Below are 230,686 nucleotides of genomic sequence, written 5' to 3'. Positions count from 1 at the left end.
GCAAAGCCCATCCGCTGTGGATCAAGCGACAGGCCAAGCAGCAGCAATTGGCGAAACTGGAAGCACCCCAGTCGTTTCCGGCCGATGCTCTGGAAGAGCTATCGCAAACACGACGACAAGCAGCCAAGCTTACCAGTGAAGTCGAAAACCTGACGCTCGACCTGAAACAGCTCGAGCAGGAGATTGCGGCGATTGAGTTCAATGCGCGAGTTATCGAATCAGGCGAAGCAATCCGGTCTCTGTTGTTCGGAATCAAAGAGGTCCAAGGGTATCGCCGCGACATTCCCCTGCGTACGCAGGATCGGCAGCGCGACCTCGACGAGGCCGAGTCCATTTTGCTTCGGATTGATCCGAAGCTCCAGCTCGATCAGATCGCCAAGTTTGAATTGACGCTCACGCAGCGGAACAAGATCCAGCAATTAACCAAGACGTTTCAGAAGTTAACGACCGAAATTGAATCGCATACGCCTGAGGTCGAACGCCTGGATCGCGACATCCAAGAGATCGAAGCGACCCTGGCCGAGATTCCGCAGCATCCGGCGGAGTTGATCGAGCGCCTGCATGCCAACATCGATCCACTACGTCAGTCGATTGCTCGTCGCGCGGACATGGCAGTTCACGTTCGCAAGTTAACCGCCGATCTCGAGCAGCGTCGTCTCCCGATTGACGCCATCGCTGGCCGCAAGCTCGACTTCACCGCGCCCCTGGCATTGCCGATGGAGCCAACGATTCATCGGTTCGATTCCGAGCTTCAATCGCTAGCCGAACAGATACGTGCCGCTGAATCTTCCGTTCGCGAGACGTCTGACGAACTGGGAACCAAGAACGATGAGTTGCGCCGTCTCGAACAGAGTGCCCAACTGGTCTCGGAAGAGGAACTGCATTCGGCCCGTAAGGAGCGTAACCAGACGTGGCAGTCGCTGCGTTCTCAATTGCTGGGCCAAGAGGACGCGTTGCCTGCGGAGCAGAACAAGTCGCACGCAGAAACACTCGACCAACAGTTAGAGCAAACCGACAACCTGGCGGACGAAAGGTACCGTCATGCCCAAATGCTGGCCGATCAACAGGCCATGCAGGGGACAATCCGCACGCTCGAACAGCGTCTGTCAGATCGCGAAAAGCATTTGGCGCAACTCATGACCAGCCGTCAGGAAACATGGCAAGCCTGGACCGACGAGTGGCAGCCAGTCGAGCTCACTCCGAAGTCTCCGCAAGAGATGCTGCCCTGGCGAGCTACCTACCTGGCCCTCGTCGAAACCCAGTCGGAGATCTCGCAAACCGAACAAGAGATCACCGAACTCGATCGCCGCATCGAGGCGACGACTGGACTCTTGCGTGAGCACGATTTGGTAGCGAGCGATATTGCCGCCGAAGAAGCAACCGCTTGGCTTGAGTCGTTTCTCAAGCGTGTTCAATCAGATCAACAGCGTCGCGATCAGTTGGAAAATCGGCGGCAACTCAACCGCGACAACCGCAAGAGTGCGTTCAGTCAGAACGAAAAGCGGCAGCAGCAGCTTTCGGCAATCCAAGCGGAAGCTGCGGAGATCCTGTCGGTCTTTGACACGATTGGCGGTGTCGACCTGGAGACGGCTGCCGATCTGATTCAAGCCGTCGAAAAAGTGCAGGCCAAGCTGGTCAGTGCGGATGGGCTGCAGCAGCGGATCGGGGACATGGAAAACGGCCTGCAACAATTCGCCGGCCAGGTCGAAGCCGTCGTGGTAGCAACCGGCGAACCGCTAGCCGATATGACGCCGGAAAATGCCGCCCAGCGATTGGGAACGATTCTTACGGAAGCGGAAAACCAGCGAGAACGTCGCAAAGAGCTGGAAATCAAACGCCAAGTCCGATCCGAGTCTCTCGAGAGCAGCCAGAAGGAACTGGCCGAAGTTCAAGGGCGTTTGTCTCAATGGCGATCTCAAATCGATGCCGAAACGGATGAGCAGTTGGAAGTCGTTTCGCAAATCGTCCGCGAGAAACAAGCCCTTGAAAGAGAGCTGGCCGAGATCGAAACCCAGTTGGCGCTCGTTCGCGAGTCGGAACCGCCTGAGCCATTCCAACAGGCTCTAGAGGCATTGGATGTCGATAGCCTCAATCAGGACTTGGCCTCGGCGACCAGCGAGCATGCCGAAGCGAAACAACTTCAAGAACAGGTACTCCGGCAACTGGGCGAGTTGGGCCATCAACTTCGTGATGTCGATCAAACCAGCCATGCCGTCATGGCTCAAGGAAAGATCGAAGCCCTGCAAGCAGAGCTTTCTGACTGCCTGGACCGACTGGGGCCGCTATTGATAGCGAAGGAAATGCTCGGCCGGGCCATGCAGGCATTTCGCGAAGAGAACTCGGGGCAACTCCTTTCGATCATCAGTGAGTTGATCGAGCAAATGACGGAGGGAAGATATACCAAGGTCGAGCACGACCCCGATCACGAAGGGGGCCTCATCCTGAGCGGGCCGAACGAACTTCGCCGCAAGCCTTCGGAGCTAAGCACCGGCACACGCGAGCAGCTTTACCTGGCGATTCGCCTGGCGTACATTCGGCACTATTGCGAACGTGCCGAGCCAATGCCCGTGCTAATGGATGACATCCTGGTCAACTTCGACGATGCGCGCCAAATTGCGACGCTCAAGGTCCTCATGGATTTCGATCCGCAGATTCAGATTATCATGCTGACGTGCCATCAGCCGCTGGTCGACAAAGTACAATCACTCAGTGAGTCGATTCAGGTGACGCGAATTGACGGCCAGCCGGTCGAAGCGACACCAACCAAGGCGAAGCCCAAGCGTAAGAAGACGCCTGAGAAGTCCTCCACACCAAGCTTGTTTTAAAATGTCTGACGAACTGGTTGCCTTTTTTGCCTACGGAACGCTGAAACGGGGCGAGGTCCGCGAACGCTGCTGGCCCTGCCGACCGGTGGCCGTGCTGCGTGGATCAACACCCGGCTCGCTTTGGCAAATTGCGGACTACCCCGGGCTGAAGCTGGAAGGAGAGACTCGCGTCGTGGGTGAGATTTGGCTCTTCAAAGCCAAGCAGGAAGAGCGTCTACTCAGCGTGCTCGACGACGTCGAAGGCTATCCAACCCTGTACACGCGGGAAGTGGTCGAGTGCGAAACGTTGGATGGCCAGCCGATCACGGCGACGACCTACGTCTTCAATAAACCGATCTTGCCGACCTATGCCGCAGTCCCTGCCGATGCGCAAGGCATGGTTCACTGGACCGGCAACACTCAGCGTTTTGCGTAGACCTCGGCCATCTTTTCGACGCGTGCCTTGATCGCTTCACGGGTCGACTTAGGTGACAACACCTCGGCTTCTGGCCCCAGAGCCAACACGCGAGGAATGATCTCCAGCTCGTGCGCCGCTTTGACGGTCAGCGTAATACTGCCATCTTTGTGCTGCTCGACTTTTTGCTCGGCATGCCACGGATCTTCGACCACCCAGTTGGCCGCCGCCGCGGTGATCTTGATCTTGAAATCCATCGGCTTGTGAGCCGCGAAGATCCCGATCGATCCGCCCAGATGCTCTTCCAGGTCAAAGTCTTTGGGCACCTTGAAGTAGTCGTCGGTGACTTCCGCTTTCTTGAAGCGATCGAGCTTCCAGTGTCGGATGCGATTCGGATCGTCTTCCGGCAGTTCGCTGGCCGCCGCTACGATGTAAATACTGCCCTGGTGGAACACAATGCCGTACGGTTCGAGCCGCCGCTGGCTAGGCGAAGGCTGGCCCGGCTTTTGATAGGCAACCTCAACAATTCGATGCTGATGAATGGCCCGATTCAGATTCTTGAGCGTTCCTTCCTGGGCCGAATAGTTCTTCGATGCCAGCCCTGTTACGTACAGCACCTGACGATACTTACGGTAATGCTCCCACGTTCCTTCAGGCAGCTGCTCTTGAATCTTCGTCCAGAACGACTCGACCCCCACCCAGAACGGCGTGCCCGATAGCGGCAAGAGCAGGTCGCGTCCGAGGGAAAGCGCAATCAGTTCGGTCGCCGTCGCGGTAATCTTATGCATCCCCCGGCCACTGGCGCCCAGCTTCCAGACGCGCCCACGTCCTGAGTCGTGCACGTCGATATCGAGACCAGCCGCTTGCAGCGATTCGATATCGCGGCGAACGGTACGTGTGTGCAGCGAAGACAAGCCGAGTTCATCGACCAACGCGTCGCGGATCTCTTCCAGCAGGCAACCGTAGCGATAACGCTCGAGAATCTGCAAGATCTTGTGCTGCCGAATCAGTTGTTCGTTGCGTGCCATCGTAGTTGCCTCCATGCCGGGTGGGTGACGCGGAAGTCCAAGTGTAACCAACCGCTCCGCACGATGCTATTGTTGCATTCCTGTCCCCTCTCCCTTGCAAGGGTGAGGGTTGGAAAGCAGGTACCAAGTTCGTCCCTCACCCTAACCCTCTCCCCAAAGGGGCGAGGGGACAGATATTTTACCGGTCGAACGTTCTTTTTTCTCGTAGCAAGTGGTGATAGTGCTGCGCGAAACGGTGGGACTCGTCGCGAACGTATTGCAGCAGTCGCAAAGCAAATGAGTGACGACTGAGCCGGATCGGTTCGCTTTGGCCGGGCCGGTAAACTTCTTCTTCCCGTTTGGCCAGTGAGATCACCGTCGGCGGTTCGATCTTCAGATCGCGGAAAGCGGCCATCGCCGCGTTGAGTTGCCCCTTACCGCCGTCGATCAGCAGAATATCAGGGAAGACTTCGGACGTGTCGCTCAACCGTTTGAAGCGGCGGGCTACGACCTCGTGGATACTACGGAAGTCGTCCACGCCATCGACGCCGCGAATCTTAAACCGACGGTAGCCAGGCTTGAACGGTAACCCGTCGAGGAACTGAACGAGACTAGCCACCGTGTCACTTCCGCCGAGGTGGGCGATATCGACCCCTTCGATCGTCCGCGGAGTTTCCGACAGTCCCAACACTTTGCGGAGGCCTGCCAGTCCCTTCTTCGGATCGACGTAAAAGACTTCCGGCTGGGCGTGCGTTTCCAACTCGCCACGCTCATCGAGACGCTCGAGCATGGTGATCTCGTCGCGCAGCTTGGCGGCCTTCTCGAACTCCAGGTTCTTGGAAGCTTCCTGCATTTCGTCTTGCAGTTGCTTCACCAGACGCGTGCGGTTCCCCTCCAAAAACATTTGCAAGCGGCGGATATCTTTGCGGTACTCTTCCTTGCTGATCCGAAGATTGCAGGGAGCCGTGCACTGATCGATGCTGGCCAAGAGACACGGGCGAAACCATTTCCAGCGTTCGTCGGTCTCGTCGATGTCGAGATCGCAAGTGCGGAACTTGAAAATCCGCTGCAGGACCTGAATCGCTCCCCGCAGGGCCCCGGCACTGGCAAAGGGTCCGTACAGCTTGGCGTTTTTATCTTTGGGTTCGCGGGTAAACTCGACGCGGGGGAAGTCTTCCCGCTGGGTGATCATCAGGTAGGGAAACGTTTTGTCGTCTTTTTGCTCTTTGTTGTACTTCGGCTGGACATCTTTGATCAGCCGCGATTCGGCGAGCAGTGCGTCGACTTCGCTTTCGGTCTCCAGATAGTCAGCATCGGCGATTTCGTTGACCCAGTAGCCGGTCCGCTGATCAACGGCCGCTTCGGCCAGGAAGTAACTGCTTGCCCTTGAACGCAGGTTCTTGGCCTTGCCCACGTAGATCACCCGCCCTTTGTCGTCTTTGAAGATATAGACGCCGGAAGTCGTCGGGAATTTACGTACCTTGTCTGCAGTTACCGTAAAGGGAACATGTTCCGCTGGCTTTCCTTCGGAGGGAGCCGCTTCCGGCGATGGGGCAGGCTGCTGGCCGTCGAGATTCTCTGCCATGATCCAAGGGGGCTAAGGTGTACAAGATTCCATCATGAAATTCTAACCCTTACCCGATTTTTTGGCAGTACGAACAACGGCAAAAGAGGCCTGATCGCCGAAGGAGGCCGATTTCTCCTGGCAAGAACGCAAAGAAGGCTACCTGGGACACGATCAGGTAGCCTTCGTGCGAGCCTCATATTGAGGAGAGAAGGTTCTTAGTGGACGGCGACCGCTTGGGTTTCCGTTTCCAGGCGTACCATGGCTTCGCCGAAGTCGATCTTATCGTCTTCCAGGCCAGGTACTTGGCGGAACAACACTTCGGCGAAGCGTCCGAACTGTTCCGGAATGACGCGATAGAAATTGTTCTTACCGTCGCGTCGCGATTCGATCAGTCCACAGGTTTTCAGCAGGGCCAGGTGATGACTGACTGCTGGCTGGCTTTGATCGAGCAAATCACACAGCGATCGAACATTGAGTTCGCCTGCCTGTAGCAGGTAGCTGAGGATTTTAAGCCGAGTTTCGTCGGCCAACAGCTTAAAGAGTTGAACGAGCTGACGAGCAACGTCTTCGTTCAAGGGTTCGTAAGGTGAAACTTCCTTACCGGATCCTTCCGGCTGGGAAACGTGCGAGGGACTATCATTGTCTGAGTAGTACCCTTTGGACATCGTGTGTCCATTGGCTGGAGTGGCCAAGAACATCATGGCAGATCTTCTCCGTGTTAGTAAGGCTTGGGCCCCTACTGATTAGTTAAGTTAACTGGCCCTGAAAAAGGATGAGTCACGCCCTGAGAGATAGCTTGACGCGGCCAATGCTTAACCCTCGCTCGCCTTGATAGCGAAACGGAGAAATGCAGTTTCCAACGAAGACGCGTAAAGTTAAATCGAATGGCGATGAACAAACCCAATTGCTAGTAGGTGAACCAAGCGCTAACGGCTCTCATACTGCAATCGAGCCTCGCCCCAACGTACGAATGCTCGGGCAAGGCGGTTCGCTCATTCCCGGAGTATCGGACAATTCGAATGAAACTGCAACATTTCTATCGAAAACAAGGCCTGTAGCTTGCGCCTTTCAAGCGGACTGGTCCGTTTGAGATCAGCATATCGTCAGCTCTTGCGGAATTTGATACGATCAGGAACTTAGGTGATGATCACCTTGAAACCCACTGCCAATGGCCCGAATGAGTGAGAAATCACCGAATGAAATGGTCAATACGAGGATTATTTCCTTACTTCTTCCCACTAATCTTCGTAGTCGCTCTCTTTTTCGCGCTTCGGATGGGGTCGCTCCCCCCCGCGGACTTCACCTTTTCTAACGGTACCGAGCCACAAACGGTGGACCCGGCTAAAAGCACCGGTGCCCCTGAAGGGCGGATCATTGACGCCATCTTCGAGGGGCTCTATCGGAAGATGCCCGATCCCAACGATCCCAACGACATGGTCCCGTTGCCCGCGATGGCCAAGTCGCACGACGTATCGGATGACCTGAAGACTTATACCTTTCACATGCGTGAAGGTGCCAAGTGGACCAACGGCGAACCGGTCACCGCTTACGACTGGGACTTCTCCTGGATGCGTTTTTTGCATCCAGAATCGGGAACGCAGTACGGGTACCAACTGTGGTACATCAAGAACGCCAAACGCTACACGACCGGCGATTTTGATGTCGGCGACCATGTTGAAGTCGAACTGGCCGATCGTAAGGATCGCGCTCAGATGTTCCCTCGCGGAACGATGGTCTCCGGCATCTTGAAGAAGGTAGATACCTATCCGGAAGGTTCCAGCGAATCGAGCAACTCCGGACACGGCGAAGAAGAGAGTGCTTCCTACAAAGTATTCACCGTCGACTGCGTGCCTGAGAAAGACGGCCAACCGCAATGGGACGGAGAAACCACCGAACGCGTCTTCTATCAAACAGGCACGCCAAAGGCTTTCCTGGAGAAGCATCCCGGCGCCGAAGAAGCGATGCACGTTTTGCTTCACTTCAGCGAAGTCGGCATCAAAGCTCCTGACGAGATGACGCTGGTCATCGAGCTCGAATCGCCGACGCCGTACTTCCTGGAACTGGCTTCGTTCTACCCGATGCACGCGGTCAATCGCACGTGTATCGAAACGCACGGTTACCCTGACTGGACCAAGCCGGAGAACATTGTCACCAACGGCCCCTATCAAATTCAGGAACGCCGCATCCGCGATCGTATTCGCCTGGCGAAGAACCCGACCTATTGGAATGCGGATAAAGTCAAACTGGAGACGATCGACGCCCTGGCCGTGCAGTCGAACACCACGCAGCTCAACATGTTCATGAGCGGCCAGATGGAGTGGGCCACCGATATTCCCAACCCGGTGTTGGACGATCTGAAAGAACTCGACCAGGAGAAGAAGAAGGAGCCAGGGCGAGAGAATGAAAGCGACGATCTGCAGATCGCCCCAATGCTTTCTACCTACTTCTATCGCGTAAACACCAATCGGCCGCCGCTCGATAATCCGAAAGTACGGCAGGCCCTGAACCTGGCAATCAACAAGCAAGAGATCGTCGACTTCGTCACCCGCGGTGGGCAGGTTCCGGCTGGTTCGCTCGTGCCGCCGGGTATCACCGGATACGAAGGACCACCGACCGAGTCGTACGATCCAGAGCGTGCCCGAAAGCTGCTTGAGGAAGCCCTGGGCGGCGAAAAGATGCGTCCCATCCAGATTCTGTACAACACGTCGGAAGGGCATAAGCAGATCGCCGAAGTGATCCAACAGCAGTGGAAACGCAATCTGCACATCGATGTTCAACTACGGAACGTCGAGTGGGGCGTCTACCTGACAACGGTCCGCGAAATGGATTACGACGTCGCTCGGGCTGGTTGGATTGGCGACTATCCCGATCCGAATACTTTTCTCGACATGTTCGTCACCGACGGCGAGAACAACGAGACCGGCTGGAGCAACGAAAAGTACGACGGCCTGATCGACGCGGCACGCAGTGAAGCCGATCCCCAAAAACGCTTTAACATGCTTCGCGACGCGGAAGAGGTACTGGTCGACGAGATGCCGATCTTGCCGATCTACTTCTACGTTTCGATCAACATGGTACGGCCGTACGTGAAGAACTTTTATCCGAACCTGCAGGATCTCCATCCCCTGCACATCCTCGAAATTGACGAAGAACAACGCGAAAAGATTCGCGAGTGGGAGGGCTTGGAGTGATTTACTTTTTGGCCAAGCGGCTAATGTGGCTGGTGATCACCTTGTGGGTCGTCTTCACGATTAGCTTCTTTCTGATGTGGACGGTCTCGCCGGAAGGTGCGCTCTTGAACGAGCGGCAACTTCCCGAGGCGATCAAACGCAACCTGGAAGAATACTACGACCTGGATAAGCCTCTTGCGACGCGGTACGTCAAGACAATGGGCAACTACATGGTGCTCAACCCGGGCCCCAGCATGAAGCTGATCGACAAGTCGGTCTTCGAGATCATCTCGGAAGGTTTACCGATTTCGATTTCGCTCGGGCTATTGGGGCTTAGCTTCGCGATGCTGATTGGCTTCTCGACCGGGATCATCTCGGCACTAAGAAGACAGTCGCTGATCGATGTGACCTTCCGCATGATTGCAACGCTGGGGATCGCGATTCCTAACTTTGTGTTGGCAGGCTTCGCGATCATTATTTTTGTGTTCGGCTTGAATCTGTTTCCCGCGGCTGGTTGGGGACGCCCGATCAATTTGGTGCTGCCGTCGCTTTGCCTGGCGGCTCCTTTCGCGGCGTACATCTCGCGTCTGACACGAACCGGCATGCTGGAAGTGCTGGGGCAAGACTACATTCGTACGGCGTATGCCAAGGGGCTGATGCCTGCGACGGTCGTGCTGAAGCATGCATTTCGTGGTGCTATCCTGCCGGTCGTCTCATTCCTGGGACCAGCCACGGCAGGCATTCTGACCGGGTCGCTGGTGCTGGAACGCATCTTCTTTATTCCCGGTTTGGGAAGCCACTTCATCGAGGCCGTTCAGCAGAAGGATCACCCCGTCAGCCTGGCGGTGGTGATGATCTACACCTTCCTGTTGTTCTCGATGAATACGTTGGTCGACCTGTCGTACGGTTTGATCGATCCTCGCGTCAAGTTGGACAAGTAACTCCTCGCTGCGAAGGCCAGAGCCTTGGATTCACTTAATAAGCACGACCCCTACGCCGACGCGTTGCCGCCGATCGAGAAGTATCAGGCAATGTACAACGAGGCGAGAAACATCCGCGGGATTTCGCTATGGCAAGATGCCTGGCGTCGGCTGCGCCGCGACTGGGTCTCGATGACGGCACTCAGTTTCCTGGTCCTGCTAGCCTTGGCAGCCATCTTCACTCCGCTGTTCCCTTTGCAATCGCCGCGTGAGCAAGACCTGGCCAACCGTTTGGCTTTGCCCCCAGAGTTTCACTCGACGACCAAGCGGGCCAACGAAGAAGGGGAAAAGGAAGTCGTCCCGGTCAGCTTGCAACTCAAGGGACTCGAAGGAGAAGAGTTCGATCGCCGCGTTGGCGAGCTTTGGACCGACCCGACCGGCTTTGACATGTTGCTATTGAACACGCGCCTGGCGATCTTCGGCGACTATTGCCTGCCCAGTTTGTGCGGCACCGACCTCTTGGGACGCGACTTGCTTTCGCGTCTATTCTATGGGGCTCGGGTGTCGTTGATCGTGGGACTGGTCGCCACACTCGTTTCGCTGATCATCGGGGTTAGCTACGGGGCAATCGCCGGATACTCAGGCGGGATGGTCGACGACTTCATGATGCGGGTAGTCGACATCATGTATTCGGTGCCGTTCATTTTCCTGGTGCTCTTCCTCATCACGATCCTCAGCGAAGACGACGTCAAGCAGTGGCTGGAAAGCTACGGCATCAGCCGCATCGTCATTTTGTATATCGTGATCGGGGCCGTGTACTGGCTGACGATGGCCCGCGTGGTGCGTGGTCAGATCATCAGCTTGAAAAACGAACAATTTGTCGACGCGGCACGAACCGTGGGCGCCAGTGGATTCCGCATTGTGTTTCTACACCTGGTGCCCAACGTGATGAGTATTGTGATCGTCTACCTGACGCTGACCATTCCGGCGGTGATGCTGTTCGAGGCGTTTCTGTCGTTCCTTGGTCTGGGCGTGGAAGCTCCGGCTGTGAGCTGGGGTGTGCTGGCTGAGGAAGGCCTGAAGGTGATCACGCCGGTGAAAATCTACTGGTGGTTGGTGGTGTTCCCGGCCTTGGCATTGGCATCGACGCTGTACTCCTTGAACTTCCTGGGTGACGGACTGCGTGACGCTCTCGACCCGCGAATGAAGAACCGATAAGGGTAACCTTGTGACTGTAGAAACGACGAGCGCATCGACGAAGGACAAGCCTTCCGGCACCGGCAAAGTGCTGCTGGAAGTGCGTGACCTGGCAGTCGAGTTCCGCACCGAAGATGGAACCTTCAAAGCGGTTCGCGGGGTTGACTTCGATCTGCGAGCTGGCGAAACGCTAGGTATTGTCGGCGAGTCAGGCTCTGGTAAGTCGGTCACCAACCTGGCCATGCTGGGGCTGATCCCTCAGCCTCCTGGCAAGATCACCAGCGGCTCGGCCATGTATAACGGCAAAGACCTGCTGAAGATGAGCGACAAGGAACTCGCGAGCATTCGTGGGAACCGCATCGCGATGATCTTCCAGGATCCGATGACCACGCTCAATCCATTTTTGACCATCGACGAACAGTTGACCGAGGTCACGCGAAAGCATCTGGGGCTGTCCTATAAAGACGCCTTGGACCGCGCGATCGAGATGCTTGAAAAGGTCGGCATCCCAGGTGCCAAACGCCGCGTGTTCAACTATCCGCACGAATTCTCCGGCGGGATGCGGCAACGCGTGGTGATCGCGATGGCCCTGTCGTGTGATCCCGAAATCCTGATCGCGGACGAACCGACGACTGCTCTGGACGTGACCATTCAAGCCCAGATCCTGGAACTCATGCAGCAGCTGCAAGAAGAACACAACACGGCGATCGTGATGATCACGCACGACCTGGGTGTGATCGCGAACATGGCCACAGACGTGCTGGTCATGTACGCCGGACGCAAGGTCGAACAGGCCAAGGCTCACGACTTGTTCGCCGACCCTCGACACCCTTACACGTTGGGGTTGCTCAATTCGATTCCGCGGATCGACGAGGAAGTGGGAGCCCAACTCTCACCAGTTGCAGGACAACCACCCGACATGAGCGAGCCGATCCCAGGCTGTTCGTTCTATCCGCGTTGTCCGTACCGCGTGGATGACTGCCAGAAGATCGATCCACCGCTAGTTCAAGTCGACACGGGAACCGCGCATGCGTGCATTCGCGACGTTACCCAGATTGATCTGCCGGTTCCACCCACTGCCACTAACTAACGTCTTAGCTAAGCTATCGCATCCATGTCACAAGTAATAGACGTCTCTCCCGTTCTCGAAGTCCGCGACCTGAAAGTTCACTTTCCGGTTCGACGCGGCAAGTGGTTCGCGTCCCAAACTGAAATCGTACGGGCCGTTGATGGCGTTTCGTTTGATGTGAAGCCTGGTGAAACGTTTGGGCTGGTGGGGGAAAGTGGCTGCGGCAAGTCGACCACGGCGCGGGCCATCATGAACCTGGTCAAACCGACCGCCGGTACGATTCACCTCAACGGCAAACGAATCGACGATCTCTCGCCAGCATCGATGCGGCAACATCGTAGCGACCTGCAGATGATCTTTCAGGATCCGTACGCTTCGCTCAATCCGCGTATGACCGTGGGCACGATCATTGGTGAACCTCTTTCGATCTTCGGACTGAAGTCTGGTCTCGATCGAAAGCTGGAAGTGATGCGACTGATGGATGTCGTCGGGCTCAATCCACGGTTTGTGAATCGGTATCCGCACGAGTTCTCGGGCGGTCAGCGACAACGTATCGGGATTGCCCGAGCACTCGCGGCCAGGCCCAAGGTGATTGTCTGCGACGAACCAATCTCGGCCCTCGACGTTTCGATTCAGGCCCAGGTGATCAACCTGTTGATGGACTTGCAGCAGAAGCTGGGCGTCGCCTATGTCTTCATTGCCCACGACTTGAGTGTCGTCCGGCATATCTCGCACCGAATCGGTGTGATGTACCTGGGACGAATCGTCGAGCTATCGGAATCTCAAGAGTTGTTCCGGCAGCCGATGCATCCTTACACACAGGCCCTCTTGTCGGCTATTCCGGTGCCCGACCCGGATATCGAACGCAAACGGCAACGGATCGTGCTGCAAGGGGAAGTCCCCTCGCCTGATACGTTTTACCCCGGCTGTCCGTTTGCCGATCGCTGCCCAATTGTGCAGCCTGAGAAATGCACGGCCAGTCCACCACCGCTGGAAGGGACACCGCACCCGGCAGCTTGCTTCTTTGCCGGTGACAAGTCGATCGAAGACGCGGCGCCGAGCTAACTCGCGGCCGAACCCGATTTGGAATTCGAGAGGTCGTCGGCCATCTTCACGATCGACGAGCCCGTCCGCATTCGCCGCGATTCCATGTAGTAGCGAACGATCGCTTCGACTTCCGGTTTCATGCTGCGGCAGGCCAAATCAATCGAAGCAAAGCCAGCCAGCGGGGAGTCGTCTTGCGTAAGATAAAGGATGACGCCTTGCTCGTGGGGCTCGAACCGGGCAATTTCTCGCCAGGGTGTCTTCCGGCTGCCGAGAAATGAATTCTGAATGATTCCCCGCGGGCCGAGGTCAATCCGAACGGGAACAAACATCTTCCAGGTTGCGGCCAGGCAGGCCAGCACGACCCCCAGCGATACCCACACCGAAACGGTCCCCGAATAAGTAAGGAACGCAAGCACGATCAGCAGCAGTGCGGTCGTCCCTTGGGCGATGTGATCATCGCGAATAGGCAATCGCACCAAGGATAGCTCCGGTGAATGCGTCTCAAATTCGCGACTGGATGGTGGCATGTATCGCCGATCAATGGCCCTTGATGGGAAAGGGCAGCCTGGGTGTCAAACTCACGGGGGTGCGTCATGATCAAGTGACGCAGGTTGATGACTAGGTGTTCGCATCGCACCGGTAATCATTATTCCCACGCTCCAGTATAGAATACTCAGAATCACGAGGCTCCAGATAACGATCGCAGGAAAGTTCTCCGAAAACAAGATCTTAATTGGCGGCTCTGCGCTCCGTTGCGGTGGCCTTTTTGCTGTTGAATGGTCGCGATCCTGCCGTTGATCCAGTTCTTGGGTCAACTTCTGCCAGTTTTCGGTCGCCTCAGGCGTATCGTAAGTCTTTGCGACCCATACGCGTGCTTGCAGTAAACCGTAGATAATAATGCCCACCAGAACGACGTAACCGGCCGCCATTCCCATTAATGTGTGCCGATGCATTACTGATCGCCCGGCTTGTGCTCGAAGAGTTCCAAGAGCGCGATCACGGTCGCGCTAATGCCGGTTTCCAAACAATCCTCGGCGTCGGGATAGAAAAGCGGCGAGTGCAACGAGGGAGGCTCTTGCCCAAGTTGCTCGTAGCGAGCCAGCCGTTTCGCATCGACCGCCCCCAGCCGGTACATGAAGATCGGTACGCCGGCGATTCCATAGCGGCTGAAGTCTTCGCCTCCCATCGAAGGATCGACCGGCACCACTTTTTCGTCGCCAAACGCATGATTGAAGTTCTTCACGATCCGCCAGGTGAGATGCTTATCGTTGAATAGGCTGGGCGTTCCTTCGCTGATTTCAATTTTCGGTTCCGGAGCACGGTAGCTGATCGCGACCGCTTTCGCCTTCCGCTGAATCGCTTCGAGCAGTTGCTTGCGTACTTCTTCGCCGTAGCTTCGCACGGTCAGCTGCAGATGACATTCGTTGCCGATGATGTTGTGCTTCGTCCCACCGTGGATAGCCCCCACCGTGACGACAGCAGGATCGGTTGGATTGACTTCACGACTGACAATCGTCTGCAGGTCCAAAATCAACTGGGCCGCCTGAACGATCGGGTCGACCGTTGCGTCGGGATGAGCTCCGTGGCCCCCTTTGCCTTGCACGTAGATATCGACACTATCCACATTGGCCATCGCGTAACCGCCGCGATAGCCGACCGTTCCCGTCGGCAAGTTGGGATCGACATGCAAAGCGATTGCGTAGTCTGGCTTCGGGAAACGTTCGAATAATCCGTCCCCCAACATCGCCTTGGCCCCCTGCCCTTTTTCTTCGGCTGGCTGACCGATGATCATCAGCGTGCCGTGCCACTCATCTTTGTGGGTCGCCATATACCGGGCAGTGCCGACCACGTTGGTCATATGAATGTCGTGACCGCAGGCATGCATCACTCCAGATTCGGTCCCATCTTCCAGCTTGACCGTTTGCTTCGATGCGTAGACCAACTCGGTGTTCTCGGTGACCGGCAAGGCGTCGAGATCGGTCCGCAGCATCACGGTCGGCCCTTCGCCGTTCTTCAGAATTGCCACCAGGCCATGCCCACCGACCCCGGTCGTCACTTCGTATCCGGCCGATTTCAGTAGGTCAGCCAGCCGCCGGGCAGTCTCTGCTTCTTCAAAAGAGACTTCCGGATGCGCGTGAAAGTCCTGGTAAATCTCGACGAGCGAACCGACCTGCTGGTCCACCCATTGCTTGACTGGGGCAGAATCCCTGCTGGGGGGATCGGCATTAGCATCAGCCAGGGGCAGCATGCCGTAACTCGTGATAAACAAGCAGGTAACGGCAAACGAAACAACGCGAGCCCGAACCATGGATTAAGATCTCGAAAAAAAGATGCGAATTACGCCTTGTCAAAAAGTGGGGACGAGGATTATCATCCCTAGGTAGATTATATCACGGTCTAATTTTATTCGAGCAGACGTCCGCGACTCATCCAACGGCGTCTGCTTATTTTGTTTCTTGGCCTATTTCGTGGCCAAAAGTGCCGGATTCTTGCCCAGCATCTCTTCCAGCTGGTGAACGAATGCCCGGGATGCCTTGGCTCGGTGGCTGATCAGCCCCTTGATCGCTGGCCCCATCTCGCCAAACGTACGATGGTATTCACGCAGCTCGAAGAGCGGGTCGTACCCGAACCCATTGGTACCGCGACGCTCGGTGACAATTCGCCCGTGGCACTTGTCTTCGGCTTCTAAGATCACTTCGCCTTGGGGATTGGAAAGCACGATGTGGCACACATAGTGGGCACCCCGTTTTTCTGGCGGCAAGCCTTCCAGCTTTTCCAATAGCAGGTCATTATTCTTTTCGTCGGTCGCGTCGTCGCCAGAGAACCGCGCAGAATAGATCCCTGGGGCACCCTTGAGGGCATCGACGCATAGTCCGCTGTCCTCGGCCAAGACCCACTCGCGGATCGCAACGGCTTGCTGCGTCGCCTTCTTGGCGGCGTTCTCGGCGAACGATTCTCCATCCTCGACGACTTCGATGGCTGCGGGAAACTCTTCCAGGGTTTTCAGTTCGATCCCTAGAGGAAAGAGCAGACGCTGAAGTTCGCCTCGCTTCTTCTGATTGTAGGTGCCAAGCACCATTTGCCGGTTGTCGGACATCACTCGTTTTCCAGTACGCTGTTTCTCGGATGGGCAGAGGACATCGTAACGAGAAACGAGCGCATAAAAAAGGTTCCACGATGAACGTGGAACCTCGAGTAAGTTGCTTGCTTGTAGTCCGCGGACAACCTATCGAATTGGACGACGTGCGTAGTCGGCGGCGATGCTCACCTTGGGAACTTCAACCGGCAGTGGCTGAACGTCAAAGACAATTCCGTTGAGCGATTTTGGCTTGTACGAAGGAGCCGTACCCCCTTCGATGGTCGCGGTACCTGTTCCGCCTTTGTAGCCATCCATGATGCGTTTGACTTGCGGATTGATTTCGATCTTGCCATCGCGACGCGGCGTACCAACGGTTTCAAACGCCCCGACCGTGACGATGCTTTCCGATCGATCGTGGAAGGTGTAGGCTTCGACGCCTTGCTTACGAAGAGCTCCGGCCAGTTTCTCCGCCTTTTCCGCGGCAACGGCCAGGCGTGTTCCGCTGACAATATTCTTCTTTTCGATCTCTTCGATCTTCTTTTGATCCAACTCGACAGCACCCCGGAACGTGGCGACACGTACGGTGTACTTGCCAGGGCAATTCAGCAGGCTGTACTGGCTGTCCTTGTTCATGTTCAGGACCAATTCATCCATGCCTTTGGGGCGGAAGTACTCTTCCGGCAGCAGTGGATTCCGGGTGACAAAAGCATTGCCCATGGGGCCTTTTTCTTTGTCGTCTTCCGAATTGATCGCTTCGCGTAGCTTCTGGCGAATCGTTTTGATGGTGTCGTTCTTGACGGTGTAGCTGTCCTGGAAGACCTTGGGCTTGGCCGTCTTGATCTTGTTCAGCGTCTTTTCCACGCCACTTTCTTCGACCGTTTCAAAGTTGCCGACCATGACCACGAAGCTAGTGAAGCTCACGTCGTTCATGTATCGCATCTTCTTGGGGCCGCCGTAACGATCGTACCCTTTGCCGACCACCGAATCGGTGTAGTCGTAGTTCTGATGCCAGGTATAAGCTTCGAGCCCGTAGTCCTTGCGAAGCTCCAAGACCAAGTCATTGGCATCCTGCTGGGCACCGGGACCGGTGAAACTGGTAGCCATGATCAGCCAGGGACCGTGATCTTCGGTCAGCTCATAGCTCTTCTCGGCGTCAGCTTCCACACGCTGAAAAGGAATCAGATTGGCCCATGGTGGAGCGGCCCAGGTTGTTGTGGTGGCAGCGGCAACAAAGACCATTGCCAAAGCCAGACGCAAATTCGTGTGGACAAACATCCTTGCTTGTTCCCCTCATGTGACAACAAATGCATCGATCGATCCCAGGCCCATCTTGGGCCGGGAATGGTCGGGGAACAGTAACAGCTTGCGGTCGGTCACGACAAGAGGAATCTTGAGACAATTCCTCTCAGAATGTCAGAATGCTTCCGCCGGTGCTAGCAAAGCCCACTTGCTCTAGGCTTCGATAAGCTCGGAAATACCAACCAACTGGCGGGTCTTTTCCAGCAGTTCGCCGTAGCGAGGTTTAGGAACCTGGGTATCGACGCCGACTTGCTGTCCCTTCTTCTCGTTGTCACGCGAAACGAGCGACGAGAAGATTACAATCGGCAACGAACCCAGGACTGGGTGCATGCGGACGTGTTTTGCCAGGCTGAAGCCATCCATCCGCGGCATTTCGATATCGGTGATCAGGATGCCGACCTTTTCACGAATCGTCTCGATCGATTCATCTTCGGCCAAGGCTTCCAGATATTCCCACGCTGCCTGGCCGTCGACGAAACCATGGAAGTTGGTAAACCCGGCGTCCTGTAGGTGATCGCCAATCATCTCGGAGATCATGCGAGAATCTTCAGCGAAAACGACCGGGATGTTCGGGGCTTCGATCCGCGATACGCCAGAACTGTTGGCTGGCTCGTCGCAAATGCCGGCGACAGCCGCACCAATCGACTCGAAGTCGAGAATCTGGACCAGCTTTCCGTCAATCAGCACGACGCTGGTAATCGGAGCGTTCATGCCGGGCGTCATCGGCAAGGGGCGCGTCGCTTTCCAGCTGACACGATAAATACGGTGAACGCGATTCACGCGAAACGCCAGCGGACGCTGGTTGAATTCCAGCAGCAACAGACAATCGCTATCCCGCGAAGCAACTTCTGGTGCGTCTCCATAAAGGAATCGCCCCAGGTGAATCAGCGAGACGACCTCTTGGCGAATTCGGACGACACCTTCGATCGCTGCGTGTCCTTCCGGCAGCCCCGTCACCTTCGTGATTCCCAGGACTTCTTTGACCTTGGCGACATTCACGCCGAAGGTCTGTCCCCCCACTTCAAACACGAGGATCTCCGCCTCGTTGGTGCCTGCTTCCAGAAGAATTCCGGTGTTAATACCCAGCTTTGAATTTTGCGCATTCATAGTGCCGCTGCCCGCGTCGGTCCGTAGTTGCCAATTTCAAGAAACAACTCAACGAACCATTAATCGGCAGTGCTAGCACTTTCGCACCAGAAGAAGGGGCACTTGGCGAGATGTACCGATTGGATCGATTACACCAGCGTTCCCAACACCCGCTGCGATTCGGCCCGGTCGATCTTAACCTGGTACCGCTGGCCGATTTCGACCTGCGATCGGTCTACGTAGACCGGAGCATAGCGGCATGAGGTTCCGCTGGCTAAATTCGCGTCGTCGCGATCTTCGGCTTCGATCAGCACGTCGAGCGTATCCCCTACCAGGCTCTGATAGTAGGCTTCGCGCGTCTTGTCTTCGACCGCGGCCAGGCGAGCCCTGCGATCGGACTTCACGTCGCCAGGAATCTGGTCCGGCATCTCGGCAGCCGGCGTTCCCTTGCGAGGGCTGAACGGGAAGATGTGGATCTTCGAGAAGCCAACCGTCTCGGAAACGCGGCAGGTCTCTTGGAACTCTTCTTCCGTCTCACCGGGGAAACCGACGATGATGTCGGTTGAAATCGACGGCTTATCGATCGAGTCCTTCAGCAGTTTGCAGCGGTCGATGAATCGCTGGCTGCCCCAACGACGTCGCATCCGACGCAGTACCGAGTCGCTGCCACTTTGCATCGAGATGTGCAGGTGAGGGCAAATCTTGTCAGGGTATTTGGCCATGACCTCGATTAGCTCTTTGGTGACCTCGGTCGCTTCGATGCTGGAAAGACGCACGCGGAAGTCAGCGTCGATCTGCGAAAGCATTTCCATCAGCTTCGCCAAGCGTACCCAGTCGGTCTTCGGCTTCCCCTTGTTCAGATCGACGCCATAGTGCCCCAGGTGAATACCCGTGAGGACGATCTCGCGGAACCCATTGTCGGCCAGTCGAGCCACTTCATCAACGATCTCGCCGGAGGGCCGGCTGTACATCTCCGGACGTACGTACGGGATGATGCAGAAGCTGCACCGCAGCAGGCAACCGTCCTGAACTTTCACATACGCACGATGCCGATCGCCGAACTTCGAGATTCCATCCGGAATGTCGATCACGCCCATCCGACCCAACAGATCGGGAATTTCGCGCTTGTCGGTGACGACTTCCGAAACGTTGGGCAGCACCTTAAGTTCGTTTGGGGCCCGCGTGGCATAGCAGCCCATCACGACGATCCGCGAATTCGGATTGTCACGGGCCAGTCGGCGAATGGCCTGGCGACTCTTTGAGTCCCCTTCGTTGGTCACCGTGCAGGTATTCACCACGCACACATCGGCCGATTCAGAGTCTTCGGCGTCTCGATACCCACCGCGCGCAAGGCCTTCGCGAACCAGTTCTGTTTCGTATTGGTTGACCTTGCACCCCAGGGTAAGGGTCTTCAGCTTGAGATCGCTCATCAGCAGATGGTACTCAGGATGCGATGGCACCCTGTCGATAGCGGTAACAATCGGGGAATCCCCGATTTTAGCACTCTGGCTCGATCGTGGAAGACATCGAACCGCGGCAACGGGCGATCAGATCGTCCTTGCCATAGGCATGAATCTGGTCGCGTTTCAGTTCCGCGTGCTCCTTGGTGGTGGTCAGGCAAATGGCTTTGCCGTCCGCATCAACCGTCTTGGCAATCTGGAACCCCTTTTCGACCGGGTGTCCGAAAAGCTCGTGCATCATCAAGATGACGTACTCGTAGGTGTGGTCGTCATCGTTCCAAAGCATCACATGATACCGAGGCTGGCGCTTCGGTTTTTGCTTCTTCTTGGGTTTCGTCTTGGTCGTAACCGTCGTCGCTTCCCAAGGTTCTGCTACAGACGTGTTTGAATCGCCCACTGGTAATATCTCGAAATTCGACAGGAATTTATCCGCTCGCGTAGCCCCCGAATTGGTTGCGAGCGGCTTGGGTGCAATGTCCATTTACTGCGAGTCGTATTATATTGTACGGCTTTACGGGTCGGAAGATAATTTTGGCGTTTCAAAAGCCAAACCATGCAGCGCCCAAGTCCAATTGGATAAGCCATGCCGGATCTGAAAACTTTTATAGATGAGAATCGTGGAAACTTCGTCGAGTCGCTCAAAGAGTTGCTCCGAATTCCCAGTGTGAGCACCGATAGTCGGCATAAAGAAGACGTGAAGACCGCCGCCGACTGGGTCGCAAGCCGCTTCCAAGATCTGAACTTCGAGACGAAGGTCATCCCGACCAAAGGACACCCAATCGTCTATGCCGAAAGCCCAGCGGTGCCTGGCAAGCCCGTAGCCCTCGTTTATGGACACTATGACGTCCAACCCCCCGAACCGCTCGATCTCTGGGTCACACCCCCCTTCGAACCGACCGAGCGGGATGGCAATATCGTGGCTCGCGGGGCGACCGACGACAAAGGCCAGATGCTGACTCATGTTTTCGGAGCCACGTCCTGGATCAAATCGGTGGGCGAATTGCCGATCCAGGTCAAGTTCCTGATCGAAGGAGAAGAGGAAATCGGCAGCGCCAACCTCGCTCCGTTCATCGAAGAAAATAAAGATCTTCTGGCCAACGATGTCGTTGTGATCAGCGACAGCAGCCAGTTTGCCCCCGGCCAGCCGGCCATCACCTACGGTCTGAAGGGCATCGCTTACTTCGAGCTGAAGCTGATCGGCCCCAATCGTGACCTGCATAGCGGCTCGTTTGGTGGTGCTGTCCGCAACCCGGCCAACGCCCTGTGCCACATGCTGAGCACGCTAATCGACGAGCACGGTTGGATTCACATCCCCGGTTTCTACGACGACGTCAAGCCGATGTCGGGTGACGAGCGCGAGAACTTCGCCGAACTTCCCTTCAACGAAGAGAAATTCAAAGAACAATTGGGCATCGACGATGTCCATGGAGAAGAAGGTTACACGACGCTCGAACGTCGCTGGGCTCGACCAACCCTTGATATCAATGGCCTGACCAGCGGCTACCAAGGCGAAGGGGCCAAGACCGTTTTGCCAAGCGAAGCTTCCGCCAAGTTCAGCTGCCGCCTGGTGCCGGATCAGTGTCCGCACAAGATCGGCAAAGCCCTTCGCGAGCACCTGACCAAGATTTGCCCCACCGGCATCAAGATGGAGTTCAAGGAACATCACGGTTCGCCAGGCTTCGTCGTGGCAACCGACAGTCCTTACATCAAGGCCGCCAGCGACGCCATCGAGCAAGGCTTCGGCGCCGCCCCAGTATTGATTCGCGAAGGAGGCTCGATTCCGATCGTCGCCAACTTCGCCGAACAGCTCGACTCCGATGTTCTGCTGTTGGGCTGGGGCCTCGATGACGATAACACCCACAGCCCCAACGAAAAGTTCAACCTCGCCGATTTCCAGCGAGGCATCGCCGCCAGCGCCCAACTATGGGCCGAACTGGCCAAGATCGATAAGTAAAACCTCATGTCCCCTCTCCCTTCCAAAGGGCGAGGGGATCAGAAATGATACCGCACACAAAACGCTAACCCCAAAGACCTCAACCCATGCTCGACCGGAAGTTTGTTGTCGAAAACGTCGAACTCGTGAAGAAGAACTGCGAGAACCGTGGTGTTCAAGCGGATGTCGATCAGATCGTCGCGCTCGAAACGGCTCGCAAGGCGAAGCTGCAGGAAGCTGAAGAGTTCAATCGTCAGGCCAACGAGATCAACAAGACCGTCGGCAAGGCTACGCCCGAAGAGCGACCCAACATCATCGCCGAAGGCAAGCGTCTTCGTCAGTTGAAGGACGACGCCTCGACCGAAGTCGACAAGCTGGAAGAGCAGATCGTTGAGATCCTCCGTGTTATCCCCAACCTCTCGCACCCCGACGCACCGATCGGTGAAGACGACAAGAGCAACCTCGAAATCCAACGCGGAGCGACCGAGCCTCGCACGTTCGATTTCAAGGTCCTTGACCACGTCGAACTCGGCGAAAAGCTCGACCTGATCGACTTCGAGTCAGGTGCCCAGGTCGCCGGCGCTGGCTTCTATTACCTGAAGAACGAAGCCGTGCTGCTGGAACTGGCCCTGCAGCAGTACGTGCTGAGCGTCTTGGTCAAGGAAGGCTTCGTCCCGACGATCACGCCCGACATGGCCCGCACCGAGATCCTGCACGGAGTCGGCTTCATCCCGCGTGGTCCGGAAACGCAGATCTACAGCATCGAAAATACCGACCTGAACCTGGTCGCCACCGCCGAGATTACCCTGGGCGGTATGTACGCCGGTAAGACGCTGGAAGCCGAAACGCTGCCGCAGCTGTTCTGTGGTATCAGCCATTGTTACCGTACCGAAGCCGGCGCCGCTGGTCGTGCTTCGCGAGGTCTCTACCGCGTGCATCAGTTCACCAAGGTCGAGATGTTCGCGTTCACCTTGCCAGAAGACAGCGAAGCGACGCTCAACAAGTTCTGCGACCTGGAATGCCAGATCTTCGACGGCTTGAAGATCCCTTATCGCGTGGTCGACACGGCCACCGGCGACCTGGGCGGACCAGCCTACCGCAAGTTCGACCTGGAAGCCTGGATGCCTGGCCGCGGCGACGCTGGCGAATACGGCGAAGTGACCAGCACGTCGAACTGCACCGACTACCAGGCTCGCCGCTTGAACATCCGCTACAAGGTCAAAGGGGAAAAGGGTACCCACTTCGCCCACACCCTGAACGGTACCGCCATCGCCCTGAGCCGTGGCCTGATCGCCGTGATGGAAAACTACCAGCAAGCCGACGGCAGCATCGAAGTTCCGGAGGTCCTGCGGCCGTACATGGGCATGGATAAGATCGGGCCTCGCTAAAGCCCATCGGCACTCACTTGCCGCTGCATCACTAGCACGTCGTAGCCGCGGTAGTGGATTTGCTCGATCGCTTGCCAGCCAAGCTTCGCGTAGAGCCCGCCGTTCAGGCGTTCGGTTTGCAGATAGAGGGTGCCAACTTCACGATCTCGGGCAATGTCGATAATCTGTCGGCACAGCCCAGAAGCGATCCCTTGCACGCGGGCCGCCCCCGAAACGTAGACCCCGCCCAGCCAGAACGCATAGTCGGGGTAGATGTCCATCTCTCGTAATTTCAGCTGCGCCACGCCCAACACCTGATCGTCGTGCACGGCCAGCAAATAGATCGGAAGCCCCGCTTCTTCGAGGTTCGCCTTGATTCTCGCGCACGTCGCTTCATACGAATTCCCGGTGACGGCATGCCCCCACTGGTCGAAGTACCACTTGGCGATGGTCGGTACAAACGACGGTCGATCTGCCAGAAACGTAAACTGCACGGCGTTTGTCCAACGAGATGGGAGATTAGTGGAAGCCACGGAATCGAAGTTATCTTTCCTATTTCTTCTAGAGACCAACCCGCGTTCTTCGGTTCAGAGAATAAACGGCTTACACTCTATTATTGCAGCAAAATGATACCGCAACTTGTTTCAGCCGCCTGGCACGTAAACCGGCGGTTTCCTAGACATGCCTGACGAAACCAACCCGTCACTTCAGCTCGCGAAGATCATCGCCCCGATTGTCGCCGTCATTTACGCTGGCGGATCGATCGGGGTGGCTACCGTTTGGAAGCCCCTGTCGGTAACGGCATTAGCCGTGATGCTCCTCTTGCCGGCGGTCGCGGCGGCACTAGTAGGTCTGAACGCCCTACGCGGCACCCGGCCTCGCGGGCCACTGCTGGTCCTCTACTTCGTCGTGCTTCCCCTGGCCGCCATGCTGTTTATCGGTGGGCCGGTAACCGTGTTGGCTTGGCTCTTATCCTCTTTGAACTGAGCTTCGCCTCGTCCCGTGCAATCTATTTGCTCTGGGTGCAGCATGCGGCCACAATAACGTCCACCCCTACCACCCGCATCCCAACCCACCTGTCAGGATCCCCCCGTGCTTGTCCGAACTTTCCAATTGCTCGTCGCTTTGGCCTGCTCTTTAGCCCTCGTCATGTCGTGCCTGGCTGCCCCCGTTACGACGACCGAAGCCCTGGTGGCCGCGGTCAATAACGGTGCGGAAGGGGACACCATCGAGGTCGGTCCTGGCACGTTTGAGCTTTCCGCGCCGTTGGAGCCCAAGTCCGGCATGACGATCCAGGGTGCTGGCCAAGACGAGACAATCATCACCGGCGTGGCAAGCTGGAAACCCTCGACCAAGACGCTGCCAGACCCTGAGATGAAAACTCAGGGACTCGACACAAACGCCTATCTCGTGCGGCTGCCCGACAAAGCGGCTGGCGTCACCATGACCGGTATGACACTGCGAGGGCCGCACGTGCATGGGGCCATTTATGGTTTCGGCTGCACCGATCTGCACCTGCATGATTTACGGATCCAAGATACGCTCTGGTGCGGCATCCGTACGTTCGCAATGCAGCGGGCACGGATTCACGACTGCGAGTTCATCGACGCCGGCGGCCGTTGGAAACGAGGTGGCGAGCCAGGCGTCGATGGCGGGATCACCGGCGGCGCAATCTTCGCCATTTGGATGAAAGAGAGCGAGATCGCTCACAACCGCTTCACACGCACGCAAGAGAGCAAGGCCGACGAGTTCTACGGCATCAAGTGCCGCCAGGGAAAACAGAGCCGCATTCATCACAACACAATCGAAGTCAACTTTTCGATCGAATTGCCGTTTGAAAACGACGAAGACGTCGAGATCGATCATAACATCTGCTTCGGTACCATCTCGATTCCCAAGTACGCTGGCGGCCCCATCCCAGAGAGCGGCCGCACGTTTCACATTCATCACAATTACTTTCGCGACAGTTACTCGATCGAGTTTGTCCGCAACGGAGTCGAGATCGATCACAACCTGTTCGACTTCGACCTGCAGAAAGACCACGGCAACCTGATCTCAGGCTTCGGCAAAGCACCCGCCGGTGGACCGGCTACTTTCCACAACAACTTGATCAGCAATCCCGGCCGCGGCGTGATTTGGATTAACGAGCCATACAGCAACCTGGCAATTCACAACAATCACATCATCACCCGCACAACGGAGACTCCGCGCCGCGATGGACTGTTCGGTTTCAACCGTGAATGCGACTTCGAGACCATTTCGATCCGCGACAACATCATCGAGTGCCAAGGCGAGCCGAGGCCTCTATTGCGGTCAAAAGAAAGCTACGAAAGCACGATTCAAAACAACCAGCTGACCAACGTGGCCGATGCCGACCGGTTCGAAAATCCGACGACTGACAACCACCCTGGTTTGAAGGAGCCCCTCAAGTTCGAGTGTGGCGTCCACGGCGAGTTGATCGTCGACGGCTGGCAAACTCGCCCAGCGGGCTAGTTTGCTATTCACGAAATCTCTTACCAAAGCGAATCGCAGATTTCGCGGACGATCGTGGGAAACCAAGCCCCGCGTGGTGCGAGTCTGAAAACACTCTTCGAGGCGCACTATCTCACTGAAGCGCTAACCCTGTAAACTGCACGTACACCCATCGAAGCAGTCTCGCTTTGCTGGGTGCCACGCCCAAGTATTCTTGGGCGTGCGAACTGTGTACCCACTTCACACTGCCGAAGGCGGCAGTGGCACACGATCATCAACCGTACAGATTACGTCATGTCCCATCACCACGCGATACAACCTGAAAAGCACGGAGCTGGCTCGCCTGAGCACGCTCCGCAGGTCGCCGTGCGCGATGGCAATCGACTATTGTGTCCCTGCTGTGGGGAAGTGTTGCTGTATCTTTCCGCTGACCAGCCCCGCGAGGAACCCTTACCACCGCCGGAACCTTCTAACCGGAAGCCGCCCGGCATGAGGCCTTCCCCCTGGGAAGCCATCGCGTGGCGTCAGGATGCCATCCAAGAGGCCGCGTGGGAGGCCTTTAACGAGTCACGCACAGCCGAGCAGGAAGCACTTCACACTCAATTTGTCGAATCAGACGATCCCGAGTTCTGCGCGAACTATCTGACGGAGCCAATCGACGCCGAAGTCGCCGCGTATGAGTTCCCCGTGGAGGATCCTCCGCCGCTGCCAAGTCGCAAGAGGACTAGGCCCCCGCGTAAGCGAAACTCGGAAGCACGCCACAACAAGCGTGCTCCGCATCACGGTCTTCCGCTCGAAGAGCCATACACGTACCAAGAAAAACGGTACCTGGCCTGGAGCTTCTATCACCTGAAGGTTCAAGACCTGGAACTCCAGGCAAAGATTCGCCTGAAGCAGGCCAAGATTGATTGCCTGCGACGCGATGCGGGTGGCGATGCGGCAGTTCTTTCCTACGAAAAGTACTTGCCGAACAAGGACGTGCCGAAGGTCCGCCCGCGCGTCGAGGTCATCGAGTTCGATCTCATGCACTGGGTGGAACACGTAACCCGTGATCAGAGATCCCCGAGTTACGAAAGCATACGCCTGAAAACGCTACTCGAACAAGTGAAGGAACGAGGGCCACCGTAATTCATATCCCCTTCTCCCCATAGGGGCGAGGGGACCGGAGCGAGGGCAGGCTTTACGCCGCGCCTAAACCCCACGCAGCGTGCGTGTCGCGGCGATACACATGTCTTCGCTTTGGTCGAACGATTTCGATTCGGCGATGACGCGGACGATTGGTTCCGTGTTACTTGCTCGCGCGATCAACCACCGGTCTTTCCAGGTGAAACGCAGCCCGTCCCCTTCGTCGACTTCGGCGTCGGCGTACTGCTGTTTCAGGCGATCGAAACCGGCTGGCAGTTCGTGCGCATCAAGATCGACCTTGTGCTTGACGATCTCGTAACGCGGCAAGGCGTCGGCCAGTTTGCTGACCGTTTTCTTCTTCTTGGCCATCAGTTCCAAAATGTTGGCCATGCCGACGAAGCTGTCGCGGATGTAGCCCACCTGAGGATCGATGGGCCCGCCGTTGCCTTCGCCGCCGAAAACGGCGTCTCGCAGCATCATTTCCTGCGTGACGTTTGCCTCGCCGACCGCCGAGCGGAAGATTTTGCATTTCAGCGAAGCGGCCACGTCTTCGTTCATGCGGCTGGTGGCCCCGTTGATGACGACGGCCCCCTTACGCTGCGACAACACATTCTGCAGACACAAAGCGACGGTGTACTCCTCGCCGATGTAGCGACCCTTTTCGTCGATCACGGCCAGGCGATCGGCGTCGGGATCTTGGCAGAATGCGACGTCGTACTTTCCTTTGGTGACCAGTTCGGAAATTGATTTCAGATTCGCTTCGGTCGGTTCGGCCGGATGGAGGAAGGTGCCGTTGGGTTCGCCCCCGATCACTTCGACTTCGCAGCCGAGTTGTTCCAGCAGCTTCACGCCGACGATACTGCCGGAGCCGCCGTTGCTGTCGAGCAGTACTTTGAACTTTTTACTTTGAATCGGCCCTGGCGTAATCGTGCCGAGGACCTTTTCGATGTGGGCCGTGGTCGTGTCGGTGCAGCATGTCGTATTGCCGATTTCGTCCCATGGTGCCCAGGTAATGGGTTGGTCTTTGTAGGCTTCTTTAACCTGGGCTCCCTTTTCGGCCGAGATAACTCGCCCGTCGGCACCCATCAGCTTGATGCCGTTATATTCCGGCGGATTATGACTGGCCGAGATTTGAATACCGCCGGTGCAGCGATTTTCGCGGACCAGAATGCCCACCGTGGGGGTCGCGGCGACGCCGACGTCGATCACATCGCGGCCGAGCAGATTAATGGTCCCCTTAACGATGTCCCCCAACGCCCAGCCACTGGGGCGACCATCGCGAGAAAGGAGAATACTTCCCTCCGGCAGTTGCTCGACAAACGCCGACACGTAGCGGCTGATTGTCTCCGGCGAAAGGCTCAATCCTAAAATTCCGCGTAATCCGGACACGCTGATGATCGGTTCTTGCATCGTGCTAGGTCGGCTCGGCAAATAGTGGTAGTTCCAGGGCAATCGGGTGAGCTTCCCTACTATAAAACATAATGAGCAGTCTTGGCGTGATCGTTTTCTTCGTTGCCCCACGAAAGTGAAGAATTCACATACCACCGCCGGGCCCAATTGATGATCCAGGAGGCGTTCCCTTAAAATCGGGTAATTCCTGTAGACCTAACAAGGGGACGACCATGAGCGGCAGCGATATCGACACCACAGCACTTCTCGAACAAGTCAAACAGGCCACGGCCGACGGAAAAATCACGGCCAGCGCTGCCGAGAACATCGAAATCTGGCTCACCGAAGACCGATATGCCCGGTACGCCAGTCAGGTAGCCGAGCACATCACGTCCGGCATGTGGAAAGAGCTGGACGACGCGTTCTGGACGATCATCCCCTTCGGTACCGGCGGCCGACGCGGAAAAATGTACCCTATCGGCTCGAATGCGGTAAACGAACGCACCATTGGCGAAAGTGCCGAGGGTCTGGCCCAATACGTGAAGAGCAGCGTCGAAGGTGACCTCTCCTGTGCGATCGCCTACGACACGCGACACCGCTCGCGTGAGTTTGCCGAGTTGTGTGCCCGAATCATGGTTTCCAACGGCTTCACAGTTTACTTCCTGGACGACTACCGCAGCACACCGGAGCTTTCGTTCCTGGTCCGCTATAAGAAGTGCTCGTGCGGCATCATGGTCACCGCCAGCCACAACCCGCCCAGCGACAACGCCGTGAAGGTGTACTGGTCGACCGGCGGTCAGGTGATGCCTCCGCACGATAAGAAAATCATCGACAACGTCATGAACGTGCAGGAAATTCCGCTGGGCGTGGAATTCGACGCGGCAGTCAGCGACGGCAAGATCGTCATCTGCACGAAAGAAACCGACGAGGCGTTCATCAGCAACGTCGCCCAGCAGAAATTCGACGGCCCGCGTGACCTGAGAATTCTGTACTCGCCACTGCACGGCGTGGGGGCTTCGGCCGTGGTCCCGGCACTCAAGGCCGACAATTTCACCGACGTGACGATCTTCGGCCCGCACGAAGAACCCAACGGTGACTTCCCAAATGTGCCAGAGCACGTTTCCAACCCCGAAAACCCAGCCGTCTTCGACGCCGCCATCGAGCAGGCCAAGACCGACGGGACCGAACTGATCCTGGCGACCGACCCCGACTGCGATCGTGTCGGCTGTGCGGCCCCCAAGACGATGGACACCACTGGCGAATGGGGCACGTTCACCGGAAACCAGATCGCGGCACTGCTTTGCGATCACGTCCTTTCCGAACGCAAGAAGGGTGGCGGTCTGACTTCCGATCATTACATCGTGAAGACGCTGGTCACCACCGAGATGGCTCGCCGCATTGCCGATAGCTACGGCGTGCGAACCTGTGGCAACCTCCAAGTCGGGTTCAAGTGGATCGGCGGCACCATGGATGCGGAAGGGCCGGACAAGTTCCTCTTCGGCTGCGAAGAATCGCACGGGTACCTGGTCGGTCAGTACGCACGCGACAAGGACGCCGCCGTGGCCTCGATGCTGCTGGCCGAACTAGCCGCCAACTGCAAGGCCGAAGGCAAGTCGCTGCACGAGAAGCTGGAATCGCTGTGGTGGCAACACGGTTACCACGCCGAACGCCTGTTGAATCAGAAGATGCCTGGCTCGGAGGGCATGGCCAACATGCAGAAGCTGATGGCCAAGTTCCGCGAAGAACCACCGCAATCGGTCGGCGGTTTAAAACTGCTGGAGGTGCGTGACTACTTGAGTGACACGGTCTCTACGCCCGGCGGCGAGTCGAAACCACTGGGCGGCCCCGGCGGAAACATGGTGATCTTGGCCCTGGAAGAAGACAACTACGTCGCCGTCCGTCCTTCCGGCACCGAACCGAAGGTGAAGTTCTACATGTTTACCTACGTCGCTGCCGAACAGCTTTCGCTGTTGGACGCCGCCCAGGAAGAGATGGAAGAACGGCTCGATGCGTTCGAGAAAGACCTGAAGGCCTTCGCGGATAGCGTTTAAGGTTGGGTTGGTTCGGTGTTCAGCACACTGGGTGGCCCAGAGAGATTTCTCTCTGGGTCGGCATAGCCGACGAGCGGCTCATGTATCAACGTCAATGAGGATAGCCTGATTCCATTTGATTCAGGCCTGATGTACTAGCCGCTTGTGACCTACGGCCACCCAGAGAAGAATCTCTCTGGGCCAACCATGAATCACAGCCCCCCTCATTCCCAAGGGTGAGGGGACAAGAGGTATGCGGACTACTTCGCTTCGACCAGCTGCTTCACCAACGGCTTGATGTCTTTGGCGTAGGTGAACCCTTCCTCTTCGCTGGCAGCCTCTTCGTTATCGAAGCGTTTGGCCAGCTTGCCGTCGCGGCCGTAGACCATCACGGCCGGTGGGGCGGCCAGCTCCAGCTTCTTCAGCATCGTCTCGGAATCGTCCGCGGCGATGATGTTGTCGAAGGTCGCTCCGACATGCAGCAGGAACGGCATGACTTTGTCCTTGTAGGTTTCGGGACCTTCGTCGGCCAGGCCGATATAGTCCAGGCTCACCGTAATGCACTTCACATCGTTGCCTGAGAATTCGTTGTGCACTTCGACAAGCCCTGGCAGTTCCTTGATGCACGGTGGGCAATCGGTCGACCAGTAGTCGACGACGACCACTTTGCCGCGGTACGAATCGACCAGCATTTGAATGCCCTGGTAGTCCATCACCTTCGTGGTGATTTCTATGGTCCTCTCAGGCGTGGCTTCCACCGTCTCGACAGGCGGCGTCATGGCCGGTTGAGGCCCCGATCCTTTGCCACATCCGCAAAACGCGACCAACACCCCGAGCATTATCCAACGCGTATTCATCATTTGACCCGCTTCCACCTTGTGAAGTTTTCGCATTACGATATTCCTTATCCCCGTTTGTATCTCAGCCGCTGGGGCCCTAGCAACAGGGGCCGCCGTTTTGATTGCAACTAGCATGGACCCTGATTTCGAACACCTTCGTCACAAGCCCCCCACGGCGTTGGATCAGCCGCGCGAACTGATCGTGGCCTGCTGTCCGATGCGGAGCAACGTGAACATCTCGCGAATCGTCCGGGCCGCATCGTGCTGTGCGATCAGCAAAGTGGTGGTGTGTGGCAATGTGAAGATCGATCCGAAAATTGCCCGCGATGGTGCTGAGAAGCTGCCGATCTCGCGTCATCGCAGCCTGGCCCCGGTGCTGCGTGACCTGAAAAAAGAAGGCTATACGCTGGTGGGACTCGAGCAAACAACCAATTCGCAGGACATCCACCACTTCGCGTTCGTGCGAAAGACCGTCCTGGTGATTGGCAACGAACGCCTGGGCATCACCGACGACATCCTTGGCCTGCTGGACGCAACGGTCGAGATTCCCGTGTATGGAATGCCGTACAGCTACAACGCCGCGACGGCGACGTGCATGGCCCTGTATGAATTTTGTCGACAGTTTCCCGAAGGTTAAGAGCCGGCGCGTTTATACGCACGCCGACGGCAATCGGTTCGCGACTTCTTAGAACTTCGCTTGTTCGACTTGCCAGGGCGGCCTCAGCGATTGTCGCTCGCTGGTAATCCGACTACCATGCGGGGAGCGCAAACATGCCGAGACACTTTGATGGTCGCAAGTTGAACTCATGACATTTCGTATTTCTCTTCTGCTCGTTCTTGTTCCGTGCCTGCTGATTGGATGCAACGACACGAAAAAGAAAGACCGTCCCAAGATCGAAACGCCTCCCCTTTCGCTCACGATCGTAGGGGACGAAAGCATGGCCCAGGCCGTTCGCCGTGAACTGGCGGCTCGGACCGAAGAAGAGATCACCGTCGATGTCGTCAGCGAAGAGGCATTGCTGGGGCAGAAACGGTTCACGAAGGATCTCCTCATCTACCCACCGGCGATGATGGGCGAGTTGATCAAGCGTGACTGGATTGCTCCCCTCCCGTCGGCCACGCTGGACAACGAAGAACTCAAACTGGACGACGTCGCCCTGGGGATCTTTCAGACCGAGACGCGCTGGGGATCAAAGCCGTACGCCCTGCCGCTGGGCAGCCCAGTGCTGATGCTGATGGTTCGCATCGACCTGCTTGATCAGTTGGGTCTGAAAACACCCAACACGTGGGACGAGTACGCTGCCGCCGTCGAGACGATCCAAAACAGCGATCTTCTGAAAAGTAGCGACACGCTGAAAGCGGCCACGCTAGAACCTCTTGATCCGGCCTACCTGCCGAACTTGTGGCTGGCTCGCAGTGCCGCTTACGTGAAGCATGGCGAGAACCTTTCGACCTACTTCGACTTCGCCACCGGCAAGGCTCGCATCGACACGCCTGGTTTCACGAAGGCCGCTCAGCAGTTGGCCGATGTTGCCCAGACGATCCCCGAAGAGTTGAATTCACTGAGCCCCAGCGCAGCCGCCGAGGCGTTCCTCGACGGCAAATCGGTCATGGCGATCGGCTGGATCAACGAGTCCACGAGTATGCCGGAAACGGTCTCGGAAGCCATCCATTTCGCTCCCCTTCCCGGCTCGAAACAAACGTACCAGACGCCCGAGAATCAATGGCTCCCTCGCCCAGGCAATCAGCCAGAAAGCATCCCCCTGCTGTCGAGTTCCGGCATGGTGGGTTCGATCTCGTCCGCATCGGGACAAACGATGAATGCGGCGAACTTGCTGGTTCTATTAACTGGTCCGGAATTGATTTCGCTGATTTCTCCCGCTTCCGAGCGAACCACCCTCTGCCGAGTTTCCTCTTTACCGATGTCCGAAGCTTGGATGCCGAGCAACCTGCCAGGCACCGCCCTGCGGCAATACGCTCAGGTAAGCCTCGAGCAGTTGCAATCGCCGCGACACCTATCGGCCCTGCGGATACCAGACCGCGCAGCGTACGAGAACGTCGTTCGCGAGGCGCTGAAAAAGACGATGGCCAGCGACGACGCCGACCTCGAAGCCATCTGGCTGGAAGCCGCCCAAAGCTGGGATAAGCTCTCCGAAGCCTCAGGCCAAGACGAACACATCAAGGCCTTCCGCAATAGCCAAGGCATTGGCGAACGGGCCTTTTAGGCAGTCGCCGATCGTCCTGTTTCAAACTGGACGACGCGCCGTCGGCAACTTAAAATTAACGAAACAACTTGGGGCTGTAGCTCAGCTGGGAGAGCGCTGCGTTCGCAATGCAGAGGTCGTCGGTTCAATCCCGATCAGCTCCACTTTTTCTCTCTCCAAACGTTTACGACGGCTTCTGAACCGCGTACTTTTGTTCTCTAGATCTAACCGCGGATTGCGCGGATATTAAGAGATCGAGGGAGATTTGGCATGCGTCAGGCGTTAGTTCATGCGGAACTGAGTGAATCGGTTATTGGTGCGGCAATGACGGTTTTAAATCGCCTGAAGCCCGGTCTTGATGAAAAGCTGTACGAGAACGCACTTCGGATCGAGCTACAGAAACGCGGCCATCACATCGAACAGCAGCGGCAATTCCCTGTCCAGTATGATGGTCACCTCATCGGCACCCTAATTCCTGATTTGATCGTCGATCAAAAGATTATCGTCGATCCCAAAATCGCAACCAGTTTCACCGATTCGCATCACGCCCAGATGATCGGCTACCTGAATATTACCGGGCTTCAACTGGCGCTTTTACTGAACTTCAAATTTGCGCAGCTCAAATGGAAACGGGTCGTCCTGGAATCTTATCCGCGCCCATCCGCGTAATCCGCGGTTAGACTTTCTTCCGCTCGATTGTTGCCGGCAGGGCTACGCATTCAAAGGTAACATGTCGAAGTAAACCAAAGATTCCACGTGACATCATTTCTTCGGTTTTCTATACTTCGAACCAAGCTGATCAATTCCGTTGTCGATCTCTTTCCCGAAATCGTTTCCCACATTTCCTCGTGGAACGCGAGGGAGAAACGACCCGATTCAGGAACCTATTCCATGTATCGATTCTTGCGATGCGTGCTGCTGTGCGTTTGGCTGTTGGCTCTCGTTTCCAGTAGCGGCGCCGAGACTCCCTCGGTCGAGCGCGGCCCTGCTTTGCCAGGCACGCGTCTGTTGGAGATGGAAGGAGACGGTGCGCAGATCGCCTCGGATATGGTTGCCGGGATCGATCGTTTTCTGCTTCAGGAGATCGCGGACGCATCCGGTAAGCGAAAGCAATATTGGGATCGAGATACCAGTTCACCGGAAGCCTACGTGCGATCGGTCGAGAAGAATCGTCAGCGGCTTGCGGAAATTTTAGGGGTGCGGGACGAGCGTCTGCCTGAGATCACATTCCAGCGAACGACCAGCGTGAATGAGCCGCTGGCGCTCGCATCCTCGGCAAACGTGGACGTCATGGCGGTGGATTGGCCGGTCTTCGGAGCTATCCAAGGGGAAGGCTTGCTCTTGAGGCCCAAAGGGAAGGTTCGCGGAAGCATCATCGCGATCCCCGACGCCGCGCAAACGCCTGAGCAATTGGCTGGCGTCGAACCAGGCATCGCGCCCTCGTCGCAGTTTGCTCGACAGCTTGCCGAAAGTGGCTTTCAGGTCGTAATTCCGACGCTCATCACGCGCGAGCGAGGACTACTCAAATTTGATGGACCAAGACAAAGCCAATTGCCTGGGCGAGAACTCCTTTACCGGTCCGCCTTCGAACTGGGAAGGCATTTGATTGGCTACGAAGTTCAAAAGGTTTTGGCGGCGGTCGACGCGTTTGCCCAGGAAGGTCAGCAACCGATCGGGGTCATCGGTTATGGCGAAGGAGGCATGCTGGCACTTTACGCAGGTGCCCTGGAAGAGCGAATCGACTCGGTCGGGGTCAGTGGCTATTTCACTTCGCGGCAGAACATCTGGGAGGAACCGATCGACCGCAATGTATTTGGTCGGTTACGGGAATTCGGCGACGCGGAACTTGCCAGCCTGATCGCACCGCGTCATCTGGCGATCGAAGCGGCCGCCGGACCAGAGGCCGATTTGCTCGGCGAACATGGCTCGGCTCCTGGCACGCTCGAGTCACTCTCCCTGGAAGAAGTCACGCAGGAGTGGAAACAGGCCCAGGCATTGGTGGGTGATCGGATCTCCGATTCGTGGCTTACTTTGACGAGCGATGAAGATGGACAAGGCGAGTTTGGATCGCAGCGTTGGCTCAAGCAGTTTCTCCAAGGCCTCAAATCTGGGACATCGCTTGCGACCACAACGCAGTTGCCTGAATACGCTGGCCAGCCGGTCGACCAGCATGCTCGGATGGTTCGCCAGATGGACCAGATCAATCGCCAAAACCAAACCATCTTGGCCGACAGTCCCGCGGTTCGCAGCAGCTACTTTCGGCCAGACACCTCTTCGCTAGCCGCGTATGAAAAGAGTGTTGCGCCGTATCGTGAGGCATTTGAAACGGAGGTGATCGGCAAGTTCGATCGTCACCTCCTGCCGGCGAACCCACGTACCCGGCGGATTTATTCCGATTCGAAATGGACTGGGTACGAGGTTGCCCTCGATGTTTTTCCGGAAGTGTTTGCTTATGGTTTGCTTCTAATGCCCAACGATATCGCCCCTGGCGAGAAACGCCCGGTCGTCGTTTGCCAGCATGGTTTGGAAGGTCGCCCGGATCACTTGATTGGCGATGAAAAGTTCGCGGCGTACCAGGCGTTCGCCGAATCACTGGTCGAGCGAGGCTTTGTCGTGTTTTGCCCCCAGAATCCGTACATCTACCAAGATCGCTTTCGCACCTTGCAGCGCAAGGCCAACGCGCTGGGTAAGACGTTGTTTTCGATCATCGTTCCCCAACACCGGCAGATTACCGCGTGGCTCAAGACGCAGCCGTACGTCGATCCGGATCGAATCGCCTTTTATGGCCTGAGCTATGGTGGCAAGTCGGCCATGCGCATTCCTCCGCTGGTACCGGACTATTCGGCGGTGATCTGTTCCGGCGACTTCAATGAATGGATTGACAAGGTCGCCTCAACCCGTAATCGGCGGAGCTACATTTGGACCGGAGAGTACGAGATCTTCGAGTTCAACCTGGGCAATACGTTTAATTACGCTGAAATGGCCGGGCTGATCGCACCGCGCGCGTTCATGGTCGAGCGCGGACATTTCGACGGTGTGGCCGACGACGAGAAAGTCGGGCACGAGTTTGCCAAGGTCCGGCACCTCTATGCTGCCCGGTTGAAGATCCCCGAGCAGTGCGAAATCGAATGGTTCGACGGGGGACACATGATCCATGGCCAGGGAACGTTCGACTTCTTACATCATCATTTGAAGTGGCCCAAGCGTTGACCCGCCCTGTTTTCCCGACTGGGCGGCATTGGCGGGCGAGTTTGAATCTGTGTGATGATTCGCCGATACGATCCAACCGCATTGAAAGAAAGACCGAGTAGGTCGCTTTGCCCCTTGATCTATGTTTCAGCGGCAGTCGGAGTTTGATTCTCAGCGGAATGTGGGAACCATTGTTGAGTCCGTTTGCAGAAACCGACCAGCATCAACATGACAGGGACTTCGATCAGTACGCCTACCACGGTGGCTAGAGCCGCTCCGGATGCCAGGCCGTAAAGCATGACAGCCGTTGCGATCGCCACCTCGAAGTGGTTCGAAGCTCCAATCATGGCCGTGGGCGCGGCATTCTCATAGGTCAATCCGAGCACCTTCGAAGCGGTGTAGCCCAACGCAAAGATGACCACGGTTTGAATAAAGAGAGGGACAGCGATCCATAAAATCGTCAGTGGGTTGGACAGGATGACCTCCCCTTTGAACGAGAACAACAGAACGAGTGTCATCAGCAAAGCCACGATCGTGATGGGCGTGAGAACATGGAGGAACTTTTCCCGGAACCATACTTCTCCCTTGGCGGCAATGATCCATTTCCGCGAAAGGTATCCCGCTACCAATGGTAACGCTACGTAGATGGCAATCGAAAGCAGTAGCGCTTGCCATGGTACTGGAAGTTGTCCGACCCCCAGCAAGAAGCCCCCCAGAACGCCATAGAGCACAAGCATCGTTAAGGAATTGACGGCGACCATCACCAACGTGTGGCCGTCATTCCCGCGGGCCAGATATCCCCAGACCAACACCATCGCCGTACAAGGGGCAATGCCCAAGAGGATGCACCCAGCCAGGTAGCTTCGCCAAAGTGGCACTTGCAGCATCTTGACGCCGTCGACCATCACGACTTGACCGGCACCATAGGTGGCCCCAACTTCAAGCTCCACTCCAAGCGGAGGCTTCACGAAATCGACGGCATCCGGCCCAATAAAACCGAGAAACACGGTCCCCAAAAAGAAGACGGCGATCGCATACATCGAGAAGGGCTTGATTGCCCAATTGATGAAAAGCGTCAGCAGCACAGGCTTAACGGCCTTCCCTGCCTGGACCACTTCGCCGAAATCAATCTTCACCATGATGGGATACATCATGAAGAACAGACACAAAGCGATAGGGATTGAGACGACCGGGGCGTTGTTGACATAAATTGCCATCTCATCAAGCGACTTCGCCAATCCTGGGGCAATCTTCCCCAAGCCGATACCGACAACGATGCACAAGCCAACCCAGACAGTTAGGTATCGCTCAAAGAAGCCCATACCTCCGCCCTTCTGTTGATTCGCTGGGCAGCTTTCATCCATCGTGTTCACTCCCATAACTCATTACGTCGCCCGGGTAGCACCAGCGAAGGCTCAAGAATCCGTGGGCTACGGACTCGATCATACAGAACTTTAGACTCCCTTAGAACAAATGAAAACCGATCGTCCTGGAATCCCATCCACGAAATCCGCGGTTCGTCTTTCTTCTCCGCGTGCATTTAAGCCTGGAGCAGCTTCCAGGCCTAGCTTGCCCAGGGCTTCGATCGCGCCCTTTTGCTACCTACTTCCGCTGACTTGCTTCTTCATCGGTACTGTAGAATCGTTCGCCGCATCTTGGATTGAGAGGCTCGAACGGAAATCGCACCTGAGTTTCTTTCAGCGTGCTGTGAATCTGAAACCCAATCGAATCCGAAGACTCGCAAATCTCTTCCACGCGCCGGTAGAAAAGATTCATCATCGTAGGTTCCGTCTCTTCAAAGTCATGCGGAATCTGAATCACGATTCCCGCATCGCAGCGGCGAACGTACAGAATCAGGTCCCGGTCCGATCTCTTTTGGACCAAGCGAATTTCGATGGCGATTCGCGAAAGAACTTTCGCGAGACGAAGATGATTGCATAAGAACGGAGCAATGTTCTCCATCTTGATTTGCAGCTTCGGTTCGCCAGGCAGAAACCTGTTGCGTTCTACTTTGAGCAGTTCCAGAAGACGCTTCGGCGAGAATCCTTCGGCAGGAATTGTCATTGGCTTCTGCTCCTTACGCTGATTGGATCTCCCCAAACGACTCGACTGCAGAAACGATTTTGCGTAGATCGACAAGGCACTGAGATGGGTCGCGTGCGACTTTTCGATTCCATCAAAGTAGTTGGGACGACAGGAATTCATGAAGAGAAATCCCCAAGTATGTTCGTCGGCCCCGACAGCCATGCAGAAACCACTTCGCAGTCCCATGCGCGAGGTTTTGGCGATCGACCTTTGAATGGGTCGCGATTCGCGGCGATACGATGCGATGACATTGGCCGTGTCTGCGAAGATTCGCAGCATGCCCGGCCGCATTTGTAGCAAGGAACCCTCTGGGTCGACAAAGCACGAATAGCCGGAGAGCATCAAGTTGTCTTTGATTCGACAGCTGCAAGCCGAGTCGATCGCAACGAGTTGATTCGAGTGGGGAACGATTCCCGCCAGGCAAACGCGATCGACATCTCGGAGAGCATCGAAACGGCTCACCGTATTGAGCAGTTCTTTGGCAAAACCACCTTGGCCCGATTCATCCGATGCATTGGCCAGGCGACTTAGTTGACCACAGAACGACGCAGGCGTTTGATCCAGCGGATTACGCACCGATTGGAGAACGCTCAACCAATAAACATCTTCATCGCGATGCTGTGCCCACCATTCGTTGCCAGGCCTACGCAGTAGCTCAGTACTCACTTCCCCTACCTCTTTGCTGGTCCCTTTCCCTCTGATTGACTGCAAGCAAGTTAACTTGCTTAACGTTCCGCCTAAGTCATGTAGATCACCTTACAAATCACGCAACGGTGACCGCCGGAAAATTCTTAAGAAAGCAAGAACGAGCCTGCTTTTTTGCCTTGGAGGACGCATCAGGGAGAGAAAGCTAGTCACTAGGAACCAGCGCTCGACACCACAAGAGGGAAACGCTATTCCTCAATTTCACGAAGCTTCTTTTCCAAGTCGTCGAGCTTCTTCTGCAGCGAGTCGTTCGACTTCTCGAGATCTTTCATCTGTTTGCGGAGCTCGATCAGTTCGGTCGGCTGTGGAGTGCTGTCCTTGGTCAACGCAGCCAGGGCATCTTCGGCAGCTTTCGAGAGTTCCTTGTTATGCGAGGCGTCGGCATACGCTTGCAGGATCGGCCGGGCATCTTCCAGGCCCAGCTTGCCCAGAGCTTCGATCGCTCCCTTTTGCACGTCGACGCGATCATTACCCAGGTGGGGAGCGATCTGCTTGAGGGACTGCAGCTTCTCGGCTTTCTCATCGCTCAAGCTGGCCAGGGTCTTGAGCAAGTTGGCCAGGCCGCGGGTGGTGTAGCTATCGGCATGCTGAGCTACCTGTTCGGCCAGGTCGGGGACGTACTGCGACGATCCGCTCTTTTGCATCGCCCCAACGGCAGCTTCGGCGATCTCGTTGCGGAACGACTCCTTATCAAGCGAAGCTCGCAGGTATTGCGTGACCGACTCGTCGGAATACTTGGCCAGACCGGCGATCCAGGCCGCCACGATGGCCGGGTTCTTCTCAGCTTGGGCTCCTTCGAGAAGCGTGCCGACTTCTTCCGGTTGATAATCACTGACGGTCGCTTTCACGAGTGCCAGGCGAACGCGGGCATCGTTCGGGGTGGACGTCTTGCGAAGTGCTGCTCGCGACTCGTCCGAGTTGATTTTCCCCAGCGCTTCAGCAGCTTCCACGCGAACGCCGTAGAACGGATCGGTCTCCAATGCCTTTTGAATGGCGGCGATCGCCTTGTTTGACTTCTTCTTCGCCAGTGCTTCGACGGCCAGGATACGTCCCGTGGCCCGCTCGGCGTTTTCGAGCTCGTTGATCCACATGTCTTCCGGTTTGTCGAAGTCGACCGTGGCCAACAAGGTGTATTCAGGATCGAACTGCACCATCTCAGGCTTACCAGGCAAAGAGACGTAGAAGTCGTGCTTGGCCTCGGTGATGTCTTCGGTATGCAGAACCAGCTCGCCGTCGCACAGAAAAGCGAACGTCGCCGGGAAGTTGAACAACATCACGTCGTCGTCGACTTTGTGGGTTTGCTCAAGCGTGATCTGGGCCAGCTTAAGTTTCGGATCGAAGCGATAGCGAATCTTCAGATCAGGATGGCGGGCATGGTACACCCACTGATCGAAGAATCGATCGAACGTTCGCCCGCTGGTCTCTTCGAGCGCCGCTTGCAGTTCCGGCGTAGTGACGGTCGTCAGGCCGTGCTCTTTCAAATAGGTTTGAATCGCCTCGCGAAACATGTCTTCACCCAACTGGCTGCGAAGCATGTGCAGCACCCAGCTTCCCTTGGGATAGGCTCGGTAGTCGAACTGGTCGCCTGCATTGCGGTACTTCTTCCATACGATCGGCCGCTTGTCATTGGCACCACTTCGCAGAACGCGATTGGACGCGTCGCGGTAAAGACCGTACAGCGTGGCATCGCGACCAAACTTATGTCCCTCGTACAGATGCGTGTAGTAGGTCGCGAAGCCTTCGTTGAGCCACAGGTGACTCCAATCTTCGCACGTGACGTAATCACCAAACCATTGATGCGCCAGTTCGTGAGCATCGAGCCCTCGCGACGAACGAACGTTCTCGGTTGCAGGCGCGAAGATCGTGTTGTGCGTGAGCGTGGTGATCGTCGTGTTTTCCATCCCACCAGCGATAAAGTCGCGAATGGTGACCTGATCGTATTTGTGCCAAGGGTAAGCAACGCCGATTTCCTTCTGATAGAAGTCCATGATCGAGGCCGTATCCTGGAACGAAGCGGCCGCGTGCTCGGATAGGGTCGGCTGGCTGTAGAAGCCGAGCGGAATCTTACCGGCGGTATCTTCCAGCTTGTCGAAGTAGCCAGCGACGACGCAGATCAGGTAGTTCACGTGCGGCTTGTCTTGCAGCCAGTGGACCGACTTCAGGTTCGTGTCGGGATCGATGCTTTCGCCCAGATTACGGCCATTGGAAATCACGGTCATGTCGCTGGGGACATGGCAGATCACTTCGGTGGTCGACTTCTCGTTGGGGTAGTCGAAACAGGGGAACCATTGCCGGGCATAGTGCGACTCGCCTTGCGTCCAGCAGTGGGTGTCTTCCTCTGGGTAACCCATCTCAGGCGTGCGGAAGTAGAAACCACCTTGCGGCTGGCAGTGATGCTCGATCGTCACCCAGCTTTCCTGACCGACCGGAATCGGCTCGGCGAAGGCGATCGTCAGGTCTTTGCTCGTACTGTCGAACTCCGATACCGGCGTCGAGGCATCGACACTGGTAATCGAGAGATCAACCGCATCAAGCTTCAGGACATCAATCGCGTTTCGTAGCGGTACGAAGCGGATGGTGGTCGAGCCGCCGATGGTTCGCTCTTTGAAGTTGGGCGTGATGTCGAGCTTGATATGCTGCACGTCGACCTTACGCACTGGGGCGTAGTGAGGACCGTCATTCTCCAGATCTACGCCGAACGCCATCCGGGCCGCAGCGGACTCGCAGTAGCGGCACGTACACAGGGCTTCCTCAGCCAGGACAATCGATTGATGTGCGGCAGTCGCCAAGCAAGCAACGGCGACCAAGAGCAAAATGCGGAAAGATTTCATGGCGAACTTATCAGGAGGGTAATGCGAACGCCGCCGCGACTTCACGCCAGGATTACGCGTGGAGGCCGAAACGTGCGCGTTTTCGTAAAGTGGATGTCTCCAGCCTAATCATCTTTTTGGTCAGGCGAAAGGAGTCCGTACTGTTCGCACTTCTTTTTTACCGTGGTGCGGTGAATACCTAAAATCCGAGCAATTGCCAGATATTGGCCGTCACACTGCTTGAGAAGTTCCTCGAGCATCTCTTTTTCCGCCAAGGATTGAAATCGAGCCCATAAATTTTCCGATTCCCCCTCATTAAGCTGGGCTTTGGTCCAGCCGCGAATGTTGGCTTCGAGTTGATCGGCCACCGATGTTTCTTCGGGCGATCCAGCAAACCATTGCCGATCGACCGGTGCCGGAAGGTGCTCGACTTCGATCACACCGCTGCGAGCGAGGATCTGGGCATGCTCGACCGCATTGCGTAGCTCTCGCACGTTGCCGTACCAAGGTCGCTTCTTCAGCTCTTCCATCGCAGCCGCCGAAATGCGCAGCGGACGCTGGTATTCTTTCTCCAGCAGATGAATGAAGTGATGCACCAGCGGTGTAATGTCTTCCGCGCGTTCTCGCAGCGGGGGAAGGTTGATTTGAAACGTGTTCAAGCGGAACAACAGATCGTGTCTAAACGTGCCTGCTTTGACGCACGCGGACAGATCTTGATGCGAAGCACAGACGATCCGGAAATCGGTTTTCTCGCCCTTCGATCCGCCAACGGGAACGACTTCGCGCTGCTCGAGTGCCCGCAGTAGCTTGGCCTGGGTCGGCAAAGGAATTTCAGCGACCTCATCCAGAAACAGCGTGCCGCCGTTGGCCTGTTGCAGGAAGCCGCGTTTGTCTTGAACGGCGTTGGTGAACGCGCCGCGGACGTGCCCGAACAGTTCGCTTTCGATCAGCGAAGGAGCGAGCGACGCAATGTTGACCGCCACAAAGGGTTGATCGTGCCGCGGCCCGTAACGATGAATGGCCTGGGCGACGAGCTCTTTACCGGTGCCGCTTTCGCCTTGAATGACGATGGGGGCCACGCTGCTGGCCGCGAGAGCAATGCGTTTGAAGACTTCCTGCATCGCCAGCGAAGTTCCGACCAGGTCGGCTGAGACACGCTCGGGACGGACCTCTTGATCTTCTTCGGTGTGCTGAGCCAGTGCCCGATCGATCACCGTTTGAATGTCTTCCACCGAAAACGGTTTGACCAGGTAATCGAACGTTCCTTGACGAACCGCTTCGACCGCGACCTCTAAATCACCAAACGCGGTGATCAACACCACCGGCGTGCCTGGTGAGATTTCTTTTACCTTCGGCAAAGCTTCCAGCCCGGACATGCCCGGCAGACGGACATCGAGAAACATCAGATCGGGCTGATTCTCTTCTAACAGGTCGAGACCTTGCTCGGCGGTCGAGGCGACTCGGACTTCATGCCCCAGCTTGGTGCCTAACTTTTCGATGGCCCAGCAGACGCTGGATTCGTCGTCGATGACGTGGATGCTTGCCATGGGGATTACTTAGCTCGGCGAGGTAGCGTGATTTGAAAACAGGTTTTCCCATCGACTCGGTACCACTCGATCGTTCCCCCGTGCAGCTCGACAATCTCGCGGACTACTGGTAGCCCGAGCCCGGTACCTTCCGGTTTGGTGGTTACCAAGGGCTCGAACAATTGATCCGCGATTTCGGCTGGCGGGCCCATTCCCTCGTCGCATACTCGAATTGTAATCCATTCTTCCCCATCGTGCGGAGAGGCCTCAATCTCGAGCCCCCCCGATCCGGCGACTTCCTTTCCTTCCGCTCCCTGGGCCGCATGCGCCGCCAAGATCGCTTCGATCCCATTGAGCAGCAAATTCATCAGACACGTTTGCAGCAAGACCATATCGGCATCCATTGTTGCCTCAGGCGGAAAGTCGACCTGGCGATGAATCGTTAATCCATGATGCTGAGCCTGCGGCTCGACCATCATCACCGTGGCGTCAATCAGCTGCGAAATGCGGATTGTCTTACGATCGATGCCTTGCTTGCGGCCTAGTCTGAGCATCGCTTGAACCATGTGTTCGACCATCGCCATCTGCCGCTGGGCAACTTGCAGACTCTCGCAATCGGGAATGTTGCAGTCCAAACGATGCAGCCCCAGAGCCATCTGGCCGCCTGTCATCGCGTTGCGGATTTGATGCGAGAAGCCCGCCCCGATTTGCCCTAAGACCTGGGCACGCTCCATCGTGCGAACTTTGGTTTCGTATTGCTGCAATTGCTGCGACATTTGATTGATCGCCAGCGAAAGATCTCGCAGTTCGTCGTTCGTCTTGCCAGGCGGCACCTCGATGAAGTCTCCTTCGGCAATCGAGGCGACCTGCTTCTGCAGCTTGGCGATCGGGCGTGTGATTCGCACGGCCAACACACTTGCCACCAACAGCATCGGCCCGACGGCTACCAGCCCCAATAGCATGAGCGGCCAGAACGATTGAGCGACACGCCGATCGTAGTTGACCTTGGGAAATAGCAGATGAACGGTCACATCGCCCCCGCCAGAGAATCGCGACGTGGTCGTGCTATGGAAGTAGCTGATGCCTGCCAGATCGACCACTTCCGCCAAACTGACGACGCCTGGGTTCGTGCCTTTCAAGAGTGCTGGAAGCTCCTGGGCGGTGATCTCGGTGGTGGCTCGCAGTAGCTTGCCGGTATTGTCGGTCACGGCCAGTTCTGTGCCAGTCAGCCCTTGAATTTGCTGGAGCACCGGCTGTGAGAGGGGAAAACGGGCCTCCGTAAGCTGCTGGTTGATTGCCGCAAGGCGTGCCTCGACCTCTTCGCCTGTTTCGACTTGGGCATACCAGAGGTTCAACAGCGAAAGCGCGAAGACGGTGACAAGTGTCCACAGCGTCAGCGGCAAAGTGACTTGGTAAATAAGGGGCCAACGCATCGGCGTCTTTCGGGCATTTGCGGGAAACAATCGTCCAAGGGGTCAATCTATTGTAAACTGAAGGTATGAGAACGTGCCCCGCCAGGTTAGTCGGAGTTTTTCATGGCCATCATGTTCATTCCTGCGCAGTGGCGAGACCTGACTCATCAGCAAACCGAGGTGGAAATTGACGCTTCCACGCTCCGGGATGCACTAACTGAGCTTGATCGGCAGTTCCCAGGAATTCATACTCGATTATTCGAGCATGAAACGGTTCGCCCCTCGATCCAGATTTCGGTCGATGGGTCGCTCAATTCACGCAACCTCCGCACACCGCTTCGGCCTGATAGCGAAGTTCACTTCCTACCGGCGATTGGCGGCGGCTAATCCTCCCAACATCCCTCCTCAGGAAATCCAACCATGCGTAGCCTGTTCAGTCTTTCTCTACTTCTCGCCCTGCCCTATGTGGCGGTGGCTGCGGCTCCGGAAAACTTCACGGTGAAGGTGCTCGGCGTCGATGCCAACGAAGGGTGTGATATTGCCGACTTCGATGGCGATGGCAAGCTCGACGTGATCGCTGGCCGTAACTGGTACCGCAACGGCGACTGGCTGCCACGACCGGTTCGCTTCTTTGAAGATCAAAACGGCTATGTTCACTCCAACGGCGATTTCGCTCGCGACGTGAACGGCGACGGCAAGATGGACGTCGTCGCTGGCGACTTCTTCCAGGGCAAAGTCAATTGGTATGAAAACCCAGGCGCGCCTGCCAACCTGCAAGGCCACCTCTGGAAAGAACACAACCTGATCGACACGCAGCTGACGACCAACGAAGCCACCGTGATGGTCGACCTGGACGGGGACGGCATTGATGAGTGGGTCACCAATCAGTGGAACCCGAAGAACCCACTGCTGGCTTGCCGCTTCACCAAGAACGATAAAGGCGAACCACAGCTAACCTCGTTCAAGATCGGCGATCGCAATGGTCATGGTATTGGCATCGGCGATATCAACAACGATGGGCGCATGGACATCCTCGTCGGGCACGGCTGGTACGAAGGTCCCGAAGGGGGCCCGTGGTCGAGCGAGTGGACCTTCCATGAAGACTGGCAAGATCACCTCCCCTGCCCCATGTTGGTGACTGACATCAACGGCGACGGCAAGAACGACATCATCGCCAGTAAAGCGCACGGCTTCGGCCTGTGGGCGTGGATTGCCAACGGCACTGACAAGGAAGGCAAGCTGACCTTCGAGCAGAAGATGATCGACGACACCTTCAGCCAGGCTCACTGCCTACACCTGGCCGATCTGGACGGTGACGGCAAGGACGACCTGGTGACCGGCAAACGCGTCCGAGCCCACAACGGCAACGACCCAGGCGGCAAAGAACCACCGGTGATGAACTACTACACGTGGGACGATAGCGGCAAATTCACCCGCCACACCATCAACCGAGGCGAAGTTGGCATCGGACTACAAATCCGCACCGCCGACATCGATGGCGACGGCGATATTGATATTGTCGTCCCCGGTAAAGATGGGACGCAGATTTTGTTCAATCCGCTGAAGAACTAAACTCTACACACCACCAAAAGCGCCAACTTCACTTCTTAGGCGAAGCTACTTTGACTTCGCCTAAGTCTTGTTTGACGTTGTTTTCCTGGGTGGTGAAGTGCAATGCAAATTCCAGCCGTTGGCCAATTTCGCCCGGCTGGGCGTCTCGCAGCACACGAACCGTGTACTTCTGCCCGGCGACCAACCCCGTGAGTTCGAAGCGTCCCTGGGCATCGGTTGTCGTGCCCCATTTGCTTGATGCGGTATGTGTCTCACCGTCGAGTTCAAACTCGATAATTGCCGTGATTGGCCTATTGGCAATGGGCGTACCCTCTTGATCGACGAGCTTGCCGGTCGCTTTCATCGGCGGAGCCAACACGATATCGAACTCGTCGGTATCGGGCGGTACGAACGCCAGACCGTGGCATTTGCCGTCTCGACTTTTCGCCGTAACGACATAGGGATATCCGATCGGTTTCGTCTCGAAATTTCCTTTCTCATCGCATGATGTCTGAAAAGTTGCATAGTAGAAATTCTTGCTCAAGCGAGGACTTTGCGCGAGCCCCTGAACGCGAGCCCTGGCCGCGTTACATTCACTTCCTTTCACCGTGACCACGTGCCCCTTAAGGACTCGCTCCGGCAACGCTTCGTTGCGCAGGTCTAACTCCTTTGGATCTTCAGAATCGACCATGAATTCCTGGTGTTGGGTGTTATTTCTCAGTCGGATCTCATACTGCCCCTGCCCCAGTAAGACGTCGTAATTACCCTTTTCGTCGGTCTTGGTGTAGTAACCCTCAGAGGTGAATGAATGTCGCGGGCCATTCTTTAAACGCTGGTCGATGGGAAGCATTTCAAAGTATTTTCCACCCTTGCCATCAATTCGATTGAAACTGAGCTTTTCCATTTTCAAAGGCTGTCCGTTGCGGTCGGCTAATTTGCCAAAAACTCGCGCCATGGGCTTCAGCTTCAAGATGAACGGTTCCAAAGATTGATCGTGATGAATGACCAATGGCTTGGCTGGTGCGGCCATATCATCGGTTTTGGCGAAAACAATGCCGTAGCTATTGCCGGGGACTTCCAAATAGAAACTGCCTTCGTCATCTGTTCTGTCGTAGATATCAAAGCTGGACGAAGGTTCATTGGAACCTGAGCACTTGACCCACACCCCTTCGGCCGGACTACCATCGGGTTTGAGGAGGTTTCCTTTCACAGGCATGAGAGGAGCCATCTTGATGGGTGTCTTTGACTGCACCGCGTGCGATATCAGCTTGTATGTGTAGTAGCCTGGCTTCTGAACATTAATCGAGGGGATCAGCGAATCTTCAGGAATAAGGACCGTCGCCCAGCCATTGTCGTTCGTGTACGCCGTCATCAAAGTACCCGAAGGGATCGGAGTAAGTCGCCGAGGCAAGTGAACCCACTCAGGCGTTAGCGCCGCCTGAGCGATCGGTTTGTTGTCGAGATCAACGACTCGGATGGAATAGGTCTTCCAAGGAGTAAGCTTCATCTCGACCTTCTCACTATGCGTGGGCGAAATGCGCCCAGGCTCGACTTTTCCTATGCGATCGAACGCAGCGTAGTCCATGCCGCGTTTTTTATCCCAAGCCAGAATTGCGTCGGCTTTGTGCTCGATCGGTGCCAGAACAGTGGCCTTCCCTTGGGCGTCGGTCTGCTGAACGAATTCTCCGAGAAACTCCGGCATAGCACTGACATGGATACCTTCGCTAGGGTTGCCGTCGGCATCTTTCACTTCGACTTCGTACTTACTACATGACTTCAGTACCACCTTCACAGGCTCCCAAACGGGTTCACCGATGCGGGTCGTGCCACGTTTGATATAGCCAATCAAGCCCTTTCCATCGCTCGCTAGAAACTCAACACCTGATACATTGCCGGCCGGTAGCGGCACGACGAATTTTCCTACCTGATCCGTTCGTGTTATCCCCAGCGAAGGGCCGAATGGGGAACGGTATTCTGGTTTCCATAGCCCGCGGACTTCAATATCGGGTACGGGGCGATCCCTTTCATCGACAACGAAGCCATATTGCATCGCCTCAAAGCGATCTTGGGCCATCGCCGTCGCAGCAGAAAGCAGAATACTCAAGAGAAGTAGGCAACCAATCCGTGGCATGGGGTGATTCCGTTCCAAGAGGAGAGGGGCGTGAGGCAATCAATAAGAGATGCCTATCGTATCACGCCAGCCTCGGGGAATCAGCAAAATTTACTTATATCGCGCCATCACAGATACTTCGCCAGCGGTCCCCCCTTGGCGGCCATCGCATCGACCTTGGCCGTCACAGCCGGATCTTCAATCAGCGGCGGGGCGTTCCAGGGCTTCAGCCGGGCATCGATCACCAGGGCTCCTTCGCAGCCCCAATGTTTTTGCACCGTGCTGCTGGCGATGCCGTGGACGTCGGCGGCGGGGTTACTGCGAGTGAATGTAACCCACAGAAGATTATTAAGCGTCTGGGCGGTGAACTCACTTTCGTCGGCGACAATCACCAGTGGAAACTGGTTGATGCTGTCGCTCGCTGAATAGCACGAGGTAAATCGCTCGATCGCTGGTTCCGCTTCTTGACGAGCTGCTTCATACTTGGGGCCGCTTACGACGAGCACGCCTGGCATGGCGACTTTCGGGTTGTGAAAGCCATCCGGCAGCTTCAGATCGCCTGGGACCTCGGTTGGCAGTTCGCGAATGGGTGGGCCGACTGCAGCGATGATCGCCTTCGAACCGTGGTTGAATTCGCCGCTCGAGTAGTCGAGCGTATCGATGGTGGTCTCGGTGAGGAAATGGATGTCGCGTCGCCAGTCGACACGCCGCAGCATGTGCAAGAGGAACGGGCAGATCTCGTGCAGGTTCAAGCTGGGGTCGTCTTGTTCGGCCGCGATGAACAGGTACTTTGCCAGTGACATCTGACCCTGGCCGAGAATGGCCGAGGCCTGGGTCATCAACTCTTTGGGGCGACGACGTTCTTCGTACGGGACGTAGCGTTCGCTGCCGATCGCCAGCAGAAGCGGGTGGACACCGGAAGCATCGACCGCGTGCACTTCCTTCACGCCAGGCAGCACGGTGGGAATGACCGGGCCGGTGATTTCATGAATCAGTTCGCCGAAGGTGGTGTCTTCCTGAGGTGGCCGACCGACGACCGTAAACGGCCAGATGGCTCCGTCGCGGTGGTAGACCTTTTCTACCCGCATGGTCGGAAAGAGGTGCTTCAAGCTGTAGTAGCCAAGGTGATCGCCGAACGGTCCTTCCGGCTTCTCTTCACCGGCATGAATGGTCCCGCTAATGCAAAAGTCGGCTTCGGCGTAGATGGGCAGTTTCGTGCGCGAGGTTGCCATAGGGATACGGTGACCGGCTAGTGCCCCGGCAAAGCCGAGTTCCGAAAGTCCCTCAGGCAGCGGCATCACGGCGGCCAGCGTCATGGCGGGGTTGCCCCCGACGAAGATGTTTACCCGCAGCGGCTCTCCTTTGGCGATCGCCGCGGCATGGTGCACGCCAATGCCTCGATGAATCTGATAATGCAGGCCGACTTCCTCGACCGGATCGTACTCGTTGCCAGCGATCTGCACGCGGTACATGCCCAGGTTCGAGTGATTCAGCCCGCCGGTGCGTTGGTCTTCGGTGAAAACTTGGGGCAGCGTGACGTACGGGCCCCCATCGTCAGGCCACGAGACCAGCTTCGGCAAGTCGGTCAGCTTGATTTCGTTTTGAAAGATGGGGCCACTACGCACCTTCTTGGGCAGCATCGAAATGGCACCCAGCGGAGCGTAGGCATAGCGGAAGGGAGACTTCAGCAACTGGTTCGGATCGATCTTGAGTTCGATCAGGCGTTTCACCGTTTCCAGCGTATCGCGGAAGATGAAGCGAGCCCGCTCGAGCGATCCGAACAGATTACCCACCATCGGGAAGCGGCAGTCTTTGACGTTGGCAAACAGAACGGCCGGACCGTTGTTGGCATAGACGCGGCGCTGAATCTCGGCGACTTCCAGGTTCGCGTCGACAACGTCTTCGACAACCAGCAAATGGCCTGAGCGACGTAGATCGTCGACGCAGGCTCGTAGAGTTCGATAGCCCATGATTCGTGATGGTGTGCTTTAACTTGGTTCCGGCCTATGTAAGATTGCCGGCATGAATGGCAATCTCAGGAGGTTACCGCTAAGCGGTCGGCCTGGCAACAAGGCACCATTAACCATGGTCATGATCGTGTGCACTGCCGGGGCCGTGCGCGTGACCGTGCTCTAGCTCTTCCGGCGTGGCATCGCGAACTTCGACGATGGTGATATCGAAGTGGAGCGTTTCGTCGGCCAACTCGTGGTTGCCGTCGACGATGACCACATCCTCTTTAATATCAACAACGGTCACGAGAACCTGATCGTCTTCGGTTTCAAGAACGAACTGCGTTCCCTCTTCCACATCGCCCAGTTCAGCGAACTGAGCCTTTTCCAGTTCCCAGATCAGATCTTCGTCGAACTTGCCGTAACCTTCTTCCGGTGGAATCACGACCTGAAACGTCTCGCCGGAGTCGCGGTCGTCGAGAGCCTTTTCCATTCCAGGAATGAGGTTCCCTACGCCATGCAGATAGGCGAGCGGATCCGACGCGTCGGTCGAATCGAGCAGATTCCCTTCGGAATCCTTCAAGGTGTAGGTAATGGAAACGACCGTATTCTTGGCAACTTTCATCGATTCATCCCAGGCAATGCCCATTGGGCTTAACGTATCTTATGGGGCGATAGTTTCAGCATACTGTCCCAGCGGATCGGGCTCAATCTCGGCTTGGGGGAAACTAACTAGTTATGTAGAAAAGAATTAGGCCACTTCCTTGCGAGATTAACCATAATGCCGACCCAGATTGTACAAGGCGATCTTTTGCAGCAGGAGGTGGATGTCATCGTAAATGCCTGGAATCGCAATATCATTCCGTGGTGGCTACTACTGCCACAAGGAGTTTCGGGAGCGATCAAAAGCAAAGCGGGTTACGCGCCTTTTCGTGAATTGGCAACGTTTGGTCCCATTCCCTTAGGACATGCTGTTTTTACGACCGCAGGCAAGCTGCCCTTTCGCGGTATTATCCATGTCGCCGGCATCAACATGCTGTGGCGGGCTTCGGAGTTTTCGATTCGCCAGAGCGTACAAAACGCGATTCGAATTGCCAAAGAAAAACAGTTTCAATCGATCGCTTTTCCAATCCTCGGAAGCGGTTCCGGCGGTTTTCGCCAAGACAAAGCGTTATCAATCATGGAAGATGAACTGCAGAGTCTTGCCACCTCGTTAGACGTCACTTTGGTTGAGTACCAGAAGAACTGATTCTTCGTCGACATGGCTTGGTTTGTATCATTCCGGCAAGTGTACGGATGAAACCGTTAAGAAAGGTATCAGGCTGATATGCGTGAAATCATTCCCGGCACGCTGTGGATCGCCAACGCCCTTCAAGCACGTGATATCCGATCCACCTTAGCCCCCGGCGTGACGGCGATAATCGACCTGGCTATCGAAGAGCCTCCCATTTCGTTTCCACGGGATATCCTCTACTGCCGCTTTCCGCTACTCGATGGAACCGGCAATTCGCATCAGATGCTCCGAGCATGTATCGATACGGTCGCCAGGCTGATCGAGGCGAACCGGCCGACGGTCATTGCGTGCAGCGCCGGGATGAGCCGTTCCCCGATCATCGCCGCGGCCGCGATCGCACAGATCAAAGGGCTCTCGCTAGAAACCTCGATACTCAAGCTCACCAAGACCGGCCCGCATGATGTTTCGCCGGCACTCTTGAGTGAAGTGCTAGAGGCAATGCCGAGTCTTTCCACCAATCAGGTCCGACTGAACTTGATCGTCGTGCGTTCGAGTGCCCCGGAAACGACGGTGCGGTTCTATCAATCGTTGGGATTGCACTTTACGCAAGAGCAACACGGTAAAGGGCCTCTTCATTGGGCGAGCGAAATCAATGGTTTTGTGATGGAGATTTATCCGGCCAAGTCGCCTGAGCAGGTCGACGCCTCGACAAGCGTTGGCCTGGATGTCTCCGACATCAAGAAAACCATCGCGCAGCTTACCGCTTTAGAAGCGACCATCGTGCAGCAGCCCAAGGAGTTTGACTGGGGAATTCAAGCGATTGTGAAAGATCCAGACGGGCGAAGCGTGATTCTGGTTGAGTCGTAAACTCTTTCCGCCGCAAGACGTTAGCAGAACTTGCATATCTATTACTCAAGACTTATTCATCGATTAGCGACAACCCTGCGACTCGAGATGCTACGCCGCGTGTGATCAAAAAGTGATCAGTTAAAGCTTGGCGCATGTTCATTCAAAGCGGATTGCGACGCTTCCACCCGCTAGAAACAGTCAGGTTTACGTTCTAGGTAAAGAGTGTGAATCACTCTTAACACAACGTTCGGGCTGTGTGGGTTATTTGGGTGATGGCTACCGCGTGCTAGTAAACCTTTGGGAATCGCTTATGGATGACTTTTCCGAAGACGGTGTGTGTTTCGATAACATAAGTGCTCACGAGGAGCACGGACGTTGCCAATCAAACACGGAGGAGATTCATATGCCGATTAATGATCATTATGCGGATGAAACGGATTATGGCTGGGCCGCGCGGAACCCAGGCATCATCGGCGGTTTCTGTCTCGTTTTAGGAATCGCAGTGGGTGTTGCCGTCACCCAGTTCTGGCTGCAGCAAGACTTGGTCAAGCAGCTTGCCAAAGTTGAAAAAGAAGTCAAAGCGACTCATCACCCGCTCAACCAACTGACCGGGTTCAACGATGCCACCCAGCGAACCAACTCGCTTCTGGCACGTCTCGAAGATCAGAGCAGCCGACTCTACAAGGCAGGTCAGACCATCCAACGGTCGGATCGCCTGCACGACGAAATCGCTCGCCTGTCGGCTAAGCTCAACACGGTCGACGCAACCGCCGCCAAGCTCAGCACGCTTCAGTCGGACCTGGACAAAGCCAACTTGAAGCTGACCGCCGCTCAAAAGCGTGTCGACGAGCTGGAATCGCTGGCTGCTCGTCTCGGCCGAAACGGTGCCGACATCTACGTGGCCAAGGACTCGCTGGCCGCGATGGAACTGGTTCAGCAGCAGCTGATCAACCAGCAATGCCTAATGCCAGAACTGACCGCAACGGTCGATTCGCACTGGAAGTTGCAGAACGCCATCTGCGATCTGGCCGCCCAGACCGACGCGACCGATCGTGCGATCGATTCGCTGGCTCACAACCAGAATCGCATGCAGCAGTTGGCAATCGGCACCGAAGAGTCGAGCCTGGTTCTGTCGCATGTCCAGTCGATCTTGGACGAGCAAAAGTCGATGGATCTGCAGGTGCAGAAGCTGGCCGACACGCTGGACGCCGCCACCGAGCTATCGTACGAAGCAATTCGCCTGAACACGCGAATCAAGGACGTGCGAAAGCAGACCACTTCGGCCAACAAGAACATGGACGAACTGGCTTGGTTGGTTAACTTCCTGAACTCGCAGGAAGAGAAGATCGCTCAGGCTCAAGAGAACCTGCACAAGATTGATCACATCGAAGATCAGGTTGTTCGCCTCGACGATTGTGTGCCAGCCTTGGTGGAAAATGTCGACCTGGTGACGGGCCTGAACAAGACGATGGTGGCAGTCCTGGGTAGCTCGAGCGACCTGCGATCGCAGTTGGCCGAGATCGTCCTGATGCAGCCAGCGGTCGAACAACTGGCTACGCAGTTCCGCCAGATCACGGCTCCCCAAGAGGGAAGCAAGCTGGTCAATGCACGAGATCGTGCCAAAGAGATGATTGAATCTTCGCAGCCTGAGCTGAAGATTCCGATGTACATCAGCCGGGCCAAATAGCTCGGCGGGTGGTATCGCCCCCTTGCCTGCCCCAGCCGCCGGCGAACCGTGGCAAACAATTGGACATTCGCTTGCCCCCGTGGCAAACCGTGGCTCTCCTCTTCTCGGCGAGCGAATGGCCCAAAAGGAAAATCGTCGGCGGCTTAGATCGAAAGCAACTTTCGATCCAGGCTACAGTAGCAACTCTTTGACCGGGTGTCGCTCTTCGACCCCGGTGAGACGGACGTCGAGACCTTGGAATGGAATTGACAGCTTGCGATGATCAATCCCCAAGCAGTGCAGGATCGTCGCGTTCAAGTCCGCAATATGAACCGGATCTTTCACGATGTTGTAGCTGAAGTCATCCGTTTCGCCATGCACGACGCCCGGCTTCACACCGCCGCCAGCCATCCAGACGGTAAAGCAACGCGGATGGTGATCGCGGCCGTAGTTCTCCTTCGACAGGCCGCCTTGGCTGTAGATCGTACGACCGAATTCGCCACCCCAGACGACCAGCGTGTCGTCCAGCAGGCCGCGCATCTTCAAGTCTTGAATCAACGCCCATGCGGCTTGATCAACGTCTTTGGCCTGAGCCGGGAGATCTTTAGCGACGTTGCCATGCTGATCCCAACCACGATGGAAGATCTGCACGAAGCGAACGTCACGCTCGACCATGCGGCGAGCCAGCAAACAACTGGCAGCGAATGTCCCTGGCTTGGTGACATCGGGGCCGTACATATCGAGCGTGGCTTGCGTTTCCTGCTTCAAATCGACCAAGTCCGGCACCGAAGACTGCATGCGGAACGCCATCTCGTACTGCGAGATCCGCGATTGCGTTTCCGGATCGCCCGAAAGGCGGTAGGTCTCTTGATTGATCTTGGAAACACTATCGAGCATCCTGCGGCGAAGCGAGCTATCGATGCCGTCGGGATTCGACAGGAACAGGATCGGGTCGCCCGACTTTCGCAGGGTGACGGCCGAATGCTTGGAAGGCAGGAAGCCAGCTCCCCACAGGCGGTTGTAAAGTGCCTGGGCTTGCTGACGACCGCTCCAGTTTGGCGTCATTACGACGAAGGTCGGCAGGTTTTCGTTCATCGAACCGAGGCCGTAGCTCAACCACGAGCCCAAGCTCGGCCGACCGGGAAGCTGATTCCCGGTGCAGATGTAGGTGATCGCCGGATCGTGATTGATCGCCTCAGTATGGAGCGATTTGACGATCGAGATGTCATCGACCATCTTCCCGTGGTACGGCAGCAGTTCGCTGATCATCGTTCCGTTTTCACCGTAAGGCGAAAACTTGAACTTCGAGGGAGCGATCGGGAAACGCTTCTGACCGGAGGTCATCGTCGTCAAACGTTGACCTTGTCGCACCGATTCTGGCAGGTCCTTGTCGTACCACTCGTTCATCTGCGGCTTGTAGTCGAACAAGTCCATCTGGCACGGAGCACCGGCCATGAACAAATAGATGGCCCGCTTCGCCTTGGGGGCGAAGTGCGGCAAGTTTGGTAGACCACCAATTCCGGAACTGGGTAGCTTAGCCGCCTGGGCAGGCAGATCGGTCATCGAGGCCAGTGCCGCGGCACCCAGCCCGAGGGCTCCCTTCTGAAAGAAGTGCCGGCGGGTGATCGCTTGAATATAGTCGTTGCGAGGATCCATCGTATTGGTCCTTGATGCGTTCTATGCGGTGGTAGGAATTAGCGTTGGATGACGACTTCGTCGAGATTGAGCAGCGTGTTGCAGACAATCGCCCAGGCCGCTAATTCGGCAGGCGTCTCATCTTTGCCGACCAACTTGCCGGCGGCTTCCGGATTCTTCTGGAAGTAGGTGAGACTATCGAAATACAACGATTCGAGTTCTTTCTTCTGAACTTCGTTGTCCGGGTTCAGCACACAAAGCGAGATCAGGAAGTTGACTTTGGCAACCGGGTCCGATCCCCCTTCATCCATCACACGCTGGGCCATCGCGACCGCCGCTTCGACATACTGCGGATCGTTCATCAACAGCAGGGCCTGCAGCGGTGTGTTGGTTCGTTCACGACGCACGGTACACGACTCGCGATTAGGCGCGTCGAAGGTGCTCATCTGCGGAGCGAGTGCCGTGCGTTTGATGAACGTGTACAGCGTACGACGGTGAACCTTTTCGGGTCCTTGGTCCGCTTTGAACTGCACGGTATTACTGCCGGAATAACCGACCGCCTTCCAAAGCCCATCAGGCTGTGGTGGCTTAACCGAAGGACCGCCGACCTTTTCGACCAGAAGACCACTGAACGCCAACGCTTGATCGCGAAGTGCTTCCGCATCCAAGCGATAACGTGGCCCGCGAGCCAGCAAACGGTTTTCGGGATCCTTCTTCAGCAGATCTGGCGTCAGGGTCGACGACTGACGATACGCAGACGTCATCACCAACCGTTTCATCAACTGCTTGATATCCCATCCCCCCTCACGGAACTCGATGGCCAGGTTGTCCAACAGCTGTGGATGGCTGGGAACACTTCCTTGGGAACCAAAGTCCTCGGAGGTCTTTACCAGGCCCACGCCGAAGACATGCTGCCAGTATCGATTCACGGCCACGCGTGCTGTCAGCGGGTGACTTGGATCCAACAACCACATGGCCAACCCGAGTCGATCTTTGGGCATTTCTTCAGTCATCGGTGGCAGGAAGGCAGGCACCTCGCGGGGCACTTCTTCACCAACTTGGTCGTATTCGCCTCGAATCAAGATATGAGCGGGAACCGGCTTGGCGGCTTCCTTGTAGACCAGCGTCGTCGGGGCAGACTTCTTGAGGTTGGCCTGCCGGTCGGTCATCGTTTTCAGGTCGGCACGCAGCTTGTTGAAGGTCTCTTGCGTGTCCTGGCAAACGTATTCAAGGAAGTAGCTGCGAAGCTCTTTCAGTTCGCCTTCGTTCCGTTTGTCGGCTTCCTTCTTCAGGATCTCGGTGACCTTCTTGTTCTCCGGACTGAGCGAAGCAGGCGTCTTGGCGGCAAACTCGGTCCAGGCCTGCAGCGACTTGAACTGCGGCTGCTTGCCATGCTTGGTGACATAGCCGGCTTTGTCCCAGTAGACGGTGCCGTCCCACTGGGTGAAGGCCCAACCGTTGACTTTGTCCCCTTCCTTCAGGCCGACCTTTTCGACCGGCACTTCCAGGCGAACCCACTTGCCCGTTTCGGGAAGGTCGCCGATACGATGCTTCGTTTTGCCCGTGACGCCGTAGGGGATCAGGTCTTCGCCCCAGAACGCTCGTTGATCCCAGCCACCGTTGTTCCACTGGAACATCACTTCCTTGGGCGGATTCTTGGGGTCGAGATAGACGTAGCCAAACAGCACGTCTCCTTTGTAAACCGTGAACGGCTGATCCGATCCGTTGAAGTAGGCCTGATCATTTCCGGTGACCGTTCGCTTGGCGGCTTTCTCGCCGCTAAAGACCGGCTCTGGCTTAGCCACCCAGTTGTAGTCACCACTAACGGTAGCTTTACCGGGGATGCCATCTTCGATCCAAACGACTTCTTCCGGTTGGATCTCCGGATTATCGACACCGGGACCTGGGTCCTGGTATTCGACCTTGGCCAGCGTTGTTTTGATTTCTTCGCGCTTCTGGGCGATCTGCTGGTCGAGTTGAGCGAGTTCTTCGGTCGCTTCCTTCGAGTACACCGTGGGCGCGTGGTCCTTGCGGTTCCCGTCCATTGGGCTTCCGTCAATGCTGTTGAAGAAGCCATACATCGAGTAGAAGTCTTTTTGCTTCAGCGGATCGTACTTGTGATCGTGACACCGCGTACACTCCATGGTGAGTCCCATGAAGACGGTCCCGGTGGTGACCACGCGATCGTTCACGTTTCGCATTTTCACTTCAGCCGTGATCGAACCACCTTCGTTGGTTGTCACGTTACAGCGATTGAAGCCGGAGGCGACCTGTTGTTCCCACGAGGGATTGGGCAATAAGTCACCGGCCAATTGTTCGGTAAGAAAAACGTCGTACGGCTTGTTGTCGTTAAGTGCCTGGATGACCCAGTCGCGATACATCCACATCTCGCGGTAGTTGTCCAAGTGCAAACCGTGCGTGTCGGCATAGCGGGCCGCGTCTAGCCAATAACGAGCCATGTGCTCGCCGTACTGCGGCGACGCCAGCAAGCGATCGACAACCTTCTCATAGGCGTCCGACGATTCGTCCTTCAGAAACGCGTCGACTTCTTCCGGCTTTGGTGGAAGACCCGTCAGCGTGAAGGTGACGCGGCGAATCAACGTCAGCTTGTCTGCCGGCTCACTCGGTGTGAGGCCTTCCTTCTTCAGCCGGGCACCCAGGAATTGATCGATCTCGCGCTGGTTCCAATTGGGAATATCGACCTGGGGTGGATCGGTTTTCTGAGGAACCTCGAAGGACCAATGCCCTTGGAACTTGGCCCCTTCGGCGACCCACTGCTTGAGCTTGGCGATCTCGTCGGCGTTCAGGCTCTTATTGGAATCTGGCGGAGGCATCTTCAGCGACTCGTCATCGCTGAGGATCCGCGCGATCATTTCACTTTCATCCGGCTTGCCAGGCACAATGGCCGTTTCGCCGGAGTCAGCTTCGCCGAGAACACTTTCCGCGACGTCGAACCGGATACCGCCTTCGCGATGGTTTTCGTCCGGTCCGTGGCACGCATAGCAGCGATCGGAGAGCAAAGGTCGGATGTCTCGATTGAAGTCGATTTCCGAAGACTCTTCTGCCCAGGTTACCTGGGGAGCCAGCACCAAGAGAGCCAACGCGGCACCGAAAAGCATCTTCCGCGAGATGCTCGTGAGTCGCAGCGAGATCATAAGAACGTCCGGTTCTAGGGAAGGAGTGAAAGTTCAGGCGGGAAGACAAGCTCATTTCGCGTGATAGCAACTTGCCTAAGTACAAATCGGGCGATCGATGCCCGATTTGCAATTCACTGTACCTTCATTCTACACCACCCATCAAGAGTTTCCGCGAACGAAATACGCGAAAGCCTCTCACAAGGCAAAATTTCCGGTCATTAAACGGCAAAAAAGAGTAACTATTCCCCGATCTGCGTTTCGGAGTTGCCTTCGGCGACCTGAATCGGCTGAATCGCTATATCTTGAGATCCCAGGCCCACTTGCGACGATCCTTCGACCCACACACGGACGTGACACGGCCCGTGGCAACTTTCCGGAATCTCGAGCTGCGTCTGAAATTGGCCGTCGGTCTGTTGCGCTTCGACAACCTGCCATAGGCGGTCGTTGGCCGACAGATAGGTCTTGGTGTATTGGGCGAGTTCTTCGTGCAGCGGTTGGTAAGTTGCCCGCTTGGAAAGCTCAGCGACACACCCATCGCGGCGACAAACCAGCTCCACGCGAACTTTGCCCGGCAGGGATGTCTTCCCGACGATCTCGATCGACGAGCCAGGATGGGCGACCTCAGGTGCGGTAACCTCGACCGGAGACGCATGTGGCAACTTCAACAGTGGGTCACCCAGCAGGTTGAACAGGGCCATGTGCTCCAATCGTTCTTCCCGCAGCAGCCCCGGCTTGGGGCTTACCAATGCGGCCATCGTGTCGAGCATCTTGCGATTGCCAGACTTTCCGCCTTGCTTCATTGCTTCGCGTTTGGCGTTGAGAAGTAGTTGCCCCAGCGTCGGCTGTTGCTCGTCGAAATACTGCTGCAGCATCTCGGTGCCCATGACGCTCATCGCGTACGGCATCGTTACGCGCGATCCGGCGAACACGGCGACCGGGCCACCTTTTTCACGCAGGAGTTTCTCGGCCAGGCAGTCACGTGGTGCGTCGAATGCCCCGGTATAGCACGACAGAAAGATCGCAATCGGGCTCGACGTTTCATTGCGTAGCGCAGCGACATCCTTGTTCGTCAAAATCGGATAGGCGTCGTTGGGAACGCGGATATAGTCGAGCGTTTCGACGTGCCCGTGCCCCATATAAACCCAAAAAAGACCGCCATCGTTGAGCTGTCGGACGACTTCGTCGCGAAACTCCCGCGGGTCAGGACAGTAAATACTGCGCCAGCTTCCCTGGGCCACGACGGCCTCGAAGTGAGGTGGGATTTCGTCGGTCAGAAACTTCTTGGTGATCGTTTCCATCATCGTATCGACGGCCGAGCCAAAGCCGCCAACGCCGGCTACAAAATGCAGACGCCGCTGCCAGTCACCAGGCTGAAGCTTCGATTCGTAGTCGATCGTCTTGGCCACGATCGTTTTCAGCTCTTCTTCGCTACCGACCGAAAACCGTCCGACGGCCAAATCGGGAATCTGATCGTCGTCGAGATCTGCATAGTAGTTATCGGTCGGGATCTCAGGCTCTGACCCGAAGTGCACGTTCACCACCGCTTTCTGGTAGTGCACCGGGATACCCACCTCGCCTGACTTGTCGGCGACGACGTCTCCGACCAGCAGAACCTGCTTCAGCGGGCCACTTTTGGCGGCGTCTCGGATGGTGGTGCGGATCTGCTCCTTGGAGTTCACCTCGGTCACCACGCCGATGCGGTGCCCCTGCCCAATGCGGTACTCAAACCAGGGTCGCATGGCCGCGACGTAGGCCTGAGGACACACGACCAGGGTGTCGAAGCCCTCGGTCGAGGAGGGTTCGGGCGTGGCCATCAGGAGTGCCAGAACTAGGATTGAAGTCATCGCGGTCGGTCAGAACGGGAGAATCCGGGTGGAAATGGGCAGTTTTTGCCATCTGGTCACAAAATGCCCGACATTGGGGAGTGTATCGGTTTGCCCCGCGAGAATGAAGCCGAATTCCCCCAGAATGGCGCCACACCGCACTTCCGCCTCGTTGACCAATTCCCCTGGTTCGCGCTACACTAAGTGGGTTCGTCAGGAATTGATTGCTATCACTGGAGAAGGTTTGTGGCTGGTTCGTGTGTTATTGGTTTGCAGTGGGGTGACGAGGCCAAAGGGAAACTCGTCGATCTTTTGACCCAGCAACACGATATCGTGGCCCGTTTTTTGGGCGGCGCTAACGCCGGCCATACCGTGGTCGACGGCGAAAACGTCTATAAGCTGCACCATATTCCCAGTGGTATCCTCCGCAGTGAAGTGCTGAACGTGATCACCGCCGGTGTGGTCATCAACCCACCCATCCTGCTAGGCGAGATGGACGGCCTGACCGACCGCGGCGTGCCGATCGACAATTTGCGCCTCAGCGATCGCTCGCACATCATCTTCCCTTGGCACATTGCCGAAGATCGCGCGATGAACCAGGGGACCGCCGACGGTGAGAACATCGGTACCACGCTTCGCGGCATTGGCCCCTGCTACCGCGACAAGGTCGGCCGCAGCTACGCAATCCGCCTTGGCGACATGATGCGACCTAATTTCAAAGACAAGGTCTTCATGATCTGCGAAAAGAAGAATCGCACGATCGCCAGCATGTACGAAGATGGCCAGTTCGAGCCGCTCGATGCTGCCAAGATCTACGAAGAATTCGCCGGCTACGCCGAACGTATGCGTCCTTTCGTGTGCGATTCGACCGACATTCTGCTCAACGCCGTCGACGATCAGAAGACGATCCTGTTCGAGGGTGCTCAGGGCGCACTGTTGGACGTCGACCATGGCACCTATCCGTTTGTGACCAGCAGCAACAGCTCTGGCGTGGGTGCTTCGGCCGGTGCCGGCGTGCCAGCCAAGCATATCGACCAGGTCATCGGCGTTGCCAAAGCCTACAGCACGCGCGTGGGTGGTGGTCCATTCCCGACCGAACTGCACGACGAAATCGGCGAGAAGATTCGTAAGCGTGGCAATGAGTTCGGCACGACCACCGGTCGTCCACGTCGAACCGGCTGGTTCGATGCGGTTGCCGTTCGCTATACGGCTCGCATCAGTGGCATCGACGTCTTGTCGCTCATGATGCTGGATGTTCTGGCGACCTTCGACGAGCTGAAGATCTGCGTGGCGTACGAACTCGATGGCGAGCAAATTACGCGATTCCCGTCGCATGTCGACGACATTCGCAACGTCAAGCCAGTCTACGAAACGCTTCCTGGCTGGAAGGAAGAAATCACCGGGGCTCGTTCGCTGGACGATCTTCCCGAAAACGCGTTGGCCTATATCCGCCGCGTCGAAGAATTGGTCGGGTTCCCGGTCGGTGTCGTCTCGGTCGGCCCGGATCGAAAGCAAACGATCTTCACGTCCGACTTGTTAAAACTGGCGACGACGTAAGTTTTATCCGCAAATCCCGCGTTGAAATGCATCCGAGGGACGCGTCATAATAGGGAATCGTTCAGCGTCCCCTTGTTTCGACCCCCTTGGCCCAATTTAGCGACGTGTCAAAAACGGCTACGACAGCGCGACATCCGATCGAAGACATTCCCCGCGAGCGCTATCCCAAGCACATCGCCGTGATCATGGATGGCAATGGTCGGTGGGCTCAGCGACAAGGGCTGCCCCGTATCGAGGGACACCGGCGTGGCGTTCATTCCGTTCGTGCGACCGTCGAAGAGTGTGCCCGGCTGAAGATCGATCAGCTTACGCTCTACTGCCTTTCCAGCGAGAACTGGAAGCGTCCTCAGCACGAGCTCGACTTTCTGATGCACTTGCTCGAGCAGTACATGATCGAAGAACGCGCGACGATCATGAAGCAGAACGTCCGCGTGAAGATCATCGGTCGCCGGGACGGCATCCCCGACCAGGTCCAACGCGAGATGGACAAAACCATTGAGCTGAGCGCCGCCAACACCGGCACCACGCTGTGCCTGGCAATCAACTATGGTGGTCGTGCTGAAATGGTCGATGCGGTGCAGTGCATCGCCGAAGGAGTCAAACAGGGACGGCTGAAAGCGGAAGACATCACGGAAGAAACGATTGCTGAGCACCTCTACACGAGCGGCATGCCGGATCCCGACCTGATGATTCGCACGGCCGGTGAAATGCGGATTAGCAACTTCTTGCTCTGGCAGATCAGCTATTCCGAGTTGTGGGTCACGGATCTTTGCTGGCCGGAGTTTCGCGAAGAGACACTGCGAGACGCCATCGAAAGCTTTGCCTCGCGTGATCGCCGCTTTGGCGGCCTTACCAACCAAGGGCCTTCAGGAGTTGACGCGTGCTCAAGTGGCGATTGATTGGAGCGATTGCCATAATTGTGCCCCTCTGCGGACTTTGTTGGCTCGACTACAACTTTAACTTTGGCCGCCCCGGTATCTGGCTTCTGCCGTTGGTTCTCTTGCTGGGCGTAATGGCAGCGGAAGAAGTTCTCGACCTGTTGCGGGCCAAACAGCTGCGTCCCATTGGCTGGTCGTGTCACATGGGAACGTTCATCGTCATTGCCGCGGCGAGCTTGCCCATCTGGTGGCCGTCGAGTCAGGTCCCTTCGCAAACCGATCAAGCCGAAGCGACGCTGTACGCGCTGGCTTTTGGCGTGGTGCTTTCGATCCTGGGAGAAATGCGCCGCTACGAAAAGCCTGGGCAGTCGATGATCCATTTGGGGCTGACCATCTTTTCGATCTTCTACGTGGGTGGCCTGTTGAGCTTTGTCGTGCGACTGCGTTTGGTTCAGCAAGGGACCGAAGACGGCAACGCGTACGGCATGTTGGCACTTCTGTCGATGATCGTGGTCGTGAAGATATCCGATATCGGTGCCTACTTTATTGGTTCGAACTTCGGACGCACGAAACTTGTCCCCAGGCTATCTCCCGGCAAGACGCTGGAAGGAACCCTCGGCGGACTGGCGACCTCGTGCCTCGGAAGCTACCTGGTGTTCGAGTGGATCGGTCCGTGGATGCTCGGTGGCGAGGTGGCCTCGATCCCCTTCGGTTGGCTGATCTTCGCCCTGCTTGTTTCGCCAGCGGGAATGCTGGGAGACCTGGCGGAATCGATGTTTAAGCGCGACATGGAAACCAAAGACTCAAGCAAGTGGCTCATTGGCCTGGGCGGCGTATTGGACGTGCTCGACTCAATGCTTCTGGGGGCCCCCATGGCTCTGTTGTGCTGGGAAGTCGGTATTGTCGGCCCTGGCCGTTAACTTAAGCAAAATACGCAAGTTCTACACGACGCATTTCGATTCCCTACAAATATCTAACCTCAAACTGAATAACGAGTTACAATCTGCCAGGGCATAATAACGATTCCCATGCCCGAAACATTGTCTATATTTTGACATAGGAATTCTTCCTTCCCAGGATAAGGCAATAGGTATTGCCCAATCGATGTACGAAGCGACGATCAAATTTTTGGACCATGCATCGGTCCTCCAACTTTTCGGCAGCCGCGATCAACACCTCAGGCGAATCCGCGATTCGTTGAACGTAACGATCACCCATCGTGACGAGCGAGTTAGCATTTCGGGAGAAGAGCGCAATGTCGTCAAAGCGATGAAGGTTGTCGAAGACCTGCGGCATCGCCTGGAGCGCAATGGCGCCCTTTTCTCCGAAGACCTCGACGAGGCGCTGGCCGACGCTAGTGGCGAGTCGATCCCTCGCAAGACGATCCCCATTTCGACCTTCCAGAAAGGTGGCGCGGTCAAACCTCGCACGCCTGGGCAGGTCGCCTATGTTGAAGCGATTCGTACGCATAACATGGTCTTCGCGCTGGGGCCTGCCGGTACAGGTAAAACCTATCTGGCCGTCGCCATGGCCGTGGAAGCCTTGTTAGAGAACCGAATCGGGAAGATCGTGCTGGTACGACCTGCGGTCGAAGCAGGCGAACAGCTTGGGTTTCTTCCTGGTACGTTGTATGAGAAGATCAACCCTTACTTGCGTCCGATGTTGGATTCGCTCACCGAAATGATGGAGCCGAATCTCATCAACCAGTACATGGCAACCGATGTGATTGAAGTTGTCCCACTCGCGTTCATGCGGGGGCGGACGTTGAAGAATGCCTTCATCATTTTGGACGAAGCACAAAATACGACCACCGCGCAAATGAAGATGTTTCTGACCCGTATGGGCAAGGATTCACGGATGGTCATCAGTGGCGATACGACACAAAATGACTTGCCGCCTCGCGTGCGAAGTGGTTTAACGGATGCACTATATCGCCTCCGCAATATCGATGGTATTGCTCGCGTCGAGTTAAGCAACGCAGATATCCAGCGTCACCCGCTGGTTCAAAAGATTGTGGATGCCTACGAAACGGACTCGCAAAGCGAGCCCGCCGGCGAAGGCAACTAAAACATGGCGCAGCCAGGTAAGACCAAAAAACGTGCGAAACATGTCGCGTCTCTAGAGCTTCCTCCCGGAACCTTCAGACGTTTCATCTCCGAGCTGTCGCATCCCGACAAGCTGCTTTACTTGGCCTGCGCTTTGTTCGCGGCCATTGCTTTGTGGCTGGTAACCGGCGCGTGGAATCCACCGATGCAATATCGGCCAGGCTACGTTCCCCCTTCCGAGATTCATCCGCGTGTTCAATTCTCGGTCCTCGATCCGTTGGCAACCGCTAAAGCGGAACGCGACGCTGAGAACGAGGCGAAGTCGGTCTATCAGAACGATCCAGCTCGACTTGATCAGCTGCGTGCTCGCCTGCAATCGATCATCGTTCAGCTCACCACGGCCAAGCAGTTCGATGTGGAAGTCGAACGACTCTGGAACGAATTCTTTCCGATTGCGGATGACGACGTTACTCCGCTGAGCCCGATGGAGCGAGAAGAGCAGTTTCAAAAGCTCAAAGCGTTGTTCGCTCGTGAGAACATGCTCAACGCGTTCGAGCAGAACATTGCCACGGCCCTCAAACCGTTTGCTTCCCGCGGTATCATGTCGCCCGAGCAGCTTGACGAGAAACAAGGTCAAGCTGCCAGCATTATCGTCGTGACGCCTGGGCCTAACGGGAATAAGCAAATCATTTCGCAGAACGATGTCTTGAAGGCGCAAGTCTTCGAGAACATCCGCACGAGCCTGAGAATTGAACTAGAAAAGCTGGCCAAAGGGGAAGATATCAACTTCCTGGTTGAAGCGGTCGACTACTGGGTCGATAAGAACCTGCCTGGCACACTCTTTATCGATAAAGCGGCCACCGCTCGCGAGCGCGAAGATGCCGTGGCGGCCGTTGAGCCGGTGATGCATATCTATTCCACAAAGGACGCCGTTGTCCTGCCTGGAAAGCCGCTGGATGCGACCGGAATCGAACTGCTGCATGCCGAGCATCGCGCTTACATCGATCAACGCAGCTTCTTTTCCAAAACGATTTATTCGCTGGCCATCCTGGGCATGTACTACGCCTTGGGAACGCTTTGTGCGATCTACCTTGTCTTCAAATGCCCCAGCATTCTAAAAGACCTGAACGAGTATCTGCTGTTCCTGATCCCCACCTGTGCCACGATTGCGCTGGGGTATTGGTTTGACGATCGCTGGCAGGCCGAGATCATACCAGCGATGATTCTGGCGATGACCGTTTCGATCGTCTATCGCCAGGAATTTGCTCTGTTGGTAACCGCGTGCGTCAGCCTCGCGATTGTGTTGACCAGCGGCACCAGTCTGGTTGCTTTCGTGACGATTGCCGCCACGTGTAGCGCCGCGACACTGTCAATGAACCGGATTCGAAGCCGTAACAAGTTGATCTTCGTCGGCCTCTGGGCAGGCGTTGTTGCTTTCTCTACGAAGTATGGCGTAAGCATTGTTTCGGGGCAGCCCGCGACGATGGCCCTGCTTCAAGCCGCTGCCTGGCAAGGTGTTTACGCCGTGGGGGCTGGCTTCCTAATGACAGGCCTCCTGCCGTTCGTCGAAAAGGCCTACGGGATCCTGACCGATATCAGCCTGCTGGAACTGGGCGATGCCGCTCATCCCCTGTTGCAGAAACTCGCCCAGCGAGCCCCTGGCACCTACAACCACTCCATCACCGTGGCTTCCATTGCCGAGTCCGCTGCTGATTCAATCGGAGCCAACGGCTTGCTGGTACGTGTCGGTGCCTATTTCCATGACATCGGCAAGATGATGAAGCCTGAGTACTTCATCGAAAACCAGAATGCCTCCGACAATCGCCATGAAGGCCTGAACCCGGCCATTAGTACCTTGGTGATCATCGCTCACGTTAAAGACGGCGCCGACCTTGCGCGTCAGAACCGGCTTCCGCGGGCCATTATCGACTTCATCGAACAACACCACGGAACGACCCTGGTCGAATACTTTTATCGCGTGGCCAGTGCCAAGGTCGAATCGAACCCGGACGAGCGCGAAGTGGATGAAACGATCTACCGCTATCCAGGACCGAAGCCGCAAACCAAAGAAGCGGCCGTCCTGATGATTTGCGACGCGGTCGAAAGTGCCTGCCGCACGCTCGTCGAACCGACAGCTTCCCGCATTGAAGCCCTGGTGGAAGAGCTTTCGATGAAACGACTCCTGGACGGGCAGTTCGACGAATGTGGCCTGACGCTCCGCGAACTGCGTCAAATTCAGTCCAGCGTTACCAAGAGCCTCACGGCCGTTTATCATGGACGAGTGAAGTACCCAAGTTCGCAGCCTGCATAAAGCGAGACCGATGTCCTCGGACTACGAAATAAACCTTTCCAATCGCCAAACAGAACATCCTGTTCCGCAGGATCTCTTTGAACAAGCCGTCCGGGAAGTCTTCTCCGGCGAAGGCTACCCCCGAGGTGAAGTCGGGATCGCTGTTGTCGACAACGCAGAGATTCACGACTGCAATGTCCGCTTTCTTCAGCATGATTACCCAACCGACGTCATCACTTTTCCGATGGATCAGACTGATGACTTTCTGTCAGGCGAAATCATGCTCAGTGCCGAGTACGCTGCGGACGAAGCTCGCGAACATGACTGGAAAGTGGCCGAAGAGATGACACTTTATGTCGTGCATGGCTGTTTGCACCTGGCCGGCTACGACGATCACGAGGATGCTGACCGAGAGGAAATGCGACGCTTAGAAAAGCATTACCTCAGCAAACTGGGTATTGCGTATGCGGGCCAGTCGTCTGCTGCCAGTTCCCCTAGTCAAGGAGCAACCTAGGTGATGGGACCAACGCTTTTTGTCTGGCTGGCTACTTCGAGTTGGCTGGTGTTGATTCTGTCATCCATCGCCGCCACCATTCTGCCGGACATGCTCTGGCATGATCTGGAAGAGTACTGCGAGAAACGGGACCGTCCGCATCTGTTCAGTACGATTCACGAACACCACGAAATCGCCGCGTTGGCTGCTCAGGCATTGCAGGTATTTAGCCTGGCGATCTTCCTGATCTCTAGCCAGGCCTGGCTTTTGGGCTTTCGCGAAGGCTCACTGTTGGACACGTTCACCTTCATCAGTGACGTCGCCGGCGTGACCCTGGTTTTGATGGTGACCATGGTTTGGATTCCCTGGGCCGTCGCCGAACACTTCGGACCTCCTTACATCTATTACACGTGGCCCCTCTGGTCGACCGTGAGCATTATCCTCTACCCGGTAACATACGGCGTCGATTTCCTCGGCGGTGTAATGAAGCGGGCAGCCGGAATTGTCGACGAGCCACCCGACGAAGAAGAAGAGTTTGAAGAAGAGATTCGAACGATCGTGACCGAGGCCATCCGCGAAGGTCACATCGAAGAAGACGCCCGAGAAATGATCGAAGGGGTCATGGATCTTGACGACACGGAAACGGTCAGCATCATGACGCCGCGGAGCGAAATCGATTCGCTGGCAGCAACAACGCCGTGGTGGGAGATCGTCGAGTTCATCTCGAAGACGGGTCGAACCCGCATTCCAATATGGGATGGCAGCCGCGACAACTTCGCCGGCCTGTTATACGTGAAGGACTTGTTGCCAGAACTGGCCCGCCCCGAATCGACCCGCAAATCGCTACTCGACCTGGCCCGACCGGTCATTCATGTTCCCCAAAGCATGACCGTCAGCGAACTGCTGAAGTACTTCCTGAGAAAGCGGACCCACTTGGCACTGGTCGTTGACGAGTATCACGCCGTGACCGGCCTGGTCACGATCGAGGACGTGCTAGAAGAAATCGTCGGTGAGATCGTCGACGAGCATGATATCGACGAAGCCGACAACGGAATCATCCAGATCTCGGACGAAGAAGCGGACGTGACAGGGAAGGCGCACGTCGAAGACATCAACGAGATCCTGGGCATGGAACTTCCCGAAGAAGACGACTACGATACGATCGGCGGCCTGGTCATCCACGAGATGAAGCGCATTCCCAAGCCAGGCGAACAGCTTCAAATTGGGGACGTTTCGATCCAGGTTGTCGCTTCCGATCGCCGCCGGATTCACCAGTTGCGGCTGATCCGCTCGAAACAGAACAAGGTTCAGCCAGCGTAGCTAGCTCGTTTTTTCGCTCAGCGTTCGAAGTTCCCATCGGAAATCTCTCATCTTATGTCGGCGGAAAAATCGCTAGCAATCGTCATTCGCACCGTCGACTTCAGCGAGACCTCTTGCATTGCAACGCTTTTTACCGAGGATTTCGGCAAAATCACCGCACTAGCCAAGGGGTGCAAGCGTCCCAAGAGCCCGTTTGAGTCTGCTCTTGACGTTTTGACCGTAAGTCGAATAGTCTTCCTCCACAAAAAAAGCGACAGCCTGGACTTGCTGACCGAGGCGAAGGTCGAAAGACGTTTTCGCGCGGGGCAGAAGAGTACCGAACATCTGTACGCCGGCTATTACCTGGCCGAGCTACTTGCGCAGTTGACGGACCACTCGGATCCCCACCCGGAATTGTTTCATTTGGCCGACGATATCCTTTCGCAGCTGAACCAGTTCGAGGCCGTTGCTCCTTTGGTGTTGCGGTTTGAAATGATGCTGCTCCGCCACCTCGGTCAGTTGCCTGAATTGACGCACTGTGTCGAAACAGGAGAACCGATTGCCGAGCGCGGACGTACTCCTTTTGGACTGCTCGCAGGTGGTGTACTGTCGAGAAGAGCCCGCAGCGGACATCGTCATGTCATTGATGTGGCCGTGGAAACGCTGCAGCTTCTATCGATATACGCCGCAGAAGACGAGCGATGGAAACGTACGGAAATTCCTTCGCGTCTGGCCATGGAGGTCCGGGCACTCGTCAACAGATACCTCAGCCACACCCTGGGCAAGACACCCAGATTGCGAGAATACCTGCAGATTCTCTCGATCTGAGTACGGGTTGGACAACGCATAGGGCAAGGAAGTCCTCGATGATGAAAACGACCACGATCGTCACCCTCGGCATTTTGTCGACTGCGTCTGCTATCGGCTGTACCAACTTCGGCCAGCGTGATCCGGTCCCACCGCCGACCGCCTTCAACCCGGCTGGCAGCGAGATCTCGCAAGTCAGCTATGAAGAAGAAGGCGTCCAACGCGGTCAGTCTCCTGACGCTGAGGACGCTTCCGGCAACTCGTGGTGGGATCCGACTGGCGTCGGTGCCAAAACCCTAGAGGTCACCGGCAACACAATCGAAAACAAGACGCGTGCCAAGCAGCTGTTTTCCCAGGCCGAACGTCTCTACGAACAAGGCATGGCTGCCGAAGGCAATGAGCGTAGCTCGAAGCTGAACGAGGCCGCGGGCCTCTTCAAGCGTGCCGGAGTTTATGCTCCCGATTCGACCATCGAAGAAGACGCGTTGATGTACTCGGGCGAGTGCTACTTCTTTCTCGACAACTACCCCGACGCAACCAAGCAGTACGACCAATTAGTGAAGAAGTATCCTAACTCGAAGCACCTGGATGCCGTTGGGGCACGACGCTTCAAGCTGGCTCGGTACTGGCTCGATCGCCACTCCAAAGAACGCTCGTGGGCCATTCAGCCAAACTTGACGGACGAACAATTGCCGCTCTTCGACCGGTTTGGCAACGCGATCAAGCTGTTCGATATGATTCGCTTGGATGATCCAACTGGCGATTTGGCTGACGATGCGACGCTGGCCGCCGCCAATGCTCATTTCCGGGAAGCCAACTTTGAATCGGCCGATCGCTTCTACACCGATCTGCGTGAAAACTTCCCGACCAGCGAACACCAATTCACCGCACACTACCTGGGCGTAGTGACCAAGTTGAAGGTCTACCAAGGCCCCGAGTACGATGGCAAGCCATTGGAAGAAGCAGAGAAACTGCTGATCCGCATCAAGCGTCAGTTCCCGGACAAGACGCAAGAGAACATGCAGGTCATCGAGAAGCTCGACTTCGACATTCGTGCTGCTCAAGCCGAGAGATTATGGCAAAAGGCCGCGTTCTACGATCGTCGCCGCGAGTACCAAGGTGCCTACCACTACTACGCACAAGTCGTCGACAAGTTCCCAAGTTCCAATATGGCCGACGCCGCCAAAGAACGGATTGCCGAGATCAAGGGACGCCCTGGTTCCCCGACACCTCCCGGCGAGTTCCTCTACAGCTGGCTGGAACGCAAGAAGGATTTGCCGGTGCCTTCGCAGACGCCGATCGAAAACATCGCCACACGCCCCGATGACGAAACGGATACGCGATAGGTTCCGGTAGACGATACGAATTCATGCGACATTGGCTCATACCAACTCGGTCCCTTTCGCTTGCCGCCATCCTGCTGGTGACGGCGGCTCTGGTCGGTTGCGTCCACTACCAGATCGGTAACCGAAGCCTGTATCGTCCGGACATTCGCACGGTACATGTCCCCATATTCACCTCGCTGACTTATCGTCGTGATCTGGGCGAACGCATCACCGAAGCGGTGATCAAAGAAATCGAAGCCACCACTCCGTACAAAGTGACCGATGCTCAATCGGCCGATAGCGTGCTGCGAGGCAGCCTGGTGAACGAGAACAAACTTGTTCAGGGGCAGAATACCCTCGATGATCCCCGCATCCTGCAAGAGAACTTTCAGATCCACTACGAATGGATCGACCAACGAGGCCAACTCATTCGGCAACCGGGCACGCTTACCCTTGCCCCCGTCTTGATGAGCGAGACAATCACCGCGACCGGAGTTCTCTACCCGGAACCTGGCCAATCGATGGTCACCGCACAACAAGATGCGATTGACCAGTTTGCCCGCGAAGTCGTTCGCCACATGCAGATTCCCTGGTAAAGCTGGGATACGTCATCTTCGGAACGTATGCTAAAATTTGGGGATGAGATCCACCCCCCATAGTACGACTTTAGCGCAGCGCTATCCTTACCGTGCCATGACATGGCAGTTGCGCACGCGCACGTTACGTTTCAACCGAACTCCCAAGCTGATGGGAATTCTGAATGTCACGCCTGACAGCTTTTCGGACGGGGGACAGTGGGTCGATAAACAGGCAGCCGTCGACCGAGCCCTGCAAATGGAAGCCGAAGGCGCGGATATCCTCGATATTGGCGGAGAAAGCACCCGTCCCTATTCCGATCCGGTTTCGGCCGAGGAAGAGATTCGACGCGTTATTCCTGTCATCGAGGCGTTAACCGGATCGCTGCACATTCCGATCTCCATCGATACCACCAAGGCAGCCGTTGCCAAAGCAGCGATTGCCGCCGGTGCGGAAATCATCAATGACGTCAGTGGCCTGGAAGCCGATCCCGAGATGGTTCCGCTGGCCGTCGAAACAGGCGTCGGTGTCTGTGCGATGCACATGCAAGGTAATCCACAGTCAATGCAGGACAATCCCCAGTACGACGATGTGGTCTTAGACATCTTCGATTACCTGCAGGATCGGTATCGCCAGCTGCGATACGCCGGGATCGAGCGAGGCAAGATCTGCCTCGACCCAGGCATCGGTTTCGGCAAGACGCATCAGCACAACTTAGATCTGATGGCCCAGTGCGACGAATTCCACGCGTTGAACTGCCCCATTCTGGTTGGCCATTCCCGAAAAGGTTTCCTGGCCAAAATCCTCGGCGATAAGGATATGGACCGCACCCTGGCAACTGTTGGCTCGACGCTCACGCTCGCACGTCTCGGGGTTCAAGTCATCCGCGTGCATGATGTGAAAGCCAACAAGGAAGCTTTGGATGCCTTCGTCGCCACCGGAGGCGTCGATGGTATCCCGCGAGAATTGCCAGAAGCCTAGTCGACTCCCCGAGCAAGGTTCTGCGCAAACCGTTTCACAGCCATTGGTTACCTCTTCACAGCGTCTCCCTCCGCACGAACCTTTCGCATTGACCCGATGTCCCATTCTGGGGATAATCCGAAATTGGACGAATTGTTTCTCAAGGTTTGAATAATGGCGATTGCTGACGATCTCGACTTAGCCACCTATTGCAAAGAAACGGCTGAAAAAGCCCAGGCCGCGTCGCGTATCCTGGGAACCGTATCGGGTCAGACGAAGAATGACTGGCTGCGTGCTTCCGCGGCTGCTCTGCGTAGCAGTTTCGAGAGCATTGCCGAGGCCAACGAAAAAGACATTGCGAACGCACCGCAGTACGGCCTGACCGACGCCCAGATCGATCGTCTCCGCCTGACCAAAGATCGGGTTGAAGGGATTGCCGCGGCCCTGGAAGAGATCGCCATGTTCCCCGATCCAATCGGGGCGACCATCGAGTCTTCCGTTCGCCCCAACGGTTTGGCGATTCAAAAGATTCGCGTACCTCTGGGAGTCGTCTTCTTCATCTACGAATCACGACCGAACGTCACCGCCGATGCCGCCGCCATTTGCGTGAAGAGCGGCAACGCCGTGATCCTGCGTGGTGGCAAGGAAGCGATGCATTCCTCGCAGGCCATCGTCAGCATCCTGCAACAGCAAGCGGCTGAGTTCGGCATTCCGGCCGACGCGTTGCAATTGGTTTCGACCACCGACCGCGCTGCGGTTGGCCATTTCCTGAAACTGAACGAATACATCGATGTTGCCATTCCCCGCGGAGGCGAAGGCCTTATTCGCCGCGTTAGCGAGGAAGCCACCATGCCAGTCATCAAGCACTTTGCCGGTAACTGTCATGTGTACATCGATCAAGCCGCCAACTTGGACATGGCCGTCCAGATCACGGTGAACAGCAAGTGTCATCGCTATGGTGTCTGCAACGCGGCGGAATCATTGGTTGTGCACAAGGCAGTCGCCGAGAAGTTCTTACCGCAAATCGCAGAAGCATTCTCGGCCGAAGGGGTTGAGATGCGGGGGGATTCGGTAACTTGCTCCATCGTACCGACCGCCAAAGAGGCGACCGAAGAAGACTTCGGTGCCGAGTACCTCGGCCCAGTCATTTCGGTGAAGGTCGTCGATAACATCGACGAAGCGATTGCCCACATCAACAAGTACAGCTCGAAACACACCGAATCAATCGTCACCGAGAACCTGGCTGCCAGCCGAAAGTTCTCGGCCCAGATCGACAGCTCGGCTGTGATGGTCAACGCGAGCACTCGCTTCAACGACGGCGGCGAATTCGGACTGGGAGCCGAGATCGGCATCAGCACTGATAAGTTCCACGCCCGTGGCCCTTGTGGGATCGAGGCGCTCACCAGCTACAAATACATCGTCATGGGAGAAGGTCACGTTCGGAAGTAATCGAACGTTGACTCCTTTTCGTGAATCAAGGGAGTGATTCATGTCAGACAACGTACTGAGTCAGGCAGAAGTCGAAAGCCTTCTCAACGCGATGGAAACCACCGCGGAGCCGGCTAAAGGTCCCGCCGCGCCCGTCGCGGATGCTGGGCCGCCATCGCGCACGATGCGTGGCAAGGACAAAGTCACGCCGTACGACTTCAAACGCCCCGAACGTGTCGGTAAGGACCAGATGCGGGCCTTGCAGTCGATGCACGAAGGCTTCAGCCGAAACTTCGGTGCTGCTCTCTCCGCACTCTTGCGTTCGATCGTGGAAGTCAAGCTGACCAGTGTCGATCAGCTAACCTACAGCGAATTCGTTTTTAGTTTGGAAAACCCCAGTTGCTTCAACCTCTTGGTTGCCGAGCCGCTGGAAGGGAACCTGATCCTCGACATCAACCCATCCATTCTGTATCCGATCATCGATCGTTTGCTCGGGGGCGGTAAAGAAAGTACGCCTGCTTCGCGACGACCTCTTACCGAAATTGAACTTACCCTGGTCTCACGCATCTCGGACCTGTTTCTGATCGAGCTGAAGGATGCCTGGGACAACGTGCTTCCGTTGGACCTCCGCGTCGTTCGCGTCGAGAGCAATCCCCAGCTGGTTCAAATTGTGCCGCCGAATGAAGTCGTGGTGCTGGTCAGCTTCGAGCTGGCCATCGGCGATGTCCGCGGTATGATCAACTTGTGTATCCCGTTCAACTCCATTGAACGCATCAGCAATAAGCTGACAGCCAACACGTGGTTCGCCTACGGCAGCAGTGAGGCCACGCCAGAATCGAAGGCCGCCCTGGGCGTACACCTCGATAAGGCCCAAGTGGAACTCGACGTGATCCTGGCCGAAACCAAGATCTCGATGGAAGAACTGCTCGACCTGCGGGTCGGGGACGTGATAACGACCGAGAAAGACGCGCGTACGCCCTTGCGAGTCAATGTGAACGGAACCCCCACTTTTCAAGCATTCGCTGGGGCATTCAAAGGTCGGAAAGCGATTCAAATCGAACGTAGCTACGAACGCAAACCGCCTGGCACGTAGTCCTAGGGACTCACTCGCAAGATCAGGCTCAGGATCTCGACCGCGGTCGCCCCTTTCGATCCTGGCTCGCAATTCTTTTCTTTCGCCAGACTCAGGAAGTGGCGAGCGCACTCCTGACGCAGTGCCTGGAGCTGTTGATCAGGCTGAGCGCACCACGTTGCATTGAGCCGCTCGAGCGCGGTCACATCGCCATCCAAAGCACGCTCGACCAGTTCGAACAGCTCGGCCCGATCGGTGTTCTCTTCCGGGACTACCAGTGGCGTGGAAGCGGCTGGGGCAGTAGCCGCCTCCTTGTTCCGTTTTTTGCCGGACATCGCCACTCGTAATCGGTTACCCACGGCGGAAAGATCTTCCAACCGCGTTGTCAGGGGAACTTCGCTGATCATTCGAGCCGCTTCGTCAGGCTCGCGATGGCAGAGCGCTACTTGAAGCCATGTGGCCCAAGGATGACGCGACGCCTCTGGCGTTCGAGCCGGTGAATCAAAGTGAAATACATGGAAGCCTTCCTGACGGGCAGCTTTCTTTTGCTCTTGTACATCATTGGCCAGGCCAACCAAGCGGAAGTCTCGGCGTTGTGAATAGCGTAGCCGTGTCGAGAACGTAAAGTGGGGTCGAATGGAGACCGGCAGCAGGTTGAAAAAGACGCTCAAGAAGCGATCGTTATAGCCTCCAGTAAAGAGCAGCTTCTTCGACGTCATCGCATAGTGCGTCCAAGCCACCAGCGATTGTTGCTGGACGGGCGAATCGAAGAATCGAATCAACCCCGCATCGACAGGACCTCCTGACGGCAACATCTTCATCGTAGGAAGATCGGTAGGAAGCGTCGCGCCCGGTCGCAAATCGTGAATCGACAGTGCCGCCGACAGGACGCGAAATGGATCGTTATTGAACCTCTTGAACGAAGCAGCGTCGAGCACAAAGCAGTGCGTATAAACTTGTCGGCCACCTCTTCCGCTGTACTCAGCCGCGCCGAGCACCGTCCTCGATACGCAGAACTTGTGATCCCCCAGCGGATGAAAATTGAGACTTACGTCCGTCGGATCGTCCACGATCATCGAATCGTGTGCCGGTCCCCACACCGCCAGCTGACGGGCATCGTCGCTACTGATACCGGGGCTCCACGCGACCAATTGATAGCCATCTTTGGACGACGTACGTGCCGACGTAAAGATGGCCTGTTCAACGGCAACGGTTCCGGAAAGATTCGATTGAGAAGGAGCGACTTGAAGATTACTGGAAGAGTGCGGAGCCATAGGTTGCGACCAACTATACTTTGCGTACGAGCCATTCAAACGGTTCTACAATGCCGCGCGGCTCAATCCGCAGCGGTACGGCGGATGTTCCTTCACCCAGTTCTTCGCGGAAGCCAACCGAGCCGGCGACACCTGAAGCGAAGAAACCATAGTTAGTAAAACGCTGTTGAACCTGTTGCCACAGATTCGGCGTTTTCTCACGGGCATACAACTCGGGATTATCGAAGCATGGTTCACAGCGATCTGCTTTGGAAAACACGATCGCCACCGGCCGCGTCGTTTTGCCACGCGTCTTGCGGCTATCTTGCTCACTGAGATAGGTGATCAGCTTCATCAGGAAGTAGTTCTGTTCGGCCCCGCCGCGTTCAATTCGATCGGTATCGGCGAGCAGAATGACACCTGAGCACTTTTCCAGGAAGGAATGAATGGCCGGATAGGCATTGGGATGGTCGATCTCTTCCAAGATCGCTTCCCCAGCCATATCCGGCATGATCAGCTCCATCGGGTTCTTCTTGGAATTGATCTTGGCCTGGCAGTGAACCCAGTTCCAACGATCGGGTTCGTTGGGGGTTTTCTCTGGGAAACGGCAATTCGACAACGCCATCATCGTGCGTTGTTGTAGCGTGATGGAGAATGCCCCACGGGCCAGCACTTGGACGCGGCTGTTTTGCCGAGTCAGCATGTCCAGCAGCATCCCCAGGTACACGGTCTTACCGGCCGCCGCGGTGCCCAAGACGGCAACCATCTGCGGACGAACCCCTTGGGTGCGTGCCTGATGCGACAAAGCGAGCGGCGCGGCGCAATGGCGGCAAAGTTCCGTGTTGTAGTTGTTATCGCTACCGCAGATGTAACATGCCAACGGCACAGCGCATTCCGCGAGTCGATACGAATCCATGGCTACGAGGACACGCTTGGTCATTGGGCCACCTCAGCAAGTTCTTGAGTTTCGACCTGGGCCGGGTGTTCCTCGGCTTGCATCGACTGGTCAGGGATCAGATCACAGATTCCAATTGCACAGCGAAATCCGATGTTTCGCTTCCGAGCGACGGCTTTGTCGCCGCTTTGGAAATCGCATGTGGCCTGGGTCTCGAAATAGGTGTCGAAAGCCCCGCCACGAATACTTCGCATCGATGCGTCGAGCACCAGAGGGGAAGAACTAGATTGCCAGGCACCGAAGCGGCTGGAGGTCCATTCCCAAACGTTGCCAATCAGCTGATTGGCACCACCGACACTCATGCCTTCGTCGTACTTTTCTACCGGTACAGTTGACCCATGACCGCTACCCCAGAGGTTGCACTTGTTGAGGTCAAATGCCTCGCCCCAAGGATATTTACGTTGGATCGGGCGTGCCCCTGGAAGTGGCACCGGCCAACTGCCGGACTTAACCCACTCGGGATCGGTCGGCAGACGCTTGCCAACCCACCGGGCGTAGGCGGCGGCTTCATACCAGCACACACCTACAACGGGAAGCTGAGCTTGTCCTGAAAGATACTTACCGTTTTTCCAAAACAGTGGCCCTGGTTCGCCCGTGGAATCGACGAAGTCGAGCAGTGCCGGAACGATTTCCGGGTCCCACAGCGAGATTTGTTCGTAACCGCCGTTTTGAACGAAGCGATAAAATTGTTCGTTAGTGACCTGGTATCGATCGAGATAGAATCCTTCGACCTGGACGACACGACCGTCAAGATGATCAGGCGAATCAGGTGAATCGTTGGCTCCTTTTCCGACGATCGTCTCACCCCCGGGAACGAGCGTCATTTCGTCATCGAGCATCGTTTGGGCACGATTGAGCAGTTTCGACGGAATACTTTCGGCAATTTGCGGGCGTAATAGCAGAGTGTATCGCCCTTGATCCAACATCTTTCGAGCAAGAGACTGCGAGTCTTTAGAATTACTTGTGTCGACGGGCGAAGCGGCTCGGCGAGGTGCAGCATCTTCCGGTTGCGACGAGTTGGTACTTGGCTGCGCGGCGAACTTCTGAGTGAATTGTCGATAGGCGAAAAAACCACCGCCAACGGCAGCAATGAGAACGGTTGTAGCCAGAGCCCAAGAGAAGCTGCCGAAGAGCCACGTTAGCGATATCAATACGACTACGCTTGCTACGCCGGCCCCTCCTACTACATAGCGATTCATGAGATGTGTCCTGAGTAGGAATCGTTGGGAAAAGGGTGCGAATTAACGACGCTGTCCGCGGCGTTTGTTCACGTCTCGTTGCAATTTGGCAAATTGCGCCATCACGGAATCGACAACGGTATTGTTGTTATTGGCTCGATACTCCAACTCGTCGCGACAGACGGTTGCGGTATCGCTTATGACGGAAGTGTCGGCAAACGATTGTGGCTGTGCAGTTTCGGTAGGTGCCGCAGTGCGACGTTCCAAGAGAGAACGCATGGCCTGCAGTTCTTCCGACCAGGCAGACTTTTGCTGGTTGAGCTCTTTGCGTTGCTGATCGATCTCCTCGGTCAGTTGAACTGCGCGGCCGCGGGCCTGCTGCAGTTCGCCTTCGAGGGCCTGATTTCGTTCGCGAAGCGTATCGTGATCGGAATCTTCCCGCACGATTGTGTGCGCTTCGTCGCGTCGCATCAGTTCGAGCTTCGTCGCTGCCAAGTCACGACGCAGTTGTTCGACCTCTTCCAGCAGATCCGTATCCTGCTGGCTATGCGACTGAGAGTTCTGTAGTTGTTGTTCCAATTCGGCGATACGTTGCTGGCTCGCGGGGTCGCTAGGGGGATTTTGTGCTGATTCGGAAAGTTGCTGACGAAGCTGTTCGATTTCCGCGTTGGCCTTCTTCAACGCTTCTTCGCGCTCGACAACTTGTTGCGAAAGTCGCAGGTTTTCCTGCGCAGCTTGTACGGATACTTCCGAAGTATGATCGATTTCTCGTCGAGCTTTCATCAACTCGGATGCGCGCGATTCGACCTCTTGCCCGAGGTTGGCAATCTCTTGAAGAAGATGATCAATGAACTTCTCCAGTTCGCCGTTGTGCTGGCGCAGCTGAGTGAGTGCCTGATCGAGCGGCGCGTATTCGGGGCTCATTTCTGATGCTATTGCGTGAGCATTCACGTCAACCCTGCCTTCCGCCATTACTTGGTGGGAACTCGGCCATGAATCTCTGTCCGGATTGGACGCCGTGGGAAACGGGGCCAAATTGAATAAGTCGTAAAGGAAAACGCGAGAGTTTCCCTGGAAAAGTCGAGAGGAAGCTGGTCTGGTTCACCAACCGCCATTGAAAACGTAGGTCGAAACTGCCTGAGAGGCAAAAGAAACCAGCGAAATTGCTCTCCATCGAACTTAAGAGCAAGCCGTAAACCGGCCCAGAAGAGCTTTTCAGGCGGTAAAAACTACCCAGTTGCTCATTACCAGAGAGATGTTAGGCTGGAATAAAGTGTTTGCGCTCGCTGGGAATTGCGGGCACCGTGTGAGAGGGATTCTCGCCTAATTGCCCTTTGGACATTGGAGTCTACCACCATGACTTACTTCACCAAGACCGTCCCATTTCTGCTAGTTGCGGCTGTCATGCTCGTATCCGCAGGCCAAGCGACCGCCGCGAACAAGAATCTGGAACCAGGCTGCTGTGCTCCAGAACCACCGACTCCTTGCTGCTACGAACCGTGCTTTCACTACAAAACGCACAAGCTGTTCGTGAAGAAGGCCTGTCCCTGCAGCTGCTGCCCCCCAGTCGAGGCTGTCCTGCAAGTCGTCGATCCGCGATGCAACTGCTTTGTTGACGTTCCGGTCTGCCTGCCGAGCTGCTGCACCGGCGTCCCCACGATCGACAGCCGTTGCGGTTTGTTCCATCGTGGCATTGTCGAATACGAATGGTGCTGCGGCTTCAAGATCAAAATGGTCTTCAAGCAATGTGGTCATGTCGACGTTCACTACTACGGCTTGTAAGCCAATCCAATGACACACGTCACCGTGTGGACAATCCGACACATGCGAACAGGGCACCTTAAATGAGGTGTCCTGTTTCTTTTGCGATTGCCCGAATGTTTGCCTAGAGAAGATCGTTGACCAATCGATTTTGCCCCCTCATACTGAAGGTCGATTGACACCACCATCAGCAAGCATAGGCCCCATCGTGTCGAAGAAGCGGCGAAGCTCCAAGAAGTTGTCGCGTCCCGAGGTCCATCAACCTCCAAGCGAACCCCAAGCGATTGAATCGCTAACGGTCTTTTGGAGTTTGTGTATTTTTGCGACCTTGGTCATGGTGATTGTATTCTTGATTCTGCGAGGCTCAGCAGCCTTTTTGCAGCCAGAAGAGAATACAAGCAATACGTGGACAGGCTTTGCCGATCTGCTTCTCTTTTCCGCGATCGTCAGCGGAAGCGTTGGTGGCATATTAACCCCCATCGTCCAGTCGCAACGCAAGCGGCGAGCCCCTAAATCACTCCAGTTGGCCGCAATAGCGATTGCCATTTCTCCGTGGATTTTGCTGGCACTGTTGGTTGCCCGCTCTTGATGCGAAACTAGTTCATCCTCTAGGCGTCGCCCCACGCCCATTTCCAAAAGCAACGAACGCGAAAGGATCGGTCTGAATGGACCCTCGTTTGGAAAAGCTCGCGAAAGTCATCGTCCAATACTCAGCCAAGGTCGAAGCAGGTCAACTCGTACGGATCACCGGGTCTACCGTAACGGAACCCTTGATGATTGCCATTTATCGAGAAGTGGTCCGCGCCGGGGCGCATCCCGAAATCGCGATCGTGCCGGACGAGTGCAAACGGATCATGCTGGAAGAAGGTTCCGACGAACAGCTTTCCTACGAGAACCCATTGCTGCTGCACGCCGTGGATACCATCGATTGCTCGATTGGGCTGTGGGGACAGAAGAACACGAAAGCCCTTTCATCGATCTCGCCACAAAAGAGTGCCCTGCAAAGCCAGGCCCGCAAGACGTACTTCAAGAAGTTTCTCGGTCGCGCCGCAGACGGATCGTTGAACTGGGTTGGCACGCAGTTTCCCTGTGATTCTTCCGCTCAAGATGCGGAAATGTCGTTGTCGGAATACGAGGACTTCGTCTTCCGCGGTGGCTTTCTGAATGAAGAAGATCCTGTTGCTCTTTGGAAGAAGCTAAGCGTTCAGCAACAAAAGCTGGCCGACTTCCTGATGACCAAAAAGGAGATCCGTTTTGTCACTCCGCAGGGGACGGACCTGACGCTGGGCGTTGAAGGACGCAAGTGGATCAATTGCGATGGTCATGAGAACTTCCCCGACGGCGAAGTCTTCACCGGTCCAATCGAAACGGCAACGCAAGGGATCGTGAAGTACAGCTTCCCGGCCGTGCATGGCGGACGTGAGTCGGACGGCATCGAGTTAACGTTCAAAGACGGACGCGTCGTCGATGCGAAAGCCTCCAAGGGGGAAGACTTCCTGATTGCGATGCTCGATCAAGATGCCGGAGCTCGCGTGCTCGGCGAGATCGCCATTGGTACGAACTACGCCATCCAAGAGTATTCCAAGAACACGCTCTTCGACGAAAAGATCGGTGGCACCTTCCATGCGGCCGTCGGTGCTTCGTATCCCGAATCAGGCGGAACCAACGAATCCGGCCTGCACTGGGACATGGTCTGCGACCTTCGCCAAGGAGGACAGATCTTCGTCGACGGCGAACTGATCAGCGAGAATGGGCGATTCCTGAATCCGGAATTCCCTCAACCGTTGACGTAGTCGGCGTTATGGAAACGGGGGTCGAATGATCCCCTCGTCGCGAAGCGGATTGCAATAAAGTATCCGCTTGAGAAGCTCGGGATCTCCCGTCTCATCCGCGGGTCGTTCGTAGTGCCAATCGCGGTGCGTGGGAAGGTAACGCTCGTCAAACGGCCAGCCATGAAACGGTCCGAAACCAAGATGGTCGGTCAGCTTCTCCGAGTTCATCGAGACGTTGCCTGCGCGAGGCGGAATCGGACCGGCCTCGATGCGCATGCAGCCCATCAGAAGCTCCGGGTCGTAGCCGCCAACGCGATTCACAATTTGGGCGATCTCATAGAGACTCAACCGAATCGGTCCGCCGGCGTGATAGATGCCCGGCATTTCTCGCGAGAGAATCTCCTCGAACGCCAGGTTCATGCAGTCGGTGTACGTCGGCGTGCGAACCTCATCAAAATAGAGGGTCGCCGGACGGTTCTTTTTGAATCGAGACTGGATCCAATCGATTGCCCCGGCATGGCCATTGAAACTGACTCCCATGGGCAACGAAATTCTCAAGATCGTCGCGTCTGGCCGGATTAGCGATACCAGGCTTTCGGCCGCCGCCATCGTCTTTCCATAAACTGTCACCGGGTCGGTTGAGTCGGTTTCCAGCATACTCCCTTCCCCAGACTCGCCACTGAAGACGAGATCGATCGAGAGATGGATCAGGCGAGTATCGGTTCCCTCCAAAATGTGGAGCAGGTTCCGGGTGCCTTCTAAATTGATCCGCCAAGCCATCGCCGGATCCAATTCGCATGACTTGAGCGCACAGCTGCCGGCACAGTGCAGGACCGACTTGAATTGGTGCTCGTCGAACAAGCGTTTGAGGGAATCGATGTCTTCCATGTCACATGGAACGATCTGCTCACCTTCAAGACGCCAGTTGTCGGTGGGGCGGATTCCGACGACCTGATCAGGAAATTTGTGGCGGAAGTGGTACAGCGCGTTGTAACCAGGCACACCTGGTACGCCAGTAATTAACAAGGGAAGCCCGAGGGACATAATTGCTTATCGTCGACTTGCGCTAAATGTGCAGTGCTCTGCGCACGGCATTAACTGAATTTCTATGGTTTAACTGCACTAGCAAATCGGGGTGGCGGATTGCCTCCCAGTGCTGCAGTGGGCCGAGTTGCTCTTACAACCCGCATGTTAAGTATATCCGGCAAATCCGATAGCCCCGATATGGGGTCCGGTGATCGGCATAGTAAGTAAAGCAAGAATCTACTCGGTATAAACCGACGCTGCGGGGTGCAAGATCACCGCGACTTGGGTTCAAAACCATGCCGGAACTTGGGTTATGACCTAAGTTTGGGAAAGGCGTGATCTCCATCGCCTCAGGATTGTCGCTCGAAAAGCTTTCAGGAATTCCCCCTATGTCGTTTCCCCCCGCAGCTCTCTCACTCGCCGGTAACACGGTAGGTACGTTCGTGCCTGCGGTCCGTCACCGTTTGAAGCAGATGAGCACGGAACTCCGAAACTACTTCGGTACCTCGTTTTGCTTGAGAGACGCGAGTTCCGGCGAGTTGATGTTGGCTTCTGACGACCAAATTCTCGGCGACGACCCCCTGCTGGCCTCGCTCTGCCCTGGAATCCATCGCGAAGGCGTTGCTACGATTGTGGCCGAAGAAACCGGCTGCGCCATGTTGGCGATCCCCATGCGTGATGGAGTGACCCCCTACATCGCAACCGCACCATTTCGCCTGGCCATCTCGGGCAAGGCAACACCCGATTTTGGGAAGCTTTCCCAAGTGCTTGGCTGCTCGCCGAAGGAATCGAAACGTTGGTATCAAGCCCAAGCCGAGTGGACCATTCCGGCTCTCGAGCGAATGGCAGCGATCGTGGTCAGCAAGATCACGTCCGACTCAGAAATTGAAAGACTGACCGAAGAGATCGACAAGGTCTCGGATAGTTTGTCGTCGACCTACGAAGAAATCAGCCTCCTCTACGGTCTGACGCAGAACCTTCGCATCTCGAGCAGCGACTCGCAACTGGGTGACCTAGCCCTCAATTGGCTCCTGGAAGTCATCCCCAGCCGCGGCCTGTCGATTCTGTATCAACAGCCAGGACGCCGCACGGGTCAGAACGATTCAGCGGGCGCTCAGTACGAATCCCAGCTTCTGTCGGTTGGTGAATGTCCCGTCGATGCTCAGACGCTTTCGCATCTGGTCAAGAAGCTGAATCTGAATGAAAAGCGATCGGCATTCGTTGCGAATCAACGCGTCACAGAGCGGCCAGACTGGCCCTGCCCGGAGATTCGCCAAATCATCGCCGTGCCGCTCGTGGAAGGCGACAACATCTTCGGTTGGCTGTTTGCCATCAATCACAACGAAGACAAAGGCTTCGGAACGGTCGAAGCAAGCCTGCTTAGCAGTGTCGGCACGATCCTCGGCATTCATAGCGGAAACATCGAGTTGTATCGTCGCCAGTCCGAGTTCGTGACCAGCGTGGTTCGCGCCCTCACTTCGGCCATCGATGCAAAAGACCCGTACACCTGCGGTCACAGCGATCGCGTCGCTCGTCTTGCCGTTCGTTTGGCCCAAGAGATGGGCCTGGACAAAGAGACGCTGAACTTGATGTACATGGCCGGCCTGCTGCATGACGTCGGCAAGATTGGCATCGACGATAGCGTGCTCCGTAAGCCAGGACGCCTAACAGACGAAGAATACGAACACATCAAGCTGCACCCGGAACTGGGCTGCAATATCTTGTCGGGACTGAAGCAATTGGAAGCCGTTCTCCCGGTGGTTCTGCATCATCACGAACAATGGGACGGCAAAGGTTATCCTCACAAGCTGGCAGGGGAAACGATTCCCAAACTGGCGCGAATTACCGCCGTTGCCGACGCCTACGATGCCATGTCCAGCGACCGCCCCTACCGCAAAGGCATGCCTGAGGATCGCGTCAATCAGATCTTCCGTGAAGGCTCCGGCACCCAATGGGATCCGGAAGTCATCGAGGCCTTTTTCGCGGCACGTGACGACATTCGCAAAATCATGAGCGAAGAACGCGCTGGCGTGGGCTTTGACGTCAGCAACTGGATCAAGTCGCTCCAAGACGATTAGTCGACGACTTCCAGCGAACCCAATTCTGTTTCAATTTGTGTGCCTGCGGCATTCAATCCACGTCGGATCATGGCCAGGCCCACGTGCGCACCTTCGACACTGGCAAGTGAGGTGAGCCGTCCAACTTCCTTGCCATCGACAACAAGCGTCGCAGGCAGTTCGGGAATGCGATCGCTCAACCATCGCACTGGGACCAGCTTCTTGTTGACGTGCCCCATCGCATCGATTCGTGCGACGGTCTCCTGCCCTAGATAACACCCCTTCTTGAAGCTGATTGCCTGGTTGTCACGATTGACCTCCTGAGCGAGGTTCTCCCCACCGATATCGATCCCATGGATAGGAAAACGGCTGGCAATTCGGCGCTGCTGAAACGCTTCTATTCGCGGCTCGATGCCTTGTACCAGGCCTTCAATACCCGGGCCGGATAGTTCGTAACATTCTTCCTGCAAGACAGGCGTCCGGAAGATATCAATCGACGATCCTTCATAGTCCAGCGTTTGATGCTGAAGCAATTCAGGCAGTTCGCTCACGCCAAGCTTTTCTTTTAGCCACGCTGAGACACTTTCGCCCCAAACAAAAACGGCATGCTTCGACTGGCTTTGGTCGGTAACTTCCACGTCTTCGATCATCGCGTACTTCTGCAAGTGCGGAAGCAGAGACTCGATCTGCTGACCAAGCCCGACAAATACGATTCGATCGTCGTACTTCTTAAGAAAGCCATGGGCAAGGGTCTTCCCTTGCACCGAGGGAAGATACGCTTCGCAACTCGAGCCGACTTCCAGTTGAACGACATCGTTCGAGCACAGACCTTGCAAGAACCGTACGTGACTGGGGCCACTGACTTGAATCTGCGATTCCAGCGGAGATGGAACCCAAGAGATGGTGTCGTTCATTCTCTCTCGACTTTACGAAGTTACGATGGCAGGCCAGACTCGGCCAGGCGAAGCGACATGGATTGGGCATCGTGCACGACCACCACGTCTTGATAGTGTTCGCAGATCTTCCGACACTCCTCGTCTGACTCAACCGGAATCAGATCAAGTTGATCGAGAATGTCCTCAGACAAGGCACTGCGGAAGTAGATTTTGCACTGCGATAACGTCTTCGCGAATTGCAGGGCGATAGCTGCATCTTCGCTGCGAGACTTTCGCATGAGCGACTCAAAGTCGGTGAATTCCAGCGACTCGGCCATTTGCGCCATCGCCAGGCCAGGTCGCTGGCGAATCTCGGTTGCCAGGATGATGGCACCGCCTGGCCGAACAAGATCTTCCACATTCGCAAGCGCCTTGGCCGCGTTTTCCCACGTCTGGCCAAGCTGACCACCGGTCACCAAGGCAATCACGGCTCCGGCCAAATTCGAAACGCTCGGCTGCCAATGCTCAGCCAGTTGCTGGCCGGCTAATGCCTGAACTTGCGATGCCTCGCCATATATAGCGTGCGAGTAGCCGCCACCTCGAGCAGGCAGTAGAAGACAATTGACGGCGATCCCCAAAAGCTGGCGAATCTCTTCGATCTCGGCCGTGCGGCGTTTGCGACGTTGGGGCCGTGTGACGAACAACGGCGAATTCCAGCGTTTCTGCGAATCGATATCGGAGTACGCTGGGTAGAGCGACGAGAACGCTCCAAACGTGTTGAAGCCCCCTTCCCTGCGAGCCACACCAACCGGAACAACCACGTCGGCATCGCACAAATGGCGATTCAGGATGATGGCTCGATTCTCTTGGGTTGAGGTGAGAAACGAATTGGCCTTCTGGTCGTGCGGCTGATGCACCAACACTTCGACCGAATCGCCCAGGGGAGCAACCACCTGCTTCAACGACTCGACCACAGGTGCCGGCGCGTCGGACGGCAAGAGAAACTGAAACTGGCGATCCGCCAGGTTTGCTTGTTGGGCATAGTGAATCACGCCGCGGGCAACCTCTTCGACGTCGGTCACCTCTTTGCCAAAGGCAAACAGGATGATGTCGCCTGGAACAGAAGCATCGGCCAGGTCCGGAAAGCCTTCGGGATGGCTCAGCGCACCAGCGACGGTCTCAGCAAGATCAGACGCCGGCAGAGCATCGGATTGAAGATTTGCCAGGAGATGCTGAGCAGCTATTTCGCACTGCGAAGTTGCGTTGTCGCCAAACGGAGTCGAGAGGGGCATTGATACCCTAATGATTCGGGAAACTTGAATTCAGTCCCCGAATCATAGGACTTCGCTTGCCGCATGGTCAACGGGACGCCGTCTAGTCAGGCGTACCAGCACGCATGCGAAGACACATGCTGACCAGGTCTTGCAGACCGCGTTGAATCGATTCGGCCGGGGCACTTTCGCGGCAGGCATTTTCCAGAACGGCAGCAATCGCCGTTACCTCGCCAAAGCCGTAGCTACCGGCAGCCCCCTTCATCTGGTGGGCGACGCGACCGAGTTCTTCCCAATTGGACGTCTCGGCAGCGTCCAGCATGCTTTGAACACGGTTGGGAATCTCGTCGACGAACATTTCCACGAGTTCGCCCAGATCTTCATCATTGCCAAACTCTGAATAGATCAGCTGCTGTTGGTTCGCCACTGTCATATCAATTGCCCCTACGAACGGTGAAAGCGGATGCGTATTCACTTTGAATTAGCGAGACAAATGGAACTGCCTCTAACAAACCGTGGGTTTCGAACCGGCGTTTGGGAGTGACAGAGTGGCCAAATTACGGGGTCACGAGGCAAAAGTGATAGCACAGCCATACCATTCGTTACGACCTGACCTGAGAATTTAGTACGACTACACAATTTAGGCATTTTGCTAGAGGGTTCCGTTTTAGGGTGTCGATAGCGATTGATAGTTCCTAACCAAGGAAAGTTACTTGCGTGGATGGTCGCTAGCACTGGGTTTTGTTTTCCCGGTGCGATCTCGGGATTAGCCCGCAAGAGTTTGTTTTTTCTGGTGGTAAATGAGTCAAGTTGGAGTCCTCTCGATGAATGCCCGTTTTGCTTTCCCTGCGTTGTTGGTTGTCGGTATGATCTTCGCCGCTGCCTCCACCGCCCAAGCCGGTATGTTCGGCTTCCATTCGCACGGTTGTGGCTGTGCACCTGAACCTTCCTGTTGTGCTCCCGAGCCGACCTGCTGTGCTCCAGAGCCATCCTGCTGTGATCCTTGCGGTCACAAGTGCAGCCTGTTCTCGAAGCTGAAGCACAAGCTTCGTAGCTGCTGCAAGCCTTCGTGCTGTGCTCCAGAGCCAACTTGCTGCGCTCCAGAGCCAACCTGCTGTGCTCCGGAACCCACTTGCTGCGCTCCAGAGCCAACCTGCTGTGCTCCAGAGCCATCCTGCTGCGATCCTTGTGCCAAGAAGTGCGGCCTGTTCTCGCACCTGAAGCACAAGCTGCGTAGCTGCTGCAAGCCAAAGTGCTGTGCACCAGAGCCATCGTGCTGTGCACCAGAACCGACTTGCTGTGCTCCTGAACCGACCTGCTGCGGCTAGTCGCTCAGGAAGCGACGCTTGGTCGCTTCGACTGAAATAAGAAAACGGCCAGAGATTGTTCTGCGGGACGCTCTGGCTGTTTTTATTTCTTGGGTGAATGAAAACCACCTAAATGGCCAGAAATAGACTTCTAAGCAGGTTATTTGCTTGACGAAACCCCCAAAAGAAGAGATTCTAACGATCTCTTTCGGAACATAGAGAAGTCACTAATCTGGAGAACTTTCCCGTGCTCAAACTTATCCGGGCGGGGATGGTGGCAAGTCTGATTCTTGCTCTGTCGATACATGCTTCCTTCAGCCAGACGGCGTTTGGTGAGGAAGACTCCAAATCCAAGACGGCATTGGGCAAGGTCCAATCTTTTAGCCGCGTGGGGGAATTCACGCGGGCCTTTGAGGAAATTGCCAACGTTGAAGATCCGGCAATGCGTGACGAGGCCCACTCGTCGATTGCTCGCATGCAGATGAAGGCCGGCCTGATTCATGCTGCCGTCGAAACGGCCTCTTACATCGAAAGCGACGTGAATCGTTCGGATGTTCTTGCGGAAGCATCGGCCAGTCGCAGCAAAGCCCCTGTGGCCCGCGGTGGCGGTGTCACGCCTGACTTCGATCAATTAATCGATCTGATCACAACAACTGTTGAGCCTGAAAGCTGGGAAGAACTGGGTGGCCCCGGCTCGATCGCCCCCTTCCCGACCGGCGTCTACGTCGACTCGGAAGGTACCTTGCAGCGAGTCACGAAGCTTTCCAACGATTCGCTTCTCTCCGAGATTCATCATTCGTCGAAGATCGTCACGATGAATCAAGACGTTTCCACGCAGTCAGTACTGCGGAAGGTATCGCTAACGCGGCTGGAAAAGGAAGCTCAACTTCGTTCGACACTCGGCCGCGACCCCACAGATACTATGCTTAACATGGCTGGAATCTACGACGTCAAGTATTTGTTCGTCTACCCGGAAACGGGCGAAATCGTGATTGCTGGTCCCGCAGGCCCCTGGCACGCCAACGCCGAAGGTCGCCATGTGAATGTTGCGACGGGGCGGCCGGTCCTGCAGCTTGATGACATGGTGGTTTTGCTCCGCAATGCGATGCAGGAGCATGGCAAGTTTGGATGTGCGATCACACCAACGCAAAACGGCTTGAAGAGTGCCCAAGAGTACCTCAACGCGACGTCTGGCAAACCGCTTTATCCTCGGCAACGAGATCAATGGCTGGAAGGCCTGCGAACGGCCGTCGGTAAACAGGACATTACCGTGCACGGCGTGAGCCCCGACACGCGAGTCGGACAGATCATCGTCGAAGCCGACTATCACATGAAACGGATCGGCATGGGACTGGAAGACGGAACCGCCGGTGTTCCCAGCTATCTCGAGATGGTCACGATTCCCCCAGGCGGAAGCGCTCCGCCGATGGATGTCTTGCGATGGTGGTTCACGCTTGATTACCGCAACATCAGCGTCACCGAGAAGCGAGATGCATTCGCTCTGCAAGGTCCTGGCGTGAAGGTATTGAGCGAGAACGAGCATCTCGACGCTCAAGGCCAACGGATTCACACCAACACCAGCACGGCCCTGAATGCCACGTTCGCGCGTAACTTTTCGACGCACTACGCCGCGCTCGCCGTGAAGTATCCGATCTACGCCGAGCTCAAGAACATCTTTGATCTCGCGATGGTTTGTTCGCTGATCGAAAACGAGCGATTGGCCGACCAAGTCGATTGGAACATGACCCACTTTGGCCCCAAAGGGGGTTACCAGGTCACTACCGGTTCGGCCCCGACGGTTGTCGATACGATCATGAACATGCGAGTCATCGACAAGAAGCACATTATCGCCGGCGTCAGTGGCGGTGTTAACTTCGATCCTTCGTCTATGCTCACCGAAGACAAAATCTCCGTCGACGAGTACGGGCTGATGACTGCCGACCGTGCTGCGAGCAATTCTCCCGAGACCCTCAAGCATCATAGCTGGTGGTGGGATTAGCTCCGAGTCACTAGGACGTCGGAGCGAGAACCAGTCGCTGGTCCATCCCGCCCAGCATGATCGTCTCGACACTGCCACGGCGTCGGCCTTCTTGTACGAGCAAGACGGACACATCCGGATACTTGGGAAGTAGTGCTTCCGTCTCTTCCGGCCCCATGACATAACAAGCCGTCGCTAATGCATCGGCCAAGGCAGCTGTCGGGGCAATGACCGTTGCTGACAGCACAGAAGTCGCTGGCTGGCCTGAACGGGGATCCAACACATGTCCGTACTTCTTCCCTTCATGGAAGAACGCCTGAAACGCGGCACCGGATGTCCCGAGTGCCTCACCGTTTAGATGGACCGTCCCAATCCTGCGATCCGGTCGCAGTGGATGAGGAACACCGACCTCCCAGCCATCGCGATCGGTGCCATCGCGACGTACTCCCTGGGCCAGCACGCTGCTGGTGCCACCATGGACTAAGAAGTCTTCTACGCCAGCTTCGATGAGTAACTCTTTGCAGCGATCCAGGGCGTAACCCTTTCCGATACTTCCCAGGTTAAGTTCGACTCCTTCTTTCGCGAAGAAGATGGTTCGCTGCTCTTCATCGAGCGTTAGCTGATTGCTACCAACCAGGTTCATCGCCTCAGCTAAGTCGGTCTCGTCAGGCACCTTTCCTTCTCGATCGAAGAAGCCCCACGCCTTGATCATTGGCCCCGCGGTAATATCAAACGCACCATGCGTGTCTCGATGGAGTTGGACCGCGAGTTTTAATAGCTCAAATAGCCGTGGTTCGACAACCTGGGGTCGCAGATAGGCAGTCGCTCCCAACATGCAGATCTCGCTGTCGTAGCGATAAGCAGAAAGCTGCTGCTCGAGCTCAGTCACAAGGTCCAACGCCGCGACGCCGGCTTCGGTTTCCGTGCCAGGGCCAAGGGCATTCAAATAGACCTCAAACTGGCAGGCCATCGCTTTCCGGGACAGCTCAATCAGGTAGACCCCAGGGGCCGTTGAAGAGGCAGAAAGCCCCCCCGTCTCAGTGGCTTCTTCTGAGCTGGTTTCTTCTTCAGAACGGACTTTTCCCCGCAAAAAACTGCGGCGGCTGGCCAGTCTTTCCTCTTCAGGCGTCACGACTTGTCCTGGTTTTCGGGGGTAGCAGACTCTGGAAATCGAAATTCTGTCCCTAAATCGAGTTCAGGGTTATACTAATTGTGAACGCTCGTCCCCAGGAGGCAACATCTATGCGTCAATTCGGTCTCGCCCTTGCCGTCGGAATCATTGCTACGCTCGCAAGCAACTCATCGCTGCATGCCCAGCAAACAGAACGCCGCGCCAAGGCTCCGGAATTCAATAATACAACGACCAGCATCATCTTCTTCAAAGATGTCTTTGCGGAAGCTCTGCAGGGAGAACGTCCTGAGATCCTCAGTGAGAACCGCCAGGCCCCGGCCATGGCACCTGGTTCTCCTGGCAGCGGCGGCATGCAATCGCCAGGCGCGACGGGTGGTGGGAACGCCGGCGAATGGGCCGACATCATCTCGCCATCCACCATTCAAGACGAGGTGAAGCGTCTGAACAACCAGTTGATAGAAACCGTGCAGAACGTTCGGAAGTTTAACGGGGGTGGATTTGAAGAAGCTCGACGGGACTTTACCGAGCTGGCCATGCTCTTTGAGATCATCGCCGAACATGACGGTGACGTTCGCTGGAAGGAATTTGCCCTGACTGCACGCGATGGCTTTGCCCGCGCTGGCTTCAATTCCAAAGTGGGTACCGATAACTCGTTCAAAGAAGCCAAACTACGAGCCGAGGACCTCGAACAACTCGTTCGTGGTGGATCGCTTGATGTCCGTGAAGCCGATCCGAAGGCCACCTGGGATGCCATTGCCGATCGTCCGCCTCTGATGCAGCGTCTTGAAATCGCCTACCAAAAGCGTCTCAAACCCAACACGGCGAGTGCGTCGGAGTTTAACGACAATCTGGAAGACGTTCTGCACGAAGCTGAAATCATCGCGGCGATCGGTCATGCGATGCAGAAAGAAGGCTTCGAGTACTACGACGACGATGACTACGTCACCTACTGCCAACAAATGCAGGATGCGGCGTTAAAAGTCGTGAAAGCGGTGAAGGAAAACAACGCCGATGCTGCCCGTGCCGCAGCCGGCGAAGTTGGTCAGTCGTGTACGCTGTGCCACGAAAGTTACCGCTAGTTCGTCTCGAACTTGGGAATGACCAGGTTCGGTATGTCCCCTGGGATTCCCTCGAAGCTGGCAACGATTTGGCCTGGCTCGTCTCTGATTTCGGCAGGCCGGCCAGAGAAGTCGATGATGGGCATCGGCTCAGGTGGGTGCCCATTGGCCGCTTGCACGGCGGCCAACCAGATCGTCATTCGCGATTTATCTTTCGACAGACTGGCCTGCTGTGCGTGCATGCCGCTGAGCAAAAAGTCACCGGAAACCGTCGGATACTTGTCGGTCGTCTGAGCCAGATTCAATGCATCAGAAATAGCGGCCAGTCCGGCCACGCGCTGGTAGTACGGCTTGTCGGCAGCCGCGACGATGTCTTTCATCGCGTCCAGGTAGAATGCTTGATCGGTCGTCAAGTTGCGGGAAATTGAGCTGGCAAGCTTCGCGAACTCGCCACTGGCCATCATCGCATCATACTCTTCTCGTGTTAGCAGTGACGCTAGAAGCCCCGCCCGAATCATTTCCAGAAAATGCAACCCAGTGGCCCGGTCTGCTTTCCACAGTTCGGTATCGCTCGGCCATCGCTGCATCGTCTGCTTGAGTACCGTTTCCAACGTTCGCAGCTGCCCGGCAGAAAACTGTGGATGACGTAAGAGAGACCGCAAGGTAACCAGTGTTTCTTCCCGAATCGCGGCAGCGCTATTACGTGCCGGCAAGGTCGGTACCTGGTTCAATTGATCCGCGTAGGCCAGAGCATAGGCCGCCGCAGTCATCGCTTCGCTCATGTTATTCTGGCTTGCTTGATTGGCCGCTTCCAACAGCTCGGCACGTGCCAGGCAGTGGATGGTGGATGTCCAGCTGGGATCGGCCAGGATGCCTGACTCCAGATCGACCGGAAAGCGTGCTTTTGGTTGAAGCAGAACATTGCGTCCTGCTTTTCGCTGCGCATCCCACGCGGCGAGAAAGTCCTGACCTTGCGCGGAAACCAGCAGGTCTCGCCCAGGCGACTTCGGGTTCCACCAATGGCCGCTATCGGTCAGGGCATCTTCCACCGTTCTCGCGTCGGTACCACGCAGGAAATTGAAGATCGGATCCTCGGTGGTCGGATCGGTTTGACTGCGATACGAGTCGGCGATTTGCGTGGGAAGCGAATTCTCCGCCTCAAGGCGATCCAATTCGTTCTTAACACGAGGATCGTTTACCGTCTGCGAAAGTTTCAACTGACTGAAATCAGCCGGCGTCGCCCCTTCCCCATACGGGTCAGCGGACGAACCTTGTCCGCATCCACCGAGCGCGACAACCGCAAGTAGCAAAATGTAGGGGGAATAGAATCGGTGCATGAGGGACGCTTCCGGGGATCTGGCGCTATCGATTGGCAAGCCGTATCCTACCTGCGGTCGCGGTGATCAGAAAAGCTCGATTAGCTCGGCTAGCCCCGTTTCGGCGAGTTCCGTCCCGGTTACGAACCGGCCTGGGTGCGTCCACTGGGCGACCAACTCGGTCTTTGTCTTGAATAGACTTGCCAGCAGCGAGTCCATTTCTGAATTCAAGTGATGGTAATGGCGAACCCACTCCGCAGCCTCGGTGACCGGGATATTCTCGTCACTCTGCCATCGCATGGGATGGAACAAGAGAACACTCCAGGGCGTCACGTAGCGTTTCTTGCAAGCGGCAAACGGCCAGATGGCCGCTGACGAGCATTCGCCAATGACAATGCCGGTCGCTTGAATCTTCCGAATTCGGAGAAGACTCACCAAACCAATCGCCGCGTAGGAACTACCGCCTGGGGAGTCGAAATAGAGGGTGCACTCTCCCTCCAGGGGAACTTCCAGGATTTTCTCGTAGATTTCCGTACACGACTCGCCAAACTCGCCGGAGATGACGATCTCGAGCGGTCCCGATCCTTCTTCCTGCTGGGAATCGTCGGAACTGTCCGACTTCTGCGACTTTGCCATGTGAGTTTCTCGCACCTTTTCAAGACAGCCTGTTACGACCGTACCACCTATTCCGTTTATGATAACGCAAGTCACTTTTGCGGTAAGCCAACTCGCCAGGATCGTGGCATGACGCGGTATTGCCGAACCACAGCCCAAGAATCGACGTAAAATTCACCAGTCTTGTCCTTTCACACGGGCAAGATGGATGAATTGACTCAACTTTAGGGATATCATTACACGTACCCTCGCATCGAAATTCGCCCCCATTTTTGGAGCTATAGCGTGATGAAACGTATTTCGCCGGTTTGTCTGGTTCTGATTCTGTTGACCGCGGTTACGGCAATGGCAGATGAAGCTAAGAAGCCAGCCGAACAAATTGCTTTTGGTGACGGCCACCTCGAGATGACCAAGCCAGAAGGCTGGAAGTCCGTGAAACCCCGCGTTGGAATTATCGACGTCGAAATGGAAGTCCCTGCCGTCAAGGGAGATGGAACTGACGGTCGCGTTACCCTGATGGGAGCCGGCGGTAGCATCGAAGCCAACATCGATCGCTGGAAGGGTCAATTCGTCAAGATGACCAAAGATGCCGTCGTCAAAGAAGAGACCATCGCCGAGCAGAAAGTTCACCTGGTTGAGCTGGTAGGCGACTTCAAAGATCAGCGTGGCCCGTTCGCTCCGGCTGAAGTCAAAGAAGGCTACACCATGCTGGCGGCCATCATCACGACCGAGAAGCTCGGCAACTACTTCCTGAAGTTCTACGGTCCATCCAAGACCATCGATGAGAACAAGGAAAAGTTCGACGCAATGGTAAAGAGCCTGAAGGTTAAATAAACCTGCTCGATACCCTAGAAGCTGTATTAAAGGAGGCGATTCGATCCGTTCGCCTCCTTTTTTCATGCCGTGTTCACAATTCTCGTGCGCGACGCTTCGGTAATTCCTGGCCCCAATCGTCCCAAGCCGGAGCCAGGGCTATATTAGTGTTGAAGTACAAGGCGGAAACCCGACCGATTGTTGGGATTTCGTCGGTGTTAACGAATTTGTCGATTACTTCTCCCCGACGCAGACATCCATGAAGATCCATCAGTTCCTGGAACACTACGGTATTCAGTCGAATCCCTTCGCCGTCGAAGACGCCCAAACCGATACCGTTTTCAAAAGTGGCTGCATCGATACCACCTATCACCCTTCCTGGCAGAAGGTGTATGGCGATCCCCAGGACCCCTCGACGTCGATCGTGTTTGGCGAAAAGGGTGCCGGTAAGACGGCCATGCGGCTGCAGATCGTCGATCATATTGCCCGCTACAATCGCGAGAATCCCACGCAGCAGATCTATGTGATTGAATACGACGACTTCAATCCTTACCTCGATCGCTTCCGCGAACATCAGATCGGTCGAAGCCGCCGGCCGGACCGAACACTCAAGCGATGGATGCTGTGGGATCACATGGACGCCATCTTGATGATCGGCGTGACCAGCCTGATCGATCGAATCCTGGGCACGCGCAACAGCATGGCCACGCCGGGCTGTGATATCAACGATGCAAGTGTCGCCAAGCTCGACCAAAACCAGGCCCGCGACCTGTTGCTATTGGCTGCCTGCTACGACGAATCCACGACCGAAACGTTCAAGACACGCTGGTCTGCCCTGCGGAAGAAACTAGGCTTTTGGTCACTCCAGTCGTGGGCTGCGTTTTCGCTGGGAATCGCCGTTACGATTGGCGTGATTGCGGTTTTCACCTCGTTGATGATCAGTACAAAGTCACCCTATTTCCCTTGGTGGGTCTATCTGATTACCTTCATCGCCGGCTGGATGCCGTGGATGATTAAGGCGTTGCGGGCAACCTGGAAAGCCCACCGGATCTATCGCAACGTGAAGGTCAGCAATCATGAGCGGATTCCGCTCGCTCGCACGCTGATGACATTCCCCATAAGCGATCTATCGTCTCAGCCGCTGCCTATGCATCCTCGGACGGATGACCGTTACGCGATGCTGAACAAGTTCTCAGGCATCCTGCGATCGCTCGACGTCACCGGCATCATCGTGATCGTCGACCGCGTTGACGAACCGCACCTGATTAACGGCTCGCCAGAGTTGATGAAGCTTCTCTTGTGGCCGATGCTCGATAACAAGTTCCTCAAGCAGTCCGGCTTTGGCGTAAAGCTGCTTCTGCCGATCGAACTTCAGCAATTCATCGAGCGGGAAAACAAAGAGTTTTACCAACGGGCTCGCTTGGATAAGCAGAACATGATTCCTTCTCTGCAATGGACCAGCGAGGCTTTATACGACGTGGCGAGTGCCCGGATCCAAGCGGTTTCCAACGGCGAGGCTCCGTCGGTGCAGGACTTGTTCGATGAGAGCATTTCCAAGCAGCGCATCTTTGAAGCCTTTCGCCAGCTTCGCGTTCCTCGCCATTTATTCAAGTTCCTGTATCGCCTGTTAGTTGCGCACTGTAACAACTACACCGACCAGGAACCGAGCTACAAGATTTCCAGTCAAACGTTCGAGTCGACCCTGGCCATTTACCTTCGCGAGCAAGATGCCTTTGATCGCGGCTTGGGTGCTGGCTAAACATTGGCCCGAAATCGACGTTGACACTATCGGCACGTTTTGCGAGATTTCCTGCTAATCTTCGATTGGCCCGGGCGGCAAATGGATCGCTCGGTACGTATTACTCGTAAGGAAATTGCGTCATGCAGGGAAGCAAGCACGCGTGGCTGTTGCTGATCGCGATCGTCTTCTTCGGTTGCAATCAGTCCGATAACCCAACTAGCACTGCTCAGAATGATCCAGACAACGAGGAAATCGTTGTTGAGGCTGTCCAGGACGAAGTCCAGAAGGCTGCCCAGGATCCCAAGGCGGTCATCGAATTGTTTCTCGTGTCTCTGCGTCAGGGCGATGCAGCCACCACAAGCCGGCTTCTAACTTCCAAAGCACGTACGGAAACGGCCAAGCACGATATGGTCGTCCGACCCCCTGGTAGCGAGACCGCGAAGTTCGTCGTGGGCCAAACAATCTACACCACCGAAACCCATGACATTTGCCACGTTGAGTCCAATTGGACCGACGTCGATGATGCCGGACGTCGCCAGACCTACGAGATCGTCTGGATCCTCCGCAAAGAACCCTCCGGATGGGCGGTTGCAGGGATGGCTACCGAATTATTTTCTGGCGAAGCTCCCCTGGTTATGAATTTTGAAGATCCGCTGGACATGCTGGCTCAACAGCAGCGTGCTGAGCTCGAATTGACCCGACGTGGCAACGCCGTCGGTGGAAGCCCACAGGTAATGCCGGCATCTCATTCGTCGAGTCTAAACCGCTAAACCGGCCATACAGGCATAGATCCGAACATTAAGCCTCGTAGTGATGGATTCCATTCCATTAATGCGAGGCTTTTTTCGTGGGTATATTCCCATGAACACGGATATCCGTGATGATAATGTGGTCAAGCACAGCTCACTGAGCTATCTACAACGCATTTAGAAAATCTTCTCTAAATACTCTAAACTCCCGTCGCACTGCTTGACTTGGCTCTCAGGCTTGGTAATTTTACGGCCTATGCTATGTAACGCATAAATTCCGCGTAATCGCCACAGTTTCACAACAGGGTAGCTGAGTCGATTCGCGGGATTTCCGGTGATCCTAACAAGTCGCCGGGTATTGTCCTCCGACGTTGTGCCGTCGTGGTCGGGGGATCACGTCGGACGGCGTCTTCGTGTTTTACTCCCTTACACTTCGGTAAGTGAAGTTTGGAGGATTCTCAAATGAATCGTGTTTTCACTCTCGGTATCGCGATCTTTTTCGCGGTCGTTGGTATGGCCCTGATCGGTGGCGAACGTCAAGTTGACGCTGCCTTCGGTTGCCATGGTTGTTTTGGTGGTAAGCACTGTGGCGGTCTGTTCGCTCGTCACAAGGCTTCCTGCTGTGCCCCAGAGCCTTCCTGCTGTGCTCCGGAACCAGCTTGCTGTGCTCCTGAACCTACCTGCTGTGCTCCTGAACCTGCTTGCTGCGGTCGCAAGAAGCATTGCGGTGGTCTGTTCGCTCGCTTGAAGGCTCGCCGTAGCTGCTGTGCTCCAGAGCCAACTTGCTGTGCTCCAGAGCCAACCTGCTGTGCTCCTGAGCCAACTTGCTGCGCTCCAGAGCCAACCTGCTGTGCTCCTGAGCCAACTTGTGCTGCTCCTGAAGTCGAAGCTGCTCCTGCCGCTCCGACCGAAGCTTCCCCATCGGAAGAAGCACCACCAGCTCCTCCAGCAGCAGCTGAAGAAGCCTAATTTGGCTTCTCTTCTCTTAGCGTGACCAGGCCTGCGGTCACCAAGAGAAGGTCCTGAAGGAGTGCGGGATTCGCCCTGTTGCCCGCTTCCCTCAGACAATCCACTAAAAGGCCCGGTCTTCTGTCGCAAGAAGGCCGGGCCTTTTTATTTGAATTGCCAGGTTCTCCAAGCAAGCAATTTTCCCAGATCGTTCGTCGTTCCCCGAACCGGCAATTACAATCGATAGGTATTCCTGCCTGACGTCTCGCTAAAGAGTCTCTGTATGTCGAAGTCAAAATCCCCTCCCACCGAACCGGCTGACGTGGAAATTGCCAGTCCAGGCACACGTAGCGTGATTTCGCTGGTCTTGTTTGCCTACTTGTTTGGTCTCTGGGTTGTCGTGTCAAGCTCACTCGGAGGTGGCTACTCGTCGATGTTGCACGAGAAGCTGCTGAACCTGTTTCAGCTCTATACCGAACCCTTGAACCTGGAAGTCCGGGCTTCACCCTACAGCATGTACACCGGCACCCCGTCCGACTACGAGCATTTCTTTCGCGTCGAAGTGAATTCTCCGTCAGGTGAAACCAACACCTACGAGGTTCCCGGTCCAATGCTTGGGTCAGGCCCAAGGGATCCCTATCGCTATCAGCGACTCGCGAAGATTGTCGCCTTGCAAGCTGAAATCAGCGACGACACCCTACCGGCAGAAATCACCAAAGGGATCGGTCAGTACTTCCTGCGCTCGACTGGCAGCGACAAAGTATCGATCCGCTGCATTCGCCGACGACCGCAACCCATGGAACTGGAAATTGACGGCCAGGTGTTTGCCGCCGACCCAAGAGATCCTTCCTACGAAACCGAGCTCTACCGAGCAACCGTACTCGTAGATCCGGAAGGATCGTTCCAGCTCATTAAAGAAATGGCGACCGAACATGTCGCCCCCGTCGAGTAACACAGGAATCCCGCGCGTGCTTGGTACCTATTTCAATCAATTCACCGAAGCCATCTCTTCCGGTTGGAATCACTTTTGGTTCCAGCGGGACAATCCCAAGACGGTTAGCATTCTCCGGATTGTCGCTGGCGTGGTGGCGCTGCTTTATGCCCTGACATTCACCTCGGAATTGGCAATTTGGTTTGCCGATGGTGGAGTACTTCCGGTCGATCGTACCTATCGATTGACAGGTGCGTCCGATCCACAGGCTCGGGTCTTCTATTGGTCGATCTTTTATCTCGCCCACACCTCGACCCAGTTGTATCTGATTCATGCCGCTGGCTTGATTTCGATCCTGCTTTTCGCGGTCGGGTTCCAAACGAGAATCACTTCGGTCATCGCGACCTTGTTTGTGCTTTCGTATGCCGAACGAGCACCGATGCTGATGGGAGTCCTGGAGCCCCTGCTCTGCCCTGTCATGATTTACTTATGCCTGGCTCCGTGTGGGGCATACTTCTCGGTCGATGCATGGCTGAGAAGTCGTAAAGGAGACACACAAGAAGTGCCTGCTTCGTTCACCGCGCATTTGGCGACTCGGTTAATCCAAGTCCACGTGGTCGCGTTCTACTGGATGATGGCCTTCGCAAAGCTTGGCAATCCGGTTTGGTGGAACGGCGAAGCGATGTGGTGGCTGATAGCCCAACCCGATAACCGCCTGATCGATCTGACGTTCCTGGGCGGATCGGAAGGATCTCGTTTGATTGTATTCGCCTGGACGCACCTTGTTGTCTTTTTTGAGTTGGCCTTCGGACTCCTAATTTGGTTCCGCATCTGGCGGCCCCTGCTGGTCGCACTGGCTGTTTTTCACTGGGTAGGTCTGGGGCTCGTTACTGGGCACTGGGAATTTGCTATCTTGATGATCGGACTGAGCCTGGCTTTCGCCCCCTGGGAAGCCTTGGAAGTCACTTCTGAGAATTCAGCCCAATCTGAAGAATCAAAGACCACCGCCGCAGAACCGGTTAAGGCCGGGGCGTAGCCTCCCTTCCCTCCACGAACCTGCCTGATAGGAGCCCTGCTGATGCAGTCATCGCCAAAGTTCACTCGTCGAAACTGGATGATGGGGACCGCTGGCCTCGCCGCAGCTGGCATCGTGGCGGAAACTTCGCATGCCGCAAAGCCGATCGCGGATCGCAGTGCTCCCAAGTTCAAACTTAGCCTGGCTGCCTACAGTTATCGCAAACTACTGCAGGACGCCAACTCCGGTGTTACGCTGAAGACCTTCATCGATGACTGTGCCAAGATGCAGTTGGATGGAACCGAGCTGACGTCGTACTACTTCCCCAAAGACTTGGATGCGAGTTACCTCTACGACCTGAAGTCGCACGCGTTTCGCCAAGGACTCAGCGTCTCCGGCACAGCGATCGGCAACGACTTTGGACATCCGCCTGGTGAGCAGCGCGACCAACAGATTCAGCTCACCAAGACTTGGATCGAAAACGCAGCCAAGCTCGGGGCTCCGGTCATTCGCGTATTTGCCGGACATCAAAAGAAGGGCATCTCGACCGAAGAAACACATCGCCTGATGGTCGATGGTTTAAACGAAGTGTGCCAATACGCTGGCGAGCACGGTGTATTTCTGGCCCTGGAAAATCACGGCGGTCCAACATCCACCGCCGAAGGCTTGCTCAAGCTAGTGCACGACGTCGAAAGCGATTGGTTCGGCGTGAACCTCGACTCAGGGAATTTCCACAGCGACGACATCTACGGAGAGCTGGCCCAGATCGCTCCCTACGCGCTCAATGCTCAAATCAAAGTGGTCGTCTCGGGGCCTGACAAGAAGAAAGTCCCCACCGACTTCAAACGCATCTTCGATATTCTGGGCGAAGCTAACTACCGTGGCTTCGTCGTTTTGGAATACGAAGAAAACGAGAATCCTCGCGAAGAGTGCCCCAAGTTCATCGAGACACTTCGCGAAGCGATGGCCTAAGCTCGCCCAAGCAATTTCAGGATGTCGTCCCAAGGTCGTGTGTTGACGACATCCTCTTTGGTCAAGCCAGCCCTGCGTGCCTGCTTGATGCCGTAACGCATGACGTCGAGGCCTTCGATCTTGTGCCCGTCGCTGTTGATGCCGATGGGAATGCCCTGCTCTTTCGCGGCGTGGCAATAAACATCGTTCAAGTCGAGCCGAGCTGGGTTGGCGTTAAGTTCAACGAACTTCTTGTTGTCTTTAGCACACTGAAACACCGTATCCAAATCGACTTCGTACGGTTCGCGTCGGTTGATCAGGCGTCCTGTCGGATGAGCGATGATGCAGACATTGGGGTTTTCCAGTGCTCCCACAATGCGATCTGTGATTTGCTGCTTAGACTGATTCTGACCGTAGTGCACGCTGGCAATGATCCAATCGCCTTGTTCGAGCACATCGTCCGGCAGATCCATTCCACCCTGCTCAAGAATATCGCATTCGAGACCCTTGAGAATCTGAATCTTGCCGTCGTACTTCTTCCGCAGTTTGTCGATCGTCTTCCATTGATCCAGCAGTCGCTCCGCATTCAGGCCATTGGCCATACTGACTCGCTTGGAGTGATCGGTGATCGCTATGTACTGATACCCCTTCGCAATCGCTGCCTCGATCATCTCTTCTAGGGTGTTCAAGCCATCGGTCGCATTGGTATGCATGTGCATATCTCCGACGATATCTTCGACGGTGATCAGCTTTGGCAAGCCTGTCTCGGCGAGTTTGAACTCATCGCGATTCTCTCGCAGTTCTGGTGGGAAACAAGGCAGATCCAACGCGGCATACACATCCTCTTCCGTTTCCCCAGCGACATAGGTCTCGCTGCCATCGTCATCGACGCGAAACACGCCGTACTCATTAATCTTCAGGCCCCTTTGCTTGGCAATCCCGCGAACTTTGACGTTGTGTTCCTTCGATCCCGTGAAGTACTGCATCGCGGCACCGTAGCTCTTAGCAGGCACCACCCGCAGATCGATCTGCATGTTGCTTTCCAGGCGAATCGACATCTTGGTATCGCCCCGGACAATCACTTCCTCCATTTCAGGAAACTCGGCCAGGCGATCCATCGCTACGGTAGAAGACTCGGCCACGGTCAACATATCGATATCGCCGACGGTTTCCTTACCACGTCGATAGCTGCCAGCAAAACTGAGTTTCTCAACCCCCTTCACCCCCTCGAAATGCTCTCGGAGACGCTGCACCAGCTTGTCGGCCTTGGCCCAGTAGATACGCTGCTCGGCAGTCGCAGCAAGATCGATGCCACTTAAGATCGTCTGCTCGGTCTTCGCACCGAAGCCTTTGAGAGCACGAATTTTTTCATCCTGGCAAGCTTGCTTCAAATCATCTAGGGTCGAGATTCCCAACTCCTTGTAGATCACCGCGGCTTTCTTCGGTCCCAGTCCAGGGATGCGCAGCATGGCCAGCACCGATGGAGGGATCTTCTTTTGAAGTTCTTCCAGTTGCGGCAATTTTCCTGTCTCGACTAACACCTGGCACTTTTGCGCCAAATCCTTGCCGATGCCCTCGAGGTCGGTCAGTTTCAGGGAAGAGTCGTCCAGAATATCGCTGATTTGCTGCGATAGGCTTTCAATCGTGCGGGCCGCATTGCGATAGGCACGGATGCGAAAGCTATTGGCTCCCTGGAATTCGAGAAGATCTGCCAACGTTTCAAACTTGGCAGCGATTTGAGCGTTATTCATGGCGTCGTTCGCTGAATGGTTATCGTGTGTCCTCCTTCAGCGTAGCGATTGCCATTTGGATCGATCAACTCCCCCTAGCGAGCGCATGAAAAAGGGGCCCTGATTCAGGAGCCCCTTTCACGATTCGATTGTTCGGATCTCGCATTATTTTTTCAGCGAGTACCAACCGTCGTTGTCGGCTTGAATGGAAGCCGTTGGTGGCGTGAACGAGCGACGCGGTGGTTCCTGTGCCATCTCGTAGCCAACCGGAATAACCAGGGATCGCTGATCCAGTCCGGCAGTCTTATCGCGGGGATCCAGCAAACGCGGTGCTTCGCTGGTCGAACCCGAGTTGGAGAACTGAGGATCTGGAATTGGAGTCACCGGGGTAACTTTCCACTGACCCGACGGAGCCGGAGCGGTCGAAGACGGCGTGACGGTCGTTGGAGCCGGACGCTGGCTGGTGACTGGTTGCGGAATGTATCGATTCAGCGGCGGAGCAGCACTGGTCGAGCTTTCGATGGTCGCACCATTAAGGGCAGGGCCTTCAATTTCTGGACGAAGTGTTGGACGGGTATCAGCAGGCTGACCACCTTGCGTTGGCGGAGGAGCCAGTTGGTACTGCGGCGTGGCCGACGGACCAGGCTGTGGCGTGTAAATCGAACCGCCTGACGCTGCTGGAGGAGCTACCTGAATTTGCGGCTGTGGTTGAGGCTGCGAGTATTGCATCGGTTGCTGCTCAACACGAGGAACCCACTGCCCCGACGGAGGCGATGTGATCGCTCCACCGGTCGCAGGAGCGATCGGAGCACTATAGCCTGCCGAAGCACAGCCACAACTCGAAGGAGCCGGTGCGGCGCCAAATGCGGGAACACGCTGAACTTGGTAACGCGAGGTCGTGCAGCCCTGATAGCCAACGACCGGCACGCCTGCGGCGTTTGGCTGATAAACGGGAACCGGACGGTAGACCGTAACAGGGACCCGCTGATACTGCGAGTTGTAATTCATCTGAGGCGCGTATCCGACCGTCGTAACCGGCGATGGTGCAGCGCACGAGCCAACCACCGAAGGCTGATAGTTTGCCTGAACGGTTGGATAGCAAGCGTTTGCCGGATAGGCGGGATAGTTCGTAGTGATTACCGGCGGTGCAACAGGAACCGCTTCGTTATTGCCCCACATCCAATCAGTCAGCCAGCAGGCCTGAGCCGAGCCGGGATTGTTGAAAACTGTCAGGCTGCACACCACGAGGGTGAGAACGGTCTTGATCGGCGAAGCAGTCATCCGGGAAAGGTCCTTCCGGTTGAAAACGCGTCAGGTCGTCAATCCATCGATCCTCCAAAGTCGGGCGTCCGTTGCCTCGCATGAATAAAAGGGACGGTGAAGAATAGATCACAGGCTTGAGCCGGAACAGGAAAATTCTCATGGATTTCCTCAACTTGGACCGCCTAGCCGACACGCATGCCACTTAGTGAATAGGTAGCAAGCAGCAAAAGATTACCGATCGGGCCGTCAAAATCAGACAGGCAGCCCTTGTCGCCCCGCATATTGCCCCTGCGACAGGTAAATCCCGTGCAATTCGCACCAGTGGTATAACCGGAAGAAGTACGCACGAATATCGCCAGGATCTTCATTCCAAACGGCTCGAAGGTCCGCTTCGTAAGGTGTTGCGTCGCAGGCAAGAAGCATCGAAGACAGCTCAAACGCCAACGACCAATCAGGCTGCGTCCTCAGAATGACTGGCAATCCACAATCGCCATGTGTGGTAACCAACAGCCGAGCGCTCTTGTGCTGGCAGCGCCAGCGAACCCACCGCTGCTTCCAATACGACAGTTGCTCGAAACCATCGATCACCAGCAGAGAATCTGCATCGAGGCCAGCAAGCGGAAGCGCCTCACGTTTTCGCGATGCTGTCAGCCGGACACGTTGCTCGTTGATGCCGAGTTTTGCCCATTGCTGGCAGAGTGATTCGAGCAAGGTCGACTTGCCACTTCCATGCGGCCCAACGATCGCGGCTTGGGCAGCAGGCTGCTGCATAGAGGTGACAATCGCTTCCAAGGAATAGCCAGCCGGAAAGACAAAGGGAATCTCTCCGGGACGAACAAACCGCGTCGAAAAAGGATTACGCCGCATCATCGGCTCGTTTCCTGGACGAACGCTTCGTCGCAATTGGTACCGCTGGTGCCAGTTCACCCAGGTTGAAAGGAACTTCTTCCATGTATTCCTTGCCCTGCTGCATGAAGACTCGGACACGGACCGCCCAGCGAATCTTGACGATCAATCCTTGATACGACAATGGGCTACGCGGCAAGCGTGTTTGGAACTTGCGACGTTTTGTCAGATCGGCATCGTTGCGATCAATCGGTAAGAGACGCCGAAAGTCGTGGGTCGCCAGATCTTCTTCGCCGGTCCCTTCGGTGTACCACAAAACGGAAGCTTCAATCGCCTGCACTTCCGATGGACGCGTTCCTTTAATCTCGAAGCTGGCGATCAGTTCATCGTCAGGCAGATAGGTTCGATTGGGACGATCGAGCGTGATTTCAATTTTTGGCTGGACGTTCATCGGGCAACCTCCAGTTCCGCCGGATAAACGACAATGGGAAAGCTGCGACTCAATCGCGTACCGTGATCGGCGTTGATCTGCACGACCAGTTTCCAGTGGATCGCATTGTGATCTGACTTGAAGCTGTGCATACAACCTTCAGGCACTTTGAGCTGATAGTCTGCCTCGAACGGGAGCCCTGGCTTGATCTCGAAGCCCTTGGCAACGGCAACCTCTTCTTCCACCACTCGTTTGGTTTCGCTGCGAACGTCCGTACCTTGCAGGAAGGTGGCCGCCTCTTCGCAAATCAGCAAGATTTGCAGTTGTCGAACCTTCATTTTACCCGCCTGAGTGACAAATACGCGGTATTCCTTTCCAGGATAAAGGGGATGGTTCGAGATTTCCAAGCCGGTCGGCCCCACGCGGGTGTGCGCCGTGACCTCGCGTAGAAACTGCGAAATAGCCGCCAAAGCAATTCCAATGGTTGGCAGCGAGATAATTGTCAGCATCCAGTCGGGCTTCCCCGCGAGGTGATTCCCGAGTGCGGCAATAAAGAATACGCCTGCCATGCCGCTCCAAAGCAGACTGAAGATGAGCGTCGCCAAAAGCCACCAGCCCGGCGAAACCTCGATCGGCAAGCGAAACGCCAGGCGCACCCCAGGACTGTTGGTGAGATTCGCATCATTAGGAATCGATGGATAGGTGGTGGGCGGCATCGCCTCACGCAGGAGTTCCAACGTCTTCGCCTTTTTCGCGATCGCGGCCCTGCGTTCGACAGATGTCCCCATCAGCAGCAACGTATAGATCAGGCCGATCCCACCAATCACGATGAATGAAATCAGCACCAGAAAGATGACCCACAGCCCCCAAGCCGGAGTTCGCTCTAAAACGACACTTTGCCCCGGGCTGCCTGGATCGTACCAGCACGGATAAATCCAGCCTGGTTCGTACCCATTGAGCCGATCCCATGCCGCTTCTTCCGTGGAGTAAGAAAAAGGTGACCGCCGTAGCGTCCAAAGATGGTGTTGTCGTTGGGGAAGATCCAACGCGACCAGGGCTTCAGGTTGATAGCGGGGATAATCCTCGGTACCGAGCTTAACCACGCGTATTTCCTGGATGGTGCATTCCCCTTCGACATAGGCGACTTCGGGAAACATGGTCCGAATCGGCCAAGTTTCCAGCACGGTCGAAGCCACGGTCATGGCCGTAAAAATAACACCGAAAAAGAAAATCGCCGAGAAGAAAAACGTTTCGCCCACGCTGGCCACGACACGCGAAACCGTACGGCGTGAACCGCGTTTTTTCTCCCAGATGCGAAACCAGCGAGGCATACGAGGTCTTCAGATTTCCGAAGAAGCAACAATTACAAGGAATGCTGCAAAAGGAACATCCGTTTGGCGATTGGTCCCCTTGCGCGATACCATGCTAAATATAACTGGATTCACCACTTCGCGGCACCGACTCCCCTCAGGTTTCTCCGATGATTACTCGCCGTTTCTGCATGAAAACCGTTGGACTGGTCCTCGGCCTACTTTCTTTCGCCCCGTCAGCCCAGGCTGGCGATTGGCCTCAAATACTTGGTCCACAAAGAAATGGCCACGCCGAAGATGAGAAACTGCTTGATAAGTGGCCCCAGCGAGGGCCCAAAGAAGTTTGGAAAAAAGGCCTCGGCAGTGGCTATGCAGGCCCTGCGGTCGCAGACGGTGTCGTCTACTTGTTCCATCGGGAGAGCAGTTCCGAACTTCTCGAAGCGGTCGAACTGAAGACCGGCAAGAAGATCTGGTCACGCGACATGCGGGCCTCGTATCAGGCATCGATCAACCCAGATGATGGCCCCCGCTGCGTGCCCGTCGTGACCAAGGACTCCGTGATTGTTTACGGCGCTGCCGGTATCTTACGAAGCGTTGATCGGCAGACGGGAAAGCTGCGCTGGGAAGTCGACCTGGCCGGCAACTTTGGCGCACCTGACGGATATTTTGGTGCCGGAAGTACTCCCATCGTTTTCGAGAAGTTCGTTCTGGTAAATGTAGGTGGACGTAACGGAGCAGGGATCGTGGCCGTTAACCTGGAAGATGGTCAGTTCCAATGGAAGTCGCTCGACGATGCAGCCAGCTATTCTTCGCCGGTCATGACCACCATTGCCGATCGTCCGTATGCTGTCTTCATAACGCGACTGCAAACGGTTGTGATCGACCCGTTCACGGGACGCGTGCTATATGGATTTCCCTTCGGAGCGAGAGGCCCCACGGTAAACGCCGCGACACCAGTTGTTTCTGGCAGCAAGCTATTTGTCACCGCCAGCTACGGCGTGGGGGCCAAGTTGGTGGAACTCGAAAAGACCCAGTTCAAACCGATTTGGGAGAATGACGATACGCTGTCCAGCCAATACAACACTCCCGTCCTGGTCGGAGATTACTTGTACGGAATCCACGGACGTGAAGACTTGGGATCGCCGGAACTTCGGTGCATTGAACTAGCCACTGGCAAAGTGATGTGGTCGGAACAACTGCCGGGAACGGCGCACCTGATCTATGCAGACGAGAAGCTGATCGCTGTGACCAATGAAGGGACCGCGATCCTGTTTCTTCCCGATGAAAAGAAATTCACAGAAGTCAGCCGCTTCCGCGCGAGCAACGATATCGTACGTGCGTTGCCCGCGCTAAGCGGTGGGTATTTGCTTGTACGCGAAACGGGTACACGGGGAGGTCCGATTCGCTGTTTCCAGATTGGCAAGTCCCCATAGCCAATCAATTGTACAGGGACGCCAAGAGTTTGCTGTGGCGTTCGTGGCTCGTTAAACGGCGACGGCCGTGGCGCGAGCAAGTTGGCGGGTGTGACGATAGAACCCAACACCTTCCAGTGCCGAGTAGACCTCGTCGAGGGTCTTTTCGCCGAAGTTGGAAATGCTCAACAAGTCGGCTGGTGTGCAATTCAACAGATCGCGAACGGTGAAGATGCCCTTTTCCTCAAGGCAATTTGTCGTGCGGACGGTCAAACCGATTTCCGCCGTACTCATTTCCAGCTTGGCCAACAGGTCATCGTGTTGTTGGTCAGCCGCATTCAGAGGAATTCGTGGCATGGGTTCCCTCCCTATCGCAAAAGAAAAAGTGAAAATGATCGTGGTTCATCCCTAGAACCACTTTGTCGAGGTCGCTCAACACCGGGCTGGGGTCATGTGTCCTGGCCGAAGGGTCTCGCGACGCGATCGCGTTTACTATACTCATTTCTTTAGAATTGAATACCAGTTTCGGAAAAATTTACTGAAACTACCTAAGCGGTGCTAGCGAAGCTGGCTTGCCAAACACGCTAGCACTCTTTCGATAGGTTGATGGATGACCGATTATTTATTTGAGGGACTGACCAGCAGCCAGCGGGAAGCCGTATCGCATGTCGAGGGCCCGATTCTCGTCCTGGCCGGCCCTGGAAGTGGAAAGACACGAGTTGTCACCCATCGCATTGCGAACATGCTCCGCAGCGGAGTCTATTCGTCGCAGATCGTCGCGCTCACGTTTACCAACAAAGCCGCCGAAGAGATGCGATCGCGAGTCGAACGACTCGCTCCGGAAAGTACGGTTTGGGTTAGCACTTTCCATCGTTTTTGCGCGCGACTACTAAGAGCCTATTCCAACCTGGTGGGCCTCGAGTCGAACTACACGATCTACGATACGTCCGACTCGCTGCAGATTCTAAAGCGTGCGCTTCAGGCCGAAGAGATTTCGATGTCGCATGCTACGCCTGAGAAGGTCGCCAAGGCGATCAGTTGGGCCAAGAACAATATGGTTCTGCCGGAACGGTACGAAGCGAACTCGGCCAACGCGATCAGTTCCATCGTGCAAGACGTTTACCCGGAATACCAACGTCAGCTTCGTGCGGCCAATGCCGTCGACTTCGATGACATGCTGATGCTGGTCGCCCAGATGCTGCAGGAGAATCCAGAGCTACGCGCCGCACTGGATGAACGCTTTCGCTACATCCTGGTCGACGAGTACCAGGACACGAACCTGGTGCAGTACCTATTGGTGCGTTCCCTTTCGCAGCAATACCCCAACCTGGGAGTTACCGGGGATCCCGACCAATCGATTTATGGCTGGCGTGGAGCAAACCTGAACAACATCCTCGACTTTGAAAAAGACTTTGACGAGGTCAAAGTCGTTCGTCTGGAACAGAACTTTCGCAGCACGCCCAATATTCTTTCGGTCGCCGATCAGCTCATTGGTCATAACAAGCGGCGTAAGAAGAAGTCGCTCTTTACCGATCATCCGCCAGGCCAACCAGTCCGTTTGCTGACGTACGTAACAAGTCATGAGGAAGCGCAGGCGATCGCGACACGCATCGCGACCTATGTCGCACAGGGTAAACGCCGCCCGCGTGACTTTGCGATCTTCTATCGAGTCAACGCACTCTCCCGTGCTTACGAAGAAGCCCTTCGCCAACAGGGCATTCCGTACATGATCGTGAGCGGCGTCGAGTTCTATCAGCGCAAAGAAATCAAGGACGTGCTGGCCTATGCCATGCTGATGAACAATCCTCGGGATGATGTGGCGTTTACTCGCATCGTGAATACGCCTACCCGCGGCATTGGCAAGACGACGATTCTTAAGCTTCAGGTCCACGCACTGGACCATGGCATATCGATGATGGACGCTGCCCGCGAGGCAGGCATGATCGACTCGCTGAACAAACGAGCCGCCGTGGCCGTCGCCAAATTCGTCGCGACGTTCGATCGGATCTCGCTGAAAATCAATGAGCCTGTCGAAGAGATTCTTGGTGCCATCCTGAGCGATACTGGCCTCAGGGCCCAGTACGAGAACTCGGATGACGAAGAGGATCTTTCCCGCCTGGAAAACATCGACGAGCTGCTTTCGTCAGCCCGGGAGTTCGATTTCCAGCACCCCGAGGATGGCACGCTGGAACAGTACTTGGAAGACAAAGCGTTGGTTAACGAGACGGATGAATTCGATACGGCCCTCGACCGCGTAACCCTGATGACACTGCACGCGGCCAAGGGGCTCGAGTTTCCTCACGTCTTCATGGTGGCCATCGAAGAAGGCTTACTGCCTCACGAACGCTCCAAGGATTCCGATGCCCAGCTTGAGGAAGAGCGGCGATTGATGTTCGTCGGGATCACGCGAGCCCAACAAGAGCTGGAGCTGAGCACGGCCAACCAGCGAGATTTCCGCGGCCGACGCATGATGACCGTCCCCAGCAAGTTTCTATTCGAATTGCCACGCGAGGAGATGGACTTCCAGGCGGCCCTGGGACGTTACGCGCCGACATCGCAAGAATGGGACGATGTCCATGACATCCCCCCAGACGACTATAGCCAGATTGGCGAATCGGGCGATATTTCCGACAACACGCCAAGCAATGCCCCTTCTCCCCAGACTAAAATGCTCATGACCGCGGCCGACATGGTGAAAGGTCCGAGTTCATCAAAACCGAAATTGAATCCGGACAAGTTTCATCAATCCATGGCCGTTATCCATCCGACCTACGGATTGGGCAAGATCATCGCTATGAGTGGCGAAGGAGCCAAACGTACGGCTACCGTTCAATTCGTCACCGGCGAACAAAAGAAATTCGTTCTCGCCTACTCCGAACTCCGACCTGCCTCATCCCATTGAGCTGAATCCATGAGTAATCGTTTCATCAAAGTTGCCCAGCTGAAAACCGTCGAAGCATTTCGCGATCGCCTGGAGCAGTTGGGGCTTAGCTTGCCGTGTGATGATTCGATTCTGACGCGTGATCAGAGTTCGCCCATGGCGGCTCCACTTAAGGCCGAAGGCTTTACGATTGGCAACCGCTGGTGCATCCACCCCATGGAAGGCTGGGACGCCAATACCGACGGCTCACCGACCGAGTTCACCATTCGTCGCTGGGAAAACTTTGGGCGAAGTGGAGCCAAGCTGATCTGGGGCGGCGAAGCGGCTGCGGTTCAGGAAGATGGACGTGCCAACCCGAACCAAACGTTGGGCACCGAATCCAATCGTTTCGGCTTGGAAAAGCTGTACGATTCGCTCGTCAACACGCATAAGAATGAGATCGGTGACCCTTCCGAATTAATGATCGGCCTACAGCTGACCCACTCGGGGCGCTACAGCCGTCCGAATCAGAAGCAGATGGCCGAACCACGCATCGCATATCATCACCCGATTTTGGATGCTCGGGTCGGTATTGATTCCGATGATGACAGCGCCGTCTGGACCGACGCCGAGCTCTACGAGTTGATCGACAACTACGTCACTTCTGCCAAGATTGCCCAGCAACTTGGTTTTCACTTTGTGGATGTGAAGTGTTGCCACGGCTACTTGCTCCATGAATTTCTCAGTGCAAGGTCCCGCAGTGGTGAGTTTGGCGGCGACTTCGAAGGCCGCACGCGACTTTTGCTGACGATCATTCGCCGTATTCAACAAGAGTGCCCAGGGCTGATGATCGGAGTTCGGCTGAGCGTGTTCGACTTGATTCCCTTCCATGCCGGGCTTGAGGCCGGCGAGCCGGTCGACTTCCAGGATCTGCTTCCCTACAAGTATGGCTTTGGTGTCAGCTCCGAGAATCCCTTAGAGATGGATTTGAGCGAGCCGATCCGCTTGATCAAGCTGCTCCACGAGTCGGGTGTCTTCTCGGTAAATCTTTCCGCGGGAAGCCCCTATTACAACCCGCACATTCAACGCCCGGCAATCTTCCCTCCGAGCGATGGCTACCCGCCACCGGAAGACCCACTGGTGGGTGTCGTTCGTCAGATCGAAGCGGTTCGCGACGTGAAGAAAGCGGTTCCCGAAATGTTGATGGTCGGTACTGGTTACACCTATCTGCAAGAGTACCTTCCTCATGTCGCTCAGGCCGTCGTGCGAGCCGGCTGGGTCGATAGTGTTGGCTTAGGACGCATGGTCCTGTCTCTGCCTGAGTTGCCGCAAGTCACGCTTGAAGAAGGCACAATGCCGCGTAAAAAAGTGTGTCGCACGTTTAGTGATTGTACGTCGGCACCACGAAATGGAATCATCTCAGGGTGCTACCCGCTCGATCCGTTCTACAAGAAGCTGCCGGAATTCCAGCAACTCAAAGACGCCAAGTCTGCCGCTGCGAAATAGTCGTTTCTGACGCAGCGAAACATTCTTCTCTCCTCATAAACGTGGGAATGCTCTGCTGTAACGGCGCCAGTTCTTTCATGACGCGCGAGGATGGGTGCGCGCAGTATGAATTGACCACTTTTTAGTTCAGTTTCGCAGTCCCAATGGGTGATTCGCACCGACGACAGCGGTATACTCAGGAGCAGGTGTTTATGCGATTTAGGGGGAAGCGACTTCGCATCTAGCTTTGGGCAAAACTTGGAAGGTCGCTTTCTTCACACCGAATGGAAAGTTGCCGCCAGTCTGATAGCGTAACCACAGGAATGATTGACAAGCCATGCGTGCCTATTTGACGGTCCAGGAAGGTCCCGCCCAGGGAGAAATGATCACGGCCGAACAAGGCTCGATGTTTCGAGTTGGTCGCCAGGCCAATGCCGATTTATCCATTTCGGATGATCGAGCCATGTCAGGGCTTCATTTTGCTCTACTCTGTGACAAATCACGCTGCCGAATTCGTGATCTGAACAGCACCAACGGTACGTTCGTCAACGGAATTCGAATTAACCTCGTTGAGCTGCACGACCGCGATACCATCCGCGCTGGCAATTCCGAGTTTCAAGTACGCTTTGAAGGCCAGATCACGACCACCGTTGTTGATCCCCTCATGTATCCCGAAATTCAACGACTTCGCGAAAAAGACGCTCAAAAGGTCGCGGAAAACGAGCCGTTTGCCCCAGCTGCTCAGGTGGTGGATCCAGCTTCACTGGAATCAACCGAAGAGTATGGAACGGAAATCGAGGAACTCGCCAAACAGATTTCGGCTGAGGAAGAAAGTGAACCTGCGGCAGAAGACGACTCGGATGATGCACCCCGAAGCGACTCCGTTCGCATCCATCGTCTGAACGTCACGTTTGAAGACTCGAGCGGCAAACGCCAAGTCTGGCTGATTCCCGGGCAAACCGTCATCATTGGGCGCAACCAGATGGCCGATGTCACGGTCGTTGGTGACGCTTCAATTTCAGGCGTCCACTTTGGCCTCGACTGTGAAGAAAAGCGTTGCCGACTGCGAGATCTTCAAAGCCAAAACGGAACCAGGCTGAATGACGTCAGCGTTCCCTATGCCACGATCTATACGGGCGATACATTCATTGCCGGAAAAACGGAGTTTCATGTCACCATCGACGGCGGCGAGGAAGCCCCGGATGCTCCTCTAAGAACCTGGGTATTTGAAGATCTGGTACGACGTAAGTTTGCGACATTTTTCGCGAAGGAAATCGGCGAGAACTACCACCTGGTCGATGCCGTGGGCATCGAGCCGATGCCGATCGAATTTCTCCGCCGGCTTGCCCGCCATCGCGATGTGGGAGCGATCGTAAATACCTCCAAGGTCGATACCGAGGAGTGGGAAGCCCACTCGGAGCAAACCTTTAGCTGCGAAGGCTCGGACGCGAAAGTTTTTCACATTGAGGACATCGAGAAGGTCATCGACGAACTGCACGAAGGTTGGGGCAAAGATGCGTTTGCTTTCATCTTCCCTCACGAAGGGCATGAGGAAGTGATCTCCGCCTACCCGGAAGCGGTCGCCAAATACCAGCAGGAGATCGACACCAAGTCGCCCAACTTCGGCAGTGCCGGCGATTGGATCAAATGGCTTTGTGATCATCCCGATCGGATTTCCGATCTCATGCCTGACGCGGAAGCCATTCTCATCCAACATCCAGACCCTAAACGGTGGCGACTGCTTTGCGAAACCGACTTCATTACGCGTCTGAATCGGCTCGGCTATCTGCCATCGAAGCCGTCGGTGTTGGATGAATACGAGAGCTCGGAATCGGACTAGAGATTACTTCTTTCCCTCGGCCCGACGCTGCCGAAAGAAGTCTGTCAGAATCTGGCCGCAACGTTCTTGCAACACCCCAGAAACGACTTCGCATCGATGATTCAGCCGGGTGTCATTCAGCATCTCGTAGAGGGATGAAACTGCCCCTGCCTTTGGATCGAGTGCTCCATAGACCACCACTGGGATTCGAGCTTGCAGGATCGCTCCGGCACACATCGGACACGGTTCGAGGGTAACGTACAAGATGCAATCTTCCAGACGCCAGCCTCCTACGGCTTCGGCGGCCTGGGTGATGGCAATCATTTCCGCATGAGCCGTCGGATCCCGGAGCATCTCTCTTTGATTGTGCGCGGCGGCAATGATGCTTCCCTCTCGCACAATCACGGCACCGACAGGCACTTCGTCACTACGAGCTGCCTGCTCGGCCTGTTGCAGCGCCATCTGCATATACATCTGGTGCAGTTGAGGTAATTCGAATTGCCCAAGAATGTCAGGGTCCGTCACGCGACTTCTTTCTCTAGAAATAAAAAGAGACATCCTTTCGCAATTGAAAGGATGTCCTTGAATGATACCAATTCCCCAGGATTCGGATTTCGAGAATCGAACTCTTTTAGGGGATGTCTGAATCAGAAATGGGTACCTGTTGCCAGTTCCCCGACGTTAAATTCGCATTATCAAAGTAGGGTGTCCCGGTACCTCGCAAGCGAGCCTTGCGACCTTCGCTCGTCATCAGGCGGGCATAGACGTTGGCTTCAATCTCCGTCGAGATCGCTTTAACCGAACCATCCGCGAAGGATGTCACGACGGTACCGGAATGGTTGCTCGAAGGAAGATAAGCAGCCTCTGTCGGCCCTGACCCGCCATAATCGTAGGTGATGGGCGTGTTTACGCCTGCAAGCGAGATTGGTTGTGGCGTTGTTACAAAACCGTCATTCCAGAGCATGGAAGATTCCACTTCCTCCAGATTGCCACTGCCATCAACAGCAACAACGTGCCAGGAAGATCCTGCGGTACCGAACACGGGCACGCGAATACGCTCGGTCATCAGCAACGTATTGGTCAATCCGTCCTTCATCGAGCCGTACTTCACACGAACCTCTCCCTGACCATTCAAATTGGACTGATCACTCCAGCAGCCGTTCGCATCAAGGTCAAGCGTCTCACCAGAAGTTGCAACATTCCAATAGCCACCGTTTGGATAGTAGCTCATTGGGTTTGCCTCGGAGGGATCTATCGGATCACTCGGACAGATGAAGGTGTCGACAACCTGCCCCGTCAGTTCGGCTGGGTTATATGCTGTCCCGGTTGTAAGACCAGACGTGTATGCGTCGGATAAATCACCACGCCCCAATTCGGATAGCATCGTGACAGGCCAGCCAACAATTTCGCCGGTGGAATAGCCACCCCGTGCACTTGTGGCGACTCCGCGAGACCAGGACATGTGAGGTGGCATCTCGGCACGTGGATGGGATGTCGCCTTTTTGACCACCGCCAGACCGATCTGCTTCATGTTATTCGTGCAGTCGGCGCGACGGGCCGCTTCACGGGCCATATTGACGGCTGGAAGTAGCAAGCCTGCCAAAATTCCAATAATGGCGATCACGACTAGCAATTCAACCAGCGTGAAGCCGTGTCGGCGGTTGATCATGTCCGGAAATCCTTAATGGGTGATAAGTCACTGACGAGCGTGTTTTTGGAAGAGCTAGGCCGCCTTAAGTATCACCCATTCCTGGCCAAATGTCGAGTACTTTGTCGGTCAGGTGAAGATGCCGCAAACCGTTCTGTGATAACGATTTTGCTGAATTCAACAAGCTTTTTGAATTCGCAACCTAGGGGAAGTTTATTGGAAAGCTAACGTTTTCTGTTCCGACACTCTGATATGACGTGGCGTGTGAGTGAAACTTCTAGCTTGGAACGGCCTGTGAACCCTGAAAAGAATAAGTGGCTAGACCTGTTTGAACGCTGGCCAAAAGACATGCCCCAAAAGGGGGTGATCATGACGGAACTCAATGAATCGATCCCCTTCATTGGTTTCGCCCTGGACGACAATATGGTCGTTGTCCAGCGCCAGACCCCGGACGCGATCGGGGCCCGACAAGCGATCATTCCTTACACGGCCATCAGTTACCTCAAAATTACGGCCATCGTTCTTCCTAAGGCCTACGCTGATTTCGGATTTAAGGGAGCTCTACCCAAGGTCTGATGAAGTCGATCTTCCTCGATTACAACGCGACAACGCCCATCGCACCAAGCGTTCAAGAGGCAATGCTCCCCTTTATGGCAGAGTACTTTGCCTGTCCCGACGGGATGTACGCGCGTAGTCGTGCCATCGATGAAGCACTCGAAGATGCCCGCGGTCAAGTCGCACACCTGCTCGGCGCGACTTCCGACGAAATCATCTTCTGCGCCTCGGGAACCGAAAGCTGCAATCTAGCCATCAAGGGGGTCGTGTATCCCTACCTGGCTGACCGGAAACCATGTCACATCATTGTTTCCGCCGTCGAGCACGCCGCCGTTGCCCAGACAGCAAATCACTGCCAAAACATGGGTTGCGAAGTCTCGGTGGTTCCCGTCGATCGGCATGGAATCGTATCAGCCGATTCTCTAGCCGAGATGATTCGGCCTGACACAAGCTTGGTTTCCATCATGCTGGCCAATGACGAGACAGGCGTCATTCAGCCAATCGACAAGCTCGCGAAAATCTGCCAGGAACATGGTACGCTGTTGCACAGCGACGCGTGTCAGGCAGCCGGTAAGATACACGTCAGCCCGAAACAGTTGGGCATCGATTTGCTGAGTATATCAGCCCACAAGTTTTACGGACCGAAAGGAGCGGCAGCTCTCTACGTCCAAGAAGGGACCTCGCTTCAACCAATCATCCACGGCGGGGGTGCCGAGCACTCACTGCGAGCCGGAGCTGAGAATATCACTGCTTGGGTGGGTATGGGCAAGGCGGCCAATCTTGTCGGACGCAGTATTGACGACGCCGCAGAGAAGCTGACGCAACTTGTGCGACGGTTCGGACATCGATTGATGGAATCAATTCCCGAACCGATTGTCATTCATGGCTCGCAGGTCGAGCGAATCCCCAACACGTTGTGCGTTAACTTTCCCAACGTATCGGGGCAAGAGTTACTAAGGCGCGTTCCTGAAATCTGTGCGGCAACGTCCTGTAGCGATACTGTTGGCGGGGGGAATAGTTCACCCGTGTTGGCTGCAATGGGAGTTGCGGAAACGGACAAGCGTGGCACAGTCCGCCTTAGTGTTGGTTGGTATACCTCTGAAGAAGAAATCGACCAGGCCGCCGACTTGCTGATTCATGCCTGGGAATCACTGCGTCACTAAAGCAGACAAAAACTTCTTGCCTTGAATCATCGCCCTTTTCGCGTTCTTACTCGGGTGGCATGCAATGCATCACATTGCAATTTTGAACCATCTCAACTCGTTGTACGATTAGGTCTGTAGTCGTCCACTCGAGGATTACGAGACAAACAGTAGGGAAAAGGACTGGGTTGATAAACAGGTATCAATACTGTGCACCCCATAACCACCCCCTGTGAGGATCGCATTCCACCATTACGCATGGATTTCCGCCGATGCGTTCCGGTAGCGTTCCGGTAGCGTTCCTGTTAGTTTTTGCTTTTATCGCGTAACTTACACTCCACCCCAAGATTGCGGTTCCCGAAACGAATCCACTTCTGGGCATAACGCACGGGAGTAGAGGCCCCTTCGCCTGCCAGTAACGAAATGAGGCTTCCGAAATGATCGTAAAATCTCACAACATTTTGATCGACACTGACACGATTTCCTTCGCGCTGATGTATCGGTGCTTGGAATGTGAAAACGTCGTTCACGGCAAGAAAGATAGTGCGAGCGGACTCGTCTGCGAGAATTGTCACTGTCCGTTGGAAGACGATGACGAAATCGCCTATCGCCTCGAGGGAGACAACTAGTCCAACCTCGGACGATTCGCGCTGAGAACGCTCTGCACGCCCCAAATCGCGGCGGAAACTCGTCCGCGATTTGTCGTCGCTCTCACTCTTGAGACGCCAAGCGATTAATTAGCAAGGTTCGCTAAGCTTCTGCACTCTTCACGTCAGGCGAGCCTTCGGAAGGCGCCGACCCGAAATTGAAATTCTTGAAGTTCAACCTATCGATTCTCCCAGCCAACAGATCTGCCAACGGCCGGGTCATCTCGAATTTGGCGAACAAGATCTTCATGATTGCCGTGATGGGGACGGCCAGGAACATTCCAATCATGCCCCAGATCAGCGACCAGAACATCAACGCTAATAGAATCGCGATTGGATGAACGTCGAACGAATCGCCCATCATCCGTGGCTCGATCACGTTACCACTGACAATCTGCACCGCGGACGAAAGGCTGATGACCAGCGTCATTTCCCACCAGGTCATTTCGGGGTCTAGAAGGATCAGCGGCAGCGGCAACAGACACGCCAGGATGGGTCCGATGTTGGGAATGAAATTAAACAGAAAGGCCAGCAGAGCAAACACGGCAGCCAGTGGAATATCAAACAGCCACAACACAAAGCCAAACGCGATGCCGGTGAAGAAGGAGATCAGGGACTTCGTAAGAATGTACTCTCGAATCTTGGTGTCGATCTCTTGCCAGGTGTTCTCCGGCAGCGTGGCCTGTGAACTTCCCAGCAGTAAGAAGAAGAGAAAGATGACGACCATCGTACTTGTTTGAATGACGTAACCCATCGACTCGGTCAGCTTACCCAAAGCAAATCTGACGGTGTCGTGGATGAACTCCGATATCATGTCATTTGAGTTATCTCCCTGACTGGATGTCGCGTTTTGTTGCGCAACCTGTTCATCTAATGATCCAGCCATCGGTTGGGCTGCACCTTCGACATCAGGCGTGTTTTCCGCACTGGCGACATCTGAAGCTGACCCGGACATCAGCAAACCTTGAAAGGCAACTTCCGGGCGTTTCATCCACTCAGGTACCGCGTCCATCCATGCCTTCGCACCTTGGACATATTTGCCGCCATCTTGTTTCAATTGGGCAACGGATATCCAAATGATGCTCCAAAGAACGAACACCAGTGCAAAGCCAATGATCGAAGCGATCAGTACGGCGACCAGTCGGGTCGTCGAAAGCCGGTTCTGAATGTTCGACAAGACCGGCGTCAAACCACTGACGATAAAAATCGCCAGCACAAATGGAATCAATACCGCTTGCAACCAATAAAGAACCCACAGGGCTAGAATGCCGACAGCAATCGCCTGACAGATCGTCTGCCGGCGCATTTCAATTTCAATCGCAGCAAAACGAGACATGGAGACCTTCGGTTTTTGTTAGCAGGGTTTATTCTAAGTCTTCGCGATCTACCAGCGGCTCGAACAATAGAACGGTTATCAAAAACAGGATCCATCCCAATATCATGATAGATCCACCGATCGGGACAATCATCGTTAACTGCGACATTCCCAGGGCAGAAATCAAATAAAGGGTTCCGCTAAACAACGCTACACCGATCACCAGCGATAAGGCCGAAACGATTCCCAAGACTTGACCGCGAGCAGAAAAGGCCATGACCAAGCCCAGCCCAACCAGCGCCAGCCCGTGATACATGTGGTACTTAACGCCGGTCTCGTACTGGGAAAGTCTCTTGGCCACTTCCGGGGTGGGAGCAGGATCGGAAAGTTCCTCTCCCGTTAACTTCGCATCGGCACCCGTCACATCAGATACGATCATCCCGCGAACGACATGTTCCATGGCGCCGGCAACAACCGCCGTTGCACCGAAGAGCACACCGAGAAATAGCACAAACTTGGCCACAAGTAATTTCCTCTGAGATGCGATTGCCAAATGGAGAGAGACCAATCGCGGACAATACTACGAACGAGTCCCTTCGACGAAGCTTCCATTGTACGCCAAATTCTTCGCATAGCGCAAAAAAGTACCGCCGTGAAAGTCCGAAGACGTTTCACGGCGGCAGGAGGTCATAGTCGATTTGCCGCGTACGGCGTTATTGGGTGAAGCCGAGCTTAGCTTCTTCTTCCTCTTGGATGATGATTCGAGGAGTCACCATCATCATGAGGCTTTGGGTTTCACGACCGATACCAACGTCTCGGAACAATCGGTTGATGTACGGCAGCTTGCTGAAGACCGGAACACCACGTTCGCGACGTTCTTCGCTCAGACGCTTAATACCACCAAGCAGCACCGTACCACCGTCTGGCACACTCACCGTCGTACTCACCGTCACGAAGGAGAACTGCGGCAACTGAATCGTCGTACCAGAGGTAATCGTCTCGTCTTGATCGTTGGTCGTACCACCATCAGCAGCATCCGGATCTTCAACCGTCGAGTCCGTTCGACTGCTGGTCGTACCCTCGAAGGTGAATTCTTCGACGTTACCAATTCGGCTGAAGAACGGCACCAGGGTCAGTCGGACGAACCGACGATCTGGTGAGACAACCGCTTGGACGCTGAGCGAAGTACCTTCATTCAGAACCACGATGACCGGTTGTTGAGCCGCGGCAAAGTCACCCACCACAGGAATCACGCTCGTGACGAACGGGGTTTGAGTGGTATCCGAGACGAATGCCGTTTGACCGTTGAACAAGGTCACCTTCGGAGCCTGCATCACGTTCGATCGCAAGTCACCCTGAGCGGCCTGCATCACGAAGAAGGCTTCGATATCCGAAAGCATGGCGAAACCAAACGTGGCACCGGCAGTTGCTGGAGTCACCAGACCACCGATCGATGGAATCGTATTGCCGAACAAGTCCTGATTGAACTGGAGATCCAAGTCACCCGTCGGGTTACCCAACTGGTCGATACCGATCGTGACACTTGGGCTACCCGAGTTGTCACGGTTCGGACCTAATCCAGTCGTGTTGTCCTGAATCTGGAAGTCGAAGTCGACACCGACGCGTTCAAAGAAGTTGTCGTTCAAAGTGATGAAGCGAACTTCGATGGTCACCTGAAGGTCTTGCAGACGTCGCAGCTGAGCCAGAAGGTCAGCCAGTCGATCGTGCACTTCCTGAGTCTGGCTAACCACCAGGCTGAGGTTGGTGCTGAATGGTGCAATCGAACCTGGACCACCCAGTTCTTCCCACGATTCCGGTTCGACGGTTGTCGTGATGAGTTCGATCAGCTGATCAAAGTCAGGCTGAACACCACCACCGAAGCCGCCTGGACCACCGATGCCACCGCCAGGACCGAAGCCCATATTGCCTTGTGGCTGACCGGAGACAGGAGGACCACCACTTCCCAAGCCTGGGATGAAACCGTTAGGAACCTGTGCCAGAGCACTGGAGCTGTTGATGTCCTGATTCTGAGCGAACAACGACATCGGGTTCGAGCCACCCATCGTGCCGGCTGGCGAACCAGTGATACCTTGGCTTTCGTAGGCAGCCTTAATGGCACCTGGAAGACCCATGTTGTAGCTCGGTACAAAGTTCGGAATCGGCAGCACCAGGTCAGCCACATTGTAAACCTTCTGGTAAACGTTGCGGCTGCGGAACGATTCGCTGGTAATGACCAGGGCTTCGTCACGAATCACGTAGCTGAGCCGAAGTGGCTGCAGAATGTGATTCAAAGCACTGTCCAAGCGAACCGCTTGTTGCATGTTGATGCTGATCTCAGTGTCGTAGGTCACCCCTTCGGCCTGTAGGCCACGTGGATCCAACATGACGTTGATACCAACCATGTTGCCCAGGGTTTCCATGACGCTTTGCAGCGACTGCTTGTTGAATTTGACGTCGACCTTGGTCTTGAGTGCCTTGCGAATCTCGACTTCGTCTTCCGAGATCTGCGAGTTCTCAGCCAACCAGCGTCGGCGACGTTCGGTCATGTCTTCCCATTCCTTCGCACTGGCGAATTGGATTGGGTTGTTGTCGTCGAACGGGATGGAGGAGGTATCGACGTTGTGCAGTGCCTGCCAAACGTTCGATTCCTTTTCGTCCTTCAGAGCCATGTTCTGGTAAGTACGTCGAGCGAACTTGGCCTTCCAGATCAACGTTTGGACAACCGGGTTCTCCGGATCCATTTCGCGAGCCTGGCGAGCGATCACTTCCGCTTCCTGCCAACGTTGTTGATCCATCAGTTCGTTGAACTGGTTGGTCATGTCGGCCAGCTTACCGTCGATTTCGAGCTTGAGATCGCGATCTTCTTTGATCTCGGTCTTGATCGCAGCGTTGCGTTCGTCGAGTTCGATCTGCGACTTGTTCATGTCGATGTAGGTCTCAAGCGATTCGATGCTACGATCGACACGCGAGAGAAGCTGCTTCTTGGCGATGGCGTCGATCGACGACTCATCAACCGTGACACGAACCTTCTTCAACTTGTCCAAAGCAGCCTTCGGATCAACTTCTCGCATGGCGTCAGCCTGCGATTGTTCGCGAGTAACTTCGGCAATCATCTGTCGCAGCAAGACTTGCTGTCGTGCGTCGACTTCGGCCAACGGCGAAGGGTTGCTCGTTTGAGCAACTCCGCTGGTGACGGGATTGGTTTGATACTGCAGGAAGTCTTGCAAACGCTGACGTGCACCTGGATCGAGTTGTCCCTCGTACTTCCAAGCTTCTTCAAACAGCTTGCGAGCTTTCATCTTGTCGCCGGCGGCAAGGGCCTGTTCACCCTCTTGCAGGTAACGCATGCCAGCCTGGCCGGTTGCGTCCTGCTGAGCCGAAGCGGGCACATTACGCGTGTCGTCGTTTTGAGGATTGTAGAGTCCTTGAGCGACTGGGAACCCTGCACCCATGGGACCTGTCGATCCACTGGCTTGACGCACTGGGCTGGAAGCTTTCGCACGCGAGATCTCCAGCATCAACATGTCAGGGCGAAGGTCGCCATCTTGGTAATTGCGATTTCCAAGTGTGCTGGCCTGTTTGGTGAAGGCTTCAGCCGTGCCAAGGTCACCACGATCCAGGGCTGTCTTGGCCTGAACCAGGATGGCTTGTTCTTTGGCGTGGGCGTTGCCTGCGACGTTGTCAGGAACGTTCGGAGCAACCTGATTACCACCAGCTTCGCCGCTTTTGCGTCGCGTGATTTCGGTCAGCAAGCGGTCTGGAGTCACGCGAGCACGTTGGAAGTCGAGGTTCATCGATTGAACCTGACGAGTCATCTGTTCCGCCAGATCGTATTGTCCATAAAGCATCAGGCCTTCGGCTTGCTGAAGCAGGACTTCACCAAACTTGTAGGCTGACTGAGGACCAACCGGCGAGGCGGAAATTTGATTGACGGTACGAATCAGGTAATCGACATTCTCGGGCGAGTCTTGGTGGGATGGATAAACGAGCCCCAAACCCTGGACCTGGCGAACAAGCTTTTCTGCGAGAGCCACATTCCCGCGTGCGAGTTCCAGGCGAGCTTGAAGCAGCATGCGACGAGCCGTTTCGGCGTTACCTTGCGTGGCCGTTGCAGCTGCGTATGGGTTGCTGGTCATTGCCGGATCCGGCGTTTCGTTAACCGTCGGAAGCCGGGTTGGGCTGGTCTGAGCAGCAGGACCGCCAGCAGCGACTTCGCCACCGAGCATCGAAGGACGAACGCCTGCTTGTTCCAGGTCTCGGCGGAAAGCCATGACCGAGTAGCCGTCCGACTGGAAGTTCGGTCCAGCTTTGGCGGCTTGTTGGTAGTAATTCAGAGCAGACATCGTCTGGCCGCTGTTCAAGGCTTCCTTGCCACGGGCCAGGGCTTCGGCTGCCATCTTCTGCTCCATGCCAGGTTCCTGGCCGAGCAGCTTTTGGCCGACGTAGTCTGGGTTGGCTCGAGCAGCCGTCATTTCAGCCAAATCGCGAGCGGCCTTTTCGGGCGTATCACGAAACTTGCTGAAAGCCGGATCTGCAGGAACATTGAACGACTTGGCTTGCTCGATCAGAGTCTGAGCACGTTGGTAGTCGCCGGCACGCATCGCTTCGCGAGCTGCCTTCAGGACCCCTTCCTGCTTTTGCTGATCATAAAGCGAACCTTGTTGTTGACCGGTCGCCGACATTGACGTGACGAGCTCAATCTCGGTCAACGGATTTGCGACGACCCCTTTTCCAGTGCTGAAGCACAGCACGGCAATGAGACCGGCTGTAAGCACACGCGTGGCCAAATTCAAAGCGACACTCCTTGTCTGAACTTGTGGCAGCCTGCGATCCGTGTGTTTTGGGATCGTCCGAGAATGATTCATGGTGTTCCTATCCTTCCCCCCACGGCGACACGTTTCTGACGAGGAACAGTGCCCGCAGGTCCTCAAATGGGACCGCTTGCCCTGTCCACGCGCCGCGCGCACTGGTGAATCTGCATCCTTGCATTTCTAGGTGAGGCGGTTAATTACCGGTTGTCCAAAACGGGGTCAATACCGTTTTGGTGACTTACATATCTTTTTCTGGAAATCTGACCGGTTGCGGTGCTAGCAAGTGGTTGCCCCCTTGCTGACTGCGCAAAAATCGCCGGGCAGTACAGTACTGAGATCTGAGAGATGGCTCAATAGATGTTTTTGCCTGCGCAAAAGAAAAGGCGTTCCGAAGAACGCCTTGGGGAGAATCTACTTGAAAATCGGCGACTATTCGCCTCGACCGCGGCCTCGTCTGCCACGACCTTCGCCACCATATTCATCGTAGCCAGATCCACTTTCCATCCCGTAGGGATCTTCTGGACCGCCTCGACCACCTCTGGGGATCTTGACCTCCGGCTTCGAGAAATTGAACTTGGCGAACTCTTTGACTTCCTCAAGTTCCGACTTGATGTGGATATTTCCAGCATCATCCAGCACCAGGATTTCGCCTGGAACCTTCAGCCTCTTGTTGTTCTCGTCGGTGTAGCGACCAATGGTGTCCTCGCCACCTCGAATATCAAGAAGCGTGTAGCCGGTCTTAAGCGTGTACTCTTGATCCTTCTTATCCGCATCCAACGGATACGGCTTGCGGAACTGATAAGTGGCAGGATCCAAGATCCACAGGTCACCTTCGTATTCAACCATGCTACCACGAGTGACTTCCTTGAGTTCCTTGGTAACCAAGGCCTTTACATCGGTCTTCGGATCCCACTTCATGGCCAGAACCGTAGCATTTGGTTCGGCCGTACGCAGAATCTGTCGCTGGTTATTACGGTTGTAAACCGTTCGGCCAGCATCGACGGCACCTGCGAGCACATCCGCACTCGATGGCACGCGAACCGTAGCACTAGGCTCGCTGAAGTCGGTGGTTCGCCAGAACTTGAACTGTGGTGTAGTCTGTCCGGTCTGACCACGAGGACTGACCATGCCACCGCCCTGCTGCGTTTGCATGAACTTGGTGATCTTGTCACGTTCTGGCTTCAGACGTGTCAGCACGCCTCCTTCCAGAGCACGAGCTGGTGGAGCTTCCTGGAAGTTCTGAGGATTATTAGGATCTTCCAACCACAATTGCACTCGGTACTGATAGCTCTTGTTGGGCACGACCGAGGTGTCGTAGAAGCGGAACATCTTGTTCTCAGCGTCGAACATGGACGTACCACCATATCCGCCGCCATAGCCACCACCTTCGCCCATGGCCATACCACCACCTCCGGCACGATTGCCGGTTGGCTTCAGCATCATTCCCTCAGGAGGCGTCGTGATGTTGCTGCCAACACCGGCCATGCCAGGCATGCGACCAGGACGGCCGTATGGCCCCATGAAGCCGCCACTACCTTCGCTGCCCATGCCCATCCCCATGCCCATTCCGCCGTCAGGGCCCATAAACCCAGGCAGATCACTAGGCAGGTCGCCGCCAGCTTCCGGCAGCATCATTTCCATGTCCTCGGTCATCATGCCATCGTTATATCCTGGTTCCCGAGGCTCATACTTGGGAACCGTCGAATGACGTCCCCAGTCGCCAGGATTGAAAAGCAGAATCGGAGGCATTGGGAAACTGAGGGTCGGGTCGAGATACTCTGGAGGAGCAACTTCATCGGGAATGAACGCCCAGCGATGACGGGCAATCAGTCGTTCTTGAGTCACATTGATCGACTTCTGCCACTCGCCCCAGCTACCATCTGGATTTTGTTCGCGTCGTTCAATGGCGAAGTGAACATAACGAGGATAGTCGCGGCCTTCCATGTAGTTTGCACGATCTTTGAAGGCAGCTTCGTACATATCGAGTTGCTTCTTCAGCGGAGCAAGCCCGGTGATTGCCACGAAGTACTTGCCTTCGATTTTGCTACCGGTACCACCACGTGCCTGGCCGAATTCCAACAATTGCTCAGGGGTTAACGTCGGTGGTGCGTTCGCATCGACCATCCCCATCTCGCTGCCATATCCGCCACCGGAGTAGATGTCGTATTCCGATCCAGTAGGCATCATGCCAGGACCACCTTCACGCATCATGCCCAGGCCGCCTTGGCTGGCTTGCTGTGGGCTGAGGAATGCAAATGGAGCGAATCCCGGGGTAACTTCGATGTCGGTCAGCGGCAACAGGGTAGGATCTGGTCGCTTCTCGATACTTTCCTTGTGGCGTACGCGAAAGCTTGAAGGAGTCTCGTACGGTGCCAAAGGAATCGGCTTACCAGCTCGTGTGGCAGCCGTTTGATATTCCGGCGGAACCCAACGTTCTTCTTCAACCTCAGTCCATGTTTGTTTCTCGATATTGGTGCGAGCCTGATCCGATGCACGGACGAGATCGTCCGGCTTCGTATCGATCGACGGCTGCTGCGTCCCGAGGTAGACAAACAATACCACTAGGAGAATAGCCAATCCGAAGACGAGCTTTTCAACGTGAAGGATCAATTTTGATTTGAGCCCACCGCTTTGTAAGTCCAGCTTCTTCATGATTGAGTCATCCTTATTCTGTTCCGAGCCATCCGAATGTGAGAAGAGATGAGGTTAGGTGCATGCCTGCTTACCGAGTGGTTGCAGTCACGCTTGCGGTTTCCGTCGCGGTATCATCCGCCGTCGACTCGTCGTCAACTGGTCGCGACCCTTCAGGCCACAACAGGTCACGATTCACTGGATTGTAAATGTAAATGATGCCGTAGATCTCGACGGGAGCATCGAAGATCTTCTCGGCTTGATCAACGCCATCGCCGCTTTGGCCGCCACGGCCCATGCCGCCCATTTCCATACCGCCCATTTCCATGCCGCCACCGATGCCACCCATTCCGGACATGCCGGACATGCCGAAGTCGCTCATGCCAGGACCGCCCATTCCGGAACCGCCCATGCCACCATCCATGCCACCGACACCAGATGTCTGTGGGTTAATACGGACTTGGCGAACTTCGATCATGAGATCGGCATTGCCGCATTCCACCAGCAGTTTGTCGATTTCACGCTGGTCCATAATGAATCGCATACGAACCGGCAATCGCTTGGCGACCGAAAGGTAGTAATTCTCGGAAGTTGGCTCCGTGGTGGCGGCTTTCAAGTCTTCGACCATCAGCTTCTTGTAGTCTTTATCGACATAACGAAGATCGCCTGGGTCCATCTCCATGCCATCCAGCGGCATGCCATCGGGGCCCATACCCATGCCTTCCATACCCATGCCCATCCCTTCATCCATCATGCTGGGATCGCCATAGGGGTCATCCATCATTCCACTCTCCATTCCGAACTCATCCGTGCCTGCGGCCAGAGGAGAACGTGGAATGACAACCTTGGAGCGAATCGGCATAACTTCACGACCGAACTCGATCGTGTCGATTGCCTTGATAGTGGCCTGGTGAGGGCTGCTAATATCGCCGTTGGTCTTGGCGATGACATTCATGATGTTCCGCAGCACCCACAGGTTTTCTTGAGCGTAGAGAACTTCCTTCGTCGTCGGCACGTTACGGCCACCAGCACCGGTAGCACCACCGCTACCACCTGGTCCGTCCATTCCTCCAATACCCTGACTGGCATTGCTACCAGACCAATCAAAACTCTTGGACTGAATATTGGCTTGGTTGGATGGATTCCACATCACCAGCGGTGGCTTCTCAACGGTGTTAGGATTGCGACCGCCAAGTCCGGCCATGCCAGAAATTCCGCCACCTTCAAAACCTGCTCCGCCATCAAAGGCCTCGATACCGAATTGCCCGCCACCGCCTGTACCATTGCCAGATGGAGACCAGCGGGCGTGGATGATTTCGGCGAGTTTTGGTAGTTCTTCCTTAATGTAGTCACGGTAAAGCTCTCGCTTGTTGGTCGACATTGGCTTGTCTTCCTCCGTGAGAGCTTCGATGGGACGACCCAAGAGAATACCGTTGACGATATCGGTGAAATCCGAACCGCCAACATTCAATTCCGCAGGCCAAGTCAGAACGCTCTTCTGCGCTTCCCATTTCTTTTGCCAGGCCTGGTCAATATCGTCGCGATATTGCGTCAACCAAGTCTGCATTTCTTCTTCGTACTGCGTATTGGGATGATTCGCCGTACTGGCAATTTGCCGAGCTGAGTTCAAGCGAGTATCAATTTCCTGGCTTCGTGCCTGGTACTCTTGATCCAGCGTGGAGGTCGACATGTACCATCCGCCGATGCCAACCAGTAGCACCACGAGAGCGAAAACCCAGAAGTAATACTTCTTTAAAAACGCGATAGCTGGTCGTAGTTTATCCATGGCTTAGAAGTTCTCCATTTCCGCATTCGCGGCATTCGCTTCCGCTTCGGCAAGTTCCGCAGCACGGCGTGCTTCCTCTCGCTTCGAGAGAGGTGACTCACGCCAACAGAATTGAACCGTGAATCGATAAACTTTGGCTTGAATCATGGCTGGCTCGATCTTGCTGGGATCAACCGCCTCTTCGGGATTCATCCCGTAGGCACCGCCATATTCGTCCGCCATACCACTGCCTAGGGCCGGTGGATCGTATTTTGGATTCGGAATCTGAACTGTTCTTGGCACCTCGTCCATCGCAATGATGGGATGAGAAATGCCGAGTTCTTTCATCGAAACAACCTCAGGCTCGTTGTTCTCGTTAATCAGTTCCACACTTCCCCGGTCGAGTTGATCGATCAGGGTATTACGCACGTACTGGGCACCCATATTTTCACGAGCGGCCGAGCTGTTGTGGAAGTGATAACCAGTAATCTGAACGACCCAACCACTTTCTTCGGCTTCTGGGCCAGCCAGTTCGTCTTCTGGATCGGCCTCGCCTTCGATTTCCATCAGGTCGACGTCGGCCTCTTCTTCGGCTGCGGTACCGGCGGTCGAGCCTGCATCCTCAACAGGAGCAGTACCCGCGGCGGCTGCGGCTTCCGTAGCGGCTTCTTCGGCAAGATCTTCATCGATCGCTGGCGAAGCTTCCTCACCATCTTCTAGACGACGCAGAATGGCTTTTCGATTTTCAAGCGTGACCGCATATTTCGTTTTGACGGCATCGGTATACCACATCGAGAGGTCAGGGAAATACTGCGACTCGATCGCTTCGATCTGCAGGTCAGGCCGCTGATCAATCGGCTTTTCCGAAACTCGGCCAGGCGCCAGATCAGGATCGGTAGGCAACGACGCCGTAATGGCTTTCATCAGTTCAGGCCACAGCCGACGGTTCTCTTCATTACCGACGACGTAACGCCCGATCATCTCCAGGTTTTCTTTTTCGGTCATCAACTGGGAATCAGTCGACTTGTATCCCTGGCTGGTCGATTCGACGATAGCAACCTTGCGAAGTGCATCGTCAAATTCAGGAATGTGAGCGGAATTGTAGGCCTGCCAATGGAAGCCGAAGTTCAACGCACATGCCAACAGCAGACTGGCCACCGCGGCAACCGCCCACGGCTTCTTCTGCCGAACAATTCGGTCGATTAGGATTTCCTGCGGCAAGAGGTTGGTCCGCAGAGCCGACTTCTTCAGTCCTTGCAGACACAAGCCGTAGCACGTTGCGAACGACAACATGTTTTCGCGGAAGCTCGGAGCGGAAGTCACATCCGTTCCGGTCAGCTTTTGATAGCCGTCCAGTTCAACAACGTCGTAGCCCAGGTTCTTGCCAAGGTAAGGAACCAAACCAGGCAACTTCATACCGTTACCAATCGGAATGATCCGCGAAATCTTGGCCTTACGATCCAAGGTCTGGAAGAACCCAATCGAACGTTGGATTTCGGTAACCAGATCGTTGAACACCGGACGCATCGCCTGGAAGACGAGCTTGGCATTCTCGGCCTCGGAAGCGTGGCGTTTGAGATGCTCGGCCTTGGCGAAGGTCAGTTTGAGTTCTTTGGTCAACTGCTTGGTGAAGTGGTTACCGCCGATGGGCAAACTACGTTGCCACACACGAAAACCGTTGGTAATCACCAAGTCGGTTGTTTCGGTACCCATCGAGACAATCACGTACGAATTGGGCTGATTCGCCGGATCGTACTCTTCTTTGAGCGGATTAATCGTCAACTGATCGTTGGCGACAAAGTTGTACAAGCTGATCGGGGTCAGCTGGACAATATCAACGTCGATACCCGTATCGAGATAGGGCTGAAGCGATCGGAAGATCTGATCGCGCTTCATCGCGAAGATACCGATCTCGGTTTCGAGCGAGATGCCTTCTTCTTCGTGCGAACCAGGCATCGGCTGGTAATCCCAGATCACGTCTTCCAACGGGAAGGGGATTTGCTGCTTGGCTTCGTACTTAACAATGTCTGCGATGCGTTTGGCTTCGACCGGAGGCGCTTTAAAGAAACGCGCAAGACCAGCCTGACCTGGAACGGAAATACTGATCGCATCGTTGCGGATATCATTTCGCGAAAGGAACTCGCGTAACGCATCCTTAATCAATCCTTCCGAACCGGCCCCAGCCTGATTCAAAGGATTTGGGTATTCGATGAAGTCGAACGCTTCGGCGACCATCCAGAATCCGTCTTCGTGCATTCGGCACTTGAGGGCCTTGAGCGCACTTTGACCGATGTCGATGCCCCAAACGGCTTTACCAACAGCCATCTCTGTTCCTCACAGCAATCTCTACGTCGCATGTGGTCCAGGTTGGCAAGAAACAGCTAGAAACTATCCGGCAATTTCATCCAACGTAGAAGCACGCTCCGCAGATCGCAGGTTTTAAGACAAGCAAACTAAAGGAGAAGGGTGTGTTACCAATGCGATGAAGATCTTCCGCATCGATTGGCCAACATCCTCATTCTAGTGTGAACTTCTCCAGAATGTCAACGAATTTGCGATTTCCACTCTTTTATGTAAACCACTATATTGCAACAAGATAGGACACACTTAACCTCCCCGCTGTGGGGATCTGGTTCGGTGCCAAATTTTGCTGCTCCCCCTCTTCCCTGCTCCCAAAACGTGGCCAGGCCCCCAATAATAAGGTCCACCCTGGCCTTCGGACGCTGGTTAAGTATACCCTATAACTTATTATTTGGTAATTACTTGCGTTCAATCGCCCCATCCCCTCCATTCAGGCCGACGGACAATGATTCAGGAAATTGCGATTCTGCTTCCTTGCCATAGCTTCGAAGACTTTCCCACCTACCACACCGGGGACGAAGCCCAAAGCCTCCTGGCGAACTGGACGGCCATGTGGCACCCCGCATTCTTAGCTTCGGCCGGGAAAAACCCCCAGTGGCACCGGGTGGACTCTCCGCCGGAAAACCTGGAAGGCCTGGCCCTGCTCATTCCTTCGATCTGCAAAGCAGATCTACCAGCTGGCTTTTCACAGCGTGCCAAGGAATCTGGGGCGATACTCGTCAAGGGTTTGACCGATCGCCAGGAGATCGCAGGCCGACTGCTCGACCGCATCGGCGAAGTCCATGAAGTGGCCACCAAACTGGCATCTGACTTCTATGCCCTGGGCTACTGCTACTTGCAGGTTGAGCTTTTGACCCGACAGATGCGTTATTCGAGCAGCCTGGACGAGATCTACTTCGAGAATAAGACGATTGAAGCCGCTAAAGCGGCCGCCGAAGGCAACGAAGAGGAGGCGATTCAATGCCTCCAGGCCTGTTTCGACGTCCTGATGGAAGAGCGGAACCAATATTATTCAGTCGACGCAAGCCTGCTCGACTTCACCTTGGTCGCCGAGTCGACGCTTAACGGTTCGCTGCTAGCGGAAGTCCAAGGCCAAATACCGACCAACCTTTGGATGTCAGGAGCTCTGGCCCAAAAGATCGCAGACGACCATGCTGAGCTTAAGGAAGCGATTGCTAGCAAGATTGCCGACAAGCAGCTTGGTATCGTCGGAGGGGAGTGGATCGAAGGCCCTCTGAATTTGCTCGATCCCGAGTCCGTGCTAGCAAACTTCAAGCGTGGTCACGACGCCTACCAACAAGCATTCGGTGCCTCGCCCAAGGTATTTGGTCGTCGACGATTTGGCATGACGGCTTTTCTTCCGCAAATCCTTCGCGGCCTTGGGTACGTCGGCGCAATCCATGCAACCCTTGATGAAGGTAAGCTGCCGGTCAGCAATCAAGGGAAAGCATGCTGGGAAGGAGTCGATGGATCGACGGTTGATGCCCTGGCAAAGTTTCCGCTTGATGCCACCAAGCCAGAGACCTTCCTGTCTCTTTTCTCCAAGCTCGGCGAGGCGATGGATGGTGAGCACGTCGCCACGCTCGCATTCGCCCATTGGCCGCAGTTGACTTCTCCCTGGTACGAAGACTTGAAGACGATTGCCCGCTACGGCAATAGCTTGGGCGAGTTCGTCACCGTCGACCACTACTTCGAAGAGACCGACACGGCGACTTACCACGGGAACTTCAAGCCGGAGGACTATCGAACACCTTGGCTCAAGCAGTCGATCGTCCGCCGGCAGGAAGGGCCTGTCTCGCAGCATGCCCAGCGCGAGCGATTCAATGCCCAGTTGGAAGCAGCGGAGAAGCTTCGGGCGTTTGCCGAATTGATGTCTGGCTCAAAAGCTTCTGATTCAGATCAATCGCTGCAGCGTTCGCTTCAAGACCCAGCCAATCCAGGCCACGATCAAACCGAAGTCGTCGAGAACTTCGTGGCTTCCGCAAGTCGAGATCTCGCGGCCGCGCTTCCGCGAACCGAGCAGACGGCACAACACAGTTACCTCAGCATTAACACGCTGAACTCGGTGAGCACGCGTGGCGTCTTTCTCTCGGAACTCGCCGATCTGCCCGCCAGCGGCGAACCGGTAATTGCCAGCGGTCATGATAGCAAACGAAAATTCGCCGCGATTGATGTGCCGGGTTGCGGATATGCCTGGATCACAGGAGATGCCAAAGGCGGATCTGGCAAGCAAAAGGCCCTGCTCGATGGGCATGTTCTGCGTAACGAGTTCATGGAAGTACATATCCACCCGGAAACAGGCGGCATCAAGTCGATCTACGACTACAAAACACGGGGCAACCGCCTGTCGCAGCAGCTATCACTGCGAATGCCAGGCAAGAAGCAAGCAACCGGCGAACGGTATCTCGGTCCCGATGCCACAGCTATCTACAGCCAAATGCGGGTCACCCAAATCGATCCAGCCACAAGCTCTCCGGCCATGGGTGAGATCTATACCCAGGGCAATATTATTGGGGAAGAAAACGAAGTGATGGCCACCTACAAGCAGACTTACCGCTTGTGGCGAGCCTCACGCGTGCTGGAAATCGATATCGAGATTGAACCGCAGGTCGATCCGAAGTCACTCCCATGGGACTCGCATTACTGCTGCCGCTTGGCCTGGGGCGATGAAACGGCTCTGACCTATCATGATGTGCAGTGGGTCCGCACGCGCTGCAGCGGCCGACGCATCGAAGCTTCCAATTATGTGGAGATCAATGCTTCGCACGGAAAGACCACGCTGTTAACGGCCGGCATTCCCTTCCATCTGCGCAACCACGGGCACATGCTCGATACCATTCTGATTCCGCACGGAGAATCTCAGCGCAAGTTCCACCTCGGGATCGGGCTCGACTTACCCTACTCGTTGCCAGCGGCGCGCGACTTCATGTATCAGCCGGAGCCTGTGTTTGAAACGGCTTCGATGCCAGCACCAGGCAATTCCTCTTGGATGTTTCACCTGGAAGCCAAAAACGTGATCCTGACGAGCGTGGAATCGCTGACCGACGAGAGCGGCGAGTTAATTGGCTGTAAAACCAAGATCCTGGAAACCGAAGGCCGCAATGCGAAAGGCGCTTTACGCTGCTTTCGTAAAGTCGCTGAAGCCCACCTCTGCGACTTTCATGGCAATCGTATCTCGAAATGCCAAGTCGATGGTGATCGCATTATCTTTCAACTTGCCCCAGGACAGTGGTACCCCGTGGAAATCCTTTGGGCCTGACCTCAGACACATAAAGAGAATGAATAGAAGACTCGGTTACCGTTTCATACTGGCCGAGTCTTTTTGTTAGGCGCTAGAGCTTCTCCAGCATCACAACAAACAGTGCTCCAGCGGCCTCTTGAATGCGATTTGCGTCCGCTTCTGCGTAGTTTTGGCTGACTGCATCCAATGCTGGCACCAGTTCGGTCAGCATACGAGCCACCTTGCGGGGCACTTCTTCGCTAGCAGGATAGTGATCACAGAACATCTCGACGTGATGAACCAGGTCGGTCAGGTCATCGGGCGCAAAAGGCTGTCCTTTCTCGAGAATCTCGAGCAATTCGCCTGCATGCTGCATCAATTGTTCCGCAGTTTCCATCGCGTTTGCCACCTGAAAATTGCTATCAGTGATAGCCTCAAGAAGTAAAACTTTGCGGGTCGCGAAGTTTTCTCAAAGTTTGCCGGTTAGGACGACGATAACCCTTGTACTGAGTTTTCTCATTCTAGTGCGCGTGCGTACCGGGACGAGCAGACTCAGGCCCGGGGGGGCCGAGACAAACGAATTGATCATGCTGACCACGAAGGTCGGCAGGTCATCAAACTACCAGCGATTTACTTCTTCCGAAGTGTCGTGCACAAGGACGTGCACGCTACGCATCAGGACTCGGTATCCCATGAAAACCCAGTTCCATCAAGCCTGGATGCTCGTGCTCATTGGCACCGTGATTTTGACCGGTTGCCAACCGACTCAACCGTTTTACTTCAAAGAGTCGGGCGATTTGAGCCTCTACCTCGATAAGGCAACCGACATCGAATACCCCGATGTCGATCACTGCCGCCTCTACGAGGTAGATAACACCGAGGCTCCATTCACAATCTCCGACCCATTTGAAATGGATGAGTCGAGGATTTGGAATCTAAGCCTTGAGGAAGCGGTAGCCAACTCGCTGAAGAACAGTAAGGCGATTCGCACCGCGGGTGGCAATGCCGTGTTTCGGGTCATTCCGGGCACGACGCTGACCTCGCAAGCGATCCCGACCAATCTGATCACGCGTAACGATGCGACGCCTACGATCTACGATCCGGCACTCGTTTCGTCCGATCCTCAATTCGGTGTTGAAGGAGCCTTGAGCGAATTCGATGCTCAGCTGAACGCCAGCTTTAACTGGGATCGAATCGATCGTCCCCAGAACTTTGCTACCGGCAACCCGTTCTTCCTTTCTCAGTTCGGCCAGAACCTGGCAACCGCCAACGTCGAGCTGACCAAGAAAGCGGCAACCGGTACTCAGTGGTTCCTGCGTCAAAACAATACGTATGACTACAACAACCGCGGCAGCCTGATCTATCCGAGCTCGTGGTTGGCCAATGTGGAAATGGAAGCACGTCATCCGCTTCTTCGTGGAAGTGGCGTTCAGGTCAACCGCGTCAACGTGATGCTGGCCCGTATTCGAGAAGACGTCAGCCTTTCCGACTTTGAAACCAATATCCGCAACCTAGTATCGGACGTAGAAGAATCGTACTGGCAGCTCTACTTCGCCTACCACAACCTGGAAGCCGCCAAGACAGGTCGCGACAGTGCCCTGGTCACCTGGCGTCGTGTTCACGCGTTGATGGTCAACGGTGCCGAAGGGGGTGAAGCCGAAAAGGAAGCCCAGGCACGCCAACAATACTTCGAGTTCCGCAGCCGTACCGAAGGTGCTCTGCGTGACCTTTATAAAGCTGAAGGTAGCCTTCGCTACTTCATGGGCCTCTCGGCAACCGATGGTCGCCTGATTCGTCCAACTTCGGAACCAACCGATGCTTGGGTTGCATTCGACTGGTTCGAGATTCACGACGAAGCCCTCTCGCGTAGCCCAGAACTGCGTCGTCAGGCATGGCGTATCAAGCAGCGAGAGATCGAAATGATCACCGCTCGTAACCAGCTTCTGCCACAGTTGGATGCAGTTGCCCTGTATCGCTTCCTTGGCTTGGGCGACGAGCTCATCAGCGGTAACCGCGACGGCAAGAACTTCAACGAGATCAACAGTAAAGCCTGGGACGTGCTGACCGAAGGCAACTACCAGGAATACACACTGGGCTTGGAATTCTCGATGCCGATCGGCTTCCGCCAGGAACTGGCCGGCGTGCGAAACGTTCAGTTGCAGATCGCTCGCGAGAAGGCCGTCATGGAAGACATGGAACTGGAAGTCTCCCACCTGTTGACCGACACCATCCGCGACCTCGACTCGAACTACAGCCTGGTGCAGACGAACCTGAACCGCTTGATCGCGGCTGACAAGGAAGTCGACTCGGTGCAAGCCGCTTACGATGCCGGCACCGTGACGCTCGACCTCTTGCTCGACGCCCAGCGACGTCGTAGCGACGCTCAGATCGCCTACTTCCAGGCCCTGATCGAGTACAACATCGCGATCAAAGACGTCCACCTGCGAAAGGGTAGCTTGCTCGACTACAACGGCGTGTTCCTTGCTGAAGGACCATGGCCAGAAAAGGCTTACTTCGATGCGAAGGGTCATGCCCGACGCCGCTCGGCCAGCCACTACGTCGACTACGGCTACACCCGACCTGGCGTAATCAGCCGAGGCAGCGTGCCCCAAGGCGGCATCAGCCACGGCCATGTGGAAGAAGGCACGATCATCTACGAAGGGGATGCCCCAACCGAAGGTGAAGTGATCGGAACGCCAACTCCGGCCAAGATACCAACCTCGCTCGACGCGGTCAGCCTTGAGCCACCAACCCAAACCAAGGTCGCCAGCAAACCAGCCCAATCGAAAAGCGAACTCGATTGGAATAAACTGGGGCTGAACGAACTGGTTTCGGAAGTTCGTCAAACGAAAACTGCCCCGCAACCGACGCCTGCTGCCAAGCCGACGTCGCGACGGGCCGTGAAATCGGTCTCTCATGAATCTGGCCAAAATCCAACGCCTGCTCAAACTACTGCAACTGCTTCAGGGTGGCAGGCCGCAAAACGTTAACTCGATGGCCGATGCGTGCGGCGTGAGTCGTCGTACCATCTTTCGAGACCTGGAAACACTGCGAGCGGCCGGCGTGCCGCTCGCTTTCGATTCGAATGGGCAACGCTTCCACATTCCGGAAACCTACTTCCTCGCTCCCACGAATCTCAGTTCGGAAGAAGCCCTCTCGGTCATGGTCCTTTGTCATGAACTGGGCGACGGTACCGGACTTCCCTACTACTCTTCAGCTCGACGGGCAGCTACGAAGCTTGAGAACAGCCTGCCCGAACACATGAAGCGGCAGCTCCGCGAGATCTCTAGTTCGGTCGAGATCAAACTCAACCCGGTCCATCAACCGGAAGAAGCCCAGTCAGCCTACCAATCGCTGGTCGACGCCTCCGGACATCGCCAAAACGTACGCATCAAGTACCGTAGTATCTTTGACGGGGACGTCATCCAAACCAAGCTTTCGCCCTACAAGCTCCTGTTCAGCCGACACAGCTGGTACGTCATCGGCCGAAGTTCGATCCATCGGGCGGTGCGAACCTTCAAGGTCAACCGCATCGAACAGATCGAAATCCTCGACGAGCTCTTCGAGATCCCTCAGAACTTCCAGGTCGACCGCTTCCTCAGAAATGCCTGGCACATGATCCCCGAGCCAGGTCCCGATCAGCACATCATCGTCCGCTTCGATCCGCTGGTCGCTCAAAACGTGGCCGAAGTGCAGTGGCACAAGACCCAAGAGATCCACTGGAACGAAGACGGTAGCATCGATTTCGAGGTGAAAGTCAGCGGTATTCGCGAGATCAGCTGGTGGATCCTCGGCTACGGCAGTCGAGCGAGGGTCATTCAGCCAGAATCATTGAAGGAACTGATTGCCAACCATGCCCGGAAGATCTTAGAGAATTACGACGATCCGGTCCCCCCTTCCCCCTCGCACGAGGATTAGGCAAGTTGCGTCGCTATGCTTTGCCGGGCACGGACCGTCCCGTACAATCCTAGCCATGACCAATTCGCAAACAAATCGCCCCCTTTTCATCTCATTTGATGGTATCGATGGGGCCGGCAAATCGACACAGCGAGACCTGCTGACGCAGTGGTTGAAGGAAAACGGACACGATGTCGTCCTCTGCCGCGACCCTGGCACCACCGAAGCCGGTGAGCGAGTTCGCGACCTTCTGCTACATCGCAAGGAACTGGAACTGCACCCGCGGACCGAGATGCTGTTGTACATGGCTGCCCGGGCTCAGTTGGTCGATGATATCATTCGCCCTGCGATTGCCTCGGGCAAAACGGTCCTGTGCGATCGCTACCTCTTGGCCAACATCGCCTATCAAGGCTATGCATCGGGGCTCGAACTGGAAGACGTACGCAACGTCGGCAAAGTAACCGTCGATCGCGTAATGCCTGACCTAACGATCCTGCTTGACCTGCCGGAAGACATCGCCTTCCCGCGACTGGGCAAGAACCTGGATCGCATGGAAGCCAAGGGCGTTGCGTTCATGCACCGTGTGCGGGAAGGATTCCTCAAAGAGGCCGAAATCTATCCGCACGTCTCGGTCATCGATGCGACCCAGGAGATCGATACCATTCAAACGGCCATCCGCGAGGCCGTTTCCCTGCGGCTTAAGGAGTTAGCGAAATGAACTGGGACGACGTGCTAGGGCACGATCGCATCCGAGAGATGTTCGCTACGGCCCTTTCCAAGAACCGACTGGCCAGCACGTTCCTGTTCGTTGGCCCTGCTGCAATCGGCAAACGCAAATTCGCGCTGATGCTGGCCAAGACCCTGCTCTGCCAGAATGTGCCGGCCTATCACATGCATCCGTGCGGAAACTGCGAGGACTGCAAACAGGTCGATGCCCTGACCCATCCCGATCTCTTGACCGTTTCCAAGCCGAAAGACAAGACCCGTATCCCGGTGGAACTCTTGATCGGCGATGGGCAACACCGCATGGAATCGGGGCTTTGTCACGACATTGCCATGCGTCCTTTCCGCGGCCAGCGCAAAGTGGCCATCCTGGACGATGCGGACGACCTGAACCAGGAAGGTGCCAACTGCCTGCTCAAGACACTCGAAGAACCCCCGGTCGATAGCGTAATCATCCTGATCAGTCAGAGCGAACAGCGACAACTGCCCACGATTCGCTCTCGCTGCCAGATCATTCGCTTCGCGCCGCTGCCAGATGAGATCGTCTCGAACCTCCTCCTGGAGCTTCAGTGGGTGACCGACAAGCCCGAAGCGGACAAGCTCGCCCAACAAAGCAAAGGCAGCCTGGCCCGAGCCGATCAATTGCGTGACGAAGGCCTGCAGGGGATTGCGGAAGTCCTACTATCGACGCTCGCGAAGCGTGATTTTCACAGCGTGCAGATGGCCAAGGACGTTTCCGACTATCTCACCAAGATGGGAGATGATGCCCCGAAAAAACGCGAGGCCCTGTCTCACCTGATCGAACTGGCCGCCGACTTTTATCGGAATCAGTTGGTCTATCTGACGAAGCTGGGCACGGAAGAAGCCTCGACGGAACCGGAGATTCGTTCGGTCGTGATGGCCATTCCGGCTGGTCTGGACGGAGCCGCGGCGTGTCTGGAACGCTGCGCCGAGGCGGAGATTCAGCTCGATGCCAATGCGAACATCGCGACGTTGGTTGAAGCCTGGCTGGACGATCTGGCGACCGCCTCACGCACTGGCTTTGTCGAGACGAGTTAGCCTGGTTGCAATATTGCTCTGGGCTCCGCTGCATCTCAGGGGAGTCGTCTCTGGTAGGTAACGGCGCACACGGCTGCGATTGAGTTTCCGTGGGACAAGGGTCTGGCAGCGTTTCGCTTGGTGTGTGGATAGGTATCGCATCGACATCGACCGTATTGGGGCGAAGCGCGAGGAATGAGGTCTCGCGCCGCAAGCACGCGCCCGCTCCATCGACCATAAAACGAGGTGCCGGCGGCCGACGATATTCTTCCCCAGGCATGGCCTGATTGGCATCACCGGAAGCTGGTTCATTAGCAGCCGGCGGAGCTGGGGGCGCCGGCTGCTGAGTAACCTGCGAGCGATCACGATGTTTTGGCCCTGGGGACACTTCCGGCGTTTGCCGAGCCGCCAGCTCGCGCTCGAGACGTTCGATTTCCAGCTGCTTCCGTTGAAGTTCTTCCTTGAGGTCGTCAACGACTTTTCGCATGCGTTCGGCAATCGCCCCCTTGGGAAGACCATTGCGATCGTCCGGGGTGGGCTGCTGCGGGGTTGGGTGAGCGTGGGACATAGGTTAAAGACCTTTCCATAAATGTGGTCGGCGCGCACGAGGGCACGCGCAGAAATTGGTTTAGCAAACACGGAGCGCGCGGCATCTGCGTCATGACGCAGGCATCGGGCTGGCACGCCCTGGCAGATTGCTGGGCAGTGTCGGTCACAAGCGATGAAAGAATACGCTTCGCTTGTCGGCTGCAAGAGTGTTACGTTCGCGGGAATCTTCCCGCCGTCTTTCCTAGGTATACCAGCCTGGTGTACTCATGTGCAGGCGTTTTGGCGAGATTCTTTGAACTTTTTATTTGGCGAGAAACGGCAGGAAAAGTTCGATTCGCAACTAGACATTAGTGCGCTTGCTTGAAGTAGAGAGAAGAAAAGAGACCTGGCCCCTTTTCTTATCCTTTTCTTATCTTTTCTTATCCACCTCATGGTCTTCGCAAGGAATCTATCGAATAGCAGTTATCTCAGCTTCTAGATTTCGAATTACCATGTATTTCTTAAATAGGTCATTGGGTAATAGTACTTTAGGCCGGAATTCGATTTCCCCGTCGTTGGATACAAACATTGACGTAACCGGTCCGGTTTGTCCGGGGCGAGGGTAAATCCTGTACGCACCCGGCCTCAATCCAGACGGTCCTTGGAGGGTCGCGTGAGAGTTAATGGAGCCAATTAGAAGTGACTCTAATTGTTTGCCGACGTCATAGTCTGGCACATTGTCACAGTCCACGACTTCGTCAAGCTCACTTATTTCCCAATGGAGATGACGTGCGAATTCTTCTTTATAGCCGTTACCACTTTCAAAATAATCCGACAACGCTCGTTTTAAGGCTTTCCAGTATGTCATTGATTCTACTCCGGTCTAAGGAAGAAAAGAGACCTGACCCCTTTTCTGACTCGAGAACAAAAACCAGACGCGTCAGGTATAACGCTAGTCCAATTTGAATACTCGAAGTCAATGATCTTTGATTCCGGCTTATCTCATTTAGATGATTCTTCTTCTGGGTACCATCGTTTGGTGGACGATACGGATTGGAGATCATAGGTTACCTGCTTTCAAGAGCAAAAAGAGACCTGCCCCCTTTTCTTATCCCAGAGAAGAAAAGGGGTCAGGTCTCTTTTCTCGGGCGGCCACGATTTCTAAGCGTCTGTTCCAAGTTCCAGCGACTGGCGTTTTCGACGGTCCACTGCGACGATCCAAACGGCTTGCCACGCTGAATGGACTGGGCTACGGCCGTAATCTCGGCTTCGGTTTGGGGCGTATTGACCCACGTTCGCCACCGGCGTGGTAGCGGCGGGTCGACCGGATAGACGAGCCACGGTTCCCGCTGACGTTTTGGCTGAGAGCGCTGCCAGGCCGAACTCCACCGCCAAGATTCGGCTTCGCTGCACAGGCGTGCCTTGACCGGGTTACGTTCGACATACCGTAGCACCGTCAACAGGTGCTCGTCCGACTGAATGGGAAAGGACTTGAAACGTCCTTGGTAGAGGTGCCCGGTCCCGCTGGTCCCGAAGTGGGCATGCCACCGCATGGTATGCGTGAGAGACATCCGCCGGAAAAACTCGCTGAGTTGATCGTCCGTCTGTGGGCGAACCACAAAGTGCCAATGATTGGGCATCACCACCATGGCGAAAATGGGGAGCGGAACGATCTCCCACGTTTCCCGCACAACCTGCACGAACGCGTCGTAGTCCTCCGGCTTTTCAAACAACGCCAGCCGAGCGACCGAGCGGTTCAAAACATGAAAGACATCGCCAGCAGGGCAGATACGTTTGGATCTGGGCATCTGGCCGTTGTATCATGCACGGCAACGAAATCAAGGAATAGGCAGAAAAAGAGTCCTGACCCCTTTTCTTATCCCAGAATGGTATGAGTAACTTACTGACTATTGCAACACTTTCGTTATTATTTGGTTGTGTAGTGTGCGGATGTAGTCGCAACGTCCCGCAAATGGCACATGAACATATCTTCAGAATCTGTGAAGCCAGGGTTAAAGGTGAAGTCTGGCGCGGAATCGCTGTATATTCTGTCCTACAGGAGAATGGGCGGTGTAGAGGGGAGATGCTGTGCATTTATCGAGATGACAATTCCAAAATGAGGTACGTTGATCCAAAAGGGAATGGAGTTGCGATCGAAAAAATGTCTGGGAACCGAGAGATGTTTTCCTTTGGTTCAGTTGTATTCGTGGATGAGAAGGGAGATCTAATTAAGTTGAAGAAAAGGTTTACACTCTCTGGTGACCATCAGACTGTAGGAACGGAAATCGATGACATATTCTTGGCTAAGGTGAAAGCATTGTCGTCCGGAGAGCAAAAAGAGACCTGACCCCTTTTCTGAACCGTCGAGTCATTCTAGCTCCGACTAGACGGCGTAGAGATCGGTATCCAGTGGCCAGAACACCTCTTCGCCTGGCGTAAGAACTTGCAATCCATCGGGACTCAAGTGCTTCCAGTCCATCACATTGCCACATAAGTGGCAGCACAAGATACCGACTTCCCAGCTATCAAAGTCATCTTCCTCGAGATGGCCAAGACACTGGGGGCACTGAAGCCCATATGACGAAGGTTGTAGGATCTCTAACTGCTCGCTCACGCAGATCAGACCGATGCATCTGGTGCAGTAGGTAAACCCTGGTTCACTGACACAGATGACGCCCTGGCACTGAGGACATTGTTGCAGCCTGGATACGATCTCTTCCTCAGGCACATACGGAATCAGCGGAGGTGAGAAGATCCAATGGCCTGAAAGATGCCACTCGTCGAAGAGCCGGATTTCGGTATCGGATTCTTCTGCAAAACGAAGCTCCGTGGGCTCGAATTCGTGACCATACGACTCCGCCTCCGTACAGTGAATCCTCGTGGGCATACGTGAACCACCTCTCGTTCGAATAGGTACCGAGTACCGCTGCGCACGCAAAAAAGAGCCTCCGTCCGAAGACGAAGGCTCTTTCCAATTGTTTTGAATTGTAGTCTCGGCGATTAACGCTTCGAGAACTGAGTACCACGACGGGCACCGTGCAGACCGTACTTCTTACGTTCCTTCATACGGCTGTCACGCGTCAGGTGGCCATTGTCCTTCAATTGGTGACCGACGTCGGCGTCCATGCTCAGAAGAGCACGGCCAAGGCCCATACGGCAAGCACCCGACTGACCGGTTGGACCGCCACCAGTAACCAGAATACGGACGTCAATCTTGCCTTCGTATCCGCTGTCGCAGATCGGAGCCATGACGGCGTTCTGGTCTTGTTCGTGCGGGAAGTATTCCTTCAGTTCGCGATCGTTGATCACGACCTTGCCGCTACCAGCTTTGACGCGAACGCGAGCAACGCTCGACTTGCGACGACCGGTGCCGAGGTGTTCGCCCGTCTTGGGGTCAGTCTTAACAACGTGCGTCACAGGTGCTGGCGTAGCTTCAACCGTTTCGGTTGTCGTGGTTTCTACGGCAGTGGCTTCGGTGCCTTCGTTTTGCACGTCTTCGGTTTGAGGATCCGCAGTCGACATAACTTGCTAACTCTTGACCAGATGGATTGGGGGAAATCGGAAAAACCTAAGGTGAATCACACCTTCGGCAGCTGGAACTACTTACGCTTCTTCTGGCGAACCTGACCCAGGCCTTCCAGCTTTTCCGGGTTTTGAGCTTGGTGATTGTGTTCGGGGCCCACGAAGATCTTCAGCTTCTCGAGCATCTTGGTGGCCAGCTTGTTCTTGGGAAGCATACGACGAACGGCTTCACGAAGAATCTGATCGGGATGCGCTTCCAATCGTTCTTCGGCCGATTCGCTACGCTGACGCGTGTAACCGGTGTACCAGGTGTAACGCTTCTGTTCCCACTTGCTGCCGGTGAATTTCACCTTTTCAGCATTGACGACAATGACGAAGTCGCCGGTATCGACGTGCGGGGTGTAGGTCGGGCGGTGCTTACCCATCAGACGCACGGCGATGTCGCTGGCCAAACGCCCGACGATTTGATCTTCGCCGTCGACGAGCCACCATTTCTGCTCGACTTGTCCTGGTTTGGCTTGATAAGTTTTGGTCGTCATCGTTTTGTTAATTTCACTACTGGGGCTCAAGCCGGCATCCTGCACATACGCTGGGTGGCTCGAACCACAAAAACCGCGTGGCTTTCGTAAACTAAGTCCCCAAAAGGCCTTACACTTACTGTCGGCATCCTGTGGGAAATTAGAAACACGTATCTTACCGTGGTCGGTGAAACCCCACAAGGGACCGGATTAAGAAAATGCATGCGGAAGTTGGGTAGTCCCCAGTCGCGTCCGCGTTCAGAACAGCAACGAGACGGAGCAGGATGACATCTATCTTCGCTAATGCTAAGAACTTCTCACTTGGCAGCTATCTCTCACCCACTTGAACAATCTCAGGGTTCACAACGCCCGGGGAGTGTGGGACAATCCTTGTCTGACGCTCGCGCCTAGCGGAATGCCGCAAGCCTGAGGTGATATAACAGTGCCATCTGGGCTTGGCAATGACGGATCGTTGATTGACACCAAGTGCTCCCGAGAAAGGCCGACCATGATAGTTGCCGTCTTGCGCGAAAACTTCCCAGGCGAACAGCGTGTTGCCTTGGTTCCAGGCTCTGTCCCTAATCTCACCAAGGCCGGAGCGACTGTTCTTATCGAAAAAGGTGCTGGCACCGCGGCTGGATTTCCCGACCAGCAGTATGTCGACAAAGGTGCCGAGCTGATCGAAAGCCGCCAGGAAGCCTTCGAAAAGGCAGACGTTATCTTCCAGGTCCGTAGCTACGGGGCCAACACCGAAGCAGGCAAAGCCGATCTCGACACCATGAAGCCTGGCCAGATTGTCATCGGCATGGCAGACCCGCTGGGGAATTTGCCAGCGATTCAAGAGGTCGCTTCCAAGCAAGTCAAGCTCTTCGCCCTGGAGATGATTCCCCGAATCACCCGTGCCCAGAGCATGGATGTCCTGTCTTCGCAGGCAACGATCGCCGGTTATCGGGCCGTCCTGCTGGCGGCCATTCACCTGCCGAAGATGTACCCAATGCTGATGACCGCCGCAGGCACACTTTCGCCAGCCCGTGTGTTTGTCATCGGGGCAGGCGTGGCCGGCCTGCAAGCGATCGCCACCGCCAAACGACTTGGCGCGGTCGTCACGGCCTACGATGTTCGACCAGAGGCCAAGGAACAGATCGAAAGCCTCGGAGCCAAGTGCGCTCAGCTTCAACTTGAAGCCGAGGGAACCCAGGACAAAGGTGGCTACGCCAAAGATCTTGGCGAAGAGTTCTACACGAAACAACGGGAATTCATGGGCGAGATTTGTTCGGAAAGCGACGTTGTCATCACAACGGCCGCGATCCCCGGACGAAAGTCTCCGCTGCTTGTCACCTCCGAGGGTATCCGTCGGATGGCCCCCGGCAGCGTTGCCATCGACTTGGCCGCCGAGCGAGGTGGAAACATCGAACCGAGTGAACCAGACCAGACGGTGCACTTCGACGGAATCACAATCCTCGGTCCGACAAACCTGGCCAGTGAAATCCCCAATCACGCCAGCCAAATGTTCTCGCACAATATCACCAAGTTCCTGCTCAACATGGTGAAAGATAAGCAACTTGACGTGAACATGGACGACGAGATCGTGGCAGGTACGATCGCCACCAACGACGGGGAAGTTGTCAGTAGCCGCTTGCGAGAGATGCTCGAGCTACCTCCCCTTTCGCCTCCCGAACCAGAAGCGAACACCGAATCCACCGAACAGGAGAAACCCAGTGATTCGTAGCCTGATTTTCCTGTGCCTGGCACTCGTATTTGTGGGCAGCCTGGGCCTGAATACGTCGATCGCTCAGAGCGACCAAGACGGTACTGAGGTGACTGAAGCCGATCAGGAGAAGGTCACCCCAGCCCCTGAAGAAGAAAGCGCGAAGCAGCCACCTGCCGAAGAACCTGACGAAGAAACAAGCAAGACAGAAGATGCCCAGGCCGCTCCCAAGTACACGAAGTGGACGGCGTTGGTTGGCAGCATCACGATCTTTGTGCTGGCCGTGTTTGTCGGCTTCGAGATTATCACCAAGGTGCCACCGACCCTGCACACTCCATTGATGTCAGGCTCAAACGCGATCTCCGGGATTTCGATTGTTGGTGCGTTGCTCTCGACAGCCTTGGGTGCGAACTGGTTCGCATCGGCATTGGGCCTGTTGGCCATCATCATGGCCACGGTCAATGTGGTTGGCGGTTACATGGTGACTCACCGCATGCTGTCGATGTTCCAAAAGCGATAGAAGAGATGTCGGAGTGCACGCCCCAATTGCGGGCACGTGCCAATGTGGTCGGATTTTAGCAACAAGAAGGAGCAGCCGTGCTCGACTCCCACATCATCGTGAATCTGGTTTACCTGGTTGCCGCCGTCATGTTCATCTTCGGTTTGAAGATGATGGCCCATCCACGTACGGCCGTTCGCGGCAATCTTATTAGCAGCGTGGCGATGCTGATCGCCGTGGTTGTGACGGCCTACCTAATCTTCGCCGACGGAGGTGCCTCGTGGGCAGGATGGCTTTTGATTGCGATTGGCCTGGTGATTGGTGGCGGGATTGGGGTCTTCCTGGCCGTAAAGGTCGAGATGACTCAAATGCCTCAGCTAGTTGCCCTGTTCAATGGTCTCGGCGGCGGGGCTTCCGTCTTTGTAGCCAGCGCCGAACTGCTAGGGCTCACCGATGCGAAAGCAACCGTAGACGTCATGTTGGCGATTGGGATTTCAGGACTGATCGGCACGGTCACCTTTTGGGGGTCGCTTGTCGCATTCGGAAAGCTGCAAGAGCTCGACATCTTCGAGAAACCACTCCCTATCCCTGCCCCGCAAGCATTCAATGCCGTGCTGGCGGTTGTGCTCTTGGTTCTCGTTGCGACCATGGCGTCCACGGGCATGGGCTGGCCCTTTATCTTTGTCTTCGTTTGCGCTACCGCCTTGGGCTTTACGCTGGTCATGCCGATCGGCGGGGCGGACATGCCGGTGGTTATTGCCCTTTTGAATAGCTATTCGGGGCTGGCTGCCGCGGCAACGGGCTTCGTGATCGACAACAATGTGCTGATCATCTCTGGATCGCTGGTCGGGGCGTCGGGGATTATCCTGACACAGATCATGTGCAAGGCGATGAATCGCTCCCTGGTCAATGTCTTGTTCGGCACGATGCAGGCAGGCAGTGGACCGGCCGGCGCTGACAACGAACTCTACGCGACCGTTCGCTCCACATCCGCCGATGACATCGCCATGATCCTGGACAACGCCCAGCGCGTGGTATTCGTGCCCGGTTACGGCTTGGCCGTGGCTCAAGCCCAGCACGCCGTTCGCGACTTGGCTAATCTGCTGAAAGACAAAGGCGTCACCGTTGAATATGCGATTCACCCCGTTGCTGGTCGCATGCCAGGACATATGAACGTCCTTTTGGCCGAAGCCGACGTCCCTTACGATCAGCTGAAAGAAATGGATGAGATCAATCCCACGATGGGTCAGGTCGACGTGGCCATCGTTATCGGGGCCAACGACGTTGTGAATCCGCTGGCCAATACCGACCCGAACAGCCCGATTGCCGGCATGCCCATTATTGAAGTCGACAAGGCCCGCACGGTGATTGTCATCAAACGTAGCCTCAGCCCTGGCTTCGCCAAAATTCCGAATCCACTCTTCGCCGCAGAGAACACACTCATGTTCTTCTCCGACGGCAAAAAGGCGGTACTCGATATCGTTACCGCCGTGAAAGAGCTTTAAGCTCGGCACTACCCAGCGGCTTGCAATTGAAATTCCGATTCACTCCAACTTGGAAGAATCTCGGTCACCCCTTCAATCACGCCCCACTGGCTGCCGTACCAGCGTTCGACTTGCAGCCACTCCTCAGCGGGTATCTCTCTCAAGCAGGCCAACCATCGGCCAGGGTGTGATCCCTCGATCGCGGCAACTCTGCGACAACCTTCGATACTGCGGGCCGAGAGCTCGCCTTCGCTACAGTATTGTCCCCAGGTAATCACACCCACGCTCGAGCGAACGGAAATCCGAAACAGCCCATCGCAAAGCACGTCCGTCATTTCTCGCGTGCCCAGTAAACGGTGCCGCGTCGAAGGTCGCTCGAACGCGCAGTTGGCACTTGGCTCCCACTGATCGTTGGTCGAAAACCAAACCGCCGGCATTCCGCCTGGTGCCCATCGCGGGGTTTGGGGCTTCAGTTTTCCGCTTTCAAAAATGGCGTCGACATGACGCCCTGTCGTGTAATGCCAAAACATGTCCTTTGCTCCACAAGTACGTTCACCAAGACTACTGTTCCGATGTTCAGTGATCGCGTGGACACGTTAGGTCACACGAATTGCCGGTTTGATGAAAGCCCGAAGAAGCCCATGGGCAAAATTTGACCGCGCCAACGGCACTGTTCGCCCAAGCCGCATATTCGGAACACGAGTCTGAGAAACTACGAAGACTAGCTAATGTGTAGCGACAAGGGTGACGATTCGAATACTAGGTGGCGATGGATACCACCGCGATGAGTGTGCGCCTTCGAGGAGGATGGCTTAGCATTTATCACCCCAGGTCACGGACGAAGCATGATTTCCGAAACTTCAGTACGTGGCCCGATCAATGCCCCGACAGATTCCCAACTATTTGCGAGTCCACCGCGAAGAGACGCAAGCCAGTGAACCCACCAGGCAAGAAGCCTATCCAGGGTTATCCAAGATCTCTGCAGCACTGACGGATTTAACCGGATTCGGACTCGCTCTTCGCGAAGAACCTTCCACCAAAAAGGGGAAACGCATGTCGCAGCAACATGTGACTCGGGGCGGAAAAATGGCGAGGCTTGAGCTTCATTCGCATGAAGGCGCGAAGACAAGCGCTGTCGATGATGCCGTCATGCTCGAAAACCTCGGCGGACTAGCTGGTGGCCTTGAGTTCCTGCTGGCCGAAATCGACCGACTCCGTGTTGCGGTTCGTCAACGAGAAGCCGAACTCGCCACGCATATTCCCGTCGTCGCCCACCCGGCCGTCGATCACCTGGCCGACCGACTCGAAGCCGCGTTGGCCTCGGCTGTCGAAGTCACCGGCGCTACGGCTGCAGGGCTGTATGTGCTTGACGACGCAACAAGCGAGCTCAAGCTTCGCGCTGGCCACAACCTTCCCGAAAGCCGTCTGCTCGATCCACCGCGGTCGCTCGAAGGTAGCCTGGCCGATCTGGAAGCACTTTCCGGTAACGCCGTCGTCCTAGAAGACACCATGCTTCTTCCTCACTGGCCATGCCCGGAAGATGTCCCTTCTGCGGTTTGCATTCCCGTCGCGACGTCGACGACCCCCCTGGGAACCCTCTGGATATTTGCCGAAGAGTCTCGTGATTTCAGCGATCGCGAAACCAACCTTCTCGAGATCATCGCCGGCAAGCTGGCCGTCGACCTGGAACGAGATCAACTGATCGCCGAACGCCGCACGACACAAAAGCTCGCTCGACAAAAGAATCAGATCGCTGATCGCCAAAAAGCTCAGCTTCCCAACGTCAAACCGCTAGTCGAAGGATGGGACGTCTCTGCCTGGACGCAGCAAGGCAACGAAATGGGAGGCGACTTCCATGACTGGGCGGTCATCGAAGATGGCAAGCTGGCAATTTTCGTGGGCGACGCCATGGACGATAACTTCGACGCGGTAATGACGTCGACGAGCCTGGCGACCGCAGTGAAAGCCAACTGCCGGATTGCTCATACGGCCGAGGTCATGCTCGACCGAGTGAATCGAACTTTCTGGGCCGCTTCGGCCGGCGATCATTTCGCCTCGCTCGCCTACGCGATCTTCGACCCCATGCTCGGCACGATGGAAGCCGGATCGTGCGGACACGTCCAGGGCTTTGCCTTCAAGCAGAACTCCGTCCGACCGCTATGGAACAACTCCTGGCCCTTGGGTAGCGGCCCCGAAGTTGAACCGGAACTGGCCACGGCAATGCTCCAGCCTGGCGAGGTCATGGCCCTGCTCTCTTCCGGATTGATCGAAACGCTCCGCGAACTGGATGGCAAAAACTGGCAGGCCAAGTTCTGCGACCTGGTGGTTCGTCACCTCGATTTGCCTTCGGACAGGATCCTACGGTCCGTTCAAGAACGACTCAATCGAGCAGCTTTATCGATCTCGCTGGATAAGACGCTCGTTTTCGTTAAACGCAAAGAGGACAACTAGTTCGCGCGAACTTTGCGCGGTCCCGGGTGTCCCCTACTTGACCTTTCAAGGCTTTTGCGTAGACTGCTTTGTTTGGCGAAAAGCCGAAATTGTGGGCTCGTGGCGGAATTGGCAGACGCGCTAGGTTGAGGGCCTAGTGTCCGCTTTAGGACGTGCTGGTTCGACTCCAGTCGGGCCCACTTGAACAAGGACTTGCGATTCATTTCGCAGGTCCTTTTTTCATGCGCAGATCAGAAAACCGATCCACCAGAAGCAGTCTGGGATGATCCGGCCTTGATCACTGCCTGGACATACTTGGCCACCATATCTGGTTCGACGCCTGCATGCTCGGCGATATCCCGGACGACCTTCTCCATATCTTGCCCGGCTTTGACCCGATTCAGAATGATCGGCAAATACGATTCGACCTGCTTCACGATCCGCTTGGTCAAAAGGCCCGAGTCGGTCAGCTTGGGACCCTGCCCCTTTTTGGGCTTCTTAAGCGGCGGAAGTTTGAACTCTGACATGGGTGATACGCCGTCGACAGAAATGCTGAATTTGCAGAGCTTCTATCGTAACACGGCCCCGTCCCAAAATCAGCGGACGCAGCAATATTTTCGCTAAGCAGCCGCTGCCCGGCGCAAATCGTCCGAGCGTCGTTCTGGATAAGCAAACCCAGATTGCGAGTCATTCCAGCGGCGAAGGGCCACGGCAACCAAGTGCCCGCCAAAGGCCACAGAAAGCTTCAAAGCATGCTGGATCTTCTGCTCTCGTCCGACCAACGGAACGCAGTCCATGTCGACCTCGGGGTCGATGCTGCGAAGATTAGACGTCGGTGGAACGAAGCCGTCACGCAGTGCCAGCGCGGTCATGGCAAGTTCAATACTGCCCGAAGCATTCAAAGAATGCCCGACCATCGACTTGATACTACTGGCACAGAGTCGATTGGTAAACGGACCAAAAGCGGCACGGATACCACGAGCTTCGTTGACATCGTTTTGCTGGGTGCCGGTACCATGGCAATTAATGTAGTCGACATCTCGCGGACCCAAATCGCTCGACTTTAAGGTGATCCGCAAGAGACGCTCCAGAGCGTCACTTTGCATATCGATTCCAGTCACATGGTGCGCCTCGGCCAGCATGCGGCAACCGAGGACTTCCGAGTAAATCTTTGCCCCGCGAGCCAACGCATGGCTTAACCGTTCAACCACGAACATGGCCGAGCCTTCTCCAATGACAAAACCATTGCGTGTTTTGTCGAATGGACGGCAAGCATGCACGGGATCGGCGTCGTCCGACAAGACGCGCATCTTACGAAAGCCGGCGACGAACAATGGGTCGATGGCTTCGGCACTGCCCGCCAAGGCGATATCGCATTGACGGTCTCGAATCGCGCGGACGGCACAGCCGAGTTCTACCAAACCGCTGGCACATGCAGTCGAATGCGAAAGACGAGGACCGTCCAGACCGAATGTGTGAGCGACATGATAGGACGGCGTGCACGGGAAAAACTGCTCGTGAGGAAGCCCACCAGCAACTGGCCAGGTCTTACCGGGAAGATCAAGGACATTGAAAATCGACCGGGCGTCTCCCATGCCGGCACTGACCGCGCAACCGAATCGGGTTCGATCAATACTGCCAAAGTCTACGTGTGCGTCTTTGAGTGCTTCGGCGGCGGCGATTTCGTTGAGCGTGAGAATCTTCAGGCGGGGTTCGTAACCTTCCGGCAGATCAACCGGGGCCCCCAGCACTAAGTTGTCTTCAATGGGAGAAATGCCGGTCATCCGGCGAATTCCGCACGTTCCGCGCTGAATCGACGACCAGGTCGATTCTCGATCCTTTCCGACCGATGTGATCAGTCCGATTCCGGTGATGACAACCGGATCTTTCGCGTCTTCTTTGGTCACGTTGCGTATTCCAACCGCTCGAGTGCCATAGCTGCCTCGCCGCTTGATCTCCCTATCGAGCGGGCTATCGAGGCCATCGTGTGGGAAAGTTACCCAATCCCGGATTTCAGTTCCAGTTCAGTTTCTTGAGAACGCATCCGAAAGAAATGCCCGAGAAAACCGCATATCTGTAAAGAATTGCCAAATTTCTCTCAAGAAAGGTTGCGAAACGGCGCGCACCGGATAAACTCTTTGCTGTGGGAAATTAACCCACAGAGGATTAAAACACATTACTGATGTGGGAAACTAACCCAAAAGGGCGTTTGGCGGTTTTCCTGTATGAAAACAAAAACGCATGGGGTCGGACGAGTTCATTCTGGGGGAATACAGCCGCACGCTGGACGACCGGTTCCGGTTGTCGATTCCCACGCAGATTACCGACCTGGTTTCTCCAAAAGGGGACGACCTCATCCTGGTCAAAGAACGACCGGGATGCTTGAGCTTATGGAACGGGCCGCAGTGGCAAGGAAAGCTGGATGCCGGAGTGAACCTGGTTCACGCGAAGATCGCCGCCGGCAAGCTGGAAAACAAAATTGCGGACGTCCAACTCTTGGGTCGACTACTTTCCACACGACAACGCAACGTCACGCTGGCCGGAAAAGGGAGATTGCTGATACCGGAGGGATTTCGGGAATTCTTGGGGGTCGAAGCCGGCGGAGAAGTCTTAATCGTCGGGGCTGCCGTGTGTGTCGAAATCTGGAAGCCCGAAGCGTGGCTCAACAATCTCGAAGAGAAGATGCCGGAATTCCGATCCTTGCTGGATCAGCTCAGCGGCTAACACGAAATCAAATGGAGTCACTCGTTTGCTAGGGAATTGATCGACCGTCGTTAACCCTGTTTTGTTCCGTCGACGACTCGGATCAATCACAAGATACCAGGGATGGCCTTTCAGGCATGGATGCCTACCTTTAAATTCCCCAGCAAACTACGGCCCCGCGGTTGAGAATAGTCCACTCAACCGCGGGGCTTTTTTTGTGCCCGATCCGACTCATCATTCAAACGCTAGACCCACTCGACTGGTGATTCACTGAGGTTTATAGAGCAGAAATCACTCCCGTCACCCCTTAACGAGACGGAAACAACCGTCCCAACAGGAAGTCGCGGAGACTTTACTGTGTAGACCTTCGCCGTAATGAAAGCTCGAAAGATACGCTCGTCTTCTAACTGAACTGACCAACCGCCCCCTTGAAGCATCTTTCCACCTGGGCCAGCTTTGATGACGAATGCTTTAAAGTGCATGGGGCCATCTACTTCGAATCCACGTAAGCCATTCGCAGCTGATGCAGCACGCTTTCGAGCGCGGCATTCTCTTGCGGATCAAGATTCCCCTTGGTCTTTTCTTCCAGCACCGCCAAAAGATCGATCATATGCTTGGCGACCTCGGGGTGCTTGGACGCTTGCCCGGTAGCTGGATCGGGGATATGCCCCATCGCAGCAAAAGCCTGGGTGGCAAGCATTGAGATCAAGAGCGTGAAATCCGCCGGCGGAAACTGTCCGGCACCCGGTGCCGAGGCAACTTCAGGCTCAGGCTCAGGCTCAAGGGGCGGCGAAGAAGGTTCCGCTTCGGGCTCCTCCTTCAGATTCTCTTTCTCTTGGCGGACTTGCTCTTTCCAATCGCTATCAATAATGATCTTCTTTTCCGGATCTTTTTCTTCGCTCATGGCATGATCTCTGGTCCCCTCTCCCTCAATGGGGATAGGGTCGGGGCAAGGGATTCAAAATCAGCGCGAATTCGAGAGCGAAACTATGCGTCCGCTGGCTCGGAAGAAGGCTTGGTCGATTGCTGCTTATCCTTCTGCGCATCCCGTCGTCGACGGGCAATTGCCGCACCCACGAAGCCTGCGAATAGCGGATGAGCCTGGATCGGCTTGCTTTTGAATTCCGGGTGGAATTGAACCGCGACAAACCAAGGATGCTCTTCGATCTCAAGGATCTCGACGAGCGACTTGTCTGGCTTCAATCCCGAAAACCGCAGACCGTGACTCTTGAACTGGTCGCGATAGACGTTGTTGAATTCGTAGCGATGGCGATGCCGCTCGCTGATTTCTTCTTCACCGTACGCTTCGCGGGCATACGTACCTTCTTCCAACGCACAAGGCTGCGTCCCCAGACGCATGGTTCCGCCCTTGTCGGTGATATTTTTTTGCTCGTCCAGCAAACAAATCACCGGATGCGGCGTGTGCTTGTCGAATTCGGTTGAGTGAGCCCCTTCCAGTCCGACGACATTGCGGGCAAATTCGATAGCGGCACACTGCATCCCGAGACAAATCCCCAGGAAAGGAATACCACGCTCACGAGCGTATCGAATCGCTTCGACCTTGCCTTCGATGCCGCGTTCGCCGAAACCGCCTGGTACGAGGATTCCGTCGAAGCCAGCCAGCATGCGTTCGGCCCCTTCGGTTTCCAGCGTTTCGCTCTGAATACGACCGACGCGGATTTGCGACTTGTGATGAATGCCGGCGTGGTCGATCGCTTCGTAAATCGACTTGTAGGCATCTTTGTGCTCGGCGTACTTACCCACGACCGCAATGCTGATCTCGTGGTCAGGGTAACGCAGCGTATGCAGAATCTCTTGCCATGGGGTCAAGTCGACGGACGAAACTTGGGGCAGTCCCAACTTGCCGGCGATCAAATCGTCCAAGTTGTTATCGTGCAGACTGATCGGCACTTCATAGATCGAGAAGTCCTTGTCCTTTTCCTCGATAACGGCCTCAATCGGCACGTTACAGAACAATGCGATCTTCTCACGATCGTCGCGGCTCAAGTTGCGTTCGGTACGACAGATCAGAATATCTGGCTGGATACCGATTTCACGAAGTTGTCCAACCGAGTGCTGAGTCGGCTTGGTCTTCAGTTCGCCGGCGGCCTTCAAGTAAGGAACCAGCGTCAGGTGAATGAACAAGCAGTTTTCCCGGCCGACCGTCTGAGGAAACTGACGAATCGCTTCCAGAAACGGCTGACTTTCGATGTCACCGACCGTACCGCCAATTTCGGTGATAATCACATCGGTATCGTCATCACCCAGCTTACGAATCACCGACTTGATTTCATCGGTAATGTGCGGAATAACCTGGACCGTCTTGCCGAGGAACTCGCCGCGACGCTCTTTATTGATGACCGACATGTAGATTTGGCCGGTCGTGTAGTTCGAGTCGCGCGTCAGCGGACTATTGGTGAATCGCTCGTAGTGACCGAGGTCGAGGTCGGTCTCGCTGCCGTCATCCAGCACGTAAACTTCGCCGTGCTGATACGGGCTCATGGTCCCTGGGTCGACGTTGATATAGGGGTCAAGCTTCTGCATCTTGACCTTGAGGCCGCGCTGCTCGAGGAGCATCCCGACCGAGGCGCTGGTCAAACCCTTGCCAAGTGAACTAACAACGCCGCCGGTAACGAAAATATGTTTTGCCATGAAGTTGCTTGGGCCCAGAGACCTTCCATGCTTCGGAGCAGAAAGAAACATGCCGCGACGCACTGCCTTAGCCGACTCTGGATTTACAAATCCAAGCCATTAAAGCCACTTAATGCCCGGCCAACGGGAATTAAATGAAACCCCATGGAAACCAAAGAAGTGCCGCTAGCGTGAAACCACTATCCTAGCGATTGCACATCTTTTTGACAAACGCCGCATAGTCATCTGGGGTATCGATTCCGATACTTGGCTCGGCGATGGTCCCGACCAAAATGGTCTCGCCCATTTCCAAAACTCGCAACTGTTCAAGCTTTTCCAGTTGTTCGAGATCCGATGGCGGGGCGGTCGCCAGTTTCAACAGAAAATCTCGGCGATAGGCGTAGATGCCCAAATGCTGCAAAAAGGCTGGCTTTTCCGCGTGGAGGCCGCTTTCGTAGCCATCGCGGACGTGCGGAATCGGACTACGGCTGAAATATAACGCTCGGCCGTTGTCCCCACAGACCACTTTCACGCACGCGGGATCCCGCAACTTTTCCATCGATCGGATAGGGGTGGCGAGGGTAGCCATCGAGACATCCGGATTCACTTCCAGCAGAAACCGGACTCGCTCGATCGCCTCGGCAGAGATCTCAGGCTCGTCCCCTTGGACGTTGATAAAAATATCGATGTCAGGGCGGGCCCTCGCAACTTCCGCCACGCGATCGGTACCGCTAGCACACGACTCGCTGGTCATGATCGCTTCGCCACCGAAATCGCAAACGGCATTTTCAATCGATGGATGATCGGTCGCCACGATCACGCCGCAATTGCCCTGGGCCTGACATGCCGCTTCGTAAGTGTGCTGAATGAGCGGCTTGCCGGTCTCGGCCAACAAGAGCTTTTGGGGAAGTCGTGTTGATTGCAGCCGTGCGGGAATGACAACAAGACTGTTCAGAGCCAGCGATACGGCACGTTCCATGGCCATCGGTCGAATCCATTCTAAGGACGAATATCGCGTGATCCGCACGCGAACTGCCATCAGCATAAGCGGTTTGGCCCCGAAAAATGAAGGGCAGTTCCCAGGGGAAACTTCAATCGATCTTCGTATAACCCCACGACTCTGCTAAGCTTTCCGGCGATAGCATAGAAGGATTTATCACACCACGCGGAAGGGAAACGGGCCATGTGTGGCATTGTCGGGTACGTCGGAGATCACCGAGCAGCAGACTTTCTCCTGGAAGGCCTGCGGCGTCTGGAATACCGCGGATACGACAGCGCAGGCATTGCGGCCGTGGATCGCAATTCTCACATTCACATTGTGAAGACAGCCGGTCGCATTGACTCTTTGGCCGATCGACTGGCGGATGAGATGCCCGTCGGCACCACCGGCATCGGACATACGCGTTGGGCGACGCACGGCCCCGCGACGCAGACAAATGCTCACCCTCACCCGGGACCACACGGCGATATCGTTGTGGTTCATAACGGAGTGATCGAAAACTATGCGGCACTCAAGAATCGACTCCAGCAAAAGGGATATCAATTCCAAAGCGACACCGATACCGAGGTGATCGCGTTCATGCTGGAGGATGGTTTCAAGCAACTTTCGATTCCACCTGGCAAAGCCCCAAGCGATGATGCACTTGTGGGACTGATCCAAAAAGTTCTGGCGCAGCTCCAAGGGACTTACGGTGTCGGTATCCTCTTCCGCTGCCGGCCCGATCTGGTGATTGCCGCACGGCTGGGTAGTCCGCTGGTGATCGGCGTATCGGAAGACGCCCACTTCCTGGCCAGCGATGCCTCGCCTCTGGTTGGCTATACCGACAAGATCGTTTACCTGACCGATCACCAAGTCGCGCTGATCAAAGCCGACTCGCTGCAAATCGCTCACCGTGACCTGGGTGAGGTCACCCACAGCGTCGAGAAGCTCGAGATTGCTTCCGGGGATGTCGAACTCGGGGACTTCGAGCACTACATGCTTAAGGAAATCTTCGAGCAGCCTCAGTCGATCGAAAACGCAATGCGTGGACGTTTGAATCTCGACAATGCGACCGCCGTTTTTGGAGGGCTCAATCTGACGCCCCAGGAACTCCGCGGCGTGGACCGAATCCTTCTCACCGCGTGTGGCACCAGCTGGCATGCGGCGATGGTCGGAGAATACCTGATCGAAGAGATGGCGCGGATTCCAGTCGAAGTGGAGTACGCCTCAGAACTTCGCTACCGCAACCCACCGGTACCACGTCGCACGCTGGTGTTTGGCATTACGCAAAGTGGCGAAACGGCCGATACGCTCGCCGCTTTGCGAGAGATGAAACGCAAAGGTCATCCGACGCTGGCCATTTGCAATGTCGTTGGAAGCAGCATTGCCCAAGAGGCGGACGGGGGCATCTATCTGCACGCCGGCCCCGAAGTGGGCGTGGCTTCTACCAAAGCATACACATCGCAACTCGTCGTGATGGCGATGCTGGGGCTTTATTTTGGTCGCCTCAATCACCTGAGCTTCGACCAAGGCTACCGCATCATCCGCGCGATGCAGGCCCTTCCCGATGCTGTTCGTAAAGCACTGACCACCCAAGACCAGGCTCGCAAGATTGCAGAAAAGTACCAGACCTCGAACAACTTCCTGTACCTGGGTCGCTACTTCAACTTCCCGACCGCCCTGGAAGGCGCCTTGAAGCTGAAAGAAATCAGCTACATCCATGCGGAAGGCTACCCTGCCGCGGAACTCAAGCACGGGCCGATTGCCTTGGTCGATGAAAACACGCCAAGCGTCTTCATCATGCCGCAGGGGGTCGTCTACGACAAAGTGATGAGCAACCTGCAAGAGATCAAAGCCCGTGGTGGCCCCGTGATTGCCATCGCCAGCGAAGACGATCACGAGATCGACAACTACGCCGACGATGTGATTCGCATTCCAACGGTCGAAGAATTCCTGCAGCCAATCGTCTCTGTGATACCATTGCAATTCATTGCGTACCACATTGCCCTGCTACGCGGCTGCGATGTCGACAAGCCGCGAAACCTGGCCAAGAGTGTGACGGTGGAATAAAGTCTGGCAATCGCTACGCTTCTGTCGCCACGGCTGGGCGAACTGAAATCGCCGCTATGAAAAGCCCAATCCAGCCAGCCAGCAAAAACATGGCGCCGACCGACGCAAAGACGGCAAATGTCGGTGCATCGAAAACAGCAGCGACGGCCGTGCCACATCCAAATAGCAGGGTACCTACCGCAAAGCCAATGCCACCAATCGCCTGCCCCCAGCCTCCCTGGGAAGCAAGTCCCAGGACGGTCAGGGCAAGCGTATGGAAGGCAATATAGCGTAGGCCGTCTTGATACGACTCCCAACGCTGGGCACTTTCCTGCCGGTCCACCGTGCTGATCTCCATGACCGCTGGTCCGGGTGAACCATCAGCCAGCGGAGGCCCGGCAACCATGACAGCCTTTTCCTTCAGGTCGTCACTGAATTTCATCTTCGCATAGGGCTCGCCAATGGGACCTCCAATGACAACCACCATCCCGAAGAATGCGCCCAGAATAAGGTTGTATCGAATCATGCTTCCAATTCTCGACTTGGTCTGAAAGGGCCGTAAGAGGTAAACGTTCGCGGAGACACTACCGACGCCTTCTTACCTTGCTGCTGAGATCAAAGTCGATCTGAGCGTCTTCGTTTACCGAGGCTGAAAGCCCGGTCGGATCAGTCACATAAGTCCAAGGAATGACTTTATTCGCGGACGTAAAACCAGCAATCTTCACGTTCTTTTCGCCTGGAACACATTCCAGTTCGTAGTTGCCATCAATCACCTTTCCTGTGGCAACGAGGCTGCCTCCATCCATTGGGGAAAAGATCACGCTCCCATCATGAACGGGAATACCATCCAACGTGACCATACCGGTGACCGTAAACTTCTGCGGTTCGCTAGAACAACCGAGCGTCACCAAGATACCCATAACTAATAAGACAGCACCAAAACGCTCTGCGATGGTCCATGAATTCATCAGTTCAATCCTTGCGATTAATACGCCGTATGAATGAAAGATCGTTGCGCGAAACGACGTAGCCTTCGTTGACTACTTCAACTCGCTTGCGGGGAAGCCGTATCCATCGAATCGGCAGGCGAAGGTGCGTGCCGATCTAATCAACAACGAATGATGGTTCGCTTAGAACGAAGTGATCACGTTGCCATCAGCTCGATTAGAAAGATTTTGCAGATTGACCGTGTTGATCGTTTCCGGCAGGAAAGATGCCGATCCATCGGCACGAGTCACCATCGCTCCACCAGGGTGTGCACTTCGCAGAGGATAGGCAGTCATTGCCCCAGGACTCAGTGGAATCTCCTGCGTGTCGCGCCATGGGTTCTCGGCATCGGCTCCCGAGGGCACGAAGTCCGGAGCAGGCGTATTGACGCCATAGACCGTGCAGAACATTGATTCCATCGCCCAGCCGTTCCAGTAATTGCCGATCGTGCAATTTGCTTGCGGGCTCTGTCGGATTTCGCCAAACATCAGCGTGTTGCTCGTTCCGTCGGTAATGTCTTTCAAGTTGATGTGTGACCCGGCAAAGAAGAGACCACTCATCATCGAGGCCTGCTTCGAATTCCAGCGGCCCATCACCTCATGGGTCGCGTTAGCCACATAGTTTCCCTGAAAACCATCATTGCCGACCTTGCCTCCCCACGGATCGGATGGGCAAACGAAGCCTTCCACGACCGTTCTCCGGACATTGGCATCCCAGGTATTAGCCGAAGACAACCCCATGTTCGGTTTCACTGTGTCGTACATGGCTGACTGTTCGACGAAGGGAAGCAGCGCGACAAACCATGTCGAACGATTGGGGTTTTGAGAAGTATCTTCTTCCTGCTGGCCGTTGAACTGACCGTATGGAAAGCTTTGGAACGTATCGTGATAGTTGTGCATCGCCAGCCCGAGTTGCTTCAGGTGGTTGGTGCATTGAATACGTCGAGCCGCCTCACGAGCTTGCTGCACTGCGGGAAGCAGAAGCGCGATCAGCACTCCAATGATGGCGATCACCACCAAAAGCTCCACCAGCGTAAATCCCTTTGCCTTGGTTGTTGACATGGTTCTTTCCAAATCAGGAAGTGAAGGAAATAGAAGAATCGAGCATGTCGAACTCAACGCAATCCAACAGAGCACGACGGTCGTCGTTGCGTTTATTGCGTGCGTTTCGTCTTGCCCACCGAGTGCATGAAGGGGTGGTGGTGAGATTGAGAAGTATTGTGACAGCACCCGCAACAAAGTTCATTGCGAATTCCAATTTTTACCGTTTTCAATTTGCTCCAACCTGAACAACATCTGCTCACTTCCTTGGGTTGGGGACATTCTCGTCCTCTGCGCATAAATTAGGGGCGGACCATCGACGCCTCACTGCCGATCGTCCGCCCCCAAGGCTCCTTAGGATGCTTCCTTCTATGATTGGACGCTGATATCGAACGTCCCATTTTCCTTGGGAATATCCGCACGCGTGCGGAATGGCCCACCAGGAATAGGGCGTCCCAACATCATCGAGGTACCGGGTTCGCCGTTACCGTCGAAAGCCTCGACGATGATCTTCTGCGGACCACCGACCACTCCCTTTCCATAATCTGTTTCGTAGCGTCCCTCGTGAATTTCAGCGATCGCCATCGGGCCTTTGTTCCCTTGCGATGCATCCGGCTCGAACTGAACGGTGCCTGCCACCACAGGCTTACCATTCAATAAAACCTCGCCGGAAATTTGATACCTCGAAGGCCCATCCGAAGTAGACTCAGCACATCCGCAACAGCAGACGCCGAGAGTCAACAAAATCAGAAAACGCATATCATACCTTTCGCGCTGTGTGTCTTTAGCTACCAGCTACAGAACCGTTAAAACTGCGGTCCGCCGATCGGCAGCCCATCGCCTCGTACGGCCAACGAGCGGTAAGCATTGATGTCGATCACTTCGCTAAGGAATTGAACCGAACCATCGCCGAGCACGAACTGTGCTCCGCCAGGATGCTCACTGCCGAAGGTAGATGTCACGTAGTTAAAGGTGTTGACCTGGTTGCCATTCACATCCGGCCCACTGTTGATCTGCCGGACCGCTGCCGAAGTTCCCACAAGAAGTGGATCGTTCGCCGTGTGACGATAGCCTGAAGCCCAGGTCGTCATTTCGCAGCAGGTATTTCCCTTCATGGCATAGATGGTTTCACCCACGATCAGCACGTTGGTGGTTCCGTCGGTGATATCTGCGAAACGCGTCTTCGAGTTTCTCCAGAAGACACCGTTATTGAAGTACACGCGACCGCTGTAACCATTGTGGCCGTTGTATTGATCCTGGTCATTCGGCGTTGGTCCACCACCGCATACCGCGTGGTAGCTCAACGTGGGAAAGCGGCCCGTCGTGAACGAAGGACAGATATACTTCGGCATCGACTTCGTCTGATAGACATGGTTGTTGTTGCTTGACGTGTCATAGCTGGAGGCACCATGCACCGTCAGGTTCTGATTGAATGCCCAGGCAAACGTCTTACCGAAATCAAACGAATCGTGCAGAGCCGATTCTTCCATGTAAGGAAGAATTAATACGGTCCACGGAGCTCGTGACATGTCCGCGCTCCAGCTTCCGCTATTTCCTAGATTGTGATCCGAGGCCGGCGTAGTCGCGACCGCCCCAGGTGGGAAAGACCCGAGCGAATCGTGATAGTTATGCATCGCCAAGCCAATCTGCTTCATGTTGTTCTTACATTCCATGCGGCGTGCGGCTTCTCGGGCTTGCTGCACGGCAGGCAAAAGCAATGCGATCAACACGCCAATGATGGCGATGACGACCAAGAGTTCGACTAGGGTAAAACCCGAGTACCTCTTCGAGTTCATAGTAATTTCCTTGTTCATTTTCTTCCGTTGAGAAAGCTGAAAAATAAAGATAAAGGATTGGTCCGGCGGCCACGCAGCATGACCATCGGCAAGCTATTCTCTGTTCCTGGAATTCGCACGGTTCTAGCCTGTGCTCGAATCGGAAAGCTTCTGCAGCATTTCCTCAGCGACCTTGCGGCGTTGTGTATCACCGCTGGCGGACTTCAATTTGATGTAGAGAGGTCGAAGCGGAGCGATCTTGTCAGGCGAGCTTCGCAGCGCGCTTTCGAAAGCTGGTTCTGCGCCGAACATCTCTGGCATGGGTGAACTCGGGTCGGCAATCTGAGTCAAAAATGACTTCAACATGCCGGTCCCATCATCGCCTGCTTCGCCAGGGTCGGAAGGAAACCTGCTCGACATACTGCAGCCGGCTACAACCAGCACCAACGTCAACACGATGAAAGCGGAAAGGGAGCGAGATTTAGAAATCATGGATTTCCCCTCCGGAACGAGTTCCCAAAGCACCCCACACACCGTAGGCAGATTTGCCATTCCAGTTGGGCGAGGCATCCTGATTACCAGCATCGATTGTTTCGTTGATGAACTGAGACGAACCGTCGGCAAAGACCACCTGAACACCACCTGGGTGACGACTGTTGGATGTCATCATGGCTTCGGTCCAGAAGTTCTGCTCTCGGGCACACGAAGGACCGTTGGGAGGAATGATCGTCGTTACACTTGTGTAGATGACGTTGCCGGGATGCCAGCTGTATCCATGCTTGTCGACCAGCGGCTGAAACGTCAGACCACTGGCGAACTTATTGCCCAACCAGACCGTGCTCGCGGTACAGTCGCTCGGTTTCGAGAAGTTGATAATCGCCGTGTCCCCGCGGGCACCTTCCGATGCTGGGCGGATGATCTCGGCCATGGCAATCGTGTTGCTCGACCCGTCTTTCAGGTCCGCAATATTGAAGAAGGAATTCCAGCCAAACATTCCGCGCGGCTGCTTATCTTCCCCCTGCGCACCGGTGGTTTCCATCCAGTGATCCGACACGACCGTCGCATAATTTGTCAGCCCCAACTCGCGATGGGTTCTGAGATCGTTATCGGAAGGACAAAGCAGGCCGGGGATCTGGGCGCGAGACCCTTCAAACTCAGTATTTACGTAGCAGCCGCCGTTGCCATTGAGACGTGGCGCCCACAGTTCATAAACCGCATTTTGCTCCAGATAGGGAGTCAGCGGCACGAACGCACTGACCCCGCTATACCAAGCATCGCAGCCTCCACCCCCTTGGGCTCGGGAAGGAAAAGCTTCGTTGGTGTCGTGGTAATTGTGGAGCGCCAAGCCTAATTGTTTGAGATTATTCGAACATTGCGAGCGTCTTGCGGCCTCCCGTGCCTGTTGTACGGCGGGTAACAGCAGCGCTATCAGCACACCTATGATGGCAATTACCACCAAAAGTTCCACGAGGGTAAATCCCCTCATTCTCGTCATTGACATTGAGTAGCCACTCCGTGATCGTAATAAATGGATGATGTTTGGCCCCCCAAGAAGAGTCAGACTTCGTCCAAACGCGTAGCGGCTTGGAAGCCTTCTTCTTTGGTGCCTACGGTGCATGATGGAGTGGATTACTGAGAATTATTGTGTATCGTTTAGATATACGAATCATTGCTAATTCCGTTTTTTGTGATTTTCAATTTGTTGCACGCGGGAAAGGCCTGCCTCGGGGCAACTAGGGATGATTGATCACACGAATCTAGTTACCAAAACGATTGCTTTGTTTTTGCCACGTGGGCATGAACAGTCTGCTCGGATCACGGCTGGGGCGGCCATGAGCGCCGGCGAGCATCCGCACATCACTCTCTTGGAATGGCCCTACGACGACTCGCAGCCCGACTTTGATTACGATTTCAGCGAGATCGAATTCGATGGCGCCATCATCTGGGCCTACAACGAGTCTCCGTGGGCCAAGCGTTTACTGCAGATGGGCATCCCCGTCGTCAATTGCGGAAGCAATTGGATTCATCATGGCGTGCCGTCGGTAGCGTTCGACTGGGAGGCGTTGCAGGACGATCTGATCGAGAAGTTTGCTTCCCTGGGAAGAGACCACGCGGCCATCGTTTCGCACAATCTCGGTAACGATCCCTTTAAGACCGCCTGGCTCGACCGCTTGACCGAGCGACTCAACGAAAACAATATTTCGACCGAGTTCTTCATTGCGCCGGGGCTTCCCAGTGAAGAACGACAACGAATGTTCAAGCCGGCTCAGGAATCGGAGATCATCAAGTTCCTCGAGGGGCTTCCCCATCCATCGGCCGTTTATTGCGACGACGACTACCTGGCAGCACTGATGTGCCGCGTTGCTCGCGATCTGAATTTTCGGATTCCTCAAGACATCGCCGTCATGGGCTTTGGCAACTACACGATCTCGCGCGTCGCGTCACCGGCGATTTCATCGATCGAGATTCATGGCCAAATGATTGGTCGGCAAGCGTTTCATATGGTTCGCCAGCGGCTCGAAGCGCCGGAAGAAGAATTCCCACAAGTTCAGCAGGTGCGTCTCGAGTTCATTGAACGCGATACCTTTCGCTTTGAACTTGTAAAAGATGCCGTCGTTGCCCAGGTCAATCGCATCATCGAGCGCGAGGCCTGCCAAGGCATCAACGTCGACGAACTCGCCCGGCGTCTAGGCGTCTCGCGCAACACGCTAAATCGACGCTTCCAGCAAGAGTACGGAATCACTCCGGGGAAGAAGATCCGGTCGATTCGCGTTCAGCAAGCGAAGCAAATGCTGGTGAATTCAGATCACAGCGTCACGAAGGTCGCCGAACTCTGTGGCTTCCCCGAGCCTGCCAATTTCGTCAACTTCTTCCGCCGGGAAGTTGGGCAAACTCCCAACGAGTACCGCAACAAAGCCAAGCAAACCGACAGTTAGCTTGCGCAGTGTTACTGTCCCGGAAAAGCTCCTCCAGACGGCCCCGGAAAGCTTGGGCGTGGAGGTCTCGACGAAGGCATTCCTGGACGTGTTGAACCGGGAAAGCCAGACGGCCTGGTTCCTGGATTGATCGACGGGGGCCGGACACGCATCTCGGGACTGTTCGGTGTAATCGAGGGGCTGGGGAACGAAGGGCGAGGTATTTCTGGCCGGAATCCGCTAGGAATATTCGGCTGCCGTACCCTGGGAAAGTTATGCTCTGGCATCGCCCATCGCTGTGGCACGACCGTCGGCCGGTATCCTGGATGATGTGGAATGATCGATGTTCCAGGCTGGGGAGTATACGTAAGGGCATAGAAGAACCCCACCGTCAGGCACACGACAACCAACGTCGCGATTCCGCCTGTGGTGACGTTCCGCCGGAATCGCTTTCGTGTCATCTCATCCAGATTATCGTTCAACTGCTCCCATGGATCGAGTTCCTTGGGGTTGGCCTGAACTTTATGCCCGAGAGCCGCTTCGACCTTTTCGCAGGCCTCGGTCAATGTCGCCAGCGTGCGTGAAACAACGCGGTCGGTGCGTTGCAGCACTTCCATCGATGCGGCCGTAAGTTCGACAAACTCCCCTTTATCAGGCAACTTGGGAACTAAGAAGTCACTAACCTTCACCACGCCATCCCGGTGCTCGAATGGATATTTCACCTCACCAAAGATGTGCTGAATTTCCCTCAATCCGCGATGCACCTTTTCTCCGAGTCGTGTGACACTCAGCTTCAACTGAAATGATAGGCGATCGACATCGAATCGCCCGAGTATCGCGTCTAGCACCAAGGTATCGGTGGACAACTCATCGAGCAGCGGATGTACGCCGGCCAGCGGCTTGCACAGGGCAATCACTCGGTCGACTCGCTTACGTTGATTCGAGATTACCGACTGCTTGTCCGATCGCCACAGCTGTGATGTGTGTAGAATTCGCAGGGCTAAAGTCATCCGACGACGCACCGCAGGATATAGCGACGTGAGACCTTCCTGGGCCTGATTGTGATGCCGTTGGGCGCGGTTATAGTGAAACGTGACGTCCGCGTTCTCGATAAACTTCAGGTCGATCAGCTTCTGAAAGATCTTCACGTGCTGAAATTCGCCACGTGCTTCCAAAAAATCCTCATTGGCCTTATTGAGCTTTTCTTTTTGCTCAATACAGTTCTGACGAGCGATCGCCAGGCTCTCTGCCGTCTGCTTGTAATTGTCGACCGGCACGTCCGCATCCGGATCTGGGAAGATCGGCCGAACAATGATCGATTCGGCCTGCATATAACGCCTTAATGCCTTTTGGGCCTTCTCTTCCGCGGTGTATTCCGCGTTGAGCACTTCCGTTGATACCAAGCTGGAAGGATCGAAGTCGGATTCGAGCACTTCCTTATAGTGCCGGATCGTCAACTCTTTGCATCGGCGATTAAAGTCTCTCAGTAACCGACCAGCTGGCTCCTGCGAGATCGAAGACGCCGGCAAGTCTAACCGTTGTAGCGCATTAATACGGGCCGGAAGCGACGGATGCGTATCGAACCAACGGGTCGCGTTCGACGAAATCAACTTCAACGAGATTTCCTGCTGTCGGGCATTCCAGCGTCCGACGCGCGAAAGAATGAACCGTGGCAAGTCGTCCGGCAAGCGTTTCTCTTGCCAGGAATTGGTCAGGTCATCGTTGGTCGCACTGGCCGCCATGCCCAAGAGATGAACTCTCTGTAGCGAACGGCAAGCGATATCGCTGCCTACCAGTCGAGCCATGTACTGATCGCAATCGAACTCATCCTTTCGCGAAATCAAACAACTAGACGCTTCAGCAGTGACAAAGAAAACCCACAAGATCCATCGCCCGAGTGACAAAGCCTTCTTAATGGGCAAAAGCAGCAGACGAAGTGACTGGCCTTCCTGCGTATTGATGGCCAGCCAGATATCAAACCGATCTGGCTCGTACATCGCACGATAGAATAGCCCGTTAACGATACCAATGATCGTCTGCAGCTGAATGTTCCTTTCTAGGGCAAAATGCCCCATCTCATGCGCCATGATGCCAGCCAACGAGGCGACATCACACGAAGCGATCAGCGGCAGACCGAGGATCAGAACCCGCTTTTCAGGAAACAGCCCGCCGAGCGGCCCTTTATTGTAAACCGCCGCTTCGGCCCCTACCGTGAAGTGCACTTCGTCGATCATCCGTGTGTCGACACTGTTACATATTCGCTGCACGAACTCGAACAGCAGAGGCTCGTCCTTCTTCGTCACCACGATCGGTTCTTCGCGCGGTGGGCTGATCCGAAAGATCGGCTTAATCACCAATGCCAAGAGAATGAGCAAGAAGAGTGGCGGCAGCGAATAGAGCAGAACCACCCAAACGCTCACGCCGGTTCCCAGTAGTCGCAGATGGCTTAGGAAATAGTCAAACGCAAACCAGCCGACGACCAGGATGATCGCAAAGTAGATCAATGTCAGCAGAATCAAGCACGCCGCCGAAAACCACACCGACACACGATACAACGGTGACCACTGAACCGGTGGCAGCTCACGTTCGAGTGAATTGAGTAGTTGATTGACGTTCGAAGAATCGGAATCGGAAGAAGCAACGGTCGCCATCGCCTGGAACTCCAACGCATGAATGGGGCTGATAGCGATTCTGGCTGTTTCGAGCGTCCGTTTCAAGAATGAGAAAAGTGATTCTCAAAGATTCCTGCCAGCCAATACAAACGGGGCGTTGACCCCAACAATACCGGAAGGAAGCGCCAAGTGAATTTACGTGGAAACGTCTTTGAGAATTGATACAATCCTCGCATCTCCTCTACCTCAAGCCGACGTACTTTTGCGAGCTTGGCAACCTTTCTCCCATCTAAATTCGAGACCTCATCATGTACCGCTATGCACATCTGCTTTGCGCTATCTCGATTGGACTACTTTGCTCGTGTTCGAGCAGTTCTCTCCCGGCACCGGAAGGAACCTTCCATTACACCCTAAGTGATGAGCACAATGTGATGGCCGACCCAATGGCCGACCCAATGGTCGAAGCACGCTCGCTTGAAGCACCGCCGAGTGCAGCCTTGGAGATCGATGCGAAAGAGTACACCTTCAAAATACCTGAAGGCATGGACGTCACTGGGCCCAATGCAATTCACTTGTATCAAAGCGAAAGTGACAACAAGTTCCGATGTGACTGGTTCGGCGACCAGCCAGTGATCGTTAATGCCGACACACTGGAATCGTTTGACGGGAAGTCCGTGTTCCAAGGCTTTCGACAAGGACAGAGTTACATCATGGCAATTGGCCACGACAACGCTTCCGAGGCTGACGGCCAGAAACTTGTTTTCAAGCCACTGTGGGTTGCGACTTTAGACATTGCCCAGCCCTAGGCTCGAGCGAAGGCCTTTCGCAAGAGCGCCAAACTCTGCGGGATGGCTGTCTGGTAGTCTTCCATGCCCTCGAATTCGAGAGAGATATAGCCGCGATAATCATGCTTTCGCAGAATGTCGCCAATGCGGTCGTAATCGAGATCGAGCGTATACCACTGCCCTCCCCCGTAATACGTCTTCGCTTGGACAAAAATTGTTTGAGGAGCGATCTTTTCGAGACGATCGTACGGATCGTCAAGGAAGTTGCCGGTGTCGGTACAGATCTGCAGCCAAGGCGAATCAATCGCGTTGACGATCCTCAGAATGCCCTCAGGAGTCAGCCCCAATCCCCAGTGATTCTCGAGCGCCAACACAACACCACACTTCTCGGCGGTGGGAAGGCACTTCTCCAACGCTTCAATCACCCAAGGAAACGCATCTTCATCCGTGTATCCTTCGAGCGGCGATTCAATGCCACGGTTGGCCATCAACTCGTCGAAGCTGCCTGACGTCCCCCAGGTACCCGTGTTCACTCGCATTACGGGAATTCCAAACTGGTAGGCAATTTCGATTTGCCCAATCGTTCGATCGATATTCTCTTTTCGCTTCTCCCGATCCGGCGTCACGAAACCTTGATGCGTCGAAAGCCCAACCAGCGGCAGCCCCAAACGCAAAGCATGTCGCTTGTACGACATCATCTTCGAGTGACTCAGCATCTCATTCTGCTGAAGTTGATACAGCAGCAGCTCGACACCATCGAAACCGTACTCGTCCGCAAGATCGATGCACTTATGGAAGTCTCGCAGATCATCATTACGAAATCGCCAAAGCGAGTACGTCGAAAGAACAATCGGCGAAGTCTTGCGTGCGCCGCTCTCGTCACCGGGCTTTGTGTCTTGTGCCTGCAAGGCCTGGCTCAGGGGAATCATCGATGCGCCCGCGGCAAGTCCCAGAAAGTTTCGTCGTGAGGCAATCAAATTATTAGCAATCGTGTTCATCGTGATAGTAGTCCTGAGCTAACCGGAAAAGTAAACGGAACTGCTCGCTGTCCAAGCGAGGAAAAGAGCGATTAGGGTTCGGCTAACATGGCACGAAACTCGGCCGCTTCTTCCTCAGGCAAAGTCTTAAGTAGAGGACGCATGGTGTAGTTTCCATAGATCTTGCCATCCCGCATGTACATCCAGTCCGAGATGTCGTCTTTGGCAATCGTCCACTCTTGGCCAGCCTGGACGTTGGTCACGAGGCCAGGATCATTGTCAATGGTTCCGGTGAACTGCCCACTGTCGAACTTCACCCCGGTAACCCAGAAGTGTTCCACCTGACCCTTGTCTTCGATCGGGGCTTTTACGGCAAAGCTTTCTCCCTCGCCACTTTCCAATGCCTCGATAAATCGATCGACGGTTGATTGTGCCTCGGCGATGGCGGCTTCCATTTCTTGCTCATCATAGCCATCTGCAATCAACGTATCGGGCTTTGAACTACATCCCCAAAGGAAGACAGTCAACAACAGAAAACCAAAGACTGTGCGCATCAGATTCATTCCAAGGCCGGTAACAGAAAGACTTGCTAAGAAGTCAGCATAAAAGCCTTGGATGCGGAGAGCAATCAACCACGCGTATATTTTTACGCAGCAGTTTTTCCCTTTTTCTTCTTACCGGCGTTCCTGGGCAACTCAGGCACGTTTGTTTTCGGTAGATACTGCTGAAACGATTGCTTGAGTTCGTCGTACTTCGAATCGCTTGCCAAGTTCTTCCACTCGTAAGGATCAGCATCGTGATCGTACAGTTCCTCGCTGCCATCGGCATAGCGGATGTAGCGATACTGCTCACTTCGCAAGCTGTGGTTTTGACGACGGAACGTTGTCAACGCTGGCTGCTCCCAAGCACTATCTGGGGCAATAAGCAACGACTTGATACTCGGTCCTTCGACATGGGTAGGGACTTTGATCGCGGCAAGGTCGCATAACGTTGGATAGATCGTCATGAAATCGACCGGACGATTACAGACAGCACCTTGCTTCGTCACCCCTGGTGCCACCCAGATCAAGGGTGCCCGACAAGCCTCTTCCCACAAAGCAAACTTTCGCCAATGCTCTTTTTCACCAAGATGCCAGCCATGATCGCCCCAGAGGACGACAACCGTGTTGTCTTTGTACTTCGACTCCTCTAATCCATCGATCAGCCTTCCGACCTGCATATCGGTGAAGTGAATAGTTGCCAGGTAGGCCTGAACGGCTTCCTTCCATCGCCCTGACTGAAGCATCTTAGCGTGGTCCCCTTCGGGCTTGGCCATTTTGATTCCGGCACTGGGAACATCGGCCAGGTCGTTCTTTTGATGAGGAGGCAACTCGATCGCATCGAGCGGGAACTTCTCGAAATGACTGAACGGAACGCTCCAAGGCATGTGTGGCTTCACAAGTCCGACGGCCAGAAAGAATGGCTTATCATGCGTTTGGCCGAGTTTTTCCAAGGCATAGTCGACCACCAGGTGATCTGGCATGTCGCTATCGGGATTGGAGAGAGGCCCAAACTTGATCCCACCGACACCATCGTTCTTCGCCGAAGCATCTAGCGTTAGCTTGGGGTTATTCTTCTGGAAATACTCCGTCCATTCCCCATCACGATGTTGGCTACCATGGTAGATCTTGCCCGCCCCAAAGACGTTGTAGCCTGCTTTGAGAAACTGAGTTGTGAGCGTCTTTCCCTTCGGAATTACTGGCGTCCAATCTTGGCCGTTGTCATAGCAACCGGTAGTGCTGGGACGCAGACCCGACATCAAAGCTGCCCGCGATGGATTACAAGCCGGGGCCGCGCAGTTTGCGTTGGTGAACGTCACGCCCATCGCCGCAAGTCGGTCAATGTTAGGCGTTTTCGTCTGTGGATTACGCCCCAGATGCCCTACCCAATGATTCAAGTCATCGACAGCAATGAACAAAACGTTCGGTTGCTTGGGAGCCACATCGGCAGCCATCAAGGAAGAAGCGATCGTCACCATCAAGGTGCCAACAATACCGATCCAGTAGGAACGCATGGCGAAGGCCAGTTCAGAAAAGGAGAAGAGGACTGAATGCAGGTCAACATCTTAATAGATGCATATGCTCATTCAGTTATTGTCGATTTGCCGCTGCGATTCCGGAAAAACCTACCCATCTCCCTGACATTCAGAGGTTTTCGTTGGTGCTGCGCGGTCGAGAGTCGCATCGACACAAGCCCTACTTCGTTGCGCCGATACGCTTTGCAACTACCAGCCGCCGCGGTACATACGCTTTAGACGGGAAGCAGAGGCTGAACCGCTCACTCGGCGTTTCTCTTCACCATTGACGACGTAGACAAACTGAGGAATCGACCGAATCCCGTACTTCTGGGCTAACGTCGAATTCGAGTCGACATTCACTTTTCGGATCGGATAACCGGCGTTACGAAGTTCCTGATAGGCCGGTTCTGCCCGGCGGCAAGCAGGACACCAGCCGGCGGAGAAGAAGAGAATCTTTCCAGGCAGATCGCGCGGTGCAACATCCTCGGCTGGCGAGAACCCGCCGGATGAATAGGTAGCGAACGTTAACACGACCGGTGCGGCAAAGCTAAGCATTGCCACGATAACGACGATTGCCTTCTGCATGAATCTCCCCTTCCGACATGGCTCTTTCAATCGCAAGTTGCCACTGCTTTATGAAATAAAGCTTATCGCTTGGCCCATTCCTGTCGGTTTCCTGAGATTCGCGCTGCCCTGGTGATCCTTTACCGGGGGAATCGAAATGATCGTCAGAACCGAACCTCGGTCCAGACGGTTGAGAGCGAGGCCGTTCCCAGCCTCAAATCACAGTCGACAGCCCGAGATTACACACCGAACTTGGGCTTCAACTTCAGAATCCGAGACCCATTCGAAAGATTCTTAGCCCGTGTTTTCCCGAGTAAAACGCACTCATTTCGTTTTTTCTTCGCCGAAACGCCCCTGCCCGTTGACACCCCAATCGTTTCTGGTACTATTTGTCTCTTCCCAGTTGGGCAACATTGCTCGCAGGGACAAAAGCAAAACGCTTTTGACGGTGTGAAAGCACCAAAATGATCTTTGACAATTTGGTAGTGACCTCTGTTTGAGAACAATAGTGGTTGTGCTTCTTTGAGATTGCTTGCAGTCTTGGAGAGGCGATCACAATTTGAACTCAAGCTAGTTCAATTTTTTTGAAATCTAGTAGCTAGTTCAAACATTTTCGATTGCTAACTTGCTAACACACTGATTCGGCTTCGGTCGTCTTGGTTAAGCAAATATTTAATTGAAGGGTTTGATCCTGGCTCAGAATGAACGTTGGCGGCATGGATTAGGCATGCAAGTCGAGCGAGAACCAAGAAAGCTTGCTTTCGAGGGGACAGCGGCGAAAGGGAGAGTAACAGGTAGATACCTACCTCCAGGCTGGGAATAGCGTCGGGAAACTGGCGGTAATGCCCAATAACATCTACGGATCAAAGCTCCGGCGCCTGGAGATGGGTCTGCTCACTATTAGCTAGTTGGTAAGGTAATGGCTTACCAAGGCGACGATGGTTAGCGGGCGTGAGAGCGTGGCCCGTCTCACTGGGACTGAGACACTGCCCAGACACCTACGGGTGGCTGCAGTCGAGAATCTTCGGCAATGGACGCAAGTCTGACCGAGCGATGCCGCGTGCGGGATGAAGGCCTTCGGGTTGTAAACCGCTGTCAGAGGGAAGGAAATTTTGACCAAACCTCAGAGGAAGGTCGGGCTAAGTTCGTGCCAGCAGCCGCGGTAAGACGAACCGACCGAACGTTATTCGGAATTACTGGGCTTAAAGGGTGCGTAGGCGGCCATGCAAGTCAGATGTGAAATCCCACGGCTCAACCGTGGAACTGCGTTTGAAACTGCATGGCTTGAGGGAGATAGGGGTGAGCGGAACTGATGGTGGAGCGGTGAAATGCGTTGATATCATCAGGAACACCGGTGGCGAAGGCGGCTCACTGGGTCTCTTCTGACGCTGAGGCACGAAAGCTAGGGGAGCGAACGGGATTAGATACCCCGGTAGTCCTAGCTGTAAACGATGAGCACTGGATCGAGGGACCTCCCACAGTTTCTCGGTCGTAGCGAAAGTGTTAAGTGCTCCGCCTGGGGAGTATGGTCGCAAGGCTGAAACTCAAAAGAATTGACGGGGGCTCACACAAGCGGTGGAGGATGTGGCTTAATTCGAGGCTACGCGAAGAACCTTATCCTAGTCTTGACATGCTTAAGAATCTCCCTGAAAGGGGAGAGTGCTCTTCGGAGAGCTTTTGCACAGGTGCTGCATGGCTGTCGTCAGCTCGTGTCGTGAGATGTCGGGTTAAGTCCCTTAACGAGCGAAACCCTTATCTCTAGTTGCCAGCGAGTAATGTCGGGGACTCTAGAGAGACCGCCGGTGTTAAACCGGAGGAAGGTGGGGATGACGTCAAGTCCTCATGGCCTTTATGACTAGGGCTGCACACGTCCTACAATGCAACATACAAAGGGAAGCAAAATCGCGAGATCTAGCAAATCCCAAAAAGTGTTGCTCAGTTCGGATTGCAGGCTGCAACTCGCCTGCATGAAGCCGGAATCGCTAGTAATCGCGGGTCAGCATACCGCGGTGAATATGTTCCTGAGCCTTGTACACACCGCCCGTCAAGCCACGAAAGTGGGGTGCACGCGAAGTCGCTAAGCTAACCTTCGGGAGGCAGGCGCCGAACGTGAACTCCGCGATTGGGACTAAGTCGTAACAAGGTAGCCGTAGGGGAACCTGCGGCTGGATCACCTCCTTTCTAAGGAAAACTTTTGGTTCAAGTGGTTTTCACGAACCCAATACGAACCTCAAGTGGGACGACCACTATCCCTCAAGCAAGTCACTACCTTATTTATATTGAAGAACCTCTTCGAGCTAACACTCGAAGAGGTTTTTTCATGCGCTGATGGCAACTTGGTTCAATGCGGATCGACCGCGCCACAAGAGTGGACGCGGTGAATCAATGTTTAGGCGGCTCAGAGAAGTCCGTCGACTTCCAACCATTCGGAACTCACCGATTCCGTTACTGCGGCTTTCTCGTCGACAGTCGCCAATACTTCGTCCGTGTTCAATACTGAATCAATGACTTGCGCATCCCACGAAGGCTCCTCCCAGACTGGAATCTCCGGAGCCAGGTCAAACTCATCTCGCGTTTCATCGATCACCAAGTCATCTTTCACAATCGCACTAAGATCCGCCGTTGAAGCTTCCCAATAAGCGGTCACGTCTGGTTCATTTTCCAATTGGAATGTGGAAGGTGAGGCGACCCGAGCAGCCGTTTCACCTTCGTTCGCGAACGATGCTCGAGCCTGAACATTAGAAGAGAACTTACGTTCTCCAAAGCGGGAAACGAATAACGCGAAGTCCGCCAAACTAACTTTGCCGTCCTGATTAAAATCAAAACGATACACTTCGGGAGAACTCTCATCGGCTGTCTTGCCAAATTTGGCGACGAAGCCTGCAAAATCTACCAAGCCAATATGCCCATCGTCGTTGACATCGTAGACCACGGGCGTAGCCTCGATCTTCGCTTGCTCAGTCTCATAAAGAACGGGCTGCTTGGTCGTGATATTGCTGGCCGCCACAAGCTTGATGCCGTCGACCGACTTCGGTTGCGGGTAAGCGCCTTGAATATCCGCGGCAACTTCAATCTCGTTGTTGGAGTCCAAAGGAAAGCCTAAGGTCGCAACAAGCACTCGATCGCCAAGCTCAAAAGACGAAAGGTCGATATCGGTAATAGCCAAGCTTGCGGTACGGGTACCACCACCATTTTGATTGATAATCGTCGCTGTGGAACCGAGGTGTGACGTGAATTCTGGGCCGAGGAACCAGAGAGAATCCCACTCCAGCTGAATTGTAAGATCAAATATCTTTTCTGCTGTGTCGGGCCCAATTGTCAGCCAGACCTGCCCGACAGGTGAATCCCACTCTCCGAACTTCGGAACTTCTTCCGTCGGATTATTCTCGACTTCTCCCGCAACATACGTCGTATCGACGGCGTATTGAAACTCGACCGTAATTTCGCCGGAGACTAAGGGGATCGAATAAAGTTCCCGACCCCGGACTTCATCATACAAGTTGGTGAAAATGTGATTTTCCGAGACGACGAATTCGTGGTCGAAGTAGGAACTCGGTGGGATATCGATTCCTTGTGTGAGCGTAAATATTCGGTCATTGGCACCAGGCTCCAGGACCAGCATATCAAAGCTGCTAGTTCGATCACTTGCTAAACTGAGATACATTCGCCCATCGACAGTGGCAAACGGGCTGCCTGGGTCATGGTAGCCTCTGACAAACTCAGAATGGGGATCTGACTCGAAGACAAGCTCCAACGAGCCCTCCCCTTCGTTGGCCTGTGGGTCGAATCGCCACAATTCGAACAACGTTGAACCATCGTGAGCTCGGAAATAGAGTTTGTCATCCAGCACGGTCAGTTGCTCGGGTCGTCCATTTCCCGAACCAGGGCGGATATCGGTGATCCGACGAAAGGCTTCCGTCTGGGGATCGTACTCAAACAGTTCGTCTCCATTGCTGTCACTTTTGGCCTGAAAGTAAACCTTGCCGAGCAATTGGGTAAAGTACTTGGGGGTGGAAATTCCTTCAGGGAGTTCGATCCGCGTGGCTGGTTCCATTTGGCCAGCAGCGATCGCGTCGTAGACATAGATGGCTTTTCCGTCGCCATATCTCTCTTCCGCCGCAAAATAAATCTTATCCCCAACCGCGGCCGTGTAGTGTGGACTCCCTAGCAATTGGCCAACCAGGAAGTCGGGGACGTCAATCATTTCACCAAGCCCGGCAGGCGCGTTCATATCGTAGTAGTCCAGATAGACTTCATGACTGCCGAACCAGAGGTAAAATCGATGACCACTTACGGTGACGAAATCGGTGTACGGACCAATCACATCCAGACGTGTCAGAGTTTCCGTTAAGGGATCGTACTGCCAAATAAAGTTAACGCCATATTGCTCGGCATCGAAAAAAAGTTGGCCATTGAAGACGGTCAAGTTCGAGACATTGGAGCTATCGATCCCGGGAGCAATATCCGCGACCATGACCGGGTTTCCCAGGCTTCCATCGGCTTGGATATCCGCTCTCCATAATTCACTTCCATGGAAACCATCTTCGGCGACGAAGAAGAGCTTATCCTCAATGACCGTAAGTTCATGAGGATTTGAGCTTTCATTGAGTTCCGTCGTTTGCCGTGGCTGGTACAGACGATCCTCGTCGAAATCATATCGCCACAAAGTTTCTTGTTGTTGGAAATCCGGGGAAGCTGGAAATAAAATCGAGTCTCCAACTTCAAACACGATTGTCGAATCAAAGTCCCAAGGAAAGTATCTCAGTTCTGCCTCGGAAATGATCTGGACCGCGTCGGACGGCTCGGCACTGGGATCAACCCGGAATAACGAATAAGCATATGTGTGATAAATCGAATTTCCTACCTGATAACTGCGGTAATATCGCATGTAGAGATACAGCGTATCCTCGCCGACCGATACGTTGAACACTTCGAGATTGGAACCAAGCATGTCGCGAGGCGCGTCGCCACTTTCGATGTCATATTCCCAAAGCTCGTCCTGACCGCGACTTCCCGCCAGAATGTAGAGCTTCCCATTCAACGCCACCAGTTTCTTAAGATCACTGATTTGAAGCAGTTCTTGTGCACCTGATTCATCTTGGGGATCAAGCTCTCGTACGGAACTGCTATCACTGGTAAAGAAATAAAGCTTTTCGCCAGACACAGCCAGTTTAGCCGTGATATTGGACGACAGAGCCTCATAGATTTGATTGGTGGCCTCGGCACCTTCCTGGGACGAATCGTATTCCCAGATTTGGAACGTTCCCAGTTTGCCTGTCGCACTGAAGTAGATTTTTTCGCCGATGTGCAGCAATTCATAGCCAGGTCGGTGATTGCTTGCGCTTACCTCGGCGACCAGGCTGGTACCTTCGCCGGGAGTGTATCGCCAAAGATCAATGTCTCCACCTACGTTGTAATCGCGATAATAGAGACTCCCATCCAACATCAACATTTGATCGAAGGCAGCATCGTCATAACCCCCAACAGCATTGAGTGAGGCAATCTGGGTCAGCTCGCTGGTGTTAAGATCGATCGCAAACAGTCCGTAGCCGATGCCATAATTTGCCTCGGCTCGAACGTACAATGTGTCTTGCTCTCCGTAGAGGTGATATACAGACCTCAAGCTGATTTGGTTGTGTTGAATTTCCAGCGGAGCAAGCTCCCCTTGCCCGCCATTTGCCTCCGGATCATACATCCAAATTGCGGCGGTCTCGCCTCGGTTTTCGAAGTCGTCACCGATAAAGTAAAAGATGCCGTCGACCATCGTCCCCTGTTCATACTCGACCGGCAATGCTTCTTGATTGACATCGACCACCAATTCAGGCATCACCTCGTTGGCCGTCAGCGACAGCATTCGGCGGTCTTCTAACGTCTCGGCGTAATGAACTTGACGCGTTGTTGGCTTGGATCGAGTTGCTCTTGGCTTTTGAGGACGAAACTGGCGGGCAATACGGCTGAAGAAGGGGAAAGGCATGTTCTATTCCAACTAGCTGTAAGATCGAAGTTTCTGGGGGGGTGATTAAGCGGAATGCGCAGCTTAACACCATCTCCATTAGGGGCTTATAGCACCCATATGGGTGGATATCTAACGAGGTAGTCTAGACGGAATTCAGGGCAACGGAAAGCGAACCACTGGGAATTCCACGGCGATTTACCAAGAAAAAAAGAAAGCTCCAGTCAGGGCCTGACTGGAGCTTTCGCGATCGAGGATTGGTGCGTCACTAAACTCGACGCAAACGTGGGGTTGGCTATTCCGACTTCGCAAACTCCACAGCCGTACGCACCTGGGGAATCGCGTAGCGTGTTGTCTTAGCCAGGAAGTCCTGATCAAGGACTAACTCGATTCCATGGAATGCATCGTCATCCATCTTGCCACGGTACGTTACGTGGAAGGTGATCTTCTGTGACTCGCCTGGTTTCACGCGGCCGTGAGTGTGATTGGGGGAGATCGTCCACCGTGAGTCGCGGCTCGCTGGGGTCAGGGTGAAGTCGATCGGACGCTCGGTTGGGTTGTCGATCACCGTGGTGATCGAGCCTTCGTGAAGATCTTCCCCGGCCGGAGCGAGCGTTGTCGAGACTTTCGGCTTCTGCTGGGCCAGTTTGATCGCTTGCTGCTGGAGTTCGGACGTGATCTCGCGAACGTCCATGGCTTCACCCACGGGAAAAGCAGCCATCGCAACTTGCTTGGGACGGACAGTCACCAGATGATACTGATGCAAGTAGCCTGCCTCCGGCACCTTGCTGGATTGTCCGCCACCGACGGTGGCCAGGGTGACGTACTCGATGCCGTCTTGTGGGTCATATCGCATGTAATGGATATGGCCTGCGAAAACAGCGGTCACGTTGCCTGCATCCTTGAGCAGTGGGTGCACGCGTTCTTTCCAATCGTTTCCGTAGTTACCGCCCAACCAACGTGGGTGATGCAGGAAGATGAATTGATGATCGTTCTCCTTACCTCGCTCAATCGCTTCCTTGAGAAAGGCAAACTGATCTTCGCTGATCTTCTGGGCATTCGCCTTTTGGAAATTCTTTTCGCCGGTCTCGGGATCACCTTCGTCGGAGTAGATGACGATGAAGTTACAATTCTTGTGCTGGAACGAGTACCACAGCGGACCGAAATGCATTTCGTAATGCTCATCATGCTGCGTCTTTGGCATCGTCGGGTCGTTTAGCGGACGCCAATAGACGTCGTGATTGCCAGCGACCGGGAACCAGGGGCAAAGCAGTTCTTTCATGATCGCCTTGAACTCGCGCATCTGTCCGAGCCACTCTTCGGTTCCGTTATAACCGTTGATCAAGTCGCCCACGGTCATCACCAGGTCTGGCTCAATTAAGTTGACGTCGCGGACGGCATCGGCAAGCACATTGACACCTTCCTTGGGGCCGCCGGTGCGATCGCCAAACACGGCAAACACGAATGCATCTTGCTCGTTAGGAAGAGGCAACATGACCTGGCTGGAACGCGTTGTGAAAAAACGCTTATCCGTTGGCTTTTCCGTTTCGTGATGATGGTTGTGATGGTGCATGTGGCGTTCATGCACCAGATTGGGTGTGTCGGTCATCGGCTTCTCTTGGGCGCTAACGCTGCCCAGTAGAAGAAAGCCAAACCATAGGAAACTTTGTGCCGTGAATATGCTTTTCATCGTGCTCATTGCCTTTCGCACTCTGGAGATTGTCAGGAAACAATGTAGAGCGAAGCTACCCGAGGTATATTAATGGGTCTAGGGGCCGAAGTACAGAAATTCCCGTCTAAACGATTTCTTCATACGGATCACGGTTTTCCACGCGAGCAGAACACGCTGGGCGATTCGGCTTCCCCTCTTAAGCACCACGTGTGAAAGCGCGATAGAATTGATGCAGACCAAAGATTCAACTGAGGAGCTTGCCATGGATCCGTTCTTTCAGGTAGCCATCGAGGAGGCCAAGAAGGGCTTACAAGAGGGGGGCATCCCGATTGGTTCTGCGCTGGTCGTCGACGGCAAGTTGCGTAGCCAGGGACACAATCAACGTGTTCAGAAAGGAAGCGCCATCCTGCACGCCGAGATGCACTGCCTGGAAGAAGCAGGCCGACTGACGCCCAGTGAGTATCGCAACTCGGTTCTCTATACGACCCTTTCTCCGTGCGATATGTGCAGCGGCACTGCCCTGCTCTACAAGATTCCCAAGATCGTGGTCGGCGAAAACCTGACCTTCCAAGGTCCTGAGTCTTATCTACGAAGCCGCGGGGTAGAACTCGTCATCCTGGACGACGCGGAGTGCAAAGCATTAATGGACGAGTTCATTGCTGCGAACCCTCAATTGTGGAATGAAGACATCGGCGAAGTTTAACGGCGCGCAACCAATACACGACTCGCTGAATTTCTTAGCAAGGCCGCACTCAGGTGGATTTTCGCAATCCATTACTACTGGGGGTAACCCGATTATTTCGGGTTTTCGCTGATGATGTCACGTGCGCCCTAAATGGTTTTTTTTGAGAACTTTACGCCTCGCGCATGATCTTTTACACGCAGCATCGCAGAAATCACGCAAACGAATTGGCATAACGTGTGCCTGAGAAATACAGCGTAATCCTATCATGCGTTTCCCCTCCCCCCACACTCAGGGAAACTCTCGCCATAAATTCTGCTGTGTATATCGTCCTTCTTTTATAGTTACCTACAGGATTGCGTTTGGTATGAATCGAAACTCTACGTCCCCCAAAGGATTCACCCTGGTCGAACTCTTGGTGGTGATCGCCATCATCGGTGTTCTCATCGCATTGCTCTTACCGGCCGTTCAACAGGCTCGGGAAGCAGCCCGAAGATCTCAATGCGTGAACCATCTGAAGCAGCTTGGCTTGGCCATGCACAACTACGAAAGCACATTCGGAATCTTTCCCTACGGACATCAAACCGAAGTCAGTGGAAACACGCATCGTCGGGATTGTTGGTATCAACGTATTCTTCCATTCATTGAACAAAAGGCACTGTCCGATGCCTACGAAGAAGATCCCGGCGAATACGTGATGCACGTAAATAGCAACATCAAGAAAGCCGAGGTCTACACGCTGACGTGTCCTTCCGATCCTAGTTCCCCCGGTCACGGTGGCTCTGGTGATTCGATCAGCTTCCAAGGCAACTACGCGATGTCTTGTGGCCCAGGAACGATCTCCTATGACAACTCGACAAATCCTGCGACGATCAACGTTACCGACCGCAACATAACCGGCACCGATCCTGGCGGCATGTTCTACCGCGAGTCAGACAATACGTTCCGCGATTGCACCGATGGTTCCAGCAACACTCTCATGGCTGTCGAAGGCATCATTCGACGAAGCGGAGTTTCATCGTGGGGTGAAACGGGTGGCTACTGGGGCGGTGCTCCGCACGGCTCGTTTGGTATCTCCGTAGCGGAAACGCCGAACACCAGCGTGGCCGACCGACTTTATTCCTGCTCAGTAACATCAGTACCAGGGGCACCAAGCGATGCTCCTTGCGAAAACGGAAATTCCGGAGGGCTTTCTGGTCGCTGGAACTTCGCTCGCAGTTACCATCCTGGCGGTGTGAATGGCGTGATGGTCGATGGCTCGGTCCATTTCTTCACCGACACGATCAACCGTCAGACATGGTTGAGGTTGGGTCTCCGTGGCGATGGCCAAGTGGTTGGCGAGTATTAATCTGCGATTTCGCTACGGTTGCTGTTGAGAAACCGCCCATGCCGCTGGAGGCCGCATGGGCCACTCTGTGACTTAATTCCTGTCAATACAATGTCCATGAGGATGTAAGTATGAGAACCTCTCTCGCGCTACTGGTTTGCCTGATTCTCGGATCGCTTGGATGCAGCTCAAGCACGTCAGGGCCCGATATGCATGTCGTCCAAGGCACCGTAACATTCGACGGTCAGCCGATCGAAACCGGACGCATTCTTTTCCGTCAAACGGAAGGAGACGGCCGAGCCTATGCGACGGAAATCGTCGACGGTTCCTATCAGTTGGAAGTGAAAGAAGGACCATCCGAGATCGCGATTACCGCCTCGCGATTGATCCCCGGCAAGTTTGACCACTCCAATGGAACGCCTGAGCAGATGGGAGAAATGTATATCCCAGCCAGGTACAACCAGAAGACCGAGCTGAACGCGCTCGTAACTTCCGGCGGAGACAACCAATTCTCCTTCGATCTCACGACAAAGTAACAGGCGATTGCAAGCAAAAATTCGCCTGGGCAATTAGCAGGGCTGCCAACGCACTGGACAGCCCTAGGCTCGAATTGAATGCAAGTCTGCCAACAACATTTCCCGTGAAGATTCTTCCTCGATTTGGTCGACTAGTTTCTGAGCCGAACTCAGGTAACGTTTTGCGGCGGAAGTATCTCCTGAAATAGCGGACGCCCTGGCCAGCGCCTCGTAGGCATAGGCTCCGTAGAAGGGCGGGGTCTCTTTGGCGTACTTCAAGCAGAGTTCGCCACAACGCAAAGCCATGCCTCCTTCGCTTAAAAGAGCAAAGACGCGTGAGAGTTGCCAATAGCCGACCGAGCGAGACTGGTTATTCACGTCACCTCGATGGTTCCAATGCCATAAGGATGCGGCAGCCCGGCAGAGCATGGCCATATCTTCTTCCGGTGTTCGATCGGTCTTATCGATCAGATCCCATGCCGTATTGAATGCCTCAGCCGAAAACTGACGATGTGCAAGCGCATGATCGAATTGAGGCTGGTCAGACATACCAAACTTCCCGTGGGCACAAAGAATAAAGCAATTGCGTGCCGATTGTTCTATGCCCGCGTGCGATCAACTGCAAGTAAAAATCTCACGATCTTGCCTGCCGCAGTAAATCTATCAAGAAACGATGCATGCCCACGCGAACGTGGGCATGACACCTGAGATGGTTGAATTGTCAACGACCGACTAGCGGTACGACAGAGCCGATTTGGGTACGCGTTGCGATCGCACTTGGATGTGCAATTGCTCCATCGCGTATCGGTTGTTCTGAACCTGGAATCGAACCTGAGGAGGCAGCGACTTCAGGCCCTCCTTCTTCACCATCGATTGGATTTCCATCAGTTGGTCACGAAAGACCGGGATCTCTCGATCGGCAGTACGCAAGATGCCCAAATGAAGGACAAGGTATGCAGGGTCTTCCAGAACCAGTTGAAAAGGATCGACGTTGGGTGAATGGTGCTTTTCGCGAAAGCCCTTTGCCAAGGCGTCTTTCTGTGCGACCAAAACTTCAGGATTATCAACCTCTTCACTGATAACCAACAAGTCGTTCGCTTTCAACTTTCGACCGATATCAAGGCTCCCCAAGATCATCGAAAGAGGCACCGAGAAGACAAGACCTACCAGAACCGGCGCGAGCCAGAACAGGAACGCCGGGGCAGTCATGAATAGCCCAAATGTGACTCCCAAGCCAATCAGTGTATCGGCCCAGTGCATCATAATCGCATCGCTGAACGTGACGCCTGTGTCGTCACGCTGCTGGGCATTCCACTTCACCTTCTTTCCACGCAGGGTCGCCAGGACGAATTGGCTATGAAGCAGCATCATGATGGGGGCAATCAGGATCGCAATGCCCGTCTCCAACAGTACGCTCAGCCAAGCCTTCTTACGCACCTCGGGCGAATCGGTCGATTGTGGCCGCAGATACATGGCGATCAGGCCGTATGCTTTTGGCAATAGCAGCATCCCCATCGTCGCGGCAAAAAGTCCGCCTGCCATCGCTCCGAGGATTGCGGTCCCCTCCTCGCCACCGCTGATAAATGCAGCGACCAGCGAAAGGGTGAGGAACACCAACCACAGTGGCGAAGCCAGGTAGCTCATGACTCCCATGCTCAAGTGCAGACGGCTGGCGGGATGGAAGCCATCGGCCAGCAGCAAGCCCATGTGCTGCATGTTTCCTTGGCACCAGCGTTGATCGCGCTGGGCATAGTCGAGCATAGTCGTTGGACACTCTTCGTAGCTGCCTTGCAGGTCGTGAGCCAGGCAGATCTTCCAACCAGCGCGACGCATCAACGCTGCTTCGACAAAGTCGTGACTGAGGATCTCACCACCCAAGGGGCCGCTGCCTGGCAAGACCGGCAGATCGCAATGCTCCATGAATGGTTGAATCCGAATGATCGCGTTATGCCCCCAGTAGTTGCCGTCGCATTCCGACCAGAGAGCAAACCCTTCGAGGAACACTCGACCGTATACCTGGGCAGCAAACTGCTGCGTGCGGGCGAAGAATGATTGACGATTCACTGGGGTTGGTGGAACCTGCAGGATGCCGATTTTCGGATCGTTCTCCATCCGGCGAACCATTTCGACCAACGTCTCGCCAGCCATCACGCTGTCGGCGTCTAGCACGATCATGTAAGGATAGTGCTCGCCCCAACGTTGGCAGAAGTCGGCGATGTTACCAGCCTTCCGACTGATGTTCTTCGGACGGTGGCGATAGAAGACCTGGCAGCTGTCCGGCAAGTCGATCACCAGCTTGGCCCAGGCCCGTTCTTCTTCCAGCCAAATGTCAGGATTGGTGGTATCCGAGAGAATGAACAAGTCGAACTTCTCTGCGGCACCAATCGAATTAAGCGATTGAGCGACCGCTTTGAGGTTCGCCATCACGCTGGTAGTGTCTTCGTTATAAATCGGCATCAAGATCGCGCTTCGCGGAAGCCCGGCCAGGTAGGCAGGATCTTCGGGGCTGAGCGACTTCTTTTGTTTCTTCGTGAACAAGATCGAAGCGAGCCCCATCGTGGCGGTCCAGAAGCTGAACGCAATCCAGAAGAACAGCAGCACAAACAGGCCAACCAACGGATATTGGAAGAAGCCAGTATTGGCAACCGTTTCCCAATAGACAGCGGCGGCCGTTCCTGTCGTCATGATCGTTAGGAACGCCAACAGACCACGCGTTACGTTAAAGCATTGGAAGATAGAACAACCCTTGTTCTCTTCCGCACGAGCCGGGTCGTCGTACGACGGCTTTTCGATCTCCTTCAAGCCGAACATCTCGGCCAGATGGTTTCCCCAACTGGGAAGCAGCGGCAATTGCTGCTTGGTCATTTCTTTCGGCTTAGGCTGCGGGACGACCGGTTTCCGCTTCGACTTGGCATCGGCAACGAAAGAGTCTGGCAGAGATTCCGCCAGAAAGCCTTCCGGGTTCTGGCTCAACAGATCGGGTAAATGGGCACCGATCACGCCAGCAGGAATGCGATGGTCATTCGCGTCATTTTCGACTTCGATCGCGTGAACCCATTTCGCGAGCTTCTTCACGGTCAGTCGAATGGCAACCTTACGTAGTCGTTTACCGTTGGCTTTCGGATCGGTTGCCAATTGCTCGAGCGCATCGTTGACAATGCGCTTGCTCTCGGCAGCGATGAAGTCCGTATCGGTAACACCGAGATCGCGGAGATAGTCCGACACAACGAGCTTCGCAGCTCGGACGTCGGAATCCGGAATGACTTCGTGCAGCGCATTCGCATTAGGAAAGACTGCGCCGATGGCGTCCGTGCCAAAAGAGTCAAAGATGGCACCGACATCGGTGGTTGAACTTAAATGGGACATAAATATCTCCACGATTCAGAGAAGAGTTCGTCCTCGTCGGTGAGGTAAACTTCCATCTCCATGGCGTACGGTGAATCTGGAATCAGGTTGCACGATACTTCTACGGTGTTCAGTGCAGTACGTCGGACGACGACGTTCTCCGCTTTGCCGCGCTGCACATCGATAAACGCTTGCAACTGGCGTTCCGTAGAGAATTTGGAAATGGTGTCGCCCTGGTAAACGACGGTGAGACGGAGAGAAGACTTATCCGAGCGATCGACCCGGAAATCAGCCACCTTCGCGAGCGAATGCTGCTTAGGTGCCTGGTTAAGAAAAGCAATTTCGTACTCGAGATCGATTGGCTTACCGACCTCGATTGGTTGTTTTGGCATCCAATAGGCGCCAATGTTATCAATCCCTTCATGTTCCGACGGCAGCTCGAGAAGCTGGACGGCGCCATCTTCCCAGGGAGTCTTGGGAGTCACCCAGACACTGGGCCGAAGATGATACTTGGCTTCGTCATCCTTGTAGCGGCCAGGAGCTCGTTCGGCCTGCATCAGGCCAAAACCGTGCAACTCCTTCGCGTCGTAGTTACTCAACGACGGAAAGTCCAACCGGTTGAGCGATCGGCGGATCCAGGCGTTCTCGCCCTTTTGAATCAGAAGACTATCGGCATCGTGTACACGGGGTCGCGGATCGTTCTCTGGACCATCTTTCCCCATGCCCCACATGAACATGCTGGTCAGCGGAGCAAAGCCGACTTTCTCGGGCACGCTGCGAAAGAACAGTTTGGCTTTCACGTCGATTGTCATCGTCTCGTCAGGATGAATGACCAACGCGTACGCGCCGCACACGCTGGGGCTATCTAACAGGGCCCACAGTTTCAACTGCTTGGCATCCTGCCGAGGCTGTTCAATCCAAAACTCGCGGAAGATCGGAAACTCTTCCGTCTTAGCGAGACCGATGTCGACGGCCAAACCTCGGGCACTCGTCCCGTAAAACTGCCCAGGCGAAATGGCCCGAAAATAACTTGCTCCCAGGAACGAAGCGATCTCAAGCGGATGCTCCGAGGAAGGAAACTTGCCAATCACTTTGATCCCGGAATAGCCGAGATCCTTGGGCGGATCGAGTCCAGCCAGCTCTCCCCGGTATTGAAACAGGGACTTATCAAATTCCATCCACTGCGTCTGCTTGGCCGCCTTTGCATTTTCCGGAAGCAGCGATACCTGCACTTCGTCACGGAAGATATACCCGCGATGAAACAGCTCCAGCCAGAACGGCAAAGCGTCTTTCTTCCAGATTGATTTCTCATGCTCGAAAGCGATCAAGCGATACGTATCGTAGTTGAGGTTATTAAGATCTTCTGGAAGCTCACGCGAAGATTCATACGGCTTGGCCGAGTTCGCTTTTGCCTTGGTCACCATGGCCTGGAAGATGGCATCTGAGTCAGCTTCCCCCATCGTTGCTGCTGGTTCCGCCCATGCCTCTTGCAGCGGAAAAAACGATACGGCGCTAAACAACGTGATAACGATCAACGTTGGCGTATCCAAAAATTGGATCGCTTTCAGCGCAATAACTTTCGTCCAGTCCGAGAATACATACATGGAGAGGGCCTGTGGTGTTGGTGTTGCTATCACGCCGTGCGCGACAGGCCCTTTCAGATGCACGAGTCGTGCCAAAGTTTGTTTTGTATTTCACTAACAGATCCACAAGAACCGTTGCGAAACTTTTAAACCTGTCAACGAGAAGAAGCGACCCCATAGAAGCAAAATAAGGGAACGCACCATGAGAGCTAAGTTCTGATGGGTATTGGATAAAGATTGACCACCTACCAATGCTGGCAGAGTTTGATACGAACTGACGCGAAATTGACCGCTACGATGTGCAGAAATTGCACAGCTTGAAGTCGAATTTACAGATTTACATGCATTCATCCGGGAATCCGTTTGACAAGCATTAATTCAAGAGTTTTCAATTCCATCGGGTGGGTTCCGAACTCCCAGCTTCCGTCAGCGCATCACGACTGTGTGTGAAAAACATTAAATACGAATCGCCGACCCGTGGTGCGATTGGTTGGAAAACAATCACTGCGAAAGCGCAGATACCGACGAGATGGTAACCCAGCGTACGGAACCTGGAATTTTGAGCGAGAGAATAGAGCAGCAACCCCGGCGCGGGAGTTGCTTCCTGTCTTGGAACAGGTATCAGCTACTTCGCCCTCTATTTCTGGACGCATTCATGATCCTCCCCCACTCCTCATCGACTCCAATCGCCCAACAAGCCATGACGCAATTTGCCAACGAGCGATTTCTAACCGACTCCCTAACAGGCCTGTCTCAGACGCCGAAACGACTGCCCTGCAAATACTTCTACGATCAGCGAGGCTCTCAGCTTTTCGACCAAATCTGTGAGACCGACGAGTACTACCTGACACGTACTGAGACGGCCATCATGCAGCGATACGCAGGCGAGATGGGCGAGTGTCTCGGCGAAGGCGTGATGCTGATCGAATTTGGCAGCGGCAGCAGTATCAAAACCAGATACTTACTCGATCACCTGATCAAGCCGGTGGCGTATGTGCCCGTCGACATCTCGCGCGAGCACCTCCATGAGTCGGCCGACCAGATCTCCGGCGATTACCCGGACATTGAAGTCTTGCCGGTGTGTGCCGACTTCACCAAACCATTCCCGCTGCCCAACCCGAAACAGCGTCCGAGTCACGATGCGGTTTACTTTCCCGGATCGACGATCGGGAACTTCCGGCCCAACCAGGCCAAACAGTTACTGGCAAGCATTGCCCACATGTGCGGCCAGAAGGGAGGACTACTTATTGGCGTCGACCTGAGAAAGGATAAAGCGATCCTCGAACGTGCCTACAACGACAACCAAGGCGTCACGGCCGAGTTCAATCTCAACCTTTTGCATCGTCTGCAAAAGGAACTTGGGGCAACGATCGACGTCGATGCGTTTGAACATCACGCGTTTTATAACGCCGAACTTGGCCGGATCGAAATCTATCTTCGCAGTCGCGTCGACCAAACGATCCTCCTAGATGGTCAGACGGTACAGGTCGAAGCAGACGAACTAATCCACACCGAGTACTCGCACAAATATACGATCGACGGCTTCGCCGAGATGGCCAGGGAAGTTGGCTGGACACTCCGCCGCTGGTGGACGGACGAAAACCAGTACTTCGCCGTTCTCCACCTGGTCGTCCTATAATGTCAGACGTCGAGACACTTTGAAATTGAGGAATCTGATATGGCCTCTATTCCATCTGACCTCGCCTCGAAATGCAGCCTGCTAGTGCCAAAGTACGAGGCCGTGCGTGGCTTCTCGCATGTGTTGTGTGAACCGCTTGAGATCGAAGACTTCGTGGTTCAGTCGATGCCCGATGCCAGTCCAATCCGCTGGCACCTGGCTCATACAACCTGGTTCTTCGAGACCTTCATCCTGAAGCGTTTCGCCAGAAACTACGAGCCGATCGATCCCATGTACGAGTACCTCTTCAACTCGTACTACAACGGAATCGGCGAGCAATTCCCGCGACCAAAACGTGGACTACTCACCCGCCCGACCGTGGCTCAGGTGATGACCTACCGCCGAGAGGTCGACAACCGCATGGGGCAACTCCTTCTAGAGGCATCGCCGGAAGAGTCGACGCAGATCGCTCCGTTGGTGGAGCTCGGACTGCATCACGAGCAACAACACCAGGAATTGATGCTGACCGATCTGAAGCACGCACTAGCGCAGAATCCGATGTATCCCGCCTACGGTGCGGACGCCCAACAGCCTGATGGCGAAGTGACCTCGCAGTCTTGGCACGAAGTGGATGGTGGGATTGTCGAGATTGGCCACGCAGGTATGGACTTCGCCTATGACAATGAGTCTCCCCGCCACGAAGCCCTGATCCCGACGCTGGAAATCGCCGGAAGACCAGTCACCAACGGCGAGTACCTTCAGTTCGTTCAGGACGGCGGCTACCAGCGACCAGAACTTTGGCTTTCCTTAGGCTGGAACACGATCCAGAGCGAGCAGTGGGATTCGCCGCTTTATTGGGTTCGTCAGAAGGACGCCTGGCAAGAGTTCACGCTCAGCGGTCTTCGCCCTTTGAGCGAATCCAGTCCCGTTACGCACGTTAGTTTTTTCGAGGCCGATGCGTTCGCTCGCTGGCAAGAGAGTCGCCTGCCAACCGAGTTCGAGTGGGAAGCGGCCAGTCGACGCGTCGCTGTCGAAGGGAATTTCGTCGAGTCCCGGCTCTTCCACCCTGCCCCGACGCAAAGCACCGAAGGCCTGCGTCAGATGCTGGGGGATGTGTGGGAATGGACAAGCAGCAGCTATGCCCCCTACCCTGGCTTCAAGCCACCGGAAGGAGCCATCGGCGAATACAACGGTAAGTTCATGTGTCAGCAGTACGTACTGCGAGGCGGATCGTGCGCGACTTCGAAGAGTCACGTCCGCAAGACGTATCGCAATTTCTTCCCGCCTGAGGCCCGGTGGCAATTCACCGGAATTCGCTTGGCCAGGTAGCGACTAGTATTCGATCAGGCTGAACGAGTCGAACGGAGCGATCCGCTGTTCCCCTTCCAGGGCCTTCAGATGGATCAGGAAGCAGCAGCCCACGACAGTAGCCCCGATCTTCTCGACGAGGTTACAGCAGGCCTTCATCGTGCCGCCGGTGGCGAGCAAATCGTCGACCATCAAGACGTTCTGTCCTGGCTGGACGCCGTCGATGTGGATTTCCAGCGTATCGGTACCGTATTCCAGTTCGTAGTGGAACGCATGGGTATCGAAAGGGAGCTTTCCAGGCTTACGAACCGGAACAAAGCCGCAGTTCAGCTTCAACGCCAGGGGAGCGGCGAAGATGAACCCGCGTGCTTCCGCGGCGACGATCGCGTCGATCTTCTTTCCCTCGTAGTGGGCCGCCATCTGATCGATGGCTTCGTTGAACGCGTGCGGATTGGCCAGCAGCGGCGTAATGTCGCGAAACAAGATGCCTGGCTTGGGGAAGTCCGGGATATCGCGGATGTACGCCTTGAGATCAATTTCCGACATGCTGCTCTCTCCAGCCAATAAAAAAGCACCTGAGACGTGATTCGTTTCAGGTGCTGAATATACGGGGATTTTGCCGCCGCGGGAAGAATGGGCAGAAGAGGGGGGTCGTCCTCTTCGTCCGATTTAGCGACGCGTTCGGCGTCGAATCGGGCCTTCCAGCATCCGTTCGCGGGGATCTTGCAGCCCTTCGGCCAGGCGATTCAAAGCTTCCGTCTCGATCTGACGGACGCGTTCGCGGGTCAGACCCAGCTTTTCGCCGATTTCCTTGAGCGTGTGTGGCTCTTCGCCGTGCAGGCCGAAACGCATCTTCAAGACAGTCGATTCGCGGCCATCCATCGTTTTGAGCATTTCGCGAACGTGCTTCAGGTCGTCGTGTTCGACCAGTTCCTCTTCGGGATTCTTCAGCCGTTCGTCGGTCACCATCTCGCCCAATGACCATCCGTTGTCGGTCTGATCGGTCTGGGGAGTACTGTTGTAGATGCGAATCGCCTTCTTGATGATCGGCAGCTTCTTCTTTTGCAGACCGAGTACGCGAGCGATTTCTTCCGGCGTGGGCGTACGACCGAGTTCTTCGGTCAGGCGGTTGGTTGCTCGACGCCACTTCGAGAGCAGTTCCACCATGTACGCCGGAATGCGGATCGTCTTGGCACAGTTGATCAAAGCTCGCTTGATCGACTGCTTGATCCAGTAGCTGGCGTAGGTGCTGAAACGCGTTCCCATCGCCGGGTCAAACCCCTCGACCGCACGCAAGAGTCCGAGGTTGCCTTCTTCGATGAGATCTTGCAGGCCCAAGCCTTTGCCGGTGTAACCACGGGCAATGTTCACCACCAGGCGGAGATTCGCACGGACCATCCGATCACGAGCGGCGACGTCCCCGTTTCCAATCGCGGTGGCAAGTTCACGCTCTTCCTTAGCGGAGAGGAGAGCGGTTTCGTTGATTTCACGCAAATAGGTTTCGAGCGGGCTCTGCACGGATTCGAAATCGTCGAATTCCGTTTCACTCCGTTTGGTCTTCGTGGCCATGGCTGCTTCAATGCTTTCGATACGTGGCGGGGGAAAATCTTCACGCTGTCACACCACTGCTATCGTCCATGTGCTATCACTTTCTTTGATACATGGCGAAACGGTCACCAATGCACGGGATGTTCCGGTTCTAGCGGATGTACATAGAAGGGCCACGCCTTTGGGAGAAGGATTGAGGTAACCGCGGATTACGCGGATCGGCGCGGATGTAGGGCCATAAGAGAGGTCCCCTTCGCCCAGAAGAACCCACAAAAAAAGCCTCGAAGTTTCCTTCGAGGCTTTTTTGATTTCTATTGAGTAGAAGCAGCGGGTTAGCTGTCTTCTTCCTTGTTCTCTTCTTCCGCAGGCATCGAGAACATTGGGCCGCTGGAGCCCAGACCGCCCTTGAGTTCGCTCGGGGCTGGCGAGCCGGATCGGCCTTCGCCACCAGCTTCGGCACCTTCCGGAGCTTCGTCTTCGGCCCATTGGACACGCTTGCGGGACAGGCCGATCTTGCGATCTTCCGTATCGACACGCAGGATCTTGACCTCGATCTCTTCGCCAACCTTGACGACGTTTTCGGGGTTTTCGACCTTATCGTCCGACAGCTCGCTGATGTGCAGCAGACCTTCCAGACCGTCTTCCAGACCGACGAAGACACCAAAGTTGGTGATCTTGGTGACCTTGCCCTTAACCAGCTGGTTCGGCTGGTACTTCTCAGGAATGGAGGTCGCCCATGGATCGGATTCGAGCTGCTTCAAGCCCAGAGCGATACGACGACGTTCTTCGTCGATGCTGAGGACCTTGCACTCGACTTCCTGGCCCTTTTCGAGCATTTCGCTCGGGTGACCGATCTTGCGAGTCCAGGACATGTCCGAGACGTGCAGCAGGCCGTCGATGCCTTCTTCCAGTTCGACAAACGCACCGTAGTTGGTGAGGTTGCGGACACGGCCTTTGACGACCGATTCGACTGGGTAGCGATCCTTGATGTTTTCCCAAGGGTTCGACTGGGTTTGCTTCATACCCAAGGAGATTTCTTGCTTCTCCTTGTTGATGCCCAGGATGACCACTTCGATTTCGTCGTTGATGTTGACGATTTCGCTTGGGTGGCTGATACGCTTGGTCCACGACATTTCGGAAATGTGAACCAGACCTTCGATGCCTTCTTCCAGCTTGACGAAAGCACCGTAGCTCATGACGTTGACGACGCTGCCCTTGACCTTGGCGCCAACTGGGTACTTCTCTTCGACACCGTCCCATGGACTTGGGGTCAGCTGCTTCAGGCCGAGAGCGATCTTTTCGCGTTCGTGGTCGATGTTCAGGATCTGAACTTCGATTTCGTCGTCGATGTTGACCATTTCGGTCGGATGACCGATGCGTCCCCAGCTCATGTCGGTGATGTGCAACAGACCATCGATGCCGCCCAGGTCGACGAACGCACCGAAGTCGGCGATGTTCTTGACGACGCCCTTGCGGGTTTGGCCGACTTCCAGTTCCTTCAATAGCGATTCGCGATCGCTCTTACGCTTACGTTCGATGAGCGAACGGCGGCTGACCACGATATTGCGGCGTTCGGCGTCGATCTTGAGCACTTCGCACTCGACCGTCTTGCCGATGTAGTCGGCGATGTCGTGTGGACGACGAATATCGACCTGGCTGGCCGGCAGGAACACGTTGACGCCGATATCGACAAGCAAACCACCCTTGATCTTGCGGGTGACTTCGCCCTTGACGACCTGACCTTCGGCGATGGATTCCATCGTCCGTTCCCAGTCGTCGATCTTACGGGCCTTGCGCTTCGACAGGGCGACCATGCCGTGTGGGTCGTCGGTACGGCCGAATTCATCTTCGACGTCTTCGACGAGAACACGAACAACAGCCCCAACTTCTGGCGGATCTTCGTCTTCATCCCATTCGTCGCGGGGAACGCTACCTTCGCTCTTCCCGCCGATGTCGATGAGCACAAATTCGTCGTCCATGCGAAGAATTCGTCCCTCGACGATTTTGTTGATTTCGATCGATTCTTCCAGCTCGATCGTGTCGAGCCAGGTGTCCTCAGTGCCGGACGCCAAGCTGTCAATTTCTGCTAAGAGAGTGTCGTCACTTTCGAGATTGCGAATGAGATTACGGTTGACCATGCTTTAAAGTTTTGAACCAGAGGGGCTCGAAATCGCTGGAGATAAAAGCTGCCGCAAAAGACGGTAAAATGGCGGCTAGGCTGATCCCACGAGGCGGTGTTTCGAGTGCAAAAATGCTGGGACTAACGAACCTGCGCAGGGTAAACCACTATACCCTTCATAACGCTCGATTCAGTGAGAACCCGTAAAAATATCAAATCCCCAATTTACCATCAACCACAGAAGGTGGGGTAACGCCGATCGATTCTTGATATTTGCCGAAAGAAGTGTCGGTTTAGGCAAACTGCGTCTTATCTGTGGTGTGCACGCGAGGATTCATCGAACGTGCTCGCGAGTAGCGAACTTCCTGGAACATCTCATCCATGCGCGTCTGAAGCGCTGATTGCAACTCGTCGTCGGTCATCTGGGCGATTTCTTCCGTGGTAATGGGCTTCCCGATCATCACGTGGACAACGCCAATGCTGGGCAGCAACTGCCATTTGGGCCATGCTTGGAACGACCCGTCGAACGTGACAGGCACAATCGGAGCTTTTCCTTTCCGAGCAACAGCGATGAAGCCGGGCTTTACCTGGCCAAACTCGCCGTTCTCACTGCGCGTTCCCTCCGGAAAAATCAGGACCAATTCGCCGCTGCGGAGCCGTTTCAGCGTTTCTTTCAGTCCATCGAGCCCCGTTCCGGCGCGATTTACCGGAATGGCATTGAGGTATTCAATGAACCCCTTCAAAGGAAACTTGAAGAGGGACTTCTTGGCCAGATAACTCAGCTGGCGATCGCAGCAAAGTCCTACAAGCGGCGGATCCAGGAAGCCTTGGTGGTTCGAGCAAACCAGAGCTCCACCCTCGTCAGGCCAGTTTTCGCGGCCAAAAACGCGGATGCGATAAAACGCCACCGCCACAATCCGAGCGATCACGCGGAGGAAGTTATACAAGAGCTGCTGAGCCCACGATCGAGCTTCTCGTCGCTTCTGCTCACGCATGCTGGAACCGCTGCACGATACCGACCAATTTCTCGAGGACTTCCACCTCCGTCATGCCATCGGTCATCACTTCGATCGCATCCTCGGCCTTGAGAAGCGGACCGACCTCCCGCTGCGTATCTTCTTCGTCGCGCTTGGTTTGCTGCTGAAGAATGAGTTCGAAATCGACCTTTTCACCGCGGTTCGCCAGATCCTCGACACGGCGGCGGGCTCGTTCTTCGGGAGAAGCGGTCAGAAAGATCTTGCATTCTGCGTTGGGAAACACGAGCGTTCCCTGGTCGCGGCCCTCGGTGACGATGTCTTTGCCGTCCGCAATTTCTCGCTGCATACGGACAAGTTCTTCTCGGACGCCGACATTATTGGCTGCGTAACGCGTAACCTCGGTAACTTGCTGGGTACGAATCTCGTGCGAGACGTCTTCGCCGTCCAGAATCACGGCACTTCCAGAAAGATCAATCGAGGCCGATTTCGCGAACTCAGCCAGGCGATCGGTATCGTCCCAGTCAATTTCGGCCCGCAGGCCCTTCAAGGCCACGGCCCGATACATGGCACCCGTGTCGAGAAACTCAAAACCAAGTTCGTCTGCCAGCCGCCGAGAAATGCTGCTCTTTCCCGCCCCGGCCGGGCCATCGATGGTAACAATCATGCCAAAAGGTCGTGAACTGGTTAGGTTTATGGATAGGTCAACGGTGATTCATTGCTTGTAAGCAGTTATAGCAGGAAGCCGGAATCTGTTCGAAGGACCCAATAATTCCTTTTCCACAGTAATCTTTCGCGAATCAGGAAATTCTGGAACAATCCGTAGTTGTGAAGCCACCCTTGTTTAGAAGCGGTCCATGCGTAGCTCGTCGTCCTCGAAATCCAGCCAAAACGTCGTCGTCCTGGGAGCCACCGGGAGCATCGGATGCAGCACGCTGGATGTCATTCGAGCCAGTAAGGGTGCCTTCAAGCCCTTTGCTCTGACGGCACACGGCCGCCTTGACGACCTGTTGCAGGCCGCCATCGAGCATATACCGAAGTACGTCGTGGCCAGTGACGAGGCCGCTGCCGAGGCGTTTGATTGGTCGAAGCTTCCTCCGGAAACAACTCTGCTGACCGGTACTGCTGGTCTGCAGGAAGTGGCCGCCCACAGCGAAGCCGATATTATTGTTTCGGCCATCGTTGGCAGGGCCGGACTGGAAGGAACGTTCGCCGCGATCGCTGCTGGTAAACGCGTGGCACTGGCCAACAAGGAAACCCTGGTCGTCGCTGGTCACCTGGCCACGAAGATGGCCGAAGAGTCGGGTGCCGAAATCCTACCGGTCGACAGCGAACACAGTGCAATTTTCCAGGCATTGATGGCAGGTCGTGAAACCGACGTTCGCAAAGTAATCCTCACCGCATCGGGCGGACCTTTTCGTAAGTTCACCCAGAAGCAACTGTTAGAGGTAACCGCGGACGAGGCGCTCGATCATCCGACCTGGAAGATGGGACCCAAGATTACCGTCGATTCGGCCACCATGATGAACAAGGCCCTCGAGTTGATCGAAGCCAAGTGGCTATTCGATTTGACGGTCGACCAAATCGACGTGGTGGTCCATCCTCAGTCGATCGTCCATTCGATCGTAGAGTTCGTTGATGGCTCGATGGTTGCCCAGATGAGCCCTCCGGACATGCGGATGCCCATCCAGCTGGCGATGACCTATCCGGAGCGTACGGAGTGTCCCGCCAAGCAGCTCGACCTGACGACCGCCTTTTCCCTCGAATTCGAGCCCCCCGATTACGAGCGTTTTCCCGCCCTTAAGCTAGGAAAAGAAGTCGCTGAGCGTGGAGGAACGTGCGGAGCTGTACTGAATGCGGCCAATGAAGTGGCCGTGCAGCAGTTTTTAGAAGGTAAAATTCGTTTCGTAGACATTTACCGGGTATGTCGCCACATATTGGACGAACACCCGTTTGAATCAAACCCAGAATTAACCCGGCTGCTCGAGCTTGATGCTTGGGCCCGAGAGGAGTCTATCAAGTGGATCACTTGCTGTTTGCGGCAAGCGAAGGACCAAGCCTGCTCCAATACTTAGGTGGCATTTGGGCCTTCATGCAGGGCATCATCGGCTTGGGCATCGTTATTTTCGTGCACGAGCTGGGGCACTTCCTGGTAGCCAAAGCTTGTGGCGTGCGCTGCGATAAGTTTTATGTTGGTTTCGACGTGCCGATCACCATCGGCCCGTGGACGATTTCAGCCCTCTGGAAGAAGCAGTGGGGCGAAACCGAATACGGTATCGGTACGATCCCGCTAGGTGGCTACGTCAAGATGCTGGGACAAGACGACAATCCCAACAACGCCGAAGACGAATCGGCGTCGACCATGATCGAAACGGTCGACGAAGAAGGGAATGCAAAGGAGGTCGTCAATCCACGTAGCTACACCGCCAAGAGCGTTCCGCAGCGGATGGCCATCATTTCCGCTGGCGTGGTCTTCAACCTGATCTTCGGTGTGATCTTTGCCGCGATCGCCTACAACATGGGCGTCCCCTACATTCCGGCCCAAATCAGTTGGGTTCAGCCTGGCTCGCCGGCCTGGGAAGCAGGGCTCAATCCTGGTGATGAAATCGTCGGTCTGAACTCGGAAGGCAAGGTTCGCAAGGACCTGCGTTTCGACAAGGACATGACCCTGCAGATCATCATGAACGGCGACGACAAGGCAATGCCGTTTGTCGTGAAGCGTACCAATGGCGAGCAGGAAGTCATCGATATCGTTCCGAAGAATACCTACAAGGATGCCCAGCGCCCGACGATCGGCGTGGCCCCCATGTACACGACCAAGATGGTCGTCGCCCCTAAGTTGATGGGCATGATCTTTGGCAGTGAAGTCGCTGACAAACTGAAGCCCGGCGATAATCTCGTCGGCATTAACGACGAACCAATCGCCAACTTTCTCGACTATCAGAAGTATGTTGCCAATCATCCGTACGACGCGCTGAAGCTCAAGCTTGAGCGGAAGATCGACACGGACAGTGAAGCAACCGAAGACGTCGAAGTCGAAATCCCCACCGTACCTTATCGCGAGACCGGTCTGATCATGGAAATCAGCCCTGTCCGCGGCATACGTTCGGGCTCGCCGGCCGAAAAGGCTGGCATCAAAGTGGGCGACAAGCTTGTCTCGCTCAACGGAGAGCCCCTGGGCGATGGCTACACGCTTCCAAGCCGCGAAACCAAGTGGGCTGGTGAAACGATCGAAGTCGTCATCGAGCGCGACGGTAAAGAAGAGACAAAGTCGATCGAGACGGTCGTTCCGCAAGGCTTCTCTTCGGAATACATGCCAGGCTACGAAATCGGCCTGCAAACCTTGGGTCTGACCTTTGATCTGACCACAACGATCGCGGAAGTTCTTCCGGAAAGCTCGGCAGCCGAGGCCGGTCTGGCCGCAGGTGACGAAGTTCTGATCGTCGGCTTCCAAGGCACCACTGATGCCGCCAAGGAAGTAAACGAAGAAATGAAGATCGGCGTCAAGGACGTCAAAGTGAAGACGGACGAGATCGCGTGGCAGGCCGTTCAATGGACGCTGCAAGTCGCCCATCCCGATACGGACATGGTGCTGACGGTGAAGAAGAAAGACACCGGCTCGCCGGAAAACGTTTCCGTTGGCAGCACGCCATCGAAGACCGATATGCTGCAAAGCCGTTATCTCCGCTTTGACGTCGAAGAGAAGATTCAATACGCCACCAGCCTCGGCGATTCGCTTTACCTGGGCGTTCGTGAAGTGGGCGAAGGGATGAATCAAGTCATCGTCGTTCTGCGGAAGATTTTCTCCGGCGAGATGCAGATCAGCGGCCTCGGTGGTCCGGGTACCATTCTGTACGTCGCTACGGCGGAATCATCGCGTGGTATCTCCCGCCTGTTGACGTTCCTGACACTGATCAGTGCCAACCTGGCGGTGGTGAACTTCCTGCCGATTCCAGTTCTCGACGGCGGACACATGATGTTCCTGCTGTACGAAGGAATCCGCGGCAAGGCGATGAACGAGAAGTGGATGCTCCGACTTACCTATCTGGGTCTGGCCATGGTGCTGACCTTAATGGTGACGGTCATTTTCCTCGACATCAATCGCTTCTTCCCGTGGGGATAGTGCGCTGACTGCCGAACCGAAAAACACTCCGCGTCCAAAAGTTGTGCTTTTGGACGCGGTCGGAACGGTCATCAAGCCGCATCCCTCCGTCGCCCATGCCTATCAGACGGCTGGCCGAGCTCACGGTATTGCTCTCGATCGTGAAACGATCCGCCAGCGATTTCACCAGGCCATCTCAAAGTACAGCGTTCACGCGTTTCAAACGCTGCAAGGCGCGGACGATCCACTGAGGACGGACGAGAAAACGGAGATTGCCCGCTGGCGCGCGATCGTTAACTTCGTGCTCTCTCCACAGCCTGAGAAGCAAGACGATGTCTTCCGGCAGTTGTGGGATCACTTCGGTCAGGCAGACAACTGGCAACTCTTCGAAGACGTCTCCCCTGCCCTCTCGCGTCTGAAGGATGCCGGCTTTCGCTTGGGGCTAGCATCGAACTTTGACCACCGCCTTCGCCCGATTGCCGAGCAGCACCTGAGCTCGTTTGATCTGCGGCTCTTTATTTCGTCGGAAGTGGGTTGGGTGAAGCCGGCCGCGGCGTTCTACGAACGCGTCACGCGTGCTCTCGACTGCGGACCGGACGAGATTTTACTGATCGGCGACGACTGGGAAAATGACGTGCAAGCACCGCAGGTTTTCGGCTGGCAGGCCCTTTACCTGGACCGCTCGGGCAAGCCTGGCGATGGCAATATCCCTAATAGTTATAAGACGTTAGGTGAAGCCGTCGACGCCCTGCTCGCGCGCTAGCATGATGCTAAGTGTGGACAACAATTGCTGTTGGTTCGTTTGGGGGAAACCGGCTACATTAGTGCGATCTCTGTCGACCCGACCCGCATTGGAAAGGATTCCTTCATGGGCACCACGCTGGCACAACTGGCCGAACTCGTAGATGGCAAGGTATTTGGCGATCCGAATCGCGTCATCACCGGGGCCAATATCATCCGCGACGCGGTTGCCGGCGAAATTACGCTGATGGATAAACCAGACCAAGCAGCGCTTCTGATGGAAGACTGCCAGGCATCCGCAGTGCTAGTTCGCGAGGAATCGGACAAACTGAACATCGATGGCATCGTCGTCGCAAACGTTCACGAAGCGTTCGGCAAGACGATCCGCTTCTTTCAGCCATGGGAACAGGACGCGTCGGTCGGAATCCATCGCTCGGCAGTCGTGTCCCTGGCGGCAGTCGTCGACCCCACCGCAACCATCGGGGCTGGCGCCGTCATCTGTGATGGCGTGGTAATCGGCAAGAACACAGTCATTCATAGCGGCGTCACCATCCAGGCCGGCAGCCGGATTGGGGACGACGTGGTCATCTTCCCCGGCGTGGTGCTGTACGATCGAACCGAGATTGGTGATCGCTGCATCGTCCACGCTAACGCAGTAGTCGGGGCGTACGGCTTTGGTTACGACTCTTCCAGCGGTAAGCACATCCTTTCCGCTCAGCTTGGCAACGTGGTGCTCGAAAGCGACGTGGAACTTGGGGCCTGCACAACAATCGACCGAGGCACCTACGGCGCCACAGTCATTGGCCAAGGAACCAAGATCGACAACAGCGTTCAGATCGGCCACAACTGCCGTATCGGCAAACACAATCTTCTGTGCTCGCAGGTGGGCATCGCCGGCAGCACAACCACCGGTGACTACGTGGTGATGGCAGGGCAAGTCGGCGTTCGAGATCACGTCCATATAGGCACAGGAGCTCAGCTTGGTGCCAAAGCGGGTGTTAGTTCCGATATCCCCGCTGGCCAGCAATCTCTGGGTGTTCCGGCTGGTCCGGCCAAAGTCGTCCTGAGCGAACACATGGCAATGAAGAAGTTGCCTGAGATGCGGAAGACGATCAAACAACTGGCCAAACGAATTGAACAACTGGAAAAGGAAGCCGAAGCCGTGACCGAGCCGGTCATTCGCAAGGCTTCGTAAATCTCGCGTCATGAATGCCTCGAACCTGTCTCCGGTTGGCCTGCTCGCCGGCTGGGGAAACCTTCCGATTGTGGTGGCCCAAGCCATCAAGCGTTCCGGCCGCGGTGTCGTGTGCGCGGCGGTTAAGGATCACGCCGATCCCATCTTGGAAGAACTTTGCGATGCGACCGTTTGGGTCGGGCTCGGTCAACTCGGCAAAGTGAAGCGTCACTATCAGAAGCACAACGCGACCGAAGCCACCATGGCGGGGAAGATCCACAAGATTCGCTTGTTTGATCGCGGTGTGTTGTGGAAACACCGTCCCGACTGGTTCTGCCTGAAGACGTTCGCTCCGCAGATCCTATGGGGTACCAAGGATCGCAAGGACGACACCTTGCTGCTGGCAATCGTCAACGCATTCGCAAACAACGGAATTACTTTCTTACCTGCGACCGATTATGCTCCGGAGTTGCTCGTGAATTTTGGCATTATCGCTGGTCCTCAGCCAAGTGGAAAACTGCTGCGGGACATTCAGTTTGGTTGGGAAATGGCGAAGGAACTCGGTCGTCTGGATGTCGGCCAAAGCGTAGCCGTCAAGAACCAGGCCGTGTTGGCCCTGGAAGCCATTGAAGGTACCGATGCGTGCATTCAGCGGGCAGGCAGTCTCTGCAAGGCTGGCGGCTTTACCGTGGTGAAAGTTGCCAAGCCGCAGCAAGACATGCGTTTCGATGTCCCCACGATTGGTGTAGGTACTCTGCAGACGATGGTGGATGCCGGTGCCAGTACGTTGGTACTCGAGGCAGAAAAAACAATTCTCCTCGACGAACCGGCCGTGTTAGAATTTGCAAAGAACCATCGTTTGTCGATTCTCGCTGTAAGTGAGGATCGCCTCACCGAATTTGCTCCCTCTTCGGAAGCGGCCTAGGTACTTTGCCTGGCCGCCCTGCCAGGAACCTATGCTTCGCACCGCTGCTTTCTCGCTCGCTCTCGTCTTTATCGCTACGCAGTTTGCTTCCGCCCAGGAAGACGTGACTACCGTCGCTGGTCGTCCCGTCTACAAGGGACGCGAAATCGCCCAGACCATGCACTACAACGGTGCCCCTTGGTTGATCCGCGAAAGCCGCCAACGGGAAGAAGACTGCCAGAAGATGCTGGAAAACCTTGGCGTCAAGCCAGGCATGACCATCTGCGACATGGGATGCGGCAATGGTTTTTACAGCCTGAAATTGGCCGAAATGGTCGGCAAAGACGGTAAGATTCTGGCCGTTGATATCCAGCCAGAGATGCTGCGACTGCTGAAAGCTCGGGCCGAAGAAAAAGGGATCGAAAACATCGAGCTGGTTCTCGGTGATATCGACAATCCGAAACTACCGGAAGGGAAGATCGATCTGATCCTCTGTGTCGACGTCTATCACGAGTTCTCTCACCCGGTCGAGATGTTGGCCGCGATGCGGAAGTCGCTCAAGCCTGACGGCAAGATCGCGCTGTTGGAATTTCGGATGGAAGACCCCAATGTCCCGATCAAGCTCCTGCACAAGATGAGCAAGAAGCAGATGCTGCTCGAGTACGAAGCGAATGGCTTCCAGCTCGCCAGGCAGTTTGATGGCCTCCCCTGGCAACACATGATGTTCTTTGAAAAGGCGGAAGCCAAGCCTGAGAACTAATACCACCCAGGCACACACCGTTTCAGTAACTACGCGGCGAGAGCCTGATCAATTACCGCCGCGGTTAAGCTGTTGCGAAGACGACGGGCTTCGGCCAAATGCTGCTGGGCCATCTTATTCTTTTGGAAAATGAGTTGCTGCAGTTGGCTGAGCAAAAACCTCCGAGAAGAACGAGGCAACCAGGAAGCTTCATGCAGGTCGACATTGAGTAAGACTCCTTGAGAGAAAGAGTCTGAGGGGCAATGTGGGACGGAGCTGAATCTACTTGGCTGACACTCCGTCGAGATGGTTGCCGTTGGGCAAATCCACACGGATCTGAACTTCATCTTCTTGAAGCTCTGCCCAAATCGTACCCTTTAGCTCTTCGACGAGAAGCCGAATAATCTCGATTCCTGTGGCAACGAAATCTTCCGTCGTCAAAACGGTTTCGGACGTCAGCTGAGCCTGAAGCGCCTCGAGGCTCTGAGTTTTTGGGACGAAGTTGACCCGGATATGCCCTTGATCCCGCTCCGAGCTAAATACAAACGTGGCCTGATCGGTACCATCTTCAATCAGGCAATCAAGCAGTCCTCGGCAAATGGACTGAACCGCATCCCGATCGGACTTCAGTGTGGCTACCGTCTGATCGGAGACCTCAATCGCCAAGCCGACTGTGCGATTCTTCAACTCACCAAGGACCTCTTCAAGAACCTTGGGCAGCTGAACTGGCTGAACTTCCCAGGTCGGCGACGATAGTCGCGAATAAGCCGTCAGATCGTCCATCAAGTGGTCAAGTTGATCTAGGTAGAGGTCTCTGGCCTTACTTCGATCAGAACTGTCGTCGCACGACTGTCGCATCGCCGAGGTTGTCTGACGACACTTCGTAGCGGCGACTTGAATGACCCGCTGCAATGTCAAACGATGTCGCATCGTTTGTCGATCGGCTTGAACCTGCCGCATGGCGTTGGCCAAACTGCGGCAAAGCGTTGCCCGGTTCAAATCATCTTTGACCAGGTAATCCTGACATCCTTGTTTGAGCGCATCGATGGCCAGTTGCTCATGCCCCATGGCGGTCATCATCACCACGGGTAGTTCTCGCGCAACCGCATCGGGCAGCAATTGAAAACCAGTCCCATCCGGCAGGCGATAATCGAGCAAGACGCACTGGTATCGGCCGGTGGAAATCAGGTTTCGCCCGGCCTCGATACTGGAAGCCTCATCGATATGGAAGTCGTTGCTCACAAGTCGCTTAATGAGCATTCGAAACACCGAATCATCTTCGATGAGCAGTATCTTCGGTATTTCTACGGGAATGTTCATCGCCAATCGCTTCTAGATACAAACCGGAAATTCATTGATTTGCGAATAGTGACCAAGCATTTGCACCAGATCACAAAACTCAACACCGGCGTTCGCTTTGGTAATGTAGCCAGCAACACATTGCGAATATGCAGCTAGTTTATCCGTTTCAGCGTTCGATGTTGTCAAGACAAATACGACACTCTTGCGTAGCTTAGCATCGTTGCGAATTTCCTCGAGGAATTCACGTCCATTCATTTTGGGTAATTTCAAATCAAGCAGCACGATATACGGCACGTCTTGGAAATAGCCCTTTTTGTCCCGCAGCATCTCGAGCGCCTCGACACCATTGGTTGCGCGATATAAGGGACATTGCACCCCTGCTTTGGCGAATCCACGCTTGACGGCCTCTGCGTCGATGTCGTCGTCCTCTACCAGTAGTATTCGAATATTCTGTGCGATCATTCTTGATCTCCTAGCGGAGCATTCTTCGGCCAAGTAAACGAAAAAGTCGATCCCTGGCCTGGTTGCGACTCAAGCGAAATGCTTCCACCGATCGTCTCTACGGTCTTTTGGACGAGCGATAAACCCATGCCGCTGCCTTCAACGTCATCGCGGGGACGGAGAGTCTCAAACATCCGAAATATACGTTGGTGAAATTCCGGTGAGATTCCAGGACCGTCATCCTGGACGGAAAACTGGATAAAATCCCCCTGATCGCGGTAGGACACGACAATATTACCGTCTTCACGATCGTGGTGCTTAATGGCATTCTGAATGAGATTCCGGAAGGTCAAGTCCAGCGGGGCCGTCAGAGTACGGATGACCGGCATATCTGGATCGACCTGAACCTGCATGGCTTCGGGACGCGGCAGGCTGTCAATGATTGAGTCAAGCATCTCAGTGACGTCGACTTCAGATATGGCCTGCTCCGTGCGTCCGACTCTCGAGTACTGTAGTAGATCATCCAGCAAACGCTCCATCCGCTGGATACGCTGATGCATCAATTCGATGTGTCTGACAGACTCTTCCGACAACGTCTCTGCGTTATCGTCGCGAATCCAATTGGCCAGGTTCTTCACTGCCTGCAGTGGCGAACGCAAGTCGTGCGACGCGACATAGGCAAACTCTTCGAGCTCTTCGTTCGACTTCTCGAGTTGACGGGTATACTCTGCCACCGATTGCTCGGACCGTTTACGTTCCGAGATGTCGACAATCGAAGCAATGACAAAGTGTTCTTTGCCGATTTCAATCGGATTCAAGCCAATCTCGACAGGCAGTTCAGTCCGATTCTTTCGCACACCGTGCAGATCACGCCCTTCCCCCATCATTCGCACACGCGGGGCCGAGAAAAATGAATCCCGTAGTTCTCGATGACGAACCTGGGTGTCCGCGGGAATGAGCATCTCGACTGACTGGCCAATCAACTCTTCTTCCGTGTAACCAAACATTTGGGCGACGCGCTGGTTCACCATTTTCAGTTTGCCAGATGAATCGACCATGATGATTCCGTTGGGAACTCCAGAGAAAATTGTCCGAAACAGGGCTTCTGCTCGTCGGCGTTCGGTGATCTCTTCTTCCAGTTGGACATTGACCTTTTCCAAGCTTGGCAGATTGAGAACCCGCGGAATAATGGGAATCAACGCCACCACGGTCACCCAGGACACGATTGCCGTTACCGCTTTAATGAGCCCAGAAAAGCGATAGACAGGCTCCCAGAAGATGATCGCTTCGATGCAGTGCCCAAATCCACAAGAAACAATAAACAGGGCAAACAGACTGATCAGCGTTGGAAATGGCAAGTCACGTCGCCGAAACAGAAAGTAAGCCAGGACAACGGGAATGGTCAGATAGGCACCAAAAATAGCCAGGTCCGAAACGATGTGCAGCCAGCCAACGCCAGGCTCTTCCTGCCAGACCGACCCGCAATACCATCGTGCGGGAAATCCTTCGGTATCAAATAGATGAAGAAAGAACAGACCGATGCTGCTGAGAATACTTCCAATAAGCTGCACCACGTTGCCCGATTCCTCCCTGATTGGAGGCATATCTCAATGGACTCGGGACTCGCGCCTGAGATAATTTGCGCGGCCGTCCACTGTTGACCTGCCCCAACTGGTCACAATTTCCCCTGAGTGATTTCGTTCGCCCTATGGTGCATCATTTTGCTTCTGCCGACAATGTCGCCTATGCTGAAAGTTAGCAATAGCCAGTTAGCAACCATGCTTTACCTATCGACTACGGACTAACCAAGAGACCAATGATGTCACGTGTTTTTGCCCTGATTTTTGCGGTCGTTTTGCCACTGACCGCCATCCATGCTGGAGAGTACAACCCGGTTCTGGACATCGGTGATACGGTCCAGCCATGGGAGAATCTCCCTGGAACTGACGGGGAACCGCATAGCTGGAAAGAACTGAAAAACAAGAAAACGATCATCGTTGCGTTTACCTGCAACACTTGCCCCTATGCGGTCGACTACCAGGAACGCATTAAAGCGCTTGCCCAAAAGTGGGAAAACGACGACCGGGTGGCGGTGATCGCCGTGAACTCGAACCTGATCGATGAAGATTCCCTCGAAGCCATGAAGGAACGGGCCCAGACCGAGAAGTTCACTTTCCCCTATCTGAAGGATGAGAAACAGGAATTGGGAAAAGCCTGGGGAGCAACCCGGACGCCAGAATTCTTTGTGATCGACGGCGAGCGGAAAGTCGTCTACATGGGGGCCATGGACGACGATACCAACGCCGCGGAAGCGACGGTGAACTACGTCAATCAAGCAATCAAAGCCACCCTGGCCGGCAAAAAACCCGAAGTTCAAGAGACGGTCGCGATTGGCTGCAACATTCGCTACAAGCGATCGCGCCGATAAGCATTGCCTGTCAGTCGACGGCCACAAATTGAAATAGTTTGATGCGATTGCCGTCGGGGTCGGTCGTGGTCCACTGCAGAAAGCCCTCGTCACTCGTCTCTATCGGTGCCGAAGGTTCCATCAAGTACGACTCAATGTGTTCTCGGGCAGCCGCTAAATTCTCGACTTCGATGGCCAAGCTGAAAGCCGAATGGTCCCTTGGCTCATCTTCCTGCAACTCGAGCAGCGAAAGTCGCCAGCCTCGCCCGGCCAAGAGTGCATAGCCCTCTTCGACACTGCGTACAGCGGCCTTCATGTTCAAGGCACTCGTATACCACAGGATCATCGGCTGCCACTGCGCCGTCCGTATCTCAACCGCGAATAGTTCCATCGAAGGTTCCGTCAAAAGGCAACCAAGCAGAGACTCTCACATCGCGTTTAAATTACCATTGCCAAGACGCCGCGTCACGGTCACATCGTCCGAGCTCGCTCGAACTTCTGCTCGAACGCCACATTTCCGTCGACATCACACAGTTGGAACGTGATCTCCGATTCGTCCTGATCCCCATCGACGATCACATTCAGGAAACCACCTTGCACTTTGTGAAAGCGATGGATCTTCGGATTTCGCCCTGGCGTTCCGCCGGCATGCGAATTACTGGCGGCACCTACGCTGAACTCCTTGACGCCTGTTTCCGGATCGACCGAGTGGTATTGCCAGTGACGATCGCCACAGATCACGAAGAAATTATCCGGGACGTTATCGTGTATCCACTGCCGAATCTCGTTGCCTTCGTGGGAGAAGCCCGCATTGGCGTGATTGTCGTTCTTTCCCTTGCGGTCTGGGCCCACAATCGGGGTGGGACTGATCAGAATCTTCCAGGTCGCGTCGCTCTCTTTCACGGTTCGCTTGAACCAGGCCTTCTGCTCAGTTCCCCAGATCGTCTTGTCAGGACCATCCGGCATCCGATTGGGCGAACGGAAGTCGCGGCCGTCCGTCAGCCAGATTTGCAGATCCTTGCCCCATCGAAACGTTCGATACGAATCACTGCCCAGCGGTGCCTGCTGCCGGAAAATCTTCTGCCCCTCTTCAAACGTGACCTCGCCATATGTCCGCCCGGGCCAGGAATCGTTGTTGAGCGTGTCATGATCATCCTTCAACCAATAGGTAGAAGTCTTGCTGAGCGTATCGACCAGGCGCGGCAGACTGAACATCCGCTCCCAATGTAAATGCGCCAGATCGACCGACATCGCGCTGGGGGCATCGTTGTCGTAGTAAATCAAATCGCCGGTCATCGAAATGAAGTCGGGATCCTTCGCTGTCATCGAAGGATAGATCGGGTGCCCGTCGGGATGGTCGCGGTCAGGATAACCCTGGCAGGTCATCACGCAAAAGTGAACCGGTTTGATTTCATCTGGCTTGGGTGCCGTGCGGAACGTGCCGACGCGAGCCCCATGTTCCTGACCTTCCACCGAGGTCTCGCATAGTACGTGGTACTCGGTGCCAGGTTTCAAATCTTTCAATTGAAATTGGTGAATGAAGTCCGACTCCTCGTCGACGCTCACCCAATCGGTTTTCAGCGTGGTGCCTTGGTCTTCGTAGACGAGTCGAATCTTGCCTGGTTGTCCCGGGCATGCCCCTTCGATTTGCTCGACCGGTGTCTTGAGGGCTTCTTCGGACTTGCCTCGCTTCTTGAACACAATCCCGTCGTTGTTGCGTTCTGTGTTCTTCGTTAAGCGTGTCCAGACGATCGCAGTCGTCGGTGTGACTTCTCCGATGCGAATTCCGGTCGCTTGGTATGCCGGGTTCATAACTCTCGTCGATTCGTTGGCTTCCGCCGCTGCCGCAATGGCAGCCGATGCAACCGTGGACTTGAGGAAGAGGCGTCGATGGAAGGGAAGAAAGTCAGGCATGAGGGATTTCCGGAGCCAAAAGGGAGGAGAAGTCAATAGTTTGCGCAGGGAAATTTGAACGATCTGACAATCTGCGGATGGTCGATCTTTCCTTGTCGCAAATCAGGTAGGACATTCTCTAGAATAAAGTCAGGCAGGCCGGACCGCAAATTTCGCCCACGGAATTCCGCGGTGGCCGAACTCATCATGCACTACGCAGGAACAGGTGCCATGGACGCGGAAGCGAAGGCATTGTGGAACAAGATCGAGGCGTTCTCGTTTGATCAACCGGGAGCAACGCTGACCTTTGCCGCCAGACTGGCGCGGGAAAACGGCTGGCGACTGGGTTTCGCTCAACGTGTGATCGACGAATATCGTCGATTCCTCTTCCTCTCGATGGTCGCAGGCCACGCGGTTTCACCATCGGAAGCCGTCGACCAGGCCTGGCATCTGCATCTGACCTATACGAAGTCGTACTGGGAACAACTCTGCGGCGAAGTCTTACCTCGCCCTCTGCACCATTGCCCCACACTGGGACGCAGGGAAGAGACCGAGAAGTTCGACGACTGGTACGCGAAGACCCTGGCAAGCTACGAAAACTACTTCGGCGAAAAGCCACCGAAGGACATCTGGCCGACAGTCGGCGAGCAAATGGAGTCGGTCGTCGACAGCCGCTGGGTCAATCTCAGCGAGTACTTCATCATTCCTCGCAATCCGTTGAAGTGGTTGGCGCTGATTCTATTGGTGTTGCTACCCATGTTGAGCCTGGGCGGATGTCAGGCCGATCCGGTGGCGGCTGTCTCACCCTTGGATTTCGATGGCCCCACATTCCTGAAGTTCTACGCCATTACCGGGGTCATCTTCCTGGTGATCGCGCTCGCTATTCGCTTTCTGATCCCCATCCCAGAACCACCGATCCCCGCGAAAGTCGACGACCCTACGCTTGCGGCATACCTGGCCCAAGGCCCGAAGGGACTCGTGATCGCCACGATTGCCAAGCTGATTCAAGACGGCAAACTCGAACTGGTCGAAGGGGGATACTCAGGCGGACGCGTCGTCAAGCAATTGCTGGCCCTCAATCCGCCATCCTCGGGTGCGTCGACCTTGGAACGTCATATCTACAACGAGGTAAAACGCTCCGGCAAGGATGGAATCCAAACAGTTATTGCCAACTCGATTCCCATCGCCAAGGAAGCAGGGGCCAGGCTCACGGAAATGGGGCTCTTCGAGCCAAACCCTTACGAACCGATCGCGCGGCGGTGGGTGCCTTCGCTCATCATGCTGGGTATCTTTGGCCTTGGGGTCACCAAGCTCGTGATCGGTACCACTCGTGACAAACCAGTCCTATTCCTCGCGTTGATGGTCATTCCGGCGCTGATCAGTTGTATCTGGCTGGCCGTTCGTCGCGGGCGTACTTCGCGCGGCAACGCCATCCTGTCGGATTGGCAACATGAAAACGCGCATCTCAACCCGATGGCCCCAGGCTCGAAGATTACCACGGCCGACGACTACTTCCTGGCCGCTGGACTATTTGGCATCACTGCGTTCGCATCCGGAGACCTCTATCCACTTGCCGATGAATTTCGTGCCGCCCAAGGTTCCAGTTGGGGTGGCTTCGGCGGTGGCTGTGGAGGAGATTCCGGATGCGGCGGCGGAGGAGGATGTGGCAGTGGTTGCGGCGGGGGTGGCTGTGGAGGATGCGGAAGTTAATACGAGGCCTGTAACTTAAAGGAGATGGCCATGATGCAAACGGAAATCACTTACATCTGCAACGCGTGTGGCGAAGACATCGTCATCCCACTCGATCCGTCTCAAGGGAGCGAGCAACAGTTCGTTGAAGACTGCCCTGTGTGTTGTCGACCGCACGTGATTCATATCCAGCTCGACCCGAATGGTGAAGCAACGGCCTGGGCTGAACCCGAGCAAGACTACGACTAGCTCGCCATTTTGTGGCACACGCATCGTCCCTACGCATAGCGATCAACCGGTCAAGACCCTGCTATGGATCAAACTATTCACCCAGGCACCATCGGAAAGACCGTTGGACCCCTTCGCCCGGCTGGTCAAATCGAGATCTATGGGCAGGTGCACAATGCCCGAAGTGAGATGGAATGGATCGACGACGGGCAAGAGGTTGTCGTGACCAATCGTCAGGCCAACAACCTGGTTGTCCGGACCCGACAAGATGAAGAAGAGGTGGCCATCGACAAAGATGTCGACCTGACCCATCCCGTTTCGGTCGACCACAACGTCGATCTTACGGCACCTCCATCGGTCGTCGAGAAGGTCAACCCGCTTTACTGGAGCATGGGCCTGGCATGTGTTTGCGGCGGTGTTGCGATGGTGCGAGGAACGCCCATCGATCAAGGGATTATCCTGGTGCCAATCTCTGGGATATGCTCAGGCTTTATTTATCGCTGGACGATTGGCTCCGCAGCCGAGTCGACGGCACCGCGTGAAGATCATCGCACCCTGGCCAGAGCCCTGGCCTACGTGATGATCGCGATGACGATCATGGGAGCTTTTTTCGGAACGGCCATATTCGGAACATTTGTCGCGTTGTCGCTTGGACTTGTCGCTGGCACCCTCTTCGGTGCGGCGATGTGCTGGATACTGCTTCTGGCGGTACACGTGGCGTGAATTCCGAAAGTGCTACACGTCCATTTCGACTTGCTGCGGCTTCCAGATATCGAACAGCACACTTAAAAGCACCGGCACCAGGAACATGGTGAACACGGTCGATACGATCAGGCCGCCCACCACCACGGCTCCCAGGCCGCGATACAATTCGCTTCCCGAACCAGGCATCAGCACCAGCGGCAACATACCGCCGACCGATGTCAGCGTGCTCATCAGAATGGGGCGCACGCGGCTTTCCACGCTCTTGGCGATCGCCTCACGCGGGGACAGATCGCTCACATCGTCCCCTTCTTCGCTTCGTCCTTGTAGAAAGTTGATCGTCTGGTAAACGATGAGGATGGCGTTGTTCACCACCACGCCAGCCAGGATCACAAAACCCAAAATCGTAAGCACGTCCATGTTCTGGATCGGCATGTAGCGATCGGCCACGCTCCACTGGTGCACCAGTGCCAGTCCTGCGAAGCCTCCGAGCAGGGCCAGCGGCACGCTCACCATGATCACCAGCGGATAGGTCCAACTTTGAAACAGCACGGCCATTAACAGGTAAACAATCGCCAAGGCCAGAAAGAGCGAGCTGAACAACGTACCCCGAACGGATCCGTCCCCCATCAGCGCTTCCCGGATCTGCGCCAGCTGCCCGGCCGAACCGGCCAATTGCATATCGACATCTGGGGTGATGGCTCCGGCTTCCCGCAGACCGGCGACGGTCGTTTGGACTTCGTTGATCGCCGCTTGCAGTGGCACCCCTGGAGGTGGCGTGAACTGCAGCGTCACCGCGCGACGACGATCGACGTGCTTGATCTGGTCGGCGGCTTCCACGCGTTCTGGTGTCGCCAGGCTCTCCAGATCAACGACCGATCCACTCGGCGTGGCGATCGGCGAATTGAACATCGCGTTGGTCGGATCGCTTTGCAGGGCCTCGATATTGATGATCTTCAAATCCTTCAATTCGCCCCCCACATCAAACGACCGTGGCAGCAAGATCCCATCCCCACTTGCCGCCACGGCCAGACCAATATCACGTCGCGTCATATTCACATCTTGCAGACGCTCATCATTCGGGGTGATTCGAATCTCAGGCGTCGGCAGCGAGAAGTTCACAGGCTCGGGCGTCACGCTGTAAGGGCCATACTTTTCCATCAGCGAACCCAAGAGCGCCCCAGCAGCACCGCTGACGCGATCCAGGTCGTCGCCAACCAGGTCGATCTTGATCGCTGACCCCGTCGTTCCACCCGTACGAAACAGCGGCATCTGGAATGCGAAGTTGATCACCCCAGGTGCCTGATCGCCGCCAGCGGCGGACGTGAAGAGCGGAAGCGTGTCGACAACCTTTTCCTTGTCTTGCGAGATGGCGACTTGAAACACGCGACCATCCCAGGCAACCAGGAAGTAATGATCCAATGGAGGTGGCATCACCATCTCGTCCGAGCCCATCATCGGCACCGGCTCGCGTTTGTCCTCGCCGTCCCACTCGTGGCCGCGAAGGACGGCTTCGGCTCCGAACTTGTCCCCTGCCGCTTCCCAAGCCGGTTTGATCTTGGCTTCCATCCGGGCACCGATTTCCGACAGTTGATCGACGTTGTAACCCGGCGGCGGAAGCAACATTCCCAGCACAATGTTTCGATTGCCGGTCGGTAGATAGTCGAGCGGCGGCACCAATAGCCAAATACCGATGATCGTCGCGATACCAAACCCGCCGACCACCAGCAGACGCGAGGTCCAATTGCCGATCAAAACGTAGACCGTATTGCCCACCATCGCCGGCACGTTGGTGATCGCAGTCAGGAAGCCCCACAGCCGGGCCCCAAAGGTCTTCGGCTTGGCGGTTGGGTTCTTCATCACAGCCGACTCGTGAGCATGCTGCTGAATCGACTTCGCTTTGAGCCACTGCCCGGCAGCTGATGGAATCACGGTCGTTGAGACAATGAAGCTCACTCCCACCGCGGCCATGATCGCCAGCGCGATATCTCGGAAGAGCTGCCCGGCTTGTTCTTCGATAATCAGAATCGGAAAGAAGACGACCAGCGTCGTCAACGTCGAGGCCAGCACCGCCCCAGATACTTCTTGGGTTCCGTCGACAGCAGCCTTGGTAGCCGACTTGCCCATCTCGATATGGCGGAAGATGTTCTCGATCACCACGATCGCATTATCGACCACCATCCCCACGGCAAACGCCATCCCGGCCAGCGAGATGATATTCATCGAACGTCCCAGTGCCACCATCACCACAACGGCCACGACGGTCGAAACGGGAATCGCGATGGCGATGATCCCAATCGTGCGAAGCGATCGCAGGAATAGAAGCAGCGTCAGAACAGCGAGCAAGCTACCCATCAAGATGTTGCTTTCGACCAGGGCGATCGCGTCGACTACGTAAGTCGTTGCATCATAGGTCTGCACCAACTCCAGCGTGCCGTTGACTCCCAGCCGCTTGGCTTCCTGCTCAAGCACACCTCCCGGTTTATTCAGTTCTTCCAGCTCCTGCTTGATTCCGTCCATCGTTTCCAGAAGGTTCCCGCCACTTTCGAGCATGAAGCTGAAGAACGGCATCGTCTGACCGCGGGCCCGAACCCATTCGGTCATCTCCTTGTGGGCTTCCTGAACCGTTGCGACATCGCGCAGGTAGATGGGGCCAGTTTGCTCACGACGAATCACGAGGCTCTCGACCCACTGGGCATCGCGGAAGCGTCCAACGCTTCGTACGCGAATATCGCTCTTGCCTTCCGGCAGTTTGCCGCCAGAGAAATTGCCGTTATTGTACTGTAGGGCGTTGACCAGCTCCTGGTAGGTGATCCCACGCTGGGCTAACGCCACTGGATCGACCCGTATCTGCACTTCCTTCTCGCGGGCACCTCGAATGCCCACCTGTGACACGCCAGGGATCCGCTCGAATCGCGGACGTAACCGACGCTCCATGAAGTCGTACAGCGTCGTCGCGTCGAAGTTCGGATCGGTCGATGCCAGCCCGATCCAAGCGATGTAGTCGACCGACTCGGGATCGAAGTCTTCGACCTGCGGTTGATCGACTTCGGCAGGATAGCCGGAGACTTCCGACAGCTTCTGATCGACTTCCGCCATCGCCTCGTCGATGTTGGTGCCGGTCATGAACTCAAGACGAATCTGCCCCGAGCCTGGCTGGCTGATGCTAGTCATCGAAACGAGCCCAGAGAGATCGCCGAGCCGTTGCTCTTGCTCTTCGACAACGTCCGACTCAATCTCTTGAGCCGAAGCGTTCTCCCAGTAGGTCATCACCGAGACAACGACCGACTCCACCTCCGGCGTCATGCGAATGGGCATACGCGTAAATGCGAGCACACCGGCCATGATGCTGAGGATCACCCCCACCGCGACCGTGATGGGCTGCCTGACCGCAAGCTGGATGAAGTTCATACGATGTCCTTGGAGTATCTACTTGAGTGGGTCAGGCAGCCGTGATTTAGCGAGACTGGCTCGACAGGTTCACGGCTGTGGTCGAGTTCATAGGCGGCTGCTTAGAAACCGCGATTGGCGTGCCGGGGAATAGCCGCTCGTTCCCTTCGACCACTACCATGTCTCCCTCGGTAAGCTGAGGCGACTCGACGACCGCCAGGCTGCCGGTTTCGAATTTCACACTCACCGAAGTCCGGGCGGCGATGGTCTGTCCTTCGTTTTCAACCGCCTTGAAGACATATGCCATTCCCGCGGAACGAATGATGGCATCCTTAGGCACCGTCAACGATGATTTAGCAGGCCCGGTTGGCAGCCAGGCTTCGACCGACATACCAGGAGCCAGGATCGCGTCCTTGGCATCCAGCGTCAGCACATACTGAAACGTGCGAGTGCGCGGATGAACTTCGTGCACGCGTTTAGCCGATGCGGAAACGAACTTGCGATCGGTCCCCACGATGTGCACGGCCACTTGTTGTGCATATTGCGAGACGATGCCTGCGTAACGTTCGGGAATTTCCAGCCAGGCTTCGACCTTGCCAGTAGAAACAAGCGTGACAAACGGTTCGCCCGCTTTAATCCATTCGCCCGGTTCGGTGTGACGCATAATGACCTGGCCATCGTACGGAGCACGAACTTCGGTATCGTCCAGTCGCACTTGAATCAGATCCAACTGGCGGCGAATCTCATCGAGACGACGGCGATCGGTGGCCAGCTTGGCCTGGGCAATGGTCAGTTCGGTTTCGCTTCGCTCGTGCTGCTGCTTCGAAATCGCGTTGTTGCGAATCAGCGTTGCCGAGCGGTCCATGTCGAGGTTGGCCTGGCGAAGTTCCGCTTCTCGCTGAGCGATCAACGCTTCTGCGGTTCCGAACGCGGCTTCGAGTTCCCCTTTCTGGGCTTCAAGTCGCCGAGCATCGATGCGTGCGATGACGTCGTCCTTCTTGACGGTCGCTCCTTCGCGGACCGTTACCTCGAGCACGCGACCGTCTTCCAGGGCAGCCACGTCACCACGGGCAACCGCTTTCAAACTTCCCGTGAAGCGATGGTGGGGCTCGACGGTCTGCATGGTCGCAGGCACCGCACGAACCGCCGTCGGCGGCATTTGTGCCAACGCGGGAGATACCACCATCGTCAGTCCGACGAGCGTCATCAGGATGAAACGCATACCCTTCTCCATCTCCACTGTTGCCTAAATAGTAGACCAGTCGTCTTGAACAATCCCTAGTAAATACATCAGGGTTCAGCCTGCCTGCTTCAGTAATACCTGAAAGACAAAATGCAGGAACTGGTTCACCGGTCGAATGTGATTGTCGACTTGAACGCGAATCATTGCTCCCTCGAACGAGTAAACCATGAACTCTGCCAAAGCTTCGGGATCGTGGGCCGAGTCAATCTCACCAGCTTCCTGGGCTTCGCGAAGACAATCGGTCATAATGACGCGCCACTCGTCCCACCCCTGACGCACGGCGAGGCGTAAAGGTTCGCTCAAAGAGGATAATTCTAAAGCTAGCTTACAAATCAGGCATTCCTGCCGCAATTCCCGCGAATTGATATCGTCGCGAGCCCAAATGAAGTATTGCTCCAACCTATTTAGCGGGCTTAACTTCGGATCGGTTAAGGCTTGGCGAAGTTTCTCAGTGTTCTCGACCACCGAAGCCTCGATCACCGCCACGCCCAGCTCTTCCTTCGACTTGAAGAAGTGGTAGAACGACCCCTTAGGCACCCCGGCGTCGGTCAGAATCTCGTTCAAACCGACCCCGTTGTAGCTTTTGGCAATCATCGCCTTGCGGCCTGCCTCGATGATTTCGCTTTTTGTTTCGCTGCCCACGTACCGGTTACCTGTGTTCCATTGGGGTGATTGGCAAATATTAGACCAGTCGTCTAGTAGAGTCAAGGGACGCAGAATGGCCAGCTCGAAGCAAGGAGTTGATCGACAATCGTGCCCGACAAGTGTTCAGCAACTGCTGAGCAACTGCGTGTGAGTTCGTTACTTTTAGTTCGACAAACGAGCTCACAGGACCAATAAACCGAAACACCTTATCGCGGTATCGACACATTTCCTGCTGCGAGATAGATTGAAGCAAAACGTGTTTTGCCATAGATAATCACCCGCGAAAACTTCTGGCCGATGGAAGAACCTGACCTAGTTGAACGGATGTTGCGGGCCATTCGTCGGGTCATTCTGAAGACTTCCCAGTATTCTCGTTCGCTGGCCAGAAACTCGGGATTGACGCTTCCGCAACTGCTCTGCCTGCGGGCCATTCGTGACCTGGCCGAGGAAAGCGAAGAAGTGACCGCGGCCCAAGTTTCCAACCGAGTTGGTCTCGCCGCGCCGACCGTTTCCCGCATCTTGGAACGCATGGAACGCGGACAATTCATCGAGCGGGTTCGCAATAGCCCCGACCGGCGGCGTGTTCTGATTCACTTGACCGAAACCGGTAAGCAAAAGCTGGCCGGCATTCCGACTCCCCTGCAGGAGCAGTTCGTCAAACGCCTGACATCACTTCAGGAGAACGAACTCCGCGGGTTGGTCGCCTCGCTGGAGCAAGTGGTCGAACTGATGGAAGCTGCCGATCTGGATGCCGAACCGGTGATCTCCGCGGAGTTTGAACACCGCGAAGATCGATCTCGGTTGGCTTAACTTTTTGAGCTAGAAGGCTCGAGAGCGTTGGCCTTGCGCCGCCAAGCTTAGGCATCCTTAGCAGCAGGATAGACCCCATTTTCGTCGTGGACTTCATTGCCGACAACGGCCGGATTGAAGACGCAAACCATGCGGGTATCGACGTGGGCAGTGAGCAAGTGCTTGTCGTTCTTGTCCAATGCGTAAACCGTACCAGGCTTGATCTCGAATTTCTCGCCACTGGGCACCAGTTCGACGGTCGCGTGCCCTTCGATGCAGTAAACGGCTTCGAGGTGATTCTGATAGTGGATCGGCGTGGTGGTCCCTTCACGCAAGATCGTGTCGTGCAGCGAGAACCCCATCTTGTCTCCGGCAAGCAGAAGACGACGGCTGTTCCAGTTGCCACCTTCAACATCCCGATCGGTTCCCTTGATCTCCTCTAAACTTCGTACCAGCATTGGGTATGACTCCTGTGTCTCTCTTTAATCTTTGTTGATTGAAACTTTGAGCCCTGAAACGGGCCTGGGGATCACTAAAAAAACCGGGGGCACTCTACACTTGCAGAGGCCCCCGGGCTGTTTTCTTCCGATGGTTCATCCCAATACGGGACGATACGGTCGGGGTATGGATTGTCTGCGTCGGTTACGACTTGGCAGACACAACCGTCTTGGTCGAAACTTCCGACCGCAGGTTTTCGTGAATCGCTTCGGTGATGATCCGCAGACCTTCCTTCAGCGCGTCGTACTCGATCGTCAGTGGCGGCAGGACCTTCAACACTTCGTCGTTCGGTCCAGCCGTTTCGACGATCAGGCCGCGGCCAAACGCCGACTTCGAGATCTTTCCGGCCAACGACTTATCGGGGAATTCGATACCCTGGATCATACCGCGACCACGAACGCTACCGTCGTATCGGTCGGCCATTTCCAGGAACGCATCCTTGATGATACGCGCCTTTTCGTGGACTTCCTTCGACAGGCGATCGTCACGCCAGTAGGTTTCAAGCGCCGTCGCCGCGGTGACGAAAGCCGGGTTATGACCACGGAACGTACCGTTGTGTTCGCCTGGCTTGAAAGCGTCAAACTCTGGCTTGATCAGATCCACCGCCAGCGGCAGACCGTAACCCGAGAGCGACTTCGACAAGCAGATAATGTCGGGCTCGATTCCAGCAAAGTCAAAGCTGAAGAATGGGCCCGTACGACCACAACCGACCTGAATATCATCCAGAATCAGCAGGGCACCTGAGGCCTTGGCCAGCTCGGCAATACGACGCAGCCATTCCTTCGAGGCAACATTCACGCCACCTTCTGCCTGAACCGTTTCCAGAATAAACGCAGCCGGCTTATCGATACCGCTACTGTTATCTTCCAGGTAATTCTCGATCATCGAGATCGTATCGGTTTCGGCGTCGAAGTAGTCGCAGAACGGCATGTGTGTGGTATCGTGCAGCGAAACGCCAGCACCGGCTCGCTTGCCGCTGTTACCGGTGATCGCCAGCGAACCCAGCGTCATCCCGTGGAAACCATTGGTAAACGAGATGACGTTACGACGTCCCGTTACCTTACGCGCCAACTTCAAGGCGCTTTCCACGGCGTTGGTTCCCGTTGGACCAGGGAACATCACCTTGTATTCCATGCCACGCGGAGCGAACAGCGCATCCTGCATTGACTGCAGCAGACGCTTCTTCGCAACGGTCGTCATATCCAACGCGTGGGTGATACCATCGTTGGATATGTAATCGATCAGCGCGTTCTTGAGTGTTTCGTTATTGTGGCCGTAGTTCAACGAACCGGCACCGGCGAAAAAGTCGATGTACGCCTTGCCGCGATCATCGAAGATCAAGTGATCCTTGGCCGTTTTGAACGTCGTGGGGAACGAACGGCAGTAACTACGAACGTTTGATTCCATTCGGTCGATAATATTCATGAGCTCTTTCGGTTGGGGCCAATTGGGCCGACCCGGCAAAGTTCTTCCGGGTCATGGGCAAAAGTTCCGAAGTGTTCTGCTAAGAAATAAGGACTAAAGCCTATTTCTGTGTGCATAGAACGTGCCAGGGCATCAAAGAGTCGACGAGATGGCTGGTTGTCAGGCGTAATCGTCGCCTCGACCCACTCGAGCTTCTCACCGGGGAATTGAGCAATCAGTGCTTCTAACATTCGCTTGGCGAGACCCTGGCGTCTTGCTTCCGGCGCAACGACCACTTGCCATACGAATAATGATGTTGGTCTTGCCGGTGGGGTGTAGCCGGTGACAAAACCAACGATCGATCCATCGAGTTCCGCGACAACACATGTGTCGGCGAAATCTTGACACAACAGCAAGTAGAGGTAGCACGAGTTGTCGTCTATCTCTTCGCTGTTGGCGACCAACTGACGAAGCTGCGCACCATCTTCGACGCGCGGTTTCCGGATAATCATCCGGGCTGATTACCTCCTCTAGAGTCCTCTATTCGCGTCCCTAAGATCGACACAATCCCAGGGATTACCTAGCCTTTCGGTTTCGCGAAAATTACTGCAGCAATGGTTGCTGCCGCAACTAATTAGCTTTAGAATTTAGCACATCTCACCTAGTAGATCAATGTGCAAACAACTTGTTTCGCGGAGAACCGACGAAAGACACAACATCTTTGCACATAATTAGTTACGAAACACACTAAATAATGTTCGATGAAAATAAGTCGGAGATTTCATTAACTGGAATATTAGCACTGCTAATACTAGCAGCAGCCTTGGGCGCAATCTTTTGGCAGGCTAATCGACCTAATACCAATGCAGAAACAACCTTAGCGCGGATTCAAAAAGCCAATTCCGTCCGCATTGGTTTTGCCAACGAAGCCCCCTATGGGTACCTCGACACTTCCTCCGGAAAAGTTACCGGCGAAGCCCCTGAAATCGCTAAAGCCATCTTAAAGCGAATGGGTGTTGATCATGTCGAACCCATCGTGGCGGATTTCGGATCACTTATTCCCGGTCTGAAAGCCAAGCGATTCGACATCATCGCGGCCGGTATGTACATCACGCCTCAAAGAGCCAAAGAAATCTCGTTCTCGAATCCTTCGTATGCGATCGGCGAGTCGTTCATCGTCAAGGCCGGCAACCCGCTCAATCTGCACGGCTATGAAGACGTTCGCGATAACTCCGACGCCAAACTGGGCGTCATGGGAGGCAGCGTTGAACAAGGCTATGCCCGAGACATGGGAGTCAACGATAACCAGGTGTTGGTCTTTTCCGACTACAACAGCGCGATCCTCGGACTCAAAGGTGGCCAGATCGATGCCGTCGCAGCGACCGACCTGACGGTCAACGATCTCCTGCAAAAGCAGGACAGTGACGAGATCGAAAAGGCAACGGACTTTCAAGACCCCATCATCGATGGCCAAACGATTCGTGGTTACGGTGCGTTCGGTTTTCGCCAGGAAGACGTCGCACTGCGCGAGCGGTTCAATGAAGAACTCGCCAAGTTCATTGGCTCGCCTGAACACTTAGAGCTGGTAAAGAAGTTTGGCTTTGACCAGTCGACCCTGCCAGGCGATGTGACAGCAAAGGAATTGTCGGAAGCACCGTGAGTAATCTCCCTCCTCCTCTCGATCTGCTCCCCTTCCTGCTGCAGGGGCTCTGGATCACCGTCATCATTACGCTCGGCGGCTGCGTCGTGGCGATAGTCTTGTCGGTGCTATTCGGTGTATGGAGCAAGTCGACCGATCCGATACTACGTTGGCTGAGTGCGATCTACATTACCGTGTTCCGCGGCGCCAGTGCTCTGATCCTCTTGTACTGGTTCTATTTCGCCATGCCGGAATTAACCAACATCCGCTTAGACGCGATCACGACCGGCATCTTGGTATTGGGGGCCAACGTGGGTGCCTACGGCGCCGAAGTCGTCCGGGCAAGTCTCGAAGCGGTCCCCAAAGGTCAGTATCAAGCCGCTGCCGCACTCAACCTAAGTCGCTGGCAGACGATGCGGTATATCATCTTTCCGCAAGCGATCCTGAGCATGATTCCACCCTTTGGCAATCTCATGATCGAACTGCTCAAAGGGACGGCCCTCGTCTCGACGATCACCGTTACCGATCTCACGCTGCAAGGCAAGTTTCTGCGAGACGATACGCATCGCTCGTTTGAAATCTTTGGCCTGCTGCTGGTGATCTACTTCCTTCTGTCGATGACCATCACCGGAGTCTTCCGCTGGCTGGAACATCGTCATTCCCAAGGCCGCGATTACGGAGGAGGGAACTAATCATGTGGAAGTGGGATGTCGTCTGGCAGGTCATGCCAGACATCTTAAGTGGTCTAGTTGTTACGCTCGAAGCAGTGGCTGGTGGCATGATCCTGGCGCTGCTGCTTGGGCTGCTATGGGCTGTGATGCGTCGTTCCAAGTCGCACTACATCAGTTGGCCGGCGTGGGCGATTGTCGAGTTCGTCCGAAGTACGCCGCTGCTGGTGCAGTTGTTTTTTGTCTACTACGTGATGATCGACATCGTCGGCCGCGGCTTCTCGCCGCTGATGACCGGTATCCTGGTTCTCGGCGTGCATTACAGCTGCTACACGGCCGAAGTCTACCGAGCGGGACTCGACGGGATCGCCCGCGGCCAATGGAACGCAGCCAAGGCACTCAACCTGACGCCGTATCAAACGTATCGCTACGTGATCCTGCCCCAAGCGATTCCGCCCATCCTGCCAAACCTGGGCAACTACTTGATCGCGATGCTCAAGGAAGCCCCGCTCCTTTCGACGATCACCGTCCTGGAAATCTTGAACGAAGCGAAGATCTTCGGCAACGAACATTACCGATACCTTGAACCCCTGACGATCGTGGGTGTGCTGTTTATCCTGCTCAGCCTATTGGCGGGCCTGTCGGTTGAATGGCTTCGCAAACGCACCGCGGCAATGACCTCATGAGTGAAAACACACCCCAACTGCAAGTTCGTAACCTTCAAAAGACGTACGGTACCAACCAGGTGCTGAAGGGCCTGAACGTCGACATCCAGTCTGGCGAGAAGATCGCGATCATCGGTCCCAGCGGCTCCGGCAAGAGCACCCTGCTGCGCATCCTGATGACGCTGGAAGCCCCCAACGGCGGAAGCGTGAAGGTCGATGGCGAGTCGGTCTGGACGATGAACGTCAACGGCAACGAGAAGAAAGCCGACGAAGCGCACATGCACCGCATGCGGTCAAAGCTGGGTATGGTCTTCCAGCACTTCTTCCTGTTTCCCCACCTTTCGGTTCGTCAGAACCTGACGCTGGCACCGAAACTGGTGAACAACGTCTCCGGCTCGGTTGCCGATGAAACCGCAATGGAACTGCTGAAGATGGTTGGTATGGATGGTAAAGCCGATGCCTTCCCGGCGCAGCTTTCCGGCGGTCAGAAGCAGCGGGTGGCAATTGCCCGGGCCTTGGCGATGCAGCCAGAGATCATGCTGTTCGACGAGGTCACCTCGGCACTCGATCCCGAACTGGTCCACGAAGTCCTCAATGTCCTGCGTAAGCTGGCGGAAAAGTCAGACATGACGATGCTGCTGGTCACGCACGAGATGAACTTTGCCCGCGAGATCGCCGACCGCGTGTTGTTCTTCGACGGCGGCGTGATCCTGGAAGAAGGTCCGCCGAGCCAGATCTTTACCGAACCTAAAGAACAACGCACCCAAGAATTCCTGAAGACTGTATTGGAAGCCTAGCCCCACGATGCTTAGCCAAGAGCTGATTGACTCCACGACGTTACTCCTCGTTCTTCTTAATCCTTTCCTGTTATGCATCTACCTGTTGGACCTGATTCAGGGCCTCGACACCAATGGCTTTGCGCGAACGATGATTCGGGCAGGGCTGATGAGCGCGGCTATCTACTTCGGCTTCGCGGTGGTCGGTGACACGGTCTTCACCACCATCTTCAAGGTCCGCTACGAGTCGTTCCTGCTGTTCGGCGGTATCGTCTTTTTGCTGGTTTCGATTCGCCTGGTGATGAACGGCAGTAGCGCGATGAAGGGGCTTCGTGGCGAAGCACCACACGGTGCCGAGGGAACCGCCTTGCCGTTCATGCTTGGTCCCGGAACGATCAGTGCGTCGATCGTGACAGGTGCCAAGGTCAGCATCCCGGAAGCGGCGGGGGCGATCGCGTTCTCGGTATTCGTCTGCGTCGTCTCGATCATCATCCTCAAGTGGATTCACGACATGATCCGCAAGCGTTACGAAGCGATCATGGAACGTTACCTCGACACGATCGGGCGAATCATGGCCCTGCTAACCGGGACCATCGCGGTCGACATGATCCTCAACGGCCTTGGCCGCTGGCTGGGGACTGGGGCGAGTTAGTTTTGCCATGATTCACGCTGGTGGTGTGGGTTCCGTTGAACAATGCTCTCCGTCGGCGAAGTCGTCCCAGCACCACTGGAAGTCGACGAATCCATGCGATGCCAAAGCCTGATGACATTGAACCGCAACTTGAAACACTTCCTGAGCTGTCGCCGAAGTGGTTGCACCGAACCACTGAGAGATGATCCCTGGCAAGTAACTCGGCGATATTTGTAGTATCCACCGATTTTCGTAAACCTGATCTGCCAGGACGACGATTTCCAATTTCGAGATATCGGATTGGACGGTAAATACCCATCCTGAATCGCGCCAACATTCGGATTGGGATACTTGGAGTACCGATTCACTTAATTCTGCAGACAACAACCGCGCGATCGTCATTCCACGAATCTGCTCTCCAGGCGTGTGAGCTTCCACCCCATAAAAGGTTGCGTTCTGCGATTTTGGCATATTTGAACGGTCCCCGAACGGCACATGACTTAATAACAAGGGGAAGATGTTCCCGATTTTATTAATGGGCTGAAATTAATGTCCGATACGGCCCATACGAATAGTACTTCGGTCGATCATCCAATCGCACATGTAGCCACGGCACGCCAGCCCCGGCCGTGCTCAACCAGACTGGCTTCTCGCTGATTCGCTTCGCTAAGGTCTCTCCGACGGCCTGCCAAAGCAAACGTTGCTGGGCAGCCGGGGCCTCACGCACAAACGCGGCCAAGTGCGGATAGGCTTCCTTTTCAGCCATCGGCGACGGCACCACCAGCGTCGCATCGCCCCGCAAGTTGGCGAATGTTACGACTTGCTGGTCGCCTGTGAAGTGCTCTTCAAATGCCGACGAGCGAGCCGATCGCCGCAGTTCTAAGCTTTCGACCAGTACGCACTCAAACGGCTGCGTCCACGTTGTGGTCGTCAGGCCTGGCAGTTCCCAGCGAAACGCTTCGTAGGCTGACTCGGCAAGGGTCTGATTGAACGCCGCCTGACACGCCCCATCGAGAGACAGCTTCACAGCGAACTGCTCGAAACTAAGCGTTTTCCCATCGATCGAGATCTGAATGCATACGGCTCGTCCTTCCGAGATTTCACGAATATCTACCTGCACGGTCCGCCCTCCTTCACTTCGTGTTTCAGCTGTGTTCATACGATATCAGACGCAGCGAATCAAACTTTCGGTGTTGACACCATCTGCCGCAAAGCTATTATTTAACCATATGGTTAACTATCTGTTTTTCAGAAAGTGAGTCCAGGTGGTTCATTCACGCAGTCAACAACTCGACGAGACGTTTTTCGCACTCTCCGATCCGACCCGCCGCGAAATGCTTTCGCGGATGGCAGGCGGCGAGATGACCGTTGCCCAGCTTGCCGACCCGTTCGAGATGTCGGCCCCGGCGATCTCCAAACACCTTCGCGTGTTAGAAAAAGCAGGCCTCCTTGAGCAGCAAAAAGACGGACGCATCCGCCGATGTCGGCTCATTGCGGCTCCCTTGAAAGACGCGGCCCAATGGGTCGAGCAGTACCGTCAGTTCTGGGAAGACCGCCTCGACAGCTTGGACCAATACCTGGCTGAGATTCAGTCAACCGAGAAGCCATCGAAGAAATCGACCACCAAGAAACCCAACAAGAAAAAGAAGTCGTAACCATGGTTGCACCAATCGAGCGGCAGACGTTAACCATTCGCCGCGTCCTGAAAGCTCCGCCGGAACTCGTCTTTGATGTCTGGACCCAGCCCGAGCACATGCTGCGTTGGTTCTCGCCCGCAGAAAGCTATACCAATCCGTTCATTGAAGTCGATTTGCGTGTCGGCGGAACGTACCGAATCGCCTTTCTCTCGCCGGATGGGGTGCAGTCGATCGTCGGCGGCAAGTACCTTGAAATCGCCAAGCCAGACAAGCTGGTGTTTACCTGGAAGTGGGAAGAGCACGACCGCTTTGGCGACCACGAAACCACCGTGTCACTCAGCTTCAACGCGTGTGACGAAGGCACCGAACTTGTCATGAATCACGAAGGATTGCCCGTCGGTCCCATGTTGGAAGAACACAGCTGGGGTTGGCAAGGAACGCTCGGACGCTTGGAAACGGCACTCGCCACGCTTTAATTCTTCACTACTTCAACCAAGGAACACGTTCGTGGAATCGAAACAACAACTGATGCATTCCCTGCGCACGGCATACTCAATCACGTTGCCGCTGCTGGAAGACCTGCAAGATGCCCCTATGACCCCGCCCACCGCACACGGCGGCAACCACCCGACCTGGCTCGCAGGCCACCTGGCCCATAGCGTTGGTCTCCTGGTGTGGGAAATCATGCAAGGCAAGCCCAACCCATTGGCCGATTGGAATGAACTATTCCAAGGCGGTTCGCAGCCTCAATCGGATGGTGCGGTGTACCCTGCCTACGAAGAGATCCTCTCCCAGTTCAAGTCGCTGCACGAGGAAGCGTTCGCCCTCTTGGAAACGCTCACAGAAGAGCAGTTGGATCAGCCCAGCAAGAACCCACCGCCGAACTTCGAAGAGGTATTCGGAACGTGGCGGCAATGCTTCGGTGCGATGGCCTTGCATCTGACCAACCACCGCGGCCAGGCAGCCGTCTGCCGGACGGCCTTGGGACGCGAACCTCTGTTGGTCTAAAACGAGGGATACAACTCATGCTGAAAATCATCGCGGGAACGCTTGCCTATTTGATGGTTACGTTCCCGCTGGCATACGTCTGGCACCTGGTCCTGTTTCAAAAGACTTACGAGGACCTCGGCTACATTGACCGCGAAGAGCCGATCATCGCGTTCGGTTTTGCCGCGATCCTACTTCAAGGGATTATCCTCTCAGCCTTATATCCCAAAATTTGCGCCGGCATGGCTTTCTTTCGTGGGGCGGTTACGTTTGCCCTGCTGATGGGAGGCTATCACTGGACGATGCATGTCCTGGCGGCGACAGCGAAACATCCGATTGCTCCGCTGTCGACTTGGTTTCTGCTGGAAACCGCCTATTTGGTGCTTCAATTCAGCCTCGGCACGCTTCTACTGGCGGTGATCCATCGTCAACTTGGGGCGAGCCCCACGAAGTTGTCGCCAGAGTGAAAGACACGGTGGGACATCCTCGCTAAAATCACAGCATGCAACGAACGTCCCCCAAGCTCTGGCAGCACGGCGCCGCTCAGCTGGCCCACCTGATCGCTTCGCGCGAGGTCTCCGCATCGGAGGTGATCGACGCACATATCGAACGCATCGAAACGGTCAATCCGCACATCCATGCGATGACCGAAACATTCTTCGATAGGGCAAAGACTACGGCCAAGCGTCTGGATGATGAGCCTTCGCTGCTTGCAGGCCGACCGCTGCGCGGGGTGCCGATCTCGATCAAAGAGTGTTTTCTCGTCGCTGGTGGCAAGACAACGCTCGGCATGACGCTGCCTCCGATCGTGCATGCAAACGACGGCCTGCACGTCGCGCGGCTGCGCGATGCTGGCGGGATCGTCCTGGGCATGACCAACGTGCCGCAGATGATGATCATCCACGAGACGCGCAATCCGGTCTTCGGCACGACCAACAATCCGTGGAACCTGGGGCGTAGCGTCGGTGGAAGCAGCGGTGGCGAAGCCGCGATCCTGGCGGCTGGTGGTACGGCGCTAGGCCTGGGAAGCGACCTGGGAGGAAGCATTCGCCTGCCGAGCCATTTCTGCGGCGTCGCTGGTTTGAAACCCACCTCGCGGCGGCTGGATCGTAGCGGTGCCGTCGAAAACCTGCGCGGCATGGCGTGGCTCGAATATCAGCCAGGCCCCATGGCCCGTCATGTGGCCGATCTGCGACTGGCGATGCACGTACTTTGTCGTACGGAACCGAATGCCCGTTGGAGCAAAGCGGAAGACGCTCGATCAGGCTTCAATCCGCAGCCCTCCACCGACATCCGTTCGCTGCGGGTTGGCGTTTATGCCGACGATGGTTTCTTTCCTCCCTGCCCTGCCGCGAAGCGAGCCATCGCCGAAGGCATTCAAGGGCTAGAGGCCCGCGGGGCGACGATCGTCACGTTAGAACCACCAAAAACACTCGAGCTCCTCAAGTCGTACTTTGCGATTGCCAGCGCCGATGGCGGCCGTGATTTCCGTCGCATGCTCAAGGGAAGCAAGCTCGATCCCGAAGTGGCCCGCCTGGTACGACTGGCGGCCCTGCCGCGTTGGATTCGGCCGCTGATCGCGATGCTGGTCCTTGCTCCGTTTGGTAAGCAAAAGATGTCGTCTTTGTTTCAAGCGTCGGGGCCTCGCTCGGCCAACTCGCTGTGGCAAATCACCTACCAGGCTGTCCAACAGGTACGCGAAGTCTTTCAGGCGTGGGACGAAGCGAACGTCGACGTGGTCCTTTGTCCGACGCATGCCACCCCGGCTCTGCTTCCCGATTGTGCCGTCGATATGATGCCGGCGGCCAGCTACAGCGTCTTGATGAATCTGTTGGGCGTTCCCTGCGGAAGCGTGCCAGCGACGCGTGTTCGTGCTGGGGAAACTTCCGATCGCCGCGGCAAGCTCGATGCGAGCGAACGCCTGGCCGCCAAGATCGAAGCTGGCAGCGAGGGACTTCCGATCGGCGTGCAAGTGGCCGGTCGCTTCTGGCGGGAAGACCAGGTGCTGGACGTGATGGAAGCTTTAGAGTCGCATTACCGGACGCTGCCGGACTATCCCGATATCGTTCACCTTCCCCAGTTTGGCAATGACTAACCGCGGTGCACCATGCTGACCTGGATGCGAAGTTTCTGGAAACCCAAGTCACTGGGCGAGCGAGGGGAATCGCTCGCGTGCCGTCACCTTCGCCGCCAAGGCTACACGATCGTCGCGAGGCAAGATCGAACGCGTCTGGGTGAGATCGATATCGTTGCAGTCCAGCAGCGGACGATCGTCTTCGTCGAAGTCAAAACCCGGTCAGGCGAAGCAAAAGGAACGCCTACCGACGCGATCGACCAAGACAAAGAGCAGCGTCTTACCCGTGCGGCCTTGGCCTACATGCGACGGCACGATTTGCTGGGCAACTGTGCCGCGAGATTCGATGTGATCGCGATCGTCTGGCCGGAAGAGAAAGCAAAGCCCAAGCTCACGCATATCGAAAACGCCT

General features: G+C 55.3%; 191 protein-coding genes, 2 tRNA genes and 1 rRNA gene (2 of these 194 cut by a window edge). 100 read left to right on the top strand and 94 right to left on the bottom strand.

The window, feature by feature from the left end; genetic code table 11:
- Both PSR63_RS18400 and PSR63_RS18395 read left to right on the top strand, forming a co-directional pair.
- Positions 1-2,825, top strand: the 3' portion of a protein-coding gene (locus tag PSR63_RS18400) for an AAA family ATPase (protein WP_274327142.1). Its footprint begins 721 nt before the window's first position; the window shows 2,825 of its 3,546 coding nt (coding positions 722-3,546); its start codon lies beyond the left edge, outside the window; the stop codon is at positions 2,823-2,825.
- 1 nt (position 2,826) lies between these two features.
- Entirely contained in the window at positions 2,827-3,240 is a 414-nt protein-coding gene (locus tag PSR63_RS18395; protein ID WP_274327141.1) for a gamma-glutamylcyclotransferase family protein, read from the top strand.
- Here the strand turns inward: PSR63_RS18395 and PSR63_RS18390 are convergent.
- The 3 genes from PSR63_RS18390 to PSR63_RS18380 all read right to left on the bottom strand — a co-directional run bounded on the left by PSR63_RS18390 (position 3,225) and on the right by PSR63_RS18380 (position 6,494).
- Positions 3,225-4,247: a helix-turn-helix transcriptional regulator gene (locus PSR63_RS18390; protein WP_274327140.1), complete on the bottom strand. Its 1,023-nt coding sequence runs from the start codon at positions 4,245-4,247 to the stop codon at positions 3,225-3,227. The two genes, PSR63_RS18395 and PSR63_RS18390, sit on opposite strands and share 16 nt — an antisense overlap.
- A 178-nt stretch (positions 4,248-4,425) precedes the next feature.
- Positions 4,426-5,811, bottom strand: coding sequence for an excinuclease ABC subunit UvrC (locus PSR63_RS18385; RefSeq protein ID WP_274327139.1), 1,386 nt, complete (start codon positions 5,809-5,811; stop codon positions 4,426-4,428).
- Between the two features lie 197 nt (positions 5,812-6,008).
- Positions 6,009-6,494 (bottom strand): ArsR/SmtB family transcription factor, encoded by a 486-nt coding sequence (locus PSR63_RS18380; RefSeq protein ID WP_274327138.1) that lies wholly within the window; start codon positions 6,492-6,494, stop codon positions 6,009-6,011.
- A 573-nt stretch (positions 6,495-7,067) separates the two neighbouring features.
- Between PSR63_RS18380 and PSR63_RS18375 the strand changes: the two genes are divergently transcribed.
- From PSR63_RS18375 to PSR63_RS18355, 5 genes are read left to right on the top strand one after another with little or no spacing between them, the layout of a single operon-like run.
- Positions 7,068-8,984, top strand: coding sequence for a peptide ABC transporter substrate-binding protein (locus PSR63_RS18375; RefSeq protein WP_274327137.1), 1,917 nt, complete (start codon positions 7,068-7,070; stop codon positions 8,982-8,984).
- Positions 8,981-9,904, top strand: coding sequence for an ABC transporter permease (locus tag PSR63_RS18370; RefSeq protein WP_274327136.1), 924 nt, complete (start codon positions 8,981-8,983; stop codon positions 9,902-9,904). The genes PSR63_RS18375 and PSR63_RS18370 overlap by 4 nt, the downstream gene beginning before the upstream one ends.
- 24 nt (positions 9,905-9,928) lie before the next feature.
- On the top strand, positions 9,929-11,101 hold the full coding sequence (locus PSR63_RS18365) for an ABC transporter permease (RefSeq protein WP_274327135.1): 1,173 nt from the start codon (positions 9,929-9,931) through the stop codon (positions 11,099-11,101).
- A 10-nt stretch (positions 11,102-11,111) separates the two neighbouring features.
- Positions 11,112-12,170: an ABC transporter ATP-binding protein gene (locus PSR63_RS18360; RefSeq protein ID WP_274327134.1), complete on the top strand. Its 1,059-nt coding sequence runs from the start codon at positions 11,112-11,114 to the stop codon at positions 12,168-12,170.
- A 24-nt stretch (positions 12,171-12,194) separates the two neighbouring features.
- The gene (locus PSR63_RS18355) at positions 12,195-13,214 is read left to right on the top strand and encodes an ABC transporter ATP-binding protein (protein WP_274327133.1); all 1,020 of its coding nucleotides are present in this window, start codon (positions 12,195-12,197) and stop codon (positions 13,212-13,214) included.
- On the opposite strand, the gene PSR63_RS18350 is transcribed toward PSR63_RS18355, so the two are convergent.
- Entirely contained in the window at positions 13,211-13,672 is a 462-nt protein-coding gene (locus PSR63_RS18350) for a hypothetical protein (RefSeq protein ID WP_274327132.1), read from the bottom strand. The genes PSR63_RS18355 and PSR63_RS18350 overlap by 4 nt on opposite strands.
- A gap of 14 nt (positions 13,673-13,686) precedes the next feature.
- Here PSR63_RS18350 and PSR63_RS18345 point away from each other — a divergent pair, with 14 nt between their 5' ends.
- Positions 13,687-13,818 carry a hypothetical protein gene (locus PSR63_RS18345; RefSeq protein WP_274327131.1) on the top strand — a complete coding sequence of 44 codons (132 nt, stop codon included), beginning with the start codon at positions 13,687-13,689 and terminating at the stop codon, positions 13,816-13,818.
- Between the two features lie 330 nt (positions 13,819-14,148).
- On the opposite strand, the gene PSR63_RS18340 is transcribed toward PSR63_RS18345, so the two are convergent.
- The 6 genes from PSR63_RS18340 to PSR63_RS18315 all read right to left on the bottom strand — a co-directional run bounded on the left by PSR63_RS18340 (position 14,149) and on the right by PSR63_RS18315 (position 20,517).
- Positions 14,149-15,504, bottom strand: coding sequence for a M20 metallopeptidase family protein (locus PSR63_RS18340; protein ID WP_274327130.1), 1,356 nt, complete (start codon positions 15,502-15,504; stop codon positions 14,149-14,151).
- A 153-nt stretch (positions 15,505-15,657) separates the two neighbouring features.
- Positions 15,658-16,293, bottom strand: coding sequence for an RdgB/HAM1 family non-canonical purine NTP pyrophosphatase (gene rdgB, locus PSR63_RS18335; RefSeq protein ID WP_274327129.1), 636 nt, complete (start codon positions 16,291-16,293; stop codon positions 15,658-15,660).
- A 129-nt stretch (positions 16,294-16,422) separates the two neighbouring features.
- Entirely contained in the window at positions 16,423-17,550 is a 1,128-nt protein-coding gene (locus tag PSR63_RS18330) for a hypothetical protein (protein WP_274327128.1), read from the bottom strand.
- 177 nt (positions 17,551-17,727) lie between these two features.
- The gene (locus PSR63_RS18325) at positions 17,728-18,681 is read right to left on the bottom strand and encodes a chemotaxis protein (RefSeq protein ID WP_274327127.1); all 954 of its coding nucleotides are present in this window, start codon (positions 18,679-18,681) and stop codon (positions 17,728-17,730) included.
- Positions 18,682-18,809: 128 nt separating this feature from the next.
- Positions 18,810-20,090 carry a tRNA (N(6)-L-threonylcarbamoyladenosine(37)-C(2))-methylthiotransferase MtaB gene (gene mtaB / locus PSR63_RS18320; protein ID WP_274327126.1) on the bottom strand — a complete coding sequence of 427 codons (1,281 nt, stop codon included), beginning with the start codon at positions 20,088-20,090 and terminating at the stop codon, positions 18,810-18,812.
- Positions 20,091-20,157: 67 nt separating this feature from the next.
- Positions 20,158-20,517, bottom strand: coding sequence for an ATP-dependent Clp protease adaptor ClpS (locus PSR63_RS18315; protein WP_274327125.1), 360 nt, complete (start codon positions 20,515-20,517; stop codon positions 20,158-20,160).
- 186 nt (positions 20,518-20,703) lie between these two features.
- On the opposite strand from PSR63_RS18315, the gene PSR63_RS18310 reads away from it, so the two are divergent.
- The gene (locus PSR63_RS18310) at positions 20,704-22,074 is read left to right on the top strand and encodes a dipeptidase (protein WP_274327124.1); all 1,371 of its coding nucleotides are present in this window, start codon (positions 20,704-20,706) and stop codon (positions 22,072-22,074) included.
- 86 nt (positions 22,075-22,160) lie between these two features.
- Positions 22,161-23,441, top strand: a complete 1,281-nt coding sequence (serS, locus tag PSR63_RS18305) for a serine--tRNA ligase (RefSeq protein ID WP_274327123.1) — start codon at positions 22,161-22,163, stop codon at positions 23,439-23,441.
- Here serS and PSR63_RS18300 read toward each other — a convergent pair.
- Positions 23,438-23,914, bottom strand: a complete 477-nt coding sequence (locus PSR63_RS18300) for a GNAT family N-acetyltransferase (RefSeq protein ID WP_274327122.1) — start codon at positions 23,912-23,914, stop codon at positions 23,438-23,440. The genes serS and PSR63_RS18300 overlap by 4 nt on opposite strands.
- A gap of 187 nt (positions 23,915-24,101) precedes the next feature.
- Between PSR63_RS18300 and PSR63_RS18295 the strand changes: the two genes are divergently transcribed.
- The 3 genes from PSR63_RS18295 (at position 24,102) to PSR63_RS18285 (ending at position 27,020) form a co-directional block, all read left to right on the top strand.
- Complete coding sequence (locus PSR63_RS18295; RefSeq protein WP_274327121.1) at positions 24,102-24,407, top strand: hypothetical protein; 306 nt, start codon at positions 24,102-24,104, stop codon at positions 24,405-24,407.
- Between the two features lie 105 nt (positions 24,408-24,512).
- Positions 24,513-25,913 carry a right-handed parallel beta-helix repeat-containing protein gene (locus PSR63_RS18290; RefSeq protein ID WP_274327120.1) on the top strand — a complete coding sequence of 467 codons (1,401 nt, stop codon included), beginning with the start codon at positions 24,513-24,515 and terminating at the stop codon, positions 25,911-25,913.
- Between the two features lie 273 nt (positions 25,914-26,186).
- Positions 26,187-27,020, top strand: a complete 834-nt coding sequence (locus PSR63_RS18285) for a hypothetical protein (RefSeq protein WP_274327119.1) — start codon at positions 26,187-26,189, stop codon at positions 27,018-27,020.
- Between the two features lie 63 nt (positions 27,021-27,083).
- Here the strand turns inward: PSR63_RS18285 and glmM are convergent, their stop codons facing one another.
- Positions 27,084-28,427: a phosphoglucosamine mutase gene (gene glmM, locus PSR63_RS18280; protein ID WP_443111098.1), complete on the bottom strand. Its 1,344-nt coding sequence runs from the start codon at positions 28,425-28,427 to the stop codon at positions 27,084-27,086.
- A gap of 212 nt (positions 28,428-28,639) precedes the next feature.
- On the opposite strand from glmM, the gene PSR63_RS18275 reads away from it, so the two are divergent.
- On the top strand, positions 28,640-30,457 hold the full coding sequence (locus tag PSR63_RS18275; RefSeq protein ID WP_274327117.1) for a phospho-sugar mutase: 1,818 nt from the start codon (positions 28,640-28,642) through the stop codon (positions 30,455-30,457).
- Positions 30,458-30,696: 239 nt separating this feature from the next.
- Here the strand turns inward: PSR63_RS18275 and PSR63_RS18270 are convergent, their stop codons facing one another.
- Complete coding sequence (locus PSR63_RS18270; RefSeq protein WP_274327116.1) at positions 30,697-31,329, bottom strand: TlpA disulfide reductase family protein; 633 nt, start codon at positions 31,327-31,329, stop codon at positions 30,697-30,699.
- Positions 31,330-31,408: 79 nt separating this feature from the next.
- Between PSR63_RS18270 and PSR63_RS18265 the strand changes: the two genes are divergently transcribed.
- The 5 genes from PSR63_RS18265 to PSR63_RS18245 all read left to right on the top strand — a co-directional run bounded on the left by PSR63_RS18265 (position 31,409) and on the right by PSR63_RS18245 (position 36,689).
- Positions 31,409-31,912, top strand: coding sequence for a TrmH family RNA methyltransferase (locus PSR63_RS18265; protein WP_274327115.1), 504 nt, complete (start codon positions 31,409-31,411; stop codon positions 31,910-31,912).
- Positions 31,913-32,081: 169 nt separating this feature from the next.
- The gene (locus PSR63_RS18260; RefSeq protein ID WP_274327114.1) at positions 32,082-33,500 is read left to right on the top strand and encodes an ABC transporter substrate-binding protein; all 1,419 of its coding nucleotides are present in this window, start codon (positions 32,082-32,084) and stop codon (positions 33,498-33,500) included.
- Between the two features lie 70 nt (positions 33,501-33,570).
- A tRNA-Ala gene (locus tag PSR63_RS18255) sits at positions 33,571-33,643 on the top strand.
- A 106-nt stretch (positions 33,644-33,749) separates the two neighbouring features.
- A complete protein-coding gene (locus PSR63_RS18250; protein WP_274327113.1) occupies positions 33,750-34,148 on the top strand; it encodes a GxxExxY protein in 399 nt (132 codons plus the stop codon).
- A gap of 222 nt (positions 34,149-34,370) precedes the next feature.
- Positions 34,371-36,689 (top strand): alpha/beta hydrolase family protein, encoded by a 2,319-nt coding sequence (locus PSR63_RS18245; protein WP_274327112.1) that lies wholly within the window; start codon positions 34,371-34,373, stop codon positions 36,687-36,689.
- 119 nt (positions 36,690-36,808) lie between these two features.
- Here the strand turns inward: PSR63_RS18245 and arsB are convergent, their stop codons facing one another.
- The 5 genes from arsB to PSR63_RS18220 all read right to left on the bottom strand — a co-directional run bounded on the left by arsB (position 36,809) and on the right by PSR63_RS18220 (position 45,227).
- Complete coding sequence (gene arsB / locus PSR63_RS18240; protein WP_274327111.1) at positions 36,809-38,032, bottom strand: ACR3 family arsenite efflux transporter; 1,224 nt, start codon at positions 38,030-38,032, stop codon at positions 36,809-36,811.
- Positions 38,033-38,270: 238 nt separating this feature from the next.
- On the bottom strand, positions 38,271-39,419 hold the full coding sequence (locus PSR63_RS18235; RefSeq protein WP_274327110.1) for a hypothetical protein: 1,149 nt from the start codon (positions 39,417-39,419) through the stop codon (positions 38,271-38,273).
- Positions 39,420-39,646: 227 nt separating this feature from the next.
- Positions 39,647-42,289 carry a M1 family metallopeptidase gene (locus PSR63_RS18230; RefSeq protein WP_274327109.1) on the bottom strand — a complete coding sequence of 881 codons (2,643 nt, stop codon included), beginning with the start codon at positions 42,287-42,289 and terminating at the stop codon, positions 39,647-39,649.
- Positions 42,290-42,393: 104 nt separating this feature from the next.
- Positions 42,394-43,815, bottom strand: a complete 1,422-nt coding sequence (locus tag PSR63_RS18225; protein WP_274327108.1) for a sigma-54-dependent transcriptional regulator — start codon at positions 43,813-43,815, stop codon at positions 42,394-42,396.
- A 5-nt stretch (positions 43,816-43,820) separates the two neighbouring features.
- Positions 43,821-45,227, bottom strand: coding sequence for a sensor histidine kinase (locus PSR63_RS18220; RefSeq protein ID WP_274327107.1), 1,407 nt, complete (start codon positions 45,225-45,227; stop codon positions 43,821-43,823).
- A 102-nt stretch (positions 45,228-45,329) separates the two neighbouring features.
- On the opposite strand from PSR63_RS18220, the gene PSR63_RS18215 reads away from it, so the two are divergent.
- Both PSR63_RS18215 and PSR63_RS18210 read left to right on the top strand, forming a co-directional pair.
- Positions 45,330-45,593, top strand: coding sequence for a MoaD/ThiS family protein (locus PSR63_RS18215; RefSeq protein ID WP_274327106.1), 264 nt, complete (start codon positions 45,330-45,332; stop codon positions 45,591-45,593).
- A gap of 33 nt (positions 45,594-45,626) precedes the next feature.
- On the top strand, positions 45,627-46,778 hold the full coding sequence (locus PSR63_RS18210) for an FG-GAP repeat domain-containing protein (RefSeq protein WP_274327105.1): 1,152 nt from the start codon (positions 45,627-45,629) through the stop codon (positions 46,776-46,778).
- A 28-nt stretch (positions 46,779-46,806) separates the two neighbouring features.
- Here the strand turns inward: PSR63_RS18210 and PSR63_RS18205 are convergent, their stop codons facing one another.
- The 3 genes from PSR63_RS18205 to PSR63_RS18195 form a co-directional block, all read right to left on the bottom strand.
- Complete coding sequence (locus PSR63_RS18205) at positions 46,807-48,888, bottom strand: carboxypeptidase-like regulatory domain-containing protein (protein WP_274327104.1); 2,082 nt, start codon at positions 48,886-48,888, stop codon at positions 46,807-46,809.
- A gap of 107 nt (positions 48,889-48,995) precedes the next feature.
- Positions 48,996-50,837: a UbiD family decarboxylase gene (locus PSR63_RS18200; RefSeq protein WP_274327103.1), complete on the bottom strand. Its 1,842-nt coding sequence runs from the start codon at positions 50,835-50,837 to the stop codon at positions 48,996-48,998.
- A gap of 109 nt (positions 50,838-50,946) precedes the next feature.
- Entirely contained in the window at positions 50,947-51,441 is a 495-nt protein-coding gene (locus PSR63_RS18195) for an FKBP-type peptidyl-prolyl cis-trans isomerase (protein ID WP_274327102.1), read from the bottom strand.
- A 156-nt stretch (positions 51,442-51,597) separates the two neighbouring features.
- On the opposite strand from PSR63_RS18195, the gene PSR63_RS18190 reads away from it, so the two are divergent.
- The 3 genes from PSR63_RS18190 (at position 51,598) to PSR63_RS18180 (ending at position 54,586) form a co-directional block, all read left to right on the top strand.
- Entirely contained in the window at positions 51,598-52,065 is a 468-nt protein-coding gene (locus PSR63_RS18190) for a macro domain-containing protein (RefSeq protein ID WP_274327101.1), read from the top strand.
- A 78-nt stretch (positions 52,066-52,143) separates the two neighbouring features.
- Positions 52,144-52,917, top strand: coding sequence for a VOC family protein (locus tag PSR63_RS18185; RefSeq protein ID WP_274327100.1), 774 nt, complete (start codon positions 52,144-52,146; stop codon positions 52,915-52,917).
- A 385-nt stretch (positions 52,918-53,302) separates the two neighbouring features.
- Positions 53,303-54,586, top strand: a complete 1,284-nt coding sequence (locus tag PSR63_RS18180; RefSeq protein ID WP_274327098.1) for a hypothetical protein — start codon at positions 53,303-53,305, stop codon at positions 54,584-54,586.
- Between the two features lie 171 nt (positions 54,587-54,757).
- Here PSR63_RS18180 and PSR63_RS18175 read toward each other — a convergent pair whose 3' ends face one another.
- The 3 genes from PSR63_RS18175 to PSR63_RS18165 form a co-directional block, all read right to left on the bottom strand.
- The gene (locus tag PSR63_RS18175) at positions 54,758-56,221 is read right to left on the bottom strand and encodes a DUF1501 domain-containing protein (RefSeq protein WP_274327097.1); all 1,464 of its coding nucleotides are present in this window, start codon (positions 56,219-56,221) and stop codon (positions 54,758-54,760) included.
- 38 nt (positions 56,222-56,259) lie between these two features.
- Positions 56,260-59,355 (bottom strand): PSD1 and planctomycete cytochrome C domain-containing protein, encoded by a 3,096-nt coding sequence (locus tag PSR63_RS18170; protein ID WP_274327096.1) that lies wholly within the window; start codon positions 59,353-59,355, stop codon positions 56,260-56,262.
- 221 nt (positions 59,356-59,576) lie between these two features.
- The gene (locus PSR63_RS18165) at positions 59,577-61,181 is read right to left on the bottom strand and encodes a C25 family cysteine peptidase (protein WP_274327095.1); all 1,605 of its coding nucleotides are present in this window, start codon (positions 61,179-61,181) and stop codon (positions 59,577-59,579) included.
- 225 nt (positions 61,182-61,406) lie between these two features.
- Between PSR63_RS18165 and PSR63_RS18160 the strand changes: the two genes are divergently transcribed.
- From PSR63_RS18160 to fliM, 13 genes are all read left to right on the top strand, one after another.
- Positions 61,407-62,717, top strand: a complete 1,311-nt coding sequence (locus tag PSR63_RS18160) for an adenylosuccinate synthase (protein WP_274327094.1) — start codon at positions 61,407-61,409, stop codon at positions 62,715-62,717.
- A 104-nt stretch (positions 62,718-62,821) separates the two neighbouring features.
- Positions 62,822-63,616 (top strand): isoprenyl transferase, encoded by a 795-nt coding sequence (locus PSR63_RS18155; protein ID WP_274327093.1) that lies wholly within the window; start codon positions 62,822-62,824, stop codon positions 63,614-63,616.
- Positions 63,598-64,515 carry a phosphatidate cytidylyltransferase gene (locus PSR63_RS18150; RefSeq protein ID WP_274327092.1) on the top strand — a complete coding sequence of 306 codons (918 nt, stop codon included), beginning with the start codon at positions 63,598-63,600 and terminating at the stop codon, positions 64,513-64,515. Before PSR63_RS18155 ends, PSR63_RS18150 begins: the two co-directional genes overlap by 19 nt.
- Before the next feature lie 184 nt (positions 64,516-64,699).
- Positions 64,700-65,662, top strand: a complete 963-nt coding sequence (locus tag PSR63_RS18145; RefSeq protein ID WP_274327091.1) for a PhoH family protein — start codon at positions 64,700-64,702, stop codon at positions 65,660-65,662.
- A gap of 3 nt (positions 65,663-65,665) precedes the next feature.
- The gene (locus tag PSR63_RS18140; protein ID WP_274327090.1) at positions 65,666-67,951 is read left to right on the top strand and encodes an HD family phosphohydrolase; all 2,286 of its coding nucleotides are present in this window, start codon (positions 65,666-65,668) and stop codon (positions 67,949-67,951) included.
- 10 nt (positions 67,952-67,961) lie between these two features.
- Positions 67,962-68,444, top strand: a complete 483-nt coding sequence (ybeY, locus tag PSR63_RS18135; RefSeq protein ID WP_274327089.1) for an rRNA maturation RNase YbeY — start codon at positions 67,962-67,964, stop codon at positions 68,442-68,444.
- Between the two features lie 3 nt (positions 68,445-68,447).
- Positions 68,448-69,743, top strand: coding sequence for a hemolysin family protein (locus PSR63_RS18130; RefSeq protein ID WP_274327087.1), 1,296 nt, complete (start codon positions 68,448-68,450; stop codon positions 69,741-69,743).
- A gap of 54 nt (positions 69,744-69,797) precedes the next feature.
- Positions 69,798-70,550 (top strand): DNA repair protein RecO, encoded by a 753-nt coding sequence (gene recO / locus PSR63_RS18125; protein WP_274327086.1) that lies wholly within the window; start codon positions 69,798-69,800, stop codon positions 70,548-70,550.
- 38 nt (positions 70,551-70,588) lie between these two features.
- Positions 70,589-71,875, top strand: a complete 1,287-nt coding sequence (locus PSR63_RS18120) for a tetratricopeptide repeat protein (protein WP_274327085.1) — start codon at positions 70,589-70,591, stop codon at positions 71,873-71,875.
- A gap of 23 nt (positions 71,876-71,898) precedes the next feature.
- Entirely contained in the window at positions 71,899-72,450 is a 552-nt protein-coding gene (gene lptE / locus PSR63_RS18115; protein ID WP_274327084.1) for an LPS assembly lipoprotein LptE, read from the top strand.
- A 151-nt stretch (positions 72,451-72,601) separates the two neighbouring features.
- Positions 72,602-73,411 (top strand): dihydropteroate synthase, encoded by an 810-nt coding sequence (gene folP / locus PSR63_RS18110; protein ID WP_274327083.1) that lies wholly within the window; start codon positions 72,602-72,604, stop codon positions 73,409-73,411.
- Positions 73,412-73,564: 153 nt separating this feature from the next.
- Positions 73,565-74,839 carry a glutamate-5-semialdehyde dehydrogenase gene (locus tag PSR63_RS18105; protein ID WP_274327082.1) on the top strand — a complete coding sequence of 425 codons (1,275 nt, stop codon included), beginning with the start codon at positions 73,565-73,567 and terminating at the stop codon, positions 74,837-74,839.
- 40 nt (positions 74,840-74,879) lie between these two features.
- Positions 74,880-75,911 carry a flagellar motor switch protein FliM gene (gene fliM / locus PSR63_RS18100; RefSeq protein WP_274327081.1) on the top strand — a complete coding sequence of 344 codons (1,032 nt, stop codon included), beginning with the start codon at positions 74,880-74,882 and terminating at the stop codon, positions 75,909-75,911.
- Between the two features lie 2 nt (positions 75,912-75,913).
- Here fliM and PSR63_RS18095 read toward each other — a convergent pair whose 3' ends face one another.
- Genes PSR63_RS18095 through PSR63_RS18080 form a run of 4 tightly spaced genes read right to left on the bottom strand, consistent with a single transcriptional unit; the run spans position 75,914 to position 80,200 of the window.
- Entirely contained in the window at positions 75,914-77,164 is a 1,251-nt protein-coding gene (locus PSR63_RS18095) for a GAP1-N2 domain-containing protein (RefSeq protein WP_274327080.1), read from the bottom strand.
- 13 nt (positions 77,165-77,177) lie between these two features.
- Positions 77,178-78,083, bottom strand: coding sequence for a TRAFAC clade GTPase domain-containing protein (locus tag PSR63_RS18090; protein ID WP_274327079.1), 906 nt, complete (start codon positions 78,081-78,083; stop codon positions 77,178-77,180).
- Complete coding sequence (locus PSR63_RS18085) at positions 78,080-79,297, bottom strand: formylglycine-generating enzyme family protein (RefSeq protein ID WP_274327078.1); 1,218 nt, start codon at positions 79,295-79,297, stop codon at positions 78,080-78,082. Before PSR63_RS18085 ends, PSR63_RS18090 begins: the two co-directional genes overlap by 4 nt.
- 42 nt (positions 79,298-79,339) lie before the next feature.
- Positions 79,340-80,200, bottom strand: coding sequence for a hypothetical protein (locus PSR63_RS18080; RefSeq protein ID WP_274327077.1), 861 nt, complete (start codon positions 80,198-80,200; stop codon positions 79,340-79,342).
- 432 nt (positions 80,201-80,632) lie between these two features.
- Between PSR63_RS18080 and PSR63_RS18075 the strand changes: the two genes are divergently transcribed.
- From PSR63_RS18075 to PSR63_RS18065, 3 genes are all read left to right on the top strand, one after another.
- Positions 80,633-81,058 carry a hypothetical protein gene (locus tag PSR63_RS18075; RefSeq protein ID WP_274327076.1) on the top strand — a complete coding sequence of 142 codons (426 nt, stop codon included), beginning with the start codon at positions 80,633-80,635 and terminating at the stop codon, positions 81,056-81,058.
- 187 nt (positions 81,059-81,245) lie between these two features.
- The gene (locus tag PSR63_RS18070) at positions 81,246-81,626 is read left to right on the top strand and encodes a hypothetical protein (RefSeq protein ID WP_274327075.1); all 381 of its coding nucleotides are present in this window, start codon (positions 81,246-81,248) and stop codon (positions 81,624-81,626) included.
- Positions 81,627-81,702: 76 nt separating this feature from the next.
- Positions 81,703-82,830, top strand: coding sequence for an aminopeptidase (locus PSR63_RS18065; RefSeq protein WP_274327074.1), 1,128 nt, complete (start codon positions 81,703-81,705; stop codon positions 82,828-82,830).
- Between the two features lie 6 nt (positions 82,831-82,836).
- Here PSR63_RS18065 and PSR63_RS18060 read toward each other — a convergent pair whose 3' ends face one another.
- The gene (locus tag PSR63_RS18060; protein WP_274327073.1) at positions 82,837-83,853 is read right to left on the bottom strand and encodes an SDR family oxidoreductase; all 1,017 of its coding nucleotides are present in this window, start codon (positions 83,851-83,853) and stop codon (positions 82,837-82,839) included.
- Positions 83,854-84,224: 371 nt separating this feature from the next.
- Here PSR63_RS18060 and PSR63_RS18055 point away from each other — a divergent pair, with 371 nt between their 5' ends.
- Positions 84,225-85,913 carry an HD-GYP domain-containing protein gene (locus PSR63_RS18055; protein ID WP_274327072.1) on the top strand — a complete coding sequence of 563 codons (1,689 nt, stop codon included), beginning with the start codon at positions 84,225-84,227 and terminating at the stop codon, positions 85,911-85,913.
- On the opposite strand, the gene ygfZ is transcribed toward PSR63_RS18055, so the two are convergent.
- The 3 genes from ygfZ to PSR63_RS18040 form a co-directional block, all read right to left on the bottom strand.
- Positions 85,910-86,806, bottom strand: coding sequence for a CAF17-like 4Fe-4S cluster assembly/insertion protein YgfZ (gene ygfZ, locus PSR63_RS18050; RefSeq protein ID WP_274327071.1), 897 nt, complete (start codon positions 86,804-86,806; stop codon positions 85,910-85,912). The two genes, PSR63_RS18055 and ygfZ, sit on opposite strands and share 4 nt — an antisense overlap.
- 20 nt (positions 86,807-86,826) lie before the next feature.
- The gene (locus PSR63_RS18045) at positions 86,827-88,059 is read right to left on the bottom strand and encodes a hypothetical protein (RefSeq protein WP_274327070.1); all 1,233 of its coding nucleotides are present in this window, start codon (positions 88,057-88,059) and stop codon (positions 86,827-86,829) included.
- Between the two features lie 82 nt (positions 88,060-88,141).
- Positions 88,142-88,471, bottom strand: coding sequence for an Hpt domain-containing protein (locus tag PSR63_RS18040; protein ID WP_274327069.1), 330 nt, complete (start codon positions 88,469-88,471; stop codon positions 88,142-88,144).
- 391 nt (positions 88,472-88,862) lie between these two features.
- Here PSR63_RS18040 and PSR63_RS18035 point away from each other — a divergent pair, with 391 nt between their 5' ends.
- Complete coding sequence (locus tag PSR63_RS18035) at positions 88,863-89,366, top strand: hypothetical protein (protein WP_274327068.1); 504 nt, start codon at positions 88,863-88,865, stop codon at positions 89,364-89,366.
- A gap of 226 nt (positions 89,367-89,592) precedes the next feature.
- Complete coding sequence (locus PSR63_RS18030) at positions 89,593-91,344, top strand: DUF1598 domain-containing protein (protein WP_274327067.1); 1,752 nt, start codon at positions 89,593-89,595, stop codon at positions 91,342-91,344.
- 10 nt (positions 91,345-91,354) lie between these two features.
- Here the strand turns inward: PSR63_RS18030 and PSR63_RS18025 are convergent, their stop codons facing one another.
- A complete protein-coding gene (locus PSR63_RS18025; protein WP_274327066.1) occupies positions 91,355-92,293 on the bottom strand; it encodes an FAD:protein FMN transferase in 939 nt (312 codons plus the stop codon).
- Positions 92,294-92,565: 272 nt separating this feature from the next.
- On the opposite strand from PSR63_RS18025, the gene PSR63_RS18020 reads away from it, so the two are divergent.
- Positions 92,566-93,534, top strand: a complete 969-nt coding sequence (locus PSR63_RS18020; RefSeq protein WP_274327065.1) for a cytochrome c — start codon at positions 92,566-92,568, stop codon at positions 93,532-93,534.
- Here the strand turns inward: PSR63_RS18020 and PSR63_RS18015 are convergent.
- Complete coding sequence (locus PSR63_RS18015) at positions 93,531-94,850, bottom strand: hypothetical protein (protein ID WP_274327064.1); 1,320 nt, start codon at positions 94,848-94,850, stop codon at positions 93,531-93,533. The two genes, PSR63_RS18020 and PSR63_RS18015, sit on opposite strands and share 4 nt — an antisense overlap.
- A gap of 66 nt (positions 94,851-94,916) precedes the next feature.
- A complete protein-coding gene (locus tag PSR63_RS18010; protein WP_274327063.1) occupies positions 94,917-95,465 on the bottom strand; it encodes an ATP-dependent Clp protease proteolytic subunit in 549 nt (182 codons plus the stop codon).
- A 267-nt stretch (positions 95,466-95,732) separates the two neighbouring features.
- Here PSR63_RS18010 and PSR63_RS18005 point away from each other — a divergent pair, with 267 nt between their 5' ends.
- From PSR63_RS18005 to PSR63_RS17975, 7 genes are all read left to right on the top strand, one after another.
- Positions 95,733-96,278: a hypothetical protein gene (locus PSR63_RS18005; protein WP_274327062.1), complete on the top strand. Its 546-nt coding sequence runs from the start codon at positions 95,733-95,735 to the stop codon at positions 96,276-96,278.
- A gap of 238 nt (positions 96,279-96,516) precedes the next feature.
- Positions 96,517-98,016 (top strand): hypothetical protein, encoded by a 1,500-nt coding sequence (locus PSR63_RS18000; RefSeq protein ID WP_274327061.1) that lies wholly within the window; start codon positions 96,517-96,519, stop codon positions 98,014-98,016.
- Between the two features lie 122 nt (positions 98,017-98,138).
- Positions 98,139-98,768 (top strand): hypothetical protein, encoded by a 630-nt coding sequence (locus PSR63_RS17995; protein WP_274327060.1) that lies wholly within the window; start codon positions 98,139-98,141, stop codon positions 98,766-98,768.
- A 441-nt stretch (positions 98,769-99,209) separates the two neighbouring features.
- Positions 99,210-99,716 (top strand): hypothetical protein, encoded by a 507-nt coding sequence (locus tag PSR63_RS17990; protein ID WP_274327059.1) that lies wholly within the window; start codon positions 99,210-99,212, stop codon positions 99,714-99,716.
- A 262-nt stretch (positions 99,717-99,978) separates the two neighbouring features.
- Positions 99,979-100,647: a hypothetical protein gene (locus PSR63_RS17985; RefSeq protein WP_274327058.1), complete on the top strand. Its 669-nt coding sequence runs from the start codon at positions 99,979-99,981 to the stop codon at positions 100,645-100,647.
- Positions 100,648-100,663: 16 nt separating this feature from the next.
- On the top strand, positions 100,664-101,662 hold the full coding sequence (locus PSR63_RS17980; RefSeq protein WP_274327057.1) for a hypothetical protein: 999 nt from the start codon (positions 100,664-100,666) through the stop codon (positions 101,660-101,662).
- Between the two features lie 42 nt (positions 101,663-101,704).
- On the top strand, positions 101,705-102,613 hold the full coding sequence (locus tag PSR63_RS17975; RefSeq protein ID WP_274327056.1) for a sugar phosphate isomerase/epimerase family protein: 909 nt from the start codon (positions 101,705-101,707) through the stop codon (positions 102,611-102,613).
- On the opposite strand, the gene polX is transcribed toward PSR63_RS17975, so the two are convergent.
- From polX to PSR63_RS17950, 5 genes are all read right to left on the bottom strand, one after another.
- The gene (gene polX / locus PSR63_RS17970) at positions 102,610-104,343 is read right to left on the bottom strand and encodes a DNA polymerase/3'-5' exonuclease PolX (protein WP_274327055.1); all 1,734 of its coding nucleotides are present in this window, start codon (positions 104,341-104,343) and stop codon (positions 102,610-102,612) included. The genes PSR63_RS17975 and polX overlap by 4 nt on opposite strands.
- A 144-nt stretch (positions 104,344-104,487) precedes the next feature.
- Positions 104,488-105,603: a hypothetical protein gene (locus tag PSR63_RS17965; RefSeq protein WP_274327054.1), complete on the bottom strand. Its 1,116-nt coding sequence runs from the start codon at positions 105,601-105,603 to the stop codon at positions 104,488-104,490.
- Positions 105,604-105,837: 234 nt separating this feature from the next.
- The gene (locus PSR63_RS17960; RefSeq protein ID WP_274327053.1) at positions 105,838-106,455 is read right to left on the bottom strand and encodes a hypothetical protein; all 618 of its coding nucleotides are present in this window, start codon (positions 106,453-106,455) and stop codon (positions 105,838-105,840) included.
- Complete coding sequence (locus tag PSR63_RS17955; RefSeq protein WP_274327052.1) at positions 106,442-106,882, bottom strand: hypothetical protein; 441 nt, start codon at positions 106,880-106,882, stop codon at positions 106,442-106,444. The genes PSR63_RS17960 and PSR63_RS17955 overlap by 14 nt, the downstream gene beginning before the upstream one ends.
- Complete coding sequence (locus PSR63_RS17950; RefSeq protein ID WP_274327051.1) at positions 106,879-108,192, bottom strand: hypothetical protein; 1,314 nt, start codon at positions 108,190-108,192, stop codon at positions 106,879-106,881. Before PSR63_RS17950 ends, PSR63_RS17955 begins: the two co-directional genes overlap by 4 nt.
- Before the next feature lie 149 nt (positions 108,193-108,341).
- Here PSR63_RS17950 and PSR63_RS17945 point away from each other — a divergent pair, with 149 nt between their 5' ends.
- Positions 108,342-109,604, top strand: a complete 1,263-nt coding sequence (locus PSR63_RS17945) for an outer membrane protein assembly factor BamB family protein (protein WP_274327050.1) — start codon at positions 108,342-108,344, stop codon at positions 109,602-109,604.
- Between the two features lie 51 nt (positions 109,605-109,655).
- On the opposite strand, the gene PSR63_RS17940 is transcribed toward PSR63_RS17945, so the two are convergent.
- Positions 109,656-109,940 (bottom strand): DNA-directed RNA polymerase subunit alpha C-terminal domain-containing protein, encoded by a 285-nt coding sequence (locus PSR63_RS17940; protein ID WP_105349800.1) that lies wholly within the window; start codon positions 109,938-109,940, stop codon positions 109,656-109,658.
- Between the two features lie 253 nt (positions 109,941-110,193).
- Between PSR63_RS17940 and PSR63_RS17935 the strand changes: the two genes are divergently transcribed.
- The 3 genes from PSR63_RS17935 to PSR63_RS17925 all read left to right on the top strand — a co-directional run bounded on the left by PSR63_RS17935 (position 110,194) and on the right by PSR63_RS17925 (position 115,768).
- Positions 110,194-112,485, top strand: coding sequence for an ATP-dependent helicase (locus PSR63_RS17935; RefSeq protein WP_274327049.1), 2,292 nt, complete (start codon positions 110,194-110,196; stop codon positions 112,483-112,485).
- Positions 112,486-112,494: 9 nt separating this feature from the next.
- On the top strand, positions 112,495-113,949 hold the full coding sequence (locus tag PSR63_RS17930; RefSeq protein ID WP_274327048.1) for an oxidoreductase: 1,455 nt from the start codon (positions 112,495-112,497) through the stop codon (positions 113,947-113,949).
- A gap of 316 nt (positions 113,950-114,265) precedes the next feature.
- Positions 114,266-115,768, top strand: a complete 1,503-nt coding sequence (locus PSR63_RS17925; RefSeq protein WP_274327047.1) for an FHA domain-containing protein — start codon at positions 114,266-114,268, stop codon at positions 115,766-115,768.
- 3 nt (positions 115,769-115,771) lie between these two features.
- On the opposite strand, the gene tadA is transcribed toward PSR63_RS17925, so the two are convergent.
- The gene (gene tadA / locus PSR63_RS17920; protein WP_274334208.1) at positions 115,772-116,221 is read right to left on the bottom strand and encodes a tRNA adenosine(34) deaminase TadA; all 450 of its coding nucleotides are present in this window, start codon (positions 116,219-116,221) and stop codon (positions 115,772-115,774) included.
- Positions 116,222-116,378: 157 nt separating this feature from the next.
- Positions 116,379-117,416 carry a DUF1559 family PulG-like putative transporter gene (locus PSR63_RS17915; RefSeq protein ID WP_274327046.1) on the bottom strand — a complete coding sequence of 346 codons (1,038 nt, stop codon included), beginning with the start codon at positions 117,414-117,416 and terminating at the stop codon, positions 116,379-116,381.
- Positions 117,417-117,764: 348 nt separating this feature from the next.
- Here PSR63_RS17915 and PSR63_RS17910 point away from each other — a divergent pair, with 348 nt between their 5' ends.
- The 3 genes from PSR63_RS17910 (at position 117,765) to PSR63_RS17900 (ending at position 119,721) form a co-directional block, all read left to right on the top strand.
- A complete protein-coding gene (locus PSR63_RS17910; RefSeq protein WP_274327045.1) occupies positions 117,765-117,971 on the top strand; it encodes a hypothetical protein in 207 nt (68 codons plus the stop codon).
- Positions 117,971-119,113 carry a cysteine desulfurase family protein gene (locus PSR63_RS17905; protein WP_274327044.1) on the top strand — a complete coding sequence of 381 codons (1,143 nt, stop codon included), beginning with the start codon at positions 117,971-117,973 and terminating at the stop codon, positions 119,111-119,113. The genes PSR63_RS17910 and PSR63_RS17905 overlap by 1 nt, the downstream gene beginning before the upstream one ends.
- Positions 119,114-119,529: 416 nt before the next feature.
- Entirely contained in the window at positions 119,530-119,721 is a 192-nt protein-coding gene (locus tag PSR63_RS17900) for a hypothetical protein (protein WP_274327043.1), read from the top strand.
- 121 nt (positions 119,722-119,842) lie between these two features.
- Here the strand turns inward: PSR63_RS17900 and PSR63_RS17895 are convergent, their stop codons facing one another.
- The 6 genes from PSR63_RS17895 to pilM all read right to left on the bottom strand — a co-directional run bounded on the left by PSR63_RS17895 (position 119,843) and on the right by pilM (position 132,586).
- Entirely contained in the window at positions 119,843-121,075 is a 1,233-nt protein-coding gene (locus PSR63_RS17895; protein WP_274327042.1) for an AI-2E family transporter, read from the bottom strand.
- A 28-nt stretch (positions 121,076-121,103) separates the two neighbouring features.
- Complete coding sequence (locus tag PSR63_RS17890) at positions 121,104-121,577, bottom strand: DUF423 domain-containing protein (protein WP_274327041.1); 474 nt, start codon at positions 121,575-121,577, stop codon at positions 121,104-121,106.
- A 190-nt stretch (positions 121,578-121,767) separates the two neighbouring features.
- On the bottom strand, positions 121,768-125,847 hold the full coding sequence (locus PSR63_RS17885; protein WP_274327040.1) for a general secretion pathway protein GspD: 4,080 nt from the start codon (positions 125,845-125,847) through the stop codon (positions 121,768-121,770).
- A 447-nt stretch (positions 125,848-126,294) separates the two neighbouring features.
- On the bottom strand, positions 126,295-128,517 hold the full coding sequence (locus tag PSR63_RS17880; protein ID WP_274327039.1) for a hypothetical protein: 2,223 nt from the start codon (positions 128,515-128,517) through the stop codon (positions 126,295-126,297).
- A gap of 70 nt (positions 128,518-128,587) precedes the next feature.
- The gene (locus PSR63_RS17875) at positions 128,588-130,282 is read right to left on the bottom strand and encodes a hypothetical protein (protein WP_274327038.1); all 1,695 of its coding nucleotides are present in this window, start codon (positions 130,280-130,282) and stop codon (positions 128,588-128,590) included.
- 3 nt (positions 130,283-130,285) lie between these two features.
- Positions 130,286-132,586, bottom strand: coding sequence for a pilus assembly protein PilM (gene pilM / locus PSR63_RS17870; RefSeq protein ID WP_274327037.1), 2,301 nt, complete (start codon positions 132,584-132,586; stop codon positions 130,286-130,288).
- Between the two features lie 481 nt (positions 132,587-133,067).
- On the opposite strand from pilM, the gene PSR63_RS17865 reads away from it, so the two are divergent.
- Complete coding sequence (locus tag PSR63_RS17865; protein WP_274327036.1) at positions 133,068-135,881, top strand: hypothetical protein; 2,814 nt, start codon at positions 133,068-133,070, stop codon at positions 135,879-135,881.
- A gap of 73 nt (positions 135,882-135,954) precedes the next feature.
- Here the strand turns inward: PSR63_RS17865 and PSR63_RS17860 are convergent, their stop codons facing one another.
- Positions 135,955-136,239, bottom strand: a complete 285-nt coding sequence (locus PSR63_RS17860) for a hypothetical protein (protein WP_274327035.1) — start codon at positions 136,237-136,239, stop codon at positions 135,955-135,957.
- 295 nt (positions 136,240-136,534) lie between these two features.
- Between PSR63_RS17860 and PSR63_RS17855 the strand changes: the two genes are divergently transcribed.
- Genes PSR63_RS17855 through PSR63_RS17840 form a run of 4 tightly spaced genes read left to right on the top strand, consistent with a single transcriptional unit; the run spans position 136,535 to position 141,521 of the window.
- Positions 136,535-138,832, top strand: a complete 2,298-nt coding sequence (locus PSR63_RS17855) for a TolC family protein (protein ID WP_274327034.1) — start codon at positions 136,535-136,537, stop codon at positions 138,830-138,832.
- Positions 138,759-139,760, top strand: coding sequence for a helix-turn-helix transcriptional regulator (locus tag PSR63_RS17850; protein ID WP_274327033.1), 1,002 nt, complete (start codon positions 138,759-138,761; stop codon positions 139,758-139,760). Before PSR63_RS17855 ends, PSR63_RS17850 begins: the two co-directional genes overlap by 74 nt.
- 55 nt (positions 139,761-139,815) lie before the next feature.
- The gene (gene tmk / locus PSR63_RS17845; protein ID WP_274327032.1) at positions 139,816-140,457 is read left to right on the top strand and encodes a dTMP kinase; all 642 of its coding nucleotides are present in this window, start codon (positions 139,816-139,818) and stop codon (positions 140,455-140,457) included.
- Positions 140,454-141,521: a DNA polymerase III subunit gene (locus tag PSR63_RS17840; RefSeq protein ID WP_274327031.1), complete on the top strand. Its 1,068-nt coding sequence runs from the start codon at positions 140,454-140,456 to the stop codon at positions 141,519-141,521. The genes tmk and PSR63_RS17840 overlap by 4 nt, the downstream gene beginning before the upstream one ends.
- Before the next feature lie 1,637 nt (positions 141,522-143,158).
- Here the strand turns inward: PSR63_RS17840 and PSR63_RS17835 are convergent.
- From PSR63_RS17835 to rplM, 4 genes are all read right to left on the bottom strand, one after another.
- On the bottom strand, positions 143,159-143,836 hold the full coding sequence (locus tag PSR63_RS17835; protein ID WP_274327030.1) for a transposase: 678 nt from the start codon (positions 143,834-143,836) through the stop codon (positions 143,159-143,161).
- A 575-nt stretch (positions 143,837-144,411) separates the two neighbouring features.
- The gene (locus PSR63_RS17830; RefSeq protein ID WP_274327029.1) at positions 144,412-144,915 is read right to left on the bottom strand and encodes a hypothetical protein; all 504 of its coding nucleotides are present in this window, start codon (positions 144,913-144,915) and stop codon (positions 144,412-144,414) included.
- 113 nt (positions 144,916-145,028) lie between these two features.
- Entirely contained in the window at positions 145,029-145,550 is a 522-nt protein-coding gene (rpsI, locus tag PSR63_RS17825; protein WP_274327028.1) for a 30S ribosomal protein S9, read from the bottom strand.
- A 77-nt stretch (positions 145,551-145,627) separates the two neighbouring features.
- Entirely contained in the window at positions 145,628-146,089 is a 462-nt protein-coding gene (gene rplM / locus PSR63_RS17820; RefSeq protein WP_105349861.1) for a 50S ribosomal protein L13, read from the bottom strand.
- Positions 146,090-146,576: 487 nt separating this feature from the next.
- On the opposite strand from rplM, the gene PSR63_RS17815 reads away from it, so the two are divergent.
- From PSR63_RS17815 to PSR63_RS17805, 3 genes are all read left to right on the top strand, one after another.
- Entirely contained in the window at positions 146,577-147,797 is a 1,221-nt protein-coding gene (locus tag PSR63_RS17815) for an NAD(P) transhydrogenase subunit alpha (RefSeq protein WP_274327027.1), read from the top strand.
- Positions 147,787-148,296 carry an NAD(P) transhydrogenase subunit alpha gene (locus tag PSR63_RS17810; protein ID WP_274327026.1) on the top strand — a complete coding sequence of 170 codons (510 nt, stop codon included), beginning with the start codon at positions 147,787-147,789 and terminating at the stop codon, positions 148,294-148,296. Before PSR63_RS17815 ends, PSR63_RS17810 begins: the two co-directional genes overlap by 11 nt.
- A gap of 77 nt (positions 148,297-148,373) precedes the next feature.
- Entirely contained in the window at positions 148,374-149,780 is a 1,407-nt protein-coding gene (locus PSR63_RS17805; RefSeq protein WP_274327025.1) for an NAD(P)(+) transhydrogenase (Re/Si-specific) subunit beta, read from the top strand.
- An 8-nt stretch (positions 149,781-149,788) separates the two neighbouring features.
- Here PSR63_RS17805 and PSR63_RS17800 read toward each other — a convergent pair whose 3' ends face one another.
- Entirely contained in the window at positions 149,789-150,289 is a 501-nt protein-coding gene (locus PSR63_RS17800; protein ID WP_274327024.1) for a hypothetical protein, read from the bottom strand.
- 523 nt (positions 150,290-150,812) lie between these two features.
- On the opposite strand from PSR63_RS17800, the gene PSR63_RS17795 reads away from it, so the two are divergent.
- Positions 150,813-152,210, top strand: coding sequence for a PP2C family protein-serine/threonine phosphatase (locus tag PSR63_RS17795; RefSeq protein ID WP_274327023.1), 1,398 nt, complete (start codon positions 150,813-150,815; stop codon positions 152,208-152,210).
- A 93-nt stretch (positions 152,211-152,303) separates the two neighbouring features.
- A tRNA-Leu gene (locus PSR63_RS17790) sits at positions 152,304-152,389 on the top strand.
- A 51-nt stretch (positions 152,390-152,440) separates the two neighbouring features.
- Here PSR63_RS17790 and PSR63_RS17785 read toward each other — a convergent pair.
- The gene (locus PSR63_RS17785) at positions 152,441-152,716 is read right to left on the bottom strand and encodes a hypothetical protein (RefSeq protein WP_274327022.1); all 276 of its coding nucleotides are present in this window, start codon (positions 152,714-152,716) and stop codon (positions 152,441-152,443) included.
- Between the two features lie 93 nt (positions 152,717-152,809).
- Positions 152,810-154,096, bottom strand: coding sequence for a beta-ketoacyl-[acyl-carrier-protein] synthase family protein (locus PSR63_RS17780; RefSeq protein WP_274327021.1), 1,287 nt, complete (start codon positions 154,094-154,096; stop codon positions 152,810-152,812).
- Between the two features lie 334 nt (positions 154,097-154,430).
- On the opposite strand from PSR63_RS17780, the gene PSR63_RS17775 reads away from it, so the two are divergent.
- A complete protein-coding gene (locus PSR63_RS17775; RefSeq protein ID WP_274327020.1) occupies positions 154,431-154,913 on the top strand; it encodes a division/cell wall cluster transcriptional repressor MraZ in 483 nt (160 codons plus the stop codon).
- A 469-nt stretch (positions 154,914-155,382) separates the two neighbouring features.
- Here the strand turns inward: PSR63_RS17775 and PSR63_RS17770 are convergent, their stop codons facing one another.
- The 3 genes from PSR63_RS17770 to kdsB all read right to left on the bottom strand — a co-directional run bounded on the left by PSR63_RS17770 (position 155,383) and on the right by kdsB (position 158,478).
- Positions 155,383-155,796 (bottom strand): DUF1844 domain-containing protein, encoded by a 414-nt coding sequence (locus PSR63_RS17770; protein WP_274327019.1) that lies wholly within the window; start codon positions 155,794-155,796, stop codon positions 155,383-155,385.
- Positions 155,797-155,879: 83 nt separating this feature from the next.
- The gene (locus PSR63_RS17765; RefSeq protein ID WP_274327018.1) at positions 155,880-157,544 is read right to left on the bottom strand and encodes a CTP synthase; all 1,665 of its coding nucleotides are present in this window, start codon (positions 157,542-157,544) and stop codon (positions 155,880-155,882) included.
- Between the two features lie 184 nt (positions 157,545-157,728).
- Positions 157,729-158,478 carry a 3-deoxy-manno-octulosonate cytidylyltransferase gene (gene kdsB, locus PSR63_RS17760; RefSeq protein ID WP_274334207.1) on the bottom strand — a complete coding sequence of 250 codons (750 nt, stop codon included), beginning with the start codon at positions 158,476-158,478 and terminating at the stop codon, positions 157,729-157,731.
- Between the two features lie 228 nt (positions 158,479-158,706).
- Here kdsB and glmS point away from each other — a divergent pair, with 228 nt between their 5' ends.
- Complete coding sequence (glmS, locus tag PSR63_RS17755) at positions 158,707-160,572, top strand: glutamine--fructose-6-phosphate transaminase (isomerizing) (protein WP_274327017.1); 1,866 nt, start codon at positions 158,707-158,709, stop codon at positions 160,570-160,572.
- Between the two features lie 13 nt (positions 160,573-160,585).
- On the opposite strand, the gene PSR63_RS17750 is transcribed toward glmS, so the two are convergent.
- The 7 genes from PSR63_RS17750 to PSR63_RS17720 form a co-directional block, all read right to left on the bottom strand.
- Complete coding sequence (locus tag PSR63_RS17750) at positions 160,586-161,077, bottom strand: DUF423 domain-containing protein (RefSeq protein ID WP_274327016.1); 492 nt, start codon at positions 161,075-161,077, stop codon at positions 160,586-160,588.
- Between the two features lie 58 nt (positions 161,078-161,135).
- Positions 161,136-161,519, bottom strand: coding sequence for a hypothetical protein (locus PSR63_RS17745; protein ID WP_274327015.1), 384 nt, complete (start codon positions 161,517-161,519; stop codon positions 161,136-161,138).
- Between the two features lie 162 nt (positions 161,520-161,681).
- Complete coding sequence (locus PSR63_RS17740; protein WP_274327014.1) at positions 161,682-162,599, bottom strand: DUF1559 domain-containing protein; 918 nt, start codon at positions 162,597-162,599, stop codon at positions 161,682-161,684.
- Between the two features lie 348 nt (positions 162,600-162,947).
- Positions 162,948-163,337 (bottom strand): hypothetical protein, encoded by a 390-nt coding sequence (locus tag PSR63_RS17735; RefSeq protein WP_274327013.1) that lies wholly within the window; start codon positions 163,335-163,337, stop codon positions 162,948-162,950.
- 47 nt (positions 163,338-163,384) lie between these two features.
- A complete protein-coding gene (locus PSR63_RS17730) occupies positions 163,385-164,374 on the bottom strand; it encodes a DUF1559 family PulG-like putative transporter (RefSeq protein WP_274327012.1) in 990 nt (329 codons plus the stop codon).
- A 123-nt stretch (positions 164,375-164,497) separates the two neighbouring features.
- Positions 164,498-164,845: a hypothetical protein gene (locus PSR63_RS17725; RefSeq protein ID WP_274327011.1), complete on the bottom strand. Its 348-nt coding sequence runs from the start codon at positions 164,843-164,845 to the stop codon at positions 164,498-164,500.
- Positions 164,835-165,839, bottom strand: coding sequence for a DUF1559 domain-containing protein (locus PSR63_RS17720; RefSeq protein ID WP_274334206.1), 1,005 nt, complete (start codon positions 165,837-165,839; stop codon positions 164,835-164,837). Before PSR63_RS17720 ends, PSR63_RS17725 begins: the two co-directional genes overlap by 11 nt.
- 253 nt (positions 165,840-166,092) lie before the next feature.
- Between PSR63_RS17720 and PSR63_RS17715 the strand changes: the two genes are divergently transcribed.
- Positions 166,093-167,289, top strand: a complete 1,197-nt coding sequence (locus PSR63_RS17715; protein WP_274327010.1) for a helix-turn-helix domain-containing protein — start codon at positions 166,093-166,095, stop codon at positions 167,287-167,289.
- Between the two features lie 11 nt (positions 167,290-167,300).
- Here the strand turns inward: PSR63_RS17715 and PSR63_RS17710 are convergent, their stop codons facing one another.
- Positions 167,301-169,919, bottom strand: a complete 2,619-nt coding sequence (locus PSR63_RS17710) for a M48 family metallopeptidase (protein WP_274327009.1) — start codon at positions 169,917-169,919, stop codon at positions 167,301-167,303.
- Positions 169,920-170,188: 269 nt separating this feature from the next.
- Here PSR63_RS17710 and PSR63_RS17705 point away from each other — a divergent pair, with 269 nt between their 5' ends.
- A complete protein-coding gene (locus PSR63_RS17705; protein WP_274327008.1) occupies positions 170,189-170,686 on the top strand; it encodes a hypothetical protein in 498 nt (165 codons plus the stop codon).
- Here PSR63_RS17705 and PSR63_RS17700 read toward each other — a convergent pair.
- The 4 genes from PSR63_RS17700 to PSR63_RS17685 form a co-directional block, all read right to left on the bottom strand.
- Positions 170,683-171,663, bottom strand: coding sequence for a sugar phosphate isomerase/epimerase family protein (locus PSR63_RS17700; RefSeq protein ID WP_274327007.1), 981 nt, complete (start codon positions 171,661-171,663; stop codon positions 170,683-170,685). The genes PSR63_RS17705 and PSR63_RS17700 overlap by 4 nt on opposite strands.
- A 71-nt stretch (positions 171,664-171,734) precedes the next feature.
- Positions 171,735-172,196 (bottom strand): YegJ family protein, encoded by a 462-nt coding sequence (locus PSR63_RS17695; RefSeq protein ID WP_274327006.1) that lies wholly within the window; start codon positions 172,194-172,196, stop codon positions 171,735-171,737.
- Positions 172,197-172,288: 92 nt separating this feature from the next.
- Positions 172,289-173,695: a sulfatase gene (locus PSR63_RS17690; protein WP_274327005.1), complete on the bottom strand. Its 1,407-nt coding sequence runs from the start codon at positions 173,693-173,695 to the stop codon at positions 172,289-172,291.
- 210 nt (positions 173,696-173,905) lie between these two features.
- Complete coding sequence (locus PSR63_RS17685; RefSeq protein ID WP_274327004.1) at positions 173,906-174,283, bottom strand: thioredoxin family protein; 378 nt, start codon at positions 174,281-174,283, stop codon at positions 173,906-173,908.
- 652 nt (positions 174,284-174,935) lie between these two features.
- Between PSR63_RS17685 and PSR63_RS17680 the strand changes: the two genes are divergently transcribed.
- Positions 174,936-176,443 (top strand): 16S ribosomal RNA (locus PSR63_RS17680).
- Positions 176,444-176,660: 217 nt separating this feature from the next.
- Here the strand turns inward: PSR63_RS17680 and PSR63_RS17675 are convergent.
- Entirely contained in the window at positions 176,661-180,236 is a 3,576-nt protein-coding gene (locus PSR63_RS17675) for a hypothetical protein (protein WP_274327003.1), read from the bottom strand.
- Positions 180,237-180,510: 274 nt separating this feature from the next.
- On the bottom strand, positions 180,511-181,905 hold the full coding sequence (locus tag PSR63_RS17670; protein ID WP_274327002.1) for a metallophosphoesterase family protein: 1,395 nt from the start codon (positions 181,903-181,905) through the stop codon (positions 180,511-180,513).
- A 244-nt stretch (positions 181,906-182,149) separates the two neighbouring features.
- Here PSR63_RS17670 and PSR63_RS17665 point away from each other — a divergent pair, with 244 nt between their 5' ends.
- From PSR63_RS17665 to PSR63_RS17655, 3 genes are all read left to right on the top strand, one after another.
- Positions 182,150-182,590, top strand: a complete 441-nt coding sequence (locus tag PSR63_RS17665; protein ID WP_274327001.1) for a nucleoside deaminase — start codon at positions 182,150-182,152, stop codon at positions 182,588-182,590.
- Between the two features lie 346 nt (positions 182,591-182,936).
- Entirely contained in the window at positions 182,937-183,917 is a 981-nt protein-coding gene (locus tag PSR63_RS17660) for a DUF1559 domain-containing protein (RefSeq protein WP_274327000.1), read from the top strand.
- A gap of 110 nt (positions 183,918-184,027) precedes the next feature.
- A complete protein-coding gene (locus tag PSR63_RS17655) occupies positions 184,028-184,432 on the top strand; it encodes a hypothetical protein (protein ID WP_274326999.1) in 405 nt (134 codons plus the stop codon).
- 63 nt (positions 184,433-184,495) lie between these two features.
- Here PSR63_RS17655 and PSR63_RS17650 read toward each other — a convergent pair whose 3' ends face one another.
- The 3 genes from PSR63_RS17650 to PSR63_RS17640 all read right to left on the bottom strand — a co-directional run bounded on the left by PSR63_RS17650 (position 184,496) and on the right by PSR63_RS17640 (position 189,360).
- The gene (locus tag PSR63_RS17650) at positions 184,496-184,960 is read right to left on the bottom strand and encodes a hypothetical protein (RefSeq protein WP_274326998.1); all 465 of its coding nucleotides are present in this window, start codon (positions 184,958-184,960) and stop codon (positions 184,496-184,498) included.
- A gap of 183 nt (positions 184,961-185,143) precedes the next feature.
- Positions 185,144-187,777, bottom strand: coding sequence for a glucans biosynthesis glucosyltransferase MdoH (mdoH, locus tag PSR63_RS17645; RefSeq protein ID WP_274326997.1), 2,634 nt, complete (start codon positions 187,775-187,777; stop codon positions 185,144-185,146).
- On the bottom strand, positions 187,765-189,360 hold the full coding sequence (locus tag PSR63_RS17640) for a glucan biosynthesis protein (protein WP_274326996.1): 1,596 nt from the start codon (positions 189,358-189,360) through the stop codon (positions 187,765-187,767). Before PSR63_RS17640 ends, mdoH begins: the two co-directional genes overlap by 13 nt.
- A gap of 634 nt (positions 189,361-189,994) precedes the next feature.
- Here PSR63_RS17640 and egtD point away from each other — a divergent pair.
- Positions 189,995-190,978 carry an L-histidine N(alpha)-methyltransferase gene (egtD, locus tag PSR63_RS17635; RefSeq protein ID WP_274326995.1) on the top strand — a complete coding sequence of 328 codons (984 nt, stop codon included), beginning with the start codon at positions 189,995-189,997 and terminating at the stop codon, positions 190,976-190,978.
- Positions 190,979-191,017: 39 nt separating this feature from the next.
- The gene (gene egtB, locus PSR63_RS17630) at positions 191,018-192,286 is read left to right on the top strand and encodes an ergothioneine biosynthesis protein EgtB (protein ID WP_274326994.1); all 1,269 of its coding nucleotides are present in this window, start codon (positions 191,018-191,020) and stop codon (positions 192,284-192,286) included.
- A gap of 3 nt (positions 192,287-192,289) precedes the next feature.
- Here the strand turns inward: egtB and PSR63_RS17625 are convergent, their stop codons facing one another.
- The 5 genes from PSR63_RS17625 to cmk form a co-directional block, all read right to left on the bottom strand.
- On the bottom strand, positions 192,290-192,811 hold the full coding sequence (locus tag PSR63_RS17625) for an adenine phosphoribosyltransferase (protein ID WP_338000650.1): 522 nt from the start codon (positions 192,809-192,811) through the stop codon (positions 192,290-192,292).
- 123 nt (positions 192,812-192,934) lie between these two features.
- On the bottom strand, positions 192,935-193,834 hold the full coding sequence (locus tag PSR63_RS17620) for a sigma-70 family RNA polymerase sigma factor (RefSeq protein ID WP_144975769.1): 900 nt from the start codon (positions 193,832-193,834) through the stop codon (positions 192,935-192,937).
- Between the two features lie 311 nt (positions 193,835-194,145).
- Positions 194,146-195,951, bottom strand: coding sequence for a 30S ribosomal protein S1 (locus tag PSR63_RS17615; protein WP_274326993.1), 1,806 nt, complete (start codon positions 195,949-195,951; stop codon positions 194,146-194,148).
- Between the two features lie 274 nt (positions 195,952-196,225).
- A complete protein-coding gene (locus tag PSR63_RS17610; protein ID WP_274326992.1) occupies positions 196,226-196,927 on the bottom strand; it encodes a lysophospholipid acyltransferase family protein in 702 nt (233 codons plus the stop codon).
- Positions 196,920-197,573 carry a (d)CMP kinase gene (cmk, locus tag PSR63_RS17605; protein ID WP_274326991.1) on the bottom strand — a complete coding sequence of 218 codons (654 nt, stop codon included), beginning with the start codon at positions 197,571-197,573 and terminating at the stop codon, positions 196,920-196,922. The genes PSR63_RS17610 and cmk overlap by 8 nt, the downstream gene beginning before the upstream one ends.
- Positions 197,574-197,763: 190 nt before the next feature.
- Here cmk and dxr point away from each other — a divergent pair, with 190 nt between their 5' ends.
- The 6 genes from dxr (at position 197,764) to PSR63_RS17575 (ending at position 204,587) form a co-directional block, all read left to right on the top strand.
- On the top strand, positions 197,764-198,981 hold the full coding sequence (dxr, locus tag PSR63_RS17600) for a 1-deoxy-D-xylulose-5-phosphate reductoisomerase (protein WP_274326990.1): 1,218 nt from the start codon (positions 197,764-197,766) through the stop codon (positions 198,979-198,981).
- On the top strand, positions 198,927-201,029 hold the full coding sequence (locus PSR63_RS17595; RefSeq protein ID WP_274326989.1) for a site-2 protease family protein: 2,103 nt from the start codon (positions 198,927-198,929) through the stop codon (positions 201,027-201,029). The genes dxr and PSR63_RS17595 overlap by 55 nt, the downstream gene beginning before the upstream one ends.
- Positions 201,030-201,078: 49 nt before the next feature.
- The gene (locus PSR63_RS17590) at positions 201,079-201,771 is read left to right on the top strand and encodes an HAD-IA family hydrolase (RefSeq protein ID WP_274326988.1); all 693 of its coding nucleotides are present in this window, start codon (positions 201,079-201,081) and stop codon (positions 201,769-201,771) included.
- A gap of 105 nt (positions 201,772-201,876) precedes the next feature.
- Complete coding sequence (gene lpxD, locus PSR63_RS17585; protein WP_274326987.1) at positions 201,877-202,944, top strand: UDP-3-O-(3-hydroxymyristoyl)glucosamine N-acyltransferase; 1,068 nt, start codon at positions 201,877-201,879, stop codon at positions 202,942-202,944.
- Between the two features lie 10 nt (positions 202,945-202,954).
- Positions 202,955-203,848: an LpxI family protein gene (locus tag PSR63_RS17580; protein WP_274326986.1), complete on the top strand. Its 894-nt coding sequence runs from the start codon at positions 202,955-202,957 to the stop codon at positions 203,846-203,848.
- Between the two features lie 31 nt (positions 203,849-203,879).
- Entirely contained in the window at positions 203,880-204,587 is a 708-nt protein-coding gene (locus PSR63_RS17575; RefSeq protein ID WP_274326985.1) for a class I SAM-dependent methyltransferase, read from the top strand.
- 261 nt (positions 204,588-204,848) lie between these two features.
- On the opposite strand, the gene PSR63_RS17570 is transcribed toward PSR63_RS17575, so the two are convergent.
- From PSR63_RS17570 to PSR63_RS17560, 3 genes are read right to left on the bottom strand one after another with little or no spacing between them, the layout of a single operon-like run.
- On the bottom strand, positions 204,849-205,886 hold the full coding sequence (locus PSR63_RS17570) for a response regulator (protein WP_274326984.1): 1,038 nt from the start codon (positions 205,884-205,886) through the stop codon (positions 204,849-204,851).
- Between the two features lie 12 nt (positions 205,887-205,898).
- On the bottom strand, positions 205,899-206,330 hold the full coding sequence (locus tag PSR63_RS17565; RefSeq protein ID WP_274326983.1) for a response regulator: 432 nt from the start codon (positions 206,328-206,330) through the stop codon (positions 205,899-205,901).
- Positions 206,327-207,883, bottom strand: a complete 1,557-nt coding sequence (locus tag PSR63_RS17560) for a sensor histidine kinase (protein WP_274326982.1) — start codon at positions 207,881-207,883, stop codon at positions 206,327-206,329. Before PSR63_RS17560 ends, PSR63_RS17565 begins: the two co-directional genes overlap by 4 nt.
- A 242-nt stretch (positions 207,884-208,125) precedes the next feature.
- On the opposite strand from PSR63_RS17560, the gene PSR63_RS17555 reads away from it, so the two are divergent.
- Positions 208,126-208,737, top strand: a complete 612-nt coding sequence (locus PSR63_RS17555; protein ID WP_274326981.1) for a thioredoxin family protein — start codon at positions 208,126-208,128, stop codon at positions 208,735-208,737.
- A gap of 10 nt (positions 208,738-208,747) precedes the next feature.
- On the opposite strand, the gene PSR63_RS17550 is transcribed toward PSR63_RS17555, so the two are convergent.
- Positions 208,748-209,107: a VOC family protein gene (locus PSR63_RS17550; RefSeq protein ID WP_274326980.1), complete on the bottom strand. Its 360-nt coding sequence runs from the start codon at positions 209,105-209,107 to the stop codon at positions 208,748-208,750.
- A gap of 80 nt (positions 209,108-209,187) precedes the next feature.
- Entirely contained in the window at positions 209,188-210,630 is a 1,443-nt protein-coding gene (locus tag PSR63_RS17545) for an alkaline phosphatase D family protein (protein WP_274326979.1), read from the bottom strand.
- A gap of 171 nt (positions 210,631-210,801) precedes the next feature.
- Here PSR63_RS17545 and PSR63_RS17540 point away from each other — a divergent pair, with 171 nt between their 5' ends.
- The 3 genes from PSR63_RS17540 (at position 210,802) to PSR63_RS17530 (ending at position 213,249) form a co-directional block, all read left to right on the top strand.
- Complete coding sequence (locus PSR63_RS17540) at positions 210,802-212,319, top strand: TIGR04222 domain-containing membrane protein (protein ID WP_274326978.1); 1,518 nt, start codon at positions 210,802-210,804, stop codon at positions 212,317-212,319.
- Between the two features lie 30 nt (positions 212,320-212,349).
- Entirely contained in the window at positions 212,350-212,547 is a 198-nt protein-coding gene (locus tag PSR63_RS17535) for a CPXCG motif-containing cysteine-rich protein (RefSeq protein WP_274326977.1), read from the top strand.
- 63 nt (positions 212,548-212,610) lie between these two features.
- A complete protein-coding gene (locus PSR63_RS17530) occupies positions 212,611-213,249 on the top strand; it encodes an NfeD family protein (RefSeq protein ID WP_274326976.1) in 639 nt (212 codons plus the stop codon).
- 12 nt (positions 213,250-213,261) lie between these two features.
- Here the strand turns inward: PSR63_RS17530 and PSR63_RS17525 are convergent, their stop codons facing one another.
- The 3 genes from PSR63_RS17525 to PSR63_RS17515 all read right to left on the bottom strand — a co-directional run bounded on the left by PSR63_RS17525 (position 213,262) and on the right by PSR63_RS17515 (position 218,503).
- Positions 213,262-216,639 (bottom strand): efflux RND transporter permease subunit, encoded by a 3,378-nt coding sequence (locus PSR63_RS17525; protein ID WP_274326975.1) that lies wholly within the window; start codon positions 216,637-216,639, stop codon positions 213,262-213,264.
- Positions 216,640-216,685: 46 nt separating this feature from the next.
- Positions 216,686-217,840 (bottom strand): efflux RND transporter periplasmic adaptor subunit, encoded by a 1,155-nt coding sequence (locus tag PSR63_RS17520; protein ID WP_274326974.1) that lies wholly within the window; start codon positions 217,838-217,840, stop codon positions 216,686-216,688.
- Between the two features lie 75 nt (positions 217,841-217,915).
- On the bottom strand, positions 217,916-218,503 hold the full coding sequence (locus tag PSR63_RS17515) for a TetR/AcrR family transcriptional regulator (protein ID WP_274326973.1): 588 nt from the start codon (positions 218,501-218,503) through the stop codon (positions 217,916-217,918).
- 300 nt (positions 218,504-218,803) lie between these two features.
- On the opposite strand from PSR63_RS17515, the gene PSR63_RS17510 reads away from it, so the two are divergent.
- The gene (locus tag PSR63_RS17510) at positions 218,804-219,316 is read left to right on the top strand and encodes a MarR family winged helix-turn-helix transcriptional regulator (RefSeq protein WP_274326972.1); all 513 of its coding nucleotides are present in this window, start codon (positions 218,804-218,806) and stop codon (positions 219,314-219,316) included.
- A 47-nt stretch (positions 219,317-219,363) separates the two neighbouring features.
- Here the strand turns inward: PSR63_RS17510 and PSR63_RS17505 are convergent, their stop codons facing one another.
- The 3 genes from PSR63_RS17505 to ectA form a co-directional block, all read right to left on the bottom strand.
- Positions 219,364-219,753 (bottom strand): ectoine synthase, encoded by a 390-nt coding sequence (locus tag PSR63_RS17505; RefSeq protein WP_274326971.1) that lies wholly within the window; start codon positions 219,751-219,753, stop codon positions 219,364-219,366.
- A 184-nt stretch (positions 219,754-219,937) separates the two neighbouring features.
- Positions 219,938-221,218 (bottom strand): diaminobutyrate--2-oxoglutarate transaminase, encoded by a 1,281-nt coding sequence (gene ectB / locus PSR63_RS17500; RefSeq protein ID WP_274326970.1) that lies wholly within the window; start codon positions 221,216-221,218, stop codon positions 219,938-219,940.
- Positions 221,215-221,709: a diaminobutyrate acetyltransferase gene (gene ectA / locus PSR63_RS17495; RefSeq protein WP_274326969.1), complete on the bottom strand. Its 495-nt coding sequence runs from the start codon at positions 221,707-221,709 to the stop codon at positions 221,215-221,217. Before ectA ends, ectB begins: the two co-directional genes overlap by 4 nt.
- A 311-nt stretch (positions 221,710-222,020) precedes the next feature.
- On the opposite strand from ectA, the gene ehuB reads away from it, so the two are divergent.
- From ehuB to PSR63_RS17470, 5 genes are read left to right on the top strand one after another with little or no spacing between them, the layout of a single operon-like run.
- A complete protein-coding gene (ehuB, locus tag PSR63_RS17490) occupies positions 222,021-222,857 on the top strand; it encodes an ectoine/hydroxyectoine ABC transporter substrate-binding protein EhuB (RefSeq protein WP_274326968.1) in 837 nt (278 codons plus the stop codon).
- Entirely contained in the window at positions 222,854-223,528 is a 675-nt protein-coding gene (ehuC, locus tag PSR63_RS17485; protein WP_274326967.1) for an ectoine/hydroxyectoine ABC transporter permease subunit EhuC, read from the top strand. The genes ehuB and ehuC overlap by 4 nt, the downstream gene beginning before the upstream one ends.
- 2 nt (positions 223,529-223,530) lie before the next feature.
- Positions 223,531-224,190: an ectoine/hydroxyectoine ABC transporter permease subunit EhuD gene (gene ehuD / locus PSR63_RS17480; RefSeq protein ID WP_274326966.1), complete on the top strand. Its 660-nt coding sequence runs from the start codon at positions 223,531-223,533 to the stop codon at positions 224,188-224,190.
- Positions 224,187-224,966, top strand: a complete 780-nt coding sequence (ehuA, locus tag PSR63_RS17475) for an ectoine/hydroxyectoine ABC transporter ATP-binding protein EhuA (protein ID WP_274326965.1) — start codon at positions 224,187-224,189, stop codon at positions 224,964-224,966. Before ehuD ends, ehuA begins: the two co-directional genes overlap by 4 nt.
- Before the next feature lie 7 nt (positions 224,967-224,973).
- A complete protein-coding gene (locus PSR63_RS17470; protein ID WP_274326964.1) occupies positions 224,974-225,597 on the top strand; it encodes a MarC family protein in 624 nt (207 codons plus the stop codon).
- 511 nt (positions 225,598-226,108) lie between these two features.
- Here PSR63_RS17470 and PSR63_RS17465 read toward each other — a convergent pair.
- Complete coding sequence (locus tag PSR63_RS17465) at positions 226,109-226,696, bottom strand: DUF6940 family protein (protein WP_274326963.1); 588 nt, start codon at positions 226,694-226,696, stop codon at positions 226,109-226,111.
- Between the two features lie 145 nt (positions 226,697-226,841).
- Between PSR63_RS17465 and PSR63_RS17460 the strand changes: the two genes are divergently transcribed.
- The 6 genes in view from PSR63_RS17460 to PSR63_RS17435 are tightly spaced (at most 35 nt apart) and all read left to right on the top strand, a layout consistent with a single transcriptional unit that may run on beyond the window.
- Positions 226,842-227,231: an ArsR/SmtB family transcription factor gene (locus tag PSR63_RS17460; RefSeq protein WP_274326962.1), complete on the top strand. Its 390-nt coding sequence runs from the start codon at positions 226,842-226,844 to the stop codon at positions 227,229-227,231.
- Between the two features lie 2 nt (positions 227,232-227,233).
- Entirely contained in the window at positions 227,234-227,689 is a 456-nt protein-coding gene (locus tag PSR63_RS17455; protein WP_274326961.1) for an SRPBCC family protein, read from the top strand.
- Between the two features lie 31 nt (positions 227,690-227,720).
- A complete protein-coding gene (locus tag PSR63_RS17450; RefSeq protein ID WP_274326960.1) occupies positions 227,721-228,221 on the top strand; it encodes a DinB family protein in 501 nt (166 codons plus the stop codon).
- A gap of 17 nt (positions 228,222-228,238) precedes the next feature.
- A complete protein-coding gene (locus PSR63_RS17445; protein ID WP_274326959.1) occupies positions 228,239-228,667 on the top strand; it encodes a hypothetical protein in 429 nt (142 codons plus the stop codon).
- A 35-nt stretch (positions 228,668-228,702) separates the two neighbouring features.
- On the top strand, positions 228,703-230,295 hold the full coding sequence (locus PSR63_RS17440; protein WP_274326958.1) for an amidase: 1,593 nt from the start codon (positions 228,703-228,705) through the stop codon (positions 230,293-230,295).
- A 12-nt stretch (positions 230,296-230,307) separates the two neighbouring features.
- Positions 230,308-230,686 carry the 5' portion of a YraN family protein gene (locus tag PSR63_RS17435; protein ID WP_274326957.1) on the top strand. 35 nt of this gene lie beyond the right edge of the window, so the window shows 379 of its 414 coding nt (coding positions 1-379); the start codon lies at positions 230,308-230,310; the stop codon falls past the right edge of the window.

The organism is Bremerella sp. P1, assembly GCF_028748185.1.
Lineage (GTDB): Bacteria > Planctomycetota > Planctomycetia > Pirellulales > Pirellulaceae > Bremerella.
The sequence above is the reverse complement of the archived record's forward strand: the minus strand, read 5'-3'. Positions and strand labels throughout refer to the sequence as shown.

What these genes read in the sequence shown, in the direction of transcription:
- tmk (WP_274327032.1), top strand. Translation starts at nt 139,816, where the DNA reads ATGACCAATTCGCAAACAAATCGCCCCCTTTTCATCTCATTTGATGGT.
- PSR63_RS17975 (WP_274327056.1), top strand. Translation starts at nt 101,705, where the DNA reads ATGCAGTCATCGCCAAAGTTCACTCGTCGAAACTGGATGATGGGGACC.
- PSR63_RS18295 (WP_274327121.1), top strand. Translation starts at nt 24,102, where the DNA reads ATGCCTGACGAAACCAACCCGTCACTTCAGCTCGCGAAGATCATCGCC.
- PSR63_RS18075 (WP_274327076.1), top strand. Translation starts at nt 80,633, where the DNA reads ATGACTTACTTCACCAAGACCGTCCCATTTCTGCTAGTTGCGGCTGTC.
- PSR63_RS17800 (WP_274327024.1), bottom strand. Translation starts at nt 150,289, where the DNA reads ATGTTTTGGCATTACACGACAGGGCGTCATGTCGACGCCATTTTTGAA.
- PSR63_RS18395 (WP_274327141.1), top strand. Translation starts at nt 2,827, where the DNA reads ATGTCTGACGAACTGGTTGCCTTTTTTGCCTACGGAACGCTGAAACGG.
- PSR63_RS17530 (WP_274326976.1), top strand. Translation starts at nt 212,611, where the DNA reads ATGGATCAAACTATTCACCCAGGCACCATCGGAAAGACCGTTGGACCC.
- PSR63_RS18195 (WP_274327102.1), bottom strand. Translation starts at nt 51,441, where the DNA reads ATGAAAGTTGCCAAGAATACGGTCGTTTCCATTACCTACACCTTGAAG.
- PSR63_RS17930 (WP_274327048.1), top strand. Translation starts at nt 112,495, where the DNA reads ATGAGTAATCGTTTCATCAAAGTTGCCCAGCTGAAAACCGTCGAAGCA.
- PSR63_RS17955 (WP_274327052.1), bottom strand. Translation starts at nt 106,882, where the DNA reads ATGAACGTCCAGCCAAAAATTGAAATCACGCTCGATCGTCCCAATCGA.
- glmS (WP_274327017.1), top strand. Translation starts at nt 158,707, where the DNA reads ATGTGTGGCATTGTCGGGTACGTCGGAGATCACCGAGCAGCAGACTTT.
- PSR63_RS18060 (WP_274327073.1), bottom strand. Translation starts at nt 83,853, where the DNA reads ATGTCCCTCGGGCTTCCCTTGTTAATTACTGGCGTACCAGGTGTGCCT.
- PSR63_RS17720 (WP_274334206.1), bottom strand. Translation starts at nt 165,839, where the DNA reads ATGAGGGGATTTACCCTCGTGGAACTTTTGGTGGTAATTGCCATCATA.
- rdgB (WP_274327129.1), bottom strand. Translation starts at nt 16,293, where the DNA reads ATGTCCGACAACCGGCAAATGGTGCTTGGCACCTACAATCAGAAGAAG.
- PSR63_RS17700 (WP_274327007.1), bottom strand. Translation starts at nt 171,663, where the DNA reads ATGAACACGATTGCTAATAATTTGATTGCCTCACGACGAAACTTTCTG.
- PSR63_RS17795 (WP_274327023.1), top strand. Translation starts at nt 150,813, where the DNA reads ATGTCGCAGCAACATGTGACTCGGGGCGGAAAAATGGCGAGGCTTGAG.
- PSR63_RS17675 (WP_274327003.1), bottom strand. Translation starts at nt 180,236, where the DNA reads ATGCCTTTCCCCTTCTTCAGCCGTATTGCCCGCCAGTTTCGTCCTCAA.
- PSR63_RS17775 (WP_274327020.1), top strand. Translation starts at nt 154,431, where the DNA reads ATGGGGTCGGACGAGTTCATTCTGGGGGAATACAGCCGCACGCTGGAC.
- PSR63_RS18215 (WP_274327106.1), top strand. Translation starts at nt 45,330, where the DNA reads ATGGCCATCATGTTCATTCCTGCGCAGTGGCGAGACCTGACTCATCAG.
- PSR63_RS18040 (WP_274327069.1), bottom strand. Translation starts at nt 88,471, where the DNA reads ATGACAGTGGCGAACCAACAGCAGCTGATCTATTCAGAGTTTGGCAAT.
- cmk (WP_274326991.1), bottom strand. Translation starts at nt 197,573, where the DNA reads ATGATTGTTACCATCGATGGCCCGGCCGGGGCGGGAAAGAGCAGCATT.
- lpxD (WP_274326987.1), top strand. Translation starts at nt 201,877, where the DNA reads ATGGGCACCACGCTGGCACAACTGGCCGAACTCGTAGATGGCAAGGTA.
- PSR63_RS17470 (WP_274326964.1), top strand. Translation starts at nt 224,974, where the DNA reads ATGCTTAGCCAAGAGCTGATTGACTCCACGACGTTACTCCTCGTTCTT.
- ehuA (WP_274326965.1), top strand. Translation starts at nt 224,187, where the DNA reads ATGAGTGAAAACACACCCCAACTGCAAGTTCGTAACCTTCAAAAGACG.
- PSR63_RS18375 (WP_274327137.1), top strand. Translation starts at nt 7,068, where the DNA reads ATGGGGTCGCTCCCCCCCGCGGACTTCACCTTTTCTAACGGTACCGAG.
- PSR63_RS18380 (WP_274327138.1), bottom strand. Translation starts at nt 6,494, where the DNA reads ATGATGTTCTTGGCCACTCCAGCCAATGGACACACGATGTCCAAAGGG.
- PSR63_RS17655 (WP_274326999.1), top strand. Translation starts at nt 184,028, where the DNA reads ATGAGAACCTCTCTCGCGCTACTGGTTTGCCTGATTCTCGGATCGCTT.
- PSR63_RS17945 (WP_274327050.1), top strand. Translation starts at nt 108,342, where the DNA reads ATGATTACTCGCCGTTTCTGCATGAAAACCGTTGGACTGGTCCTCGGC.
- PSR63_RS17710 (WP_274327009.1), bottom strand. Translation starts at nt 169,919, where the DNA reads ATGGCGACCGTTGCTTCTTCCGATTCCGATTCTTCGAACGTCAATCAA.
- PSR63_RS18095 (WP_274327080.1), bottom strand. Translation starts at nt 77,164, where the DNA reads ATGGCTCCGCACTCTTCCAGTAATCTTCAAGTCGCTCCTTCTCAATCG.
- PSR63_RS18140 (WP_274327090.1), top strand. Translation starts at nt 65,666, where the DNA reads ATGGCGCAGCCAGGTAAGACCAAAAAACGTGCGAAACATGTCGCGTCT.
- PSR63_RS17570 (WP_274326984.1), bottom strand. Translation starts at nt 205,886, where the DNA reads ATGAACATTCCCGTAGAAATACCGAAGATACTGCTCATCGAAGATGAT.
- PSR63_RS18130 (WP_274327087.1), top strand. Translation starts at nt 68,448, where the DNA reads ATGGGACCAACGCTTTTTGTCTGGCTGGCTACTTCGAGTTGGCTGGTG.
- PSR63_RS18170 (WP_274327096.1), bottom strand. Translation starts at nt 59,355, where the DNA reads ATGATCTCGCTGCGACTCACGAGCATCTCGCGGAAGATGCTTTTCGGT.
- PSR63_RS17895 (WP_274327042.1), bottom strand. Translation starts at nt 121,075, where the DNA reads ATGTCTCGTTTTGCTGCGATTGAAATTGAAATGCGCCGGCAGACGATC.
- PSR63_RS17510 (WP_274326972.1), top strand. Translation starts at nt 218,804, where the DNA reads ATGGAAGAACCTGACCTAGTTGAACGGATGTTGCGGGCCATTCGTCGG.
- PSR63_RS17725 (WP_274327011.1), bottom strand. Translation starts at nt 164,845, where the DNA reads ATGATTTCTAAATCTCGCTCCCTTTCCGCTTTCATCGTGTTGACGTTG.
- PSR63_RS17850 (WP_274327033.1), top strand. Translation starts at nt 138,759, where the DNA reads ATGAATCTGGCCAAAATCCAACGCCTGCTCAAACTACTGCAACTGCTT.
- PSR63_RS18045 (WP_274327070.1), bottom strand. Translation starts at nt 88,059, where the DNA reads ATGCCCCTCTCGACTCCGTTTGGCGACAACGCAACTTCGCAGTGCGAA.
- PSR63_RS17985 (WP_274327058.1), top strand. Translation starts at nt 99,979, where the DNA reads ATGTCGAAGTCAAAATCCCCTCCCACCGAACCGGCTGACGTGGAAATT.
- PSR63_RS18340 (WP_274327130.1), bottom strand. Translation starts at nt 15,504, where the DNA reads ATGGTTCGGGCTCGCGTTGTTTCGTTTGCCGTTACCTGCTTGTTTATC.
- PSR63_RS17445 (WP_274326959.1), top strand. Translation starts at nt 228,239, where the DNA reads ATGCTGAAAATCATCGCGGGAACGCTTGCCTATTTGATGGTTACGTTC.
- PSR63_RS17545 (WP_274326979.1), bottom strand. Translation starts at nt 210,630, where the DNA reads ATGCCTGACTTTCTTCCCTTCCATCGACGCCTCTTCCTCAAGTCCACG.
- PSR63_RS17995 (WP_274327060.1), top strand. Translation starts at nt 98,139, where the DNA reads ATGCAGGGAAGCAAGCACGCGTGGCTGTTGCTGATCGCGATCGTCTTC.
- fliM (WP_274327081.1), top strand. Translation starts at nt 74,880, where the DNA reads ATGTCAGACAACGTACTGAGTCAGGCAGAAGTCGAAAGCCTTCTCAAC.
- serS (WP_274327123.1), top strand. Translation starts at nt 22,161, where the DNA reads ATGCTCGACCGGAAGTTTGTTGTCGAAAACGTCGAACTCGTGAAGAAG.
- PSR63_RS17785 (WP_274327022.1), bottom strand. Translation starts at nt 152,716, where the DNA reads ATGTCAGAGTTCAAACTTCCGCCGCTTAAGAAGCCCAAAAAGGGGCAG.
- mtaB (WP_274327126.1), bottom strand. Translation starts at nt 20,090, where the DNA reads ATGAGCGATCTCAAGCTGAAGACCCTTACCCTGGGGTGCAAGGTCAAC.
- pilM (WP_274327037.1), bottom strand. Translation starts at nt 132,586, where the DNA reads ATGGCTGTTGGTAAAGCCGTTTGGGGCATCGACATCGGTCAAAGTGCG.
- PSR63_RS18200 (WP_274327103.1), bottom strand. Translation starts at nt 50,837, where the DNA reads ATGGGCTATCGAACTCTACGAGCCTGCGTCGACGATCTACGTCGCTCA.
- PSR63_RS18275 (WP_274327117.1), top strand. Translation starts at nt 28,640, where the DNA reads ATGAGCGGCAGCGATATCGACACCACAGCACTTCTCGAACAAGTCAAA.
- PSR63_RS18230 (WP_274327109.1), bottom strand. Translation starts at nt 42,289, where the DNA reads ATGAAATCTTTCCGCATTTTGCTCTTGGTCGCCGTTGCTTGCTTGGCG.
- glmM (WP_443111098.1), bottom strand. Translation starts at nt 28,427, where the DNA reads ATGCAAGAACCGATCATCAGCGTGTCCGGATTACGCGGAATTTTAGGA.
- PSR63_RS18385 (WP_274327139.1), bottom strand. Translation starts at nt 5,811, where the DNA reads ATGGCAGAGAATCTCGACGGCCAGCAGCCTGCCCCATCGCCGGAAGCG.
- PSR63_RS17695 (WP_274327006.1), bottom strand. Translation starts at nt 172,196, where the DNA reads ATGCGCACAGTCTTTGGTTTTCTGTTGTTGACTGTCTTCCTTTGGGGA.
- PSR63_RS17670 (WP_274327002.1), bottom strand. Translation starts at nt 181,905, where the DNA reads ATGAAAAGCATATTCACGGCACAAAGTTTCCTATGGTTTGGCTTTCTT.
- PSR63_RS18080 (WP_274327077.1), bottom strand. Translation starts at nt 80,200, where the DNA reads ATGAGCCCCGAATACGCGCCGCTCGATCAGGCACTCACTCAGCTGCGC.
- PSR63_RS17455 (WP_274326961.1), top strand. Translation starts at nt 227,234, where the DNA reads ATGGTTGCACCAATCGAGCGGCAGACGTTAACCATTCGCCGCGTCCTG.
- PSR63_RS18185 (WP_274327100.1), top strand. Translation starts at nt 52,144, where the DNA reads ATGCGTGAAATCATTCCCGGCACGCTGTGGATCGCCAACGCCCTTCAA.
- PSR63_RS17715 (WP_274327010.1), top strand. Translation starts at nt 166,093, where the DNA reads ATGATTGATCACACGAATCTAGTTACCAAAACGATTGCTTTGTTTTTG.
- rplM (WP_105349861.1), bottom strand. Translation starts at nt 146,089, where the DNA reads ATGACGACCAAAACTTATCAAGCCAAACCAGGACAAGTCGAGCAGAAA.
- PSR63_RS18285 (WP_274327119.1), top strand. Translation starts at nt 26,187, where the DNA reads ATGTCCCATCACCACGCGATACAACCTGAAAAGCACGGAGCTGGCTCG.
- PSR63_RS18260 (WP_274327114.1), top strand. Translation starts at nt 32,082, where the DNA reads ATGACATTTCGTATTTCTCTTCTGCTCGTTCTTGTTCCGTGCCTGCTG.
- PSR63_RS18090 (WP_274327079.1), bottom strand. Translation starts at nt 78,083, where the DNA reads ATGACCAAGCGTGTCCTCGTAGCCATGGATTCGTATCGACTCGCGGAA.
- PSR63_RS17440 (WP_274326958.1), top strand. Translation starts at nt 228,703, where the DNA reads ATGCAACGAACGTCCCCCAAGCTCTGGCAGCACGGCGCCGCTCAGCTG.
- PSR63_RS18310 (WP_274327124.1), top strand. Translation starts at nt 20,704, where the DNA reads ATGCCGGATCTGAAAACTTTTATAGATGAGAATCGTGGAAACTTCGTC.
- PSR63_RS18020 (WP_274327065.1), top strand. Translation starts at nt 92,566, where the DNA reads ATGCGTCAATTCGGTCTCGCCCTTGCCGTCGGAATCATTGCTACGCTC.
- PSR63_RS17860 (WP_274327035.1), bottom strand. Translation starts at nt 136,239, where the DNA reads ATGGAAACTGCGGAACAATTGATGCAGCATGCAGGCGAATTGCTCGAG.
- PSR63_RS17835 (WP_274327030.1), bottom strand. Translation starts at nt 143,836, where the DNA reads ATGCCCAGATCCAAACGTATCTGCCCTGCTGGCGATGTCTTTCATGTT.
- PSR63_RS17815 (WP_274327027.1), top strand. Translation starts at nt 146,577, where the DNA reads ATGATAGTTGCCGTCTTGCGCGAAAACTTCCCAGGCGAACAGCGTGTT.
- PSR63_RS17750 (WP_274327016.1), bottom strand. Translation starts at nt 161,077, where the DNA reads ATGATTCGATACAACCTTATTCTGGGCGCATTCTTCGGGATGGTGGTT.
- PSR63_RS17925 (WP_274327047.1), top strand. Translation starts at nt 114,266, where the DNA reads ATGCGTGCCTATTTGACGGTCCAGGAAGGTCCCGCCCAGGGAGAAATG.
- PSR63_RS17705 (WP_274327008.1), top strand. Translation starts at nt 170,189, where the DNA reads ATGTACCGCTATGCACATCTGCTTTGCGCTATCTCGATTGGACTACTT.
- PSR63_RS18270 (WP_274327116.1), bottom strand. Translation starts at nt 31,329, where the DNA reads ATGCGAAAACTTCACAAGGTGGAAGCGGGTCAAATGATGAATACGCGT.
- PSR63_RS17900 (WP_274327043.1), top strand. Translation starts at nt 119,530, where the DNA reads ATGATCGTAAAATCTCACAACATTTTGATCGACACTGACACGATTTCC.
- PSR63_RS17910 (WP_274327045.1), top strand. Translation starts at nt 117,765, where the DNA reads ATGACGGAACTCAATGAATCGATCCCCTTCATTGGTTTCGCCCTGGAC.
- PSR63_RS17765 (WP_274327018.1), bottom strand. Translation starts at nt 157,544, where the DNA reads ATGGCAAAACATATTTTCGTTACCGGCGGCGTTGTTAGTTCACTTGGC.
- PSR63_RS17905 (WP_274327044.1), top strand. Translation starts at nt 117,971, where the DNA reads ATGAAGTCGATCTTCCTCGATTACAACGCGACAACGCCCATCGCACCA.
- ectB (WP_274326970.1), bottom strand. Translation starts at nt 221,218, where the DNA reads ATGAATATTATCGACCGAATGGAATCAAACGTTCGTAGTTACTGCCGT.
- rpsI (WP_274327028.1), bottom strand. Translation starts at nt 145,550, where the DNA reads ATGTCGACTGCGGATCCTCAAACCGAAGACGTGCAAAACGAAGGCACC.
- PSR63_RS18105 (WP_274327082.1), top strand. Translation starts at nt 73,565, where the DNA reads ATGGCGATTGCTGACGATCTCGACTTAGCCACCTATTGCAAAGAAACG.
- PSR63_RS17650 (WP_274326998.1), bottom strand. Translation starts at nt 184,960, where the DNA reads ATGTCTGACCAGCCTCAATTCGATCATGCGCTTGCACATCGTCAGTTT.
- dxr (WP_274326990.1), top strand. Translation starts at nt 197,764, where the DNA reads ATGCGTAGCTCGTCGTCCTCGAAATCCAGCCAAAACGTCGTCGTCCTG.
- PSR63_RS18225 (WP_274327108.1), bottom strand. Translation starts at nt 43,815, where the DNA reads ATGGCAAGCATCCACGTCATCGACGACGAATCCAGCGTCTGCTGGGCC.
- PSR63_RS17935 (WP_274327049.1), top strand. Translation starts at nt 110,194, where the DNA reads ATGACCGATTATTTATTTGAGGGACTGACCAGCAGCCAGCGGGAAGCC.
- PSR63_RS17730 (WP_274327012.1), bottom strand. Translation starts at nt 164,374, where the DNA reads ATGAACTCGAAGAGGTACTCGGGTTTTACCCTAGTCGAACTCTTGGTC.
- PSR63_RS17535 (WP_274326977.1), top strand. Translation starts at nt 212,350, where the DNA reads ATGATGCAAACGGAAATCACTTACATCTGCAACGCGTGTGGCGAAGAC.
- ectA (WP_274326969.1), bottom strand. Translation starts at nt 221,709, where the DNA reads ATGATTATCCGGAAACCGCGCGTCGAAGATGGTGCGCAGCTTCGTCAG.
- PSR63_RS17575 (WP_274326985.1), top strand. Translation starts at nt 203,880, where the DNA reads ATGCTTCGCACCGCTGCTTTCTCGCTCGCTCTCGTCTTTATCGCTACG.
- PSR63_RS17610 (WP_274326992.1), bottom strand. Translation starts at nt 196,927, where the DNA reads ATGCGTGAGCAGAAGCGACGAGAAGCTCGATCGTGGGCTCAGCAGCTC.
- PSR63_RS18025 (WP_274327066.1), bottom strand. Translation starts at nt 92,293, where the DNA reads ATGGCCTGCCAGTTTGAGGTCTATTTGAATGCCCTTGGCCCTGGCACG.
- PSR63_RS17665 (WP_274327001.1), top strand. Translation starts at nt 182,150, where the DNA reads ATGGATCCGTTCTTTCAGGTAGCCATCGAGGAGGCCAAGAAGGGCTTA.
- PSR63_RS17770 (WP_274327019.1), bottom strand. Translation starts at nt 155,796, where the DNA reads ATGAGCGAAGAAAAAGATCCGGAAAAGAAGATCATTATTGATAGCGAT.
- PSR63_RS18010 (WP_274327063.1), bottom strand. Translation starts at nt 95,465, where the DNA reads ATGGCAAAGTCGCAGAAGTCGGACAGTTCCGACGATTCCCAGCAGGAA.
- tadA (WP_274334208.1), bottom strand. Translation starts at nt 116,221, where the DNA reads ATGTATATGCAGATGGCGCTGCAACAGGCCGAGCAGGCAGCTCGTAGT.
- PSR63_RS17580 (WP_274326986.1), top strand. Translation starts at nt 202,955, where the DNA reads ATGAATGCCTCGAACCTGTCTCCGGTTGGCCTGCTCGCCGGCTGGGGA.
- PSR63_RS18250 (WP_274327113.1), top strand. Translation starts at nt 33,750, where the DNA reads ATGCGTCAGGCGTTAGTTCATGCGGAACTGAGTGAATCGGTTATTGGT.
- PSR63_RS18120 (WP_274327085.1), top strand. Translation starts at nt 70,589, where the DNA reads ATGATGAAAACGACCACGATCGTCACCCTCGGCATTTTGTCGACTGCG.
- PSR63_RS18165 (WP_274327095.1), bottom strand. Translation starts at nt 61,181, where the DNA reads ATGACTTCAATCCTAGTTCTGGCACTCCTGATGGCCACGCCCGAACCC.
- egtB (WP_274326994.1), top strand. Translation starts at nt 191,018, where the DNA reads ATGGCCTCTATTCCATCTGACCTCGCCTCGAAATGCAGCCTGCTAGTG.
- PSR63_RS18325 (WP_274327127.1), bottom strand. Translation starts at nt 18,681, where the DNA reads ATGAATGCGCAAAATTCAAAGCTGGGTATTAACACCGGAATTCTTCTG.
- PSR63_RS18330 (WP_274327128.1), bottom strand. Translation starts at nt 17,550, where the DNA reads ATGTTTGTCCACACGAATTTGCGTCTGGCTTTGGCAATGGTCTTTGTT.
- arsB (WP_274327111.1), bottom strand. Translation starts at nt 38,032, where the DNA reads ATGGATGAAAGCTGCCCAGCGAATCAACAGAAGGGCGGAGGTATGGGC.
- PSR63_RS17615 (WP_274326993.1), bottom strand. Translation starts at nt 195,951, where the DNA reads ATGGTCAACCGTAATCTCATTCGCAATCTCGAAAGTGACGACACTCTC.
- folP (WP_274327083.1), top strand. Translation starts at nt 72,602, where the DNA reads ATGGGAATTCTGAATGTCACGCCTGACAGCTTTTCGGACGGGGGACAG.
- PSR63_RS17565 (WP_274326983.1), bottom strand. Translation starts at nt 206,330, where the DNA reads ATGATCGCACAGAATATTCGAATACTACTGGTAGAGGACGACGACATC.
- PSR63_RS17625 (WP_338000650.1), bottom strand. Translation starts at nt 192,811, where the DNA reads ATGTCGGAAATTGATCTCAAGGCGTACATCCGCGATATCCCGGACTTC.
- PSR63_RS17520 (WP_274326974.1), bottom strand. Translation starts at nt 217,840, where the DNA reads ATGCGTTTCATCCTGATGACGCTCGTCGGACTGACGATGGTGGTATCT.
- PSR63_RS18035 (WP_274327068.1), top strand. Translation starts at nt 88,863, where the DNA reads ATGAATGCCCGTTTTGCTTTCCCTGCGTTGTTGGTTGTCGGTATGATC.
- PSR63_RS17640 (WP_274326996.1), bottom strand. Translation starts at nt 189,360, where the DNA reads ATGTATGTATTCTCGGACTGGACGAAAGTTATTGCGCTGAAAGCGATC.
- PSR63_RS17525 (WP_274326975.1), bottom strand. Translation starts at nt 216,639, where the DNA reads ATGAACTTCATCCAGCTTGCGGTCAGGCAGCCCATCACGGTCGCGGTG.
- PSR63_RS18085 (WP_274327078.1), bottom strand. Translation starts at nt 79,297, where the DNA reads ATGAATCGCTATGTAGTAGGAGGGGCCGGCGTAGCAAGCGTAGTCGTA.
- PSR63_RS17550 (WP_274326980.1), bottom strand. Translation starts at nt 209,107, where the DNA reads ATGGAACTATTCGCGGTTGAGATACGGACGGCGCAGTGGCAGCCGATG.
- mdoH (WP_274326997.1), bottom strand. Translation starts at nt 187,777, where the DNA reads ATGTCCCATTTAAGTTCAACCACCGATGTCGGTGCCATCTTTGACTCT.
- PSR63_RS18180 (WP_274327098.1), top strand. Translation starts at nt 53,303, where the DNA reads ATGCCGATTAATGATCATTATGCGGATGAAACGGATTATGGCTGGGCC.
- ehuD (WP_274326966.1), top strand. Translation starts at nt 223,531, where the DNA reads ATGTGGAAGTGGGATGTCGTCTGGCAGGTCATGCCAGACATCTTAAGT.
- PSR63_RS17940 (WP_105349800.1), bottom strand. Translation starts at nt 109,940, where the DNA reads ATGCCACGAATTCCTCTGAATGCGGCTGACCAACAACACGATGACCTG.
- lptE (WP_274327084.1), top strand. Translation starts at nt 71,899, where the DNA reads ATGCGACATTGGCTCATACCAACTCGGTCCCTTTCGCTTGCCGCCATC.
- PSR63_RS18000 (WP_274327061.1), top strand. Translation starts at nt 96,517, where the DNA reads ATGAAGATCCATCAGTTCCTGGAACACTACGGTATTCAGTCGAATCCC.
- PSR63_RS17865 (WP_274327036.1), top strand. Translation starts at nt 133,068, where the DNA reads ATGATTCAGGAAATTGCGATTCTGCTTCCTTGCCATAGCTTCGAAGAC.
- PSR63_RS18175 (WP_274327097.1), bottom strand. Translation starts at nt 56,221, where the DNA reads ATGGATCCTCGCAACGACTATATTCAAGCGATCACCCGCCGGCACTTC.
- PSR63_RS18065 (WP_274327074.1), top strand. Translation starts at nt 81,703, where the DNA reads ATGGACCCTCGTTTGGAAAAGCTCGCGAAAGTCATCGTCCAATACTCA.
- PSR63_RS17950 (WP_274327051.1), bottom strand. Translation starts at nt 108,192, where the DNA reads ATGCCTCGCTGGTTTCGCATCTGGGAGAAAAAACGCGGTTCACGCCGT.
- polX (WP_274327055.1), bottom strand. Translation starts at nt 104,343, where the DNA reads ATGAATAACGCTCAAATCGCTGCCAAGTTTGAAACGTTGGCAGATCTT.
- PSR63_RS18055 (WP_274327072.1), top strand. Translation starts at nt 84,225, where the DNA reads ATGTCGTTTCCCCCCGCAGCTCTCTCACTCGCCGGTAACACGGTAGGT.
- PSR63_RS17555 (WP_274326981.1), top strand. Translation starts at nt 208,126, where the DNA reads ATGATGTCACGTGTTTTTGCCCTGATTTTTGCGGTCGTTTTGCCACTG.
- PSR63_RS17990 (WP_274327059.1), top strand. Translation starts at nt 99,210, where the DNA reads ATGAATCGTGTTTTCACTCTCGGTATCGCGATCTTTTTCGCGGTCGTT.
- PSR63_RS17830 (WP_274327029.1), bottom strand. Translation starts at nt 144,915, where the DNA reads ATGCCCACGAGGATTCACTGTACGGAGGCGGAGTCGTATGGTCACGAA.
- PSR63_RS17620 (WP_144975769.1), bottom strand. Translation starts at nt 193,834, where the DNA reads ATGGCCACGAAGACCAAACGGAGTGAAACGGAATTCGACGATTTCGAA.
- PSR63_RS17915 (WP_274327046.1), bottom strand. Translation starts at nt 117,416, where the DNA reads ATGATCAACCGCCGACACGGCTTCACGCTGGTTGAATTGCTAGTCGTG.
- PSR63_RS17505 (WP_274326971.1), bottom strand. Translation starts at nt 219,753, where the DNA reads ATGCTGGTACGAAGTTTAGAGGAGATCAAGGGAACCGATCGGGATGTT.
- PSR63_RS17965 (WP_274327054.1), bottom strand. Translation starts at nt 105,603, where the DNA reads ATGACTGCTTCGCCGATCAAGACCGTTCTCACCCTCGTGGTGTGCAGC.
- PSR63_RS17855 (WP_274327034.1), top strand. Translation starts at nt 136,535, where the DNA reads ATGAAAACCCAGTTCCATCAAGCCTGGATGCTCGTGCTCATTGGCACC.
- PSR63_RS17660 (WP_274327000.1), top strand. Translation starts at nt 182,937, where the DNA reads ATGAATCGAAACTCTACGTCCCCCAAAGGATTCACCCTGGTCGAACTC.
- PSR63_RS18245 (WP_274327112.1), top strand. Translation starts at nt 34,371, where the DNA reads ATGTATCGATTCTTGCGATGCGTGCTGCTGTGCGTTTGGCTGTTGGCT.
- PSR63_RS17875 (WP_274327038.1), bottom strand. Translation starts at nt 130,282, where the DNA reads ATGGATAAACTACGACCAGCTATCGCGTTTTTAAAGAAGTATTACTTC.
- PSR63_RS17960 (WP_274327053.1), bottom strand. Translation starts at nt 106,455, where the DNA reads ATGATGCGGCGTAATCCTTTTTCGACGCGGTTTGTTCGTCCCGGAGAG.
- PSR63_RS18390 (WP_274327140.1), bottom strand. Translation starts at nt 4,247, where the DNA reads ATGGCACGCAACGAACAACTGATTCGGCAGCACAAGATCTTGCAGATT.
- PSR63_RS18015 (WP_274327064.1), bottom strand. Translation starts at nt 94,850, where the DNA reads ATGCACCGATTCTATTCCCCCTACATTTTGCTACTTGCGGTTGTCGCG.
- egtD (WP_274326995.1), top strand. Translation starts at nt 189,995, where the DNA reads ATGATCCTCCCCCACTCCTCATCGACTCCAATCGCCCAACAAGCCATG.
- ybeY (WP_274327089.1), top strand. Translation starts at nt 67,962, where the DNA reads ATGTCCTCGGACTACGAAATAAACCTTTCCAATCGCCAAACAGAACAT.
- PSR63_RS17840 (WP_274327031.1), top strand. Translation starts at nt 140,454, where the DNA reads ATGAACTGGGACGACGTGCTAGGGCACGATCGCATCCGAGAGATGTTC.
- PSR63_RS17745 (WP_274327015.1), bottom strand. Translation starts at nt 161,519, where the DNA reads ATGAATTCATGGACCATCGCAGAGCGTTTTGGTGCTGTCTTATTAGTT.
- PSR63_RS18220 (WP_274327107.1), bottom strand. Translation starts at nt 45,227, where the DNA reads ATGCGTTGGCCCCTTATTTACCAAGTCACTTTGCCGCTGACGCTGTGG.
- PSR63_RS17690 (WP_274327005.1), bottom strand. Translation starts at nt 173,695, where the DNA reads ATGCGTTCCTACTGGATCGGTATTGTTGGCACCTTGATGGTGACGATC.
- PSR63_RS17740 (WP_274327014.1), bottom strand. Translation starts at nt 162,599, where the DNA reads ATGTCAACAACCAAGGCAAAGGGATTTACGCTGGTGGAGCTTTTGGTG.
- recO (WP_274327086.1), top strand. Translation starts at nt 69,798, where the DNA reads ATGTCGGCGGAAAAATCGCTAGCAATCGTCATTCGCACCGTCGACTTC.
- PSR63_RS17685 (WP_274327004.1), bottom strand. Translation starts at nt 174,283, where the DNA reads ATGCAGAAGGCAATCGTCGTTATCGTGGCAATGCTTAGCTTTGCCGCA.
- ygfZ (WP_274327071.1), bottom strand. Translation starts at nt 86,806, where the DNA reads ATGAACGACACCATCTCTTGGGTTCCATCTCCGCTGGAATCGCAGATT.
- PSR63_RS18205 (WP_274327104.1), bottom strand. Translation starts at nt 48,888, where the DNA reads ATGCCACGGATTGGTTGCCTACTTCTCTTGAGTATTCTGCTTTCTGCT.
- PSR63_RS18210 (WP_274327105.1), top strand. Translation starts at nt 45,627, where the DNA reads ATGCGTAGCCTGTTCAGTCTTTCTCTACTTCTCGCCCTGCCCTATGTG.
- PSR63_RS18190 (WP_274327101.1), top strand. Translation starts at nt 51,598, where the DNA reads ATGCCGACCCAGATTGTACAAGGCGATCTTTTGCAGCAGGAGGTGGAT.
- PSR63_RS17880 (WP_274327039.1), bottom strand. Translation starts at nt 128,517, where the DNA reads ATGAAGAAGCTGGACTTACAAAGCGGTGGGCTCAAATCAAAATTGATC.
- PSR63_RS18005 (WP_274327062.1), top strand. Translation starts at nt 95,733, where the DNA reads ATGAAACGTATTTCGCCGGTTTGTCTGGTTCTGATTCTGTTGACCGCG.
- PSR63_RS17735 (WP_274327013.1), bottom strand. Translation starts at nt 163,337, where the DNA reads ATGCGTTTTCTGATTTTGTTGACTCTCGGCGTCTGCTGTTGCGGATGT.
- PSR63_RS18355 (WP_274327133.1), top strand. Translation starts at nt 12,195, where the DNA reads ATGTCACAAGTAATAGACGTCTCTCCCGTTCTCGAAGTCCGCGACCTG.
- PSR63_RS18145 (WP_274327091.1), top strand. Translation starts at nt 64,700, where the DNA reads ATGTACGAAGCGACGATCAAATTTTTGGACCATGCATCGGTCCTCCAA.
- PSR63_RS18265 (WP_274327115.1), top strand. Translation starts at nt 31,409, where the DNA reads ATGGACCCTGATTTCGAACACCTTCGTCACAAGCCCCCCACGGCGTTG.